This window comes from Streptomyces sp. CAI-85 (genome assembly GCF_013363615.1).
GTDB lineage: Bacteria > Actinomycetota > Actinomycetes > Streptomycetales > Streptomycetaceae > Streptomyces > Streptomyces antibioticus_B.
The window spans coordinates 1-227,626 of record NZ_JAANNX010000005.1; the positions used below are offsets into that span (position 1 = coordinate 1).

A 227,626-nucleotide genomic window follows, 5' to 3' on the forward strand; every position below is an offset into this window, starting at 1 on the left:
AGCTGGCCCACATGTGGTTCGGCGACCTGGTCACCATGGAGTGGTGGAACGACCTGTGGCTGAACGAGTCGTTCGCCACCTACACCTCCATCGCCTGCCAGGCGTACCACCCGCAGTCGCGCTGGCCGCACTCGTGGACCACGTTCGCCAACTCCATGAAGACATGGGCGTACCGGCAGGACCAGCTCCCGTCCACCCACCCGATCATGGCGGAGATCCGTGACCTGGACGACGTCCTGGTCAACTTCGACGGCATCACCTACGCCAAGGGCGCGTCCGTCCTCAAGCAGCTCGTCGCCTATGTCGGCATGGACGAGTTCTTCAAGGGCGTGCAGGCGTACTTCAAGGCGCACGCCTTCGGCAACACGCGCCTGTCCGATCTGCTCGGCGCGCTGGAGGAGACCTCGGGCCGCGATCTGAAGTCCTGGTCGAAGGCGTGGCTGGAGACGGCCGGCATCAACATCCTGCGCCCGGAGATCGCGACGGACGGCGAGGACGGGTCCGGGGTCATCACCTCGTTCGCGATCCGCCAGGAGGCCCCGGCCCTGCCGGCCGGCGCCAAGGGCGCGCCGACACTGCGTCCGCACCGGATCGCCGTCGGCCTGTACGACCTCGACGGGGAGAGCGGCAAGCTGGTGCGCCGCGAGCGCCTCGAACTGGACGTCGACGGCGAGCTGACGGACGTTCCGCAGCTCGTCGGCACGCGCCGCCCCGACGTCGTCCTGCTCAACGACGACGACCTGTCGTACGCCAAGGTCCGCCTGGACGAGCGGTCCCTGGCGTTCGTCACCGAGCACCTCGGCGACTTCGAGTCCTCGCTGCCGCGCGCGCTGTGCTGGGCGTCGGCCTGGGACATGACCCGGGACGCCGAACTGCCGGCCCGCGACTATCTGTCGCTGGTGCTGTCGGGCATCGGCAAGGAGTCCGACATCGGCGTGGTCCAGTCGCTGCACCGCCAGGTCAAGCTGGCCATCGACCTGTACGCCGACCCGACCGCCCGTGAGGCCCTGCTGACCCGCTGGACCGACGCCACGCTGGCGCATCTGCGGTCCGCCGAGGCGGGCAGCGACCACCAGCTCGCCTGGGCCCGCGCGTTCGCGGCCACCGCCCGCACGCCGGAGCAGCTCGACCTGCTGGACGCCCTGCTCGACGGCTCGCAGACCATCGAGGGGCTGGCCGTCGACACCGAGCTGCGCTGGGCGTTCGTGCAGCGCCTCGCGGCGGTCGGCCGGTTCGACGAGGCGGAGATCACCGCCGAGTACGAGCGCGACAAGACGGCGGCCGGTGAGCGGCACGCGGCCACCGCCCGCGCGGCGCGTCCGACGCCGGAGGCCAAGGCGGAGGCGTGGGCGTCGGTCGTCGAGGACGACAAGCTGCCCAACGCCCTCCAGGAGGCCGTGATCGGCGGTTTCGTGCAGACCGACCAGCGTGAGCTGCTGGCGGCGTACACGGACCGGTACTTCGAGGTCGTCAAGGGCGTCTGGGACAGCCGCTCGCACGAGATCGCCCAGCAGATCGCGATCGGCCTCTACCCGGCGGTCCAGGTCTCCCGCGAGACCCTGGACAAGACGGACGCCTGGCTGGCCTCCGCCGAGCCGAACGCGGCCCTGCGCCGCCTGGTCTCCGAGGCCCGCGCGGGCGTGGAGCGGGCGCTGCGGGCGCAGGAGGCGGACGCGCGGTAGGTGCTTGCGGTAGGCAGTGGGGCGGGGGCGCTCGGGTTGATGCCGGGCGCCCCCGCTTTTGTGTCTGCGCGCGGGGCTGGGCGGTTGTGCTTGCGCACGGGGCCGGGTCTTTGTGCCTGGGCGCGGGACCGGGCGTTTGCGCCTGCGCGCGAGACCGGGCGTTTGCGCCTGCGCGCGAGACCGGGCGTTTGCGCCTGCGCGCGGGGCCGGGCTCAGGCGACGGCGTCGCGGTGCGGGCGTTCGCTCGTGCCCCTGTGGGGTGACGGTCGTACGGGCGCCTCGGCGGCGGCGCCGCCCGCTCGGAGCTGGCCCGCGACCGTCGCCCCAAAGGCCAGCGCCATGCCCGTGAGCTGGAGCGGGGTCAGCGCCTCGCCGAGGGCGGCCCAGCCGACGACGGCGGCGGTGAGCGGGGAGAGCGGGCCGAGGAAGGTGACCTGGGTGGCGGTGAGCCGGCCTATGCCGCGGAACCAGAGCCAGTACGCCACCGCCGTGTTGGCCAGCGCCAGGTAGAGGTACCCGGCGGCGGCCCGGCCGTCCAGGGCGGGCGGAGCGCCCTCGGCGAGGAACGCGACCGGCGCGATCAGCAGTCCGCCCGCGGTGAGCTGCCAGCCGGCCAGCGCCAACGGACCGACGCCCTCGGGCCGGCCCCACTTCTTGGTCAGGACGACACCGGCCGACATGGAGGCCGTGGAGCCGAGCGCGGCCAGCACGCCGAGCCCGTCCAGCGCGCCGGCCGCCTTCAGGACGACCAGGCTGACCCCGAACGCGGCGACCACCCCGGCCAGCAGGGTCCGCGCCGTCGGCCGCTGTCCGAGGAGCAGGGCCGAGAGACCGACGACGAACAGGGGTCCGACCGAGCCGACGACCGCCGCCATACCGCCGGGCAGCCGGTACGCGGAGAGGAACAGCAGGGGGAAGAAGGCGCCGATGTTCAGCGCCCCGAGCAGCGCCGCCTTGCCCCACCAGAGGCCGCGCGGCAGCACCCGGCCGAGGGCGAGCAGCAGCAGTCCGGCGGGCAGGGCGCGCATCAGACCGGTGAACAGGGGGCGGTCGGGCGGCAGGAACTCGGTGGTGACGGCGTAGGTGGTGCCCCAGGAGACGGGGGCGAGGGCGGTGAGCAGGACGGTCGTGATCCTCGGCATACATTTAGCTTACCTCTAAGCAACTTACCTACAAGCCACTTTCTTGCGGACGACCGGATACGGCCGGATACTCACCCCATGAGCACCACGCAGCCTTCGCAGCCGCCGCAGCCTTCGCAGCCGCCGCGCAGGGACCCGGTCGACGCGATCATCGAGCAGTGGGCGGAGGTCAGGCCCGATCTCGACACCGCCGCCATGGAGGTCTTCGGCCGGATCCACCGGATCTCGCGGGCGGTGGGCGACCGTTCGGAACGGGCGTACAGCCATCTCGGCCTGGCCCGGGGCGAGTTCGACGTCCTGGCCACCCTGCGCCGGTCCGGCGAGCCCTACACCCTCTCGCCCCGTCAGCTCTCGGCCACGCTGATGCTCACCACCGGCGGGATGACCGGCCGGCTCGACAAACTGGAGCGGGCGGGGCTGCTGCGCCGTTCCCCCGATCCGCACGACCGGCGGGGGCTGCGGGTGACGCTGACCGACGAGGGGCTGACCCTGGTCGACCGTGCGGTCGGCGCCGGGCTGGCCGCCCAGACCCAGGCCCTGTCGGCGGCCCTCACCCCGGAGCGCGCCGCCCAACTGGCCGACCTGCTGCGGGAGGTGCTGTTCGCGACGGAGACGGCTGAGGGGTAGGCGGCGTCGTCTTTGCGTGTCAGCCGACGTGCGCCGAGAGGGCCGCGTCGACGGCGCTCGCGTCGGCGGTGTCCGCCGCCCAGGCCACGTATCCGTCGGGCCGCACGAGGAGGGCCGTACGGCGGTCGCCCGCCCAGCGTTCCACGGCGAGGCGGCCCTCGCGGTCGGCGCCCGCCCCTTCGTACGCCCCCGGGGTGATCAGCACGAACCTGCCGCCGCGCAGGGCCTCGTGGAGGCGGCCGCCGCCGGCCAGGGCGACGTCCGGGACGCGGGTGCCGGTGAGGCGGTGCGCGCCGCGCGGGGCGGGGTAGCGGACGCCGATGCCGCTGATCTGGCCGACGGCACGGCGGCGGGCGGGGGCGGCGACGCCGAGGAGCGTGGTGAGCGCGGCGCGCAGGGCCAGGGTCGCGGGCCGCTTGGCCATGGCGAGGCGGACGATGCCGCCGCTGCTGCGGAGCACCGACCTGCCGACGGGGTGCCGTTCGTCCTGGTAGGTGTCGAGCAGGTCGGGGCGCGCGTGGCCGTGCAGGACCTGGGCGAGCTTCCAGCTCAGGTTGGCCGCGTCCTGGAGGCCGGTGTTCATGCCCTGGCCGCCGGCCGGGGTGTGCACGTGCGCGGCGTCGCCGGCCAGGAAGACCCGGCCCACCCGGTAGGCGGGGGCCTGGCGTTCGTCACTGTGGAAGCGGGACATCCAGCGGGCGTCGTGCATCCCGTAGTCCCGGCCGAGGGCGAGGCGGGTGACCTCCTTGACCTCGTCGAGGGCGAGGGGCTCGCTGTCGGGGACGTCGCGGGCGCGGTTCCAGGCGATCACCCGGTGGTAGCCGTCGCCGAAGGGCGCGAGGAAGGCGAAGGCGTCGCCCGCGGTGTTGACGGTGAGCAGCGACTCGGGCTGCTCCGCGAGCCGCACGTCCGCGAGGACGACGGAACGGATCACCGAACGGCCGGGGAAGGGCAGCCCGATCGCGTTCCGTACGGCGCTGCGCATGCCGTCGGTGCCGACGACGTACGCGGCGCGCAGCTCCTCGTCGGCGGCTCCGTCGGCGGCTCCGTCGGCGGTGCGGACGGTGACCGTCACGCCGTCCGCGTCCTGGGTCAGACCGGTGACCTCGGACTCGTACCGGAAGCGCACCCCGGCCTGCTCGGCCCGCCGGTGGAGGGCCTTCTCCACCTCGTACTGCGGGATGACGAGGAGGTGGTTGAAGCGGGAGGGGAGGGTGTCGAGGGCGATGGTGAGCCGCCCGAAGAGGCGCAGCCGGTCGAGGGTGCGGCCTGCCGTTTCGAGCTCGTCCGCGAGGCCGCGGGCGTCGAGCTGCTCCAGGGTGCGGGCGTGCAGGACGAAGGCGCGGGAGAGGTTGCTGACGCGGTAGGGGCGCTTCTCGACGAGGGTGACGGGAACACCGGCGACGGCGAGATCACCGGCGAGCAGCAGCCCGGTGGGCCCGGAGCCGACGACGATCACGGGGTGGGGGGTGGTGCGGGCGGTGGTGTGGGCGGTGGTGCCGTTCATGGTGGCCTCCTTACGCCAACGCTCGTAGGCCAACGGGCGTTGGCCAACGCATGTTGACAACGATAGGGGCGCCCCCGGCCGGGGGTCAACACTTGTTGGCAAACACACGTTGGCCTACGCTTGTGGACATGACTGGCACAGGCACCCGCCGCTCCGAGGCCACCCGCGACGCGATCCGCACCGCCGCCCGCGAACGCTTCGCCGCCGACGGCTACGAACGGACCACCATCCGCGCCGTCGCCAAGGACGCGGGCATCGACCCCTCCATGGTCATGCGCTACTACGGCAACAAGGAGGGCCTGTTCGCGGCGGCGGTAGCCGTCGACCTGAAGCTGCCCGACCTCACCACGCTCCCCCGGGACGAGGTCGGCCGCGCCCTGGTCACCCACTTCCTGGACATGTGGGAGGAGAACGAGGTCCTCACCGCCCTCCTCCGCGTCGGCGTGACCAACGAGGCCGGCGCCGCCCGCATGCAGACGATCTTCCGCGACCAGCTCCTGCCCACGGCCCGAGCGGTCTGCCCCGACCCCGAACAGTCCGGCACCCGAGCGGCCCTGTGCGCCACCCAACTCCTCGGCCTGGCCCTCACCCGCTACATCCTCCGCCTCCCCCCGGTGGTCACCCTCCCCCGCGAGGAACTGACCGCCTGGCTCACCCCCACGATCCACCGCTACCTGACAGCCCCTCATCCGGCGGCCTGACCGTCGATCAGGGGGGATCCACCGGTCAGCGCGTCATGGTGGTCGCGCAGCACCATGACGGACCGAGCCAGCCACTGCACTCGCTCCACCTCACCCCGCAGCCCAGGCCGCTCGGCCACGGCCAGCCGCCTACGAGCCTCCTCGACCCCGGCCAGCGCGAGCGTCGCCCGCACGCCATCCGCGGGCGCCTCGGCGACCAACCGCTCGATCTGCGGCATCAGAAAGGCCAGGTGCGCCCTGAAGTCCCCGTCGAGGAGCTTCACCGTCTGATGACGGGGCAGTGCCTGCTGAGCCAGAAACCAGGAGGCGGCGGCACGCACCATGCCGATTCCTCTCCGGAGTGATCGACAGTGGCCGCAGTCCTCCCTCCAAGCCTCAGGCCGGCGTCGGGAAGGGCCCTCAGCTCCCTAACCACCACTGGCCTCTGGCACCCGGCCCTGAATCACCCAGACCGCTTCGCCCAGACGGTGTGCGATCACACCGAAGTCGTCGGCGAGAGCCACCACGAGACGAAGCCCTCTACCAGAGCACATGTCGGCACCGGCCCAAGAGACCCCGACCCGTAGCAGTGGGCCGTCCGCGTCGGCCTCCAACGAGGACTCGCGCCCCGGCGGGACACCGTGCAGCACGGCGTTGGCGGCGAGTTCGGAGACACACAGCCGGATGTCCTCCACCCGGTCGGCGTGCCTCCAGGATGCGGCGCCCCAGAGCCGCTGCTTCATGGGGAACCGGCGCTCCAGCCTTGTCGCCTAACGTGTAAAGCGGCAAGGTCGGCCATCGCGTGGAGGAGACACCATGAGCGACGAGACGTGGGTCAGCACCTCGATGCCGTATCTGGTCCCACGGGAGCGGGGACAGCAGGACGCCTGGGGTGCCGAGGCCGCCGCCCGGGGTGGCAAGGGCGGTCAGCGCATCGTCCACGCCGGTGAGGTGGCCGCGCCGGACGAGGTGGCCGGCCTGCTCGGTCTGTCCGCGGGCGGCCCTGTCGTCGTACGCCGCCGGATCATCGAGTTCGACGGCGAGCCCTGCGAGTTGACGGACACCTACTATCCGGTCGACATCGCGCGCGGCACCCGGCTCGCCGAGCGGGGCAGGATCCCTGGCGGGGCGGTGTCCGCCCTCGCAGCGCTGGGGCACGTCGGCGTGCGGGTGCGGGAGGACGTGACGGCACGCATGCCCGACGCCGAGGAGCGCGAGGTGCTGCGTCTGGGCGCGGACGAGCCGGTGCTCCGGCTCAGCAGGGTCACGTTGGACAGCGCGGACAGGCCCTTCCAGGCCGACCTGATGGTGATGCCCGCCCGGCGGCAGAGACTGCGCTACGAGATCCGGATCGGATGACCGTGCACACCACCGACACCCCCTCCCCCGACGGCGACGCTCCGGACCGGCGTTCGCTTCACGAGCGGATCGCCGCGGACCTGCGGGACGAGATCATGAGCGGCGACCTGGCTCCCGGTGCGCCTCTGCCCTCGACCGCCCAGCTCAAGGCGAGGTTCGAGGCCGCCAACGCCACCATCCAGAAGGCGCTCCAGGTCCTCAAGGACGAGCGGCTGGTCGTAGGCCGCGCCGGGGCGTCGGTCACCGTGCGGGACCACCGGCAGCGGACCGTTCGCCCCGCCGCGTACCTGGCGCCGTCCGCCCCGGGCGAGCCGTACCGCTGGCTGGCCGAGGCCGCGAAGCTCGGAGCGCGGGCACAGAGCACGCTGCTCGACGTGCGGGAGGTCCGGCCTTCCGCCGACGTCGCGGCCGCGCTGCGCCTCGCCGACGACGAGACGGCGGTCCTGCGCCATCAGATCCTCTCCGTGGACGGTGAACCCGTCGAGCTGGTGAAGTCGTACTATCCGACGGCCGTCGCCCGGGGAACCGCCGTCGCGGAGAAGCGGAAGATCCGGGGCGGCACGCCCGCGCTGCTCGCCGAACTCGGCTTCCCGCCGCGGCTCAGCACGGACCGGGTCTCCGCCAGGGTGCCCACGCAGGAGCAGTACCAGGCGCTGAGGCTGCCCACCGACCTACCGGTGCTGCGCACGCTGCGCGTCGTGTACAGCGACGACGACCGTCCCATCGAGGCGACCGTCATGGTCAAGGCGGGTCACCTGTACGAACTGCAATACGACTTCGTCCCTGAATGACCCGGGCCCGGGCGAAGGCCCCCGGCCCGGTCACACGACAAAGACGCCACCCCGGCCGCCGTGCTGCGGTCGGGGTGGCGTTCTGTGTGGCTGGGAGGCGTCAGGCCTTCGGCTTGGGCTTGATGACGCGGAGGGCCGGGTTGGACTTGTCGAGGACCATCACCAGGCCGGTGATGACCGCGAAGAGCACGATCGGGGCAAAGACGTAGAGGCCCAGCGTCTCGGCCACGTTCAGGCCCGGGCCGGGGTCGTCGCCGTCGTCGCGGGTCAGCGCGAGCGCGGGGGACGACATGAGCAGCATCATCAGCGTCGTACCGGCGGCCAGGGCGCCGGCGCGCAGGGCGTTCTTCTTGTCCACAGGGCAAACGTAGCGAACGCCCGGGAGAGCCGCGCGCCCGGGGTGCCCCGTAAGGGGCTATCCCGGGGGTGCCTGCCGTAGGACCTCTACCAGGGCTCGGAGTCGTGGGGAGGACGTGAGGTCCTCCAGGGGTACCGGGCGGCCGTTCGCGTCGGCGATCGGCAGGCGCCAGTTCGGGTACTGGTCCCAGGTGCCGGGGAGGTTCTGCGGGCGGCGGTCGCCGACGCCGTCCGGGAGCCAGACGCCGATCATGCGGGCCGGGGTGCGGCCCAGGAAGCGGTGGACGGCCTGGACCTCGGCCTCCTCTGAGGCGGGATCACCCGCGCCCGCGCCCCCGCCCTCGCCCAGCAGCCCGAGGCGTGTCAGCAGCGCCAGCCACTCCGCCGTGTCCGCCGCCGCCTCGGCCCGTTCCGTCGCCGCCGGCCGGGTCAACAGGCCCAGCCGGTCGCGGAGTTCGACGTGCTCGCCGGTGAGCCGGGCGGCCGTGGACGGCAGGTCGTGGGTGGTGGCGGTGGCCAGGCAGTCGGCGCGCCAGCTCTCCGGGGGCAGCGGGGCGCCGTCGCCGGCCCAGTCCCGTTCGAACCACAGCACGGACGTGCCCAGCACCCCGCGCTCGCGCAGCGCCTCCCGCACCCCGGGCTCGACGGTGCCGAGGTCCTCGCCGATCACCACCGCGCCCGCCCGCGACGCCTCCAGCACCAGGACGGCGAGCATCGCCTCGGCGTCGTAGCGGACGTACGCGCCCTCCGTAGGGGGTTCCCCCTGGGGGATCCACCAGAGCCGGAACAGGCCCATGACATGGTCGATGCGCAGCGCCCCGGCGTACCGGAACAGGCCCTGGAGCAGCCGCCGGTACGGGGCGTAGCCGGAGGCGGCGAGCCGGTCCGGGCGCCAGGGCGGCAGCCCCCAGTCCTGGCCTCGCGCGTTGAACGCGTCCGGCGGCGCCCCGACCGACGTCCCCGCGGCGAAGTACTCCTGCTGCGCCCAGGCGTCCGCACCCCCCGGATGCACACCGACCGCCAGATCGTGCACGATCCCGACCGGCATGCCCGCCTCGCGCGCGGCGCGCTGCGCGGCGGCGAGCTGGGCGTCGGTGAGCCAGGCGAGACGGGAGTGGAAGTCGACGCGGTCCCGCAGCTCCTCGCGGGCCCGCGCGGTCTCCGCCGACCGCGGGTCGCGCAGCCCTTCCGGCCAGCGGCCCCACTCACCGCCGTGCACTTCGGCGAGCGCGCACCAGGTCGCGTGGTCCTCCAGGGCCCGCCCCTGCTCGGCGAGGAAGTCGTCGTAGGCGGCGCGCCGGCCGGGGCCGAGCGGTACCCGGGCGAGCAGTTCCAGCGCCTCCCGCTTCAGCGCCCACACCGCGTCCCGGTCGATCAGCTCGCCCTTGTCCAGTACGGCCTCGCGCAGCCGCGCGGCCCGTTCCAGCAGGGCACGCGTGTCGGCGTCGGTGTACGCGAACTCGGGCACGTCCTCCACCCGCAGGTGGACCGGGTCGGGGAAACGGCGGGACGACGGCCGGTACGGCGACGGATCCGTCGGCGCGCCCGGCACGGCCGCGTGCAACGGGTTGACCTGCACGAACCCGGCCCCCAGCGTCCGCCCGGCCCAGCCGGCCAGCTCCCCCAGGTCGCCCAGATCGCCCATGCCCCAGGAACGCCGCGACAGCAGGGAGTAGAGCTGCACGAGCAGCCCGTACGAGCGTCCCGGCGGCGTGGGCAGCCGGGGCGGGGCCACCACGAGGTGGGCGTGCGCGGTGCGGCCGTCGGGGGCGGGGGCGGTGGCGGTCAGCCGGTGGACGCCGTGCCGGAGGCCCTCCACCCCGGCCTGCGCGGCCCGGCCGGCGTGGACCTCCCGGATCTCGCCCTGCTCGGTCTCGATCCGCAGGGCCGTCCCCTCGGGGAGGGCGGCGAGCGGCTCGCAGGGGCTGCCGCTCCAGCACACCACCGTCGGCGGCAGCAGCCGCTCCCGCAGTTCCGCCTCCCGTGCGGCGAGCGCGGCCCGCACCGCCTCCGGGCCGCCCGCGTCGACACCGAGCGCGGCCAGGACCCGGGTGACGGCGGCCGCCGAGGCGGTGACCGTACGGTCCGGGGAGGGCTGGTAGGAGACGGCCACGCCGTGCAGCGCGGCCAGCCGGGCGAGTTCCTCGCCGAGGGGGACGGTCATCTACGGCCTCGTGAAGTCGGAGTCCGCCGCGGCGAGCGGCGGTTCGCTGGTGAGCGGCTCGGCGTCGGGCAGCGGCGGCTCACTGGTGAGCGGCGCCTCGACCACGGTGCCCTCGGCGCCGTACGCGGACAAGTGGGTTTCGGGGAAGGGGACTTCGAGGGCGGCGGACGGCTCCGCCGGGCGTTTGCAGTGGGCCGGTGCGATCACGGTGGCTCCTCGTCGCGTGGGGGACGGCTTCCCCGCAGCCCTACCCAGCGGACGCGACGACAGACGTCCGGGGCGCGGACACCGCCCATCTCGCCACATTCCCCACCTCGACATTCCTCCCGTACGGAACAGACCGCACCCTATCGGCCGACCGTGCCCCCGGCCCGTGAACCGTCGGCGCGCGGCCGTCCGACAGAGAGGGTGTGAGACGGTTCCGCCCCATGAGGGGCCACGGGGAGCACGGGGAGAGCGACACGGACGCGGCGCTGCTGCGGGCCGTGGCGGACGGGGACGCGAGCGCCCTGGCCACGCTGTACGAACGGCACGCGGGGTGGCTGCACGCGCGGCTGACCCGGCGCTGCGCCGACGCCGAGGTGGTCCGCGAGGTGGTGCAGGACACCTTCGTGACCGTGTGGCGGTCGGCGGGCGGGCACGGCGGCGGGGAGGCGGGCGGCTGGCTGTGGACCATCGCCGCCCGACGGCTGGTCGACGCGCGGCGCGCCCAGGAACGGGTCACGCGGGTCGAGACACGGATCGCACGGGCCGACACGGCACCGGATCCGCAGCCGGCGCCCGTCGAGTCCGCCGAGGAACGGGTGTTGGCCGGGCTGGAGTTCGGCGACGTCGGCACCGCCCTCGGCCGGATCTCGCCCGAGTTGCGGGAGGTGCTGCGGGCCACCGTCGTCGACGGGCTCACCACCCGGGAGGCGGCCCGGCTGCTCGGCATCCCCGAGGGCACCGTCAAGACCCGCGCGATGCGGGCCCGCGCCGAACTGCGCGCGGCCCTCGCCCAGTTGAACCCCGGCCCGGTGAACACCGGCCCGCTGCACGCCCGTCCGGCAGGAGGCCCGGCATGAGCGAGTCCCCCTGGCACGCCACCGACAGCCTGGCCGCCCGCTATGCCGACGGCACCCTGCCGGAGTCCGCGGCCTGGTCCCTGGAGAAGCACCTGGAGCACTGCGGCACCTGCGCGGCCCTCGTCTCCCGCGCCGTCACGACGACCGCCCCGGCGACGGCGACGGTCCTGGCGGAGGTGTGGGCGAGGGTGGAGGCCAGGGTGGAGGCCGACATGACGGCCGGGGTGGAGACCGGGGTGGAGTCCGGTGCACAGGAGCGGGCGACGGCGCGCGACGCCGTACCCGGCACGCCCCCTGCCCCCGCCCCGATCCCCGCCCACCGCCCCCACGGCGCCCGCATCTGGTCCTCCCGCACAAGCACCGGCACCGGCACCGGCACCGACCACCCCCGCCTCTCCCCCCTGCTCCGCGTCCTCTGGGCCGCCGGGCCCGCCGTGCGCGGCGGCTGGCTCGTCGCCGTCGTCGCGGTGGCGATCGGGGCCGTCGCGCTGGCGTACGGCGCGGGCGTCGACGGGACGCGGCCGCTGCTGCTGGCGATCGCGCCGGTCGTACCGGTCGCCGGGGTCGCCCTGTCCTACGGCCGGCACGCCGACCCGCTGTACGAACTCGTCGCCTCGACCCCGTCCGGCGGACTTCGGCTGCTGCTGACGCGGACGGCCGCCGTGCTCGCCGTCAGCCTGCCGCTGCTGACCCTCACCGGCCTGCTGCTGCCCGCCCCCGGCACCCCGAACGCGGCCGCCTGGCTGCTCCCGGGCCTCGCCCTGACCCTGACCGCGCTGGCCCTGGCCGGGTACGTCGGTCTCCGGGCCGCGACCGCGGTGACCGGCGGAGGCTGGCTCACGGCGGTGCTCGTCCCGGCGCTCACCGGTCCCGGCGGAACACCACCGGCCGGTCTCACCACCCCGGCGGAGACCCTCGCGGGGACTCTCGCGGAGCCCCTTACCGCCCGCCTCGCCGAACAGCTCTCCCGCTGCCTCGACGGCCCGCTCGCGCAGAGCGCGTGGGCGGCCGCCGCCGTGCTCAGCGCCGCCCTGCTCACCGTCCGCCGCTCCGCCTACGACCGGGCCTACGACCGGCTGGAGCAGCGATGATGACCCCTTCCCCAGGAGTTCCCTTGAGCACGATACGAGTGACCGGTCTGCGCGTCCGGCACCGCCGGACCGTCGCCCTCGACGGGGTGGACCTCACCCTCGGCCGGGGTGTGCACGGGCTGCTCGGTCCGAACGGCGCCGGGAAGACGTCCCTGATCAGGGTGCTCGCCACGGTCGCGCGACCGGACGCCGGCCGGGTGGAGATGCTCGGCGAGGACGTCGGCGACCCGCGCCGGCGCGGGTCGGTGCGGGCCCGGCTCGGCTATCTGCCGCAGGAGTTCGGCCACTACCCCGGCTTCACGGTCAGCGAGTTCGTCGCGTACATGGCCTGGCTGAAGGAGGTGCCCGCGGCGGACACCCCGGCGGCCGTGGCCCGCGCGGTGGACCGCGTCGGCCTGACGGACCGCGCCGACGCGAAGGTGCGGACGCTGTCCGGCGGCATGGTCCGCAGGGTCGGCATCGCGCAGGCCGTCGTCAACGACCCCGAGATCCTGCTCCTCGACGAGCCGACCGCCGGGCTGGATCCGGAGCAGCGGGTGGAGTTCCGGGCGCTGCTGAGGGAGCTGGGCGCGCGGGCGACGGTCGTCGTCTCCACCCACCTGGTGGAGGACGTGGCCGCCGCCTGCACCGAGGTCACCCTGCTGGACGGGGGCCGGGTCGCCTACCGCGGTACGCCGGACGCGCTGAGCGCCCTCGGCGAGGAGGCCGGGGCGGACGGCGTCGGCGACAACCCGATCGAGCGCGGCTACACGGCGGCCCTGCGCGCCCACCGCGCCGAGCGGGCCGGGACGGTGGCCGCGCGATGAGCCTCCTGAACCCGGTACGCCCGGCACCGACAAGACATCCCCTACACACGGAGACCCTCCGCGGCTTCCCACCCCTCGCAGGCGCCGCCGTCCTGCTGACCATGACCGTGCTCCTCGCCGGTTCGGCCGACCGCTGGCAGGGCGGCTGGGCGGAGACCCGGGGCGTCCTGCACGACGCGCTGCTGATCCTTCTCCCCCTCGCGGCGGCGGCCGGCTGCCGCCAGGGCGGACGGGACCGCCGGCGTCGTACGGAGGAGCTGTGGGCCACAGCCGTACGGTCGCCGCTGGCCGGGTTCCTGGTGTCGGCGCTGCCGCTCGCGCTGTGGGTGGCCGCGGGCTACCTGGTCGCGGCGGCCGGCGCGCTGCTGGCGACCTGGCCGTACGCCCGGGGTGACGGGCCGCGTCTCGCGCTGCTGCCCGCGGACGTGGTGGCGCTGGCCGCCGCGGCGGTCGCCGGGCAGGTGGTGGGGCGGCTGACGGCCTGGCGGCTGGCCCCGCCGCTGCTGGCGACGGCCGGGTACGCCGTGCTGGGCGTGTCGGCGTCGGTGCGCGAGGGCGCGGGCCGGTTCCTGAACCCGGCCCTGCCGGTCTCCGTCCACGAGGTGCCGGTGGGGTGGCAGCCGGTGGCGACGGCCGGGTGGACGGCGGGCCTCGCGGCGGCGGCCGTCCTGGCGTACGCGGCCCGGCGGCGGTACGTGGCGCTGCTGCCGCTGACGGCGGCGGTCGTGGCGGGCGGGCTGCTGATCGGCGCGGGCGACGGGCTGTGGCGGCCGGACCCGGTCGCCCACCGCCAGGTCTGCGACACCTCGACCACCCCGCAGGTGTGTGTGAACGCCCGCTACGGCGAGCTGTTGCCGCAGGTCACGGAGGTTCTCTCGGGGGTCACCGGGCGGCTGCGCGGGGTGCGGAACCTGCCGGTGCGGTTCGAGGACCGGGCCGGGGAGCCACGCGCGGACGAGGCGGAACTGCCGATGCTGACCCCGTTCGGCCGGTCGGTCGTACGGGGGCGGCTCACCGATCCGGAGCAGTACGCGTGGGAGGCGGTGGCAGCGCTCCAGCGCCGGGCCGACTGCGACACGCTCGACCCTCGGGTGGGCCTCGCGGACGACGCCGTGCAGAACCTCCTCGCCCCGAGTCCGGCGCAGGCGCACTTCGACGCGCTGGACGCGCGGGGCGACGCGGAGCACCGGGCCGCCCTGCGCGCCCGGACCGCCGCCCGCGCGCGGCTCGCGGCGATGGGCGAGGACGAGCGCCGGACCTGGCTGTCGGCGTACTTCGCGACGGCGGGCTCCTGCGACGCGACGGGGGTGCCGACGCTGTGAACGAACCACCAGCGAAGGCGCTGCGCGGAATCCTGCTGTACGCCCGTTCCCGCGCCGTCCCCGCCACGGTGGCCGCGCTCGCCGCCACCGCGGCCTTCGCGGTGTGGGCGGCGGACCGGATGGACACCTACCTCGACCCGGAGCGCAGGCTGCCGATCGTGGCGCTGGCCCCGCTGCTGGCGGCCGCCGTGATCGGGACCGGTCTGCACAGCGCGTCCGGGGAACTGGACCGCACCGCCGTACGGCCGTGGTGGCCGCGGCGGCTGGCCCATCTGCTCGCGCTGACCGTGCTGGCGGCGGCGGTGCTGCCGCTCGCCGTGCGCGGCGGGCCGCCCGACTTCGGCCCGGCGGCCGTGGTCCGCAACCTGCTGGGCTGCACGGGGGTGACGGCGGCCGCGGTGGCGCTGCTGGGCGCCCGGCTGAGCTGGCTGCCGGCGTTCGGCTACGTCGGCGCGGTGTACCTGGCGTCGCACGGGGTGCGCGGGCACGCGGTCACGGTGTGGGCGTGGCCGGTGCAGCCGGCGGCCGCGGCGGGGGCGTGGGCGGCGGCCGGGGGCGCGTTCGCGCTGGGGGCGGTCCTGTACGTCGTACGGGGGACGCGGCCGGAGACCGGCCGAGGCTGACGCGGCACCGACGGCACGGCGGCACCGACGCCGAACCGACGGCACCGGCCGACGCGTCCCGAAGGGCCCCGCGGCAGCCGGTGCCGTCGGCCCGTCCGGGTGGGCCGGTGCGGGTGGGCCGGTGGTGCCACGGGGCATGAAGAAGCCCGGATCGTCAGGCGGAGATGCCGTCGATCCGGGCCAGGGCGTCGTCCGCGCCGTACGGCTGCAAGTACGGCAGCCAGCGCGGGTCCCGGTGGCCGGTGCCGATGATGCGCCAGGCCAGGCCGGTGGGAGGTGCGGGTTTGTGCCGCAGCCGCCAGCCGATCTCGACGAGATGGCGGTCGGCCTTGACGTGGTTGCAGCGACGGCAGGACGCCACGACGTTGTCCCACACGTGCTGGCCCCCGCGACTGCGTGGAACGACGTGGTCGACGCTGGTTGCGACGCCACCGCAGTACATGCACCGGCCGCCGTCGCGCGCGAACAGGGCGCGGCGGGTGAGAGGAACGGGGCCCCGGTAGGGAACCCGGACGAATCGCTTGAGCCGGACCACGCTGGGTGCGGGGACTGTGACGGTCGCGCTGTGCATGAAGGCGCCCGATTCCTCCAGGGAGACAGCCTTGTTCTCCAGGACGAGGACGAGTGCGCGGCGGAGCGGTACGACGCCGAGCGGCTCGTACGACGCGTTCAGGACCAGGACATGCGGCACGGATGCCTCCTTGGGCGTCGGCGGCGCGTGGCTCGCGCCGGGACGATCTGAGGTCAGTCTCCCCTCTTGCCTGGTGGACGCGCCACCATGTCCCGGTAACGGGCTGGGAGTGTTTTCGACCACACCCTGATGTGTCCCCCGGACCGTGGCCTGTTCAAGCGCGGGTGAGGACCGTCTCTCCTTCCCGCATCCTGCAAGAGCACACACAATGCCCCGTTAGTGTGGTGGTGCTGCCCGTCCGGTGACCTTTTCGTGACCTTGAAGAACTTGCAGACGTTGACCGCCGCACCGGACGTGGGCCGCTGCACCTGGAGGTACCTGCCGTGTCCTTGTCCGCCGTGCTGCTCGCCGCAGATCCGTCGCCGACGCCCTCGGAGTCGCCGACCGTCACGGTCCCGAGTCTCCAGGACGCCCAGGAGCGTGCGGGGAACGCGGCCAGTTGGGTCGAGCAGAACTGGTCGACCTGGCTGGCGATCGGTCTGCGGGTGCTGCTGATCCTGCTGATCGCCGTGGTGCTGAGGAAGTTCGTGCTGCGGGCGATCACCAAGCTCATAGACCGGATGAACCGCACCACCGAGTCGGTCGAGGGCACCACGCTGGGCGGGCTGCTGGTCAACGCCGAGCGGCGCCGGCAGCGGTCGCAGGCGATCGGCTCGGTGCTGCGGTCGGTGGCGAGCTTCGTGATCCTGGGCACGGCGGCGCTGATGGCGCTGTCGGCCTTCGAGATCAACCTCGCGCCGCTGCTGGCGTCCGCGGGTGTCGCGGGTGTGGCGATCGGTTTCGGCGCGCGCAACCTGGTGACGGACTTCCTGTCCGGCGTGTTCATGATCCTGGAGGACCAGTACGGCGTCGGCGACCAGATCGACGCGGGCGTGGCCACCGGTGAGGTCATCGAGGTGGGGCTGCGCGTGACGAAGCTGCGCGGCGCGAACGGCGAGATCTGGTACGTCCGCAACGGCGAGGTCAAGCGGATCGGCAACCTCTCGCAGGGCTGGGCGACGGCGGGGGTCGACGTCACCGTCAAGACGTCCGAGGACCTCGACCGGGTGAAGGCCACGCTGACCGAGGTCGCCGAGAAGATGAGCAAGGAAGAGCCCTGGAACGAACTGCTGTGGAGCCCGATCGAGGTGCTCGGCCTGGACAGCGTGCTGCTGGACTCGATGGTGGTCCGGGTCGCGGCGAAGACCATGCCCGGCAAGTCCCTCTCCGTCGAACGCGAACTGCGCTGGCGCATCAAGCGCGCCTTCGACGCGGCGAACATCGACATCGTCGGCGGCGCGACGGCCCCGGCGGAGGAGGAGATCATCGACCCGTCGGAGTCGATCGCGGCCCCGTCGGTCTACGCCAACACGACATCCCCCCAGGCCCAGGCGGCGACGCCGCTCACCCCCACGCCGCCGGCCCCGCGGGCCCGGTGACCCAGGGACGAGCCGACAGGCGAACGGTTTCAGCACACTCGTTCGAGTGAACGGCCGGGGCATCCGACGCCGCACGGGCGCCGGATGCCCCTTCGTTCTGCCCGGGGCACCCGGCGCGGGCTCAGGGCCTTTCTTTCGGATCTTGCCGGGGGTCGCGGGGCCTGGCACGCGCTCCCCCAGAGGGGGGACCCCCAGCGGCGTTGTCGTCGGTTGCCGACGCTCCGCGTCGACGCCCTCCTCCGCCTTGCAGCTACACGCACCAGACCCCGCTCGGGCCCACCGAGACGCACCGTCGCTCGAAGCCGGCCAGATCCGAAAGAAAGGCCCTAGCCTGGCACCAGCGTGACGAGGAGACCAGCGATGAGCGCCGAGCCGATCTTGGAGACGGTCATGACGCACGTGGACCCCATCGACCTGTTGAGCGCGATCGAAGAGGCGTCGCCGATGCCGATCCGACCGGAGTACGTCGAGGGGACGGTCATCGTGCCGCCGCAGCCGGACGACCAGCACAACCACGGCACACTCGAGCTGGCCTTTCAGTTCCGGGCGTCGGGATTCCACCTCGTGGGCATGGGCAACGGCTACCGTGCCGCGCACCCGGACGGCTCGACCATGAGTCTGCTCGTCCCGGACTTCTACGTCCGCCGCCGCAGGCCGACCGAACTGGACGAGTCGTACCGCAAGGCCCACAAGGGCTGGTACCCCGTCGACATGATCGCCCTCGTGGGCGAGGTCACGTCCGGCAACCACGAGACCGACACCGGGGCCAAGCTCCGCACCTACGCCGCCGCCGGCATCCCCCTCTATGTCCTCATCGACCGCCACGCAGGGACAGCCCACTGCTACACCGACCCCGTCCTCCCAGGCGACGACCCCACCGACGCCTACTACGCCACCGACACCAAGGCCGATCTCGGCGACCCGCTGCCCCTCCCGGCGCCGTACCCGACCCTGGAGACCGCCGCGTTCCTCGACGCCGACGTCTGAGGACCGTCCGACGGCCGACGATCTTCACAGCCACCCCGCCATTCCCCCACGTCACAGCCACCCCCTATCGTCACGCGTGTACCGGGCCCTTGTTCTGGAGCGGAATGCCCAGGGGTTTCGGGGTGAATGTGGGGATACATGAGGAAGCTCGCCATCGGTGCCGTCGTGTCCGGCGCCCTGGCTCTGGGGGGTCTGGCCGCGCCCGCCGCGCAGGCCGCCGCGCCGGCGCTGACGTTCACCAAGGTGACCGTCAACAAGGGCAAGCCGATCGTCGTCGGCACCACCGCCAAGGTGAAGGTGCCGGTCACCTACACGCTGACCCGGCCCGCCGATCTGACGATCGACTACAAGTCGAACTTCGCGGGCGTGATGCTCTACCGCGGTTCGCTGAAGGAGCCGGAGAACTCGATCGAGCCGGCCGCCGCGCCGGTCTGCACGACGACGGCCACCACCGCCGCCACGGTGACCCAGTCCTGCAAGGAGACCCTGGTCGTGGACCCGTGGGAGAGCCTCTACGACTCCGCGGACGCCGGCACCTGGAAGGCCGGCGGGTTCTACGGCCACCTCGACCAGGAGCTGGACGAGTCCGACGACCACATCAGCGTCGAGTACGGCTTCGCGCTGTGGGGCGGGCTCGGCACCGCGAAGGTCCAGCGCGCCGCCAAGCTGACCGTCAACGCCTCCCCGGAGCCCGCGCGCGCCGGAAAGACGCTCACGGTCAAGGGCAAGCTGACCCGCGCCAACTGGGGTTCCGGCACCTACACCGGCTACGCCGGCCAGAAGGCGACCCTCCAGTTCAAGGCCAAGGGCACCAGCACCTACAGGACGGTGAAGACGGTCACCACCGGCACCGGCGGCGCCCTGTCCACCACGACCAAGGCGACCAAGAGCGGCGCGTACCGCTTCGTCTTCGCCGGCACCTCCACCACGGCCGCCAAGTCGGCCGTCGGCGACTTTGTCATGGTGAAGTAGCCCGCGGAACGGCCGAACCGAACAGCCGAACGGCCGACCGGCCCGCTGTCCCGCCCCCGTGCCTCCCGGCGCGGGGGCGGGTTCTTCGTTTTCCGGCCCTCTCCGTCCGGCCGGCCCTTGACGGCCCCTTCGCGTCGGGCTTACCTTCCCTGACAGCCGATAGGAAACTTTCCTAACAGTGGCCGAGGGTGAACCCGAAGTGGACTCGCCTCCCGCGTCACTGACAGGCTGTGCCGTTCAGAGAGGCAGGTGTCGACCCATGGCAGGAACCGCCGGTACGCCGGGCACCCCGCGCGTCCTGCGCGCCATGAACGACCGCACCGCCCTCGACCTCCTCCTCGCGCACGGCCCCCTGTCCCGCACCCGCATCGGCAAGCTCACCGGCCTGTCCAAGCCCACCGCCTCGCAGCTCCTCGCCCGGCTGGAGGCGGCGGGCCTGGTCCTGGCCACCGGCACCACCGAGGGCCGCCCCGGACCCAACGCCCAGCTCTACGGCGTCAACCCGGCCGCCGGATACGCCGCCGGACTCGACGTCACCCCCGAGCGCGTCCTCGCCGCCGTCGCCGACCTCACCGGCCGGACCGTCGGCACCTACGAGGTGGCCACGCCCGCCAGAAAGGCCGCGGGGGCCGTCGTACGGCAGGTCACCGACGCGCTCGACGGCGCGGTCAAGGCCGCCGGCCTCACCCGCGACGACGTGCGCCGGCTCGTCGTCGCCACCCCGGGCGCCTTCGACCCCACCACCGGCCGGCTGCGCTACGCCTCCCACCTCCCCGGCTGGCACGCGCCCACGCTGCTCGACGACCTCGCGGCGGCACTGCCGATGCCGGTGGAGTACGAGAACGACGTCAACCTCGTCGCCGTCGCCGAACAACGGCTCGGCGCGGCCCGCGGCCACGAGGACTTCGTCCTGCTGTGGAACGAGGGCGGTCTCGGCGCCGCCCTCGTGCTCGGCGGCCGGCTGCACCGCGGCTGGACCGGCGGCGCGGGAGAGGTAGGTTTCCTTCCGGTTCCCGGCGCCCCGCTGGTCCGGCAGGTGAGGAAAGCCAACAGTGGCGGCTTCCAGGAGCTGGCCGGCTCCCAGGCACTGCCCCGGCTGGCCCGCGAGATCGGGATGAACGACGTCCCCTCCGGGCCCTACACCGAGGCCGCCGCCACCCTCCTCGAACGGGCCGCCGCCGAGGACACCGTCCTGCACCGGCTGCTCCTGGAGACGTACGCGACCCGGCTGGCCACCGGTCTCGCCTCGCTGGTCTCCGTGCTCGACCCCGAACTCGTCGTCCTCAGCGGCACCGCCCTGACGGCCGGCGGCGAGACGCTCCGCGCGCTCGTCGAGGCCGAACTCGCGGACCTCGCCGCGTCCCGGCCGAAGCTGGTCCTGGGCGACGTCACCGAACACCCCGTCCTGCGCGGCGCGCTGGAGAGCGCGCTGGCGGCCACCCGCGACGAGGTCTTCGACACCTCGCGCTGACGCACCCGCACGCACCCGCACGACCCCCTCTCGTCAACAACACCCGCCCCTGGGAGGCTCCGTCATGCCCACACGCATACCCTCAGCGGTCCGAAAAGCGGCTTTCGCCCTGGCCGCGTCCACCGCCCTCCTCCTGAGCACCACCGCCTGTACCGGCCAGTCCGCCGGCGGCGCGGAGGACGACGCGTCCAAGGAGACGACCCTCACCTTCTGGCACGCGTGGAGCGCGCCCGGCGAGGTCAAGGCCGTGCAGGCGCTGGTCGCCGGCTTCGAGAAGGCGCACCCCAACATCCATGTGACCGTCGTCGGCAACATGACCGACGACAAGATCAACCAGGCGCTGCGGGCGGGCGGCGCCAAGGCGCCGGACGTGATCTCCTCCTTCACCACCAACAACGTGGGGAAGTTCTGCTCCTCGGGCGCCCTGGTCGACCTCAACCCGTTCTTCGAGAAGGCGGGCGTCGACCCGGACACCACCTTCCCCAAGGCGATGAACGAGTACACCCAGTTCGAGGGCGACCGCTGCGCCGTCCCGCTGCTGGGCGACGCCTACGGCCTCTACTACAACAAGACGGCGTTCGAGAAGGCCGGCATCAGCAGCCCGCCGAAGACGTGGTCCGAGTTCGAGGCCGACGCCAAGAAGCTGACGATCCCCCAGGGCGACAGCTACAAGCAGCTCGGCTTCATGCCGAACTACCACGGCTGGGAGACCACCACCGAGCACTACCTGGGCCAGTTCTCGCCGACGTACTTCGACCGGGCCGGCAAGTCCACGATCGCCACCGACCCGGCGGTCCCGGCGGCCTTCACCCTCCAGAAGAAGCTGGTGGACGGACTCGGCGGCTTCAAGAAGCTGGAGAAGTACCGCTCCGGCCTCGGCGACGAGTGGGGCCCCAAGCACCCCTTCCACACCGGCCAGGTGGCCATGCAGCTCGACGGCGAGTGGCGCCTCGGCATGGCCCTGGACGCCAAACCCGACTTCGAGATCGGGGTCGCCCCGCTGCCCGTCCCGGACGACCAGGCCGACCAGTACGGCAAGGGGTACATCACCGGCACCATCGCCGGGATCGCCGCCACCAGCCAGAAGCAGAACGCGGCCTGGGAACTGGTGAAGTACATGACCACCGACACGGACGCGGTCGTCGCCTTCTCCAACGCCATCCACAACGTGCCCTCGACGCTGGCCGCCCTCAAGTCCCCCGACCTGACGTACGACCCGCGGTTCAAGACCTTCCTCGACATCGCCGCGAACCCGGACTCCACCACCTCCCCCGCCTCGGTCAACGGCGGCGTCTACCTGACCACGATCCAGCAGCTCGGCTACGACTACGAGAGCGGCAAGGTCACCGACCTGACGGCGGGTCTGAAGAAGGCGGCCGCGCAGATCGACACGGACATCGCGCAGGCGAAGTAGCGATGAGCACGACGGCCTCCCCCGCCCTGAGGGCGAAGCGCCGCAGGGCGGCGCTTCGCACCACGGCCTTCCTGTCGCCCTGGCTGATCGGCTTCACGGTCTTCTTCGCCTACCCGATGCTGTCCACGGTCTACTTCTCGTTCATGCGCTACGACGGCTTCCGGCCGCCGGAGTGGAGCGGGACGAAGAACTGGGCGTACGTCTTCGAGTCCTACCCCCTGTTCTGGCCGGCCCTGCGCAACACCCTGTGGCTCGTGGTGATCATGGTGGGTCTGCGGGTCCTGTTCGGACTCGGGATCGGTCTGCTCATCACGAAGATCAAGACGGCGACGGGGGTCTTCCGCACCCTCTTCTACCTGCCCTATCTGGCCCCGCCCGTGGCGGCGACCATGGCCTTCGCGTTCCTCCTCAACCCCGGTACGGGCCCGGTCAACTCGATCCTGGAGCGGGCCGGTCTGCCGGCGCCGGGCTGGTTCAACGACCCCACCTGGTCCAAGCCGGCCCTGACCCTGCTGGCGCTGTGGGGCGTCGGCGACCTGATGGTGATCTTCATGGCCTCGCTGCTCGACGTGCCGCGGGAGCAGTACGAGGCGGCGGAGCTGGACGGGGCGTCGGCCTGGCAGCGGTTCCGGTTCGTCACCCTTCCCAACATTTCGCCGATCATCATGTTCGCCGTCGTCACCGGTGTCATCCAGGCGATGCAGTACTACACACAGCCCCTGGTGGCCGGGAAGGTCGCCTCGGGGGTGATCCAGGGCGCGGGCACCATGTTCGAGCCCGGCTACCCCGACCGGTCCACGCTGACCCTCCCCCAGCTCGTCTACAACCTCGGCTTCCAGCGCTTCGACTACGGCTCCGCCTGTGTCGTCGCCCTGGTCCTGTTCGCCCTGTCGATGGCGTTCACCGCGCTGCTGATGCGGCGCCGGGGCGGTCTCATCCAGGCAGGTGACTGACATGGCGCAGCACGCAGGTATCGCGGCGGCCCGCCGCAGGACGCTCCTGGAGTGGATCGCGGTCCACTCCCTGGGCGTGGCGGCCGCCCTCCTCTTCACCCTCCCCTTCGTGTTCGTGTTCCTGACGTCCCTGATGAGCGACTCCCAGGCGCTCAGCCGGGACCTGATCCCGCACACCTGGGAGTGGGCCAACTACCGGAAGGTCTTCGACACCCCGGGCTTCGTCACCTGGTGGAAGAACACGCTGCTCTACGCGGGACTGGGAACAGTCCTTACGGTCGTCTCGTCGATCCCGGTGGCGTACGCGCTCGCCAAGTTCCGCTTCCGGGGCCGGAATCTGACGCTCATGCTGGTGATCTCGATGATGATGCTGCCTCCGCAGGTGGTGGTCATCCCGATGTACCTGTTCTGGGCGAAGCAGTTGGACCTGTCGGGCACGCTGTGGCCGCTGATCGTCCCGATGGCGTTCGGCGACGCGTTCTCGATCTTCCTGCTGCGGCAGTTCCTGACGACCATCCCGAACGAGTACCTGGACGCGGCGAAGGTGGACGGCTGCGGCGAGCTGCGGACCCTGCTGAAGGTGGTGCTGCCGATGGCGAAGCCCGGCGTCGCCGCCGTCGCGCTCTTCCAGTTCTTCTACGCCTGGAACGACTACTTCGGCCCGCAGATCTACGCCTCGGAGAACCCGGCCGCGTGGACCCTGTCCTACGGCCTGGAGTCCTTCAAGGGCGCCCACCACACCGACTGGAACCTCACCATGGCCGCCACCGTGCTGGTCATGGCCCCGGTGATCCTCGTGTTCTTCTTCGCGCAGAAGGCGTTCGTCGAGGGCGTCACCCTGACCGGAGTGAAGGGTTGAACCTCCTGTGAAACTCACCGTGGTCGGCGGCGGATCGACCTACACACCCGAACTGATCGACGGCTTCGCGCGGTTGCGGGACACCCTGCCCGTCACGGAGCTGGTGCTGATGGACCCGTCGGCCGAACGCCTCGGTCTGGTCGGCGGTCTCGCCCGGCGCATCTTCGCCCGGCAGGGCCACCCCGGCCGGATCGTGACGACGTCCGACCTGGACGCGGCGGTGGACGGCGCCGACGCCGTGCTGCTCCAGTTGCGCGTCGGCGGCCAGGCCGCGCGCGAGCAGGACGAGACCTGGCCCCTGGAGTGCGGCTGCGTCGGCCAGGAGACCACCGGCGCCGGCGGTCTCGCCAAGGCGTTGCGCACCGTCCCGGTGGTCCTGGACATCGCCGAACGCGTCCGCAGGGCCAACCCGCGGGCCTGGATCATCGACTTCACCAACCCGGTCGGCATCGTCACCCGCGCCCTCCTCCAGGAGGGCCACCGGGCGGTCGGCCTGTGCAATGTGGCGATCGGCTTCCAGCGGAAGTTCGCCGCCCTGCTCGGCGTCGCCCCGTCGGCCGTCCACCTGGACCACGTGGGCCTCAACCACCTGACCTGGGAGACCGCCGTACGGCTCGACGGACCCGAGGGCGAGGACGTCCTGCCGCGTCTGCTGGCCGGCCACGGCGACGCCGTCGCCGCCGACCTGCGGCTGCCGCGCGCCGTCCTGGACCGGCTCGGCGTGGTCCCGTCGTACTACCTGCGCTACTTCTACGCCCACGACGAGGTCGTCGGGGAACTGCGCACCAAGCCGTCACGGGCCGCCGAGGTGGCCGCGATGGAACGGCGACTGCTGGAGATGTACGGCGATCCCGGCCTGGCCGAGAAGCCCGAGCTGCTGGCGCAGCGCGGCGGGGCCTTCTACTCGGAGGCGGCCGTGGACCTGGCGGCGGCGCTGCTCACCGGTGCGGGCAGCCCGTACCAGGTGGTGAACACGCGCAACGCGGGCACGCTGCCCTTCCTGCCCGACGACGCGGTCATCGAGGTGCAGGCGGCGGTGGGCCCCAAGGGTCCCGCCCCGCTGCCGACGGCGGCCCCCGTGGACCCGCTGTACGCGGGTCTGATCGCCCAGGTGACGGCGTACGAGGACCTGGCGCTCCGGGCGGCGCTGCACGGGGGACGCGACCGGGTCTTCCGCGCCCTGCTGTCCCACCCGCTGGTCGGTCAGTACGCGCTCGCCGACCGGCTCACCGACCTGCTGATCGCACACAACAGGGAGCATCTCGCGTGGGCCTGACGGCGAGTGTCCTCGCGATCGACGCGGGCAACAGCAAGACCGACGTGGCCGTCGTGGCGGCGGACGGGGAGGTGCTCGCCACGGCCCGCGGCGGCGGCTTCCGGCCCCCGGCGGACGGGGTCGAGGCGGCGGTGGACGCCCTCGCGGACGCCGTCACGCGCGCGTACACGGCCGCCGGGGTCGGCTCGGTGGAGCATGTGTCGGCGTGTCTGGCCAACGCCGACCTGCCGGTGGAGGAGGAGCGGCTCGCGGCGGCGCTGCACGCGCGCGCGTGGGGCGCCTCCGTGGAGGTCCGCAACGACACCTTCGCGATCCTGCGGGCCGGGGTCGCCGATCCCCGGGGCGTGGCCGTGGTGTGCGGCGCCGGCATCAACTGCGTGGGGATGCGCCCCGACGGCCGTACCGCCCGTTTCCCGGCCCTGGGGCGGCTGTCCGGGGACTGGGGCGGCGGCTGGGGGCTGGCCGAGGAGGCGCTGTGGCACGCCGCGCGCGCGGAGGACGGCCGGGGGGAGGCGACCGCGCTGGCCGGGGCGCTGCCGGGCCACTTCGGGCTGCCCACCATGTACGCGCTGATCGAGGCGCTGCATCTGGGCCGGATCCCGGACGCGCGTCGGCACGAGCTGACGCCGGTGCTCTTCGCGACGGCCGCGGCGGGCGACGGTGTGGCGGTGGCGCTCGTGGACCGGCTGGCGCGGGAGGTGGCCACGATGTCCCTGGTCGCCCTGACCCGGCTCGATCTGCTGGCGGAGGAGACCCCGGTGCTGCTGGGCGGCGGTGTCCTGACGGCCGGTCACGCTCTGCTGGACGACGGGATACGGGCCCTGCTGGCGGAGCGGGCGCCCAAGGCGGTGGTGCGGGTGGTGCGGGCCCGCCCGGTGCTCGGCGCGGCGCTGCTGGGCCTGGACCGGCTGGGGGCGGGAGCGGAGGCACAGCGCAGGACGCGCGCACGGTTCGACGCGGAGTGACCGAGGCCGCCCTCCCCGGGCCGACCAGGGACGACGATGCCGGCGCCCCGGGCGGTCGACCGCCCCCGGAAGGAACCGAACACCCGCCCTTCGCGTTTTCATGGGCGGGGGGTCGCCGCGATCCGATCAAGATCCTGGCGACCGGGGTTCGCATTGTCACTCCCACCAGCGATACTTGCGGCGGGACATGACCATGGGGGAGGTCAACAGCGTGGCACAGCCGGCATCGAGCACCGCACCACCGCCCACCCGCCGTACGGCCTTCGCCGAGGGCGTGGACCGGGCGCGTGCCGCGGCGACCACCGAACCGGGCCGTCTGCGGATCATCGGCGCCCTGCTCGCCCTGCTGGTGGTCGCGTTCGGCGCGGTCTCCGCCTGGCAGACCGCCGACCGTGAGGCGGCCGCCGACGACGTGCTGCACAAGAGCCAGCCGCTGAGCACCGCCGCCGCCGACATCTACCGCTCCCTCGCGGACGCCAACACCGCGGCCTCCAGCGGCTTCCTGGCGGGGGGCCAGGAGACCGCGGAGTCCCGGCGGCGCTACGAGGAGGACATCGACGAGGCCGCCGCGAAGCTGATCACCGCGGCCAACAACGCCGACCCGGGCTCCCCCTCCGCCGCCGCGATCACGAAACTGAACACCCTGCTGCCCGAGTACAAGGGCCTGGTGGAGCGCGCGCGGACGTACAACCGGCAGGGCTTCCCGGTCGGCGGCGCCTATCTGCGCTACGCCAACGAGAAGATGCAGGACGAGATGCTCCCGGCCGCGGAGGACCTCTACAAGAAGGAGAACCAGCGCCTGGAGGACGACTACGCGGACGCCACGCCCTACCCGTGGGCGGCGATCGCGCTGGGCGTCCTGGCGCTGGCCGCGCTCGCCTGGGCCCAGCACCGCACCTACCGGCGCACCAACCGCCTGCTGAACCACGGTCTGGTCGCGGCCACGGCCGCCACCACCGTCGTCCTGCTCTGGCTGGTGATCGGCCACAGCGTGGCCCGCGCGGGGCTGAACGACTCCTACGACCACGGCGTCCGCTCGCTGAACGTCCTGCACGACGCCCGGATCGCCTCCCTCAAGGCCCGCGGCAACGAGAACCTCACCCTGGTGGCGCGCGGCGCCGAGACGACGAAGGTGACGGCCGACGGCAAGGAGGTGACGGTCGACCGGTACGACCACGACTTCTCCTCCGACATCGCCACCCTCGGCAAGGGCCTCGCGCAGGCGGCGAGGCTGGCCGACGACCGGGCGGGCGAGCAGCCGGTCACCTCGGCCGAGAGCAACATGGCGGAGTGGAAGAAGCGCCACACCGCCGCCCGCGCGCAGGACGACAACGGCAACTACGAGCAGGCGCTGGCCCTGGTGATCGGCGGCAAGGGCGCGACCGGCGAGTGCTTCGACAGTGTCGAGTCGAATCTGGAGAAGGCGCTCGCCCATGAGCAGACCGAGTTCCGGCAGGCGGCCGGGGACGGTCTGGACGCGATGACCGGTCTGACGGCCGGCGCGGCCGTCCTCGCCGTGCTGGGCGCGGCGGGCGCGGTCCTCGGCATCGGCCGCAGGCTGTCGGAGTACCGGTGAGAGGGGGCGTGAGGATGCGTGCGCGACGGGTGCGGGCCGGTCTGAAGGGCTGGGGCGGCGTCGGGGCGATGGCGGCGATCTGCGCCCTCGCGCTGGCCTTCGTCCTGCTGCTGCCGCTCACCCAGTCGCACGGGGAGGGCGCGGCGGACGGCCTGGGCGGGCCGGGCGCCGCCGCGGGCGCGCAGGCGGCCGACGACACGTGCGAGGCCCCGGAGAAGCAGACCCTGTCCCCGTCCGCCGCGGACGGTCCGGCGATCGCCGCGATCAAGGCCCGGCAGGGCGAGAAGCGCAAGCTGATCGTCGGCGTCGACCAGAACAGCTACCGCTGGGGCTACCGCGACCCCAACAACACCCGGGCGGAGCTGGAGGGTTTCGACATCGACCTGGCCCACCGGATCGCCCAGGACATCCTCGGCGACCCCGACGCGGTCCAGTTCAAGGCCATCCCGACCAACCAGCGGATCCCCGCCCTCCAGGAGGGCCGGGTCGACATGGTCGTCCGCACCATGACGATCACCTGCGGCCGGCTGGCCGACGTGGCGTTCTCCGCGCCCTACTTCACGACCGGACAGCAGCTCCTCGCCCCCAAGTCCTCGCCCGTGGCGGGCTACGACGACACGCTCGGCGGCAAGAAGGTGTGTACGGCCGCCAGTTCGACCGCCAACACCCAGCTCACCGAGGACCGCGACGCGGGCCGGATACCGAAGAGCGTCGACCTGGACACCGTCGTGCCCAATCAACTGGACTGCCTGGTAAGGCTCCAGCTCGGCGAGGTCGACGCGGTCGTCACCGACGGCGCGCTCGCGGCGAGCCAGGCCGCCCAGGACCCCACGGTGGAACTCAAGGGCGACCCGTTCACGACCGAGTACTACGGGGTGGCGATGAACAAGGACGCCGACGATCTGGTGCGCCGGGTCAACCGCGTCCTGGTCGAGTACCGGGCCAACGGCTGGCAGGCGTCGTACGACAAGTGGCTGTCGGCCACACTGGGAAGCGACGCGGCGACGTCGAAACCGCCCACACCCGCGCAGTATCTGCGCACGAGCTGACGGAAACACCGACAGGAAGCGACCGGCAGGAAGCGACCGGCAGACAGACACACGGCAGACGGACCCGGCAGACCGACACGGCGGACGGCCGGACACAGCGACGAGAGGTGATCGATGGGCGTCACGGGACCCCCCGGGCCGGTGATGGACCGGGACGAGGTCGACCGTGCGCTGGCGCGGCTCGGCGCGGAGCACGAGGCGATCGAGACCTCGCTCCTCGCCCTCCAGGACCACGCGGGCCGCCGGCTCCTCGAAGGCGCGGACCTGACCGGCGTCACCAAGGAGCGCTGGGCGGGCGCGGAGGCGTCGATCACCCTGCTGTGGGCGTACTTCGACGCGTACACGGACGCGCTGCGCTCGGCGCGCGAGATCCGTTCGCGGCGCCGCTGGTCCAGCCGTGAGGACCTGGCCGAGCTGACGGAACTGCTGCGCGGCGAGTCGGTGACGGTCGCCGGGTCGGCGCTGGCCGGCGTGCCCGCCCCGCAGGGCTCCGGCCGGCTCAGCCAGAGCTTCTCGCTCACCGCGCTCGTCGACCGGATGAACGAGCTGTACGCGTCGTCGCTGGACATGGTCGTCGCCGCCGACGCGGTGTGGTCGGCGCTGCCCGCGCGGATCGATTTACTGGCCGCGGAACTCCAGCGCACCCGGCGCCTGGCGCACTCGGTGGGCGTCCGCCCGGGCGAGCACCCGGCGGGCGACGACCTGGAGCGCATCACCCACACCCTGACGCGGCTGCGCGAGGAGGTGGTGTCGGACCCGCTGGCGTACTGGGTGCCCACACAGGGCAGTTCGGCGCCCGGCGGCGGCCGTCCGGACACCACGGTGTACGACCGTGAGGCACGCGCGCTGGAGGACGTCCGGCGGGAGATCGACGCAGTCCTGACGGTCCGTCAGGACGCCGAACAGCGGCTGGTGAAGCTGCGGGACATCCTCAGCCGCGCCGACCGTACGCTCGCCGAGGCGCGCACCGCGCGCGGCGAGGTGCTGGCGAAGATCGCCGCCACCGAGGTACCGGTGGTCAGCGGCCCGCCGACCGTGCTCCAGGAGCAGTTGGCGACGGCCGCCGAGTACCGCAGGCACGCCCAGTGGCACCGGCTGTCCCCGCTCCTGGAGTCCCTGGAGGAGAAGGCGGAGGACGAACTGCTGCGCGCCCGCGAGTCGTTGACGGCGGTCACCGCGCCGCTCGCGGTCCGCGCGGAGCTGCGCGGCCGGCTCGACGCGTACAAGGCGAAGGTCGCCCGGCTCGGCCTCGCCGAGGACCCGTTCCTCATCGAGCGCTACGACGCGGCGCGGCGGATGCTGTGGAGCGCGCCCTGCGATCTGCGCGTCGCGGAACAGGCCGTGCAGCGCTACCAGCGGGCGGCCGCCGAACTCCTGTCCGCGCCGCGCGCGGACCAGGGCGCGGCGGACCAGGGCGGACCTCAGGACCACAGGGGGGAGCGGTAGCCATGAGCCAGGCGGAGCAGTCGTGCCAGCGACCGGGCTGCGAGGGAGCGTACGAGGACGTCGGCGGCGGCGAACTCTACTGCGACACCTGCGGCCTGGCACCGGTCGTCGCCGCGCCCGGACCCGCAGGACCGGCCGGCGCCGAGGGTACCGGCGGCACCGGCAAGGACGCCCCGGGAAGCGGCAGTTCCCGCTCGGCCCGCAGCTCCCGTACGTCGTCGCAGTCCTCGAAGTCGCGCCGCTCGGTGTCCGGCCGCCTCTCGCGCTCCCTGTCGGGGAAGACGTCCGGCCGGTCGGTGTCGGTGCGCAGCTCAGGTTCCACGGCCGGCTCCTCCGGGCGGGCCCGGCTCGGCGTCGGCCTGGTCGCCGTGCCGCAGGTGCCGCGGCCCGACCCGCGCGCGATGGTCCTGGACAACCCGGAGGTGCCCGAGCGCAAGCGGTTCTGCTCGCGCTCCGACTGCGGCGCCCCGGTGGGCCGCGCGCGGGGCGAACGGGAAGGGCGCACCGAGGGCTTCTGCACCAAGTGCGGCCACCCCTACTCCTTCGTCCCCAAGCTGAAGGCCGGGGACGTCGTGCACGGCCAGTACGAGGTCGCCGGCTGTCTGGCGCACGGCGGCCTGGGCTGGATCTATCTGGCGGTGGACCGGGCGGTCGCCGACCGCTGGGTGGTCCTCAAGGGCCTGCTCGACACCGGCGACCAGGACGCGATGGCCGCCGCGATCTCCGAGCGGCGCTTCCTCGCCGAGATCGAGCACGCCAACATCGTGCGGATCTACAACTTCGTCGAGCACCTCGACCAGCGGACCGGCTCGCTCGACGGCTACATCGTCATGGAGTACGTCGGCGGCAAGTCCCTCAAGGAGATCGCCAACGCCCGCCGCACCCCGGAGGGCAAGCGGGACCCGCTGCCCGTGGAGCAGGCGTGCGCGTACGGCATCGAGGCGCTGGAGGCGCTCGGCCATCTGCACAGCCGCAACCTGCTGTACTGCGACTTCAAGGTCGACAACGCCATCCAGACCGAGGACCAGCTCAAGCTGATCGACATGGGCGCGGTGCGCCGGACGGACGACGAGGAGTCGGCCATCTACGGCACGGTCGGCTACCAGGCCCCCGAGGTCGCCGAGGTCGGCCCGTCGGTGGCCAGCGACCTGTACACCGTCGGCCGCACGCTCGCCGTCCTGACCTTCGACTTCCAGGGCTACACGACCGCCTACGCGGACTCGCTGCCCGACCCGGACACCATCGAGGTCTTCCGCCGCTACGAGTCGTTCTACCGGCTGCTGGTGCGCGCCACCGACCCCGACCCGGCCCGCAGGTTCGCCTCCGCGCAGGAGATGGCGGAGCAGCTCACGGGCGTGCTGCGGGAGGTCGTCTCGCTCCAGACCGGACAGGCCAGGCCCGCGCTGTCCACGCTGTTCGGACCCGAGGTGAAGGTCACCGACACGGAGCTGTTCCCGCGGCTGGACGGCGAGGTGTCCCGGCTCGGGGCCCGCATCCCGGCACCCCGCCGCGCGAACGGGCCCACGCCTGGGGCGACTTCGGTCGCGCCGCCGTCAACCGTCCTCGCGGGCCTGGTGCGGGCCGTTCCCGCGCCGGCCGCCGGGCTCGCGCTGCCCGTCCCGCACGTCGATCCGTCCGATCCCAACGCCGGTTTCCTGGCGGGCCTGATGGCCTCCGCGCCGGCCGAGCTGATCACGGCGCTCGCGGCCGCGCCCGCGCCGTCCGTGGAGACCCGGCTGCGGCAGGTCCGCGCCTGGCTGGAGAACGGCGACCACCGGGCCGCGCAGACCCTGCTGGCCACCCTGGAGGACGATCGCCCCGACGACTGGCGGGTCGTCTGGTACCGGGGCGTGGCCTCGCTGGCCACCGGCGACCAGGAGGGAGCCGCGCTCGCCTTCGACGCGATCTACGACGCCTTCCCGGGCGAGCCCGCGCCCAAGCTGGCGCTCGGCCTGTGCGCCGAGGTGCTGGGCCAGTTGGACAACGCCGCCGAGTACTACGGCCTCGTCTGGGCGACCGACCCGAGCTATGTGAGCGCCGCGTTCGGGCTGGCGCGGGTGCAACTGGCCGCCGGGGACCGGCGGGGCGCGGTGCGGACCCTGGAGTCGGTGCCGGAGTCCTCCATCCACTACACCGCCGCCCGGGTCGCGGCCGTCCGCGCGCGGCTGCGGCAGCGGACGGCGGCCGCCTCCGACACACCGTTCCTGGAGGACCTCACCGCGGGCGCGGCCCAGGTCGAGGCGCTGGAGGCGTACGGACTCGATCCGACGCGCCGGGAGCAGTTGTCCGCGGAGGTCCTCGGATGCGCCCTCGACTGGATACTCTCCGGTGGCCAGGGCGCGGGCCCACAGGGCCGCCGGACGCTGCTCGGCAGCGAACTGGACGAGCGGGGGCTCCGCTTCGGCCTGGAGCGCTCGTACCGCACGCTCGCCCGGCTGGCGAGCGGCGGTGAGGAGAGGATCGACCTGGTGGAACGTGCCAATCGTTACCGCCCCCGGACGTGGGTGTAGTTGATGTCGCAGATGCCACGGCAGGCAGCACTGCCGACGTGTCCGAGCTGCGCGGAGCCGCTCGATGCGGGTGACCGTTTCTGCGGAGCGTGCGGATACGACCTGTCGGTCGTGCCGCCCCACCCGGAGGACCACCCGACCCTCACCATGAACGGCGCGATGCCGAACGGCGCGACGCCACCGGTCCCGCCGGAGACGGCGGGCTGGTCCACGGCCGCCCAGGCACCCGCCCAGGCACCGCCCGCACCGGCCCAGGCACCGCCGGCACCCGTGCAAGCACCCCCCGCCGCGCCTGCCGCCCCCGCCGTACCCGCGCCCGCGCCCGCGCCCGCCCCCGGTGTGCGTTTCGACCGGCCCGCGGAGCCCGAGGAGTATGCGTTGCAGGCGCCCGACCCCCGGGTGGCCGCCGATTCCGCCCCGGCCCCCGAGCCCGCCAAGGTGTGCGTGGCCTGCCGCGCGGGCCGGGTGGACGACGACGGGTACTGCGAGAACTGCGGGCACGCCCAGCCCCGCGAACGCGACCACATGGAGGCCGAGCCGGGCCCGCTGGCCGCCGTCAGCGACCGCGGCCTGCGCCACCACCGCAACGAGGACGCGTTCGGCCTCGGCACCGCCGTCCTGCCCGACGGCTCGCCCGCGCTCGTCGCGATCGTCTGCGACGGCGTCTCCTCGGCGACCCGCCCCGACGACGCCTCCCTGGCCGCGTCCAGGGCGGCGAGCGAGTCGCTGCTCGCGGCCCTGCCGCAGGGCACGCATCCGCAGGCGGCCATGCACGAGGCGATCGTCGCCGCCTCGCACGCCGTCAACGCGCTCGCCGGCGAGCCCGCCACCGCCCGCGAGCACGCCCCGCACCAGAACGCCCCGGCCTGCACCCTGGTCGGCGCGGTCGTCACCGCCGGGCTCCTGGTCGTCGGCTGGGTCGGCGACAGCCGCGCCTACTGGGTCCCGGCGGACCGGAGTTCACCCGCCGCGCGGCTCACCGAGGACGACTCCTGGGCCGCCCAGATGGTCGCCGCGGGCCTGATGAACGAGGCCGAGGCGTACGCGGACGAGCGCGCGCACGCGATCACCGGCTGGCTCGGCGCGGACGCCTACGAACTGGAGCCGCACACCGCCTCCTTCAAGCCGGACCGGCCCGGAGTGGTCGTGGTGTGCACCGACGGTCTGTGGAACTACGCGGAGGCGGCCGAGGAGATGGCCGAGGTCGTCCCCCTCGACGCCGCCGTACGGCCGCTGCACTGCGCCCGGGTGCTCGTCGGGCACGCCCTGGACGGCGGGGGCCACGACAACGTAACAGTGGCCGTCGTGCCGTTCCCCGCACCGCCGCAGGGGGCAGGATCCGCCTGAGGCGGCACAAAAGCCGTACCGCACCACAGCGCACGAGGACGCCTCGGCGGACCGGAGGGGACCGGTCCGTCCACAGTCTTCGCCTCGCCCGGGAGCGAGGCGCACAAGGGGGAATCGAGTCCGTATGGCCATTTTCTCGAAGTCGAACGTGCCGCAGTTCTCGGTGGACGTGTACCAGAACGAGTACCTGCCGGAGGGCGGCCGCGAGGTCAACGCGATCGTGACGGTCACCGCCACCGGCGGCGGCACCGTGGGCGGGGCGGTCGGCGCGCCCCATCTGTACGCGCCGGGCGAGAGCCCGTCCGCCGCCGTGGCGATCATGGTGGACTGTTCCGGCTCGATGGACTACCCGCCGACGAAGATGCGCAACGCGCGCGACGCCACGGCCGCCGCGATCGACACCCTGCGCGACGGCGTGCGTTTCGCGGTGATCGGCGGCACCCATGTGGCCAAGGAGGTCTACCCGGGCGGCGGCCGGCTCGCGGTCGCCGACGCCACCACCCGCGAACAGGCCAAGCAGGCCCTGCGACGGCTGAACGCGGGCGGCGGCACCGCCATCGGCACCTGGCTGCGGCTGGCCGAACGGCTGCTGTCGTCGGCCGACGTCGCCATCCGGCACGGCATCCTGCTCACCGACGGCCGCAACGAACACGAGTCGCCGCAGGACCTCAAGGCCGCGCTCGACGCCGGGGCGGGCCGGTTCACCTGTGATGCCCGCGGTGTGGGCACCGACTGGGAAGTGAAAGAAGTCACAGGCATCGCCTCGGCGTTGCTCGGGACCGCCGACATAGTCGCCGATCCGTCCGGTCTCGCCGCCGACTTCACGCGCATGATGGAGACGGCGATGGGCAAGGAGGTCGCGGACGTCGCGCTGCGGCTGTGGACCCCGGTCGGCACCACCGTGAAGTTCGTCAAGCAGGTCGCCCCGACGGTCGAGGAGCTGACCGGGCGCCGTACGGAGGCGGGCCCGCGCGCGGGCGACTACCCCACCGGTTCCTGGGGCGACGAGTCCCGCGACTACCACGTGTGCGTCGAGGTCCCGGCCGCCGGCCTGGGCCGGGAGATGCTCGCCGCCCGGGTCTCCCTGGTCGTGCCGCACCCCGGTGACGGCACCGCGCAGGCGCTGGGCGCACCCGGCCTGGTCAAGGCCGTGTGGACCGACGACATGGCCGCCTCGACCTCGATCAATCCGCAGGTCGCGCACTACACGGGACAGGCCGAACTGGCACAGGTCATCCAACAGGGACTGGACCTCCGCAAAGCGGGCGATCTCGATGGAGCAACGGCCAAACTGGGCCGGGCCGTTCAGCTCGCCAGCGTCTCGGGGAACGCGGATACTGCGAAACTGCTTGCGAAGGTGGTGGACGTGGTCGATGCCCCGACAGGTACTGTGCGACTGAAGGCCAAGGTCGCGGACGCCGACGAGATGACGCTCGAGACCCGGTCCACAAAGACTGTTCGTGTAAAGAAGTGACCTGAGCGCCCGCGCGGGCCATCGAGGGAAACGAAGGAGAGGGGGACGCGCCGACATGCCGACCTGCCCGAACGGACACCAGTCGGGTTCCGACGACTGGTGCGAGGTGTGCGGTCACCGCATGGCCGGTGCCGTACCTCCGCCCCCGCCCCCGCCGCCTCCCACCGCCGGGTACGGCTTCCCGCCCCCGCCCCCGCAGAGCACCCAGCCCGGCGGCGGACGGCATCTGTCCTCCGTGCCGGAGCGCGAGCCCGAGCTGTGCCCGCAGTGCCGTACGCCCCGCGAGGGCGGCGCGCCCTTCTGCGAGGAGTGCCGGTGGAACTTCCTCACCAACACGGCGACCTCGTACACCCCGGCCGCCCCGCGCCCGCCGGCCTCCGGGCCCGGCGCGGGCCAGGGACAGGGCCAGGGACACGGGCAGGGTCCGGGGCCGGGCCCCGATCCGCGGTTCCAGCCGCCGCCCCCGTCCTTCGGCGGCGGTGACTCCTTCGACTACCAGAGTTCGCGCCCGTCCCAGGTGAACCGGCCCGCGGAGCCGATCCCGCCGGGCCCGCAGGGACCGTCGTACGGCCGTGAGCCCTCGGGTCACCCCGGTCCCGGCGGGCGGCCGCCCGGCCCCAACGCGTTCGGGCACGACCCGTCCGCCCCGGGCGGCGGCTTCGGCCAGCAGCAGCCGGGCCCGCCGTCCGACCCCTACCGCCGGGAGCCCACGGGTCCGGGCGGTCCGGGTGGCCCGGGCGCCCCCGGTGCGTTCGGTGGGGACCCCTCGCGGCAGGGCCCGCCGCCGGGCGGCCGTCCCGGCGGCCCTGGCGGTCCCGGTGGTCCGCAGGGCTATCAGCCCGCCGGTCCCACCGCCCCGCCCGGCTACCCGCACGAGACCGGCGGCGGCCGTCCCGCGCAGCCCGGCGGTCCGACCGGCGGTCCGGCGTTCGGCGGTGGTGACGACGACTGGGTGATCTCCCCGCCGTCCCACCACCAGGGCCAAGGACAGGGCGGCCAGGGACACGGGCAGCAGGGCCAGGGACCGGGCGCGGGCGGCGGCTACGGCTATCCGCAGCAGCAGCCGACGACCTGGACGGCGACGATCGGCCCCGACCGCGCGTACTTCATGGCGATGATGCACCGCTCGGGCCCGGAGGCCGCGGGGCTCAACCTGCCCGCCTACTCCCCCGAGCAGCAGCGCACGCTCACCGGCAACCAGGTCACCATCGGCCGCCGCCGCCACTCCACCGGCGAGACCCCCGACATCGACCTGTCGGTGCCGCCGGAGGACCCGGGCGTCTCGCACCAGCACGCCGTGCTGGTCCAGCAGCCCGACGGCACCTGGGCGGTCGTCGACCAGAACTCGACGAACGGCACGACGGTCAACGGCGGCGAGGAGCCGATCCAGCCGTTCGTCCCGGTACCGCTCCAGGACGGCGACCGGGTGCACGTGGGCGCCTGGACGACGATCACCGTCCGCCGCGGGTAGGGGAAACCCGGATCAGGGGGCCGGCAGGGGCCAGGCGTACGGCCCCTCCGGCTCGTCCAGCCACGCCCACGCGGCACCGTCGTCGACCGTGATGCCGTAGCGCTCGCGGCCCGGCATGCCCTCGCGCTCCCACAGGGCGTACGCCTCCTGCGGGTCGAGGGTGCCCCGGGTGAGGGCCAGCAGGAAGCGGAACAGGTCGCTGTCCCGAGCCCGGCGCGGCACCCCGCCGCAGACGGCCGGCTCGGCGTCGGGCCGGCCCTCCCCGCGCAGCGGCACGAAGAAGGCGGGCGTGTGCAGGAAGCGGCCCTCGGCGTGCCCGGCGTCCCGGACGGTCAGCACGACCAGTCCGGTGGCCATCGGCGCCAGGATCAGCGCCCCGGGACGGCACTGCCCGATCCACGCGCGCGGGATCGACGCGAGGGTGCAGGTCGCGATGATCCGGTCGAACGGCGCCCGCTCCGGCACCCCGCGCGCCCCGTCGCCGGTGACGACCGTCGGGTGGTAGCCGGCGGCGGCCAGATGCGCGCGCGCCGACTCCGTGATCTCCGGATCGAGGTCGACGGTGGTGACGTACGCGTCGCCGAGCCGGTACGACAGCAGCGCCGCGTTGTAGCCGGTGCCGGCGCCGATCTCCAGGACCCGGTCGCCGTCCTCGACGCGCAGCGCGGCCAGCATCAGCGCCATCAGCGAGGGCTGGCTGCTGGAGGAGAGCAGTTCGCCGTCGCGCAGCCGGGTGGCCAGCGGGGTGTCCTCGTAGGCGCCGCGCAGCCAGCGCTCCCGGGTGCGCGGATCGCGGCTCTCGCCCCAGCGCCGCTCGTAGCCGCCGACCCCGCTGACGTAGTAGTACGGCACGAAGAGATGGCGCGGTACGGCCGTGAACGCGTCCCGCCAGCGCGGGTCGGGCGTGAAGGCGCCGCTCGCCTCGATCACACGCACCAGCGCGGCCCGCTCCGCTGCGGCGAGCGGTGCGAGGTCTGCGGGGCCGGTGAGGCCCTTGTCGTCGTCCCGGCCGGGATCGTGGGCACCCATGCCTCCACTGTGCGGCGCCGGCGCCCGGGAAGCGAGCACCCCGCGCCGCCCTGGCCTGCCTCGGGCCCTCGCGCGTCTGAGACCATGGGAGGGTGAAAGAGATTCGGCGCGGCACGCTTCAGGAGCAGACCTTCTACGAGCAGGTCGGCGGGGAGGAGACCTTCCGCCGGCTGGTGCACCGTTTCTACCAGGGGGTCGCCGAGGACCCGATCCTCAAGCCGATGTACCCGGAGGAGGACCTGGGCCCGGCGGAGGAGCGGCTCGCGCTGTTCCTCATGCAGTACTGGGGTGGTCCCACGACGTACAGCGAGAACCGCGGCCATCCCCGGCTGCGGATGCGCCACGCCCCGTTCGTGGTCGACCGGGCCGCGCACGACGCCTGGTTGAAGCACATGCGGGACGCGGTCGACGAGCTGGGCCTGTCCGAGGAGCACGAGACGACGCTGTGGAACTACCTGACGTACGCGGCGGCGTCGATGGTGAACACCCCGGAGTGAGGCAGCCGGGCCGCCGCCGGGTCAGCGGACGCTGAGGGGCGGGATCCCGAGGCCCGCGCCCGCGCGCCGTACGGCGATCGACCCGTACGGCGTGCGCAGCCGCAGCCAGGCGCCCGAGGAGAGCAGGGCCAGGTCGTCGGCGCTCTCGGTGTTCCCGGGGTTCTCGGGGTCTGTCGCCGCCCGCAGGAAGCCCAGGGACTGGGCCGCGTGCACGGCCCGTACGGGCAGCGCGGTGTCGCCGACGGTCCGGGACCAGATCTCCCGCCCGGTGCGGTCGAGTGCGGCGCGGGTACGGCTCTGGGGCGCCAACTCCTCGGTGCGGCGCCGGAATTCACCGACCGCCGCGCCGACGGTGGCCCGTAGCGCGTCCGGTGCGGGCAGTCCCCGCTCGGGCCGCCAGCCGCCGCGGGGCGGCAGCACCCCGGCCCACGGCGGTCCGGTGACGGCGGCCGGGACGGCGGCGGTGGCCGCCGACTCGTCGACCGCCTCCAGCAGTTCGCCCGCGGACACGGTCACGTCGAGGGTGACGGTGAGGCCGTCCTCGTAGGGCTTGGCGAGCCGCACCGCGCGGATCGCCAGCACCTCGAAGGACGGCGGCCGGCCGAAGACGGCCAGTGCGGTGCCGGCCGCCTGTAGCCGGACCGCGGCTCCACGGTCGTAGTGGAGCAGCCGGGAGAGGAAGGCCGCGAGATCCGCCGCCTCCCCCTCGTCGGCGAGGTGGAGCACCGTCATGCGGCGACGGCCTCCTCCGCGTCGTCCTGGTACTCCTCCAGGAACTCGCGTTCCTCGGCGGTGATCCGGCGCGGCCGCTGCGTCGCGAAGTCGAACGGCACGATGACGGTGGAGGCCCGGACGTAGACGGTGTCCCCGTCCTTCACCTCGTAGCAGATGGTGAAGGACGCGGCCCTTATCTGCGTGACCCACAGCTCGATGTCCACCGGGTGGTGCCGGTGGACGAGCTGGCGCTTGTAGTCGATCTCGTGGCGCGCCACCACGGACCCCTGCTTGAAGTCCTTCTCCGGGCGGAACAGGAAGTCGATACGGGCTTCCTCCAGGTAGCGGAGGAACACCACGTTGTTGACGTGGCCGTACGCGTCCATGTCCGCCCAGCGCAGCGGGCAGCGGTAGATGTGCCGCAAGATCGATCAGCCCCGGGTCAGCTTCTTGTAGGTGGCGCGGTGCGGACGCGCGGCGTCCGGGCCCAGGCGCTCGATCTTGTTCTTCTCGTAGGACTCGAAGTTGCCCTCGAACCAGAACCACTTGGAGTCGCCCTCGTAGGCGAGGATGTGCGTCGCCACCCGGTCGAGGAACCAGCGGTCGTGGGAGACGACCACGGCGCAGCCCGGGAACTCCAGGAGCGCGTTCTCCAGGCTGCTGAGGGTCTCGACGTCGAGGTCGTTGGTCGGCTCGTCGAGGAGGAGCAGGTTGCCGCCCTGCTTGAGGGTGAGCGCGAGGTTGAGGCGGTTGCGCTCACCGCCGGAGAGCACACCGGCCGGCTTCTGCTGGTCGGGACCCTTGAAGCCGAAGGCGGAGACGTACGCCCGGGAGGGCATCTCGACCTGGCCGACGTTGATGTAGTCCAGTTCGTCGGAGACGACGGCCCACAGCGTCTTCTTCGGGTCGATGTTCTCGCGGCTCTGGTCGACGTACGAGATCTTGACGGTCTCGCCGACCTTGATCGCGCCGGAGTCCGGGGTCTCCAGACCCTGGATCATCTTGAAGAGGGTGGTCTTGCCGGCGCCGTTGGGGCCGATCACGCCCACGATGCCGTTCCGGGGCAGGGTGAAGCTGAGGTCGTCGATGAGGACCTTGTCGCCGAACGCCTTGGAGAGGTTGCTGACCTCGACGACGATGGAGCCCAGGCGCGGGCCCGGCGGGATCTGGATCTCCTCGAAGTCCAGCTTCCGCATCTTGTCGGCCTCGGCGGCCATCTCCTCGTAGCGGGCGAGGCGGGCCTTGGACTTGGCCTGGCGGCCCTTGGCGTTGGACCGCACCCACTCCAGCTCTTCCTTGAGCCGCTTGGCGCGCTTGGCGTCCTTCTGGCCCTCGACCTTGAGGCGGGTGGCCTTGGTGTCGAGGTAGGTGGAGTAGTTGCCCTCGTAGGGGTGGGCGCGGCCGCGGTCCAGCTCCAGGATCCACTCGGCCACGTTGTCCAGGAAGTACCGGTCGTGGGTGACGGCGACGACGGTGCCGGGGTACTTGGCGAGGTGCTGCTCCAGCCACTGCACGGACTCGGCGTCCAGGTGGTTGGTGGGCTCGTCGAGGAGCAGCAGGTCGGGGGCCTCCAGCAGCAGCTTGCAGAGCGCGACGCGGCGGCGCTCACCACCGGAGAGGTTGGTGACGGGCCAGTCGCCGGGCGGGCAGCCCAGGGCGTCCATGGCCTGCTCGAGCTGGGTGTCCAGGTCCCAGGCGTTGGCGTGGTCCAGGTCCTCCTGGAGCTTGCCCATCTCGTCGAGCAGCGCGTCGGAGTAGTCGGTCGCCATCAGCTCGGCGACCTCGTTGAAGCGCTTGAGCTTGCCCATGACCTCGGCGGCGCCGTCCTGCACGTTCTCCAGGACGGTCTTGGACTCGTCGAGCGGCGGCTCCTGGAGCAGCATGCCGACGCTGTACCCGGGCGACAGGAACGCGTCGCCGTTCGAGGGCTGCTCCAGCCCCGCCATGATCTTCAGAACGGTGGACTTACCGGCACCGTTCGGCCCGACCACACCGATCTTCGCGCCGGGCAGGAAGCTCAGGGTGACGTCGTCAAGGATGACCTTGTCGCCGTGTGCCTTGCGCGTCTTGCGCATGGTGTAGATGTACTCAGCCAAGAGAAACCGTCCGGCAGCTTGAAATCAGGCAGTGGGCAGATACACCCCATCTTGCCTGAGGTCCACCCCTGGGTGTTAACCCGTTTGACCGGACCTCTGTGAGCTGGGGCTTTGAGTGGGACGGCTGGTGTCGGGGTGGCGTTGGAACAGGTATATGCCGAGGAGGTCCCCCCGGGCGGGGCGTGGTACGTCGGGGTGGTCGTGCTTGGTGCGGAGTACGGCGTGGACGTCGAGGCGGCCCACCGCGTGCTGCGGGATCTCCGCCTCGAACCAGCCGTCGCCGCGTTCGAACGCCTGCCGGGCCGCCTGCACGTGCTGCTGGTGGATCTTCTCGACCTGGTCGTTGTGGCGGCGGACCCGGTCCGCCTCGCGGGTGTCGGTGTCCGCCGCGATCTCCTGCTGTCGGCGCTGCCAGCGCTCCTCGAAGCCCATGTGCCCCTCCCCGCGTCCCTGGCTGACCGGCGCCACTTTCTCATGGACCCCGCGGGGCGGGTGAGGCCGGCCGTCGCCGCCTCACCCGTGGTGCGGTCGCCGCTCTCAGGCGCGGTAGCCCAGGAGCGTCATCATCCCGGACTCGGAGTGGTACTGGTTGTGGCAGTGCAGCATCCACAGCCCGGGGTTGTCGGCGTCGAAGTCGAAGACCAGCTTGCGGTGCGGGAGGACGATCGCGGTGTCCTTGCGGGCCCCGGCCGCGCCGATCCCGGCGAGGGCGAAGGTGTGGCCGTGCAGATGCATGGGGTGCCACATGTCGGTGCCGTTGACGAGGGTGACGCGGACCCGTTCGCCCTGCCGGATCGGGTGGCAGCGCTCCAGGGAGTACGGCTGGCGGTCGAAGCTCCAGTTGAACCGCTTCATGTCCCCGGTCAGCCGGAAGCGCAGCTCACGGTCCGGGGCGCGGCCGCAGAACGCGACGGAGTCGTCCGGCACGAGCCGGGATGCCGGGACGACCCGGCCGTCCAGCTCCGCCGGGTGCGCCCCGGGTCCGGGCCGCTGTCCGCCGCCGGTGCGCAGGACCGCCAGGGCCTTGGCGTTCTTGCCCTCGGCGAGCGCGACCAGCGGGAACACGCCGTCCTTGGCGGTGACCAGTACGTCGTAGCGTTCGGCCATGCCCAGCAGCAGGGCGTCCGTGCGAGTGTGCCGCACGGGGTAGCCGTCGGTGTGGGTCACCGTCATCTGGTGGTCGCCGAGCGCCACCCGGAACGCGGTCTCGGCGGCGGCGTTGATGATCCGCAGCCGGATCCGGTCCCCGGGGCGGGCCCGCAGGACCGAGGGGGCCTCCGGGACCCGGCCGTTGACGAGGTAGTACGGGTAGGCGACATGGCCGCCGGGGCTGCGGAGGAGACTGCTGCGGGCCCCGTGCCGCATCCGCGAGGGACCCCCGCCCGCTGTCCCGCCGGCCGCGCCGTGTCCCGAGCCGTGGGTCCCCTCCCCCATGTCCGCCATGCCGCGGCCGTGGCTCAGCTCCGCGAACACGGCGTCGGGGGTGGAGCCGTCCACGCCGTCGACCCAGTCGTCCAGGACGACGACCCACTCCTTGTCGTAGGTGAGCGGCTCCTTCGGGTCCTCGACGATCAGCGGGGCGTACAGGCCGCGGTCGAGTTGCATGCCGGAGTGGGAGTGCACCCAGTAGGTGCCCGGGTGCGAGACCGCGAAGCGGTAGGTGAAGTCCGCGCCGGGCCGGATGGAGGACTGGGTGAGGCCGGGCACGCCGTCCATGTCGCAGCGCAGCCGGATGCCGTGCGAGTGCAGGGTCGTCGCCTGCGGCAGATGGTTGGCGAGCGTGAGCTGGAAGGTGTCTCCCTTCGTGACGCGCATCTCGTGGCCCGGCAGCATGCCGTCGTACGCCCAGGTCCTGACCGTCGGCCCGCCCAGGTCGAGCAGGGCCTCGGTGGCGGTCAGGCTGAACTTGCGCACCGGGCCGTTACCGCGTTCCCGCTCGGCGGCCTCGACCTCGGGCCCGGACGGGGTCACGTACCCGGTGAGCCCCTTGGGTGCGCGTCCGCCGGAGAAGCCGTCACCGGAGCCGGTGCCCCGGCCCGTGTCATGGCCGGTTCCGTGGCCGCTGCCGCCGTCGGCCGGACCGGCCGCGGCCGGGGGGCCGGGCCGGGGCTGCGAGCCGGTGACCGTCCGCGTGGCGGTCCCGGCGGGCGAACCCGACGCCGAGGGGGTGCCGGACCCTGAGGGCGAGCCGGTGCAGGCGGCCAGGGCTCCCGCGCCGGCGGCCGCGATCGAGGCACCGAGCACGGTGCGCCGCGTATGTGTGTGCATGCCTTAAATGAGACATGTCATATCGTCATATTCTGGGCATCCAGGGCGGCGCGTCACGCAATCGCCCGCGCCGGGGCGCCGAGCGGGCTCAGTCCCGGCCGGCCCGGCCCGCCTGTTCCTTGCGGCCCACCAGCAGCAGCGTCGCCCCGCCGATCGTCACCAGCCCGATGGCCGTGCCCGCGATGATCGGGGTCACGCTGGAACCGCCGGTCTCCGCGAGGTTGGTGTCGCTGGACGACGTCCCGCCCACGGTGGCCGGACTCGGCTCGCTGAGGGTCTGGGTCGTCAGGTCCCGCGCCTCGGCGGCCTGGGTACGGCAGTCCAGCACCCCGGTGAAGCGGTACGCGGCACCCTGCGGGCCGGTGATCGTGAAGTCGTAGGCCTGGTCCTCCTGGAGCGGGATCGTGACCGTCCGCGAGTCGCCCGCCGGGATCGTGTACTCGGTGCCCATCAGCTCGAAGACGAAGTCCTCGTCGCCCGGGTTGGACGCGCTGATGCCGAGGCCGTTCGCGGCGCAGTCCTTCTCCGCCGACAGGGCCGGTACGGCACCCTGGGGCGCCCAGGTGACGCCCGCAGTCGCCGACACCGTCGACTCGCTGGAGCCGGCCAGGATCTGCGTCTGGCTGCGGCTGTCCGCGGTGAACGCCCGCCCGACGGGCACGGTGGTCGAACCCCGCACGGTCAGCTCGGCGGTCCCTGCCTCGGCGTCGGCGGGCACGTCGAAGTAGAGCCGGCTGCCGTTCCTCGCGGTGGTGACCGGTGTGCCGTTCTCGTCGACGATCCGCACGCCGCTGGTGGCGGCGTCCATCGGCGGGGTGACCGTCACCGCGCTCGCACCGGTGCGCACGGTCACGGGGCCCAGCGGCTCACCGGGCCGCCCGGAGACCGCGGCCGGGTCGAGGGTGAGGGACGCGGCGGGCTCCGGTGTGCTCTTCGCGGCCTTCTGGAGGTAGTCCGCGAGCTGCTCGGCCTGCGGGTCCACGGCGTTGACGTCGGCGGCGTCCGAGTAGCGCCAGATGGCCACCTGGGTGCCGGCCGCCGCGTCCTGCTCGGTGAACGGCCCGGTGATACCGGCCTTCCGCGCGAGCGAGGCGAGGTCGTTGACCTGCGGGTAGGAGTTCTGGAGGATCCAACCGACGCGGCCCGCGTCCTTGTTGGCGCCCAGCGAGGTGCCGCTCCAGGGCGTCTCCTCGTACCGGGCGTCCTTCTGCGTGGGGTTGTAGAGGTCGACGCAGTACGTCTGGAGGGTGCCGCCGCCCTCGACGGACATCTCGAACAGGCCCGCCGAGATCTCCTGGTCGCCCTCGCCCTCCGTGTGGACCACGGCGGCGCCGTACGTCTTGAGGCCGCCTATCGTCGCGGTGGCTCCGCCCTGACCCCGCGCCCCACCGTCGGCGGCGACGGCCGTGCCCGCGCCGGCCACCACGCCGACGGCGGCCAGTCCGGACACCAGCGCCGCCGCGGCGACCCGGGCCGCGAGACGAACCCCGAGCCGGTCCGTACCTCTACGACCTGCACCCCCACGACCTGCACGCCCACGACCCGCACCCCCGCGGCCCGCGTCCCGTCGGCGCGCGAACGGCGCGGAGAACGAAGAAATCAACGCAATTCCCCTTCGAGCAGGAGCCGTTGACGTGGGTGGCACGTTCCACCAGCAGAATCGGAAGCCCCATGAGCTATGTCCGGCATCCTAGAGACGCGGGCGCACCACCCTTCCCGGTGATCTCCTATGAAGGACGATCCGACTCGGAATCGTTATCCCCAAGATCGTCCACGGACAGGGCTCATCGACGGATCCACCAGGTCATCCGGGGTGAACTCGACGGCGGCGCCCACAGATCGGTCGATAAGCCGCAGTCGGCTCAGAGCCGAGCACATCCTGACATCACGTCACCGCGACCGGTTCACGCGGCGCCGTCTCCCAGTTGGGCTCCGGCTGCGCGGGCGTACTCGCGGGCGCCTCGGGCCTCGCCGCCCGCCGGAAGGCGGAGGTGCCGCGCGCCAGGTCGTGGCCGATGGCGACGGCGTCGATGTCGGCCGACGTCCAGCTCTGCTGCTGCCCCTCGCGCACCTCGGTGCGCACCTTCAGCCGCCCCTGCACGATCACCGGGTCGCCGACATTCAGCGAAGCCTGGGCGTGCGTCGCGAGCTGGCGATTGGCCCAGACCGTGAAGAAGTTGGTGTGCCCGTCGGTCCACTCGCTCTTCTCGCGGTCCCAGTAGCGCGAGGTCACCGCCAGCCGGAACCGCGCCGACGGACCCGCCGCCAACTCCCGATAGACCGGCTGCGTGGCCACATTTCCCACGGCACAGATCATCGTCTCGTTCATCACGAACCCCTCCCGACGCCCGGACACTCCCCCGGGCGGATGGCGCGCACGAGCCTCTCCCGCACGGCTGCGTCCGGCAGCCGGCCGCGACGGCATCCGCCGTCACGCACCGCCCCCGCACCGGCGACCTCGTCCGTCGCGATCGCCGTACGGCCAGACTGCCTCCGCCGGGCCGAACCCGCCGGGCCCTGTGGACCACCGCGCGCCTGTGGACAACCCCGCCACCCGCACGAGTGACGGCCGTCCCCTCAACAGCCCGGGTACCAAGGCCCCGCGCCCCACCTCACCGCATCCCGGCCCCCACCCCCGTGACCCTCCCGTACTGCTCACGCACCTCCCGGTACCGCAGCAGCTCCGCCGCGACCGGGTCCAGCACCCGGGCCCGGCCGCAGCCGGCGGCCGCCTCCCGCAGGCGTCTCTCCGCGTCCTGCCCGTAGCGCCGCGCCGGTCCGCGGGCCGCCATCCGGCAGCTCCACTCGACCACCGGCCCGCCGAGGATGCCCGCCACCATCAGCAGCACCGGAACCCCCAGGTTCGGCTCCATCCAGTGGGCGATCTGCCCGACCAGCCACAGCCCGCCGACGATCTGAAGCAGTGTCATCGCGGCCTGCGCCAGCACGGCCACCGGCCACCACCCGGGGCGCGGCGGCCGGCCCGGCGGCAGCCCGGCCCGTCCGGCCAGTTCGTCCAGCGCCTCGGGCAGCCCCTGGGAGCCCCGTACGGCCGCCTCCCGCACCGCCATCGCCCAGGCCGCCGGGAGCCCCGCGGAGGCCCGGTCGGAGACCGTGCGCACCGCCTGCTCCACGCGCTGGCGGGCCGTGGCCTCCTCGTCGGCCGGGGTACGGACCTGGATCCGCCCGGTGGCCTGCTCGTGCCGGTCCTGGCACCACCGCCACAACCGCAGCCAGGGCGTTCCGCACGCCCGGTTGGCGTTGCGCAGCCAGGCGCGTTCGGCGGCGTCGCCCGCCGCGGTGGCGCCCACCGCGTCCGCGAGCCGTGCCGCGAACTCGTCCCGGGCGTCCTCGCTGAGCCCGGTGCGCTGTCCGGTGACGTAGACCGGCCGCAGCCGGGCCGCGGCGGCGTCCACGTCGGCCGACACCCGGCGCCCGGCGGCGCCCCGCTCACCGACGAACTGACCGAGCAGCTCCCGCAGTTCGGGCACCCCGTCGCCGGTGAGCCCGGACAGGGCGAGCACGGTGGCGCCGGGTTCGCCGTACTCGCCGAGCGCGATGCCGTCCTCGTCGAGGAGCCGGCGCAGATCGTCGAGGACCAGGTCGGCGGCCTCGCCGGGCAGCCGGTCGACCTGGTTGAGGACGACGAACATGACCTCGGCGTGGCCCGCCATGGGCCGCAGATAGCGTTCGTGGAGGACGGCGTCGGCGTACTTCTCGGGGTCGACGACCCAGATGACGGCGTCGACCAGGGCCAGGATGCGGTCGACCTGCTCGCGATGCTGCACGGCCGCCGAGTCGTGGTCGGGCAGGTCGATCAGGACGAGCCCGCGAAGCTGTGCCTCCGCCTCGGCGCTCTGCACGGGGCGCCGCCGCAGCCGGCCCGGGATGCCGAGCCGGTCGATGAGGGGGGCGGCGCCGTCGCTCCAACTGCACGCGATGGGCGCGGCGGTGGTGGGGCGCCGTACGCCGGTCTCCGAGATGGTGACCCCGGCGAGGGTGTTGAAGAGCTGGGACTTGCCGCTGCCGGTGGCGCCCGCGATGGCGACGACCGTGTGCTGCCCGGAGAGCTTGCGCCGGGCCGCCGCCTCGTCCAGCACCCGGCCGGCCTCGGCGAGCGTCCTGTTGTCGAGCCGCGCGCGGGACAGGCCGACGAGTTCGCGCAGCGCGTCCAGCCGGGAGCGGAGGGGGCCGTCGTAGGCGAGCGGGGCGGCGGGGGACGCGGCGGTGCCGGGGCGGGTCTCGGCCACGACGGCGGCGGTGGCCTGTTCACCCGCCGTGCCTTCGTTGACGCGGCGCGCGATGAGACCGTCGTCCCAGGCGCCGGCGGCGTCCTCGGGATCGGCGGAGGGGGTGGCAGACGGGTTGACGGACGGGGCCGCCCCGCGCGCGGGAGCGGGGGTCGGTGACGGGCCCTTGGCGGGCTCCTTGCGCGCCCCCGGCTCCACTTCCCGTCCGACGTCCCGTCCAGCGCCCTGGCCCTGTGCCGAGGCGCCCGTCGCGCGCGTCGAGTCCACCGCGTCCGTCGTATCCGCCGCGTCCGCCGTGTCAGTCATGGAGCGATCGCCCTCCTCGGGCCCCTGGCCGTCCGCCGAGCCGACGCCGGTGCCGACGCCGTCATTCGCGCCGTCACCGCCCACGTGCGCGTGCGCGGAGTGCTCAAGAGGCTCGGATCCTTCAGCACGGTCGGCACGGTCGGTGCGATCGGAGTGATCCGTGTGGTCCTGGTCAGTGACGGCGGTCACCGGTCACCTCTCCTTCTGAAGTACGGACAGCGCGGCGATCAGCTCCGCCTGGGGCTCGGGATGGACGTCGAGCGCTTCGAGCGGGGCGAGCCGGCGCTCGCGTTCGTTGTGCATCACGCGGTCCAGGTGCTCGGCGAGCAGCCGTCCGCCCCGGTCGCGCAGCCGCAGCGCGCCGTGCGCCCCGATCCGCTCGGCGAGCCCCTCGCCCGCGGAACGCGCCCTGCGGCCGCCCAGCAGGACCGTGGCGACGAGCGCGGCGACCGCCTCGGGATCGGCGGCGCCGCGCTCCAGGGAGCGCACCTCCTCCTCGGCGAACTCCTCCAGCTCGCGCCGCCACCGCCGTACGGCCAGGCCGATGCGGTGTTCGGCGCTGTCGGGTGTGGAGTCCTGGTCCGTCAGGGCGGGTGTGGCGGAGGCCGGTTCGCGGCGCCAGGAGTCGTCGACGCGTTCGTCGGCGGCGGTGACGGCACACAGCAGGAGCGCGGCCAGGCTCTCCACGAGGGCGTCCAGGAGTTCACCGGCGGTGCAGTCCAGCGGGAAGGCCCGCCAGCGCTTGAGGGCGTCCCCGGCGAGCACGGCGCCGCTCTGCAACCGGCCCCGCACACGCGTGTACTCGCTGTCGTACGCCCCGTCGACCGCCGAAGTGAGGCGGAGTGCCGCCGCGTACTGGGCGGCGGTGGCGCTGGCCAGTTCGGGCATCCGGGACTTGAGGGAGTCGAGGACGCCGTGGGCGGTGCGGGCGAGGACCTGGCGGCGGGCGGCGGCGTCCTGGGCCTGATGGTCGAGCCAGGTCCGCAGGGCGGCGACGGCGGTCGCGGGCAGCAGCCCTCCGCCCCAGGCGGACTCGGGCAGTTCGGGCACCGTGAAGCGCGGTACGTCGCCGAGGCCGGCCTTGGTGAGGAGTGCGCCGTACTGCCGGGAGACCTCGCCGACGACCTGGTGGGGCACCCGGTCGAGGACGGTCACGAGGGTGGCGTCGTACTCCTTGGCGGTGCGCAGGAGATGCCACGGGACGGCGTCGGCGTAGCGGGCGGCCGTGGTGACCATCACCCAGATGTCGGCGGCGCAGAGCAGTTCGGCGGCGAGGTCGCGGTTGTCGGCGAGGAGGGAGTCGATGTCGGGTGCGTCGAGGAGGGCGAGGCCGGGCGGGAGCGACTCGGCGGTCTCGATCCGCAGCACGCGCCGGCCGTCCGCGGCGGGCAGCAACAGGTCGTCGGACGGCTCCTGATGGGGCATCCACACGCGGGTGAGGTCCGGCAGCACGCGCATGCCGCTGAACCAGTGATGGTCCTCCGGATGGCAGACCAGCACCGGCGTCCGGGTCGTCGGCCGCAGCACGCCCGCCTCGCTGACGCGCCGCCCCACGAGGGAGTTGACGAGCGTCGACTTGCCGGCGCCGGTGGAACCGCCGACGACGGCCAGCAGGGGTGCTTCGGGCTGTCTGAGACGGGGCACCAGATAGTCGTCTAGCTGGGCGAGCAGTTCGTCGCGGTTGGCACGCGCGCGTGGCGCCCCCGCCAGGGGCAGCGGGAAGCGTGCGGCGGCGACACGGTCGCGCAGGGCGGAGAGTGCGTCGAGCAGTTGAGGCCGTACGTCCAAGGTCACCACATGCGAAGAATGCCCAATTTCAGGGGATTTATGAAGCATATAGGCATGTCTGCGCGCCGATAGGACACAAGGGACGGAAGGTGCGACCGGGACACAGGCACAGCCCAGGCATAACGAGTGCACAACACCCGGGGTCCGAGGCGTCAAAAGCGGTGCACGATTCGCACCTGCCTGCGATTATCAGGACCGCTTCACTGAACCTCCACATTGAGCCACGGAGGCGAAGCAACCGGGACAAGGAACCGGGAGCCCTATCCTTGTCCCCGGCAACGTCACGGATCGGCCCACACCCGGGCAGCACGTACGAGGCCACCACACCGGCCCCCGTAGCTCAGTGGATAGAGCAGGCGCCTTCTAAGCGCTTGGCCGCAGGTTCGAGTCCTGCCGGGGGCGCAAACACCCTCTGACCGGCGAGAACGGGTCAGGGGCTTTTTTGTGCCCGGAGGGCACGGTGCGCCGACAGCAAGCGCCTTTCCTCGAAGTGCCGTGTCCGTACGGCGAGACGCGCGCCCGGGTGACCGATCACCGCCACCGCCGCCGGGTGCGGGCCCGTCGCCGGGGTTTCGGCCATCAGGTCCGTGATCGTCGTCGCCGGGGGTGGGGACGGCAGGCCCTCGGGCCAGGACAGGACCGTCGGCCGGGTGTCGGGGGGCGAGAGGCGCAGGTCGCGCAGGGGGAGCGTGAGGCCCGCGCCGAGGGCCTTCAGTACGGCTTCCTTGCGGGTCCAGGTGCGGAGGAAGGCCGCCTTGCGGTCGGCGGGCGGGAGGGCGTCCAGGGCGGCCAGTTCGGGGGCGGCGAGGGCCGTGCGGGCGGCCAGGGCGACGTCCACGGGGCTGTCCGCCTCCTCGACGTCCAGGCCCACCTCCGCGCCCCGGCACACGGCGACGCCGATGATCTCGCCGCTGTGCGTGACCGAGAAGTCGTACGGCTCGGCGGAACCCGGCATGTCCAGGCGGGGTTTGCCGTGCGGGCCGCCGCAGCGGGGGCACACGCGGCGCAGGGGGACCCGCGCGGGCGGGAGCCCGAGGAGTTCGCCCAGGACCAGGCGGCTGAGGGCGCAGCCGACGAGGAAGCGGGACCGGTCGGCGGGACTGACGGTCGCCTCGTGGCGGCCGCGCTCGACGGGGTCCAGGAGGGGCAGCAGGCCCTCGTGGGCGGCATTGGGGCCGGCCCACCACACGTCCACCGGAATGGGGCCGCCGGCCGCAGCGGTCGAAATGGTCAGTGCACCGCGCGCAGCATGCGCGTCACATTGATCTTCGTCGGGGAAAGGCCCAGCTCCACGCTCTGCATCATCCGCTCGCCGTTCAGCCGGCCGTAGGCGAGCAGGTCGACGTTGGCCAGGCTGTATTCCGGCCAGGTGTGAATGCTGAGATGCGACGCGGAAAGCAGAAGGATCGCCGTGACCGCGCCATTCGGGAAAACGTGCGACGACTCACCGAGCACCGTGGCGTTTCCCTTTTCGGCGGCCGTGCGCAGCACCTGGAGGAGACGCTCCTCGTCCGTGAGGATGCTGTGGTCGCTCACCCATACGTCGACGGCATAGGAGCACAGATCGTCGACGTTTATGCCCTCGGTGGCGAGGTTGGCAGAATCGGTCATGGGGAACCGGAGGTGACGAACCGTCGCCCCCGTCTCCTTTCGCACTAGAACCGCGTGGATCCGCACTGGTCCGCGCGGCCGAAGGGGAAGGGTCACGAGGCCGACGAGCGGCGCTCGATGGAGCCCAGCGTAGCATCCGGAGCGCTCTCGGGCTCGCCCGCCCGTGTTGTCAAGGGGGAGGGGATGCGGCCGGTGGATTCGCCCCCGAATAACCTCCCAGGGATTTCGAGAAAGCGTCCATGGAAATCCCCTGAATGCCTCCGGGGAAATGCGCTTCACACATTCCTCGGCGTCTGCCCGTTCGACCCCTCCACCCCCTCCCTTTCTTCGGGATATCGGCGAGTTCGATCACCCTCTCACCAGCCCGTATACTCGATACTCCCTAATCCATCGGCTGGCCTGGAGCAGCATTGTGACCAACGCGCGTCGGCACCCTCGGAGCAGCACCGCCGATCAAGTGCTCACGGAAGTCGCGGACGCCGTCAGGCTCCAGGAGGGTCCGCCCGGGGTGCGGTCGGTCCTGCGTGCCCTGCGCCGGCTCGCGCCCGCCTCCACGAAGGACCTCAGCCGTGCCACCGGCCTGCCCGTCCCGATCGTGGCCGCCCTGGGCAACGAGCTGCGCCGCCGCGGCCTCGTCACCACCGAGCGCCCGTCCCGGCTGACCGAGGCCGGACAGGACGTCGTCGCCCAGCTCGGCATGGACCTCTCCCTCGACGCCACCTGCCGCACCTGTGACGGCCGCGAGCTGGTGATCCCCGAGGTGCTGGACGAGGCGGTACGGCGGCTGCGCGCCCTGATGGAGTCGGGTCCCGCCGCCGACATGGCGATCGACCAGTCGCACTGCACGGCCGAGACCAAGGTCCGCCGGGTGCTCGCCCTGCTGACCGCGGGCGCGCTGCCGGGCGGCTCGCTGCTGCTGATCGGCGACGACGACCTCGTGTCGCTGGCCGTCGCCGTCGTGGGTGACGTGCTCGGCGGGCCGATCGTCGAGAAGGTCACCGTCGTGGACATCTCCCCCGAGATCCTCGACTACATCCAGAAGGTGTCGGCGGGGCTCGGCACCCGCGTCGAGACGGTCCGGCACGATCTGCGGCAGCCGCTGCCCGCCGCGCTCCACGACCAGCACGACGTGGCCATGACCGACCCGCCGTACACCCCCGAGGGCGCCCGGCTCTTCCTGTCCCGCGCGGTGGAGGGGCTGCGGCCCGGGCCCGCGCACAGCATCTTCTTCTCGTTCGGCGGCAAGAGCCCGGACGAGATGCTGGAGGTCCAGCGGGAGATCATGGCCCTCGGCCTGGTCACCAACGGCTACATCCGCAACTTCAACGAGTACGAGGGCAGCGGCATCCTCGGCGGTGTCGGCTTCTTCCAGCACCTCCTCACCACCAGCTCCACCGCATCCGCGCCCGCGCAGGGCGAGTACGGCGGTCCCCTCTACACCGGCGACAAGCGGACCCGGCAGCGCGCGTACGCGTGCGTGGCCTGCGGCGAGATCGTCCCCGTCGGGACCGGCGCCCGCTGGACCTCGGTCGCCGCCCTGCGCGAGGACGGCTGCCCCCGGTGCGGCAAGGGTCCCTTCCGGCCCGGCCGCCTGCTCCCCGCGGAACAGCCCACGGCGGCCACAGAGACACCGGTACTGGCACCGGCACCGGCACCGGCACCGGCACCAACGCCAGCAAAGGCACCCGCACCCGCAACCCCCACCCCCCGCACCACCGGCTGGCACCCCCCGACCCCCGAAGCCCGCGCCGCGCTCGCCCAACGCGCGTACCCCTACCTCACCCGGCAGGCCGACGAGCGCGACCTCCCGGCGATCGGGGCGTTCGAGGCGGAGATCGCCCGGGTCTCCTTCGGCGAGGACGCCATCGACGACCCCGCGCGCTGGTCCGCGCGGCTCGGGCGGGCGATGGAGAAGTCCAAGGAGGGCATGATCGTCGCGCACGGTCCGGACGGCGAACCCGTCGGCTGGTGCTGGGTGTCCGTCAACCAGAACGCGATGACCGGCGACCGCTACGCCAACTTCCGCTCCCTCGCGGTCTCCCCGCTGGACAACCGCGGTGACGTCGCCGAACTCCTGCTCACCGCGGGCCTGGAGTTCTGTCTGACGAAGGGCATCACGGAGGTCGTCGGCCGGGTGCACGTCGGCAACGTCCCGATGCGCACCGTCTACCGCAAGTTCGGCTTCGACCCGACCAGCCTGTCGATGAAGCTGTTCCTGCCGGGGACGGAGAGCGGGGGCACCCGGTGACCGGCTACGACCCCGACCGCGTCAAGTGCGTCGTATGGGACCTCGACGGCACCCTCTGGGACGACGTCGCAGTGGAGACCCCCACCGACGAACTCCCCGTCCCCCGGCCCGAGATGCTCGCCGCGATCGACGCGCTGGCGGCACGCGGCGTGCTGAGCAGCATCGCGAGCCGCAGCGCGCCGACGGTGCTCGACCGGCTCGCCGCGGGGCGCCCGGAGGTGCGGGAGCGTTTCCTGGCCCCGCAGGTGTCCTGGCAGGACAAGAGCGAGTCGCTGCGCCGGATCGCCAAGGACCTCGGGATCGCCGTGGAGGCCCTGGTCCTGGTGGACGACTCCCCGTACGAGCGGGCGGAGGTCGAGGCCCTGCTGCCCGGCGTCCGCACCCTCGCGCCCGAGGACGTGCCCGCGCTGCTCGCCGCCTTCGAGGGCCGGGAGGTCACCCCCGAGTCGCGCGAGCGGGTGCGCCGCTACCGCACCGAGGAGACCCGCCGGGCCGAGGGTGAGCGCTTCTCGGGCAGCCGGGAGGAGTTCCTGCGCTGGTGCGACATGCGGCTCACGATCGGCGCGGCCGCGCCCGACGAGATCCCGCGCGCGCTGGAGCTGGCCGCGCGCACCCACCGTCTCAACTCCTCGGGCCTCACCCCGGACCGGCTGCGCGAGCTGGCCGTATCCGAGGGCCACGCGCTGTACACCGCCCGGATGGCGGACCGTTTCGGCTCCTACGGCGTCATCGGCGCCGCGCTCGTCGACCGCACCGACCCGGCGGCCTGGTCGGTGCCGCTGCTCGCGCTGTCCTGCCGGGTGGCCGGCCGGGGCGCGGCGGCGGCCTTCCTGTTCCGGCTGATGCGGCGGGCCCGGGAGGCCGGGGCCGGCACCTTCCGGGTGACCCTGCGCCCGACGGACGCCAACCTGGAGATGCGGATCCTGCTCCGCCAGGCGGGCCTGCGCCGCGCGGACGACACCCCCGGCGCCTCCCCCGAGACCACCCCGGACGCCGCCCTCCTCGTACGGTCCCTGCACGGCGACCTGCCCGAGCCGCCCCCCTATCTGCACGTGACCGAACAGGACCACCGAGAGGACGCCGAGGCGTGACCGACACCCTGGACCGCGCCGCCGTGGAGCGCGAGCTGCGCGCGATGATCGCCGAGGCGGCCCGGCTGGACGCCGCCGCGGTGGCCGCGCTGCCCGCCGACACCGACCTCTTCGGCCCCGAGATCGCCCTCACCTCACTCGCCGGGGTGACCCTGCTCGGCGCGGTGGACGCCCGCTTCGGGGTGGACGTCGCCGGCCTGGACCTCAGCCTGGACAGCCTCCAGTCCATCGCCACCCTCACCGACTTCGTCACCGCGCACCTCCCCACGCGCTAGCCCCCTGGCCGGACCGGGCCACCCGTCCGTACGTCACGCCTGTTCAAAACCTGTTCAAAAAGGGTGATCCGTACGGACGTGCCGTGACCCGCTCCGGGTGGGGGCGTTGAACGGGGAGTGCGGCGGCACCCCTTGCCGCCGCGCGAACCGAGTGACTTAAGGAGAACGTGATGTCTCGCATCGCGAAGGTGGCCGCTGTCGCCCTCGGCACCGGCGCCGTGGTGGTCAGTGGTGCCGGCCTGGCCATGGCGGACGCGGGTGCGCAGGGCGCGGCCGTGGGCTCGCCGGGTGTGCTGTCGGGCAACGTCGTCCAGGTTCCGGTCCACGTGCCGGTCAACATCTGCGGCAACACCGTCAACGTGGTCGGTCTGCTGAACCCGGCGTTCGGCAACACCTGCGCCAACGTCAGCGACCACGGCCACAAGAGCCACGACAAGGGCGACAAGCACAACGGCGGCTACGGCTACGGCGGCTGACGCACCGTCCGTCCGCACGCAGACACCCCCAGGAGAGCCCCGGCACCTCGAGCGCCGGGGCTCTCCCGCGTCCACGGGTCCGTGTCACGCGTACCGGTAGACGCCGCTCATGTCCTCCAACTGGTCCGGGGTGAGGTTCCACGGCGGCAGCTTCTCCTTGCGGGCCACCACCCGGCGGTGCTGCCTGCTGCCCGGCCCCGGCGGTTCGGCGGGCAGGTAGCGGTGTTCGCGGTGGCGCTGCTGCCAGCGGGTCCACACCAGGTCGATGTACGCGTGGTGCAGCCAGAACACCGGGTCGTTGACGGAGGCGCCGCCGAGCATCTCCCCGCCGACCCACCGGTGCACCCGGTTGTGGGTGCGCCAGGCGGTGCTGCCCCGTCCGGTCCCCCAGCCCTCCAGCTTGTTGCGGAAGCCCTTGGTGGACGTCGAGTCCCAGGGCGAGACGTCGTAGACCGGGTCGCTGAGCGCGAAGTCCACGTCGCTCTTGAGCGGCAGTTCGATCGGGGCGGCGGCGCGGCCGAGGTCCCGGGTGAGGAAGCGGCCGTCGGTGATGTTCTCCTTCAGGGTCCAGTTGCCGGTGGAGTAGGCGAAGGGGCCGGTCGTCACCTGGCGGTCGGAGGCGCGTCCGTTGCCGCCGAGGAGGTCCTTCGTCCAGGGCGCGGCGGTCTTCGAGCGGGCGCGGGTCCAGTCCCAGTACGGCACGGTCACCGAGGAGTCGACGCGGCGCAGCGCGTTCTCCAGGTCCAGCAGGAACCGGCGGTGCCAGGGCAGGAAGGAGGGCGCCATGTGGGCCGTCCGCAGGCCGCCCTCGCCGTCGGACACGTAGTAGTTGATGTGCATGCGCACGAACTCGTCGTAGACGCCCCGGCGTTTGATCTCCAGGAGCGCGTTGACGAAGCGGCGCCGCTCGGTGGCGGTGAGGGTGGTGACGTCCTTACGCGTGTAGACCACGGTGTCCTCCCTGGTGCGTGCCGCCGTGGCCGTGCGCGGTGTCGCGCAGTTGCTCGCCGGGGCCCAGTTCGTCGACGGCGGCGCGGGCCGCCTCCAGGGGGGTGGGGTACGAGCGGTAGTGGTCGACCATGCTCAGCCAGGTGCCGTCGGCGCGGCGCATCAGGTGCAGCGGGCGGCCGTCGACCGTGACCTGCCAGCGGGGGTCGGCGGCGGCCGCGCGGTCGCCGGGGCCGGTGAGGACGCCCTGGATGCGCCGGCCGCGGTACATCTCGTCGAACCGGGTGCCGGGGCCGCCGGGCCCGCCGCCCGCGCCCTCGGGGCCGTCGGCGGCGGGCCCGGGGTCGGTGGGCCAGGCGGCGGCGACCACCGGGGTGAGTGCGAGGGCGGCGGCGGGGGCGAGCATCCCGCGCAGCAGGTCCCGCCTGCTCCTGGGTCTCGACGGTCCCGCCGTCACCGCGGGTACGGGTACGCCGTCGGCGCTTGCGGCCATGGGTGTGCTCCTCTTCCGGTGCGGATGTCCGTACCGGTAACCGCCGAGCACCCCGCCGGGTCACCACGAGGCCCCCGAACGGCCCGCCGGGGCCCACCCGCGCGCGGCGGTGACAGGCGTTAGCGCCCCTGTCCGGTGCCGAGGTTCGCGCCGGGGACCGCCTGGAGGACGGGGGTGATCACACCGGCCTGGGGCAGCTTCGGGGCCGGGAGGCCGAAGTTGCCGGGGTCGGGGGCGGTGAGCGGGGCGTCCAGGGCCAGGCCGGGGCCGAGGGTGCGCAGGTCGGAGGTGGGGGCGTCGAGACCCACGTGGTCGGCGTCGCCGCCGAGGAGCTCGGGCAGGGGCGCGCTCAGGCCGAGGCCGGGCAGTCCGGCGCCGAGCGGCAACTGCGGAACGGTCCGGTCCGGGAGCAGCCGGCCCTCGACGTACCGGGGGCCTTCGACGGCACCGGGGGTCGGCAGCGGGAGTTCGCCGCCGGCCCGGGGCAGTTCCACGCCGAGGGCGTTCTCGACGCCGTCCAGCGGGAGGGGGACGGGGACCGTGCCGACCGCGGCGGCGGGGGTCGCGGCGGCGGCGCCGGCCGCGGTCGCCAGGCAGGTCAGCACGGCGGCGAGGGTTCCTCGGGTGGTCGGCTTCATCTGGGGTACGGGCCCTTTCGGCAGGGTTCCTCCGGCGGGGTTCCGGAGGGGGAGGGCGGTGTGTCGTACCGGGTAACGAGCCGGAAAACGGCTTCAGTTCAAGAATCCCCCGAACGCGGCAATCGCCCTGTGACCCGATGGTCAGCTCGTCCAGAAATCCCACCAGCGCGTCAGGATCAGCATCCCGACGACCCCGAGGTGCAGCACCGGCGGCACCCAGGCGAACTCGGCGAGGAACGTCCTGACCGGGGCCGGTGCCGGGAGGAAGCCGTGCCGTACGTCGAGGGCGAGGGTGTACCAGAACAGCAGGATCGTGGCGATCCAGGCCAGACAGCACCACAGGCAGAGCGCGTTGATCCGGTACAGCGACTCGAACTGGAGCCAGGAGACGAAGCCGACGCCGAAGAGACAGCCCGCGGTGAACGTCAGCCAGTACCAGCGCGGGAAGACGGCACCCGCCAGCAGGCTGACGCCGACGCAGACGACGATGCCGTAGGCCACCAGGCCCAGCATCGGGTTGGGGAACCCGAACGCCGAGGCCTGGTCGCTCGTCATGACGCTGCCGCAGGAGACGACGGGGTTCAGGCTGCATCCGGGGGTGAAGCCGGGGTCCTCCAGCAGCTTGAACTTGTCGAGGGTGATGACCCAGGAGGCCAGCAGCCCGGCCGCGCCGGTGAGGACGAGCAGCAGGGCGTAGCCGCGGCCGGCGCCCGCCGCGTTCGTCTTCACGCCGCCGTCCTCGTCGTCACGCGACCGTCCTCGTCGTCACGCCGTCGTCCTCGCCCTGACGGGTCAGGCGCGCAGGCTGCGGGCGGGCAGGACGACGTGGGCCGCCGCCATGAGGGTCTCCTCGGCGCCCGCGAACGCGGCCAGCGCCTCGGCCTCGACGGGCCGTCCGGGGACCGCCTCGGGCCACGCGCGCGTGGTGAAGACGAGGTAGGCGTAGCCGCGTTCGGCGACGGCGTCGAGCCACTCGGGCGGCGGCACGCACTGGGCGTTCAGGTTCGGCATGTTCAGGACGGCCTGGCCGCCCTGGACGAGCAGGGTCACCGGCAGGCTCGGCCGCTCGGTGCCGTCCACGAGGTCGCCGCCGACGGGCAGGCCGTTGTCGGTGAGGAGGCGCTCGACGGCCGCGGCCGTCGTCTCCGCGCCGCCGTCGGCCGCGTCGCCGAGGGAGTAGGCGAGGAGGTAGGGCATGTCGGCGCCGTCGGGGGTCTCGCCGCTCCACGGCATCACGACGAGGGTGCCCAGGTCGGTCACGCGGAAGGGGCGGGTTGCGCTGGGGGTTGAGGTCACCGCGCGACCCTATCGGCGCCCCGGCGGCCCGATCCGCGCCTTCTCACCCGTGCGGAGGACGGCACACGAGTGCTCCACACGAACGAGGGACGGGCGTCGAACAGGGCCCCGGGGACGCCGAAGGGCCGGTTCCACGCGGTGCGGAACCGGCCCTTCGGTGCGGCGGCGTGCCACTCAGCCCTGGAGGGGCAGCCCGCCGAGGAGCTGGGGGGCGCTCTGGTTGAGCGCCTTGGTCGCGCCGTTGACGGTGTTGAGCGCGGAACCCTTGCTCTCGGTGTCGAGCGCGTTGGACTGCTGCTGGAGCGGCATCACGTCGGCGGGCTGGAGCTGGGCCGAGGTGAGCGTGTTCACGGCGCCGTTGAGGCTGGTGGGCGTCAGCGCGGCGGTGTCGTGGGCGGCGAACGCGGGCGCGGCGGTGCCGGCGAGGACGACGGACCCGGCAACGGCAGCGGCGGCCTTCAGGGACTTCATCGGGTTCCTTTCTTCGGCGACTCGGCAACTCAAGTCACCACGGGGGCGTCTGACGCCGTGCCTAACGAGCCCCGCCGCCCGCGGAAACCCCCGTTCGGCTCCCCGATGCGGGCACAGCGAAACGGCCGCCCCCGGGTCGGGGAGCGGCCGTCGCGCCGAAGACGTCGTGACGTCAGTCGTTGACGCAGGTGTTGCCGAAGGCGGGGTTCAGCAGGGCGATCACGTTGACCGTGTTGCCGCAGAGGTTGACCGGGACGTGGACCGGGACCTGGATCGCGTTGCCCGACAGCACGCCCGGGGAGTGCTCGGCGACGCCGTTCGCGCCACTGTCGGCGGCGGCGATGCCGGAGGCGCCGGCTACGGCCGCGGCGGCAACGGAGGTCAGGACCAGGCCCTTCGCGATACGGGACATGGAGAGGTGCTCCTTGGGGGGTGTGGCGGGGAGGTGACACGAACATCCGGGCGGTGAAGCCCGGCACTGTGTCAACGCGTGGCGCCGCCGGGAGTTGTGCCGCCATTTGAGTGATGCGCGGCCGGACGGGAGGCGGCGCGGCCGGGCCGGAGGGGACGTGCGCGCCGGGTGTCCGCCCCGGCCGTTCGGGTGGTTCGCGCACCCGCTCGACCGGCCCGCGCGCGGACGCAGATGTCCGGGGCCGGTCCATCCATCTGACGATCCGCTGAACCCACCGGTCAACGGGCCAGGGGCGGCCGGGCGGCGCGTGAACCGGCGTACGCCGACACCCCCGGCCGGCACCGCCGCGTGTTCGATCACGGAGCGGGTTTGCGGCACGGCGGTGACCAGCGGGCCTTTTGGCTCGTTCGCACCGGGACGCGTGGGCCGGGCGCTCTTCGTCGCCGTCGACACACGGACGAAGGACGCGGAGGCGCACACCCGTCCGCGCCGAGCGTCACCGTGAGCGAGGGAACCGCGCCATGCACCAGCCAGAGCCCTTCGTACCGAGGGTGCTGCACCTCACCCAGCCCGTGGACGGCGGGGTAGCCCGTGTCGTGACGGACCTGGCGCGGGCCCAGCTCGCCGCCGGACTGCGCGTCACGGTGGCCTGTCCCGACAGCGACCTCGGCGGCTCGCTACGCGCCCTGGGCGCGGACGTACGGCGCTGGGAGGCGACCCGGTCCCCCGGTCCCGCCCTGCCCGGCGAGGTGCGGCGGCTCGCCCGGCTGGTCCGCGAGGTCCGGCCGGCGCTGGTGCACGCACACAGCGCGAAGGCCGGGCTTGCCGGGCGGCTCGCGGTGCGCGGGCGGATCCCGACGGTGTTCCAGCCGCACGCCTGGTCCTTCGAGGCGGTCGGCGGGACCGTCGCCGCGCTCGCCCGGAACTGGGAGCGGTACGGCGCCCGCTGGGCCACCCGGCTGGTGTGCGTGAGCGAGGCGGAGCGGGCCACCGGCGAGCGTGCCGGGATCGCCGGCCGGTGGAGCGTCGTCCCGAACGGCGTCGACACCGAGCGGTTCCGGCCGGGCCCCGCCGGGCCGGAGCGGGCCGCGCTGCTGCCCGGCCACGACCCGGCGGCGCCGCTCGTGGTGTGCGTGGGGCGGCTGTGCCGGCAGAAGGGGCAGGACGTCCTGCTGCGGGCCTGGCCGGACGTCGTACGGCGGGTGCCCGGGGCGCGTCTGGTGCTGGTCGGCGACGGTCCCGACCGGGCCGCGCTGCGCGCCGCGGCGCCGGAGTCGGTGGTGTTCGCCGGCGGGGTCGGGGACGCGGCGCCCTGGTACCGGGCCGCCGATCTGGTGGTGCTGCCCTCGCGCTGGGAGGGCATGGCGCTGGCCCCGCTGGAGGCGCTGGCCTGCGGCCGGGCCGTGGTGGTGAGCGAGGTGGACGGCGCCCGGGAGAGCCTGCCCGCGGACCTCGCGCCGCACTGCCTGGTGCCCGCGGACGATCCGGCGACGCTGGCCGGGGCGGTCGGCGCGCTGCTGGCGGACCCGCCGCTGCGGGCGTCGCTGGGCGGCCCGGGGCGTCGTCACGTCCTCGCCGCGCACGACGTACGGCACACGGCCGAGACGGTCCTGGACCTCTACCGCGACCTGCTCGGCCGGGTGCCGGCCGCGCGGCTCGTGCCCTCCGAGCGCAGGGAGTCCCTCCACCCGTGACTGCGGAAAGCATGGTGCCCTCCCCCGGCACGCAGGCCGCTCCCTCGCCCGTCTCCGTCATCCCGCGGCGCGCGGCGAGCGCCGGGTTCCGGTATCCCGCCCGGCGTCCCCCGGCGCGCACCGTCTCGCCCGTGCCGCTGCTGCTGGCCGACGGCGCGGCGGGGCTCGCGGGCGCGGCCGCGCTGCTGGCGGCCGGGCAGCACCCGACGCTGGTGCTGCCGCTCATGGCGATGTCGTTACTGCTGCGCCCGGGCCGTCCGGGCGCGGTGACCGGTGTCCTGGACGAACTGCCCGCTCTGTGCGCCCGGATCGCCGTGGTCTGGCTGGCGCTCGGCGCGCTCGCCGCCGCCTGGCAGCCGGCGCACGCGCTCGCGGCCCGCACCCTGCTGTGCGGCTTCGCGGCGCAGACGGCGGCCGCCTGTACGGGGCGGGCGCTGGTGCATCTGCGCCGGCGGCGGGCGCTGCTGCGGCATCCGCGCGCGGCGCTCGTCATCGGTCCGGCGGCGACCGCGCAGCGGGTGGCGGCGGCGGTGCTGCGCCATCCGCGGTGCGGGGTGATGCCGGTGGGCGTGGTGGCCGAGCGCCCGGACGGTCCCGGCGGGCTGCCGGTGCTGACCAGCGGTCAGGAGGTGCAGCGGGCCCTGATCCAGAACGGCGTCCTGGACGTGCTGTGCGTCCACCCGGCCGTCCGTACGGTGCAGGGGCCGCTGCTGCGGGCGCTGGCCGCGTCGGGCTGCACGGTGTGGGAGGTCGACGCGGACAGTCCGTCGTACGCGAGCCGGGAGCAGATCGCCGGGTTCGCCTGCCGGCGGCTCGACCCGGTGGCCGGGCGGCGCGGCAGCTTCGGCAAACGGCTGCTGGACGTCACGGTCGCGGGGGCGCTGCTGCTGCTGACCGGGCCGCTCCTCGCGTTGTGCGCGGCGGTGCTGCGGCTGACCGAGGGGCCGGGCGTGGTCTTCCGGCAGGAGCGGATCGGCAAGGACGGGCGGCCCTTCACGCTGCTGAAGTTCCGCACCCACCGTCCGGCCGACGCGCACGAGTCGGCGACCCGCTGGAGCGTGGCGGGCGAGGTGCGGATGAGCCCCTTCTGCCGGTTTCTGCGCACCACCTCGCTGGACGAGCTGCTCCAGCTCTGGAACGTGCTGCGGGGCGACATGAGCCTGGTCGGGCCGCGTCCCGAACGGGCGTTCTTCGTCGGCCAGTTCAGCCAGACGTATCCCGGATACGCGGCCCGGCACCGGATGCGGACCGGGATCACCGGCCTGGCGCAGGTGCAGGGGCTGCGCGGTGACACCTCCATCGAGGACCGGGCCCGTTTCGACAACGCGTACATCGACAACTGGTCGCTGTGGCAGGACGTCTGCATCCTGCTGCGGACCGCGGCCTCCCTCGTACGGCCGACCGGGAGCTGATCCGACCGATGACCCTCGCCCTGCCCGTGCCGTCCGCCCGGGGGCTGTCGCCGGTGCTGCCGGTGGCCGCCGTGGTCGCGGCGCTCGCCCTGCCCGTCGCCCCCGGCGGGGAGGGCGGCGCGGGACCGGCCGACGCGCTGTCCGCGCTCGTGGTGCTGTTCTGCGCGGTACGGCTGCTGCGGGAGCGGCGGCGGCCCTTGTCCCGTACGGCCGCCGTGGTGCTGGGGCTGCCGGTCGCCGGGCTCGCGCTGGCGGCGCTCGGGGCGTCCTCGCCGGGGGCGGGCCTGAGCGGTCTGGGCCGCTATCTCCAGGTGTTCGTGCTGGTCCCGGCGGCCGTGCTGCTGCTGATCCGGGGGCGCTCGGATCTACGGCTGCTGGCGTGGACGTTCGTGGGGCTCGCCGGGTGGCAGGGGGCGGTCGGGGTGCACCAGTTCGTCACCGGGACCGGTGCCTCCTACCAGGGGGAGACGATCCGCGCGGTCGGCACGTTCGGGCCGCAGGACGTGATGGGCATGGCGACCGTGGTGTCGTTCGGGCTGGTCTGCGCGGTGGGGCTGGCCCTCGGGCGGACCTCCGCGCGGCGGCGGGCGGTGGCGGCCGCGGCGGCGCTCGCGCTCCTGGTGCCGCTCGCGCTGTCCTTCAGCCGGGGCGCCTGGATCGCGACGGCGGTCGCCTGCTCGCTCCAACTGGTGCTGGCGGGGCCGCTGCGGGCGCTCAAGGTGGGCGCGGCGGCGGTGGCGGCCGGGGTGGTCCTGGTCGGCGGGTTCGGGGTCGGCTCGGCGATGCTCCAGGAGCGGGTCGGCAGCATCACCCAGGTCGCCGACGCGCCCGACCAGTCGGTCACCGACCGGTACACGATGTGGGCGGCCGCGGTCGGGATGTGGCGGGAGCAGCCGCTGACCGGGGTCGGTCTGAAGGGCTTCCCCGAGCACCGGGACGCGCACGCCGCGCTGGCGCTGTCCTCCGGCAGCGACACCGACGGCGCGGGCTCCGGTTTCGTACGGCAGCCGCTGCTCTCCCCGCACAACATGTACCTGCTGATCCTCGGCGAACAGGGCCTGATCGGCCTGCTCGCCCTGGCGGGCGGCTGGCTGGCCCTCCTGGTCTGCGCCCTGCGCGGCTGGTGGACGGTGCGCCGCGAGGGCCCCGGCCTGGACTGCGCCCTCATCGCCTGCGGCCTCCTGACCTGGCAACTCACCGACTTCGCCTACGCCGACATCGGCGGCCCCTCGACCGTCCTGACGGCCGTCCTGCTCGGCGTGGGGGCGTGGTGGGGCCTGGCAGCCACCCCCGGGAAGGCCGACACCCGATGACGGCGCCTCCACCCCACGACGCGAACACGAGCCCCTGCCGGGGGGTACCGCCCTCCCGCTCGCCCGGTGCGACCGCACGGGGGGCGGTGCCCACACCGGGGGCGGCGCCCTGCCCGACGGAGGGCAGCGCGCTCGGGGCGACTTCGGGAGGCATGTCGGGGGCGACGGCCGACTCGACGGGGTGGGCCACGTGGGCGGACGCAGCAGGGAGCGGGTCGGCGGGGCCGGCCGGCGCGTCCGGCGGGAGCGCCGATCTGTTCGTCACCCCGGGGGTCGCCCCCGTCCAGGGCCCGGTCGCTCCGACCGGCTCGGTCGAAGGGACTGCCGTCGGGCTCGGCCTCGGGGCTGCGCCGACCACCCGGGCCGAAGGGGCCTTCACGGTGCCCCCGGCGTCCGCGCCGGCCACCCCGCCCCACAGGCCCGCCCCGGTCCCGGCGGCCGAGGAAGCCGTGGGCGTCGGCTCCGAGTCCCCCGAACTTCCCTCCGCCTCGCGGAACTTCCTCGCCAAGGCCGCTCTCGTCACCGCCGGGCTGTCCGTCGCCGGGGCGTTGTTGGGGCTGGTGCGGGATCAGGCACTGGCGCGGCTGTTCGGGGCCGGGAGTGATACGGACGCGTTCCTGGTGGCGTGGACCGTGCCGGAGTTCGCGGCCACGCTGCTGATCGAGGACGGGCTGGCGTTCGCGCTGATCCCGGCGTTCAGCATGGCGCTGGCCCGCAGGGCGCAGGGCGTCCCCGGCGACCCCGTGCGCGCGCTGGTCGCCGGGACGCTGCCGCGGCTGGCGCTGGCGTTCGTCGCGGTCGGCGCGCTGCTCGCCGGGATCGCGCCCCAGGTCGTGGAGGTGCTCGCGCCCGGTCTGCCGGATCCCGCGCTCGCCGTCGACTGCACCCGGATCACCGCGACCTGCGTGGTCAGTTTCGGGCTCGCCGGGTATTGCAGCGCGGCCCTGCGCGCGCACCGCCGGTACCTCGCCCCCGCGGCGATCTACGTGGCCTACAACGTCGGCATCATCACCGGGATGCTCGTGCTCGGCGGGCAGTGGGGGGTGCGGGCGGCGGCGGCCGGTGTCGCCGTCGGCGGCTGCCTGATGGTCGTCGTGCAAGTGCCCGCACTGCTCCGGCAGTTGAGGAAAAAGACCGCCGGTGGAGCACGGAACGAGGACGAGGCCCGCCCCCTCGACACCGCCCTGCTCGCGACCGTGCTGCTGTTCGCGCTGTGCCGGCAGTCGCAGGTGCTCGTCGAGCGGTTCCTCGCGTCCTCGCTGCCGTCCGGGGCGATCTCGCACCTCAACTACGCCCAGAAGGTCGCCCAGATGCCGATGATCCTGTCGGTGATGGTGTGCACGGTCACCTTCCCGGTGGTCGCGCGGGCGCTGGCCGACGGGGACGTCGAGCGGGCCAAGGGCCGGGTGGAGCGGGACCTCGCGCTGGCCGCGTCCATCGTGCTGCTGGGCACCGCCGCGGTCGTGGCGTGCGCCCCGCAGATCATCGGACTCCTCTTCCAGCGCGGCGCGTTCACCGCCTCGGACACGGCGGCGACGGCCGGTGTCATGCGGGTGTACGCGCTCGGCCTGCTGGGCCAGACGCTCACCGGGGTGCTGGCCCGCTCGTACTTCTCGGCGGGCCGCGGCGCCTGGTACCCGGTGGGCGCGATGGCCACCGGGATCGCGGTGACGTCGGCCGCCGGCGCCCTGGCCGTCGGCCCGTGGGGCGTGTACGGGATCGCCGCCGCCAACGCGGCCGGGATCACCGTCACCGCCCTGGTGCTGCTCGCCGGGATGGGCCCGCGCAGCGTGCCGGTCCATCTCCCGACGGTGATCGGGCAGTTGGCCGCACCGGTGGTCGCGGCCGTCGCGGCGACCGCCGCCGGTGCCCTGGTCGCCGCCCGGCTCGACGGCGCTCCCCTGGCCGGTCTGGCCGTCGGCGGACTCACCGTGACCGGCGTGTTCCTGGCGGCCGGCCGGGCCCTGGGCGCCCAAGGTGTCGTTCACGCACTCCGTTTCGCAGGTTCCGTGACCCGAAGGCTGCCGTATGTCCGTTCCCGTTGACGCCAGGGTCCCCTGGGTGGCGATGTACCACTCCGTGGGGGACTGCTCCGACGACCCGTACCGCATCACCGTCACCCCCGAACGCCTGGACCGCCAGCTCACCTGGCTGGCCCGCCGCGGCCTGCGGGGCGTGTCGGTGGCCGAACTGCTGGCCGCGCCCGACCGGCGACGGCTGGTCGGTCTCACCTTCGACGACGGGTACGCCGACTTCGTCACCGGCGCCCTGCCCGTGCTGCGCGAACACCGCTGCACCGCCACCCTGTTCGTGCTGCCGGGACGGCTCGGCGGCGACAACGCCTGGGACCCGCTGGGCCCGCGCAAACCGCTGCTCACCGCCGACGGCGTCCGGCGGGCCGCCGCCGAGGGCATCGAGATCGGTTCGCACGGCCTCACCCACACCGACCTCACCCGCGCCGACGACCTCACCCTCAAGGCGGAGACCGCCGAGAGCCGGACCGTCCTCGCCGGCCTCCTCGGCACCGACGTCGCCGGGTTCTGCTACCCGTACGGGACGGTCGACGCGCGCGCCGTGGCCGCCGTACGGGACGCCGGATACGACTACGCCTGCGCGATCGACCCGGGCCCGCTGAACGGCCCGCACGCGCTCCCCCGCGTCCATGTCGGACAGAACGACCGCGCGGTCCGGCTCTTCCTCAAGTACCGGCTGCACGGGCTGCGCCGGCGACCGGTGGAGGGTCTGTAGTGCGGGCGCTGCACATCATCACCGGGCTCGGGACCGGCGGCGCCGAGCAGCAACTTCGGCTGTTGCTACGGCACTTGCCCGCCGAATGCGACGTGGTGACGCTGACGAACCCGGGGCCGGTGGCCGACGGGCTGACCGCGGACGGCGTCCGGGTGATCCACCTCGGCATGCGCGGCAACCGGGACCTCGCCGCGCTGCCCCGGCTGACCGGCATCGTCCGCTCCGGCGGCTACGACCTCGTCCACACCCATCTCTACCGGGCCTGTCTGTACGGGCGGCTGGCCGCGCGGCTCGCGGGTGTGCGGGCCGTGGTGGCGACCGAACACTCCCTGGGCAACACTCAGTTGGAGGGCAGGCGGCTGACCGCCGGGGTCCGCGCGCTGTATCTGGCGGGCGAGCGGCTGGGCCGCGCCACGGTCGCCGTCTCCCCCGCGGTCGCCGCCCGGCTGCGCGCCTGGGGGGTGCCGGACGCGCGTATCGGGGTCGTCCCCAACGGCATCGACCTGGACCGCTTCCGCTTCGAACCGGCCGCCCGCCATCGCACCCGGCGGGCCCTCGGGCTGCCCGAGGACGCGTACGTCGTCGGGGGCGTCGGCCGCCTCGTCCCCGGCAAGCGGTTCGCGGTCGTGATCCGCGCCCTCGCGCAACTCCCCTCCGACTGCCACCTGTTGCTGGTCGGCGGCGGCCCCGAGGAGGACGCGCTGCGGCGCACCGCCCGCGAGGCCGGGGTCGCGGACCGGGTGATCCTGACCGGCGAGCGCCCCTACGTCCCCGACGGCACCCCGGGCCCCGATCTGCCGTCCCTCCTCGCCGCGATGGACGTGCTCGCCTCGCCGTCCCCCGACGAGACCTTCGGTCTGGCCGTGGTGGAGGCGCTGGCGTCCGGACTGCCCGTGCGCCACGCCTCCTGCCCCGCGCTCGACCACCACCCCACGCCGCTCGCGCGCCAAGTGAGCGGCGGCGCCGGGGCGTTCGCCCGCGCGCTGGCCGAGGCACGCGCCGCACCCCCGGCCGCGCGCACCGCGCCCGAGGCCGCGCACCACTACGCCGTCGGCCGCAGCGCCGCCCGGCTCATGGACGTCTACGCGGCCGCCCTCACCGGACAGCCCCTGCCGACCGCCGCTTCCCCGACACCCAAGGGAGTCAGTTCCCCATGACCGAACACTCTCGGCGTGCCACCGCCACACACCGCGCCAGACGACTGCCGCCCTGGTCCCTGCTGGCCGCCGGGGCCGTCACCGGGGGCGTCCTCGGCGGCGCGTACGGCGCGCTCCAGCCGCCGGTCTACACGGCCACCGCCTATGTCGTCGCCGTCCCCACCGAACGGTCCGATCCGGCGTCCGCGCTGGGCTTCGCGCAGGCGTACGGGCGGGTCGCGACGCAGCTCGCGGTGCTCGGGGACGCGCAGGACGCGGCCGGGGTGCCCGCGGGGACCCTCCAGCGCAGTGTGCGCACGTCGACCTCCCCGGACGCCCCGATGGTCGCCGTCACGGCCACCTCCGAACGGGCCGACCTGGCCGCCGGCATGGCCAACGCGGTCTCGGCCGCGCTCACCCGGCACGCGGCGACCAGCGAGAAGTCCACCAACGTCGAACTCCAGGAGTTCGCCCCCGCGGTACGGCCCACCGACCCCTCTTCCGCCTCCCCGCTGATCACCGCGCTGGTGGGGACGAGCGCGGGCGGGCTCCTCGGCGGGCTCGCGCTGCTGGTGCGGCCGAGGCGGGAGCGCGAGGCACCGGGCCGCCCCGCCGCGAACGTGCCGGGTCCCGCCCTGGCCGCGGACGTCCGCGGAGCGCTGTGAAGCCGGCGGCGGCCCCGGACGCCGGGGCCACCGGACACCGCACCCGGCCCGGCGGCGGCATCGGCCCCGGCTCCGGGAGCGGCGCAGGACGGGGCGGCGGCGGTCTCGTCACCGAACTCGTCACCACCGAAAGGGACTTCGCCGCCCTCGCCCCCGCCTGGGGCCGCCTGTACGGGCGCTGCGCGACGGCCACCCCGTTCCAGCACCACGCCTGGCTGCACTCCTGGTGGCAGTCCTACGGCAGGCCCGGCCGGCTGCGGCTGCTGCTGGTGCGCGAGGGCGGCGAACTCCTCGCCGCCGCTCCCCTGACCGCCGTACACCGTCCGGTGCCCGCGCTGGTGCCGCTCGGCGGGGCGATCTCCGACTACGCGGACGTGCTCGTCGACGACGGGCACGCCGAGCGGGCCGTCGCCGCGCTCACCGAGGGCCTCACGGCCGCCGCCCGCACCGCGGTGATCGACTTCCGCGAGGTACGGCCGGGCGGCGCGGTGGAACGGGTCTACGACCGCTGGACCGGACCGCGCCGACGGGTGGACGACTCGCTGTGCCTGGAGCTGCCCGCCCTGCCGATGGCGGAGCTGGTGGGCCGGCTGCCGTCCGCGAAGGCCCAGCGGGTGCGCGCAAAGCAGCGCAAGCTGGCCGCGCTCGGGGTGGAGCGCCGCACGGTGCCGCCCGGCGAGGTGGACGGGGCGCTGCGCCGGCTGCTCGCACTGCACCGGCTCCAGTGGCAGGGCCGCGGGGTGACCGGCGAGCATCTGCGCCCCCGCTTCCACGAGCACCTGGTGCGCTCGGTCGGGCCGATGACACGCTCCGGGGACGCGGTGGTCACCGAGTTCCGGCTCGACGGCGAGGTGGTGGCCGTCGACCTCACCCTGCTGTCCCGGCGGCTCGCGGGCGGCTATCTGTACGGCGCCCATCCGCGGCTGCGGGAGCGCAAGGCGGACGTGGCGGTGATGCTGCTCGACGCCTGCGCCGAGCACACCCGGGACGGCGGCCGGACCGCGCTGAGCCTGCTGCGCGGCGACGAACCGTACAAGCACCACTGGCGGCCGGAGCCGGTCGTCAACCAGCGGCTGCTGCTGGCCCGGCGCCGCACCGCGCCGCTGCTGTCGGCGGCGCTCTGCGACGTGGCCGCGCGGCGCGGCGGCAAGGAACTGCGGCTGCGCTGGGAGCGCCGGACGGAGCGTGACGGTGGCGGCGGGTCCTGACGCGGGCCCGCCGCCACCGCGGTGTGCCGTACCGCCCGGCTCACCCGGTGCGCGACCGCCGTTCGACGGGCACGCACGGCCGTCCGCCGAGCCAGTGCTCCACCCAGAGACCGAGATCCAGCGGCGAACAGGTGGAGGAGGGGCGAGGGGCTGGTGGAGCGACGGGCGGCGTGGACTCCATGGAGGACGGGGGTTCGGCCGGGGTCGCGGGCTCGGCGGGGGCCGTGGGACCGGCGGGCTCCACGGGGGTCGTCGGCCCGTCGGTGCGGCCGGACAGAACCGTGCGGTAGACGTCGGACGCCCGCGGGTTCTCCCCGCACTGCCAGACGCCGTGCGGGCAGTAGTCGGTCAGCGTGTTGTAGAGCGGCCGCTGCTCGTCCATCCACGCGAGCATGCGCCGCATGTACTCGGGGTTGTCGCCGTTGCGGAAGAGCCCCCATTCGGGATACGACACGGGCTTGCCGTGGGCCCGGGCGAAGTCCACGTGCGCCTGGAGCCCGTACGGTTCCGTCACCTGCTCGTCGAAGGAGAGGCCGGCCGGCTGGTCGTAGGAGTCCATGCCGATGACGTCGACCGTGTCGTCACCGGGATAGCACTCGGTCCACGGCACGGCGTCCAGACCGCGCGACGGGGTGAAGTCGAACCTGAACTTCTGGCCCGGCACGGACCGCATCGTCGTGACGATCCGGTTCCAGTACGTCTTCCACGCCTCGGGGTCGGGGCCGCAGCGGTGGGTGTAGGTGACGCCGTTCATCTCCCAGCCGAGCACGATCACCGTGTCCGGCGCCTCCAGCGAGACCAGCCGCTCGGCGAGCGCCTTGAAGTGGTGGTCGAACCGGCCCTCGGCGCCCTGCCGGAGCAGTTCGCGCACCTCGTCGTCGGGGACGCCCTCCTCGTTGCGTTCCAGCATCGGCACGTTGAGGACGAGCATCCGGTCCTCCCGCTCGGCACGCCAGTCCGCCCAGACGTCGAGGAAGCCGGGCGGGCCCTCGATGTTGTGCCAGCGGTCGCCGGGCAGATAGGTGTGGCCGACCCGCAGGTCGGCGCCGCCCAGCCAGGCGCTGAGCCGGGCGATCCGGGCCACGCCCCGGGGACCGTAGTCGAGGTAGGCGCCGAAGGCGGGGCGCGCGGCCGGGGACTCGATGGGTTCGGTGGAAGCGGCGGCCGGGGTGGGGGCGGGCGGGTCGGTGTCCCGTGCCGATCCCGTGGCCGCGGCGAATCCGGGGCCGGCCGCGAGGGCGGCGGTCGTCGCGACCGCGGCCGCGACGACGGCCGAACGCCGGAACCGGCCGCGTCGCTGTGGTGGGGCCATACCAGCTCCTTTGTCCGTCACTCAAGTCATATGAAAGTCACAGAAAAAGGGCGCACGCCACCGCCACTACGGCTTTCGAGTGCCCTGATCGCCCAACCCGGTGACACCTCATCACCTGACGAACCGACGATCTGACGAACCGAAGAGAGACCTGCCCGTGTCGCCGCTCGACGTCCGCGTCCCCGCCGTACTGCTGCGGATCGACCGCAACCCCTTCCACCACGGAACCCTGGGCGCCGTGCGCTCGCTCGGCCGGGCCGGAGTGCCCGTGCACCTGGTCGCCGACACCGCCGACAGCCCGGTCCGCGCGTCCCGGTTCGTCCGCCAGGTGCACCATCCGCCGCCGCCCGGCGCCGGACCCGAGGAGGTCGCCGCCGTGCTGCTGCGGGTGGCCGCGCGGATCGAACGGCCGGCCGTGCTGATCCCGATGGACGACGCGGGCGCGCTCGCGGTGAGCGGACTGCGCGCCGAGCTGGCCCCCGCCTACCTGCTGCCCCGGCAACCCGCCCCGGTCTCCGAACAGGTCGCGGACAAGGCCGAGTTGGCCGCGCTGTGCGCCGCGGCGGAGGTGCCGCACCCGGTGACGCTGGCCCCGGACAGCGCCCAGGAGGCCGTCTCGGCCGTGAACCGGCTCGGGCTGCCGGTGGTGGCGAAGTGGAGCCGGCCGTGGCTGCTGCCGGCGGCGGGCGGACTGCGCAGCACCGCCGTCGTGCGCTCACCCCGGGAGGCGCGCGAGCTGTATCTGCGCTCCGGGGACGCCGGCAGCCGGCTGCTGCTCCAGGAGTTCCTGCCGCCGGGGCGCGACCGCGACTGGTTCTTCCACGCGTACGCCGACCGCCACGGCACCCTGCGGGCCGGCGGTCCGGGCCGCAAGCTCTCCGCCTGGCCGCGCGGCGCCGGGCTGACCGCGGTGGGCGAGTGGGCCGAGAACGCCCGAGTGCGCTCGCTCGCCGAACGGCTCACCGAGCGGCTCGGCTACCGCGGCATCCTCGATCTGGACTTCCGCCGCTGCGGCACGACCGGCGACTACCACCTGCTCGACTTCAACCCGCGGCCCGGCGCGCAGTTCCGGCTCTTCACGGACACGGCCGGACTGGACGTCGTACGGGCGCAGCACCTGGATCTGACCCACCGTCCGCTGTCCGCCGGGGTGGCACGGCCCGGGCGGGTGTTCGTGGTGGAGAACTACGCGCCGCTGGCCACGCTGCGCCGGGGTGCGCACGGCCGTGAGCTGGCCTGGGGCGCGGCCGACGATCCGGGGCCGGGGCGGGCGATGCGGCGTCTGTGGTGCGCGCATGTGGGCCGCCGGCTGCGGGAGGGGCTGCCGGCGGCGGGCGCGGGTGCCGGGCGCGCGCGAGGCGGCCCGGCACCCGGCTCGGTCAGCGACGGGTCGCGGACCGGCCTCGCCGGTAGAGGATGACGCCGCCCGCGATCAGGACGGCGCTGACACCGGAGGCCGCCAGCAGGGCCTGGCGCTCACCACCGGTGTTCGGGAGCTGCGGCCGGTCGTGACCCCAGCCGTTGCCCCCGCCCTGGTGGTCCCCGCCGGAGTGGTCGCCGTTGTGGTGCGGGGGCGGGGCGGAGTGATCGTCGTCGTCCCCGCCGTAGGGCGGCGGCGTGGTGTGGTCGTCGTCCCCGCCGTACGGGGGCGGCGTGGTGTGGTCGTCGTCGCCACCGTAGGGCGGCGGCGTGGTGTGGTCGTCGTCCCCGCCGTACGGGGGCGGGGTCGTGTGGTCGTCATCGTCGCCGCCGTAGGGAGGCGGCGTCGTGTGACCCCCGCCGTACGGAGGCGGCGTGGAGTGGTCGTCGTCCCCGCCGTAGGGGGGCGGGGACGAGTGGCCGCCGCCGTAGGGGGGCGGGGTCGTGGCGTCGTCGTCGCCGTACGGGGGCGGGGTCGAGTGACCGCCTCCGTAGGGCGGCGGGGTGGTGTGGTCGTCGTCCCCGCCGTACGGGGGCGGAGTGGTGTGGTCGTCGCCGTAGCCGCGGCCCTCGTCGGAGTCGCCCTCGTCGGAGTCGTCCTTGCCGTATCCCGCGTCGTCGTCCTTCTGCTGCTTGGCCGGCACCGGGACCTTGTGGGTGGGCGTGGCGGCGGGGGCGGCCGAGGTGTCGGCGCAGAGGTTGCCGAAGGCGGCGTCGAGCGCGGCGGCGACATCGGTCGAGTTGCCGCAGACGTTCGCCGGCAGGTGCACCGGAACGTGGATGTCGTTGCCCGCCACCACTCCGGGCGAGCCCCTGGTGGCCCCGTCCGCGTGCGAGTCCGCGAAAGCGGTACCGCCGGCGCACAGGGACAGAATGCCGGCCGCGGCGGCGGCCACGACCATTCCCTTACTCAGCGTCTGTCGCAATCTCGTTGTCTTCCTGCTTGTTCCTGCTCGAAGAAGTGGGAAGGGCCGGCCTCAGAACGCGCGGAAGCTCTCCAAGGCCGGCCCGGATCCGGCCCTGCGGCCGGTGTGACGTGCCGTCAGCCGTTGACGCAGACGTTGCCGAAGGCCGGGTTCAGCAGGCCGATCACGTTGATCGAGTTGCCGCACACGTTGGCCTGGAGCTCCACGGGGATCTGAACCACGTTGCCGGACAGGACGCCCGGGCTGCCGACCGCGGCACCGTGGGCGTCCGAGTCGGCGAAGGCCGGAGTGGCTCCACCGAGGGCCAGCACGAGACCCGCGACAACAGCAGCGCTCTTCTTCATGATTTTCCCTTCTCTGCGGACATGCCTGAACCAGAGATAGCCGTCCGGGAGAAGCACCCACCACGCTTCGCCAGGGAATTCACTCGAATATATTCACACTATTAACTCGCATGGCGGAAAAGCCGAACGGCCCGCACGGAATGCGGGCCGTTCGGGGAGCGCGGGGGGTGTCAGCCGTTCTGGAGGCCGTTGCCCGAGAGCGCGGAGATATCGCTCAGGATGTGCGACAGCGGCTCGTCGCCCTTGGCCTGGGTGCTGTTCTCGGCGCACTGCTGGTTCTGCGGGGAGGCCAGCACGTTGACGTCCTGGACCGCGACCGGAACCAGGAGGCCGACCAGACTGCCCGCGTTGGCCTTGACCGGAGCGCCCAGGCAGAGCTTGTTGACGGAGCCCTGCACCAGCGTGGCCTGCGGGCTCAGGTCGCCCTTGGTCACGGAGTTGCCGAACGCCGACTGCGCGCCGTTGCCGCTCGCGGAGGTGGTGCCGGCGTCGTCCCCGATGGCAAGCGCCTGGGGGGCTGCCGCCGCCGACGCACCGACGACAGAAGCGGCGACCGCCGCCGCGGCCATTGCCTTCTTCAGCATTTCGCTTTTCCTTTCCCTGCCCCGGCTCCGACGCCGGGGCCATGTGCCTGCCCCCGACTCAACCGGGCGCACGGGGAATGGTTGCGGCGCTTCACCCGATCGAAGTTCTGGGCGTGCGGACAGTGCCGCGGAATGGGCCATCGGAGTGAAGAAGAACAACCAAACACGGTGCGGAGAGTTGACCAGGGCGCTCCGGTGGACGGGGTTTCTCCAGAAAGGGACTTGAACGTGATCAAGAAGGTTTGGGCCGGCGCCGCGGTCGCCGTATCCGTCGTCGGTGCCATGGCTGCGGCCGCCGCCCCGTCGCTGGCCATCGGCAACGACACCGGCACCACCTCCGCGAGCGGCAACGGCGCCAGCCAGGCGTTCGGCAACTCCGCCACCTACGGCAACATGAGCCCGCAGCTGGCGCTGATCCAGGGCTCCCTCAACAAGCCCTGCATCGGTCTGCCGGCCAAGCTCAACCTCGGCAGCGCCGTGGGTCTCATCCCGATCGCGGTCCAGGACGTCAACGTCCTGTCCTCCCCGCAGAACCAGCAGTGTGTGGAGAACTCCACGCAGGCCAAGGGCGACGAGCCGCTGTCGCACATCCTGGACGACATCTCCGTGCTCGCCGGCAACGGCGCCGCCAACCACTGAGTCCGTCCCGTGCAGCGGGCCGCCGGTTCTCCGGCGGCCCGCTGCCGCGTGTACGGGCAGGTGAGGGGCGCGCGGCGCCCGTGGCGGGTGCGCTGCTCCGAACGGGGCACAGCCCGCAACTTTCGTCCCTCACCAGGTATTAACCAGCACGCAGCTCCTCCCCCGGAGCCCGCTTCTCGAAGGGAAAGAACATGAAGAAGCTGTGGGCAACCGCGGCTGTCGCCGCCTCCCTGGCCGGCGTCGCGATCGCGTCCGCTCCGCAGGCCCTGGCCATCGGTGACGACAGCGGCACCACGTCCGCGAGCGGCAACGGCGCCAGCCAGTCGTTCGGCAACTCGGCCACGTTCGGCGACATGAGCCCGCAGCTCGCGCTGGTGCAGGGTTCGCTGAACAAGCCGTGTGTGGGCCTGCCGCTGAAGGCGAACGTCGGCTCGCTGATCGGTGCCATCCCGGTCGCGGTCCAGGACATCAACGTCCTGTCCTCCCCGCAGAACCAGCAGTGTGTCGAGAACTCCACCCAGGCCAAGGGCGACGAGCCGCTGTCGCACATCCTGGACGACATCTCGGCCCTCTCGGGCAACGGCGCGGGCAACGGCTGAGCCGTCCTTCCCCGCCAAGGCGGGTCACCGGTCCTCCGGTGACCCGCCTTTCGCGTGCTTGTCGGCGGAGTGCACGGCCTCGGCGAGGTCGCGCACGTCGTCGTCCTCGGTCCGCGCGGCCAGGGTGTCGGCGCGTTCGCCGAGGGCGCCGAGGGACGGGGCGTCCGGCAGCGGACGGTCCGGGGCGCGCAGGGCGTCGGCGAGGTAGGCGGCGACGGCGGCGACCTGGAAGCGGGCGGGCGCGTCGTCGAGCCGCTCGTGCAGGGCGCCGGCCTCGATCCGGCCGGTGGCCTCGTGCGGGGTGCGGGTGCGGGGGTCGAGCCAGCGGACGGTGGCGGTGGCGAGGTGGCCGCGGGCGCCGGGCTTCGTGCGCACCGCGTAGAGGGCGGTGACGGTGTGGCCGGGGCCGACCTCGCCGCCGTCGACCCGGTCGTCGCGGAAGTCGTCGTCGGCGACGCGGCGGTTGTCGTAGCCGATGAGGCGGAACTCGGCGACGGTCCCGGGGTCGAAGGCGACCTGGGCCTTGGCGTCGCGGGCGGTCAGCTCGACGTTGCGCGGGAGTTGCTCGCCGAAGACGGTGCGGGCCTCCTCCTCGGTGGAGACGTAGCTGGTGTGGCCGTCGCCCTTGTCGGCGAGGCGTTCCATCAGGGCGTCGCCGTAGTCGCTGCCGACGCCGACGCCGAAGAGGGTGATGCCGTGCTCGCGGCGGGCGGTGGAGATGCGCTCCAGGATCGTGTCGGCGTCGGTGTCACCGGTGTTGGCGAGCGCGTCGGAGACCAGCACGACCCGGTTGGTGGCGCCCCGGCGCAGGCCCTCGACGGCGGTCTCGTAGCCGGTCTCGACGCCGGCGCCGAGGTTGGTGGCGGACAGCGGCTCCAGGCTGTCGATGGCGTCGTGGACCCGGCCGCGGTGTGCGCCGAGGCGGGTCATCGGCAGCACGGTCTCGGCCCGGTCGCTGAAGGTGACGATCGCCACGGAGTCGTCGTCGCGGAGCCCGTCGGTCATGGTGCCGAGGGCGTACCGGGCGAGGTCGAGGCGGCCGGGGTCGCCCATGGAGCCGGAGACGTCGACGACGAACGTGAGGGCGGCGGGCGGCCGTTCGGCGCGGCTCTCGGCGGCGCGGGTGGCGAGGCCGACCCGGACCAGGGACCAGTCGTCGCCGGTGCGGGCGCCGTCGACGGTGACCGAGAAGCCGTCGCCGTCGGGACGCTCGTAGTCCTGGCGGAAGCTGTTGACGAACTCCTCGGGGCGGACCGTCGAGGGGTCGGGCAGCGCGCCGTCGGCGAGGGTGCGGCGGGCGTAGCCGTAGGACGCGGTGTCGACGTCCAGGGCGAAGGTGGAGAGGCGGTCGGGGGCGGCCTCGCGGGAGGTGTCGTCCTCGTCGGTGCCGCCCCGGGGCACGGTCGGTGCCCGGTGGTCGCCGGCGCGCTGGTCGCCGGCGCGGTCGGCGCCGCTGTGGTCGCTGCTCGATCCGCCCCAGCCGCAGCCCGTGAGCAGCAGCCCGGTGGCCGCGGCCAGGGCGAGGAGACGCCGTGTCCGATGGATCCTCATGTTCCGTACCCCCTGTGTCCTTCGGATTCCCTCGTCGTGTGTGACTGTGACGGGGCAGGGGGCCGGAACGTGCGGTACGGGGTGTTGCGGATGTGTCTCGAAGCGGGCACGGAACGGGCCCGCCGAGACCGGTGGGTGATCCTCCGTTGGCCTAGGACACGATGTCCTTGCGGGAGAAACCGCGGAAGGCCAGGGCGAACAGGACGACGGCGTACGTCACCGAGACGGCGGTGCCCTGGATCATGCCGGACCATTCGGGGGTGGGCTGGACGGCGTCGGCCCAGGCGAACTGCCAGTGCGCGGGCAGGAAGTCCCGCCAGTCGCCGAGGGCGGTGACGGCGTCGAGGACGTTGCCGACGATGGTGAGGCCGACCGCGCCGCCGACCGCGCCGAGCGGGGCGTCGGTCCGGGTGGACAGCCAGAACGCGAGCCCGGCGGTGACCAGTTGGGACACGAAGATGTACGCCACCACGACCACGAGGCGCTGGGCGGCGGTGCCGGGGTCGAGCGCGCCGCCGGTGGGCAGCCGCAGCGGGCCCCAGCCGTAGGCGGCGGTGCCGACGGCGAGGGCGACGACCGGCAGCAGGATCATCGCGGACAGGCTGAGGCCGAGGCCGACGACGAGCTTGGACCACAGCAGCCGGGCCCGGGGCACGGGGGCGGCGAGCAGATAGCGCAGCGAGGACCAGCCGGCCTCGGAGGCCACGGTGTCGCCGCAGAACAGGGCGACCGGGATGACGAGCAGGAAGCCGGCGGACACGAACAGGCTGACGGCGGCGAAGTTGGCGCCGGAGGCGGTGGCGGTGTCCATCAGGGTGACCCGGTCGCCCCGGCCGTCGGGTTCGCCGCCGATGGCGAAGGCGATGAGCAGCACGAACGGCAGGGCGGCGAGGATGCCGCCCATGACGAGGGTGCGGCGGCGCTTGAGCTGGCGGACCAGTTCGACGCGGAGCGGGAGGGTGTGGCCCGCCCGGTATCCGGAGGCGACCTCGGTGAGCGTGCTCATGCGGAACCTCCGATCAGGGTGAGGAAGGCGTCCTCCAGGCGGCGGTGCGGGCCGACCGACGCCACGGGCACGTCGAGGCGGACCAGTTCGGCGATCAGGCGCGGGGCGGAGCCGTCGGCGGCGAGGCGGACGAGGAGTCCGTCGTCGGTGACGGTCGCCGAGGTGACCCCGGGCAGCGCCGCGACCTTCTCGGCGACGGGCTCCTCCACGGGGACGGCGGTGCCGACCAGGAGGGTGTCGCCGGAGCCGACGATCTCGGCGACCGGGCCGGCCTGGACGAGCCGGCCGCGGTCCATGACCACGAGGTGGGTGCAGGTCTGCTCGACCTCGGAGAGCAGATGGCTGGAGACGATCACCGTGCGTCCGGCGGCCGCGTACCGGATCATCACCTCGCGCATCTCGCGGATCTGCGGCGGGTCGAGGCCGTTGGTCGGCTCGTCCAGGATGAGCAGGTCGGGCAGGCCGAGCATGGCCTGGGCGATGGCGAGGCGCTGCCGCATGCCCTGGGAGTAGGTGCGGACCGCGCGGGCGAGGGCGTCGCCGAGGCCGGCGATCTCCAGGGCCTCGTCCAGGTGGGCGTCCTCGGCGGGGCGGCCGGTGGCCCGCCAGTACAGCTCCAGGTTCTCCCGCCCCGACAGATGCGGGAGGAAACCGGCGCCCTCGACGAACGCGCCGACCCGGGAGAGGACGGCCGCGCCGGGCCGGATCGCGTGCCCGAAGACGCGGATCTCGCCGCCGTCGGGGGTGATCAGGCCCATCAGCATGCGCAGGGTGGTGGTCTTGCCGGCGCCGTTGGGGCCGAGCAGGCCGAGGACCTGGCCCTGTTCGACGCGGAAGGAGAGGTCGCGGACGCTGTAGCGCTCGCCGCCCGCGTACTTCTTGGCGAGGTCGGTGATCTGGAGGGGGACCTCGGCCAGCTCCGGGTCGGGGGCGGGTCCCGCGGTGCGGCGGCCGGTGGCCAGCAGGACGAGGGCGAGCGCGGCGCCCGCCAGGGGCAGCCACCAGACCCAGGACGGCAGCGGGGCGGCGGCGGTCGTCACACCGGGGGCGGTGGGGACGTTCAGGTCGCCCTTGAGGGACACGGTGTAGGTCGCCGGGGTGACCGGGGAGGCGTAGCCGAGGTCGGTGGAGGCGAGGACCAGGCGCAGCCGGTGGCCCTTGTCGAGGTCGTGGTCGATCGCCGGGAGGGTGATCGTGACGTCCTGGCCGGCCTCGGCGTTCTCGACCCGGACGGGGGTGACGAGTTGGGCGGGGAGCACCCTGCTGCCGTTGGGGCCGACGTCGTAGACCTTGGCGAAGAGGACGGCGTCCTTCGAGGTGGAGGTGACGTGGACGGTGGCCGTCGGGGAACCGGTGATGCGCAGGTCGTCGGTGACGGGCGCGGACTCGAAGGCGGCGAACTGGCCGGGGAAGTCGAGGGAGACGCCGACGCCCAGGGAGGAGAGCTGGGAGAGTCCGCCGCCGCCGAGGCCGGGCAGGGCGGAGACGGCGGGCGGGGCGGCGCCGGCCGGGTTGGCGAAGGACTGCTCGCGTCCGGTGAGCGCGATCGGACGGGGGTCGCCGGTCAGACCGGGGTAGCGGTCGGCGCTCGCGCCCCTGAGCAGGGCGGCGCCGTCGGTGGAGTCGACGCCTCCGGTGCGCGAGACACGGAAGGCGGGGCCGGTGTCGGCGGACTTCTCGCCCTTGAGATAGCGGTCGAACCAGGAGGTCACCCGGGCCTGGACCCGGTCGCCCTCCAGATCGCCGCCGTCATGGCCGCCCGCGATCCAGTCGACGTCGACCGGTGCGCCGTTGGCGCGGATCGCCCGCGCGGCGGCGTCGGCCTGGGCGAGGGTGAAGAGGGAGTCGGTCTGGCCCTGCACGAGGAGGGTGGGGACCTTGATGCGGTCGGCGACGGCGGACGGCGAGCGTTCCTCCAGCAGGGCGCGGGCGGCGGGGTCGGGGGTGCCGGACTCGGCGACCCGCTCGTACATCGCGCACAGCGTGGGCTCGAACTCGGCGCAGCCGCCGGCGGTGTTGACGAAGATGCCGGCCCACAGCTTCTTGAACACGCCGTCGGGGAACAGGGCGTCGGCCAGGTTCCAGTAGGTGATCGCGGGGGCGATGGCGTCGACCCGGTCGTCGTACCCGGCGGCGAGGAGGGAGACCGCGCCGCCGTAGGAGGCGCCGGCGACGCCGACGCGCGGGTCGCCCGCGCCGTCCAGCCGCACCTCGGGCCGTCCGGCCAGCCAGTCGATCAGCCTGGAGACGTCGGCGACCTCGGCCTTCGGGTCGTTCAGCCCGATCTTCCCGGTGGACTCGCCGAAGCCGCGCGCGGACCAGGTCAGGACCGCGTAGCCGTCGCGGGCGAGGTCCTCGGCCTGCCGGCGGACGTCGTCCTTGCTGCCGCCGAAGCCGTGGCCGAGCAGGACGGCGGGGCGGCGGCCGGAGGGGCCCGCGGTGAAGTAGGAGGTGTCCAGGCGGACCCCGTCCACCGTCGTCACCCGGTCGGCGCGGCGCACCGGGGTGGGGCCGTCGTCGGAGGCGACGGCCGTCCACGTACCGGCGCCGGCGAGGACGGCGACGGCGGCCACGGCGGCGAGGAGCCGCCGCGGCCGCCGTGGTCCCCGGAGGCCGGGCAGTCGAAGATCCATGGTTCAACGGTACGGGGTCGACCTGTCGGGAAGGTGTCGACCGCAGGCCGAACTCCGTGCCCTCCCGGGGGTGTACACGGACCGGCGGCATACCGCGTCCGCGGTACGTCAGACCCGGGTGTCCTCCGGGACGGTCACCAGCCAGCGGGTGGCGCGGCGCGGGCGGAGGTAGCAGACCCAGTAGAGGGTGGCGACGGCGGTGATGCCGCCGGTCCACAGCAGGTAGCCGGTCTCCTGCTGGGTGAGGATGTAGCCGAGGACGACGATCAGCAGGACCGGGACGGCCGGCCAGAGCGGCATCCGCCAGGCGGGCACGTGCCGGTGGGAGCCGCGCCGGGCGAGCAGGGCGGCGACGGCGACCAGGAGGTACATGCCGGTGACCGAGACGCCGGTGACGCCGTACAGGGTGTCGAGGTTGACGAAGCACAGGGCCGCGCCGGGGATGCCGACGGCGAGGGTGGCGACCCAGGGGGAGCCGAAGCGGCCGAGCCTGGCGAAGACGTTGTTGACCGGCTCCGGCCACGCCTTGTCGCGGGCGGAGGCGAACAGGACACGGGAGTTCTGGATGACCATGACGATGCCCGCGTTGATGATCGCGAGGGCCACGCAGAGGCTGACGAAGGTGCCGACGGCGGAGCTGGACCAGGCGGTGACCATGGCGCCGATGTCGCCGCCGGTGAGTTCGGCGACGTCGGAGGCGCCGAAGGTGATGGCGACGACCGGCACCAGGATGATCACCGAGGAGATGGCGAGGGTGGCGAGGACCGTGCGGGCGACGTTGCGGCGCGGGTGCTCCAGCTCCTCGGAGAGGTAGACGGCGGTCGAGAAGCCCTGGGTGATGAAGAGGGCGATGGCGAGTCCGGAGACGACCAGCGCGGCGGTGACGGTGTCGGCGTGACCGTCGCCGCCGGCCACCTGCATCGACAGCAGGCTGCCGGGGCCGCGCTGTCCGTGGGCGAAGCCGAGGAGGGCCACGACGGCCGCGGCGATGACCTCCAGGACCAGGAAGACGCCGGTGATCCAGGCGTTGGCGCGCAGGTCGAGCAGGCCCGCGAGGGTGGCGAGCAGCATCACTCCGGCGCCCGCCACGGACGGGTCGAGGTGGACGATCGGGGCCAGGTAGCCGGCCGTGCCCATCGCGATCACCGGCGGGACGATCATGACGACCAGCAGGGAGAGGACGAACACCAGCCAGCCCGCCAGCCGTCCGGCCATCGTCGAGACCATGGCGTACTCGCCGCCCGCGCTGGGGACGAGGGTGCCCAGCTCCGAGTAGCAGAACGCGACGGCGACACAGAGCAGGGAGCCGATCGCGATGGTGAGGGCGGTCGCGGTGCCCAGCGAGCCGAACAGGTCGGGCACGACGACGAAGAGGGTGGAGGCGGGGGTCACGCAGGACAGGGTGAGGAGGGTGCCGCCGACGACTCCGATGGAGCGCTTGAGCTGCCGGGGGCCGGCGGTCGCGCTGTCGGTCGCACTGTCGGTCGCGCCGGTCGCCCGGGGGAGGGCGGTCTCGGCCGGGCGGAGCGTGTCGGTCATGCGGCGGGTTCCGATCGACTCGGGCGGGTGCCTCCGGCGGTTGGGGCGATGCCGCATGGAACCCCGACGAAAACCAGTGCGTCAATAGGTGATTGACTACGGAATCCGCAGCCGCGAGGCGCCTGGACCGCTGAAAACGCGGCTTCGGTGCCCGCCGGTACCGGCCCCCGCCGACCTACGGGAACCGCAGTGCGCACCGCATAAAAAACGGGGCCGTCCGCAATGCGGACGGCCCCTCCATGGCCCGGGAACTGCCTCAGTGGTTGCGCGGGAAGCCCAGGTCCACGCCCGCGGGGGCGTCGGCCGGGTCCGGCCAGCGGGTGGTGACGACCTTGCCGCGGGTGTAGAAGTGCGTGCCGTCGTTGCCGTAGATGTGGTGGTCGCCGAAGAGCGAGTCCTTCCAGCCGCCGAAGCTGTGGTAGCCGACGGGGACCGGGATCGGGACGTTCACGCCGACCATGCCGGCCTCGATCTCCAACTGGAAGCGGCGGGCCGCGCCGCCGTCCCGGGTGAAGATCGCGGTGCCGTTGCCGAACGGCGAGCTGTTGATCAGCGCCACGCCCTCGTCGTAGGTGTCCACGCGCAGCACGCACAGCACCGGGCCGAAGATCTCGTCCTGGTACGCCTTCGCGGTGGTCGGGACCTTGTCGAGGAGCGAGATGCCGATCCAGTGGCCGTCCTCGAAGCCCTCGACCGTGTGGCCGGTGCCGTCGAGCACGACCTCCGCGCCCTCGGCGGCCGCGCCGGTGACGTAGGACGCCACCTTGTCGCGGTGGACGGCGGTGATGAGCGGGCCCATCTCCGACGTCGGGTCGTTGCCGGGACCGATCTTGATCTTCTCGGCGCGCTCGCGGATCTTCTCCACCAGCTCGTCGCCGATGGCGCCGACCGCGACGACGGCGGAGATCGCCATGCAGCGCTCGCCGGCCGAGCCGTAGGCGGCGGACACGGCGGCGTCGGCGGCCGCGTCGAGGTCCGCGTCCGGCAGCACCAGCATGTGGTTCTTGGCGCCGCCCAGGGCCTGGACGCGCTTGCCGTTCGCCGAGGCGGTGGTGTGGATGTAGCGGGCGATCGGCGTCGAGCCCACGAACGAGACGGCCTTGACGTCCGGGTGCTCCAGAAGCCGGTCCACCGCCACCTTGTCGCCGTGCACGACGTTGAGGACGCCGTCCGGCAGCCCGGCCTCCGCGAGCAGCTCGGCGAGCTTCAGCGAGGCCGACGGGTCCTTCTCGGACGGCTTCAGCACGAAGGTGTTGCCGCACGCGATGGCGAGCGGGAACATCCACATCGGGACCATCGCCGGGAAGTTGAACGGCGTGATGCCGGCGACGACCCCGAGCGGCTGGCGGATGGAGGCGACGTCCACCCGGCTGGCCACCTCGGTCGACAGCTCGCCCTTGAGCTGCACGGTGATCCCGCAGGCCAGGTCCACGATCTCCAGACCGCGCGCGACCTCGCCGAGCGCGTCGCTGTGCACCTTGCCGTGCTCGGCGGTGATCAGCTCGGCGATCTCGTCGCGGTGCGCGTCCAGCAGGGCGCGGAACTTGAACAGGATGGTGGACCGCTTGGCGAGCGAGGAGGTGCCCCAGGTGGCGTAGGCGTCCTTGGCGGCGGCCACCGCCGCGTCGACCTCGTCGACGGTGGCGAACGCGACCTTCGTGGTGACGGCGCCGGTCGCCGGGTCGGTGACCGGCCCGTACGTACCCGACGCGCCTTCGACGGTCTTGCCGCCGATCCAGTGGTTGACGATCTTCGTCATGACCGAGTGCTCCTTCACAGATGGCGGCGTCGGGTGGAGACGTGCCGTTCGTACAGCTCACGGGCCTTCACCGCGGACGGTCGCGTCGCGGTCTCGGCCACGGGTACATCCCACCAGGCCTGCGCCGGCGGCGGGCCCGACACAGTGTCGGCCGTTTCGGTCTCGACGTAGACACAAGTGGGAGTGTCGGCGGCGCGCGCTTCGGCGAGGGCCTCGCGCAGCTCGCGGACGGTCTTCGCGCGCAGGACGCGCATGCCCAGGCTCGCCACGTTGGCGGCCAGGTCGACGGGGAGCGGCGCGCCCGTGAAGGTGCCGTCCCCCGCGGTGTAGCGGTAGGCGGTGCCGAACCGCTCGCCGCCCACCGACTCGGAGAGTCCGCCGATCGAGGCGTAGCCGTGGTTCTGCACGAGCAGGATCTTGATCGCGATCCCCTCCTGCACGGCCGTGACGATCTCGGTCGGCATCATCAGATACGTGCCGTCGCCCACCAGCGCCCAGACGTTGCGCTCGGGCGCGGCGAGTTTCACCCCGATGGCGGCCGGGATCTCGTACCCCATGCAGGAGTAGCCGTACTCCAGGTGGTACTGGTCCCGGGACCGGGCCCGCCACAGCTTGTGCAGATCGCCGGGGAGCGAACCGGCCGCGTTGATCACGATGTCCGACTCGTCGGCCAGTGCGTCCAGCGCGCCGAGCACCTGGGTCTGCGTGGGGCGTACGTCGGTCTCCTCGGCCTCGAAGCAGGCGTCGACGCGCTGCTCCCAGCGCTCCTTGTCCTCGCCGTACTCGGCGGCATAGGCGTCGGCGACCCGGTGGCCGTCGCGCGCCAGCTCCCCGGTCAGCGCCTCCAGGCCGCTGCGGGCGTCGGCGACCAGGGGGAGGCCGGCGAGCTTGTGGCCGTCGTAGGAGGCGATGTTGAGGTTGAGGAAGCGGACCCCGTCGCCCTGGAAGAGGGTGTTGGAGGCGGTGGTGAAGTCGGTGTAGCGGGTGCCGACGCCGATGACCAGGTCGGCGGTGCGGGCCAGCTCGTCGGCGGTCGCGGTGCCGGTGTGGCCGATGCCGCCCACGTCCTGGGGGTGGTCGTGGCGCAGCGAGCCCTTGCCGGCCTGGGTGGAGGCGACCGGGATGCCGGTGGCGGCGGCGAACGCGGCGAGGGCGTCCTCGGCGCGGCTGTGGTGGACCCCGCCGCCCGCGACGAGCAGGGGGCGCCGGGCCGACCTGATCGCCCGTACGGCGGCGGCGAGTTCGGCCGGGTCGGCACCGGGACGCCGTACGGTCCAGGTGCGTTCGGCGAAGAACTCCTCGGGCCAGTCCCATGCCTCGGCCTGCACGTCCTGGGGCAGTGCGAGGGTGACCGCGCCCGTCTCCACCGGGTCGGTGAGGACCCGTACGGCCTGGAGCGCGGCCGGGATCAGCGCCTCCGGGCGGGTGACCCGGTCGAAATAGCGGGAGACCGGGCGCAGGCTGTCGTTGACCGACACATCGCCCGCGTACGGGACTTCGAGCTGCTGGAGGACCGGGTCGGCGACCCGGGTGGCGAAGGTGTCGCCGGGCAGCAGCAGCACCGGGAGGTGGTTGACGGTGGCGAGGGCGGCGCCGGTGACCAGATTGGTCGCGCCGGGGCCGATGGACGTCGTCACCGCGTGGGTGGACAGCCGGTTGGACTGGCGGGCGTAGCCGACGGCCGCGTGCACCATCGACTGCTCGTTGCGGCCCTGGTGGAACGGCATCGCCTCGCCGTACTCGACCAGCGCCTGCCCGAGGCCCGCCACGTTGCCGTGGCCGAAGATGCCCCAGGTCGCGCCGATCAGCCGCTGCCGGACGCCGTCGCGTTCGGTGTACTGGGCGGCCAGGAAGCGCACCAGCGCCTGGGCCACGGTGAGCCGGGTCGACCGGTCCGGCCGGTTCGAGGTCATCGGTAACCCCCTGTGGTGTCTACGTGGTCCGGGTGGAAGCAGATCCGCCACTCCCGGGTCTCGCCGGGTCCGGCCATGACGTTCAGGTAGTACATGGCGTGGCCGGGCTGGGCGATCGACGGGCCGTGCCAGCCGTCGGGGACGAGGACGGCGTCCCCCGAACGGACCTCGGCGAGGACGTCGGCGCCCCCCTCGCGCGAGGGGGACACCCGCTGGTAGCCGAGGCCGTGCGGGCCGTCGATCTCGAAGTAGTAGATCTCCTCCAGCTCGGCCTCCTCGCCCGGCCGGTGCTCGTCGTGCTTGTGCGGCGGGTACGAGGACCAGTTGCCGCCGGGGGTGATCACCTCGACGGCGATCAGCCGGTCGCAGTCGAAGGCGTCGGCGGAGGCGAAGTTGCGCACCAGGCGGGCGCAGTTGCCACTGCCGCGTTCCTCGACGGGTACCTCCGGCGCGGGGCCGTAGCGGGCGGGGAGTCGTCGCTCGCACTTCGCTCCTGCCAGGGCGAAGCGGCCTCCCGCGCCGGAGGCGATCTGGACCCGGGCGTCCCGGGGAACGTAGGCGAAGTCCGTCACGGACGCGAAGACGCTCTCCCTGCCCAGGAGTTGGAACTCGGCACCCTCGGTCCGCACCGTACATCCGCCGTCCAGCGGAAGCACGATCCATTCGCTGTCGCCGGTGGTGAGGGTGTGGGTCTCCCCCGGCTCCAGCGCGACGATCCGCAGACTGCTGTAGGTCCAGCCGGCCCGCTTCGGGTCGATGTCGAGCACATGCCCGGCACCGGCGGTGCTGCCGTGCGGGAGATGCAGGTTTTGACGGTCGGGGGTGTGCGGCTCGGTGTTCGTCATGCGGCGGCCCTCACAGCAGTCCTACGGCGGTGTCCACGGCGGCGGTGACGTCCCCGTCCGCCGGATACAGCAGCGAGCGGCCGACCACCAGGCCCCGGACGGTGGGCAGTTGCAGCGCGCCGCGCCACTTCTCGTACGCCCCGTCCTGGTCGTCGCCGACCTCGCCGCCGAGCAGCACGGCGGGCAGGGTGGAGGCGCCCATGACCTCGGCCATGTCGTCGGGGTTCTCGGTGACGGGGAGCTTCAGCCAGGTGTAGGCCGAGGTGCCGCCGAGGCCCGAGGCGATGGCGATGGACCGGGTGACGGCCTCGGCGGAGAGGTCGTTGGCCAGCCGGCCCTCGGGGGTGCGGCGGCTGATGAACGGCTCGACGAAGACCGGCAGCCGGCGGGCCGCCATGGCGTCGATCGCGCGGGCCGTGGACTCCAGGGTGGTGAGGGAGCCCGGGTCGTCGTAGTCGACGCGCAGGAGCAGTTTGCCCGCGTCGAAGTTGAGCCGCTCGATGTCCTCGGCGCGGTGGCCGGTGAAACGGTCGTCCAGCTCGAAGACGGCGCCCTGGAGGCCGCCGCGGTTCATGGAGCCCATGACGACCTTGCCGTCGAGGGCGCCCAGGAGCAGCAGGTCGTCCAGGATGTCGGCGGTGGCGAGGACGCCGTCGACGCCGGGGCGGGAGAGCGCGAGGCAGAGGCGTTCGAGCAGGTCGGCGCGGTTGGCCATGGCCAGCCGGTCACCGCCGACACCGAGCGCGCCGCGGGCCGGGTGGTCGGCCGCGACGATCATCAGCCGGCCGGAGTCGTTCAGCAGCGGTCTGCGCGGCCGGCGGGCGGCGGCCTCGGCGATCGCCTCGGGGTGACGGGTGCGCAGCCGGACGAGTTCACGGACGTCGACGCTCACAGCACGGCTCCCGCCTCGATCGCGGCTTCCACCTCGGCGGCCGTGGGCATCGCGGAGGAGCATTCGAGGCGGGAGGCCACGATGGCGCCGGCCGCGTTGGCGTGCCGCATGATCTTCTCCAGGTCCCAGCCCGCGAGCAGGCCGTGGCAGAGGGAGCCGCCGAAGGCGTCACCGGCGCCGAGGCCGTTGAGGACGTCCACCGGCAGCGGCGGCACCTCGGCGGACTCGCCCGCCTGGTTGACGGCGAGGACACCCTTGGGGCCCTGCTTGACGACGGCCAGTTCGACGCCGGCGTCCAGCAGCGCCCGGGCGGCGGCCGCGGGCTCGCGCACCCCGGTGGCGACCTCCACCTCGTCGAGATTGCCGACGGCGACGGTGGTGTGCTTGAGGGCCTCGGCGTAGAAGGGGCGGGCCGTGTCCGGGTCGGCCCAGAACATCGGGCGCCAGTCGAGGTCGAAGACGGTGGTGCCCGCCTTGGCGCGGTGGGCGAGCGCCGCGAGGGTCGCCGTCCGGCTGGGCTCCTCGCTCAGGCCGGTGCCGGTCACCCAGAAGATCCGGGTGTCGCGGACCGCGTCGAGGTCCAGCTCATGGGCGTCGATCTCCAGGTCGGGCGCCTTCGGACGACGGTAGAAGTACAGCGGGAAGTCGTCCGGCGGGAAGATCTCGCAGAAGGTGACCGGGGTGGGCAGTCCGGGGACCGGGGTGACCCAGCGGTCGTCGACGCCGAAGCCGCGCAGCTCCTCGTGCAGATAGGTGCCGAAGGGGTCGTCGCCGGTGCGGGTGATCACGGCGGTGGACCGGCCGAGCCGGGCCGCGGCGACCGCGACATTGGCCGCCGACCCGCCCAGGAACTTCCCGAAGGACGTGACCCGGGGCAGTGGCACCCCCGTTTGCAGCGGATAGAGGTCTACTCCGATCCGCCCCATGGTGATCAGGTCGTACGCCATCGAGTTCCCTTCGTGCCTTCATGCCCTGATGCCTGCGTGGCGGCCCGGCTCCGTCGGGCTCTCACGGATTTCTAGCCCCGCACCGGCAGCCCTGTCAATAGTTTGTCCAGACATTCGGACCAGCCCTTGACAGCCTCTCGGGGAGACCGCACGCTGACGGCCATGACGCCGTTGTCACCTCATTCCTCACTTTCCCGCATCCGGGTCGGATCGGCCCCGGACAGTTGGGGCGTCTGGTTCCCCGACGACCCCGCCCAGGTGCCCTGGCGGCGCTTCCTCGACGAGGTCGCGCAGTCCGGCTACGAGTGGATCGAGCTGGGCCCCTACGGGTACCTGCCGACCGACCCCGCACTCCTCAGCGAGGAGACCGCCCGGCGCGGCCTGAAGGTGTCGGCCGGCACCGTCTTCACCGGGCTCCACCACGGCGAGGCGGTCTGGGACAAAACCTGGGCGCATGTCGCCGACAACGCGGCGCTCGCCCAGGCGATGGGCGCGCGGCACCTGGTCGTCATCCCGTCCTTCTGGCGGGACGACAAGACCGGCGAGGTGCTGGAACCCGACACCCTCACGCCCGAGCAGTGGCGCAACCTCACCACGCTGACCGAGCGGCTGGGCAAGGAGGTGCGGGAGCGGTACGGGCTGAAGATCGTCGTCCACCCGCACGCCGACACCCACATCGACAGCGAGGAGAACGTCGTCCGCTTCCTCGACGGCACCGACTCCGACCTCGTGTCGCTGTGCCTGGACACCGGGCACTACGCCTACTGCGGCGGCGACAGCGTGAAGCTGATCGAGACGTACGGGGAGCGCATCGGATACCTGCACCTCAAGCAGGTGGACCCGGAGATCCTGGCGGACGTGCGGGCCAAGGGCACGCCGTTCGGACCGGCGGTGGCACAGGGCGTGATGTGCGAGCCGCCCCGCGGGGTGCCGGAGCTGGGGCCGGTGCTGGATGCTGCGCAGCGGCTGGGGGTGGAGTTGTTCGCGATCGTGGAGCAGGACATGTATCCGTGTGAACCGGATGCGCCGTTGCCTATTGCTCGGCGGACTCGGGCGTTCTTGCGGTCCTGCGGGGCGTAGCCCTCCGGGGGTCGGCAGGGGCGGCTACGGGGGTGCGGGTGCCTGTCGGGTGCCGGGTGCGGGTCGGTCGTGGCTGGTCGCGCAGTTCCCCGCGCCCCTTGGGTGGGTTGCAGTCACCGGCGTGTCAAGAGGGCTCGCTTGGGGGCGTTTGTGTCACTTGCGTCACTAAAGCTTGCTTTCTGTCACGGATGTCTCGGCTACGCGGGTCCTCCGCCACGTGCCGTCAACAGGCACTTCCGGAGGGTCACCACCCGTCGTTCACCGGGCACAGCCCAGGTGATCCACAGCGCAGCGCCGGGCTCCCCCGGGCGGCCTCCCGGCCGCCGCCCCCGCGCGCGCAGGGAGGTGCGCCTCATGACCGACCGAAGGCTCTGGTCCTACAAGGAGATCGCGGCCCACATCAGGGTGCAGCCGGACACCGTACGGTCCTACCGCAAGCACGGGCTGCTGCCGCCGCCCGACCATGTCGAGGGCGGCAAGCCCTACTGGTACGCCGACACCGTCCGCGCCTGGGTCGCCTCCCGACCGGGCAACCGGGGTCGCCGGCTGGAGTGACCGGGCGGCGACCCGGGAGTGATCCGGGGGCCCGCGTCGAACTCGGCGCGGGCCCTCCCCTTTCGCTTTCCCCGCTCAGCTCCAGGGCTCGATGACGGTCACCCCGGCCCCCGGTGCCGTCCCCATCGCCGCCAGTGCCTCCGGTACGGCGTCCAGGGTGATCGTCGAGGTCACCAGCAGGTCGGGGCGGAGCACCCCGGAGCGGACCGCCTCCAGCATCGCCGGGTAGGTGTGCGCGGCCATGCCGTGGCTGCCCAGGATCTCCAGTTCCAGGGCGACGACGCGGGCCATCGGGACGGCGGTCGTGCCGTCGGCCGAGGGCAGCAGGCCCACCTGGACGTGCCGGCCCCGGCGGCGCAGGCCGTTCACCGAGGCGGCGCAGGTGGCCGGGGAGCCGAGGGCGTCGAGCGAGAGATGCGCGCCGCCGCCGGTCAGCTCACGCACCGCCGCCGCCGTGTCCGGCACGCTCCCGGCGTCCACGCACTCCGCCGCGCCGAGCCTCCGGGCCAGGTCGAGGGCGCGCGGAGAGACGTCCACGGCGATCACCCGCGCGCCGCTCGCCGCCGCGATCATCACCGCGGACAGGCCCACCCCGCCGCAGCCGTGCACCGCGACCCACTCCCCCGCCGCGACCCGGCCCTGCCGGACGACCGCCCGGAACGCGGTGGCGAACCGGCAGCCCAGGGAGGCGGCGGTGGCCGCGGAGAGGTCCTCGGGGACGGCGACCAGATTGACGTCGGCGTGGTCCAGGGCGACGAACTGGGCGAAGGAGCCCCAGTGGGTGAACCCGGGCTGGGTCTGGCGCTCGCACACCTGGTGGTCGCCGGCCGCACAGGACGGACAGCTTCCGCAGCCGCAGACGAAGGGGACGGTGACCCGGTCGCCCGCCCGCCAGCGGGTGACGGCCGGGCTCGCCTCCTCCACGACCCCGGCCAGTTCATGCCCGGGGACGTGCGGCAGGACGATGTCCGGGTCGTGGCCCATCCAGCCGTGCCAGTCGCTGCGGCACAGGCCGGTCGCCTCGACCCGGACGACCACCCCGTGGGCAGCGGGCCGGGGGTCGGGAACCTCCCGCACCTCGGCCGGCTCGCCGTACCGCTCGAAGACCACTGCCCGCATCCACGGCTCCTTCTCGGCCCGCCCGGGACGGCCCCTGCCCTGCCGTCCCGAGATCACCGAGCACGCTAACCGCGTGTGGTCGCCTTGTCCCGTGTCCCCTCTGCCTGCTCGGTGTCCTCGGTGTCCTCGGTGTCCTCCGGTACGCCGGCGGTCTCGGTCCCCGCGCCGGGTATCTCCTCGGCCGGGGCCGTCGGGCCGCCCTCGCTCACGCCGAAGCGGTCGTGGAAGCGGCGTAGCGGTGCCGGGGCCCACCAGGTGGCGCGGCCGGTGAGGCGCATGATCGCCGGGACCAGGAGGCTGCGGACCACCATCGCGTCCATCACGACCGCCAGGGCGATGCCCAGGCCGAGCATCTTGGTGTTGGTGACCCGGGAGGTGCCGATCGCGACCATCACCACGGCCAGGATGACCGCCGCCGCCGTGATCAGTCCGCCGGTGCGGGTCAGGCCGAGGCGGACCGCGCGGTCGTGGTCGCCGGTGCGGTCGTACTCCTCCTTGATGCGGGAGAGCAGGAACACGCCGTAGTCCATGGAGAGGCCGAAGGCGACGCAGAACATCAGCACCGGCAGGGTGGTCTCGATGGAACCGGGGCTGGTGAAGCCGAGCAGGCCCGAGAGATGGCCGTCCTGGAAGACCCAGACCACCGCGCCGAACATCGCCGTCAGGCTGAGGGCGTTGAGCAGCACCGCCTGGAGCGGGACGACCACGCTGCCGGTGAGGAGGAAGACCAGGAGCAGGGTGACGATCGCGATGAAGGCCAGCGCCCAGGGCAGTTGGGCGCCGATGGCGTGCTTGGAGTCGACCAGGACGGCCGCGGTGCCGGTCACCTTGGTGTCGAACGGAGCCTCCGTGGCGCGCAGGTCACCGACCAGACCCTGCGCCGCCTCGTCCACGGCCTCGCCCTCGGGCTGAACCGTGAAGTACGCCTTGTCGCCGTTGACCAGCGGGCCGTCGACCCGGACCACCTCGGGGAGCGCCGCGATCCGCTGCTTGTAGTCCGCGTACTGGGCCGGGGTGGCCCTGCCCTCGGCCAGGATCTCCAGGCCGCCGCCCGGGCTGCCCGGGAAGCCGTCCCTGATGTGCTGCTGGACGACATGGGACTCGGCGGAGGAGGGAAGCTGGCGGTCGTCCGCGGTGCCGAACTTCACGCCCAGGAAGGGCAGTCCGAGCAGGACGAGGACGGCCGTGGTGCCCAGGGCGAAGAAGGGGGCCCGGCGCATGACCAGGTCGGCGGTGCGGCCCCAGCCCTTGCCGCCCTCCTCGGTGACGGAGGCGGTGGTGGCGTCCGGTGCCCCGGCGCGCCTTCTGCGGAAGGCCCGGCGCAGGTCCAGTGCGTTGACCCGGTCGCCGAGCAGGACGAGGGCCGCCGGGAGCAGGATCAGGGCGGCCGCGGCGGCCAGCAGGACCACCGCCATGCCGGCGTAGGCGAAGGAGCGCAGGAAGTACTGGGGGAAGACGAGCATCGCGGCGAGCGACACCGCGACCGTGAGCGCGGAGAACAGGACCGTGCGGCCGGCCGTGCGCAGGGTGGTGCCGATGGCGGTCCGCGAGTCGGCGCCGGCGGCGAGTTCCTCGCGGAAGCGGCGGACGATGAACAGCGCGTAGTCGACGGCGAGGCCGAGGCCCAGGGCCGTGGTGAGGTTCATCGCGAAGACGGACACGTCGGTGAAGGCCGTCAGACCGCTGAGGATCGCGTTCGTGCCGAGGATGGCGACGATGCCGATGCCCAGCGGCAGCAGGGCGGCGACCGCGCTGCCGAAGACCATCACCAGCAGGATCAGCGTGATCGGCAGGGCGATCAGCTCGGCGCGGACCAGGTCCTCCTGGATGGTGGTCTGCATCTCGTGCCGCACGGCGACGATGCCGCCGATCTTCACCTCCACCGGGCCGTGCGCGCCGCGGTAGGAGGGGGCGATGCGGTCGAGGGTCTCGCCCATCGCCTTCTCGTCGCCGGTGATCCGGGCCGCTATCAGCGCCTCGTGGCCGTCGGTGGCGCGCAGGGCGGGGGCCGCGGCGGGGTCGGCCCGCCAGTAGGAGCCGACGCCGACGACACCGGGCTCGGCGGCGAGCCGCTCGGTCAGCCGGTTCGCCTCGGCCGCCACCGCCGGGTCGTCCACCGAGGCGTTGCCCGCGCCGACCAGCAGCACGAGGTTGGGCTGGGAGTCGGGGAACGCCCGCTCCAGGGCCCGGGTCGCATAGGTCGACTCGGCGGCCGGGTCCTCCCAGCCGCCGCTGCCGAGCCGGTCGGCGACACCGCTGCCGGCCAGCACCGCGAGGGCGGTGAGCACCAGGGCGGCGAGCAGCGACAGCCTCGGCCGGGCGGTCACGAAGCGGGTCCAGCCCCCGACACGGGGTGTGCGGTTGACTTCGGTCATCGTGCGGTGTCCCCTTCACCTGGCACCATTAACTGAAAACACGAGGGATCGCTCGCATTTCCGTCCGGGACCAGAATGCGAGCGACCACTCGCGTTTGTCAATGACGTTCGGAGAGCTGGGGATAACTCGTGCCCGACAACCCGCAGAAGGAACAGCCACGCCGCCGCCAGGCGCGGGGAGAGCGCCGTATCGCACAACTGCTCGAAGCCGCGGCCAGTGTCTTCTGCTCGACCGGATACACCGCCGCCAGCACCAACGCCATCGCCCGCGAGGCCGGCGTCTCACCGGGCACGCTCTACCAGTTCTTCCCGAACAAGGAAGCCATCGCGATCGAGCTGGGCGACCGGCTGATGCACGAGATGCGCGAGACCTACGGCGAGGCGCTCGCCCCCGTCGACCCCGCGACACCCCTGGAGAGCGCGGTCGGCGCGGCGATCGACCGGTTCATCGCCTTCAACTGCGACCATCCGGTGTTCTTCGCCCTGATGCACGGCCCCGACATCCCCGGCCGCATGGCCGAGGAGCACGACGCGCTGCACGCCACGCTGCTCGCCCGGATCCAGGACCTGCTGTCCTCGTTCCTGCCCGACGCGTCCGCCGCCGAGCTGACCCGGACCGCGCAGATGTGCCTCGGCGTCTACAAGGCGGGCCTCGAACTGATCCTGGGACACGAGGGCGCCGAACGCGACGCGTATGTGCGGGAGCTGAAGGCCGTGCTCATCCGCTACCTGGAGCCGCTGGTGGGCGACCGCCTCGGGATCGCCCCGGGCGCCACCGCCGGGAATACCCCCTAGGGGTATAGTGTTGTGGAGAGCGGGAGCCCCTCGCGGGCCCCGACGGCCCCACCTGCCTCCACGAGGAGAACGACATGACCGCTCGAACCGACACCCCGGGAACCGTCACCGCCGTCTACAAGGTGACCGGCATGAGCTGTGGCCACTGCGAGGGCGCGGTCTCCGGTGAGATCTCCGAGCTGCCCGGCGTCAGCTCGGTCAAGGCCGTGGCCTCCACCGGTGAGGTCACCGTCGTCTCCGCCGCCGAACTGGACGAGGCCGCCGTGCGCGCCGCCGTCGACGAGGCCGGCTTCGAGCTGGCCGGCCGGGCCTGAGGCGGCAGCGGCCCCGCCCGGCGCGCCCCCGAGGCGACCGCCGGCACACCCCGAGGCATCCACCGGGCCGTACCGACCAGCTCATACTGGATCCGTGCGGCCCGGTCCGTTTCCTGGAGTACGCATGACCAGCACCGTCGGCACCACCACCGCCGCCGAGACCCCGATAGCCGACCCCGCCGCCGAGGTGGAGCTGCTGATCGGCGGGATGACCTGCGCCTCCTGCGCGGCCCGCGTCGAGAAGAAGCTCAACCGCATGGAGGGCGTCACCGCCACGGTCAACTACGCCACGGAGAAGGCCCGGGTCAGCTACCCGGCCGGCGTCGAGGTCGCCGACCTGATCGCGACCGTGGTCAAGACCGGCTACACGGCCGAGGAACCCACGCCCGAGCCCACCCCGGCGGAGACCAACGCCGGCTCCGGCGTCGAGGCCCCGCAGGATCCCGAACTGGCCGCCCTGCGCCACCGGCTCCTGGTCTCCGCCCTGCTCGCCGTGCCCGTCGTGCTGCTCGCGATGGTGCCCTCCCTCCAGTTCGACAACTGGCAGTGGCTCTCGCTGACGCTCGCCGCGCCCGTCGTCGTCTGGGGCGGCGCCCCGCTGCACCGGGCCGCTTGGACGAACCTGCGGCACGGCGCCGCCACCATGGACACCCTGGTCTCGGTGGGCACGCTGGCCGCGCTCGGCTGGTCGCTGTGGGCGCTGTTCTTCGGCGACGCCGGGATGCCCGGTATGCGGCACCCCTTCGAACTCACGGTCTCCCGCACCGACGGCTCCTCCGCGATCTATCTGGAGGTCGCCGCGGGCGTCACCGTCTTCATCCTGCTCGGCCGCTATCTGGAGGCCCGCTCCAAGCGGCGCGCCGGGGCCGCCCTGCGGGCCCTGATGGAGATGGGCGCCAAGGACGTCGCCGTCCTGCGGGACGGGCGCGAGACACGGATTCCGGTCGACCGGCTGGCGGTCGGCGACCGGTTCGTCGTACGGCCCGGGGAGAAGGTGGCCACCGACGGGACGGTGGTCGAGGGCGTGTCGGCGGTGGACGCGTCGATGCTCACCGGCGAGTCCGTGCCGGTGGACGTCGGGCCCGGCGACACCGTCACCGGCGCGACCGTCAACGCCGGCGGGCGGCTGGTCGTCGAGGCCACCCGGATCGGCGCCGACACCCGGCTCGCCCGGATGGCCCGGCTGGTGGAGGACGCGCAGAACGGCAAGGCGCAGGTGCAGCGGCTGGCCGACAGGATCTCCGGGATCTTCGTCCCGGTGGTGCTGCTGATCGCGACCGCCACCTTCGGCGGCTGGCTCGGCGCGACCGGGGACACGGCCGCCGCGTTCACCGCCGCCGTCGCCGTGCTGATCATCGCCTGCCCGTGCGCCCTGGGGCTCGCCACGCCCACCGCGCTGATGGTCGGCACCGGCCGCGGCGCCCAGCTCGGCATCCTGATCAAGGGCCCCGAGGTCCTGGAGTCCACCCGGCGTGTCGACACGGTCGTCCTGGACAAGACCGGCACCGTCACCACCGGCCGGATGACCCTCCAGTCGGTGTACGCCGCCGAGGGCACCGACGAGCGGGAGCTGCTGCGGCTCGCGGGCGCCCTGGAGCACGCCTCCGAGCACCCGGTGGCGCAGGCGGTGGCCGCTGCCGCCGCGGAGAACGGTCCGCTGCCGGCGGCCGAGCACTTCGAGAATGTGCCCGGACGCGGCGTGCGTGGACGCGTCGAGGGACATGAGGTCGCCGTGGGCCGCCTCTTCGACGGCCTCCCGGCCGAGCTGGCCCGCGCCCGCGACGAGGCCGAGCGGGACGGTCGTACGGCCGTCGTCGTCGGGTGGGACGGCGAGGCGCGCGGGGTGCTCGCGGTCGCCGACGCGGTCAAGGAGACCAGCCCCGAGGCGGTGCGGGCCCTGCGTGCGCTGGGGCTCACGCCGGTGCTGCTGACCGGGGACAACCGGGCCGTCGCGGAGTCGGTGGCCCGGGCCGTCGGCATCGACGAGGTGATCGCCGAGGTGCTGCCCGAGGACAAGGTCGCCGAGGTCCGGCGGCTCCAGGGCGAGGGCCGGGTGGTCGCGATGGTCGGCGACGGCGTGAACGACGCGGCCGCGCTGGCCGCCGCCGATCTGGGGCTCGCGATGGGCACCGGGACGGACGCGGCGATCGAGGCGAGCGATCTGACGCTGGTGCGCGGGGATCTGCGGGTGGCCGCGGACGCCATCCGGCTGTCGCGGCGGACGCTGGCGACGATCAAGGGCAATCTGGTCTGGGCGTTCGGATACAACGTGGCCGCGCTGCCGCTGGCCGCGGCCGGACTGCTCAACCCGATGATCGCGGGCGCGACGATGGCGTTCTCGTCGGTGTTCGTGGTGACCAACAGTCTGCGGCTGCGGTCCTTCCGGTAACAGTCCGGTAAGAGGGGACGTTTACGTCAGACCCCCTGGAGTCCAGCGCGAGCCTCACATAAGCTCTTCACAAGGCTCGCGCATGTTCCTTACGCTTGGGCCTCGATCGCTGTATTTGGGCCCTTGCGCATCTATCGGACATATGCAAGAGACACAGATCACAGTGATGGGAACGTAACCACCGAAGGGGTTCGACGGTCTAAGTTGACGATGTCGGAAAGCGTCTTGGGGGGCGCAGACCGGCATCTGGGGATGTCTTGGGGGACTTCCTCAGAGATGCGTTGCCGGGGCACGCACACCGGGAAGCTTTGAGCGGCCCTCCCAGCGTGCGCTGTCCCGGCAGATCGCACCTTCGGTGGACAACCGCATATGGACACAGCGAATTCAGGCGCTGGTCTCATGAACGCCCGGCCGGATCCCGTGGGGGGAATCCGCACCGGGACATGGGAAGGCGCCCTGGTCGTCGGCCCGTGGGGGGACTGACGTCAGGGCGCCTTCCGTATGTCCGGACCTGGCTGAGACAGCCCTGTCCGGGCGGGTCGATCCGCTCGGACAGGGCTGCGTTCATGGGCCGACGGGGCCGACGGGCGGGGGCACCGGCGCGCTGCGGGCGCCCCTCGCGGTCAGCGGTGTCGGCGGTATCGGCGGGTCAGCGCGCCTCGACCGGCACGAAGTCGCGCTCGACGACGCCGGTGTAGATCTGGCGCGGACGGCCGATGCGGGAGCCGGGCTCCTTGATCATCTCGTGCCACTGGGCGATCCAGCCCGGCAGCCGGCCGAGGGCGAAGAGGACCGTGAACATCTCGGTCGGGAAGCCCATGGCCCGGTAGATCAGACCGGTGTAGAAGTCGACGTTCGGGTAGAGGTTGCGCGAGACGAAGTACTCGTCGGAGAGCGCGTGCTCCTCCAGCTTCAGCGCGATGTCCAGCAGCTCGTCGGACTTGCCGAGGGCGGACAGCACGTCGTGCGCGGCGGCCTTGATGATCTTGGCGCGCGGGTCGAAGGACTTGTACACCCGGTGGCCGAAGCCCATCAGACGGACGCCGTCCTCCTTGTTCTTCACCTTGCGGATGAAGGAGTCCACGTCGCCGCCGCTCGCCTGGATGCCTTCCAGCATCTCCAGGACGGACTGGTTGGCGCCGCCGTGCAGCGGGCCCCACAGGGCGTTGATGCCGGCCGAGATCGACGCGAACATGTTGGCCTGCGAGGAGCCGACCAGACGGACCGTGGAGGTCGAACAGTTCTGCTCGTGGTCCGCGTGCAGGATGAGCAGCTTGTCCAGCGCCGAGACGACGACCGGGTCCAGCTCGTACTCCTGGGCGGGGACCGAGAAGGTCATGCGCAGGAAGTTCTCGACGTACCCGAGGTCGTTGCGCGGGTAGACGAACGGGTGGCCGATCGACTTCTTGTACGCGTACGCGGCGATCGTCGGGAGCTTGGCGAGCAGCCGGATCGTCGAGAGGTTGCGCTGCTTCTCGTCGAACGGGTTGTGGCTGTCCTGGTAGAAGGTGGACAGCGCCGAGACCACCGAGGAGAGCATGGCCATCGGGTGGGCGTCGCGCGGGAAGCCCCGGTAGAAGTTCTTGACGTCCTCGTGCAGCAGGGTGTGCTGCGTGATGTCGTTCTTGAAGACGCTCAGCTCGTCGACCGTCGGCAGCTCGCCGTTGATCAGCAGGTAGGCGACCTCGAGGAAGGTCGACCGCTCCGCGAGCTGCTCGATCGGGTAGCCGCGGTACCGGAGGATGCCCTGCTCGCCGTCAAGGTAGGTGATGGCGGATTTATAGGCGGCGGTGTTGCCGTAGCCGCTGTCCAGGGTCACCAGACCGGTCTGCGCGCGGAGCTTCCCGATGTCGAAGCCCTTGTCGCCGACGGTGCTGTCGATCACCGGGTAGGTGTACTCGCCGTCGCCGTACCGCAGTACTACAGCATTGTTGGTGTGCTCGCTCACGTCATCCCTCACCGACGTTGTGCCTCTTCTTCGAGGTTGCCCTGACTGTCTCTACCATCCCCCATTTGGCGCAGGAGAGTGCACTCGGGGTCGACCATTGGGCGTATCGGCGGCACTGAGTGCCGCCAACTTTCTCATCCTGCCGCCTTCGCCCCCCTTGCGGAAGTGCTCTGTGACCCACGTGACTCATTTGATCGATCATTTCCTGTCCAGCGGTCACGGATGACCGGTCAGCGGTCACCGAAGGGGTCCTCCGCCGGGTCGTCCACCGGGCCGTCCGCCGGGTCCTCCGCGCGCTCTCCGGGGCGGGCACCGCCGGATCCCGCCGCCAGCCGGAAGGCCAGGGAGGTGCAGCGGCGGCCCGCCGAGACCGTGCGCACCGCCTGACCGATCGCCTTGCGCGAGCCGACGAGCACGACGAGCTTCTTGGCGCGGGTGACGGCCGTGTACAGAAGGTTCCGCTGAAGCATCATCCATGCTCCCGTGGTGACGGGGATCACCACGGCGGGATATTCACTCCCCTGTGAACGGTGGATCGTCACCGCGTACGCATGGGCCAGTTCGTCCAGTTCGTCGAAGTCGTACGGGACTTCCTCGTCCTCGTCGGTCAGTACGGTGAGGCGCTGGTCGACCGGGTCGAGCGCGGTGACGACGCCCACGGTGCCGTTGAAGACGCCGTTCTTCCCCTTCTCGTAGTTGTTGCGGATCTGGGTGACCTTGTCGCCGACGCGGAAGACCCGGCCGCCGAACCGCTTCTCGGGCAGGTCGGGGCGGCCCGGGGTGATGGCCTGCTGGAGCAGCCCGTTGAGGGTGCCGGCGCCGGCCGGGCCGCGGTGCATGGGGGCGAGCACCTGGACGTCCCGGCGCGGGTCGAGCCCGAACCGGGCGGGGACACGGCGGGCCGCGACGTCCACGGTGAGCCGTCCGGCGTCCTCCGTCTCGTCCTCGACGAAGAGGAAGAAGTCCTTCATGCCGTCGGTGACCGGGTGCTGTCCGGCGTTGATCCGGTGCGCGTTCGTCACCACGCCGGACTGCTGGGCCTGGCGGAACACGCGCGTGAGGCGGACCGCGGGGACCGGGCCGCCGTCGGCCAGCAGATCGCGCAGCACCTCGCCTGCGCCGACGCTGGGGAGCTGGTCGACGTCCCCCACGAAGAGCAGGTGCGCGCCGGGCGGTACGGCCTTGACCAGCTTGTTGGCGAGCAGCAGGTCCAGCATCGACGCCTCGTCGACCACCACCAGGTCGGCGTCGAGCGGGCGGTCCCGGTCGTAGGCGGCGTCCCCGCCGGGCTTCAGCTCCAGGAGGCGGTGGACGGTGGACGCCTCGGCGCCGGTCAGCTCGGCCAGGCGCTTGGCGGCGCGGCCGGTGGGGGCGGCGAGGACGACCTTGGCCCGCTTGGCGCGGGCCAGCTCCACGATCGAGCGCACGGTGAAGGACTTGCCGCAGCCGGGGCCGCCGGTGAGCACCGCGACCTTCTCGGTCAGCGCGAGCCGGACGGCGGCCTCCTGCTCGGGGGCGAGATCGGCGCCGGTGCGCTGCCGCAGCCAGCCGAGCGCCTTGTCCCAGGCCACGTCACGGAAGCCCGGCATACGGTCCTCGGCGGTGCGCAGCAGGCGCAGGAGCTGGCCGGAGAGGGAGAGTTCGGCGCGGTGGAAGGGGACGAGGTAGATCGCGGTGACCGGCTCGCCGTCCTCCCCGGGGAGCTGTTCGCGTACGACGCCGGGTTCGCCGGAGTCCTCGTCGGGCAGGGCGAGTTCGGCGAGGCACTCGATGACGAGGCCGGTGTCGACCTGGAGGAGCTTGACCGCGTCGGCGATCAGCCGCTCCTCGGGGAGATAGCAGTGCCCCTGGTCGGCGGACTGGGACAGCGCGTACTGGAGGCCGGCCTTGACGCGCTCCGGACTGTCGTGCGGGATGCCGACGGACCGGGCGATGCGGTCGGCGGTCAGGAAGCCGATGCCCCAGACGTCGGAGGCGAGCCGGTAGGGCTGGTTCTTCACGACGGAGATGGAGGCGTCGCCGTACTTCTTGTAGATGCGGACGGCGATGGAGGTGGACACCTCGACGGTCTGGAGGAAGAGCATGACCTCCTTGATCGCCTTCTGCTCCTCCCAGGCGACGGCGATCTTCTTGGTGCGCTTGGGGCCGAGGCCGGGGACCTCGATGAGGCGCTTGGGCTCCTCCTCGATGATCGTGAGGGTGTCGACGCCGAAGTGCTGGGTGATGCGGTCGGCGAAGACCGGCCCGATGCCCTTGACCAGCCCGGACCCCAGGTACCGCCGGATTCCCTGGACGGTGGCCGGCAGTACGGTCGTGTAGTTCTCCACGGTGAACTGCTTGCCGTACTGCGGGTGGGAGCCCCAGCGGCCCTCCATCCGCAGCGACTCCCCGACCTGCGCGCCGAGCAGCGCGCCCACGACGGTGAGGAGGTCGCCGGCGCCCCGGCCGGTGTCGACACGGGCGACCGTGTAGCCGCTGTCCTCGTTCGCGTACGTGATGCGCTCCAGCACGCCTTCCAGCGTGGCGAGCCGCCGCTCCCCCGGCCGGGAGGCCCCCGCCTGATCGGTCATGATCCGACGGTACCGCCCGGCACCGACAACGCGGTCCGGGCGGCGGTGCCGTCCTGGGTCTGCCGGCTCAGGACTGCTTGATCGTCACGCAGGTGCCGACCACGTATCCGGTGATACCGCTGCGGGTGACCTTCACCCAGCGCTTGCTGACGATGTCGCACTTCTCGTACTCGGCGGAGCCGTAGTACATCGTGCAGGAGGCGGATGCGCTCTGCCCCTTGTTGAGCTGGGCCAGCGCGGTCCCGCCGGTGCTCGTGGTGGAACGGATGATCACGGTCTCCAGAGCCGTGGCCGTACAACTCGCCGCGGCAGCCGGCGTGGCGACGACGACCATGGCCCCCACGAGCCCAGCAGCCCCCACGACGGCACCGAGTATCCGACCTGCGCGCATATCGCTCTCTCCCCTGTTCACTTGGCACGGGCATGCCACCCGCGACGGACTGGGGCAGCGTAGTACTCCAACCGGCCTGGGCTACGGACTAGTTGCCGTCGCTCGCAGAACAGATGCCACCCGGGGCAATGCCACGCAGACGTGGAAGCGGGGGCGGCACCGCACGGGCCCTGGGACGACCAGATCGCGTTTGTGTTTGATGGTGGCGTCGTTGACGGGGTGGATCGGCTGACGCCGCACGACGGCGAGTTGTCCGAGGCTCGGTTCGTCGGGGTCGCCGAGGCCGGAGGGCTGGTCCGGGGGCGGATGCGGCGGCGGTTGGCGGAGGCGGTGCGGGCTGTTCGGGAGGAGCGGGCGGTTTATTTGCACGACGGGTCGGTGTGCCCGTAGCGGGATGCTTCGAGGGGCCCGGTCGCGTGCCGGGCCCCTCGGCGTGCCCCCTCCGTCAGAACCCCCGCGATCCCCCCAGATCCGCCTCCAGAAGTCCTGACGCCATGTACGACACACGGAGGGTGGGGAGGGTTGCACGGGGAGTACATGATTCTTTCGGGGGCGTGGCGGGCGGTTCAGGGTGTGGTGTGGTGGGTGAAGCGGGTTGCCGTTTCCGCGAGGACCTCTCTGCCGTTCCGGGTCCACAGGGTGTCGTTGAAGAGTTCCACCTCTATCGCGCCTGTGTAGCCCGCCTTCTCTACGTGGTTCTGCCAGGCTCGCAAGTCGATGACTCCGTCGCCCAGTTGGGCACGGCCGTTGAGGACGCCCTCGGGGAGAGGGGTTGTCCAGTCGGCGAGTTGGAAGGTGTGGATGCGGCCGGTCGCGCCCGCGCGGGCGATCTCGGCGGGGGCCCGGTCGTCCCACCAGATGTGGTACGTGTCCACGGCCACGCCGACCTGGTGGGCCGGGAAGCGTTCCGCGAGGTCGAGGGCCTGGGTGAGGGTGGAGACCACGCAGCGGTCGGACGCGTACATGGGGTGGAGGGGTTCGATGGCCAGGCGTACGCCGTGCTGTTCGGCGTGGGGAGCGAGGACGTGCAGGGCCTCGGCTATGCGTTCCCGGGCTCCGTGCAGGTCCTTCGAGCCCGGGGGGAGTCCGCCCGAGACGAGGACCAGGGTGTCCGTGCCGAGGGTCGCGGCCTCCTCCACGGCGCGGCGGTTGTCGTCCAGCGCCGCCGCGCGGGCGGTCGGGTCGGTCGCCGTGAGGAAGCCGCCGCGGCAGAGGGTCGTGACCGTCAGGCCCGCCTCGCGGATCAGTTTCGCCGTCGCCTCCACGCCGTACGACTGGACCGGCTCGCGCCACAGGCCGACGTTCGTCACTCCCAACTCGGCGCATGCTTCCGCCAGTTCGGGTAGGGAGAGTTGTTTCACCGTCATCTGGTTGATGGAGAAGCGGTTCAGGGGGGTCACTGGGGCACTCCGTGCAGGGCCAGGAGGGTGCGCATGCGGGCCTCGGCGAGGGCGGGATCCGGGAACAGGCCCAAGGTGTCGGCCAGTTCGTAGGCGCGGGCCAGGTGCGGGAGGGAGCGGGCCGACTGGAGGCCGCCGACCATCGTGAAGTGCGACTGGTGGCCGGCCAGCCAGGCCAGGAACACGACGCCCGTCTTGTAGTAGCGGGTGGGTGCCTGGAAGAGGTGCCGGGAGAGGGGGACCGTCGGGTCCAGGAGGCGTCGGAAGGCTGACGTGTCACCTGTGTCCAGGACGCGGACCGCCTCCGCCGCCAGAGGGCCCAGCGGGTCGAAGATGCCGAGCAGCGCGTGGCTGAAGCCCTTCGCGTCGCCCGCGATCAGTTCGGGGTAGTGGAAGTCATCGCCGGTGTAGCAGCGGACGCCCTGCGGGAGGCGTCGCCGCAGTTCGATCTCGCGTCCGGCGTCCAGGAGGGAGACCTTGATGCCGTCGACCTTGTCGGGGTGGGCCGCGATCACCTCCAGGAAGACGTCCGTGGCGGCGTCCAGGTCGGACGAACCCCAGTAGCCGTCCAGCGCCGGGTCGAACATCGGGCCCAGCCAGTGCAGGATCACCGGTTCGGCGGACTGGCGCAGCAGATGGCCGTAGACCTCCAGGTAGTCCTCCGGGCCGGTGGCCGCGGCGGCCAGCGCGCGGGAGGCCATCAGGACGGCCTGGGCGCCCGACTCCTCCACGAGCGTGAGCTGTTCCTCGTAGGCGGCGCGGACGTCCGCCGTGGTGACGGCCGTGTCCTTCGCGGTGAGCTGGTCCGTGCCCACGCCGCAGGCGATCCGGCCGCCGACCGCCCGTGCCTCGGCGGCGCTGCGGCGGATCAGCTCGGCCGCGCCCGCCCAGTCCAGGCCCATGCCGCGCTGGGCGGTGTCCATCGCCTCGGCGACGCCGAGCCCGTGGGACCACAGGTGGCGACGGAAGGCGAGGGTGGCGTCCCAGTCGACGGCGGCGGGCGAGTCGGGCGTGACGTCGGCGAACGGATCGGCCACGACATGCGCCGCCGAGAAGACCGTACGGGAGGCGAGGGGGGCGGAGCCCGCGGTGCGGGTGGTGGGGGCGAAGGGTTCGGCGCGGGGTTCGTGGGTGCGCAGGGTGCCGTCGGGGGCGGGGAGCCGCAGCGTCACAGGGTCACCTCCGGGACCTCCAGGCGGCGGCCCTCCGCCGATGACTTCAGGCCCAGTTCGGCGAGTTGGACTCCTCGGGCGCCTGCCAGGAGGTCCCAGTGGTAGGGGGCGTCGGCGTAGACGTGGCGCAGGAACAGTTCCCACTGGGCCTTGAAGCCGTTGTCGTGGACAGCGTTGTCGGGGACCTCCTGCCACTGGTCGCGGAAGGTCTCGGTGGCGGGGACGTCCGGGTTCCAGACCGGCTTGGGGGTGGCGCTGCGGTGCTGGACGCGGCAGTCGCGCAGGCCGGCGACCGCCGAACCCTCGGTGCCGTCGACCTGGAACTCCACGAGTTCGTCGCGGTGGACGCGGACCGCCCAGGAGGAGTTGATCTGGGCGATCGCGCCGCCCTCCAGCTCGAAGACGCCGTACGCGGCGTCGTCGGCGGTGGCGTCGTAGGGCTTGCCGTTCTCGTCCCAGCGCTGCGGGATGTGGGTGGCGGTGAGGGCCTGGACGGAGGTGACCCGGCCGAAGAGTTCGTGCAGCACGTACTCCCAGTGCGGGAACATGTCGACGACGATGCCGCCGCCGTCCTGCGCACGGTAGTTCCAGGACGGACGCTGGGCGCTCTGCCAGTCGCCCTCGAAGACCCAGTAGCCGAACTCGCCGCGCACGGACAGGATCCGGCCGAAGAAGCCGCCGTCGATCAGCCGCTTCAGCTTGAGCAGGCCCGGCAGGAACAGCTTGTCCTGGACGACGCCGTGCCGGACGCCGGCGGCGTCGGCGAGCCGGGCCAGTTCCAGGGCGCCGTCGAGGCCGGTGGCCGTCGGCTTCTCCGTGTAGATGTGCTTGCCCGCGGCGATCGCCTTGCGGATCGCCTCCTCGCGCGCGGAGGTGACCTGGGCGTCGAAGTAGATGTCCACGGTCGGGTCCGCGAGGACTTCGTCCACGTCGGTGGCCCAGTGCTCCAGTCCGTGCCGTTCGGCCAGCGCGCGCAGGGCGGGTTCGCGGCGGCCGACGAGGACCGGTTCGGGCCACAGCACGGTGCCGTCGCCGAGGTCGAGGCCGCCCTGTTCGCGCAGGGCGAGGACGGAACGGACGAGGTGCTGGCGGTAACCCATGCGCCCGGTCACGCCGTTCATGGCGATACGCACCGTCTTGCGGGTCACGTCGGATCCCTTCGTAGGCGTGGTACGCGGGTCCGCCCGCCGCGTACGCCGTCCTGATCAGCGTCACAGCAAGCGCTTTCTATCCAGGGAGAAGCTAGCCCCTGACCGGCGCCCGGGACAAGACCGTGTCCCGACCGAGTTGTTCGAGGGGGCGAACAACGGGGGCCTGTGGCCGTAAGGTCTGCTCGACACGCACGGAACCGAGACCACGACCTGCCTGTCTACGTGGACGTACGTGAAGTACGCGGACGTACGTGAGGTACGGGGACGTACGACGAGATGCGCGACCGGAGGACGACGAGATGACGGTGACCCTGGCGGACGTGGCGGCCCGCGCGCAGGTCTCCCCCGCGACGGTGTCGCGCGTGCTGAACGGGAACTACCCGGTCGCGGCGACCACCCGGGAACGGGTGCTGCGGGCCGTGGACGAGCTGGACTACGTGCTCAACGGCCCGGCGAGCGCGCTCGCGGCCGCCACGTCCGACCTGGTGGGCATCCTGGTGAACGACATCGCCGACCCCTTCTTCGGGATCATGGCGAGCGCCATCCAGTCGGAGATCGGCGGCCCCGGCGGCCGCGCGGGCGGGGAACGGCTGGCCGTGGTCTGCAACACCGGCGGCGACCCCGAGCGTGAACTGACCTATCTCACCCTGCTCCAGCGGCAGCGGGCCGCGGCCGTGGTGCTGACCGGCGGGGCCGTGGAGGACGAGCCGCACGCGGCGGCGGCCGCGGCGAAGCTGCGCAAGCTGGGCGAGGCGGGGACCCGGGTGGTGCTGTGCGGGCGGCCGCCGGCGCCGGACACCCGGGCGATCGCGCTGACCTTCGACAACCGGGGCGGCGGGCGGGAGTTGACCGAGCATCTCATCGGGCTCGGCCACCGGCGGCTCGGCTACATCGCGGGTCCCGAGGAGCGGACCACGACCCGGCACCGGCTCGAAGGCCACCGTGCGGCGCTGGCCGCGGCGGGTATCGAGGAGGATCCGCGCTGGACCGTGCACGGGCCCTACGACCGGCGGGCCGGCTACGAGGCCACGCTCGAACTCCTGCGCCGCGACGCCACGTTGACCGCCGTGGTCGCCGCGAACGACTCCGTCGCGCTGGGCGCCTGCGCGGCTCTGCGCGACTCCGGGCTGCGCATCCCGGAGGACGTCTCCGTGGCCGGCTTCGACGACCTGCCGTTCAGCATCGACGCGGTGCCCTCGCTGACGACGGTACGGCTCCCCCTCGCGGAGGCGGGCGCCCGCGCGGGCCGGATCGCCATGGGCCGCGAGGAGCCGCCGCCGGGCGGGATCGCGGTGGTGCGGGGGGAGTTGATGGTGCGGGGGTCCTCCGGGGTGCCGCGAGGGTGAGGCGCCCGTGAGCGTCGGCGTGCGGGCCGGGGACCTGGTCGAGGGGGTCGTCGCGAGCGTCGACGGGTCGGTGTGGGTGACGTTGGACGGGTTTCCCGCGCGACCGGTCGGGAAGATCGGGCCGGTGGACACGCCGTGGGGTCGGGGCCGGGCGACCGACCTCGCGGTCGGACAGCGGATCAGGGCGGTGGTCATGGCCGTCGGTCCGGACGGGGAGCGGGCGAGCCTGTCCCCGGCCGCCGCCGCGCACCCGGAGCTGTGGGCGTTCCTGAGCGGGCTCCGGCCGGACTGCCGTCTCACCGGGACGGTCGCGTCGATCGAGCCCTACGGCGTCTTCGTCGCGCTGGACGAGGGCCCGGCCCACCCCGTCTTCCCCGGCGTCGGCTTCATCACCTACCCCGAACTGTCCTGGCCCCGCTTCGAGTCGGCCTCGGACGTGGTGCGGGTGGGGCAGCGGGTCACGTGCGTCTTCCTCCAGATCGACACATGGAACGGGGAGGCGCGGCTGTCCCTGCGGGCGACCCTTCCCGACCCGTTCCTCGCCTTCGCGGACGCGGTCGACGCGGCCGACGCGGCGGGCGGGGAGGGCCGCGCGCTCACGCTCCGCGGGCAGGTCACGAAGCTGACGCCCATCGGGGTGTTCGTGCGGGTCGCCGACGGGGTGGAGGGGCTGGTGCCGGTCGAGGGGGCGGAGGTGTCGGAGGCGGGTCACGTCGTCGTGAGGGATCGGGTCGATGTCGTGGTCGACGTGGTCGTCGGGGACGAGGTCGATGTCGTCGTCGCCCGGGTCTCGCGGGAAGGGCGGCGCGTGCTGCTCGCGTGGGCGGTAGCGGCGGCGGGTTCGGGCCGGTAGGACTGGCGGGCGGGGCCGGGACGAGTAGGGTCCGAGACATGAAGCTCGCCTTCTCCACCCTCGGTGTTCCCGGGTTGCCCGTACCGGAGGTACTGGCGCTCGCGTCCGCGCACGGCTATCACGGCGTCGAGCTGCGCGCCCATCCGGAGGAGCCGGTGAACCCCGGGCTCGGGCCGGACGAACGGGCCGCCACGGCCGCCGCGTTCGAGGCCGCCGGAGTGGAGGTGCTCGGCGTCGCCGGGTATGTGCAGGTGGCCGCGGACGGGGACGACGCGGCCGTCATCGAGGAGATCAGAACGCTGATCGACCTCGCGAAGGACCTCGGCGCGCCCTACGTCCGTGTCTTCCCCGGCGCGGCGGACGGACAGGAGGACGCCGACGCGGTCGCCGCGCGCAGGCTCGGCACCGCCGCCGAGTACGCCGCCGACCACGGCGTACGGATCCTGCTGGAGACCCATGACTCGCACCGCACCGGTGCGGACGCCATCCGGGTCCTCGGCCCGGTCGGGCACCGTAACGCCGGCGCGCTGTGGGACGTCATGCACACCTGGCTCGGCGGCGAGCAGCCGCAGGAGACCTACGCCGCGCTCTCGCCGTATCTCGGATATGTGCAGGTCAAGGACATCGCCTCGGCCCAGGACACGACCCCGCTCGCGCTGGGCGCGGGGGTGCTGCCGCTCGCCGAGTGCGTGGAGGTGCTGTCCCGGCACGGCTGGGACGGGTGGCTGTGCTGGGAGTACGAGAAGCGCTGGTACCCGGACGCCGAGCCGCTCGCGGGGCTGCTGGGGCGGGGGCGGGAGCATCTGTCCCGGCTGCTCAACGACTCCGCGTGACGGACGCGCGGCGGCGGGATATTGGCTGGCGGGCGCCTGGGGGCGCGGGTTAGCCTCCGCGCCGTGATGCAGCAGTCCCCGGCGCCCTCCGCCGTCCCCGTCCCGTCATGAGCCCGGTCTCCCGGGCCCTTCTCGACGTCCGTCCGCTGCGGACCTCCCCCGTCTACCGGCGGCTGCTGATCGGGCGCACGGTGTCCACGCTCGGTGGCTTCATGACCATGGTCACCGTCATGTACCAGGTGTGGGACATGACCCACAGCTCGCTGTGGAGCGGGGCGGTCGGTCTGGCGCAGGCGCTGCCGATGATCGGCGTCGGCCTGTTCGCGGGGGCCTGGGTGGACCGGGCGGACCGGCGCCGCGCCTATCTTCTGTCGACGGTCGGCTCCGCGGTCTGCTCCGTGCTGCTGGCCGTGCAGGGGTTCACCGGGCACGTTCCGGTGCCGGGGGTGCTGGCGCTGGTCGCGGCGCAGTCGGCGTTCGGCGCGCTCGGCGCCCCCGCGGCGGGGGTGTTCGTACCGCGGCTGCTGCCCAAGGACCAGGTGGCGGCCGGGCTCGCCCTGAACCAGGTCACCGGGCAGGCGATGATGCTGCTGGGCCCGGCCCTCGCGGGCCTGGTGCTCGGCTGGTGGGGCATCGGCGTCTGCTATCTGCTGGACGCCCTCAGCTTCGGCCTCGCCTTCTACGGCGCCTACGGGCTGCCCGCGCTGCCGCCCGAGGGCGGGTCGTCGCGTCCCGGAGTGCACGGGGTGCTGGACGGGCTGCGGTTTCTGACCGGGCACCGGGTGGTGCGCGGGGCACTGCTGACAGATCTCGCGGCGACCGTGCTGGCCATGCCGGTGAGTCTGTTCCCGCTGGTCAACGCCGAGCGTTTCGGGGGCGATCCGCACACCCTCGGGCTGTTCCTGTCGGCGCTCGCGGTGGGCGGGGTGGCGGCGACCGCCTTCTCCGGGCCGGTCACCCGGCTGGCCCGTCCCGGCCCGGTGATGCTGTGCGCGTCGGCGACCTGGGGCCTCGCCCTCGCCCTGTTCGGGCTGACGGCGAGTGCCTGGGCGGGGCTGGCGACGCTGGTGGTGGCCGGGGCGGCGGACTCGGTGGCCGTGCTCTCCCGCACGACGATCGTGCAGACCCGTACGCCGGACGCCCTGCTGGGGCGGGTGACGGCGGCGGAGACCATCGTCGGCCAGGCCGGCCCCCACCTCGGCAACCTGCGCGGCGGCGCGCTGGCCGGCTGGTCCTCGGGGGCGACCGCGCTGGTGGCGGGCGGCCTGATGTGCGTGGCGGCGGTGACAGCGGTGGGGGTGACCACGCCGGAGCTTCGGGGTGGGAGGGCGGTCCCTGATCCACGGCCTTCCCCTACGCCGTCCCCTGCCCCTACGCCGGCCCCTGCCCCCGAACCGTGATCCGCGCCCCCGCGTCCACGCACCACTCCAGCACCGACGGCCAGGAGCCGTAGCCCGCGTCCAGGTCGAGGTGGGCCGCGCCCGGTAGCAGGACGGGGTTCAGGCCCAGGGGGTCGCCGTAGGCCGTGCGGATGCCCTCGGGGAGGTAGGGGTCGTCGTCGCCCGCGAGCAGTGTGGTGGTGCCCGGGAGGGTGATCCCGTCGAGCGGCGGTGGGGCGAACTCCGCGACCTGTGGGTAGCGCGCCAGCACGGTCGCGGACGGCGGGGCCACCAGGAGCACTCGGTCGACGGCCTCCGTCCCCGGTAGTTTCCCGGCGGCCGCGTGGAGCCACAGGACGGCGGAGAGGCTGTGGGCTACGACGACCCGCTCGGCGCGGCCGGTGCCGAACCCGTCGAGGTGGTCGGCCAGTTCGGCCAGCCATCGGCCGAGGGAGGGGTCGTCGGGGTCGGGGAGCTGTGGGTATGTCACGTCGTGCCCCAGCCGGGCGAGCCCGTCGGCGAGCTGATGCTGCCAGTGGGCCGGGGGACGGTGGTTCTGCCAGCCGTGCAGGATGAGGAAGGCGCTCGGGGTCGTCGTCATGTTCCGATGATCGCCAGACCCGACCACGCAGGTCCAGTTAATCTTTTCTGGTGGATCCCTTAAGCCCGGCCTTCACCATCGATCTGCGCCGCCTCACCGTGCTGCGTGAACTCCAGCGGCGGGGCAGCGTCGCCCGGACCGCCGAGGCGCTGCATCTCACGCCGTCGGCGGTCTCCCAGCAACTCACCGCCCTCGCCCGTGACCTGGGCGTACCGCTCACGGAACGGGACGGCCGTGGCGTACGGCTCACCGGTCAGGCCCGGGTCCTGCTCGCGCACGCCGACGCCATCGCCGCCCAGTTGGAGCGGGCCCGCGCCGACCTCGCGGCGTACGGGGACGGCGGGCGGGGCACGGTGACCGTCGGCTGCTTCTCCAGCGCCATCCTGGGGCTGCTGCCGGCCGCGCTGCGGGCGTTGCGCGAACGGCTGCCGCAGGTGCGGGTGGACGTCGTGGAGGCCGAACCGCCGGACCTGTTCACCGCGTTGGACGCCGGGCAGGTGGACGTGGCGGTCGCGGTGGACTTCGCGGCCGCTCCCCCGCACACCGACCGCCGCTACACCCGCGAGGACCTGCTCACCGACGTCCTCGACGTCGCCCTGCCGCCCGGCCACCGGCTGGCGGAGCGGGACGCGGTGCCGTTGCGCGAGCTGGCCCTGGACACGTGGATCGTGGGGGCCGCGTCGAGCTGCTGCGGTGCGGTGACGCGTTCGGTGTGCGCGGCGGCGGGGTTCACGCCCGAGATCCGGCACGACGTCAACGACTGGGCGGCGCTGGCCGGGCTGGTCGAGGCGGGTCAGGGCGTCGCCCTGGTCCCCCGCCTGGTCCGCTCGCTCTACGCCCCCCGCGCCCTGGCCCTGCGCCCGGCCGAGGGCCCGCCCCCGTCCCGCAACGTCTTCGCCGCCGTCCGGACCGGGGCGGAGAACGACCCGGTGGTGACGGCGGTACGGGAGGAACTGCGGCGGGCGGCGGAGGGGGTGAGGGGTGACGGGGGGATGGGCTAACGGCTGACCGTCCGGGCCGGTGACCAGCCCTGGCGGAGGGCGGCCGACGGGTACGGTCCGGTGCCGTGGCTGCCGTCCGGCTCGGTGGCGGCGAGTGGCGGCGGTTCGGGGACTGCGGCTGGCCGCGGTGCGGATCGGTGAAGGCCGGTCGGGGTGAAAGCCCGAGGGCGAGAGGTCACCGCCAAGGCAGTCGCGGTCAGTGGCTGGCCGGAGCGGCCTCACCGGGCCAGTTCGGGTCGAGCCGACCGGACCGGACCCGCCACGTCGGGTCGGGTCGGACCAACCGGGTCAGGGTCGGACCCACCAGGCCGGGTTGGGGCGGGCCGGGCCGGGCCGGACCCACCCGGTCGAGGCGGACCCGCCAGGCCGGAGCGGACCCGCCAGGACAGGTCGGGTCGAGCCGGCCGGACCGGACCCGCCGCGTCGGGGCGGACCCACCGGGCCGGGGTCGGACCCGCCAGGCCGGGTTGGGGTGGGCCGGGTTGGGGTCGGACCCACCCGGTCGAGGCGGACCGCCAGGCCGGAGCGGACCCGCCAGGACAGGTCGGGTCGAGCCGGGGTCGGACCCGCCGGGTCGGGGTCGGACCCTCCGGGTGGGGCGGGCCCACCGGGCCGGGACGGGTCGGACCCGCCAGGCCGGGCCGGGGCGGACCCGCCAGGCCGGGCCGGGGCGGACCCACCGGGCCGAGTCGCACCCATCGCCGCCCGGATCAAGCGCCCACCACGCATCGAACCCTCACGCGCCGCCCTCACCCCGCCCCGCTCCACCTCACCCCCTAGACAACCGCCCCCGAATACCCCGCCACCCTCCGCTCCAGCCCCGCCCGGGCCCGCGGCCACTCCTCCGTCGTCAGGGAGAAGATCGCGGAGTCGCGCAGGTGGCCGGCCTCGCCCGGGGCCCAGGAGCGGGACCAGTTGCGGAGGATGCCCTCGAAGCGGGCGCCGACGCTTTCGATGGCCGCGCGGGAGCGGAGGTTGCGGGCGTCCGTCTTGAGGTCGACGCGGGAGACGCCCCACTCCTCGAAGGCGTGCCGGAACAGCAGCAGCTTGGCCTCGGCGTTCACCCCGGTGCCCTGGGCGGAGGGCGCGAGCCAGGTGAAGCCGACCTCGACGGCGTCCAGTCGGTCCTCGGAGAGCCAGCAGCGCGGCTCCCAGTACGAGGTGGCGCCGACCGCCCGTCCGGTGGCCGTACTGACCTGGGCGTACGGCGCGAGCCGCCCCGTGGACGCGCGGGCGAGCTGGGCGTCGATGTAGGCGTCCACCTCGTCGACCCTGGGCACCCAGGTGAACGCGTACGTGCCCCGGTCCTCCTCCGCCGCCACCGCCAGATCGGCCGCGTGCCGGTGCTCCAGCGGCTCCAGGCGGACGAGGCCGCCCTCCAGTACCGGGCCCCGCAGTGTGAAACTCACCCGACGATGTCCTTCCTCAGCAGCGCGAACGCCTCGTGGAAACCGGGGAAAGTCTTGCGGACGCATCCCGGGTCGTCGAACGAGATTCCCGGCACGCGCAGGCCCGTCACCGCGAAGGACATGACGATGCGATGGTCGCCGTAGGTCTTGATGTCCGTGCCCCTGGGGGTGCCGGGGCGGATCTCGATCCAGTCCGGGCCCGTCGCCACGTCGATGCCCAGGCGGCGGAGGTTCTCCGCGCAGGCGTCCAGGCGGTCGCACTCCTTCACGCGCGTGTTGGCCACGTCCTCGATGCGGACCGGTCCGGAGGCGAAGGGGGCGAGGGCGGCGAGGGTCGGCATGGTGTCGGAGATGTCGCGCATGGTGACGGTGAGGCCGCGGAGTTCGCCGGTGCCGGCGACCGTGGTGCCGTCCGCGCCGGTCTCCACCCGGGCGCCCATCCGCCGCAGCACCTCCACGAACCCCAGGTCGCCCTGGAGCGCGCCCCGGCCGAGCCCCGGCACGGTCACCTCACCGCCGGTCAGCGCGGCCGCCGCGAAGAAGTAGCTCGCCGTGGAGGCGTCGGGCTCGATCCCGTACGTGGTGGCCCGGTAGCCGCCCGGCGGGACGACGTAGGTGGTGCCCTCGCGGACCACCTCGACGCCGAACGCCCGCATCATCGCGACGGTGATCTCGACGTACGGCACCGAGACCAGGTCGGTGACGGTGATCCGCAGGCCGGTGCGGGTCAGCGGGCCGAGCAGCAGGAGCGCGGTGAGGTACTGGGACGACTGCCCGGCGTCCAGCACCACGTCCCCGCCCTCGACGCCCGCCGCGGCGACGGTCAGCGGATGGTGGCCCTCCGCCTCCTCGTGCCGCAGGTCCACGCCGAGGTCGCGCAGGGCGCGGGTGAGCGGGAGGAGGGGGCGGCGCCGCATCTGCGGGGAGGCGTCGAAGCGGAACGTGCCGTGGCCCGCGGCGGCCAGGGTGGGCAGGAAGCGGGCCGTGGTCGCGCCGTCCCGGCAGTACACGTCGGCCTCGGCGACCCCGGGGCCCTCCGGCCGTCCGTCGATCCGCCAGGCGTCCGGACCACGGCCGATCCGGTAGCCGAGCCGTTCCAGTCCCTCGGCGAAGCCCTCGGTGTCGTCGGAGCGCAGGGGGCGCCGGAGGGTCGTCACCCCGTCGGCGGCGGCCGCCAGGAACAGGGCACGGGCGGTGATGGACTTGGAACCGGGGATGTCGACGAGGGCCATGCCCCGCATGATCCCGCCCGGGCCGGACGGGACGCGGAGCTGTCCGGAAAGTGGACCCGAGGCCCCCTGTCCTCCGCCGCCTCGGCTAGGGGCTGGTGGCGGATGAATCCACGAGTCCCTGGATGCCGTCCAGTACGCAGGTGAGGCCGAAGGCGAGCGGGTCCTCGTCGGTGGGGGCGAAGGCTCCCTCCGCGACGGCGCGGGTGAGGGCGGGGAACCGGTCGGCGTGCCGGGCCAGTTGGCCGGCGGTGAGGCGGTCCCACTCGGCGTTTCCCTCCTCGGTGGTGTCGAGCGCCTCCTGGGTGAGGCTGCGGACCAGGCTCAGGACGAGGATGGCGGCGTCGTGACGCCGGCGCGCACTGAGCCCGGTCGGTTCGAGGGCGGCCAGGGCCGCGTCGAGCCAGGCCACCTGGTGCGGCCCCATGGCCTGTCGCCGCAGGCCCGTCGCGGTCAGGATCCAGGGGTGGGCGCGGTAGACGTCCCGGCAGGCGCGGGCCCACGCCTCCAGGCGGGGACGCCAGCCGTCGGGGGCCCGGTCGAGGTCGGGCGGATCGCTGAGCACCGTGTCGACCATCAGGTCGATGAGGTCGGGTTTGCCGGGGACGTAGCGGTAGAGGGCCATCGTGGTGAGGCCGAGCGACTCGGCGACCCGCTGCATGGAGAGGGCTTCCAGACCCTCGGCGTCGGCGATCTCGATACCGCGGCGGGCCACGTCGGCGGGCGTGAACTTCGGCTTCGGGCCCCGCCGCGGGCGGTCGTTCCCGACGCCCCAGAGCAGCGCGAGGGCCGCGCCCGGGTCCCGTTCGTTCTCCTTGTTCGCCGGCACGGACCGGCCTCCCTTCCCGTCTTGCCACCCCTCCAGCAACTGTGTATAACTTACACAGTAATTAACCGTGTAGCACGTACACAGTTTCTCTCGCCGCCTCTGGAGGGCCCCATGTTCGCTGCCGTCATCACCGCCGCCCGGGGCGTCGACGAGCAGGACTTCGTACGGATCGGCGGGCTGGAGCAGTGGATCTCCGTGCGCGGCGAGGACCGCGCCAACCCGGTCATGGTGGAACTGCACGGCGGTCCGGGCTCGTCCAACGCGATCCTGGCCGGCGTCTCCCGCTCCTGGGAGCGGCACGTCACCCTGGTGCGCTGGGACATGCGCGGCACCGGGAAGACCCTGCGCCGCTCCGGCGCCGACGGGCAGGGGGAGCTGTCGTTCGACCGGCTGGTGCGGGACGCCGTGGAGGTGGTGGAGCACATACGGGAACGTCTCGGCGTACGGCGGGTCGTGCTGCTGGGCTGCTCCTTCGGCAGTGCCATAGCCATGCGGGTCGCGCGCAGCCGTCCGGACCTGGTCGGCGCGTACATCGGAACCGACCAGAAGATCTTCGACGGCGGCCGGGACACCTCCGACCACTTCGCCGCGCTGGACCGTCTGGAGCGGGCGGGGAAGAAGAAGGAAGCCGCCGCCGTCCGGGAGATGGGGCCGGACCAACGGGCCTGGAGCGCCGAGCAGTTCAGCCACTTCAGCCGCTTCGCCTCGGCCACCGATCCGCACACCTTCGCCGCGATGAAGTCCGTGGTGATGAAGTCGCTGTGGTACTCGCCGCTGCACTCGCTGCGCGAGATCGTCACGTTCTTCAGGAGCTTCATGGTCTCCGCCGCCGTGCTGCCGGGCACCGCGCGCCTGGACGACTGGGCGGACGGCACCCGGTTCGACGTCCCGTTCTTCGTCGTGCAGGGCGCGTGCGATCTGGTGAACACCCCTGCCAGGGCCCGCGCGTTCTTCGACGACGTCCGGGCGCCGGTCAAGGAGTTCACCCTGATCGAGGACACGGGCCACTTCGCCGTCTACCGGCGGCCCGATCTCTTCCTCGACCTGCTGCTGACCCGCGTGCTGCCCACGCTGCCGGACGCGCCTCGGCGGTGACTCAGCCGGAGGAGGACGGCGTCCCCGCCTCCGAGAGTTCGCCGGTCCGGGCCGGTGACGGACTCCCGGACGCCGTCCGCCTGCGGCCCGGCAGCGTCACGGACGTGAGCGCCACCCCCGCCACCAGCAGCACCGCCGCGCACCAGCGCAGGCCCGTCACCGGTTCGCCGAGGAGGACGGCGGCCGAGGTCATGCCGAAGACCGGGACCAGGAGGGAGAAGGGGGCGACCGTGGAGGCGGGGTGGCGGCGCAGCAGCCAGCCCCAGGCGCCGAAGCCGAACACCGTGGTGACCCAGGCGACGTAGACGACCATGCCCGCGCCCTGCCAGTCCAGCGCCCGCAGCGCGGCCAGGTCGCGTTCGGGGCCCTCCGTCAGCAGGGAGAGCGCGAGGAGCGGCAGCACCGGGACCGTGCTCACCCAGACCATGAAGTTCAGGGCGTCCGGGGGCGCCGCCTTGCGGGTGAGGACGTTGGAGACGCCCCAGCAGGCCGCCGCCGCGACGACCAGCGCGAACGCGCCGAGCGGGCCCGAGGAGCCCTCGTCCACGGCCGCCACCGCGATCCCGGCGAGGGCGACGCCCATGCCCAACAGCCTGACCCGGGTGGGGCGTTCGCCCAGCACCGCGAAGGCGACGGCCGCCGTGAACACCGACTGGATCTGGAGGACCAGGGAGGACAGCCCGGCCGGCATCCCGGCGTCCATCCCGACGAACAGCAGCCCGAACTTCGCCACGCCCAGCACCAGCCCCACGGCCACGATCCACTTCCACGCCACCTTCGGGCGGCCCACGAGGAACACCGCGGGCAGGGCGGCCACCAGGAAGCGCAGGGCGGAGAAGAGCAGCGGCGGGAAGTGGTCGAGGCCGATCTCGATGACGGTGAAGTTGACGCCCCAGACGGCGGCGACACAGACGGCGAGGGCGAGGTGGGCGGGTCTCATGCGTCGAGGATCACGCGCCGGGACCGTGAAGCACCAGCGATGATTACTGCACGGTCGGGTGTAGCGATGCTGAACGAAGGTGGGTCCCGTGCTCGATCTCCAGCGGCTGCGCGCCCTGCACGCCGTCTCCGTCCACGGCACGGTCGGGGCGGCCGCCGCCGCGCTCGGCTACACGCCGTCCGCCGTCTCCCAGCAGATCGCCAAGCTGGAGCGGGAGACCAGGACGGTCCTGCTCGAACGCGAGGGACGCGGGGTGCGGCTCACCGCGGAGGCGCTCCAACTGGTCGACACGGCGGAGCAGTTGCTGTCGCTCGTGGAGCGGGCGGAGACCGCCCTCGAGGAGCGGCGCGGGGTGCCGGCGGGCCGGCTGACGGTGGCCGCGTTCGCGTCGGCGGCGCGGGGTCTGATGCCGGCCGTCCTCGCCGACCTCGCCCGGCGGCATCCGGGCCTCGACGCCCGTCTGACGGAGGTCGACCCGCATCTGTCGGTCGGACTGGTCGCCCGGGGCGCGCTGGACCTGGCCGTGGCGCACGACTGGGACATCGCGCCGCTGCCGGTGCCGCCGGGCGTCGAGCAGGCGGTCATCGGGGACGACCCGTGCACCCTGCTGGTCCCCGAGGCGCACGCCTTCGCCGGGCGGACGTCCGTACGGCGGGAGGAGCTGGGCGGCGAGCGGTGGGTGTGCCAGCCCCCGGGGCGGGTCTGCCACGACTGGCTGGTACGGACCCTGCGTACGGCCGGGCACGAGCCGGACATCGTCCACCAGGCCGACGAGAACCCCACCCTGGTCGCCCTGGTCGCCGCCGGCCTGGGCATCGGCCTCATCCCCCGCCTGGGCCGCGGCCCCCTCCCCGCGGGGGTCGTGGAGGTCCCCCTCGACCCGGCCCCGGTCCGCCGCCTGTACGCCTTGTGGCGCACGGGCGCGGCGGGCCGTCCGTCGATCACGGAGACAGTACGGGTGCTGCGGGAACAGTGGCCGAGAGTGACGGCCGCCGCTCCCTGACACCTCGCCGGTCCCCGAGCGGATCCTCCTGGCCGGTCCCCGAGCCGATTCCCCGAGCCGGTCCCCCGAGAAGGGCACCCCACCCGCCTCACCGGTCACCCCCGTCACCACCTTCCGGGAATCCGCCCGGACCGGGAACCCGGTCCCCGTCCCGCTCGTCCAACCCGCGAGCTGTCGGAACGAGTCACCGCGGTGCGGTGTCGGCCCTCGCTGCTGGCTGCGATCGCTGACCCACCCTCTCCGCCGCACCGCGCCCGGCGGCCCCCGCCGCCATCGGCGCGCCCCCCTCCCTGCGCCGGTGGCGGCCCCGCCCATGCCCCCTACGGCGTCGAGGGCGGGTCCCACCCGTACCCCGACCGCAGCCCCGCCAATACCCCGATGCCGCCCCCGCACCGGGTACCGTGCGCCACCGGACCCCCTCCGGAAGGAGCCCGCACGTGCCCCCACACCGCGCCGCCCTCCCCCGACGCGCCGTCCTCGCCGCCACCGCCGGGGTCACCGCGGCCCTCGCCGTCGGCGGAGCGGCCCGCGCGGACGACCGCCGCGCACGCGCCCTCCTCACCGCCATGACCCTGGAGGAGAAGGTCGGGCAGGTCTTCGTCGCCCGGGTCTACGGGCACTCCGCGACCGCCCCCGACCAGACCGACGTCGACGCCAACCTCGCGGAGATGGGCGTGCGGACGGCCGCCGAGCTGGTCGCCCGGTACCGGGTCGGCGGGATCATCTACTTCACCTGGGCGCACAACACCCGTGACCCGCGCCAGATCGCCGAGCTGTCCGACGGCATCCAGCGGGCCTCCCTGGCGCTGCCGCGCGGGCTGCCGGTGCTGATCTCCACCGACCAGGAGCACGGCATCGTCTGCCGGGTGGGCGCGCCCGCGACGCTCTTCCCCGGTGCCATGGCCCTCGGCGCCGGCGGTTCGCGGGCGGACGCGCGGCAGCTCGGCCGGATCGCCGGGCGGGAGCTGCGCGCCATGGGCGTCCGGCAGAACTACTCCCCCGTGGCCGACGTCAACGTGAACCCGGCCAACCCGGTGATCGGCGTGCGCTCGTTCGGCGCCGACCCGGCGGCCGCCGCGCGCCTGGCCGCCGCCGAGGTGCGCGGCTACCAGGCGTCCGGGGTGGCGGCGACCGCCAAGCACTTCCCCGGGCACGGCGACACCGCCGTGGACAGCCACACCGGCTTCCCGGTCATCACCCACAGCCGGGCGGAGTGGGAGCGGCTGGACGCCGTCCCGTTCCGGGAGGCGATCGCGGCCGGGGTCGACTCCGTCATGACCGGGCATCTGCTGTTCCCGTCCCTCGACCCCTCCGGCGACCCGGCCACCCTCTCCCGCCCGATCGTCACCGGCGTGCTGCGCGAACAGCTCGGCTACGACGGGGTGGTGGTCACCGACGCCCTCGGCATGGCGGGCGTGCGCACCAAGTACGGCGACGAGCGGGTGCCGGTGCTCGCGCTGAAGGCGGGCGTGGACCAGCTCCTCGACCCGCCGGACCTCGCCGTCGCCTGGAACGCCGTCCTGGACGCCGTACGGGACGGGGAACTCGCCGAGGAGCGGCTCGACTCGGCGGTGCTGCGGATCCTGCGGCTCAAGGAGCGGCTCGGGCTGCTCGACGAGCCGTACACCGATCCCGCCGCCGTTGCCCGAGTGGTGGGCCGGCGTACGCATCGGGCGGCGGCCGACCGGATCGCCGAGGCGACCACGACTGTGCTGGTCAATAAGGGTCCGACGCTGCCGCTCGCGCCGCGCACCCACCGCCGTCTGCTGGTCGTCGGCGCCGATCCGGCCTCCCCCTCCGGCACCACGGGCCCGCCCACCACCGTGCTCGCGGACGCCTTCACCGGGCTGGGGTTCACGGCGACCGCCCTGTCCACCGGCACCGCCCCGACGGCCGAGGCGGTCGAGCGGGCGGTGAGAGCCGCGTCCGGCGCCGACGCGGTGGTCGTGGCGACGTACAACGTCACCGCGGACAGCCCGCAGCGCACGCTGGTGGAGCAACTCGTCGCGACGGGGCGGCCGGTGGTCGCGGTCGCGGTGCGCAATCCGTACGACGTGGCCCAACTGCCCGGCGTGCACGCCTTCCTGGCGGCGTACTCCTGGACCGACGTCGAACTCCGCGCCGCCGCACGGGTGATCGCGGGGACGGCGGCGCCGCGCGGACGGCTGCCGGTGCCGGTGCGGCGGGCCGACGACCCGGAGCAGGTGCTGTACCCGGTCGGGCACGGGCTGACGTATCCGGGATACGCCGCCCGCTGACCGCGATCCCCGCACCGCGCGCAAAGCGGCCCGCCCGGCTGGCGTGCCCCGCTCCCCGGGGTCACGCTGGTCGGGGGCTCGGTGCGGTGGGGGAACGGAATGCGCTGCGGACGATCGTCGTCGGGGGTCACGGGGACGGCGCTGTGCGCGCTGCTGCTGCTCCTGGCCGGGTGCCAGGCTCCCGCCGGCTCCGCCCCGGACACCGCCACGACCCCCGCGGGTTCCGGTTTCGGGGCGGTGTTCCTCGGGGCCGGTGAGTGCAGTTCGTTCGGGACGACCCGGTACACCGAGGTGCCCTGCGACGGGGAGCGGGCGGCGGCCCGGGTCGTGGCCCGGCACGACGGGGCGTCCGGGACGGGGCCGCCGTGCCCGCCGACCACCGACTTCGTGCTCCACATCGGCGAACAGACCGCCCCGGCGAGGGCGGTGCGCGAGGGCTACGCCTGTATGCGCAACCTCCAGCCCCCGCACCCCGGCGACCCGGGCGAGGGCGGCGGACCGCGCACCACGGTCGGCGACTGTGTCTACGACGTGGGCGGCGGGCAGGTGCGCGAGACCGCGTGCGACGGGTCCGGGGCGCACCGGCCGCAGTACGAAGTGGTGCGGGCCGTGGCCGCGCGGGCGAAGTGCCCGGCGTCCACGGCCCTCTACGTCCAGCTCGGCGGCGCGGCTCCGGTGGGATGCGCGCGGCCGGTCTGACCGTCCCTCAGCACGGTGTCACGGGCGCAGCGCGGGCTCGCGCTCCACGTCCCGGACGTCCAGCTTCGCGTCGAACCGCGCCAGCGGCTTCGCCTGCGCGACGGCGGTGGCGGAGACGCCGGCCCACTCCAGGATGCGGGCGGTGGCCAGCTCCTTCTGGTCGGCGACCAGTCCGGCGACGTTCGCGCCGTGGTTCATGCCGGGTGCCGTGAAGACGTAGGAGTCCTTGGCGCCCTTGCCGAGCCGGAAGGGTTCGGCGCCCCACGGGTCGTTCTGGCCGTAGACGAAGAGCATGTGCCGGGCGTTGTGCTTCACCCAGGTGTCGACGTCGCGCATCGCGCCGCGCTGGAACTTCATGGAGATGTCGCGGGGGACGAAGTTGCGCGGCGGCTGGTAGCCGTAGCGGACGTACTTCTTCTCGATGTGCGGGAAGTGGATGGTGGGGGCGCCCAGTTGGGTGCCGGCCTGGTAGTAGTACGGCGTGTACGGGGCCAGGCCCTGGTCGGTGTAGAAGGAGAACCCGGAGATCGTGTCGATGGAGGTCCAGATCTCGTCGTCGGTCGCGTTCTTGGCGTCCGCCGGGATCGTGCCGCAGTCGGAGAGCAGGCTGTACTGCCAGAAGCCCCAGACGTAGTCGAGGACGACGGCCTCGTAGGCGCGGTCCAGGCTGCCGATGGTGTCGAAGGTGTAGCCCTCCGCGGCCGCGTAGTCGGCGTACTTCTTCTCCAGCGGCTCCCGGCGCACCAGCGCCTCGCGCTGTACGGCGTTCAGCCGGTCGCGGCACTCCTTGGTGCCGACGCTGCGGAAGAAGCGGTCGTAGGCCGAATCCTCGTCGTTCACCACGTCGTTGGGGGCGACGTACGCGACGACGCCGTCCATGTCCTTGGGGTAGAAACGCTCGTAGTAGGTGGCCGTCATGCCGCCCTTGGAGCCGCCGGTGGAGATCCAGTTCTTGTCGTAGATCTTCTTCAGGGCCGTGAAGATGCGGTGCTGGTCGCTGGCGGCCTGCCAGATGTCGAGCTTGGACCAGTCGGCCGGTTCGGGCCGCGACGGGGTGAAGTAGCGGTACTCCATGGAGACCTGGTTGCCGTCCACGATCTGGGTGGGTTCACGGCGGCCGGGGTTGGTGGAGACGCTGTAGCCGCCGGTGTAGAACACCGTGGGGCGGCTGACGTCCTTGTGCAGCACGGTGATCCGCTGCTGGAACGTGCCCTTGGACGGGTGCCGGTGGTCGACCGGCTGGGTGAAGTTCAGGACGAAGAAGCGGTAACCGGTGTACGGCTTCTCCTGGATCAGGCTCACGCCCGGTATCGCGAGCAGCCGGTCCTTGATGTCGGCCTCCGGCATGGGGGAGGCGGTCGCCGCCCCCGCCGTGCTCAGTGTGCCTATGAGCACCGTGAGCGCGAGCAGCCATCTGAGCGCCTTGCGCATGCGCGTGCACCCTTCCCCTGTGGAAATATGTGGAACATATGTGCGCCGGAAGCTATCGGAGCAACACCCGTCACACCAGAGGGGGTTGAGTCAACGGCGTGGCGCGGGGCCCGCCGGGCGGGTGGTCAGCAGAGGATCCATCCCGAACTGCCCGAATCGCGCCCGACCCAGCCCTTCACCCACACACAGCGGCGGCCGGCGTAGATCTGCACGGACGGTGAACTCGCCGTGTGCCTGCGCCCCTTCTTGACCGCAACATGCCCGCGCGCCTGCACACTCACGGTGATCCTGCGCTGTCCGCCGGGGTGCTTGGCGACGGTGCGGGCGCAGACCCGGCCGCCGGTCTTGTAGACCTGCACGGAACCGTTGCGGAAGGAGACCGTCCGGACCTTGCGCATGCCGTCGCAGGACCCGGGCGCGGCCTGGGCGGTGCCCGGCGCCAGGAGACCGAGCAGGACGGCGACGACCAGCGCGACGGGCAGCGCCGCCGCCCACCGCCGTAGCGCACCTGTCACCACGGGCCCCGCCCCTCCCCGTACCCCCGACGCGCACCGTCGGTTCACAGTCATTCGCCGTACTGATGTACGGACGCACGACGTATGTCCGATGGTTGCGCGGTCGTCACCGATCGGGTGATTGCGCGCCCGTCGGCGGCCGGGGGCGGCGGCTCGTCAGCGGGCCGCCCCGACGGGCTCCTCCGGCTCGCCCGCGCCGATGAAGGTGCGCCACAGACGGGCGTAGCGGCCGTCGAGGGCGAGGAGTTCGTCGTGGGTGCCGTCCTCGGCGACCCGGCCGTGGTCCATGACGACCACCCGGTCCGCGCGGGCCGCCGTGGTCAGCCGGTGCGCGACCACCAGGGTCGTACGGCGCCCCGCGAGCCGGTCGGTGGCCTGGTTGACCTGTGCCTCGGTGGCCAGGTCCAGGGCCGCCGTCGCCTCGTCGAGGAGCAGCACGTCGGGGTCGACCAGTTCGGCGCGGGCCAGCGCGATGAGCTGGCGCTGCCCGGCCGAGAGGTTGCGGCCGCGCTCGGCGACCTCGTGCAGATAGCCGCCGTCCAGCGTGGCGATCATCTCGTGGGCGCCGACCGCCCGTGCCGCCGCCTCCACCTCGGCGTCGGTGGCCTCCGGGCGGCCGTAGGCGATCGCGTCGCGCACGGTGCCCGGGAAGAGGTACGCCTCCTGCGGGACCACGCCCAGCCGGTGCCGGTACGAGGTGAGGTCCAGGGCGCGCAGATCGGTGCCGTCGACGGTGACCCGGCCCTCGGTGGGGTCGTAGAACCGGGCGACCAGCTTGACCAGGGTCGACTTGCCGGCGCCGGTCTCGCCGACGAACGCGACCGTCTGGCCGGCGGGGACGCGCAGGGTGACACCGCCGAGGGCCTCCTCGGGAGCGTGGGCCTTTTCGGCACCGGGGGCGTCCTCGGCGCCGTAGGCGAACCGGACGTCCTCGAAGGCGATCTCGCCGCGCAGCGAGAGCACTTCCAGCGGCCGGTCGGCGCTCCGGGTGGAGGTCGGCTCCCGCAGCAGTTCCTGGATGCGGCCCAGCGAGACGGTCGCCTGCTGGTAGCCGTCGAAGACCTGGGAGAGCTGCTGCACGGGCGCGAAGAACAGGTCGATGTAGAGCAGGTACGCCACCAGCGCGCCGGTGGTCAGCGTGGCCGCGTCCACCCGGCCCGCGCCCGCGATCAGCACGGCGGCCGCCGCCACCGACGACAGGAACTGGACGAACGGGAAGTAGACCGAGATCAGCCACTGGCCGCGGATCCGCGCCCGGCGGTAACTGTCGCTGCGCTCCGCGAACCGCGCCCCGCCGTCCCGCTCCCGGCGGAACGCCTGCACGATCCGCAGCCCGGCCACCGACTCCTGGAGGTCGGCGTTGACCACCGACACCCGCTCGCGGGCCAGCTCGTACGCCTTCACGCTGGCCCGGCGGAAGAAGTAGGTGGCGACGATCAGCGGCGGCAGCGTCGCGAAGACGACGAGGGCCAGCTCGACGTCGATCACCAGCAGGGCGACCATGATCCCGAAGAAGGTGACGACCGAGACGAACGCGGTGACCAGGCCGGTCTGGAGGAACGTCGACAGCGCGTCCACGTCCGTCGTCATCCGCGTCATGATCCGGCCGGTCAGCTCGCGCTCGTAGTAGTCGAGGCCGAGCCGCTGGAGCTGGGCGAAGATCTTCAGCCGCAGCGCGTAGAGGATCCGTTCGCCGGTGCGGCCGGTCATCCGGGTCTCACCGGTCTGCGCCGCCCACTGCACCACCACCGTGAGCAGGCCGAGCAGCGAGGCCGCCCAGACGGCGCCCAGGGCGGCCTGGGTGACGCCCTGGTCGATGCCGTGCCGGATCAGCACCGGCAGGAAGAGTCCCGACCCGGCGTCCACGGCGACCAGGCCCAGGCTGATCAGCAGCGGCGGGCCGAAGCCCCGCAGCAGCCGGCGCAGACCGTAGGAGTCCTCGGGGGTGACGGCGCGGGCCTCGTCGACTTCCGGGACGTCGGTCGCGGGCGGCAGCGCCTCGACCTCGGCGAGCAGCTCCGGGGTGGCCGGCATGCCGTCCTTCGCGGCGTCCCGGGGCGTCCGCTCCCCCGCCCACAGCCGGGGCGTGATGCCGCGCTCGGCGTCGAACTCGGCGTCCAGCTCCTCCCGTACGGTCGTGTCGTCGGCGGCCGTCGCGGGGCGGGTGTGGCCGGGTGAGACGCCGCCCAGCTCGTCGGGGTCGGTGAGCAGCCTGCGGTACAGCGCCGAGCGCTCCTGGAGCTCCTCGTGGGTGCCGAGGTCGGCGAGCCGGCCCGCGTCGAGGACGGCGATCCGGTCGGCGAGGTTGAGGGTGGAGCGGCGGTGGGCGATGAGGAGGGTGGTGCGGCCGCGCATGACCTGGCGGAGCGCCTCGTGGATCTCGTGCTCGACGGCGGCGTCCACGGCGGAGGTCGCGTCGTCCAGGACCAGCAGCCGGGGGTCGGTGAGGATCGCGCGGGCCAGGGCGACGCGCTGGCGCTGGCCGCCGGACAGGGTCAGGCCGTGCTCGCCGACCTTGGTGTCGTACCCGGCGGGCAGCTCGGCGATGAACCGGTCGGCCTGGGCGGCGCGGGCGGCGGCCTCGATCTGGGCGTCGGTGGCGTCGGGACGGCCGTAGGCGATGTTGGCGCGGACCGTGTCGGAGAAGAGGAAGGAGTCCTCGGGGACCAGGCCGATCGCGGCGCGCAGCGAGTCGAGGGTGAGGTCGCGGACGTCGTGGCCGCCGACCAGGACGGCGCCGCGGCCGACGTCGTAGAAGCGGGGCAGCAGCAGGGAGACGGTGGACTTGCCGGAGCCGGAGGAGCCGACGACCGCGAGGGTCTCGCCGGGGCGGATCTCGAAGCTGAGGCCGTCGAGGACGGGGCGGTCGCTGTCGTAGCCGAAGGAGACGTCGTCGAACTCGACGGAGGCGGGCGCGTCGGCCGGCAGCTCGCGGGTGCCGTCGGTCATCGACGGTTCGGTGTCGATCAGCTCCAGGACGCGTTCGGTGCCGGCGCGGGCCTGCTGGCCGACGGTGAGGACCACGGCCAGCATCCGGACCGGGCCGACGAGCTGGGCGAGGTAGGTGGAGAACGCGACGAACGTGCCGAGGGTGATGTGCCCGCGGACGGCCAGCCAGCCGCCCAGCGCCAGCATCGCGACCTGGCCGAGGGCGGGGACGGCCTGGAGGGCGGGGGTGTAGCGGGCGTTCAGCCGGATCGTGCGCAGCCGCCCGGCGAAGAGCCGGCGGCCGACGTCCCGGAGCTTGCCGGCCTCCTGCTCCTCCTGCCCGAAGCCCTTCACCACGCGCACGCCGGTCACGGACCCGTCGACCACGCCCGCGACGGCGGCCGCCTGCGCCTGCGCGTACCAGGTGGCGGGGTGCAGTCTGCGGCGGCTGCGGCGGGCGATCCACCACAGGGCGGGGGCGACGGCGAGCGCGACCAGGGTGAGCGGCACGGACAGCCAGGCCATCACGACCAGGGAGATCACGAACAGGGCGAGGTTCCCGATGGTCATCGGGAGCATGAAGAGCAGCCCCTGGATGAGCTGGAGGTCACTGGTCGCCCGCCCGACGACCTGCCCGGTGGACAGCTCGTCCTGCCGCCGCCCGTCGAGCCGGGTGATCGTCCCGTACATCTCGGTCCGCAGATCGTGCTGCACCCCGAGCGCGAGCCGCCCGCCGTAGTACCGGCGCACATAGGTGAACCCGTACACGAACACGGCCGCCCCGATCAGGGCCCCGGCCCAGGGCGCCATGTCCCTGGTGTGCTCCCCGACCACATCATCGATGATCACCTTGGTGACCAGCGGCACCAGCGCCATGACGGCCATCCCGGCGAGCGAGGACCCCAGCGCGAGCACGACGTCCTTGGGATACCGCCACGCATACCCCGCAAGCCGCCGAGCCCACCCCTGACCCCGTCCACCACTCACGCCCACGCCTCCACGTCATCCTGATCTACCGCAAGGCACCAACGCGGCGGGGAGGGGATTTCATCCCGCGTTCACAAATGACGGGGGCGGCGGGGCCACGATCCACGTCGGCGGCGTTCCTCGTCAGGACGCCGCCAGGTCCTTGTGGATGGTCTTCGAGACCGTCTGGATCGTCGTGATGCCGTAGTCCATCGTGCTGTTGCCGTGGGTGAGGACCGTGATCGTGTAGTCGTGGGCGGTGCTCTTGAAGGTGCCGACGCTGTGGACGCGCCAGCCGTGGGTGGCGCGGGAGAGCCAGCCGTTCTTGACGTGCCAGGAGACGCCGGCGGGGCGGCCGTAGGGGGTGCCCCAGCGCTGGGTGGAGACGACCTTGGCCATCAGGGTGCGGATGTAGGTGCGTGAGGCGTCGGTGAGGACCGTGTTCTTCGCGGTGATCAGCTTGAGCAGCTTCTGCTCGTCGGTCACGGTGATCTGGGTCAGGCCCCAGTAGTTGTTCGCGCCCGGCTTGGTCTGGGTCATCTTCGCGGCCGTGAGGAAGCCCTTGATCTTCGTCATGCCGAGCTGCTTCCACAGGGTGGAGGTGGAGGCGTTGTCCGACTTGGTGATCATGGCGGTGGCGAGCGTCTTCTCGCGGCTGGTCAGCGCGCGGTTCGTCTTCTGCGCGTCCCACAGCAGTGCGCCGAGGACGGTGACCTTGACCACGCTCGCCGAGTCGTAGGCGGTGGAGGCGCGCAGGGTGCAGGTGGTGTTCGTCGTGCGGTCGTAGAGGCCGACCGCGACCGTGCCCTTGCGGTTGGCCAGGGCGGCGGTGATGTCCTTCTTCAGCTTGGTGGCCAGGGCCGCCTTGCTCGACGTACAGGTGACCGTGGGTGTGGCCGCCGAGGCGGGCGCGGCGGTGGCCACGCCGGTGATGAGGACGCCGGTGCCGAGAGCGGTGGCGACCAGTCCTCTTCTGCGTCGTGAAGTCCGGTGAGTCATGCCAAGGTGACGCACCAGTTCGTGGGAATGGTTGTACGAAAATTCCGTGCGCGTCGTCACGCGCCGACGCCCGCGGCCGGCTCCGCGACCGACTCGCGTGGACAACGCACGGATTGCCGTTTCCCGTCATCCAATAGTCATGTTCGAGCCATGGACGCGTCCGCATGTTCATGCCACTCTCGCGTTGCCGCCTCCCTTCAACCCGCGTAGATGGGACCCCCACATGTCGGCGACAACACGCATGCGACGATGCCGGCCGGTGGCGCTCGCCACCGCCGCCCTCCTCATCGGCCTCGCCGCCCCCGCGCTCACCGCGACCCCCGCCGCGGCGACCACCACCGCCTACGACTCGACGTACTACAAGAACGCGGTCGGAAAGACCGGCACCAGCCTCAAGTCGTCCCTCCACACGATCATCAGCACCCAGACGAAGATCTCGTACTCCGCCGTCTGGAACGCCCTCAAGGCCACCGACCAGGACCCGAACAACAGCGGCAACGTGATCCTGCTGTACAGCGGTGTCTCCCGCAGCAAGTCCCTCAACGGCGGTGACGTCGGCGACTGGAACCGCGAGCACACCTGGGCCAAGTCGCACGGCGACTTCGGCGAGGCGACCGGCCCCGGCACCGATCTGCACCACCTCCGCCCCGCCGACGTCCAGGTCAACAGCATCCGCGGCAACCTGGACTTCGACAACGGCGGCAGCTCCGTCACCAACGGCGGCGGCAGCAAGGTCGACTCGGACTCGTTCGAGCCCCGCGACGCCGACAAGGGCGACGTGGCGCGCATGATCCTCTACATGGCCGTCCGCTACGACGGCGGCGACGGGTTCGCCGACCTGGAGCCCAACGAGAAGGTCAACAACGGCAGCAATCCGTACATCGGCAAGCTCTCGGTCCTCAAGGCATGGAACGAGCAGGACCCGCCGAGCGCCTTCGAGGAACGCCGCAACCAGGTCATCTACGACACCTACCAGCACAACCGCAACCCGTTCATCGACCACCCGGAGTGGGTCGAGGCGATCTGGTGACCCGCCCCCTACGAAAGATGCGTCGGCGCGAACATCCGTAGCACCGCCGGGAGTACGACCACCGAAGGGCCCGGGGTCGACAGGGCCTTCGTCAGGTCCGCCTCCAGGTTCTCCGGGGTGGTCCGCACCGCCGGGACGCCGAAGGACTCCGACAGGGTCGTGAAGTCGGGGCGGGTGAGGTCGGTCGCCGTGGCCTCGCCGTAGGCGTCCGTCATGTACTCGCGGAGGATGCCGTAGCCGCCGTCGTCGACGATGAGCCAGGTGACGTCCAGGCCGTGCTGCCTGGCCGTCGCCAGCTCCGCGACCGAGTACAGGGCGCCGCCGTCGCCCGACACCGCGAGCACCGGGCGGGTCGGGTCGGCGACCGCCGCGCCGAGCGCCGCCGGGAAGGCGTAGCCGAGGCCGCCCGCGCCCTGCGCCGAGTGCATGTGGTTGGGGCCCTTCGCGTCGAACGCCGACCAGGCCCAGTACGCGAGGATCGTCATGTCCCAGAAGGACGGGGAGTCGGCCGGAAGTGCTGTGCGTACGGACGCCAACACCTCTTGTTCCAGGGTGAGTTCCTGGGCCGCGATGCGCTCGGCGACCAGGGCGAGCAGGTCGCGCACGCGGTCCGGCGCCGACTCGTCCTCCCGCTCCTCCACCGTCTCCAGGAGCGCCTGGAGGGCGAGGCGGGCGTCGGCGTGGATGCCGAGGGCGGGGTGGTTCGACTCCAGTTTGCCGAGGTCCGCCTCGATCTGGACGATCCGGCCCCGGGGCCTGAACGTGTGGTAGTTGGAGGAGAGTTCACCGAGCCCGGAGCCGACGACGAGCAGGACGTCCGCGTCCTCCAGGAACTCCGTGGTGTGCCGGTCCTCCATCCAGGACTGGAGCGAGAGCGGATGCGTCCAGGGGAACGCCCCCTTGCCGCCGGGGGTGGTGACCACCGGCGCCTTCAACACCTCGGCCAGGCGCCGCAGTTTGCCCGAGGCGTCCGACCGTACGACCCCGCCGCCCGCGATGATCGCCGGGCGGGCCGCGTGGGAGAGCAAGTGGGCCGCCACGGCGGTCAGTTCGGGGCGCGGCGGGAGTTCGTCGGGGAAGGCGTCGCCGCCGGTCACGACCGGGATCGACGTCGGCGCCGCCAGCACGTCCTGCGGGATCTCCACCCACACCGGGCCGTGCGGCACGGTCAGCGCGGACTTCCAGGCCGCCTCGATCGCGGACGGGATCTGCGACTGGGCGCGGACCGTGTGGACGGACTTGACCACGCCCCGGAACGAGGCCGCCTGGTCCGGGAGTTCGTGCAGATAGCCGCGCCGGCCGCCGCCCAGCCCGGCCGTCGGGACCTGGCTGCCGATCGCGAGCACCGGGGCGCTCGCGGCGGCCGCCTCCTGGAGCGCGGCCAGCGAGGTCAGCGCGCCCGGTCCCGTCGACAGCAGCAGCGGGGCCGCCTCGCCGGTGATCCGGCCGTACCCGTCCGCCGCGAACGCCGCGTTGTTCTCCACCCGGAGGCCGATGTACCGCAGGGTGGAGCGGCGCAGCGCGTCGAACACACCGAGCGCGTGCTGCCCGGGCAGGCCGAAGACGGTGGTGGCGCCGAGGCCGGCCAGGGTCTCCACGACCAGGTCTCCGCCCGTACGGCCGGGGGGCGGGCTGAGCGCGGCCTCCGTCTGGGCGGCCGTCGGGCGCAGTACCAGATCGTGGTCGTGGGTCACTTCGCGCGGGCCTCGGCAATCTGGCGGGACATGATGGTGGTCAGCTCGTACGCCGTGTGGGACGCGGCCACCGAGGTGATCTCGGCGTGATCGTACGCCGGGGCCACCTCGACGACATCGGCCGAGACCAGGTTGCAGGAGGCCAGACCGCGCAGGATCTCCAGGAGTTCGCGGGAGGTCATGCCGCCCGCCTCCGGGGTGCCGGTGCCGGGCGCGTGCGCCGGGTCCAGGCAGTCGATGTCGATGGAGATGTACAGCGGCCGGTCCCCGATGCGCCGGCGGAGCTGGTCGGCGACCTCGTCGGCGCCGCGGCGGTAGATGTCCGCCGAGGTGACGATGCCGAAGCCCATCTTCTCGTCGTCGGTGAGGTCCTGCTTGCCGTAGAGCGGGCCGCGGGTGCCGACGTGGGAGAGCGCCTCGGTGTCGAGGATGCCCTCCTCCACGGCCCGGCGGAACGGCGTGCCGTGGGTGTACTCGGCGCCGAAGTAGGTGTCCCAGGTGTCGAGATGGGCGTCGAAGTGGAGCAGGGCCACCGGGCCGTGCTTCTTCGCCACCGACCGCAGCAGCGGCAGCGCGATGGTGTGGTCGCCGCCGAGGGTCATCAGCCGGGCGCCGGTGCCGAGCAGCTCGTCGGCGGCGGCCTCGATCGTCTCCACGGCCTCGTGGATGTTGAACGGGTTCACGGCGATGTCGCCGCCGTCCGCGACCTGGGCGAGGGCGAACGGGGAGGCGTCCTGCGCCGGGTTGTACGGCCGCAGCAGCCGGGACGCCTCACGGATCGCGTTGCCGCCGAAGCGGGCGCCCGGCCGGTAGGAGACACCCGAGTCGAACGGCACACCCACCACGGCGACATCGGCGCGCCCGACCTCGTCCAGCCGGGGCAGCCGGGCGAACGTCGCCGGTCCGGCGTAGCGCGGGACGCGGGAGGAGTCGACGGGGCCGCGGGGAGTCTCGTTGCCGCTCATGGTCGAATGCCTTCTTTCTTACGCTTGACAGCGTATGTACTGCTTCTCGTACGACTCTACTGGGGAGCCGTGACCCGGCCGGGGAACGGCCTCGACCCTAGGTGGCCCCCGAGCGGCTGCGAAGTGTACGTTTCATCCACCCGAGGCACTCCGAGTGGAGGGTACGCACACAGGGATGCACACAGGAATGCAGACAGGAACGCACACCGTGCCGGAGCCGTCCCTTCCGCCCACTCCCCCGGTGCCGCTCACCGCCCTGCTGGCCCGGGAGGACCTGGCGCTGCGGCAGATCGCCGGGCCCGCGGCCGCCGGTACGGTGCTGCACGGGGCGCACACCTCGGAGATGGCCGACCCGTACCCGTATCTGCTGGGCGGCGAACTGCTGCTGACGGCCGGGGTGCACATCCCGGAGGCGGCCGGGTCGGGCACCTACTTCGACGACTACGTCTCCCGGATCGTCGCGGCGGGCGGCGCGGCCCTCGGGTTCGGGGTGGCGCCGGTGCACGACACCGTGCCGCAGGCGCTGGTCGCCTCCTGCGAGACGTTCGGGCTGCCGCTGCTCGAAGTGCCGCCGCGGACCACCTTCGCGGCGGTCGGCCGGGCGGTCTGGCAGCTCATGGAGCACGCCCGCACCGCCGAGCTGCGGCGGGTCACCGAGGCCCAGCAGAGTCTGGCCGCCGCCGCGTCCCGCCCCGACCCGGTCCCCGCGGTCCTGCACCGCCTCGCCCGGCATCTGGGCGGCCGGGCGGTGCTGTACGGGCCGGAGGGCGCGGAGATCGCGGCGGCGGGGCGGACACCGGCCGGCGGTCACCCCGGAGCCGGACCGGCCCCCGACGGCTCCCCCGACGACTCCCCCGATACGCTCACCGCGCTCACCGCCCTCGCCCGTCTCCTCGTCGCCCGCGGCTCCGCCAGCGCCAGTGACACCACCCCCGCCGGCGTCCATCTCACCGCCTACGCGCTCGGCGCCGGGCAGGGCTTCGTGCTCGGGGTGGCGGCCGGGCGGCGGGACCCCGGCGACCACACCATCGCCTCCGTCGCCGCCGTCCTGCTCTCCCTCCTCACCGGCGAGCAGCACAGCGGGTCGGGCGCCGCCCGCTCCTCCGCGCTGGTGCGGCTGCTGCTGGGCGACACCGCGGAGGACGTGGTGCCGCTGCTCGGCAGCGACCGCTGGCTGGTGGTGCACGCGCGTCCCGAGGAGCGGACCCCGGACGCGCTCGCCGCCTCCGCGCTCGGCGCGGCCCTGGGGTCGCCGCTGGTCGACCTCGCCGGGGACGTCGTACGGGTGCTGGTGCCGGCCGGGCGGGAGCCCGGGCCGCAGCCGGGCTGGACGCTCGGGGTCAGCGCCGCCGTCGTCCCCGGGCGGTGGCAGGACGCCGACGCCCAGGCGGCGCGGGCGCTGGGCCGGGCCCGCGCCACCCGGACCGCGCTCGTGCGCTACGGCACCCGGGCGGCCCTCGCCGAACTGGTCCCGCCGGACGAGGCCGAGGCGCACGCGCGCGCCCTCCTCGCGCCCCTGGCGGACAACCCGGCGCTCACCGAGACCCTGCGCACCTGGCTGTCGCTGCACGGGAGCTGGGACCGTACGGCGGTGGCGCTGTCCGTGCACCGCAACACCGTGCGGCAGCGGATCGCCCGGTGCGCGGCCCTGCTCGGGACGGACCCGGACGATCCGGACGTCCGGATGGAGCTGTGGTTCGCGCTGCGCCGCGCCGAACGGTGACGCCGCGGCCACGGTCCGCAGTGACGCGCGTCCCAGCGCGCAGAACGGTGACGACGGTCACCGTGCGCTGGCCCACAATGGGTGCCATGCCGATACCCGGGACTCCCAGCCGCGCCGAGCTCGTCGACCACCTCGTGAAGACCCGTATCGCCGGGGACGTCGCGACCCCGCGCGAGAACAACCTCTCCCACTACCGCCAGCTCGCGAACGGCAACCGTCACTACTGGTTCGGCCTGGAGCTGGGGGACCGCTGGAGCGACGAGCAGGACGTGCTCGCGGTGATGGCGGAGCGGGTCGGGGTGAACGACGACCCGGAGTACCGCTACGGCCAGGACACCATCGACCCCGAGCTGACGGTCGACGGCCTGGAGCGCATGGCGGGCCGGCTGCGCAAGGCGGCCGAGGACCGGCAGCGGGTGCTGCTGGCCACCGGGCACCCGGGCGGGCTGCTGGACGTGCACCGGGCCACGGCCGCGGCGCTGCGGAAGGCCGGCTGCGAGATCGTCGTCATCCCGGAGGGGCTCCAGACGGACGAGGGGTACGTCTGGCAGCTCGCGGACGTGGCGGTCCTGGAGCACGGCGCGTCCCTGTGGCACACCCACTCGGGCGAACCGATGAAGGCGATCCTGACCGGGCTCGAACGCGCCGGGCGCCCGCTGCCCGACCTGGTCGTGGCCGACCACGGCTGGGCGGGGTACGCCGGTCAGCACGGCGTGGACTCCGTGGGGTACGCCGACTCCAACGACCCGGCGCTGTTCGTCGCCGAGTCCGAGGGCACCGTCCAGGTGACGGTCCCGCTCGACGACCATGTGAAGAGCCCGCGCCACTACGACCCGATGACGGCGTACCTGCTGGCCCAGGCCGGACTGGACTAGGGCCTTTCTTTCGGATCTGGCCGGCCCCGAGCGGCGGTGCGTCTCGGCGGGCCCGAGCGGGGTCTGGTGCGTGCAGATGCAAGGCGGAGGAGGGCGGCAACGCGGAGCGTTGACAACCGACGACAACGCCGCTGGGGGTCCCCCCTCTGGGGGAGCGCGTGCCAGACCCCGCGACCCCCGGCAAGATCCGAAAGAGAGGCCCTAGCCCCGCAGGCCCCGGAGAAGGCGCGCGTCCCTCAGTCCGTGCGAGGGGCGCGGACCACGCCTTCCTGGATCACCGAGATCGCGAGCCGCCCGTCCTGGGTGTAGATGCGCGCCTGGCCGAGACCGCGGCCGCCGTACGCGGACGGCGACTCCTGGTCGTAGAGCAGCCATTCGTCGGCGCGGAACGGCCGGTGGAACCACATCGCGTGGTCCAGGGAGGCCCCCACGACGTCCCCCACGGCCCAGCCGCCGCGCCCGTGCGCGAGCAGCACCGAGTCCAGGAGGGTCATGTCGGAGACGTAGGTGGCGAGGACGACGTGCAGCAGCGGGTCGTCCGCGAGCTTGCCGTTGGTGCGGAACCACACCTGTGAGTGCGGCTCGCGCGGTGCGCCGAACTTCCCGTACGGCGGCTCGTCGACGTAGCGCAGGTCGATCGCCTCGCGGGCCTCCAGGAACCGTTCGACCACGTCCGGGTCGAGATGGGCGTAGCAGGCCAGCCGGTCCTGCGAGGTGGGCAGGGTGGCCGGGTCGGGCGAGGCCGGCATCGGCGCCTGGTGGTCGAGGCCCTCCTCGTACGTCTGGAAGGACGCGGAGAGGTGGAAGATCGGTTTGCCGTGCTGGACGGCGACCACGCGGCGGGTGGTGAAGGAGCGGCCGTCGCGGATGCGGTCGACGTTGTAGACGATCGGCGCGCCGGGGTCGCCCATGCGCAGGAAGTACGCGTGCAGGGAGTGGGCGGGCCGGTCCGCGGGGACCGTCCGCCCGGCGGCGACCAGCGCCTGCGCCGCGACCTGCCCGCCGAAGACGCGCGGGACGACGGCGGAGCGGGACTGCCCGCGGAAGATGTCCTCCTCGATCTGCTCCAGGTCGAGCAGATCGAGGAGGTCCTGAAGTGCCTTGCTCATGACGTCAGTTGTACCGGCCAACGATTGCCGGAACCTTACAGACCCATGTCCTTGGCGATGATCGACTTCATGATCTCGCTGGTGCCGCCGTAGATCCGGTTGACGCGGTTGTCCGCGTACAGGCGGGCGATCGGGTACTCGTTCATGAAGCCGTAGCCGCCGTGGAGCTGGAGGCAGCGGTCGATGACGCGGTGGGCGACCTCGGTGGCGAACAGCTTGGCGCTGGCGGCCTCGGCGGGGGTCAGCTCACCGGCGTCGAGGGCCTCCGTGGCGCGGTCGACGACGGCCTCGGCCGCGTCCACCTCGGCCTGGCAGGCGGCCAGCTCGAACTTGGTGTTCTGGAAGGACGCGACGGTCTGGCCGAAGACGGTGCGCTGCTGGACGTACTCCTTGGCGAACCGGACGGCGGCCTTGGCCTGCGCGTAGGCGCCGAAGGCGATGCCCCAGCGCTCGGAGGCGAGGTTGTGGCCGAGGTAGTAGAAGCCCTTGTTCTCCTCGCCGAGGAGGTCCTCGACGGGCACCTTGACGTCGACGAACGCCAGCTCGGCGGTGTCGGAGGTCTTCAGGCCGAGCTTGTCGAGCTTGCGGCCGACCGAGTAGCCCTCGGCCTTGGTGTCCACGACGAAGAGGGAGATGCCGTGGCGGCGGTCCTCGGCGGTGGGCGCGGCGGTGCGGGCGCAGACGATCATGCGGTCGGCGTGCACACCGCCGGTGATGAAGGTCTTGGCGCCGTTGAGGACGTAGTGCGTGCCGTCCTCGGAGAGCTTGGCGGTGGTCTTCATGCCCGCGAGGTCGGAGCCGGTGCCCGGCTCGGTCATCGCGATGGCCCACATCTCCTCGCCGGAGACGAACTTCGGCAGGTACCGCTTCTTCTGCTCGTCGGTGGCGAGCAGCTTGAGGTACGGCAGGCCGAGCAGCACGTGCACGCCGGAGCCGCCGAAGGTGACGCCCGCGCGGGCGGTCTCCTCGTACAGGACGGCCTCGAACTTGTAGGAGTCGATGCCGGCGCCGCCGTACTCCTCGTCGACGCGGATGCCGAAGACGCCCAGCTCGGCGAGCTTGTAGTAGAACTCGCGCGGCGCCTGGCCGGCGGCGAACCACTCGTCGTAGACCGGGACGACCTCGGCCTCGATGAAGGCCCGGAGAGTCTCCCGGAACGCCTCGTGGTCCTCGTTGAACACCGTACGGCGCACTCTCCGCCACCTCCAGTACCGCGTCGTGCACGCTGTGCACATCTGCCATGTCTAAGCGCTTGCTCAGAGACAACCGTACCGGCGGGTAGGAGCAGCCGTCCAGGGTGCGGCGGGGGTAACGCTCGTCACGCCCCCGGATGCCGTCAGGAGGCGGCGGCCGCCTCGAAGGCGCCGCGGGCCATCCGGTGCAGCAGCTCCGCCGTGGTCGCGCGGCCGGGCAGGGCACCCGGGCGGCCGAGGTGGGGGGTGGAGTTCAGCAGGCCGAACACCGAGTGCACGGCGGAGCGGGCGGCCGGTTCGGCGAGGTCCGGGTAGACCGCGCGCAGCACCTCCACCCACAGCTCGACGTACTGCCGCTGGAGCTGGCGGACCAGCTTGCGGTCGCTGTCGCGCAGGCGGTCCAGCTCACGGTCGTGCAGGGTGATCAGGGGACGGTCGTCGATCGCGAAGTCGATGTGCCCCTCGATGAGCGAGTCGAGGACCGCCTCCGCCGGGTCCCCGTCGGCCTCCGCCCGGCGGCGCCGGGCACCGGTGAGCAGTTGGCCGCTGATGCCCACCAGCAGCTCGGCGAGCATCGCGTCCTTGCCGGGGAAGTGCCGGTAGAGCCCGGGGCCGCTGATGCCGACGGCGGCCCCTATCTCGTCGACCCCGACGCCGTGGAAACCGCGTTCGGCGAAGAGGCGGGCGGCCTCCTTGAGGATCTGCTCGCGGCGGGTGGGGGCGTCGGTTCTGGTGGCCATGCGGCCAATTCTAGACAGGGAGGTTAGCGGTCGTTAACCTGAAGGAAATGGTTAACGCTCATTAACAGGCGATCACTGGGTGAGGGGAACCGCAGGATGGAGCAGGCACCGGAGCTGACGAGCGCGGCAGATCCCGCGTCGGAAGCCTGGCGGGCCAATGAAGAGGCCCACCGCGCACTCGTCGAGGAGCTGCACGGCAAGCTGGCCGCGGCCCGGCTCGGCGGCGGCGAGAAGGCGCGCGCCCGGCACACCGCGCGCGGCAAGCTGCTGCCCAGGGACCGGGTGGACACCCTGCTGGACCCGGGGTCGCCGTTCCTGGAGCTGGCCCCGCTCGCCGCCGACGGCATGTACGAGGGCCAGGCACCGGCCGCCGGGGTCATCGCCGGTATCGGCCGGGTGAGCGGCCGCGAGTGCGTGATCGTGGCGAACGACGCGACGGTCAAGGGCGGCACCTACTACCCCATGACGGTGAAGAAGCATCTGCGCGCCCAGGAGGTCGCGCTGGAGAACCGGCTGCCCTGTCTGTACCTGGTGGACTCCGGCGGCGCCTTCCTGCCCATGCAGGACGAGGTCTTCCCCGACCGCGAGCACTTCGGGCGCATCTTCTACAACCAGGCCCGGATGTCCGGCGCCGGGATCCCGCAGATCGCGGCCGTCCTCGGCTCCTGCACGGCCGGCGGCGCGTACGTCCCGGCGATGAGCGACGAGGCGGTGATCGTCCGCAACCAGGGCACGATCTTCCTCGGCGGCCCCCCGCTGGTGAAGGCCGCCACCGGCGAGGTCGTCACCGCGGAGGAGCTGGGCGGCGGCGAGGTGCACTCCCGGGTCTCCGGCGTCACCGACCACCTCGCCGAGGACGACGCGCACGCGCTGCGGATCGTGCGGAACATCGTCGCCACCCTGCCCGCGCGCGGGCCGCTGCCCTGGAAGGTCACCCCGTCCGCCGAGCCCAAGGTCGACCCCTACGGGCTGTACGGCGCGGTCCCGGTCGACTCCCGGACCCCCTACGACGTCCGCGAGATCATCGCGCGCGTGGTCGACGGCTCCCGGTTCGCCGAGTTCAAGGCCGAGTTCGGGCAGACCCTGGTCACCGGCTTCGCCCGGATCCACGGCCACCCCGTCGGGATCGTCGCGAACAACGGCATCCTGTTCTCCGAGTCCGCCCAGAAGGGCGCCCACTTCATCGAGCTGTGCGACCAGCGCGGGATCCCGCTGGTGTTCCTCCAGAACATCTCCGGCTTCATGGTCGGCCGGGACTACGAGGCGGGCGGCATCGCCAAGCACGGCGCGAAGATGGTGACGGCGGTCGCCTGCACGCGCGTGCCGAAGCTGACCGTCGTGGTCGGCGGTTCCTACGGCGCGGGGAACTACTCGATGTGCGGCCGCGCCTACTCGCCCCGCTTCCTGTGGATGTGGCCCGGCGCCAAGATCTCGGTGATGGGCGGCGAGCAGGCCGCCTCCGTCCTCGCCACCGTCAAGCGCGACCAGCTCCAGGCCCGCGGCGAGGAGTGGCCCGCCGAGGCGGAGGAATCCTTCAAGGACCCGATCCGGGCCCAGTACGAGCGCCAGGGCAACGCCTACTACGCGACCGCCCGGCTCTGGGACGACGGGGTCATCGAACCGCTGGAGACCCGGCAGGTGCTGGGCCTCGCGCTGACCGCCTGTGCCAACGCGCCCCTGGGAGACCCCCAGTTCGGCGTCTTCCGGATGTGAGGGACTTGCAGACGATGTTCGACACCGTGCTCGTCGCCAACCGGGGCGAGATCGCCGTCCGGGTGATCCGGACCCTGCGCGCGATGGGCGTGCGCTCGGTCGCCGTGTTCTCCGACGCCGACGCCGACGCGCGGCACGTCCGCGAGGCCGACACCGCCGTACGGATCGGCCCGGCACCGGCCGCCGAGAGCTATCTGTCGGTGGAACGGCTCCTGGAGGCGGCCGCCCGCACCGGCGCGCAGGCCGTCCACCCGGGGTACGGCTTCCTCGCCGAGAACGCGGGCTTCGCGCGCGCCTGCGCCGACGCCGGGCTGGTCTTCATCGGGCCGCCCGCCGAGGCGATCGCCCTGATGGGCGACAAGATCCGCGCCAAGGAGACGGTGATGGCCGCCGGGGTCCCGGTGGTGCCCGGCTCCACCGGCAGCGGGCTCAGCGACGAGCAACTCGTCGCCGCCGCACGGGAGATCGGCGTCCCCGTGCTGCTCAAGCCGTCCGCGGGCGGCGGCGGCAAGGGCATGCGCCTGGTGCGGGAGACGGCCGCACTCGCCGAGGAGATCGCCGCCGCCCGCCGAGAGGCCCGCGCCTCCTTCGGCGACGACACGCTCCTCGTGGAGCGGTGGATCGACCGCCCCCGGCACATCGAGATCCAGGTCCTCGCCGACGGCCACGGCAACGTCGTGCACCTGGGCGAGCGCGAGTGCTCGCTCCAGCGCCGGCACCAGAAGGTGATCGAGGAGGCGCCCAGCGTCCTGCTGGACGAGGAGACCCGCGCCGCGATGGGCGAGGCGGCCGTGCAGGCGGCCCGCTCCTGCGGCTACCGGGGCGCGGGCACGGTGGAGTTCATCGTCCCGGGCGGCGACCCGTCCTCGTACTACTTCATGGAGATGAACACCCGCCTCCAGGTGGAGCACCCGGTGACCGAGCTGGTGACCGGCCTCGACCTGGTGGAGTGGCAGCTCCGGGTGGCGGCCGGTGAACCCCTGTCCTTCGGACAGGAAGACGTACGCCTCACCGGGCACGCGATCGAGGCCCGGATCTGCGCCGAGGACCCCTCCCGGGGCTTCCTGCCGTCCGGCGGCACGGTCCTCGCGCTGCGCGAGCCCCAGGGTGACGGCGTGCGCACCGACTCCGGGCTCAGCGAGGGCACCGAGGTGGGCAGCCTCTACGACCCGATGCTGTCCAAGGTGATCGCCTACGGCCCCGACCGCCCGACCGCGCTCAGGAAACTGCGCGCCGCCCTCGCGGAGACGGTCACGCTGGGCGTGCCGACCAACGCCGGGTTCCTGCGCCGGCTGCTCGCGCTTCCGGCGGTCGTGGCCGGGGAGCTGGACACCGGTCTGGTCGAGCGGGTCGCCGACACACTGGTGCCGGGCGAGGTGCCGGAGGAGGTCTACGAGGCGGCCGCCGCGGTCCGTCTGGAGGCGCTGCGGCCCACGGGCGAGGGGTGGACCGACCCGTTCTCGGTGCCGAGCGGGTGGCGGCTGGGCGGGACACCGCGTCCGGTGACCTTCACGCTCAGGGTCCAGGACCCGGTGGAGCAAACCGCGCGCGGCACCCACACCGTCACCCCCCACCAGGTGTCCGTCACCCTCGACGGCGTCCGGCACACCTTCGACCGCGCCGGCGACTGGCTCGGCCGGGACGGCGACGCCTGGCACGTGCGCGACCACGACCCGGTGGCCGCGTCCCTGACCGGCTCCGCGTTCGCCGGCGCCGACTCGCTCACCGCGCCCATGCCCGGCACGGTCACGGTGGTCAAGGTCGCCGTCGGCGACGAGGTGGCCGCGGGCCAGAGCCTGCTGGTGGTGGAGGCGATGAAGATGGAGCACGTCATCTCCGCCCCGCACGCCGGCACGGTCGCCGAGCTGGACGTCACCCCGGGATCGACGGTCGCCATGGACCAGGTGCTGGCCGTCGTCACCCCGCACGAGGAGGCAGCGGAATGACCTCTCAGGGAATCCAGGGGCAGGGAATCCAGGGGCAGGGAGTTCAGGGTCAGGGAGTTCAGGGAACTCGGGGAGTCCAGGGACTGCCCATGCCCGTGCCGGCGGCGGGGCTGCCCGCGCGGGTGCGGATCTACGAGGTCGGCGCCCGCGACGGCCTCCAGAACGAGAAGGCGACCGTCCCCACCGAGGTCAAGGCCGAGTTCGTGCACCGGCTGGCCGAGGCCGGGCTGACCACCATCGAGGCGACGAGCTTCGTGCACCCCAAGTGGGTGCCCCAACTGGCCGACGCGGAGGAGCTGTTCCCGCGGGTCGCCGGACTCCCGGTGGCGCTGCCGGTGCTGGTGCCCAACGAACGCGGTCTGGACCGGGCGCTCGCGCTCGGCGCCCGCCGGGTCGCGGTCTTCGCCAGCGCCACCGAGTCCTTCGCCAAGGCCAACCTCAACCGCACGCTCGACGAGTCGCTCGCGATGTTCGCCCCGGTGGTGCGGCGCGCGAAGGACGAGGGCGTGCTGGTGCGCGGCTATGTCTCGATGTGCTTCGGCGACCCCTGGGAGGGGCCCGTCCCGGCCGCCCAGGTGGTGCGGGTCTGCCGGGCGCTGCGCGACATGGGCTGCGACGAACTGAGCCTGGGCGACACCATCGGCGTCGCCACCCCCGGCCAGGTGCGGGCGCTGCTCTCGCTGCTCGCCGCGGAGGGCGTCCCCACCGAGGCGGTGGGCGTGCACTTCCACGACACCTACGGGCAGGCGCTCGCCAACACCTACGCCGCCCTCGAACAGGGCGTCACCACCGTCGACGCCTCGGCGGGCGGTCTCGGCGGCTGCCCGTACGCCAAGTCCGCCACCGGCAACCTCGCCACCGAGGACCTGGTGTGGATGCTTCAGGGTCTCGGCATCGACACCGGTGTCGACCTCGGCCGTCTCGTCGCCACAAGCGTCTGGATGGCCGGCCGGCTGGGCCGGCCCAGCCCGTCCCGCACCGTCCGCGCGCTCGGTAACCCGACACAGCCCCACAAGGACCAGTGATCGACATGGACCATCGTCTCTCCCCCGAACTCGACGAACTGCGCCGCACGGTCGAGGAGTTCGCCCATGACGTCGTCGCCCCCAAGATCGGCGACTTCTACGAGCGGCACGAGTTCCCGTACGAGATCGTCCGTGAGATGGGCCGGATGGGCCTGTTCGGGCTGCCGTTCCCCGAGGAGTACGGCGGTATGGGCGGCGACTATCTGGCGCTGGGCATCGCGCTGGAGGAGCTGGCGCGGGTCGACTCGTCGGTGGCGATCACCCTGGAGGCCGGTGTCTCGCTGGGCGCGATGCCGGTCCATCTGTTCGGCACCGAGGAGCAGAAGCGGACCTGGCTGCCGCGGCTGTGCTCCGGCGAGATGCTGGGCGCGTTCGGTCTGACCGAGCCCGACGGCGGCAGTGACGCGGGCGCCACCCGGACGACGGCGCGGATCGACCCGGACACCGACGAGTGGGTGATCAACGGCACCAAGTGCTTCATCACCAACTCGGGCACGGACATCACCGGGCTGGTGACGGTCACGGCGGTCACCGGCCGCAAGCCGGACGGGCGTCCGCTGATCTCCGCGATCATCGTGCCGTCCGGCACCCCGGGGTTCACCGTGGCCCAGCCCTACTCCAAGGTCGGCTGGAACGCCTCGGACACCCGTGAACTGTCCTTCGTGGACGTCCGGGTGCCGCGGGCCAACCTGCTGGGCGAGGAGGGCCGCGGGTACGCGCAGTTCCTGCGGATCCTGGACGAGGGCCGGATCGCGATCGCGGCGCTGGCGACCGGGCTGGCGCAGGGCTGTGTGGACGAGTCGGTGCAGTACGCCCGCGAACGGCACGCGTTCGGGCGGCCGATCGGCGCCAACCAGGCCATCCAGTTCAAGATCGCCGACATGGAGATGAAGGCGCACACCGCCCGGCTGGCCTGGCGGGACGCGGCCTCCCGGCTGGTGGCCGGCGAGCCCTTCAAGAAGGAGGCGGCGCTGGCGAAGCTCTACTCGTCGACGATCGCCGTGGACAACGCGCGCGACGCCACCCAGGTGCACGGCGGGTACGGCTTCATGAACGAGTACCCGGTGGCGCGGATGTGGCGCGACTCCAAGATCCTGGAGATCGGCGAGGGCACGAGCGAGGTCCAGCGCATGCTGATCGCGCGGGAGTTGGGGCTCGTCGGCTGACGTCCCCGCGTCGGCGGCGGTGACGTGCGGGAACACGGGATGTGGATCACAGCACCCCGGGCACGGAAATGATCTGAGGTTAGGCTAACCTTCCCTCGATCCGTCCGGCGGTGTTCCCGCACGTCCGAAAGCAGTCACGCTCATGTCCCACGCCAGCGCCAACCACCTCACCCGCCGCGGCATCCTCGCCGCCGGTGGCGCCCTCGGCCTCGGTGCCGTCCTCGCCGCCTGCGGCGACGACGACGCGAAGAGCGGTGGCTCGGACTCGTCCGCGGGCACCTCCGCCACGTCCGGCCCCTGGTCCTTCAAGGACGACCGCGGCACCACCGTGAAGCTCGACAAGGTCCCCGCGAACATCGTCGCCTTCACCGGTGTCGGCGCGGCCCTGTACGACTACGGCATCAAGGTCAAGGGTGTCTTCGGCCCGACGAAGACCGCCGACGGCAAGGCCGACGTCCAGGCCGGCGACATGGACGTCAGCAAGGTCGAGATCCTGGGCAACGTCTGGGACGAGTTCAACGTCGAGAAGTACGCCGCCCTCGCGCCGGACGTCCTCATCTCCACCATGTTCGACTCCGCCGGCACCCTCTGGTACGTCCCCGAGGCGTCCAAGGACAAGATCGCCAAGCTCGCCCCGAGCGTCGGCGTCTCCGTCTACGACCGTCAGCTCACCGCGCCGCTGGAGCGCGTGTGGGAGCTGGCCGAGTCCCTCGGCGCGGACATGAAGGCCGCCGCGGTCACCGACGCCAAGAAGCGCTTCGAGGCGGCGGCCACCCGGCTGCGCGCCGCGGCCAAGGCCAAGCCCGAGATCAAGGTGATGGCCGGTTCCGCGAGCGCCGAGCTGTTCTACGTCTCCGGCACCAACCTCTCCGTCGACCTGGAGTACTTCAAGTCCCTCGGCGTGAACTTCGTCGAGCCGCCGGAGAGCGCCAAGAAGCTGGGCGGCGGCTGGTTCGAGTCGCTGAGCTGGGAGAACGTCGACAAGTACGCGGCCGACATCATCATGATGGACGACCGCTCCCAGACCATCCAGCCCGCCGACATCACCGAGGCGACCTGGAAGAAGCTGCCCGCGGTGAAGGCCGGTCAGGTCATCCCCCGCTCCGCCGAGCCGATCCTGTCGTACGCCAAGTGCGCGCCGCTCCTGGAGAACCTCGCCGAGGCGCTGGAGAAGGCGAAGAAGGTCGCCTGAGCCAGGCCGGCCAGACGATCCGCTGAGGGCACGGGGGACCTCCCCCGTGCCCTCAGGCACGCCGGAACCCCTCTCGCGTACGTGATCACTGTCACGGGTGAGCCATGCCGTGCGCGATCAAACTTAGGTTAGGCTTACCTAAGTTGAAGCCGACCGGCCCCACCGGAGGACCCCCACCATGCGCTCGCACCTGCTCAATGACACGACCGCGGAGCACTACCGCCGCTCCGTGACCGAAGGAGTCGAGCGGGTGGCGGCCAGACTCGCCGCCACCGACCGTCCGTTCACCGGCGTCACGGTCGACGCCCTCGCCCCCCTCATCGAGCGGATCGACCTGGACGAGCCGCTGCACGACACCTCCGCGGTCCTCGACGAGCTGGAGGACGTCTACCTCCGCGACGCGGTCTACTTCCACCACCCCCGCTACCTCGCCCACCTCAACTGCCCGGTCGTCATACCGGCGGTGCTCGGCGAGGCGGTGCTCTCCGCCGTCAACTCCTCCCTGGACACCTGGGACCAGTCGGCCGGCGGCACCCTCATCGAACGCCGGCTGGTCGACTGGACGACCGGACGGATCCGCCTCGGACCCGCCGCCGACGGCGTGTTCACCTCCGGCGGCAGCCAGTCCAACCTCCAGGCGCTGCTGCTGGCGCGCGAGGAGGCCAAGACCGACTCGCTCGCGAAACTGCGCATCTTCGCCTCCGAGGTCAGCCACTTCAGCGTGAAGAAGTCGGCGAAACTCCTCGGCCTCGGCCAGGACGCGGTCGTGTCGATCCCGGTCGACCACGACAAGCGGATGCGGACCGTGGCGCTCGCCCGTGAGCTGGAGCGCTGCCGGGCGGCAGGACTGGTGCCCATGGCGGTCGTCGCCACCGCCGGCACCACCGACTTCGGCTCCATCGACCCGCTGCCCGAGATCGCTGAGCTCTGCGCCCAGTTCTCCACCTGGATGCACGTGGACGCCGCCTACGGCTGCGGACTGCTCGCCTCCGTGAAGTACCGGGACCGCATCGACGGCATCGAGCGCGCCGACTCGGTCACCGTCGACTACCACAAGTCCTTCTTCCAGCCGGTGAGTTCCTCCGCCCTGCTGGTCCGGGACGCGGCCACCCTGCGGCACGCCACCTACCACGCCGAGTACCTCAACCCGCGGCGGATGGTGGCGGAGCGCATCCCCAACCAGGTGGACAAGTCCCTCCAGACGACCCGCCGTTTCGACGCCCTCAAGCTCTGGATGACCCTGCGCACCATGGGCGCCGACGGCATCGGCGAACTCTTCGACGAGGTCTGCGACCTGGCCGTCGAGGGCTGGCGGCTGCTGGCCGCCGACCCGCGCTTCGACGTCGTCGTCCAGCCGTCGCTGTCCACCCTGGTCTTCCGCTACATCCCGCGGAGCGTCACCGACCCGGCCGAGATCGACCGCGCCAACCTGTACGCCCGCAAGGCCCTGTTCGCCTCCGGTGACGCGGTGGTCGCCGGCACCAAGGTGAACGACCGCCACTACCTGAAGTTCACCCTGCTCAACCCCGAGACGACCCCGGCCGACATGGCCGCCGTCCTCGATCTGATCGCCGGCCACGCCGAGCAGTACCTGGGAGAGTCCCTTGACCGCGCTTCCTGAGCCCCGCAGCAAGACCTACGACTTCGTGGGCATCGGGCTCGGCCCCTTCAACCTCGGCCTCGCCTGTCTCACCGAGCCCATCGACATGCTCGACGGCGTCTTCCTGGAGTCCAAGCCGGACTTCGAGTGGCACGCCGGGATGTTCCTCGAAGGCGCCCACCTCCAGACGCCGTTCATGTCGGACCTGGTCACCCTCGCCGACCCGACCTCGCCGTACTCCTTCCTCAACTACCTGAAGGACAAAGGCCGGCTGTACTCGTTCTACATCCGCGAGAACTTCTACCCGCTGCGTGTCGAGTACGACGACTACTGCCGCTGGGCCGCGAACAAGCTGACCAGTGTGCGCTTCTCGACGACCGTCGCCGAGGTGACCTACGACGAGGGCGACGCGCTGTACGCCGTACGCACCACCGACGGGGACGTCTACCGGGCCCGGCACCTGGTCCTCGGCACCGGCACCAGCCCGTACGTCCCGGAGGCATGCCGGGACCTCGGCGGGGACTTCCTGCACAACTCCCGCTACATGGCGCACAAGGCGGAGCTCCAGAAGAAGGAGTCGATCACCCTGGTCGGCTCGGGGCAGTCCGCCGCCGAGATCTACTACGACCTGCTCAGCGAGATCGACGTCCACGGCTACCGGCTGAACTGGGTCACCCGCTCCCCGCGCTTCTTCCCGCTGGAGTACACCAAGCTCACGCTGGAGATGACCTCGCCGGAGTACATCGACTACTTCCGCGCGCTGCCCGAGGCGACCCGGTACCGGCTCACCACCGAGCAGAAGGGCCTGTTCAAGGGCATCGACGGCGATCTGATCAACGAGATCTTCGATCTGCTGTACCAGAAGAACCTCGGCGGTCCGGTGCCCACCCGGCTGCTCACCAACGCGGCGCTGCACGGGGCGTCGTACGCCGACGGAAGCTACACCCTCTCCTTCCGCCAGGAGGAGCAGGGCAAGGACTTCACCCTGGAGTCCGAGGGCCTGGTGCTGGCCACCGGCTACCACTACGCCGAGCCCGCGTTCCTCGCCCCGGTCCAGAACCGGCTGGTGCGCGACGCGCACGGCAACTTCGACGTCGCCCGCAACTACGCGATCGACACCACGGGCCGGGGCGTGTTCCTCCAGAACGCCGGGGTGCACACGCACAGCATCACCTCCCCCGACCTCGGCATGGGCGCCTACCGCAACAGCGCCATCATCCGTGAGCTGCTCGGCAGCGAGTACTACCCGGTCGAGAAGACCATCGCGTTCCAGGAGTTCGCCGTATGACCTTCACCTTCCGCCCGCTCGACCCCGTCGAGGACGGCGAGCTGCTGCACGCCTGGGTCACCCACCCCAAAGCGGCGTACTGGATGATGCAGGGCGCCAAGCCGGAGGAGGTCGAGCGCGCCTACATGGAGATCGCGGCCGACGAGCACCACCACGCGCTGCTCGGCCTGAAAGACGGCGAACCCGCCTTCCTGATGGAGTACTACGACCCCCGGTACCGCGAACTCGTGGGTCTGTACGAGCCGTTGCCCGGTGACGTCGGCATGCACTTCCTGGTGCCGGCCACCGACCGGCCGGTGCACGGCTTCACCCGGTCCGTCATCACCGCGGTGATGGCCCGGCTCTTCGACGACCCGGCCACCTCCCGGGTCGTCGTCGAGCCGGACGTCTCCAACACGGCGGTGCACGCCCTGAACGAGGCCGTCGGGTTCGTCGCCGAACGCGAGATCGTCAAGCCCGAGAAGCCGGCGCTGCTGAGCTTCTGCACCCGTGAGCAGTTCACCGCCGCCGTGGGGGTGCCCGCATGAGCCTCACCGGCTCCGTCGCCCATCTGACCCCCGAGCGCTGGGAGCGGGCCAACCGTCTGCTGATCCGCAAGGCGCTCGCGGAGTTCGCCCACGAGCGGCTGATCAGCCCGCAGCGGGACGGCGAGGAGTACGTCGTCCGCAGCGACGACGGGCTCACCGCCTACCGCTACACCGCCGTCCGGCGCGCCCTGGACCACTGGCAGGTGGACGCCGACTCCATCACCCGTGTCCGGGCCGGGGCCGAACTCCCCCTCGCCGCGCTGGACTTCTTCATCGAGCTGAAGGAGTCCCTGCACCTCAGCGACGAGATCCTGCCGGTCTATCTGGAGGAGATCTCCTCCACCCTCTCCGGCACCTGCTACAAGCTGGCCAAACCGGAGGTCACCTCGGCCGAACTGGCGCGCGCCGGCTTCCAGGCCGTCGAGACCGGCATGACCGAGGGCCACCCCTGCTTCGTCGCCAACAACGGGCGGCTCGGCTTCGGGGTCCACGAGTACCTGGCCTACGCCCCGGAGACGGCGCACCCGGTCCGGCTGGTGTGGCTGGCCGCGCACCGCTCCCGGGCCGCGTTCACGGCGGGCGTCGGCATCGACTACGAGTCCTTCGTGCGGGAGGAGCTGGGCGAGGCGACCGTCGAGCGGTTCGGCACGGTCCTGCGCGAGCAGGGCCTCGACCCGGCCGACTACCTCCTCATCCCGGTCCACCCCTGGCAGTGGTGGAACAAGCTGTCGGTCACCTTCGCCGCCGAGGTCGCCCGCCGCCATCTGGTGTGCCTGGGCGAGGGCGACGACGAGTATCTGGCCCAGCAGTCCATCCGCACCTTCTTCAACGCCTCGCACCCCGGCAAGCACTATGTGAAGACGGCCCTGTCCGTGCTCAACATGGGCTTCATGCGCGGTCTTTCGGCGGCGTACATGGAGGCGACCCCGGCGATCAACGACTGGCTGGCCCAGCTCATCGAGAACGACCCGGTGCTCAAGGCGTCCGGTCTGTCGATCATCCGGGAGCGGGCGGCCGTGGGCTACCGGCACCTGGAGTACGAGGCCGCCACCGACCGCTACTCGCCGTACCGCAAGATGCTGGCCGCGCTGTGGCGGGAGAGCCCGGTCCCCTCCCTGCGGGACGGCGAGTCGCTCGCCACCATGGCCGCGCTGGTCCATGTCGACCACGAGGGCAGGTCGGTGGCCGGCGCCCTGATCGAGCGCTCGGGCCTGGCCCCCACCGAGTGGCTGCGCACCTATCTGGAGGCGTACTACACCCCGCTGCTGCACAGCTTCTACGCCTACGACCTGGTGTTCATGCCGCACGGCGAGAACACGATCCTGGTCCTGGAGGACGGGGTGGTGCGCCGGGCGATCTACAAGGACATCGCCGAGGAGATCGCCGTCATGGACCCGGACGCGGTACTGCCGCCCGAGGTCCGGCGGATCCGCGTCGACGTCCCCGAGGACACCAAACTGCTGTCGATCTTCACGGACGTCTTCGACTGCTTCTTCCGGTTCCTCGCGGCCGCCCTCGCCGACGAAGGGGTCCTGACCGAGGACGACTTCTGGCGCACGGTCGCCGAGGTCAGCCGCGCCTACCAGGAGGCGCACCCCGAACTGGCCGACAAGTTCCGCCAGTACGACCTGTTCGCCCCCGAGTTCGCCCTGTCCTGTCTGAACCGGCTCCAACTGCGCGACAACCGCCAGATGGTCGACCTGTCGGACCCGGCCGGGGCCCTCCAACTGATCGGCACCCTGAAAAATCCCGTCGCAGGGTTCTGATCACGGGCGGGCGCCCCGGGTACGGTCCCCGGGGCGCCCGTCGCCCGTCCGGGGCCGGTTTGGAACAATCGGCCCATGGCGGAGATTATCCAGAAGGACGGCACCTGGGTCTTCGACGGGGACGCCCTGCGGCTGACGCCGGGGCGGGACAAGAACGTCGGGCTGCTGCGCCGCGAACTCGGCGAACTCGTCGTCCCCCTCGGGGCGTTGGCGGGCATCTCGTTCGAGCAGGGGAAGCGGTCCGGACGGCTCAGACTGCGGCTGCGGGACGGCGCCGACCCGCTGCTGCACGCCACCGGCGGACGGCTGTCCGAGCCGCACGACCCCTACCAGCTCCTCGTGGAGTCCGACCGGTACGGGGTCGCCGAGTATCTGGTGGACGAGGTGCGCCGGGCCCTGACCCTGGACGAGGTGCCGGGCGGCCCGGTCGACACGTATCTGCTGCCCGGCCCGTCCGTGCCGCTGTCCTGCTCCGCCGGGGACGGCACCGCGAGCTTCGACGGCGAGCGGGTGCGCCTGGAGTGGAACTGGAAGACGGAGGACGCGAAGGCGTCCTCCGGGGCCCGCACGATCCCCGTCGAGGACATCACGGCGGTCGAGTGGCATCCGGCGGCGGGCCTGGAGAACGGCCATCTGCGGTTCACCGTCCGGCACTCCCCCACCAAGGCCCCGCCGAAGTACGACCCCAACGCCGTCGAGCTGTGGGGCTTCAAGAAGGACCCCCTGATGGCGCTGGTCGCGGCGGCCGTCCAGGCCCGCCTCCCGCACCCGGCCGCACCGGCCGGGGACCTGGACGCGGACCGGGACAGGGCCGCCGTACGGTCGCTGCCGGGCCCCGCGGCGGACGGGCCGGGCGGGGACCACGACGCGCTGCTGCGGCGGCTGCGGGAGCTGGGCGAGCTGCACCGGGACGGGGTGCTGACGGACGACGAGTTCAGCCTGGCCAAGCAGGCGGTCCTCAAGCGCATGTGAGCGGCCGGCGCGCATAACACATTCAACGGTTCCCCACGGTCGGTTAACAGGCGCCTGCCCGATATCGGGCAGGATTCTTGCGAAACCCGCTCCGGTACCTCAGGATCTACCGGGTGCACGACGAACTCGTTGATCATCTGATGCGTTCCACGCCCCTCCAGCGGGGCGAGGCGCTGCGGGTGATCCAGGACGTGCTCGCCTACTTCGACGAGACGACCGAGGACTACGTCCGTCGCCGCCACCGCGAGCTCCAGGCCCAGGGCCTGGTGAACGCGGAGATCTTCGAACGGATCGGGGCGGACCTGAAATACCGTGCGGTGGCCCCGCCGGAGCTGACGCTGAGGCAGCTCCGGCGCATCGTCTACGGGTGAACCATCGCCTTCGGGGGACCGCGGGTGACCAGAAAGCTTGGGGATACGTTTATATGTGCGGAATCGTCGGTTATATCGGGAAGCGTGATGTCGCGCCCCTGCTGCTCGAAGGGCTCCAGCGGCTGGAGTACCGCGGCTACGACTCCGCGGGCATCGTCGTCACCACCCCGAAGACCGCCGGCCTGAAGATGGTCAAGGCCAAGGGCCGGGTCCGTGACCTGGAGGCCAAGGTCCCGGCGCGCTTCAAGGGCACCACCGGTATCGCCCACACCCGCTGGGCCACCCACGGCGCCCCCTCCGACGTGAACGCCCACCCGCACATGTCGGCCGACCTCAAGGTCGCCGTCGTCCACAACGGCATCATCGACAACGCCTCCGACCTGCGCCGCAAGCTGGAGGCGGACGGCGTCGAGTTCCTCTCCGAGACCGACACCGAGGTCCTCGTCCACCTCATCGCCCGCTCGCAGGCCGAGAAGCTGGAGGACAAGGTCCGCGAGGCGCTGCGCGTCGTCGAGGGCACCTACGGCATCGCCGTGATGCACGCCGACTTCTCCGACCGGATCGTCGTCGCCCGCAACGGCTCCCCCGTCGTCCTCGGCATCGGCGAGAAGGAGATGTTCGTCGCCTCGGACATCGCCGCGCTGGTCGCCCACACCCGCCAGATCGTCACCCTCGACGACGGCGAGATGGCCACCCTCAAGGCCGACGACTTCCGCACCTACACCACCGAGGGCACCCGCACCACCGCCGAGCCCACCACCGTGGAGTGGGAGGCCGCCTCCTACGACATGGGCGGCCACGACACCTACATGCACAAGGAGATCCACGAGCAGGCCGACGCCGTGGACCGCGTGCTGCGCGGCCGCATCGACGACCGCTTCTCCACCGTGCACCTCGGCGGCCTCAACCTGGACGCCCGCGAGGCGCGCCAGATCCGCCGGGTGAAGATCCTCGGCTGCGGCACCTCGTACCACGCGGGCATGATCGGCGCCCAGATGATCGAGGAGCTGGCCCGGATCCCCGCCGACGCCGAGCCGGCCTCCGAGTTCCGCTACCGCAACGCGGTCGTCGACCCCGACACCCTCTACATCGCCGTCTCCCAGTCCGGTGAGACGTACGACGTGCTGGCCGCCGTCCAGGAGCTGAAGCGCAAGGGCGCCCGGGTCCTCGGTGTGGTCAACGTGGTCGGCTCCGCGATCGCCCGCGAGGCGGACGGCGGCGTCTACGTGCACGCCGGCCCCGAGGTGTGCGTCGTCTCCACCAAGTGCTTCACCAACACCACGGTCGCCTTCGCGCTGCTCGCCCTGCACCTGGGCCGCACCCGTGACCTCTCGGTCCGCGACGGCAAGCGGATCATCGAGGGCCTGCGCAAGCTGCCCGGCCAGATCGCCGAGATCCTCTCCCACGAGGAGGAGATCAAGAAGCTGGCCGACGAGTTCGCCGAGGCCCGCTCGATGCTCTTCATCGGCCGCGTCCGGGGCTACCCGGTGGCCCGTGAAGCCTCGCTGAAGCTCAAGGAGGTCAGCTACATCCACGCCGAGGCGTACCCGGCCTCCGAGCTGAAGCACGGCCCGCTGGCCCTGATCGAGCCCGCCCTGCCGACGGTCGCGATCGTCCCGAACGACGATCTGCTGGAGAAGAACCGCGCGGCCCTGGAGGAGATCAAGGCCCGCAGCGGCCGGATCCTCGCGGTGGCCCACGAGCACCAGGAGAAGGCCGACCAGACGATCGTCGTCCCGAAGAACGAGGACGAGCTGGACCCGATCCTGATGGGCATCCCGCTCCAGCTCCTCGCCTACTACACGGCGAAGGCCCTGGACCGGGACATCGACAAGCCCCGCAACCTGGCGAAGTCGGTCACCGTCGAGTAGCCGGGACCGGCCCGCCGGCCGGGTGAACGACGGAACGGACCCCCGTGTGACGCCACCTGTCACCGGGGGTCCGCCCATGTTCACCGGGGAAGCCCAACTCCCCGGCCTCCGCTGCCGATCAGCCGGTGGCCGTCACACCACGGCCGGCAGCGCGCCTGGGGAGCGCCGTGGGCCAGTGGGCCAGCGCGGCCGTCGCCGCGTACCAGGCCACCGCCCCGGCCGCGGCGGCGAACCAGCCGCCGGCCTGGGTGAGCACATCGCTGTCGGCGAACCGGGCGACGGCCATCAGCACCAGCCCGACCAGGAACAACCCGTAGGTGCCACGGGTGAGTTGGTCCCCGCCGGCCGCGGTGAGGGAGAGCGTCACCAGGGCGAACAGCAGCAGGAACAGCCCCGCCGCGTTGTCGGAGACCTGGGCACCCGCCGAGACGGCCCAGGTGAACCAGAGGGCGCCGAGGACGGTGAACGCGGTGCCGTCGCCCGTGTCGTGGTCGCGGAGGGCGAACAGGCCGGCGATGAACAGCGCGACGCCGCCGACGTAGTGGGCGATGGACACGGAGTCCGCCGCCGTCACGCCGTCGATCAGATCGGTGTACCCGAGGCCGAACGCCAACAGGGTGATTCCCAGGGCGAGTCGGCCGGCGATGGAGGTGGTGCTCCCGGTGCTTCCCGCAGAGACGTCGTTGTCCACGGCGGGCTCCCTTCATGCAGTTGTGCGATGCGCGGTGACCGATATATGCCCTTCACAAGAGCACAAACACCTCCGCGCGCAAAGAGATTCGCACGCGTTTCGCACACGAGGCAAAGGGAGTTGAGCGGGCCCCGGGGCAACTCCCCGGGGATGCCTCTGAGATGCCTTCGAGATGCCTCAGGGGATCACGATGACGGGGCGCTTGGCGCGCTTGGCGAGCCGCCCGGCGACCGAGCCGAACAGCCGCCCCACCAGGCCGTGCGTCGACCCGACGACGATCGCGTCGGCCTCGTACTCCCGCCCCACCTCTTCGAGTTCATGGCAGATGTCACCGCCGCGCTCGACCAGGATCCAGGGCACCTCGGCGAGATACTCCGCACAGGCCAGCTCCAGGCCGAGGACCTCGGTGCGGTGGTCGGGGACGTCCACGAAGACCGGCGGCTCGCACCCCGCCCACACGGTCGTGGGCAGCCGGTTGGCGACGTGCACGATGATCAGGCCCGCCCGGGAGCGGTGGGCCATGCCGATGGCGTACGCGAGCGCGCGCTCACTGGAGGTGGAGCCGTCGAAGCCGACGACCACTCCGTGCTTGAAGGCGGGATCGCAGGTGGGGCGCGTCTCTTCCGCCGCCAGGGGCTCGGCCGCCGTGGGGTCGGCGACGGGCCGCTTGCGGTCCGCGGGTTCGAAGAATTCGTGACCGGCCATGACTGTCTCGGCGAATCGATCCTTGTATGGGTGGGACGGCGGTGAGCGGCGGAGCTGTGTGTCCGGGAATGGTCTTCCCGACCCCATACCCCCAAGGGTACGGCGCCACGCCTTCGACGCCCAGATCGCGAGCACCCTCGGTGGGGGTTCCAGGGAGCATGCACGAGCCGACGCCCGCGACGCAACGGTTGCTGCCCCGTACAGCCGGTTTGCACAGGCTTCAACCAAGCCGCCCCAGTGACCGACCGGCCGCGCCCGCGTTGAACCCCGTGCCGTGTCACCGCCCCGGGGAGGAGCCCGCCGTATGTCCGCGCACCGCCCCGACCCCGGCGCCGACCGCTCCACCGCCCGTCCCGCCGACCGTCCCGCCGACCGCTCCACCGACCTGATCCGCTGGGCGGCCTTCAGCACGGTCCTCGTACCGGTCGTCCTCCTCTGGTACGGCTCCTCGCTCGCCGGAGCCGCCGGGACCGCCCTCGGCCTGGCCGCCGTCACCGCCGTCTGCCGGCTGCTGCTGCGCCGGTCCGAGCGGGTCGCGGCCCGTACGCCCGCCGTGGAACCGTCGGCCGCCGCGCCCTCCCGGGGCCGCCGTCAGCGCGCCGGAACGGGGTCGCACCGTGGCGGTCGTCACTCCGGGGGAAACACACCGGTCGACTGACCGGTTTTCACGCACGCGCACGTATGTTTTCAGCCAACTTCCGGTCGGTGCGCATCTCTTGCCCCCACCACCCCCCACCCCCGGTCCCACCTGCGAAGAAAGGGCTCCGGGGACCCTGTGCACCCTACGGGGATTGGCCACCACGACGAGGCGCACTTCCCTGCACGCCCCACGAGTGCAACGCTTCGTGATCGAATGCTTCACGCCAAGTTGCCAAGTCGACAATCGGCCGGGTGCTGAACTGGCCACGTCGGCATCACGCGACACAGTAGATTCGATCTTGAGACTGTCTACGGCGGGGGACTCGTGCAGGACCGAGGGGAAACGTGCAGGAGCGACACAACCGAGGAGCCGCGACCACCGAGGGGGGCTTAGCAGGATGAGCCACGACTCCACTGCCGCGCCGGAAGCCGCGGCCCGGAAACTTTCCGGGCGACGCCGCAAGGAGATCGTCGCGGTGCTGCTGTTCAGCGGCGGGCCCATCTTCGAGAGTTCCATACCGCTGTCGGTGTTCGGGATTGACCGCCAGGACGCCGGCGTGCCGCGCTACCGACTACTGGTGTGCGGCGGCGAGGACGGCCCGCTGCGGACCACAGGGGGCCTGGAACTCTCCGCACCGCATGGCCTGGAAGCGATCTCGCGGGCGGGCACGGTCGTCGTGCCGGCCTGGCGTTCGATCACTTCTCCGCCACCGGAGGAGGCGCTCGACGCACTGCGGCGCGCGCATGAAGAAGGAGCCCGCATCGTGGGCCTGTGCACCGGCGCGTTCGTGCTGGCCGCCGCGGGTCTGCTGGACGGGCGCCCGGCCACCACCCACTGGATGTACGCACCGACGCTGGCCAAGCGCTATCCGTCGGTCCACGTGGATCCGCGGGAGCTGTTCGTCGACGACGGCGACGTGCTGACGTCGGCCGGGACGGCGGCCGGAATCGATCTCTGTCTCCACATCGTGCGGACGGACCACGGCAACGAGGCGGCGGGCGCGCTGGCCCGGCGTCTGGTGGTCCCGCCGCGCCGGTCGGGCGGTCAGGAGCGCTACCTCGACCGGTCTTTACCCGAGGAGATCGGCGCCGACCCGCTGGCCGAGGTCGTCGCCTGGGCGCTGGAACACCTCCACGAGCAGTTCGACGTGGAGACACTGGCGGCACGCGCCTATATGAGCCGCCGTACGTTCGACCGCCGGTTCCGCTCGCTGACCGGCAGCGCACCCTTGCAGTGGCTGATCACTCAGCGGGTGCTCCAGGCGCAGCGACTGCTGGAGACGTCCGACTTCTCGGTGGACGAGGTCGCGGGGCGCTGCGGCTTCCGTTCGCCGGTGGCGCTGCGCGGGCACTTCCGGCGGCAGCTCGGCTCGTCGCCCGCGGCGTACCGGGCGGCCTACCGGGCACGGCGGCCGCAGGGTGAGCGGGTGACGGACTCCGAGCCGTCATCACCGCCCGCGCCGGCCGGCCTGCATCCGGAGGGGCCGGGTCCGGTGCCGCCGCAGCTCCGGCGGACCGCCGCGACCACCAGCGCGCTCGGCTCCGCGCCGGCCCTGGCCGACCACGCCCGGGAGGCGTACGCGGCCCGGGCGAGCGTGCCGGGACAGCGCAGCGGGCTGTAGCACCGAAGCTCTGAGGGCGGCGGGGGCATCTGTGACGCCCCCGCCGCCCTTAGGGTGGTCGCATGAACGATCGCATGGTGTGGATCGACTGCGAGATGACCGGCCTCTCGCTGTCCGACGACGCTCTCATCGAGGTGGCCGCCCTCGTCACCGACTCCGAGCTGAACATCCTCGGCGACGGGGTCGACATCGTCATCCGGCCGCCGGCCAAGGCCCTGGAGACGATGCCGGAGGTGGTGCGCCAGATGCACACGACCTCCGGGCTCCTGGAGGAGCTGGCCGGCGGCACCACGCTCGCCGAGGCCGAGGAACAGGTGCTGGCCTACATCCGCCGGCATGTGAAGGAGCCCGGCAAGGCGCCGCTCTGCGGCAACTCCGTCGGCACCGACCGCGGCTTCCTCGCCCGGGACATGCCGTCCCTGGAGAGCTACCTGCACTACCGGATCGTGGACGTGTCCTCGGTCAAGGAGCTGGCCCGCCGCTGGTACCCGCGCGCGTACTTCAACAGCCCCGAGAAGAACGGCAACCACCGCGCCCTCGCCGACATCCGCGAATCCATCGCGGAACTGCGCTACTACCGCGAGGCCGTCTTCGTCCCGCAGCCCGGACCCGACTCCGAGACCGCCCGCACGATCGCCGCGAAGCACGTCCTGCCCGCCCGGTAAAAGGCGTGCGCGAGCACCCCTGCGGACCCTGTACACTTTTTCTCGGCCGGTCGGAAACCCGCAAAGTTCGATCGCCGGTCGTGGTGGGTGTAGCTCAGCTGGTAGAGCACCTGGTTGTGGTCCAGGATGCCGCGGGTTCGAGTCCCGTCACTCACCCTGTGTCATCAGGCGGTGACTTCCCGAAAGGGAAGTCACCGCCTGATCGCGTTACCACGGCCTTTTGAAACACCTCGCACACATGTCACGTCACGCCCTCCGCAGCCGGGCCCAGCCCGTGAAGACGGCGAGTGCGACGGCGGCGCCCGCCTCGGTGGCCAGGGCGTCGGCGGTCAGCCGGTCCAGGTGCGGGCGGAGGGCGTCGACGAGGAGGAACACCACCACCGCTCCCCCGAGTCCCGCCGCGACACCCGGGCCCCAGTACCGGTGACGGGTCCAGAACCACTGGACCAGGAGCACCACGACCGGCGCGGCGACCGGCAGTTGGTACTCCCCCAGCAGCGCGAGCACCGCCCAGACGGCACCGCACACCACCGAACACCACACCAGCATCCGGCCCGCCTCAGCCCACGTCACCGCCCGCGCATCATCCACCGCGTGCCCCTCCCGGTCGTCCCGTCCCCCTGCCGACGGCGCCATTGAGCCACGGTCGGCCACCCGGCCGTCATTCCGGTTCCCGGCATGATCGGCGCCTGCCGGACTGCCGTACACGGGCAAGAACGCGAGACCCTCAGGACGACGCCCGCGGTACCAGTTCCGTCGCCAGGACCACCTGGTGGCGTTCCAGGCCGCGGGAGGCCGCCGGGCGGCGGTCCGCGATCTCGGTGAGGAGCAGGGACAGCATGCGGCGGCCCATCTCCTCGATGGGCTGGCGGACGCTGGTCAGCGGCGGGTCCATGTGGCGGGCTATCGCCGAGTCGTCGTAGCCGACCAGCGCCACGTCCTCCGGGATCCGGCGGCCCGCCTCGCGCAGCGCCTGGCGGGCGCCGGCCGCCATCACGTCGGAGCCGGCGAACACCGCGTCGAGCGACGGATCGCGGGCCAGCAGCGCGGCCATCGCGCGGCGGCCGCCCTCCTCGGTGAAGTCGCCGGGCTCGACCAGGCCGCCCGCCTCGTACCCCGCGTCGCGCAGGGCGTCGCGGTAGCCGTCGACGCGGCGCTGGGCGCCGTACACGTCGAGGCGGCCGGTGATGTGGGCGATCCGGGTGCGGCCCTGGGCGAGGAGGTGCTCGACGGCCGAGCGGCCGCCGCCGTAGTTGTCGGAGTCGACCGAGGGCAGCGTCTCCGCGGCGGAGCGGGGGCCGCTGATCACGGCCGGGATCTCCAGTTGGGAGAGCAGGTCCGGGAGCGGGTCGTCCGCGTGCACGGAGACCAGCAGGACGCCGTCCACCCGGTGGGCCGCGAGGTACTGGGCCAGCCGCTGCCGCTCACGGTCGCTGCCCGCGAAGATCAGCAGCAACTGCATCTCGGTGTCGGCGAGTTCGGCGCCCACACCGCGCAGCATGTCGGAGAAGTACGGCTCGGCGAAGAACCGGGTCTCCGGCTCGGGGACGACGAGGGCGATGGCGTCGGTGCGGTTGGCGGCGAGCGCGCGGGCGGCGGTGTTGGGGACGTAGCCGAGTTCGGCGACCGCCGCCTCCACGGCGGCACGGGTCGCGTCGCTGACCCGGGGGGAGCCGTTGATCACGCGGGAGACCGTGCCGCGGCCCACGCCGGCCCGGGCGGCCACCTCCTCGAGAGTCGGCCGACCCCCGCTGCGGCCCCGCGTTCCGTGGGTTGCCATGGGCTCCGCCTTCCCGACGTCGTCTTACTCTGGCCTGGAATCTAACAGTCCCCGCTGTTCGGGTGGCCGCCGCCGACCTCGCTCGTGCGCACGGCCGCCGGTGCGAGCGTTACCTACCGAAATGGGCCATATGTCGACCATGCACCCGGCTTATCTAACAGCCGGATAACTGAAGGCGTCTCGTCGTGTCCTCACCCTTGACACCCCCGCCCGAACCGACGACTCTTCAACACATCACTTGTGGGAGCGCTCCCACGGTACCTGACACATACACATCCCGCACGTTCCCCGCCCGAGCCGCAGCGAGAAACTAACGGGCCCAACAATGCAGTTGGCCGGGGGGTCGGCACGTCAGGGCAACAGGAGGACGTAATGCGAGCACGTACCCGAACCGCCCGCCGGGTGGTTGTCCTCGCGGCCGTCGCGTCGCTGGGCGCCGGGCTGCTGGCCGGCTGTGCCGACGACGGCGGCGACGACTCATCGAACGGGTCGTCCGGCGACGGCAAGGGCAAGACCACGATCACGCTGGGGCTTTTCGGTACGTTCGGCTTCAAGGAGGCCGGGCTCTACGCCGAGTACGAGAAGCTCAACCCGAACATCAAGATCGCCGAGAACGTCACCGAGCGCAACGAGAACTACTACCCCGCGCTCGTCAACCACCTCACCACCAACAGCGGTCTCCAGGACATCCAGGCCGTCGAGGTCGGCAACATCGCCGAGGTCGTCGCCACCCAGGCGAACAAGTTCCAGGACCTGTCCAAGGTTTCGGGCGTGAAGAAGAGCGACTGGCTGGACTGGAAGTGGGCGCAGGCCACCACCCAGGACGGCAAGACGATCGGTTTCGGCACGGACGTCGGCCCGATGGCCATCTGCTACCGCAAGGACCTCTTCGAGGCCGCCGGACTGCCCACCGACCGCACCGAGGTCGGCAAGCTCTGGGCGGGCGACTGGGCCAAGTTCGTCGACGTCGGCGAGCAGTACAAGGCGAAGGCGCCCAAGGGCACCACCTTCGCCGACTCCCCCGGCGGTCTGCTGAGCGCGATCCTCGGCAGCGAGTCGGAGCGCTTCTACGACTCCTCCGGCAAGGTCATCTACAAGACCAACCCGGCGGTGAAGGCCGCCTTCGACCTCACCGCGAAGGCCGCCCAGGAGGGCCTGGTGGGCAACCAGACCCAGTTCCAGCCGGCCTGGGACACCACCATCGCCAACAGCAAGTTCGCCGCGATGGCGTGCCCGCCGTGGATGCTCGGCTACATCAAGGGCAAGTCGAAGCCCGAGTCGGCCGGCAAGTGGGACGTCGCCGTGGCGCCCAAGTCCGCGAACTGGGGCGGCTCCTTCCTCTCCGTGCCGTCCAGCGGCAAGAACGTGAAGGAGGCGGAGAAGCTCGCCGCCTGGCTCACCGCGCCCGCGCAGCAGGCCAAGCTGTTCAAGGTGCAGGGCTCCTTCCCGAGCGCGCCGGGCACGTACACGCTGCCCGAGGTCACCGGCGCCAAGAACGAGATGACCGGTGACGCCCCGATCGGCACGATCTTCGCCGAGGCCGCCAAGGCCGCCCCGGTCCAGGTCATCGGCCCGAAGGACCAGATCATCGGGCAGGGTCTCGCCGACAACGGCGTCATCCTCGTCACCAAGGGCAAGTCGCCCGAGGACGCCTGGGAGACGGCCACGAAGACCATCGACAACAACCTGGACAAGTGACCCGTATGTCCACCCACGACACCGCCGCGCCCCCCGCCAAGGAGGGGGGCGCGGCCCCGGGCCGCCCGCCCGCGGCACCCGTGGACGCGGAGGCCCGGCGCCGGTCCCGGCTCTCGCGCCGCTGGCAGCGGGACATCCGCTGGAGCCCGTACGCGTTCGTCTCGCCGTTCTTCCTGCTGTTCCTCGCCTTCGGCCTGTTCCCGCTGATCTACACGGGCTGGGCGTCGCTGCACCAGGTGGAGATGACGGCCCCCACCGACATGAACTGGGTGGGGCTGCGCAACTACACACGGATCTTCGACGACGACTTCTTCTGGAACGCGGCGCGCAACACGCTGACGATCGGTGTCATCTCGACCGTCCCGCAGTTGCTGATGGCGATGGGCCTCGCGCACATCCTCAACTACCGGCTGCGCGCGTCGACGTTCTACCGGGTCGCGATGCTTGCGCCGTACGCGACCTCGATCGCCGCCGCCTCGCTCGTCTTCGTCCTGCTCTTCGGCCGTGACTACGGCATGATCAACTGGGCGCTGGACGCGGTCGGGGTGAGCCCGGTCGACTGGCAGAACGACAAGTGGCCGTCCCAGATAGCGGTGTCCACGATCATCATCTGGCGCTGGACCGGCTACAACGCGCTGATCTACCTGGCGGCGATGCAGGCCATCCCGCAGGATCTGTACGAGTCGGCGGCGCTGGACGGCGCCAGCCGCTGGCAGCAGTTCTTCCATGTCACGCTGCCGTCGCTGCGTCCGACGATCCTCTTCACGGTCGTCGTCTCGACGATCGGCGCCAGCCAGGTCTTCGGCGAGCCGCTCCTGTTCGACGCGAACAAGGGCGCGTCGGGCGGCGCGGAGCACCAGTTCCAGACGCTGGGCCTCTATCTGTACGAGCAGGGCTGGGTGAACCAGCACCTGGGCCGCGCCTCGGCGATCGCCTGGACGATGTTCCTGATCCTGATCGTGATCGGCATCGTCAACTACGTCATCTCGCGCCGGCTGCGCGCCAGTAGTTAGGAGGACCGGCCGTGACGACGACTTTGACGAAGCCCGAGCCCCACGACGCCGCGCCCACCGCCGCCCGAGTGCGGCGCCCCCGGTCCGCGCGGGCCGGCGGGCAGATGCACGGCGGTCCGATCGCGTACGTGATCCTCGCCGTGTTCACGTTCGGCTCGCTGTTCCCGCTGGTGTGGACCGCGATCGCCGCCTCCCGTGACAACCAGCGGCTGGCGCAGACCCCGCCGCCCTTCTGGTTCGGCTCCAACCTCTTCAAGAACCTGGACATCGCCTGGAACGACGCCAACCTCGGCAAGGCGTTCGTCAACACGACGATCGTGGCCGGGACGTCGGCGGCGACGATCGTCTTCCTGTCGACGATCGCCGGCTTCGCCTTCGCCAAGCTCCGCTTCCGGGGCCGCGGCGCGATGATGCTGATCGTCATCGGCACGATGATGGTGCCGCCGCAGCTCAGCATCATCCCGCTGTACATGATGGTGGCGAAGCTGGAGTGGACCGACCAGCTCCAGGCGGTGATCCTGCCCTCGCTGGTCAGCGCGTTCGGTGTGTTCTTCATGCGGCAGTACCTGATCCAGGCGCTGCCGGACGAGATCATCGAGGCGGCCCGGGTGGACGGCGCGAGCAGTTGGCGTGTGGTGTGGCACGTGGTGTTCCCCGCGGCGCGCCCGGCGATGGCCGTGCTCGGCATGCTGATGTTCGTCCAGACGTGGAACGACTTCCTGTGGCCGTTCCTGGTGCTCAGCCAGACCGGCAACCCGACCGTGCAGGTCGCGGTCGCGGGCCTCGGCCGCGGCTACACCCCCGACCAGTCCCTGATCATGGCGGGCGCGCTGCTGGGCACGCTGCCGCTGCTGCTGGTCTTCGCGATCTTCGGCAAGCAGATCGTGGGCGGCATCATGCAGGGCGCGGTGAAGGGCTGACGCCGCCCGCCGCACGACCCGAGGGGGTCGGGCCACCGTCGCCCCGGCCCCCGTCCCGCACGTCGCACTTCTTCCCCCCAACTCGTCGGTCCGTCTCGGCGGACCTCGACGACCTTCCATGGGAGCGCTTCCATGACTGAGTCCGCACAGCCGGCCACCCCGGTGACCACGGCCGCCCCGGTGACCACGACCGCCCCGGTGACCACGACCGCCCCGGTGACCACGGTGGCCCCGGCGACCCCGGTGACCCCGGTGGCTTTTCCTCCCGCCTTCCTCTGGGGCGCGGCGACCTCCGCGTACCAGATTGAGGGGGCGGTGCGGGAGGACGGCCGTACGCCCTCCATCTGGGACACCTTCAGCCATACGCCGGGAAAGACGGCCGGCGGCGAGACCGGTGACATCGCTGTCGACCACTACCACCGCTACCGCGACGACGTGGCGCTGATGGCGGACCTGGGCCTGTCGGCGTACCGCTTCTCGATCTCCTGGTCGCGGGTCCAGCCGACCGGCCGCGGCCCCGCCGTGCAGGTGGGCCTGGACTTCTACCGCCGTCTGGTGGACGAGCTGCTCGCCAAGGGCATCAAGCCGGCCGTCACCCTCTACCACTGGGACCTTCCGCAGGAGCTGGAGGACGCGGGCGGCTGGCCGGAGCGGGACACCGCGTACCGGTTCGCCGAGTACGCGCAGATCGTCGGCGAGGCGCTCGGCGACCGCGTGGAGAACTGGATCACGCTCAACGAGCCCTGGTGCAGCGCCTTCCTCGGCTACGCGTCCGGCGTGCACGCGCCGGGCCGCACCGACCCGGTGGCCTCCCTGCGCGCCGCCCACCACCTCAACCTCGCCCACGGCCTGGGCACTTCGGCGCTGCGTTCGGTGATGCCGGCCCGCAACACGGTGGCGATCAGCCTCAACTCGTCGGTGGTACGCCCCCTTTCACCGACGCCGGCCGACCTGGCGGCGGTCCGCAAGATCGACGACCTGGCCAACGGGATCTTCCACGGCCCGATCCTGCGCGGCGCCTACCCCGAGACGCTGCTCGCCGCGACCCGGTCCCTGACGGACTGGTCGTACGTCCAGGACGGCGACCTGACGGCGATCCACCAGCCGCTGGACGCGCTGGGCCTGAACTACTACACGCCGACGCTGGTCTCCGCGGCCGAGGAGACTCTCCGGGGTCCGCGCACCGACGGTCACGGCGCGAGCGACCACTCGCCCTGGCCGGGCGCGGACGACGTCGCCTTCCACCAGACGCCGGGCGAGCGTACGGAGATGGGCTGGACGATCGACCCGACCGGCCTGCACGACCTGATCATGCGCTACACGAAGGACGCGCCGGGCCTGCCGCTCTACATCACCGAGAACGGCGCGGCCTACGACGACAAGCCCGACCCGGACGGCCGCGTCCACGACCCGGAGCGCGTCGCCTATCTGCACGGCCACCTCTCGGCTGTGCGGCGCGCGATCGCCGACGGGGCGGACGTACGGGGCTACTTCCTGTGGTCCCTGCTGGACAACTTCGAGTGGGCGTACGGCTACGAGAAGCGGTTCGGCGCGGTGTACGTCGACTACGCGACCCAGGCCCGCACCCCGAAGTCCAGCGCCCTCTGGTACGCCCGAGCGGCCCGCACCGGCACCCTCCCCGACCCCACCGAGACCACCTGACCCGACTCCGGGGCAGGGGAATGGGAGGGGGGCGCGACAGACTGTGGGGGTCTGCCGCGCCCCTTGGGCGAGGGCTTCTCCCGTGTCCTGCGATCAGTGTTCTCCCAGTTCGAACCACGTCGCCTTGCCGCCGGACGGGCCGTGGGTGCAGATGCCCCAGGCGGTGGAGCCGGTGGAGATCAGGTGCATGCCGCGGCCGTGCTCCTCGTCGGGGGTCGCGGTGCGGAGGGCGGGCAGGCCCGGGGCCCGGTCGTGGACGAGGACGCGGAGACGGTGGTGGGGGTCGGTCCATCCGGCGTGGAGGGTGACGGGGGTGGTGCAGCCCTTGTCGGCACAGGCGTTGATCGCGTTGGTCACGGCCTCCGAGGTGAGGAGAACGGCCGTGTCGGCGAGTTCGGGCCGCCGGGAGCCGACGAGCAGCGTCCGAACGGCCTCCCGGGCGGCGCGGACCCATACGGGGTGGGGCGGGAAGGTGAGGGAGACGTGGGGTGGGTCTTCCATGGGGGCTCCTGTGTCGAGGGGGGCGACCTGTCGCCGAAAGTAGGGCCACGCGTGGGAGAGTTACAACCGTGTACGGCCGCTTCCCCTCTCACGGGTGACACCGTCGCAAGCCGGTGGACGGCCGCGCCGAGGTCCCGGCACACTGCGCACCGGCCCCAGGGAAGGACCACATGCCACCGAGGACGAGCCCCAGCGAGCGCCAGCGGCGTCTGGGCGCGGAACTGCGCAAACTGCGCGTCCGGGCCGGGATGTCGGGTGACACCGCCGCCGGCCTGATCGGCGCCGAGCGCACCCGGATCAGTCACATCGAGCGCGGACGCGTCGACGTCCCGCGCAACGGCCTCTACAAGCTGCTCCGCGCCTACCGGTGCCCCGAGGGCGCGTACTTCGACAGCCTGATGGACATGGCCCACGAGAGCGGACGCGGCTGGTGGAACGGCTTCAGCGACACCATCGGCCCGGCGGGCCGGGACCTGGCCGAACTGGAATCCCGCTCGACCGCGCTGCGCACCCACGAGCCTCTCCTCATCCCCGGCTTGCTCCAGACCGGGGAGTACGCCCGGGCTGTGCTGGACGCGACCGAGGCAGACCCTCAACGAGCAGACCGATACGCCCAGTTCCGCCAGGCACGACAGCGCGTCCTGACCGGCGAATCCGCGGTGGCCTACCACGCGGTGGTCTACGAAGCGGCGCTGCACACTCGTGTGGGCGGAGCGGCAGTCATGCGCAGACAGCTCCTGCGACTGATCGAGGTCTCCCGGCTGCCCAACGTGACCGTACAGGTGTACCCCTTCGAGGCGGGGAACTACGCTGCGCACACGCAGGCATTCGTCATCTACGACACCACGGCACCCGAACTGGGCACGGTCTACCTGGAACATCCGACGCAATCCCACTTCCTGCGGGATGGAGACCAACTCGGCGAGTACGCCAAGATGTTCGGACGGCTCTCTGAACTGGCGTTGGCCCCGATCGACCCGGAAGCGGCGCCGGAGTCACACGAGTCACGGGACTCACTGAGCCTCGTCCAGCACGTGATGTACACCCTGTGAGAGGACCTTCATGCCCCAACTGGCCTGGCAGAAGTCGTCGTTCAGCTCGGGCGGCGAGGGCAACTGCGTAGAGCTGGCCGCATCGCCCTCCTCCCGCATCCACCTCCGTGAGAGCGACCACCCCCACGACACGGCCGCCGCCACACCCCACGCCCTCGCGCATCTGCTCCACGCGGTCAAGCGTGGGGACCTCCCGGTCTGAGGGGCGTCAGCGTTCCGTCGGGGACTGCTCGCCGGTGATCAGGACCGTGCCGGACGGGGTCGTTGGCGTTCTCGGGGTCAGGGTGAGGGTGATCCGCTGGGTTTCCGCGTGGCCGTATCTGCCGGAGGCGCCCGCGTCGATCACCCACAGGCGTACCTTCGCGTCGGCGCCCGCCTCGCGGGTCACCGCGACGGACGCCTCGATCTCGACCGGGCCGAGTTCGAAGCGGAGCGCCTCGCCCTCGCCGTCCGCCAGGGCCGTGTTCAGTTGGGTTCTCAACTCGCGGATCATGTCGGCGAGTTCGATCATCGCTCCCCCTTGTGGCTCGTCACCGCAGGACCGTCAGGGCCACCACGGTGACCAATGCAACTACAGTCAGCGCGGCCCAGACCAGAGCGGTCACCCGTTCCTTGCTCGGGCGGCGGTGGACCACGATCCCGCCGGGGCCGGGGTAGGCGTAGTACACCCGGTCGGGATCGGCCCGCAGGGCCACCCGGGCGAGCGGCAGATGGCGGAGCGTGACGCGGCGCAGGATCTCGCCGTCCTTCACCGCGAGCAGCGGCGCGGCCAGCTTGCGGTGCTCGTCGTCGAGGAAGTCGGGGAGTTCCTCGCCGACGTCGCGCAGGGTGCGGTGGTTCCACTGGTCGGTGCGGACCCGGAGGAAGGCCGGCGCGGACACCTTCGTCTCCTCCCGGTCGGGCGTGTGGGTGATGACGCCCTGGGTCCACACGGTGAAGCGGCCGGTGCCGCCGCACGCCTCGTCCCGCACCCGCCGCGCGCCCTTGCAGTCCGCGCAGGGGGCCAGACCGGTCCCCGAGCAGACCGCGCAGGTGGTCTGCCGCCGGCCGCGACAGCTCGGGCAGGCCACGTCCGGGCGCCGGCACCGTGAGCAGGTGGCCCGCTCCACCTCCGCCGCGTCCGGGCGGGGCGCGGCGGCGGCACGGGCCCGGCGGCTGCGCGGATGCCCGGTGCCGTCGCACTCCCAGCAGGTGTCGGGGCCGCCGTGGCAGACCGCGCACTCGACATCCCGGGGGCAGTCCCGGCCGCCGCGCCCCTCGCAGGTGGCGCAGTCCTTCCGGCCGTCCTCGCAGTCCGGGCATTCCAGCTCGTCCAGCGAACCCTCGCGGACGAGTTCGTACCGCTTCGCAAGCCCCGGGTGCGCGGGCGGCGGGACGGTGTACGCGTCGAGATCGGTGTACGTCGGCTGCCGCGCCGGGCCTGCGCGCCGCCCCTTCTCCTTGCGGGACGTCTCCTCCCGGCGCTCGATCGACCGCAGGACCTGGCAGTCGAACAGCGACTGCCAGGAGAAGTCCGCCGTACCGGCCGCGGTGACGTGGACGCCCCCGCCGCGCCGGGCGATGTGCCGTTCGACGGCCTTGAGGATCTCTTCCCTGGACGGTGCCGTGGCCAACGCCGTTCCCCCTCGCCGCCGGAAGACGCGTGCAGGAGGAGCAGGCTAGGAGCACGGCACGGCCACGACAAGAGCGCCTCGTCACGGCAAGAGGCGCCCTGGTCACGTCACTTGTACGCGGCGAACGCCTTCGCGAAGGCGGAGTCGCTCTGGAGGATCGAGCTGCACGTGGCGTCGGCCTGGTTCTTGGTGCCGCCCGGGCACTGCTTGTCCCGGGTGACCGACCACATCGACAGCCAGCCGAGCCCCTTGGCCTTGGCGAACGCGACGAGCTGGGTGGCGTCCTCGACCTTGAATATCTCGGTGACGACGTCGTTCACGCCGATCATCGGCGTCACCGCGACGGTCTTCCACGCCGCGCTCTCGCTGAGCCCGAGCACGCTCTTGACCTGTGCCTGCGTCGCGGTGGCGGCCTGCTCGGCGTACGTGCCCATGTCCCCGCTGTACGCCGGGCCGTAGTCCATCGCCATGATGTTGACGGTGGCGATCCCCACGCCGTTGGCCTTCGCGTCGGCGAGCAGGCTCACGCCGTCCTGGGTCAGCCCCTCGGGCATCACGGGGAGGGTGTAGGAGACGTCGAGGCCGGGGTGGCTGCGCTGGAGCCGGGCGATGGCCTGGGCGCGGCGGGTGTTCGCGGCGGCGTTCGGCAGGGCGCCGCCCTCGACGTCGAAGTCGACCTTGGTCAGCCCGTAGGCGTCCACGACCTTGGTGTACGCCGCCGCCAGCGCGTCCACCGAGGTGCAGGTGGTGGCCAGTTCGGAGCCGGCCGCGCCGCCGAAGGAGACCCGGACGTCACCGCCCTTGGCGCGCAGCGCGCCGATCTGCGAGGCGACGCCGTCGCTCGCGAGGTCGGTGACCCCGCCCCACTTCGGTGTGCAGCCGCCGCCGTCGGTGACGAAGGCGAGGTTGTACTCCTTCACGCCGGTCGCCGCCGTGTGCGCGAGCAGGTCGAAGGCCGGGTAGAGGGAGGTGTCGACGAACGGGGCGAAGCCGGCGGAGGCGGTCGTGCCGGTGCCGCCGGTGGGGGTCCCGCCGGAGCTGGGGCTCGCACTGGCGCTCGGGCTCGCGCTCGCACTCGGGCTGGCGCTCGCACTGGGGCTCGCGCTCGGGGAGGGTGCCGTCGTCGGCCTGCCGCTGGGCTCGGGCGTGGCACCGCCGTCCGCCGAACACGACGTGCCGTCGATCCGGCAACCGACCGGATCCGCCGTGCCGTTGACGACGAACCCGACGGTGACCGACTCCCCGGCGGCGAGCCCGTCGGTGTCCCAGGACGGCGGGCTCACGGTGATGTGCTGCCCGCTCGCCTTCGACTCGGCGTTCCACAGAGAGCCGAGCTTCGTCCCGGACGGCAGGTCGAACTCCAGCTTCCAATCGCCCTTGGTCGCACCGCTGTTGTTGGTGACGACGTACTGCGCGGTGTACCCGGTCGACCAGTCGCTGGTCCTGGTGTAGGCCGCCCCGATCCCGGCCGCCTGCGCGGTCCCTGTCACCAGGACGACCGCGCCGCCGACCACCGCCGCGGCGACCGCCCCGCCGATCACCTTGTTCCGACCACTGACCCTGCGCCGGTGCGTACTCATGGGCTGCCTGCCTTCACTGTTCACGGGGTGGGACGCGGCAGCACGCTAGCGATCCCGAACCCGGCAAATCGCCCGACAGGGACGGCCGTCGACGGCCTTAGGGCGCGCTTAAGGAGCACATCGGGGGCGGTTAAAAGATCGTGACTGACCGAGTTCGGACGACAGCGATCGTGATTGATCAAAAGCCGTCCGGCGCCAGGCCCCGGGTCACCCGGCCGCCGCCGCCCGTCTCCGTCTGCGCATCGCCCCCCGGTGCCCCCTGCGGACCGGCTCGCGGCCGTCGAGCTGGAGCCACAGACGTATCTCCGTGCCGCCGAGGACCGACGAGCCGATCCGGACGTCACCGCCGGTGGACTCGGCGAGCCGGCGCACGATGTCCAGGCCCAGCCCCGTCGAGCCGGCCGCGCCCGAACCCCGGCCGCGCGCCATCGCCGTCTCGGGGTCGGGGATGCCGGGACCCGCGTCGGACACCAGGACGATCACCGCGTCGTCGCCGTTGTGCACGTCGACCGCGAAGGCGGTGCCCTCCGGGGTGTGCCGGAAGACATTGCCGAGCAGGGCGTCCAGCGCGGCGGCCAGATCGGCGCGGGCCACGGGTATCCGCACCGGACGGTCCACCCCGGCCGTGCGCACCTTGCGGCCCTCGTCCTCGGCGAGCGCCGACCAGAACGCCATCCGCTCCCGGACCACCTCGGCCGCGTCGCACCCGGCGCCCGGCCCGGCCGCCGCCGTCTGCGGCTTGGCCTCCCGGGCCGTACGGATGATGGTGTCGACCTCGCGCTCCAACTGGGCGACCGCGGTCCTGGTCTGCTCGGCGGCCGGAGAGTCGCCGAGCGAGGCCGCGTTCAGCCGGAGCACGGTCAGCGGGGTGCGCAGCCGGTGGGACAGGTCCGCCGCCAACTCCCGTTCGTTCGCCAGGAGCTGGACCACCTGGTCGGCCATCGAGTTGAACGCCACGGCCGCCAGCCGCAGTTCGGTCGGCCCCTCCTCGGGCACCCGCGCCCCGAGCTTGCCCTCCCCCAGTTCGTGCGCGCCCTCGACCAGGCGCTGGGCCGGCTGCACCATGCGCACGCCCAGCCGGTCGGCGACCGCGACCGAGCCGACCACCAGGCCCGCCCCGACGGCCGCGAGCACCGCCCAGGCCGTGGCCACGCCGTTGCTCACCGCGGACTCGGGGACGAACACCTCGATCACGACCGTGCCCAGGCTGAGCGCGACCGGCTGGAGCAGCGCGGACCCGCCGGGCACCTCGGCGGTGGAGGCCCGGCCCAGCTTCCGTACGGCGGCGATGTCGGCGTCGGCGGCGCGCTGCCGGCCGAGGTCGACGGCGCCCCGGCCGTCACCCGCCGGGATGTGCACCGCCATCCCGTCGTCCGAGCCGGCCGAGGCCACGACCCGCTCCAACTGCTCGCGGTCGATGGTGATGGACAGCGCCGGGACCACGACCGCCGCCTCCCGCTCGGCGTTGGAGAACGCGCGGTCGCGGGCCATCTCCTTGATGACCAGACCGAGCGGCACCGCGAAGGCGACCACGACCATCGCGGTGACCGCCAGACAGACCTTGACCAGGGCCCATCTCATCCCGCCCACCCCGCTTCCGCCGGCGGCTCCAGCTTCACGCCGACACCGCGCAGGGTGTGCAGATAGCGCGGCCGGGCCGCCGTCTCGCCCAGTTTCCGGCGCAGCCAGGACAGATGGACGTCGATGGTCTGGTCGTCGCCGTAGGACTGCTGCCACACCTCGGCCAGCAGTTCCCGGCGCGGTACGACCACCCCGGGCCGCCCGGCGAGGAACGCCAGGAGGTCGAACTCGCGCCGGGTCAGGTCGAGTCGGGCGCCGTCCAGCTCGGCCTGGCGGCGCAGCGGATCGACCGTCAGGCCGCCGACCCGGATGACCGAGGAGGGCGGGGCCTCGCCGGCGGCGGAGCGGGAGCGGCGCAGCACGGCCGCCATCCGCGCCGACAGGTGCTCCACGGAGAACGGCTTGGTCAGGTAGTCGTCCGCGCCCGCGTTGAGCAGGCGGACGATCTCCGTCTCGTCGTCGCGCGCGGTCGCGATGATGACCGGGACGTCGGTGATGCTACGCAGCATCTTCAACGCCTCGGAGCCGTCCAGGTCGGGCAGTCCGAGGTCCAGGACGACCACGTCGAAACGGAAATGGGCGACCTCGCGCAGCGCCTCCAGGGCTGTCCCGACGCTGCGCACGGTGTGCGAGGCGTCGGTCAGATGCCGGATGAGCGCCGAGCGTACGAACTGGTCGTCCTCGACCACGAGCACACTTGCCATGCGCCGCACCGTACGCCATGCCGACGAGCCCGGTCGGGGCCTGTGGACAACTCCCGCCTTGTGGACAACCGGTGACCCGGCAGGCGACACCCGTGGGGCGGGTGGGGCAAGATGGCCCGCGATGCGCAGAGGACTCGTACACGTACTGGCCTGGCTGCTCGCCACGGGCGCGGCGGTCACGCTGTCGTGGTGGGGTGTCCACACCGTGATGGCGGGCACGGCCTACGATCCTCCGCGCGCCCTTCCGCTGACGGCGGCGGAGGCGACCGCGACCTCGCAGGACTCCCGGCCGCTGCCCTCCGGGAACAGCGTGGCCTCTCCCTCCCCCGGCCCGTCGCGCGGCCCGGCCACGAAGACCCCGGCGCCGAGCCGCACCCCCGACGCCTCCGCGTCGCCGTCGCCGAGTGCCGCGTCCTCCTCCCCCGCCGCCTCCGCCGGGACGGTCAAGAGCTACGACACCGACGGCGGGCGGGTCGTCTTCGACCTGCGGAAGACCTACGCGACGCTCGTCTCGGCGACGCCGGGCGCGGGCTGGTCGATGCAGGTGTGGAAGACGGAGGCGTGGATCCGGGTGGAGTTCGCCTCGGGCGCGGACCGGGTGTCGGTCTTCTGCACCTGGCACGACGGCCCGCCCCGGGTCGAGGTGGGCACGTACTGACAGGGGCGGTGGGGTCTCAGCGGAACACCGAGGGCGGTGGCGCCGGGGAGGCGACCGCCGACGCGTCCGTGACCGGTACCGCCCCGCCGGTGAAGTCGGTGAGCGCCCGGCCGTGTTCGACCCGGCCGGGGTGCGGGTCGGAGGCGGCCCTGCGGGTCAGTTCCGCGACCGGCAGCGGCAGGTCGGAGGCGACGAGGACCGCATTGCCGAAGCGTTTCCCCCGCAGCACCGTCGGGTCGGCGACGAGCGCCAGTTCGGCGAACCGGGCGGCGGCGGTGGCGATCTGGCCGCGCAGATGGGCGAGCGGCGGACCGTCCGCGAGGTTGGCGGCGTAACTTCCGCCCGGCTTCAGGGTTCTGCGGACCTCGTCGAGGAACTCGACGGAGGTGAGGTGGGCGGGGGTGCGGGCGCCGCTGAACACATCGGATATGACGAGGTCGGCCCAGCCGTCCGGGATCTTGCCGAGGCCCTCCCGCGCGTCGAGGGAGCGCACCCGGATCCGCGCGCCCGGGTCCAGCGGCAGCCGTTCGCGCACGAGCCGCACGAGCGCGGCGTCCCGCTCGACGACCTGCTGGGTGGAACGGGGCCGGGTGGCGGCGACATAGCGGGCCAGGGTGAGGGCGCCGCCGCCGAGGTGCACGACGTGCAGGGGGCGGCCGGGCGGTGCGGTGAGGTCGATGACATGGCCGATGCGGCGCTGGTACTCGAAGGAGAGATGGGCCGGGTCGTCCAGGTCGACGTGCGACTGCGGCGCGTCGTCAAGAAGCAGTGTCCAGGCCCGCGCCCGGTCCGGATCGGGCACGAATCGCGCCGACCCGCCGTCGACGGCCTCGGGGGCGGCGGCCCCGGCGTCCCGCTCCCGGTCCCGCTCACGCCGGCTGCTGCTCCTGGACTTTCCCATACGTCCATGGTCGCAGGCCGGGGAGGGCTCACGGGCGGCGCCGGTCCATGGGGGACCGCGTCGGCTCAGCGCAGAGCGGGCGTCACCGGCAACTGTCCGCCGCCTCGATCAGCCGGGCCGCCTCCCCGAGGGCGCGGCGCAGGACCGCGGGGTCCGTCGCGAGGTCCGCCTCGCCGGGCGGCACCAGCCAGTCCGAGCCCGCCACCGGCTCGGGGGCGAGTCTCAGTCCCCGGCCGTCGGTCCCGGTGCAGACGCTGCCGGGGACGTCCCAGGCGGCCGCGGTGCCGGGCGGCACGAGGAAGGCGAGCGTGTCGTCGCCGTCGTCGTGCAGGACGGGCCCCACCACCTCCCCGTCCCCCCGCCGCAGGATGTCGACCGCCTCCAGACCCTGCCGGGTCGGCACCGTCACGAGGTCGCACGCCGTCACCGACGACGTACAGAAATCGTTGCTCTGGCTGGTCTCCATCCCGGCCTCCACCGCGCAGCCCGCCTGTCGTCCACAGCATTCAACGCGTCACGTCGTCAACGGCTACGGCGGAAGTCCGCCGCAAAGGATGGCAGTTCATGGCAGATCCCGGATGAGATATCCGGTTTGTAGCCAAACACCGCATGGCGGCCCGATCGCAGCAGGTACGTTCTTGCCCGCCGGACATCAGGGTGATCACGTCGGAAATCGGTCGACCCGCCCCGATCCCGGCATGGTTCGACGGTTCGCACGAGAGGACCCGGCCATGGCGTCGTCGACGGTGACCCCACCCCGGCCCAACCGGCCATCCCGACCCAACCTCGCCTTCCGGCACCTGCGCGGACAGCGCTCGCCGGCCGAGTTCGCCGCGCTCGTGCGGCGGGCCGCGCGTGAGATCGGCGAGCGGGTGAGCTGTGACGCGCGCTACATCGGGCGGGTCGAGGCGGGCGAGATCCGCTGTCCCAACTACGCGTACGAGCGGGTGTTCCTGCACATGTTCCCCGGCCGCACGCTCACCGATCTGGGCTTCGCGCCCCGCTCCTCCGTCCGCGGACGCGGGGCGCGCGCCCCGGAGGTCACGCCCGGTCCGCACACCATGAGCCCCGCGCACCTCACGGGTGAGGCGCGTGCGGCGGGTGAGACGCGCGGGGCGTACGAGCCGTATGACACGCAGAACCCGTACGACACGCACCACAACGACGAGGAGAGCGACGTGCTGCGTCGCGCATTCATGACGGGCGGAGGCGCCGCCGTGGCCGCCGTCTCGCTGGGCCCGCTGGGGCCACTGGGGTTCACCGCCGACGCCGTCGCGGCGGAGCGCCGGGTCCGCCCGGTGGGGGCCCGGGAGGCGAGCGCCCTGGAGGAGGCGGTCCGCAGGATCCGGCTGCTGGACGACCGGCACGGCGCCGACGGCCTCTACCGGCGGGCGGCCGCACCCCTGCGGGCCGCGTACGCGCTGCTGGACGCCGGGGCGACCCGGCAGGCCACCGCCGAACGGCTGCACTCCGGCGCCGGGGAGCTGGCGATCTCCGTGGGCTGGCTGGCCCATGACTCGGGCCGTTTCGAGGACGCGCGCTCGCACTACGCCGAGGCCCTCGCCACCGCCCGGATGACCGGCGACCAGGCACTGGAGGCGCACGCCTTCTGCAACACGGCGTTCCTCGCGCGCGACGCCGGGCGCCCCCGTGAGGCGGTGCGCGCCGCGCAGGCCGCGCAGCGCGTCGCGCGCCCCCTCGGCTCACCCCGGCTGATGTCCCTGCTGGCGCTGCGCGAGGCGGGCGGCTGGGCCGGGCTCGCCGACCGGGCCGGCTGCGAACAGGCTCTGATCCGCGCCCAGGCCCTCTTCGGACAGGGCTCGCGCGACGACGACCCCGAGTGGATGAGCTTCTACGGCGAGGCCGAGCTGGAGGGCCTGGAGGCGCAGTGCTGGTCGACGCTGGGCGACTGGGGGCGGGCGGCCCGGCACGCGAGCCGGGCGGCGGAACTCCAGGACCCGCACTTCACCCGGAACATCGCGCTCTACACGGCCGAGCTGGCGGACGACCTCGCGCGCGGGGGGCGCCCCGACGAGGCGGCGACGGCGGGACTGCGGGTGCTGGACCTGCTGGACCAGGTCCAGTCGTCGCGGGTGCAGGGGATGCTGGACGGCACCGCGCGCGTGCTGGCGCCGCACCGGCGGGCGAGCGGGGTGTCGGCCTTCCTGGAACGGCACACCTCGGCCGCCTCGGCACCCGGGGAACGGCAGCGGGTACCGGCGCCGCGCAGCGCGTAGCCCCCTCGTGGCGCGGAGGAACCGGCCCGGAGGAGCCAGCCCGGCGGTCAGCCCGCCAGGTGTCCCAGGTCGTTCCAGCTCTCCACGGCCGGCTCTCCGTAGGCCCATCCCAGGACGGACAGCGAGGTCGGGTTCAGCCGGATCCGGGCCGCGAAGTCCAGCGGCAGCCCCAGCCACCGCGCCCCGATCGACCGGAGGATGTGGCCGTGGGCGAAGACCAGCACGTCCCGGTCGCCGGACCGCGCCCAGGCCACGACCTCGTCCGCGCGGGCGGTGACCTCGGCGAGGGACTCGCCCCCGGGGACGCCGTCGCGCCAGATCAGCCAGCCCGGCCGGACCGCCTGGATCTGGGCGGGGGTCATGCCCTCGTAGGCGCCGTAGTCCCACTCCATGAGCGTGTCCCAGGTGCCGGCGCGCTCGCCGAAGCCCGCCAGCTCGCACGTCTCCCGCGCGCGTGCCAGCGGGCTGGTGCGTATCTCGACGTCGTCCAGGCCGTCGAACGGCGCCCGGTGCAGCCGTTCGCCCAGCAGCTTCGCTCCCCGGCGGCCCTCCTCCAGGAGGGGCACGTCGGTCCTGCCGGTGTGCTTGCCGGACAGCGACCACTCCGTCTGTCCGTGCCGGGCCAGCAGGATGCGCGGTGCCATGGGGGACCTTTCCGGGACGACCCCGAGGGGAATCGGGGAGAAATCGGGGGCGGGACCCCTCCATCATCGCGCACCCTGGGAGGGGGCAACCCGGGGGGCGATCTCAGCGTCTTTGAGTGCCGGGGGGGCGCTCGGACCGGGCGCGTTCGTACGACGTAAAGTGGCTCGTTCCGCGCGCCGCACGACATGAAGGGGGAGGCGATCGGATTGCCGCAGACCGAGACACCGGGCACCGAGGCGGCCCCACGCACCCGGCTGCGCTGGTGGACCGAGCTGCCGTTGATCCTGCTGGTGTACGCCTGCTACTCGGCGGGCCGGCTGCTGGCGCGGGGCGACGTGACGACCGCCGTCGACCACGGCCTGGCGATCCTGCGCTTCGAGAAGGCCCTGTACCTCAACGCCGAGCACCCGCTGAACCGCCTGTTCACGCGCGAGGCGTGGCTCGGCGTCCCGGCCGACTTCTGGTACGCCTCGCTGCACTACGTGGTCACCCCGGCGGTCCTGGTCTGGCTGTTCCGCTCGCGCGCGGAGATCTACCGGGCGGCCCGCACCTGGCTGATGACGTCGACCTTCATAGGTCTGATCGGCTTCACCCTGCTGCCGACCTGCCCGCCCCGGCTGCTGGCCGAGAGCCACGGCTTCGTGGACACGATGGCCCAGTACAGCTCGTACGGCTGGTGGGGCGGCGAGGCGAGCGCCCCGCGCGGGATGGGCGGCATGACCAACCAGTACGCGGCGATGCCGAGCCTGCACGTGGGCTGGGCGCTGTGGTGCGGTGTGATCCTGTGGCGGCACGGCGGCACCCGGCTGGCGAAGACCGCCGCGATCGTGTACCCGCTGGTGACGACGATCGTGGTGATGGGCACCGCCAACCACTACTTCCTCGACGCGGCCGCGGGCGCGGCCGTGATGGGTGCCGGCCTGCTGCTGGCCCCGCTCGTGATGCGTGCGGCCGACCGGGTCAAGGCGGCCTTCGCGGCCCGCTCCACGGCCCTCGGTGCCGTCGCCGTCCCGTCCGTCCCGGCGGACTCCCCGGCCGCATCCGCCTCGATTGTCAGTGCCGGATGCCAGACTTCCACGGGTGAGCGAATTCCACGGCAGCGCGACTCAGGGTTCGGGTCCGGAACCGAACCCGGTGCCTCCCCCTCGGACCAGGGGGACGGCGCTCCGGCAGCGGCTCGCTGAGCTGCGCGGCCCCGACGTCCCGGCGAAGGCGCTGGACGCCCGGGCCCTCGCGGCGCTCGCCGCGAACCCGGGCTGCAAGCGCCGCGCCCTGCTCGACGGCGCCGGGGTGAACAAGGCGGCACTGGCCGGCGCGCTCGGCTCGCCGTCGGCCTTCGGGCAGTCCCAGTTCGCCCTCACCCGCGGCAACGCCTTCGAGGCGAAGGTGAAGGCGGACGGCGGCGCCGAGCTGCTCCGCCTGGTGCACGAACGGCTGGATCCGGGGGCCGAGCCCCCGGCCTCCGCGAGCGTCCCCGACCTCACCGCGTCCGGCCCCGAGGGCCGTACCGCGCGGACGGCCCTGGCGCTGCGCGAGGCGACCGGTCCCGCGCGCGGCACCTGGACCCTGCTCGACCACCCGATGCTCGCGCTGGAGGTGGCCGGCTCCCCCGCCTTCCTGGAGCCGGACGCCGTGGTGGTGCACCCGGACGGCACCTGGACCGTCGTGGAGATCAAGTCCTTCCCGATGCTGGACGGCTCCGCGGACCCCGCGAAGGTCGGCGCGGCCGCCCGGCAGGCCGCCGTCTACGTGCTGGCCCTGGAGGAGGTCGCCGCCCGGCTCGACCCCGCGCCGAAGGTCCGCCACCGGGTGCTGCTGGTCTGCCCCAAGGACTTCTCCAACCTGCCGACGGCGTCCGCCGTGGACGTGCGCAAGCAGCGCGCGGTCACCAGCCGCCAGCTCGCCCGGCTCACCCGCATCCAGGACATCGCCGACGCGCTCCCCGAGGGCGTCTGCTTCTCCCCCGAGCTGCCCGCCGAGCAGCTCACGGCGGCCGTCGCGGCCGTCCCTGCGACCTACGCGCCCGAGTGCCTGGCCGCGTGCGAGCTGGCGTTCCACTGCCGGGACCGGGCCCGCGCGGCCGGCGCGGTGACCAGCCTGGGCCGGTCCGTCCGCGCCGACCTGGGCGGGCTGAGCCGGGTCGACGACGTCCTGGCGGCCGCGCGCGGCGAGGCCGGGGACCCCGAGGACCCGGCCGTCGCCGCCCTGCGCCGGGCCGCCCGGCTGCGCGCCGAGGCACTGGGGGCGATGTGTCCCTGATCGCCTCCCTCGCCCGTCTCGAGGCCCTGACCACCGGCCGCGCCCAGCCCGCCGCCACCGTCCGGCACCGGCATCTCTCCGACCGGCCGCTGGTCTTCGTACCGCTGACCACCGCCGGTGAGGCGGGCGCCCCGCTCGGCGCACTCGTCGGCACCGACCGGGACGCGCCGCGGCTGCTCGCCGTGCCGCAGCCGCGCGACCGCGACCTCAGGTTCGCGTTCCTGGCCGAACTGGCCGACGTGGTGCTGCCGTACATCGACTCCTACGCCGACGGCGTGGAGGCCGCCGAGCGCACCGACACCGACCCCGAGACCGGCAAGCGCGTCAAGGTCGAGGTCGAGCTGTGCTCCGACGCGCCACAGCTCGTCGTGCCGAGCCGCGCGGGCGTCGAGTACGTCCGCCTCCTCGGCCGCTCGATGCGCTTCCGGCGGACGGCGGAGCAGGACCCGGAGACCCCGTATCCCGCGCCCCCGCGCGTGCCGCTGCTCGGCCGGTGGCTGACCCACTTCGGGGAGCGGGCGCGGGTGCCCGGCTCGTCGCTGCTCCTCGCGCTCACCGACGTGCTCGGCCGGCACTGGGCGACCGGACAGTCCGGCCTGGAGGACCAGCACCTGGGCGCGCTGCTCTCCTGGATCGCCCCGCCGGACGGCGCGACGGGCGCCGAGGCGGCGCTGCGCGCGGAGCTGGCGCGGGACGCGGGCGGGCAGTTGCTGTGCCCGCCGGCCGGTCCGGCCACCGACCCGGCGTTCGACAACAAGCTGCTCGCCCCGGCCATCGAGCGCTACGACCGCGCGCGGACCGCCCTCGCGGCCGCGGAGGACGGCCTGGAGGCCGACGACCGGCTGGGCGCGCTGACCGGCGCCGAGCGGGAGATCCGCGAGCTGGTGCGCAGCCGCACGCTGCCCACCTGGGAGCGGGTGTGGGAGGGCCTCGACCTGCTGCGGGCGCTGCCCGAGGGGGCGCATGTCGAGGAGCGGTGGACCCGCGACCGCTGGTCGTTCACCGGCCACCGGGACCGGGTCGTGGCCGGCGAGCCCCCGCAGCCGCGCCGGGACGACGCGGTGACCGCCGCGAACAAACTGGCCACGCGCGAACGGGAGCAGGCCCGGCTGGAGGCGCAGGAGGCGCTGGACGACCCGCTGGTGATGGCGGGGCGGCGGCTCGCCGGGGAGGCGTTCGCGGGCGAGGTCGTGGACGTCGTGATGGCGTACAGCGAGGGGAAGCGGCCCAGTCCGCGCCCGCTGGTGACCGTCCGCACGGACGACCGGCCGCATCTCGCCGAGCGGGCGAAGGTGTTCCGGTCGCTGGGCGGGAAGCCGCAGGCGGCGGAGTTCGTGGAGCGGCCCGCCGAGGATCTGCTGGTGCTGCGGATCGTGGACAAGATGGGCCGCGGCAAGGAGCCCGAGCCGGGGTCGGTGCCCGAGAAGGGCGACCGGCTCTGTCTCACGCTGTTCGAGCACGAGCAGCGCGGCGGCGCGAAGCTGCCGGACCCGGAGGAGACGCCGTGGACGCACGGCGGTCCGCCCGGGGAGCGGGCCCCCGAGGCCCCCGACTCCGTCACCCGGGAGGACGTCCTGTGACCACCGAGGAAGCCGTCGAGAGAGGCGCGGCGGGGGCCGTGGCGGGGGCCACCGAGTCCGTCCTCGACCCCGGTACCGCCGCCGGACGCGCGACGGACGCGATCCTGCGGGACACCCTGCACGGCACCGCGCGCGGGGTGGTCGTCGACTCCCCGCCCGGGGCCGGCAAGTCCACGCTCGTGGTCCGCGCGGCGCTGGAACTCGCCGACGCGGGGCGCCCCCTGATGGTGGTCGCGCAGACCAACGCGCAGGTGGACGACCTGGTGCTGCGGCTCGCCGAGAAGAGCCCCGGGCTGCCGGTGGGCCGGCTGCACAGCAGTGACGCCGACCCCTACGACAAGGCGCTCGACGCGCTGGACAACGTCCGCAAGTCGGCGAAGGCCGCCGATCTCGCCGGGCTGCCGGTCGTCATCTCCACGGCGGCCAAGTGGGCGCATGTGAAGGTCGACGAGCCGTGGCGGCACGCGATCGTGGACGAGGCGTACCAGATGCGCTCGGACGGGCTGCTGGCGGTGGCCGGGCTGTTCGAGCGGGCGCTGTTCGTGGGCGACCCGGGGCAGCTCGACCCGTTCGCGATCGTGGGCAGCGAGCAGTGGGCGGGCCTGTCGTACGACCCGTCGGCCTCGGCGGTGACGACCCTGCTGGCCCACAACCCCGAACTGCCGCAGCACCGGCTGCCGGTGTCCTGGCGGCTCCCGGCGTCGGCGGCGCCGCTGGTCTCGGACGCCTTCTACCCGTACACCCCGTTCCGCAGCGGCACCGGGCACGGCGACCGCCGGCTCTCCTTCGCCGTGCCCTCGGACGGCTCCGGTCCCGACCGGGTGATCGACGAGGCGGCGGAGTCCGGCTGGGGCCTGCTGGAGCTGCCCGCGCGGCACACGCCCCGCACCGACCCGGAGGCGGTCCGGGCGGTGGCCGTCGTCGTACGGCGGCTCCTCGACCGGGGCGGCGCGGCGACGTCGGAGCGCTCACCGGACCCGAGCCCGCTGACGGCGGACCGGGTGGCCGTCGGCACCGCCCACCGCGACCAGGCGGCGGCGGTGCGGGCCGCGCTGGCCGAGCTGGGGGTGACGGACGTGACCGTGGACACCGCGAACCGGCTCCAGGGCATGGAGTTCGACGTCACGGTCGTCCTCCACCCGCTGTCAGGCCGCCCCGACGCCACCGCCTTCCACCTGGAGACCGGCCGCCTGTGCGTCCTGACCTCCCGCCACCGGCACGCGTGCGTGGTGGTCTGCCGCGCGGGCGTCGGCGACCTCCTCGACGACTACCCGTCCACGGAACCGGTCCAACTGGGAACGCTGGTGAAGTTCCCGGACGGCTGGGAGGCGAACCACGCGGTCCTGGCGCACCTCGGGGAACATCGGGTGCGGTGGAGACCCTGACCTCCCCGGCGACCGCCGCACCGACGCCCGCCGCACACGCCACCCGACCCTGGCCGCTCCATCTCCGGCGATGCAACCCGCGGCCCCTCCACCGCCCTCCCGCCGGACGGCGTCCGGCACGCCGCCGGAGGCGGCCGATGAATACAGCCCCGACGGCTGGGAGGCGAACCACGCGGTGCTGGCGCACCTCGCGGAGTATCGCGTGCGGTGAAGTCCCTGATTCAGGCCGCCCGGCGGGTGCCGTCGGGTACGGCGGGGTACTGCCGGTCGGCGATCTTCTCGTGGGTGCGGCAGACGGCTATGACGGCGTCGTAGCCGACGGTGAGGGCGGTCAGTCCGAGGGTCATGAGGGTGTCGTCCTGGTGCAGGGTGTGGGTGAAGTGCAGGGTGGCGGTGGTGGCGATGGCCGGCAGGGCCAGGCTGCCCGCGGGGCGGCGGACGGCTTTCGCCGTGCGGAACCACGTGGTCCACACGTCCTTGGGCGGGACGACGCTGAAACGCCATCCGGTGGTCGGGGCCGGCTCGTCGGTGACGAGGTTGAGGTGGTCGGTCACTGCACTGTCCTTGGGGGGAAGGGGGCGGTGGTCAGATGTCCTCGTCGCCGAAGTCGCCGAGGTCTCCGAAGGCGTCGAAGTCGAAGTCGAAGCCGAAGAGGTCGTCCTCGTAGGCCATGTCGAAGGGCGCATCGAGCGGGTGCGTCCGCTCGGCCAGGTGTCGCTCGCGGGCGAGGACGCGTGTGGCGCGCTTGATGGCCCACAGGTCGCGGGCGATGACGTGTTCTTCACCGAAGGGGATCTCGCCGGTGAGGGCTTTGTAGAGGTGACGGCTGGCGTCCCAGGGCTTCTCGATGAGCCTGCCGCCGTCGACGCGGACGGCCATGCCATGACCGACGGCGACGGGAAGTATCGCGGAGTTGAGGACGTGCTCGGTGAAGTGGACGGCGACGGGCACGGCGCCGCCGAGGACGGCCCGGGCGATGGCAGAACTGGTGTCACGGGGAAAGATGGGTTCCGCGTAGTGCCTGCTCAGCCCGGGTGCGAGATGCTCCAGGGCTTGGGGCAGGACGATGTGGTCGGGGTCGGGATCGGCGACCAGGGGTTCGCCGGTCATCGCCTGCCAGCCGTCGGCGAGGGTCAGACGCCAGGAGCCGGAGCAGTCCGACAGCAGCGCGGCGCCGGCGGTGACGACGGCGGCGTGGAGCGGCCGGCCCGGAACGAACGTGATGATCGACAGGGACGCGGCGGTGCCGTCGGTGGTGGACAGCCAACGGCGCAGGCATCCGCTGTCGGAGACGGACACGACGGGCTCACCCCGGGCGACACGCGCCCGGAAGGCCAGCATGCGTTCGTCCAGGCAGCCGTCGGCGCCGAGCACGGTCACCGGCCGGCCAGCGACGTTGGACACCGCGCGCAGGTTCTTCTCCACAGCATCGGTGAGACGGCGCCTGGCCCGGACGGCCTTGCCGACCCAGTATTCGGTCTGGCCGGGGACGCCCGAAGGCGGCAGGTCCTGGGCGGGTTCCTGCCCTCGGGCCGTCTCCCGCCTCAAGGCGTCCAGTTCTAGGAGCGCGGCGTGCGCGGCGCGGGCCGTCACTCCGTCCGCGCCGAGGGGAGCCGACCGTCCGTCACCGTCAAAGGGGAAGTGCAAGCGAACTCCTTGTCCAGGTACGCGCGTACCGTCGCCGCGCGTACGCGCCGAACCGCCTCATACCGATGCCAGGTCGCACCAGCGCCCGGCGAGATCGGCGGTGGGCTGCCGTACGGGCCCCAGCCCGGCGTCCTCCGCCGCCAGCCGACCCACCGCGTCCCGCACCGCCGCCTCCGGCACGGCCCGCCCGGGCGGCAGGACGTAGCGGACGGCGGTGCCCAACAGCGGGTCGGCGTCCACCCGTTCGGCCCGGTGGTCGACCGGCATGTAGCCGTCCCAGCCCAGGTCGCGGAGATCGCCTATCTGATGCGCCCAGTGCCTGGCGTCCCGCAGCTCGCTGCGGCTGAGGTGCATCAGATACAGGCACAGCGCGCCGGTGACACTGCCCGCCCCGGCCGCGTACTCCCACCAGAACTGGGCGCCGCCGTCCGGCTCGGCGACATAGAGCAGGCAGGCGAAGGCCAGCGCGCCGTCGGGTTCGCGGTGGTCGTCGAACGCCGTGACCCGGCCGACGGCCCCCGGGTCGCGGATGACGGCGCGGGCCAGCAGACGCAGGTCGGTCGTCGCCCGTTCGTGCCGGACCGCCGGCCGGGTGGACGGCACCGCCGTGTCGTCCAGGGCTCGCTCCCAGCGCAGCTCGTTGACCCTACGGGCCACCGTCTCCCGCGCGGCTTCCAGGTCCGCGCGGGTGTACGAGCCCTGGAGGACACGGGCCCGGTCGAGGATGTCGTTGATGGTGCGCAGGGAGCGAGTCATGGGGCTCTCCTTCTGGTCGTCTTCGCGTGGTCTTCTAGTCGTCGGGGTCGGGGTCGAGCTGACAGCCCATGGCGGCCGCCAGCCGCTCCTTGGCGTTGCGGCGGGTCGAGCGGACCGTCGCCGGACTGACGCCCATGATCAGAGCCGTGTCCCTGGTGCTGAAACCCAGCGCCTTCTGGAGCACGAGGACGTCGAAGTGGCGTTCGCTGAGCCGTGCCATGTGCTCGAACAGCTCGATGTCGTCCGCGAGTTCGCCGTCCCGGCATCCGTAGGCCGCGCGGAACCGTTCACGGAACGAGGCCAGGAACGGAGCCGCGGCGGCCTGGACGGCGCGGCTGAAGGCGAGCGTCTCCGTCGCGGCCGGTGTGCGGCCCTGCTCCTCCAGTTCGGCGGCCACCCGGTCCTTCAGCAGCGACCAGGCGTAGTGGTCCGGATCGGGGGCCACATGGCGCCAGTCCATGGCGAGGTAGACGAAGGTCATGTCGACCAGATAGCGGCTGACGGCCTCGTCGCCGAGGTGGATCAGCGTGTACGCGTAGTACGCCGGGGCGTAGCGTGCGTGGAACTGCCAGAACTCCGGTGGCATGGAGTCGATGAGTTCGGCCATCGCCCTCTCCGCGTCGCCCTCCCGGCCTCCGGCCGGGGACGCGGTGGACGGGGGGCCGTGGTGAACCAGGGTGCCCGGGCGCCCTCCGGGCACGAGGGGCCGTGCCACGGTGCCGGGGGCGGGCGCGGGCGTGGAGCTGCCTACGTCGTCGTTCACAGAACCGGTGGTCCTTCCTCCTTCTTCAGCGGCGCCGTTGACCACGTCCGCCCCCCGTTCGGCGTGGGTCGCGCGCCTGAGCGTGATTGCTCTGAGAAACAGATAAGCGGACCGGAACGCCTGATCGTGCAGCCCTCCGGCCACGAGTTTTCAAGGACCCTCGCCCGACGGCACCCGGCGCACTTCTCGGCAGATTTGCAGTCGCGTAACGCCACGGATCGCCACCCCGGAAGCCGATGCGCCACCCCGTGCAAGCTGGCGCTCCACCGATTCATAGACAGTTCAACGAAAATTTGCGGGAAGGCGTAATTTCACGTGCAGTTGCAAGAGGTGACACAGGTCACTCAAATAGCGGCGGCGGGACGCCCACACCCCTTCAATACCTGCACAAAAACTGCGCGGCGAGCCGCCTTGACCCGCCCTCGCGAGGGGCCTTTGCGCGGGCGCGCACCACCTCTCCGCGCCCCCCCGGGCACACCTCGACGCGCCCGGGAAACAGCCGACGCGGAACGGCCCCACGCCGTGTCGACGGGCGCGTCCCGGGAAACAGGGAACATCGCGTGGCCTGAAAGCCTTGAGTGGCGGGGGCCCTGGGAAGCCTTCGACAAGCGGGCCCCGGAAGCCCCACGGACAGAACACGGAGCCGAGGGCCTCTTGCGGGGCCGGGGGACAATGGAAGGTGGTCCGCATTCGCAGCGTACGAGGAGGAGAAGACATGGCGGAGCCCACGCCGCGTCGGCACGAACCGCGGCTACGCCCCGCGCCCCTGCTCTTCGAGCCGGCGGAGGCGGCCGGCGATCCGGAGCACTTCTTCGATCTGGAGTCGATAGACGACCCCGGCGCGCTGCTGACGCGCGCGACGGAGCTGACGGTGGCGTTCCGGGCGGCGGCCGACCGGGCGGTGGAGTTCCAGGCGATGGCGGCGGCCCAGCTCGCCGACCCGCGCCGCTTCGACCGGCTGACGCACGCGGACATCGCCGAGCGGGCCGAGTGGACCGAGGACTACGCGAAGAAGATGGTCGAGTTCGGCCGGGACCTGCTGCGCGGCGACGCCGAGGGCCGGGGGCATCTCGACCCGCTGTAGGGCGCCAGCCCGTGGGGCACGATCCGGTGGGGCCACGATCCGTGGGCCACGTCCCGTGGGCCCGCGATCCGTGGGGTCACGACCCATGAGTTCACGACCCGTGGGGGCCGCGACCCGTGGGAACCACGACCGAGAGGTCACGACCCGAGAGGCACCATCCGTCGGGCACGATCCGTCGGGCACGATCCAGGGGGCCACGACCCGTGGGCCACGCCCCGTGGGGCCACGCCCCGAGAGGCATCATCCGGCAGGCACGATCCAGGGGGCCACGTCCCGTCGGGGCCGCGATCTGTGGGGCCCGCGACCCGTGGGGCCCGCGACCCGTGGGGCCCGCGACCCGTGGGGCCCGCGACCCGTGGGGCCGCGACCCGAGAGCCGCCACCCGTCGCGCACGCGTGCCGCGCAGCCCCGTCTGGCATATGCCGGGCGGGCAAGATACCCGCTCCCCCTCCGCCCTGTCCCGGCTTTGCGCAACTCTCGGAAGCCGGATGCTCACCCCCGGTACACCTGTGGGTCATGAGCAGCGCTTGTGTGACCGCGGACGGGGCCGCCTGGCTGGCCTCCGCCGGAACCTACCCGCGCAGCACCCTCGCCCTGTGGGACGAGCGGCCGGAGGCCCCGGTGGTGCTGCCGTGCGGTTCCGTCTTCGACGTCGTCAGCGTGCCGGCGGTGTTCGGGCGGCTGATGCTGGACCGGCTGTGGGGCGACGGGCCGGGTTCCGGGCCGGTGGCGGTGTTCCGCGGCCGGACCCTGCTGTTCGCCGCGCCGGGCACGGCCCAGCGGCTGCCGTCGCTGCTGCGCTGGGAGGAGTACGACCGCAAGGGCGCGATCCCGCCATTGCTGTGCCACGGCACCGGCGACGCGGTGACCGTGCCCTCGGTGCGCGACGCCGCCCCACCCGTCTCCCCCACCTGCCCCGCCGCCCCCGCCCTGTCGGGCACCCGCTGGCTGGTCGCCCCGGACACCCGCCAGCCCTGGCTGCCGGGCCCCGAGATCCTGCTCTGGGCGGCCGTCCGGGCGGCCCGCGCGGCGGTGCGTATTTCGATTTTTCCTCCCCAGGATCAGGATGCTAAGGTCTACGACGTCAGCAGGCGCCGCTAGCTCAGTTGGTTAGAGCAGCTGACTCTTAATCAGCGGGTCCGGGGTTCGAGTCCCTGGCGGCGCACAGACGGTGAAAGGCCCCTCGCGAGAGCGAGGGGCCTTTCACATGCCCGCGCACCTGTCTCACACACGCGCCGGCGTGATCCGCACCGTCCACGCCCCCGCCGCCGTGCGGCTCTGCACCTCGACCCGGACGCCGCCCGCGCCGGGGATCGTGAAGGTCTCCCCCACCCCCACCGGGGCGTCCGCGAGGGGCGGATAGACGGACGACTCCCAGCACGCCTCCGTGCGGGGGTGGGCGTCGACGACCTCCACCGGACCCCGGCCGGACTGGGCGTCGCTGCTGACCCGGTAGACGAGGATCCCGGCCCGGCAGACCTGCCGGTCGTTGCCCACTGGCTCACGCGCCTCGAAGGCCAGCACACTGCGCGGCCCCGTGCGGACCACCGCCAGCTTGGTGCCGTGGCCGAGGCCGAAGGAGGGCGAGCCGGTGGCCCGGGTGACCGGCACGCCCGGTCCCGCACCCAGCGGCTCCAGGGTCAGCCGGGCCGGGCCGGGACCGTTCACGCACACCACCTGGCGGGGTTCCAGCCAGCCCAGTTTCCACTTGTGCCAGCCGAACAGGTCCGGCGCCAGGCCGAACTGACTGCCCATCAGATCCCAGTCGCCGACATGGGTGTCCCAGTCGCCCTTGCCGTCGGCGGGCCGCCGGTACAGGTCGGGCAGGTCGAAGACGTGCCCGGTCTCGTGGGCGAGGACCAGCCGGTCCGGCGGATGCTTCTCGAAGACGGTGACGACCCGCCGGATGTCCGTGCCGTCGGCGCGCAGCGGGACGTCCAGGTTGACGACCTTCGTGGCGTCCGAGTCGACGCCCGGCGCGTCCGGGTCGGCGACGAAGTAGACGATGTCGTAGCGGGAGAAGTCCACCCGGGGATCGGCGGCGGCGAGCGCGTCGCGCAGATAGGCGGCCCGGTGTCCGGGGCTCCAGTCGCGCTGTATGGCGTAGGCGGTGGACGGCTTCGGCATCCGGATCCAGCGCTTCAGGGGGTGGACGCGCAGGCTGAACCGGCCGTAGGACGCCTGCCGGAAGAAGCGGCTGGTGGCGGGGAAGTGGTCGGCGGCCAGCGCGGCCGGGGTGACGCTCGGGACCCGGTCAGGGAAGGACAGGAAGACCATCACGGCGTCGAGGGAGCGGGCGGGGCGCGGGTAGGCGGTGTTCCAGGTGTCGAGGCCCTCGGAGTGGTGGGCGGCGGTGCGCTTCAGGGCGCAGGGGGCGGTCGCGAAGGGTTCGGCGACCGAGGGGCCGCTGAACAGGGAGGTCGCGACGAGCGCCGACAGGGTGGTGGCCATGGCCGCGGTGCTGCGCAGTCGGGGGCGCGGGAAGAGTCGCGGCACGTCGGACCTCCGGGAGCGGTTCGCGGGACACCGCCACCCAGCCTGTGTGAATTTGTCGTACTACGCCCTGTTTGTCTGCCCCAGAAGAGTGAGGCGGGCGAAAGCGGGCATCACTTCCGACACCCCCGGTCTTCTCACGGAACGTCACATGCGGTCAGGGGTCCGCAGAACCGGTCCGGCTACGGGCAGAAACGATCTGTCAGAACGGTGGGTCGTTACGGGACACTGGGCAGTGGCTGCGCGGGTCCGGGGGCAGCCTCTATGATCGGCACACTTTCCTGCGCGGACAGAGATCGAGTGCACTGCGGGAGCGAGCGGTGAGCGGAACGTCCGAAGGGCCGACGCCCGCGGCAGACCTCGACCGGTCAGCCGTCACAGAGAGTGACAACCAGACTGCCACTGGTACGGGAGGCACGCGGGGAGCACCGGAGGCGGGAAAGACGAAGAGGGCGAACGGCGCGGCCTACCGGTCCGTCTTCGCGACCGCCCCGCTCGCCATGGCGCTCGTGGACCGCGAGGGCGCGGTGGTCGACGCCAACGACGCGCTCGGCGAGCTGCTCGGCGTCGCGACGGCCGCTCTGGCCGGGCGGGTCGCCGCCGATCTGCTGGACCTCGCCTCCGACGCCCGCACCTGGCACGCCTACCGTGAGGTGCTGGGCGGCCGGCAGGCCCGGCTGCGCTGCACCCGGCGGCTCAAGCACCCCGACGGGCGCACCCTGTGGGCCCGGATCACCGTCTCCCCGCTGGACGACCGCACGCCCGGCGTGCTGCTGTCGGTGGCCGACATCAGCGCCCGCCGTGATCTCCAGGCGCGGCTGCGGCACCTCCAGATGCACGATCCGGTGACCCGGCTGCCCAACCGCACGCTGTTCTTCGAGCGGGTGACGGCGGCGCTGGAGGCGGAGTCGTACGAACAGGGCGGGACCGGCCGGATCGGCCTGTGCTATCTGGACCTGGACGGCTTCAAGGCGGTCAACGACACCCTCGGCCACCGGGTCGGCGACCGGCTGCTGGCCGCCGTCGCCGAGCGGCTGACGGAGTGTGCCAAGGAGGCCGGCCGCAACCGGCCGAGCGTGCCGCTGGTGGCCCGGCTCGGCGGGGACGAGTTCGCGCTGCTGGTGGAGGACTCCACCGGCACCGAGCAGCTCGCCGACCTCGCCGAGTCCGTGCTGAAGGCGCTCCAGGCGCCGTTCGACCTGACGGGGCAGCGGATCAACGTCTCCGCGTCGATCGGCGTCGTCGAACGGCACGCGGCCGGCACCACCGCGACCGGGCTGATGCAGGCCGCCGACACCACGCTGTACTGGGCGAAGGTGGACGGCAAGGACCGCTGGACGCTGTTCGACCCGGAGCGCAACGCCCATCTGATGACCCGCCAGGCGCTCGCCTCGACGCTGCGGCCCGCCATCGAGCGCGGGGAGTTCCGGCTCGACTACCAGCCGCTAGTGGGCATGGCGGACGGCCGGCTGCGCGGGGTGGAGGCGCTGGTGCGCTGGGACCACCCCCGGTTCGGGCTGCTGCCGCCGAATCGGTTCGTCGCCCTCGCCGAGGAGGACGGCTCGATCGTGCCGCTCGGCCGCTGGGTTCTGGCCACCGCCTGCCGGCAGGCCCGCCGCTGGCAGCTCGACAACCCGGACGAACCGCCGCTGTTCGTCAGCGTCAACGTGGCGGTCCGTCAGGTCTGGGACTCCGATCTGGTCGCGGACGTGGCGGAGATCCTCGCCGAGACCGGGCTGGCCCCGCATCTGCTCCAGCTCGAACTGACCGAGTCGGCCGTGATGGGCTCGGCGGGCCGCCCGCTCCAGGCCCTCCAGGCGCTCAGCGACATGGGCGTGCACATCGCCATCGACGACTTCGGGACCGGCTACTCCAACCTCGCCTACCTCAGCCGGCTGCCGGTGTCGGTGCTCAAGCTCGACGGGTCGTTCGTGCGCGGTTTCCAGTACGAGGGGACGGGCGCCGCGCCCAACCCGGCCGACGAGGTGGTCGTCGCGGCGATGATCGACCTCGCCCACCGGCTCGGACTGACCGTCACCGCCGAGTGCGTGGAGACCTCCGCGCAGGCCACCCGGCTGCGCAGCATCGGCTGCGACACCGGACAGGGCTGGCTGTACTCCCGTCCGGTGCCGCCGGACCGCATCTCCGAACTGCTGCTGGGCGCCACGCCCTACGCGGTCGGCAACCCGTAGGCGTCGGCGACGAGTTCGTAGGAGCGCAGCCTCAACGCGCCCCGGTGGGCGTGGCTGGTGAGCATCAGCTCGTCGGCGCCGGTGCGCTTGTGGAGGTCGTCGAGTCCGGAGCGGACCTCGTCGGCGGTGCCGTGGACGATGTTCGCCGCCCAGGAGTCGACGAACTCCCGCTCCAGTTCGGTGAACACATGGGCCTCGGTCTCCTCCGGGGAGGGGAAGAGCCCCGGGCGGCCGGTGCGCAGCCGGACCATGTTGAGGCCGGTCGCGAGCACCTGGCGGCGGGCCTCGCGCGCATCGTCGGCGGCGAGCACCGAGACGCCGATCAGCGCGTACGGCTCGGCGAGCACCGCGGACGGGCGGAAGGACTCCCGGTACAGGTCGAGCGCCGGGATCGTGTTCTGCGCGGAGAAGTGGTGCGCGAAGGCGAACGGCAGCCCGAGCAGTCCGGCGAGGCGGGCGCTGAAGCCGGAGGAGCCGAGCAGCCAGACCGGCGGGCGGTGCCGGGACTGCACCCCGCCCGGGGCGGTCGCCTGCACCGGTCCCGGCACGGCGTGGATCCGGGCGTAGGGGTGGCCGGGAGGGAAGTCGTCGTCCAGGAACCGGGTCAGCTCGGCGAGTTGCTCGGGGAAGTCGTCGGCGCCCTCGGGCGGTCCGTCGGCGCGGCGCAGGGCGGCGGCGGTCGCCCCGTCGGTGCCGGGGGCGCGGCCGAGGCCGAGGTCGACGCGGTGCGGGGCGAGCGCCTCCAGGGTGCCGAACTGCTCCGCGATGACCAGGGGCGCGTGGTTGGGCAGCATGACGCCGCCCGAGCCGAGCCGGATGCGCTCGGTGTGGGCGGCGAGATGGGCGAGGATCACCGCGGGCGAGGAGGAGGCGACACCGGGCATCGAGTGGTGCTCGGCGACCCAGTAGCGGTGGAAGCCGCGGGACTCGGCGAACCGGGCCAGGTCGACGCTGGTGCGCAGGGCGTCGGTGGCGGTGTGTCCGGAGCCGACGGTGACCAGGTCGAGGACGGACAGGGGCGCGGGCGCGGTGCCGTGCGCGGCACCGCGGATCCCGTCCGTCGCGTCCGCCGCGGGACCATGAGCCGCTGCGGGACCGTCCGTCGCGGGGCCGTCCGTCGCGGTCGCGTCCGCCGCCGTCTCGTCTGCCGCCACGGGGTCCTCCTGCTCTCGGGGCCTACGGTGTCCGACGCGTCGTAACAGGAGGGTGTCCCCGTTTATTCCCGCGGGCCCCGAGCCGTCCCCGCCGGTGTCACACCTGCACGATCGGCTCCCGGGTGAACAGCGCCCCCAGTTCCGGCGCGTGCACCCGCCGGTCGGTCAGCCGCAGCGCCTCCCAGACGGCGACCTGGCTGGCGGTGAGCACCGGCTTGCCCAGCGCGGCCTCCAGGGCGGGCAGATGCGCGGCCGTGGACAGATCGGGGTCGGGAAGCAGCACCGCCCGGGCGCGGGGATCGTCGGCGGCACGGGCGAGGGCGAGCAGGGCGGCTTCCTCGTCCCCGCCTGCCTCCTCGCCCCCGTCGGCCGTCTCGTCCCCGCCGGTCACCTCCGCCGGGCCGGCCCCCGTGTCCCCCACGACCTCAAGTCCCCCCGCCCGCAGGAACTCCGCGAAGCGCGCCGTCTCCTCCGGTGTGCCGGACGCGCTCACCGCGACCGGCATCGCGTCGATCTCCCGGGCCGCGCGCACGAACGCGAAGGGCGTGGAGGAGGCCGGGACGCCCGCGGTCGTGGCCAGGTCGCGCAGCCGGTTCCGGGCGGTGTCCGGGTCCGGGGCGACGCCCTCGTCCGCGCAGACCCACACGACAGCCTCCACCCCCGCGAGGCGCAGTTGCTCCACGCCCTCGGCCGGCCGGTCCGTACGGACCAGGTCGAGCCGGATGTCACTGCCCAGAAGCTGCTCGATACGGGGGTAGTCGTCCGCGGCCGAGGGGCCCGGGGAGAGGAATCCGAGTGCGGTCATGTCCAGCCTTCCTGCTGCTGCTCTTGTTCCGGCAGTACCCGGGTACCCAGCCGAGGCGCCGCACCGCGCCCCGTACGTCACCTGTCCGGCGGTCCGCACGGCGTGTTGACGGCACCGGGCGGGGCTGCGAGCGTGGTCGGCCCTGGTCACGAAAGGCACCGGATGGCCGTCGTCCCCACGCTCCTCGTCCTCGACGCCGATCCCCTCCCCCGGCTGGGCCGGCTCACCGGCCGGGTGCGGGTGGTGCACGCCGACGCCGGCACCCTCGCCGCCCGGCTGCCGGAGGCCGACGTGCTGCTGGTGTGGGACGCCGCCTCCGACGCCGTACCGGCCGTCTGGCCGGGTGAGGGGCCGCGGCCGGGGTGGGTGCACACGGCGAGCGCGGGCGCGGAGCGGGTGCTGTGCCCGGAACTGGCCGCGTCCGACACGGTGGTGACGACCGCGCGCGGTCTCTTCGAGGAGCCGGTCGCCGAGTACGTGGCCGCGCTGGTCCTGGCGATGGCGAAGGACCTGCCCGGCACCTGGGAGGCGCAGCGGCGCGGCGAGTGGCGGCCCCGGGAGACCCCTCGGGTGGCCGGCGGCCGGGCCGTGGTCGTCGGGTCGGGACCGGTCGGGCGGGCGGTCGCCCGGTCCCTCAAGGCGCTCGGTCTGACCACCGCGCTCGTCGGACGGGTCGCGCGCACCGGCATCCACGGCCCCGACGACCTCGACCGGCTGCTCGCCCGCGCCGACTGGGTGATCGCGGCCGCGCCGCTCACCGAGCGGACGGCCGGCATGTTCGACGTGCGGCGGTTCGGGGTGATGCAGCCCTCGGCGCGGTTCGTGAACGTCGGCCGGGGCGGGCTGGTCGTCGAGGACGCCCTGGTGCGGGCGGTGCGCAGTCGCTGGATCGCGGGCGCCGCCGTGGACGTCGCGGACACCGAGCCGCTGCCGCCGGACAGCCCGCTGTGGCGGGTGCCGGGCCTGCTGGTGTCCCCGCACCTGGCGGGCGCGACGGTCGGCCGGCACGACGAACTCGGCGCGCAGTTCGTGGACCTGTTCGAGCGCTGGGCGGCGGGACGGCCGCTGAAGAACGTCGTCGACAAGGCGCTGGGGTACGTGCCCGGCCGGTGACGGACGTCCGCGCCCCGTCCACACTCCCCTCACAGGACGCCCCCGCATAACCGGCGGGCGCCCGGGTAGCCGCGCCGCCATGGCTCGACCCACCGGACACCTCAGAAACGACAGAAACCCCATATCCCTCACGAACCGCCCGTCCCCCACCCGCCGATCGCTGCTCGCGGGGGTGGCGGCGCTCGGCGCGGTCGGGGCGGTGGGCTGCTCCCGGGTGGCCACCGCCTCCTCCTCCGACGGCGGTGATCTGCTGGAGCGGCTGAGGGCGGCCGGGGTCGTCCGGCTCGGCATCGCCGGCGAGATCCCGTTCGGCTACATCGACCGGGACGGCCGGCTGACCGGCGAGGCGCCCGAGCTGGGCCGGGTGATCTTCAAGCGGCTCGGGGTCGACCGGGTGCAGCCCGTGCCCACCGAGTTCGGCTCGCTCGTACCGGGCCTGAACTCCCAGCAGTTCGACGTCGTGGCGGCCGGGATGTACGTCAACCCGGACCGCTGCGCGCAGGTGATCTTCGCCGACCCGGACTACCAGATGCTGGACGCGTTCATCGTCCGCAAGGGCAACCCGATGGGGCTGCGCGACTACCGGGACGTGGTGGCGAGGAAGGCCCGGTTCGCGACCGGCACCGGGTACGCCGAGATCCAGTACGCCGTGGAGGCGGGGTATCCGGAGAAGGACATCCTGATCGTGCCGGACCAGGTCGCCGGGCTGAACGCGGTGGAGGCCGGCCGGGCCGACGTGTTCGCCGGGACGGCCCTGACCGCCCGGGAGGTCGTGAAGAAGTCGGCGAAGGCCGAGGCGACGAAGCCGTTCACCCCGCTCGTCGACGGCCGACCGCACGTCGACGGCGGCGCGTTCGCGTTCCGGCCGACCGAGACCCGGCTGCGGGACGCCTTCAACACCGAGCTGCACAAGCTGAAGAAGAGCGGCGAACTGTTCCGGATCCTGCGGCCCTTCGGGTTCACCGAGGCCGAGATGACGGACCTGACCGCGAAGGAGCTGTGCGGCGGATGACGACAGGACTCTGGGAGCTGGTGCTCACGGGTGTCTGGACGACCGTCCAGCTCCTGGTGCTCAGCGCGCTGCTCGGCGCCGCCGTGGCCTTCACGGCCGGGATCGGGCGCGTCCACCGGTGGTGGGCGGTCCGCTTCCTCGCGGGCTTCTACACCGAGGTGTTCCGCGGGACCTCGGCCCTGGTGATGATCTTCTGGGTGTTCTTCGTGCTGCCGCCCGCCTTCGGCTGGCAGCTCGTCCCGCTGTGGGCGGGCACCCTGGCCCTCGGCCTGACCTACGGGGCGTACGGCGCGGAGATCGTGCGCGGCGCGCTGCTCGCCGTCGACCCGGCGCAGAACGAGGGCGGGATCGCGCTCGGCTTCACCCCCGGGCAGCGGCTGCGCCGGATCCTGCTGCCGCAGGCGGTGCCGGAGATGATCCCGCCGTTCTCGAACCTGCTGGTCGAGCTGCTCAAGGGCACCGCGCTGGTGTCGGTGATGGGCATGGGCGACCTGGCGTTCAGCGGCAACCTGGTGCGCCTCGCGCTCCAGGAGAGCGCCGAGATCTACACGTACGTACTGCTCATCTACTTCGTGATCGCGTTCCTGCTCACCCGGCTGATGCGCGGTCTGGAGACTCGGCTGAAGGCGGGGCTGCGATGAACTGGGACTGGGACGCCGTACGCGACTTCATGCCGCTGTTCCGGGAAGGGCTCGTCGTCACGCTCCAGGCGCTGGCCGTCGGGTCGCTGATCGCGTTCACGCTGGGGCTGGTGTGGGCGCTGCTGATGCGGGCGCCGACCCGGTGGGTGCGCTGGCCGGTGGGGACCGTCACCGAGTTCGTCCGGGACACCCCGCTGCTGGTGCAGTTGTTCTTCCTCTTCTACGTGCTGCCGGAGTGGGGGCTGACCCTGTCCGCGATGACCACCGGTGTGGTGGCGATCGGGCTGCACTACTCGACGTACACCATGCAGGTCTACCGGGCCGGTATCGAGGGCGTGCCGCCGGGGCAGTGGGAGGCGGCGATCGCGCTGAACCTGTCGAGGGCGCGGACCTGGCGTGCGGTGATCCTGCCGCAGGCGGTCCGCAGGGTGGTGCCGGCGCTCGGCAACTACGTCATCGCCATGCTCAAGGACACGCCGATGCTGATGGCGATCACCGTGCTGGAGATGCTCGGCCGGGCGCGGCTGTTCTCGCAGGCGAGCTTCCGGTTCACCGAGCCCCTCACCGTCATCGGCGTGGCCTTCATCGTCATCTCCTCCCTCGCCTCCCTTCTTCTGCGCACCCTGGAGCGTCGCCTTGTCCGTTGAATTCACCCGTGTCACCAAGCGGTTCGGGGACCAGACGGTCCTCGACGGTCTGGACTTCTCCGTGAAGCCCGGCAAGCACGTCACCCTCATCGGCCCGTCCGGGTCCGGGAAGACGACCATCCTGCGGATGCTGATGACCCTCACGAAGCCCGACGAGGGGACGATCACCGTCGACGGGGAGCGGCTGTTCCCGGCACCGGAGCGGCAGGTCCGGGCGGTGCGGCGGAAGATCGGGATGGTGTTCCAGCAGTTCAACCTGTTCCCGAACATGAGCGTGCTGAGAAACCTCACCGAGGCGCCGACCACGGTCCTCGGGCTGTCGAAGGACGAGGCGGAGGAGCGGGCCCGCGAACTGCTGGAGCTGGTCGGGCTGTCCGACAAGTGCGACGCGCGGCCGTCCCGGCTGTCGGGCGGCCAGCAGCAGCGGGTGGCGATCGCGCGGGCGCTTGCGATGCGGCCGCAGGTGCTGCTGCTCGACGAGGTGACCTCGGCCCTCGACCCCGAACTGGTCGCGGGGGTGCTGGATCTGCTCAGGGACATCGCGCGCAGCACCGACATCACGATGCTCTGTGTGACCCACGAGATGAATTTCGCCCGAGACATATCGGATCAGGTACTGATGTTCGACGCGGGGCGGATCGTGGAGTCGGGCCCGCCGGAGAAGATCTTCAACGATCCGGAGGAGGAGCGGACCCGGGAGTTCCTGGGCGCGGTGCTCTGAGAGTCCCAGCTCCCGGCGACGGGACATGCCCGGGGCATGTGCCAGCGGGCCGGTTTCCCAGTTGAGCGGCCCCGGACCGGAACGGATTCTCGTCAACAACCCCTCCGCACGGGCCCCTTGGCCGTTATCGTGGAAATGATTCGCCAGCAAGGATCACCGTAAGGATCACGCCGGAACAGGATCAGGCCGGAAAGCGACCAGGGGGGACCCGCCGTGGCGCTCAAGCACGAGCCGACCGCGCCCTACCACTCCGCTCAGGAAGCCCTGCGCGTGCTGGAGACCGTGGCACGGCAGACCACCGGCGTCACCGCCACGGAGCTGGCCCGCAGGACCGGCCTCGGCGCGGACCGGCTGACCCCCCTGCTGCGCATGCTCCGCCGCGAGGGCTACGTCGAGCAGATCGCCGACGGCGCCTACGTCACCGGCGCCGCGCTCGCCCGCCTGGGCGCCGCCGAGGGACACCGGCAGGCGCTGCGCGAGACCGTCCAGCACACCCTGGACCGGCTGCGGGACTCGATCGGCGCCGCCGTCTACGTCAGCCGGTACGTGGACGGCGAGATCACCGTCGACCAGTACGCCGCGGGCCCCGCCACCCCGGCCGTCAACGAGTGGTTCGACTTCCGCTCCTCCGCGCACGCCACCGCGCTCGGCAAGAGCCTGCTCGGCCAGCTCGACCACAACGGCCGGCGCGACCATCTCTCCCGGTACAAGATGGCGCGCCTGACCTCGCGCACCATCACCAGCGACAAGCTGCTGCTGTCCCGGCTGGAGGCACAGCCGCCCACGGTCCCGACGCTCGACCTCCAGGAGTACGCGGTGGGCACGGTCTGCGCGGCCGTCCCGATCACCGCCGGCGCCTCGGTGGGCTGCCTGGCCCTCTCCCTGCCGGTCGCCCACGCCCACCGTCTGCGCCAGGCGGCGGACGCCCTGAACAGGAACGCGACCCCGGTGCTGCTCTCCCTCGCCATCTGAGGCGGCGCCCGGCGTGGTCGGCGGTGGTCGGAAGCACCCGCGCGGACCAGGTAGTATTTTCTCTGTCGTCGGCCGCGGCACGCGGACGGCGGGAGTCATGCGCCGCTAGCTCAGTTGGTTAGAGCAGCTGACTCTTAATCAGCGGGTCCGGGGTTCGAGTCCCTGGCGGCGCACAGAAGAAGGGCCCCTCGTGGATCACGAGGGGCCCTTCGGCATCCCGGCGGCGTGTCACGGCATGAGCTGGTCGACCTCGCCGATGACCAGGTGCGCGGTGACCAGGAAGGCGACGCAGAACGCGATGAAGCCGCCGAGGAAGAGCAGCACGCACCCCGACTCGGCGAACAGCCTCCCGGGCGCGGGCCGCCTGGCCGTCGCGTGCTCGGGGTCCTCCGCCGTGTAGTGGACGGTGACGACGTCGCCTTCGAGGATCGTGCCCGGCCCGCCCGTCTCCTCGAAGCGCACGGCACGGCCGTCCCGGGCGGCGAACTCGTAGACGTGGTGCAGGGTCGTGCGCACCATCCGGTCGCCGCCGCCACTGGTCGTCGTGTATGTGCGCAGACAGCGCGCCTCGGCGGTCAGACCGCTGTTCCAGGCCCGGCTGACCCGCCGGGACCGGTTGACGACCGCGAACACGCCGACGAGCGCGAAGGCGATCATGAGCAACGGCACGACGACGAACACTGCTTCCACGGATTCCCCCCGGGGCATCACCGCGCGGCCCGGACGGCCGGCGTGCAGGGACCGTACCCAGCCCGGCCGGGGGTTCGTCTCAAGGGAAGCTCAGAAGTCCGGCGCGCACGCCGGAGGATCCGTGGGCGCCGTGCGCGGGTGGGGTCCGGCACGGTGCCCACGGAGACTGCCCTCTCAGGGGCGGAACGCGGCGGTCAGAAGGTGACGTCCGAGCAGGCGTAGAACGCGTTGGTCGTGTCGGCGATCGTCCACACCGCGAGGATCACGTGCCGGCCGCTGAGCCCGGACGGCAGGGTGCCGCTGTGCGAGAGGGTGGAAGGCGGCCGCTGACCGTTGTAGGGCACGGTCAGGAACGGTGTGAGGTTGAGGTCGGAGCGGGCCAGGTTGTGGTTCTGGTTCCAGCCCGCCTTGGTCACGTAGTACTTGAAGTCGGTCGTCGCGTGCATGGCGGTGAACTGCCAGCGGAAGGTGTAGCTCTGCCCGCCGTTCACCTTGGTGGCCGGCCACGCCCCGCCGTTCGGGGCCTTCGGGCGGTCGAGCTGGGCGAACCGGGTGTTGTTCCCGGAACACAGTTGTCCGTCGGCCGCGCCGGACGCCGGGAAGCCCTTCGGGCCCTCGACGCTCTGCGGCTCCCACTGGATGTCGCCGCAGTTGGCGACCGATCCGTTCTGACAGAGTTTCTGCCTGCTGATGGGCAGGTCGGTGTAGCCGTGGCTGCTGGCGCCGCCGGACGAGAGCACGAAGGCTCCCGTGGTGGCGAGGCCGAGCACGGCGGCATAGAGCTTGGTCCGTGTGCGCATGCTGCCGCTCCTGGAGAACGTGGGGAGTTCTGGGAGTTCTGTGAGCTGATGCAGGTCTAGACCAAGTCTGAGGTTATGACCGTTCCTTGAACATGTCCATACCAATCGCACGATCGAATCGCGCCATTGACGTGACGCGCCGCCGGTCTCCCGTCAGGGCGCCTGTTCCCCGCGCGCCGAGCAGAAGGCGACGGTCAGGTCCTTCACCAGCGCCTTGCGCTCGTAGTCGTCCAACTCCACCAGCCCCCGCATGGTCAGCCGGGTCACCGTGTCCTCCACCGAGTCGACGACCGAGGTCAGCACGGTCGCCCGGTGCTGGGCGTCCAGCGCGGCGATCCGGCGCCGGTGCATCGCGGCGGCCACCTCCGGGGCGTACTCCACCCGCAGCGGCTGCACCGAGTACACCTCCAGGCCGATCGCCCCCGCCTCCCGCGCCACCCGCCGGGTCAGCGCCTCGCCCGCCGCGTCGACCGAACCCCGCCCCGAACCCGGCGCCTCCACCGGGATCCGGGCCAGCGCCGCCTCCACGCACTCCCGCAGATACGTCTCGTGGTCCTCCACCCCGAGCGTCGCCCGCGCGGTGTCCCGCACCCGCCACACCACCAGGACGACGACCCGCAGCGCGACCCCGCTGCCGTCGGCCGCCGCCATCGGCTCACTGCGCCAGTGCCGCAGCCGGACGTCCACCCGGCGGCGCAGCAGCAGCGGGTTCACCCAGAGCAGACCGGTGCGGCGCACGGTCCCCCGGTAGCGGCCGAACAGACCGAGCACCCAGGCCCGCCCGGTCCGGCCGCGCGCCAGACCGCCGAAGCCGAACATCCCGAGGGCGCCGGCACCCGCGTACGCCGCCCACTGCGCCGGCCCCAGCCCGGTGCCGGCCAGCACCGGCAGCCGCAGCGCGTCGGACATCAGCGGGGGCAGCACCCCGGCCCACCACGAGGTGGCCAGGCACCCCGCCGCCCCGCAGGCCCCGGCCAGCACCCCGACCGCGCCGGGCAGCACCCGCGCCCTGCGCTCCACCAGCGCCGGGTCCACCTCGGCCGCCGGACGCGGGCGCATCGGACCCGGGCGGCGCAGCCTCGGCTGCTCCCCGGTCCCGGCGCGGCTCCCCACCACGGCGGGCGCCGTCGCCGCGGTCCGCGGCTCGGCCTCGTCGCGGAACAGCAGATGGACGGGGATCTCGGTGGTCGCCTCGTTCTGGATGAGCCGGGGGGTGGGGCGGGGTGCCGCGAACTCGGCGGCACCGAGCGGCGGGGCCGTGGGGGTCGGCTCCTCGGCCGGGGGGTTCGCCGTGCCCTCCGGCTCGGGGGTGTGTGAAGTGGTGGTCGTGCTCATTGCGTGCCTCCAGCCTCCGCGCCAGATACGCCATGACGGTGAAGTGAGTGAGGACCGGCCGGACCGGAACCGGTCGCGTGGGGCCGGCGCCCCGGTGCGGCTACGAGAACAGGCGCCTCCAGGTCTCCGGCCCCGGGTAGCCGTCCGCCGCGCCGCCCCGCCAGCCCTGGGTGCGCTGGAACGCCTCGACGGCACGCCGGTCCGCCTCGGTCCAGCGCGGTCCCGGACCCGTCGTGTAGAACCTGCCGAATCCTTTCTTCACAAGCTGTTTCCCCAACTGCGTGACCTGGGCGTTGTTCGCGCCGGGCCGGAACAGCGCCCGGCCGGGGAAGGCGGGGACCTGCGGCGCCGGGGTGGAGACGGGCGGACCTCCCGCACCGGGGGCCGTCGGGGTCGTGACCTGCGCCGCCGGGATGTTCTTGCCCTTCCCGGTGACCAGCAGGGACCAGGTCACCGGGCCCGGCAGCCCGTCGGCGTCGGCACCGGTCCACCCCTGCGCCTGCTGGAACGCCCGGGTGGCCCGCAGATCGGCGTCGGTCCAGCGCGGGCCGGGCCCCGAGGCGTAGAAACGGGCACCGCCACGCGCGACGAGGAGCTGCCCGAGCCGGGTGACGTGCGCATTGTTGGCCCCCGGCCCGAAGGACGCCCGCCCGGGGTAGGCCGTATCGCCGTCGGCCGGCTCCGGGCCCGCCGCCGAGCCGTCCTTGGAGCTGTCGGCGGCCGTGACCCCCTTGTAGCGGTAGGGGACGTAACTGCTGGAGTGGCTCCAGTAGGCGTAGGGCGTGGACTGGCGGCGGGTGGTCGGGCGGGTCTGCTCGTAGACGGTGTAGTAGGTGTGCGTGTAGTCCGTCCAGCCGCCGAAGATGACGACGTGCGAGCCCTTCTGCGGGTCGGACGGATTGTGGAACAGCAGGATGTCGCCGGGCTGGAGTTCCTCCTTGGTGATACGCGTCCCGAACTGCGCGAGACTGCCCGTCCACTCGTTCCCGGGCAGGTTCCACGCCTTCGAGACGTAGCCGGAGCAGTCCTGCCGGTATCCGTCGGACCAGTAGGCGGTCATGCTGTACGGCACTTTCGCCGTGACCCATTCCTTGGCCCGCCGGATGATGTCGGCCCGGGTCGTCGGAGGCGTCTTGACCGGCCCCGACGACTGCCCCGACTTCCCCGGCGGGACGCTCGTCCCGTGCAGCGGGGCGGCCGTCCCCTGCGGGGTGTCGGGCTCCTCACGTGCGGGAACGCCGGGCAGCGCCGGGGCGTGCGGGGCTGCGACGGCGGGTGCGGCGTGACCGGCGCCGAGGGCCGCGGCGACGACGAGCGTGCGGTGGGCGGCCGGATGACCGACGATCCCGCCTCTCCCGCCCGACCCGGCGCGGGGCGCCACCCGTCGCCAGTGAACGCATCCGGGGCATTCGCAGTCACTCTCGGGATCGAATTCCTCGAACGCCGGAGTATCCATGCGCTTCCCCTCACCCTCCAGATGGAAATGTCCGCGACTGTGCACATTCGTCAGTTTCCCAACTGTCTTCGCGGCGCGCATGCTGACGGTCCGAATGATGTACGCCGCCGGGTGCGCGGCCCGGCCCCCGATCCACCGGCCGGCTCCGTGGTCGGGGGTGCTCCGGAGGTCATGTAGAGTTCTGCCTGTCAGCAGGCGCCGCTAGCTCAGTTGGTTAGAGCAGCTGACTCTTAATCAGCGGGTCCGGGGTTCGAGTCCCTGGCGGCGCACAGACGGTGAAAGGCCCCTCGCGGAAGCGGGGGGCCTTTTGCGGTGACCGGACGGCTGCGGCGGTCACCCGCCGGTGCCCGTCAGATACGCCGACACGACCACGTTCGCCGTATAGCTGCGGGTGGCCCGGTCGAAGGTGCCGCCGCAGGTGATCAGCCGCAGCTCGGCACGGCCCGGGCGGCGCGGCCCGTACGCCTGCCGGGCGTCGAAGCGGTCGCGCGGGACGACCTCGACGCCGTCCACCGTGAACTCGGCGATCTTCCCGTCGTCACGGGCCACCCGGATGGTCTTGCCGGCCCGCAGGGTGCTGAGCTTGTAGAAGACGGCGGGCCGGGTCTCGGTGTCGACGTGCCCGACCATCAGGGCGGTGCCCGGCGCACCGGGCTTCGCGCCCGCCGCGAACCAGCCGACGACACCCGCCTGGTCGAAGGGCGGCGGGTCGATCCCGCCCCGGGTGTCCAGACCGCGGGCCACCACCGGCGCCTGCACCCCCAGCTCGGGTATGTCGATGCGCTGCGGCAGCGCCTGCGCCAGCGGGGCGGCCGCGGGCGGCAGCCCGGCGCCGTCCGGGCGGCCCACCGCGGCCACGTCACCCGTGGTCGCCGCGGACCCGCCCGGCCCCTCGGTCACCTCACGCCCCCACATCCACAGGCCGAGCAGCAGCAGGGCCCAGGCGGCGCAGGTGATGAGACGGCCGGAGGAGCGTTCGCGCTCGTCGGGCACGGGTCAGCCCGCCCTGCGGCTCCGGCGGACACCCCGGAACGCGACGACGGCCGCGGCGACCCCGGCCAGCACCAGACCGGTGACCGCCTGCGCGGTCCCGGGGCCGTCCGTGGTCCGCCCCGCCTCCGCGGCGGCGAGCGGCGCGCTGCCGCCGCCGCCCGCGCGCACGGGCGCGATCGGGGTGACGGGTGCGGTCGCGGTCGCGGTGACGGTGGCGGTCGCGGTGGCGGGGGACGTCGGCACGCGCGGCGCCGACGGATCGGCCGGCAGGGCCCCGGCGACGACCTTGATCCGGCCCTTCACCTGGAAGTCGACGCAGGTGATCTTCACGTCGTAGGTGCCGGCGCCGATCGAGGAGCGGACCTTGGTCTCACCGGCGAGCATGCCGCCGGCGCCGACCAGCCGGGCGTCCGAGACGAACGCCTCGGACACGGCGACGGCCGTACTGCCCACGCAGCCGCTGACCCGCAGGGCGACCTCGCCGCCCGCGACCGGGTTCGAGGGCGTCAGCGTGACGCTTCCGCCGCCGTCCGCCGCCGTCGCGTACGACGCCGGGACGAGCACCGCGGTCAGGGCCGCGGCACCCGCACACAAAGTGACTTTCAGTGAACTCATCGTGAACCTCCAGCTATCTGGAGGCTCCCCCGGAAGGACCCGCGGCGCATCCTCACGCGGGGTTTCACTACTCCGAACGGGTAGCGTCACTCTGCCGCCGGGTTTCGATCCTGCCAGGTCAGATGCGGTCCACGAGGTCCGCGATGGAGTCCACGACCTTCGACGGCCGGTACGGGAAGTCCTCCACCTGCTCGGGGCGGGTGAGGCCGGTGAGCACCAGGAAGGTCTGCATCCCGGCTTCCATGCCCGCGAGGACGTCGGTGTCCATGCGGTCGCCGATCATCGCGCTGGTCTCGGAGTGGGCGCCGATGGCGTTCAGTCCGGTGCGCATCATCAGCGGGTTGGGCTTGCCCGCGAAGTACGGCTGCTTGCCGGTCGCCTTGGTGATCAGCGCGGCGACCGCCCCGGTGGCCGGGAGACGGCCCTCGGTGGAGGGGCCGGTCTCGTCCGGGTTGGTGCAGATGAACCGGGCCCCGCCGTCGATCAGCCGGACCGCCTTCGTCATCGCCTCGAAGGAGTACGTGCGGGTCTCGCCGAGGACGACGTAGTCCGGCTCGTGGTCGGTGAGGATGTAGCCGATGTCGTGCAGCGCGGTGGTCAGACCGGCCTCGCCGATGACGTACGCCGTGCCGCCGGGCCGCTGGTCGTCCAGGAACTGGGCCGTGGCCAGCGCGGAGGTCCAGATGTTGGCGATCGGCACGTCCAGGCCCATGCGCTGGAGGCGGGCGTGCAGGTCGCGCGGGGTGTAGATCGAGTTGTTGGTGAGCACCAGGAACGGCTTGCCCGAGTCCCGCAGCTTCTTCAGGAAGGTGTCGGCGCCGGGGATCGGGACGCCCTCGTGGATGAGCACGCCGTCCATGTCGGTGAGCCACGACTCGATGGGCCTGCGGTCTGCCATGTGCGAGATCTCCTGCCGTACGCGTGTACGCGGTGGCGCGTCGCTCCAGCGTAGTCACAGGCCCGATCTTGAGGGAACGGCCGGTTCGGAAGCGTCCACCTGCTGGGACTCAGCGGCGCCGACGGGCCCGTACGAGGAGCGCGCCGAGGGTGAGGAGCAGGGCCGCGGCCGCGGTGAGGGCGGCGGTGGGGAGGGGGCCGGTGCTGGCCAGTTCCTCGTCGTCGGCCCGGTCGCCGGACGGGGAGGCGGTCGCCGTCGTACCGGTGGGCCCGTCGGACGTGCCCGGCCGGACGGTCTCGGCGGACGGCTTGCCGGGTTTGACGGGGGGCGCGGGGGTGCGGCCGGGGGGTGGGGAGGCGGTGGCCGCGGGGGACGTGGGGTCGGGGGCGGCTTCGGATTCGGCGTCGGGGTGGGCGTCGGGGTCCGGGTCGGCTTCGGGGCTGACCGAGAAGCGGTAGTCGTTCGACTGGCCGACCCATTCGCCGTCGTCGCCCTGCCGCTGGACGACGGCCGCGTTGACGGTGACGTCGTTGGGCGCGGTGCCGGCGGCGAGCGCCAGGCGCAGCCGGACGCTGAGGGTGCGGCCGGGGCCGACGGTGAAGCCGGGGAACTCCCCGGCGGTCCCCTCGGATCCCTCGGGGCCCTCGGTGAACGCTCCGACGAGTTCGTCCTCGTCGGTGGTCTCGAAGCGGACGGGGTGGGGGCGGCCGTCGGCGTAGAACTCCAGGCGGGGCTGGGCGGGTTCGAGCGTGCGGCGGGCGTCGACCAGGACGACGACGGGGTGGATGCCGGTGCAGGTGCCGTCGGTGGTGTTGGTCAGGTCGAGGTACCAGGTGCCGTGGCCGGCGCCGGGCCGGTAGGCGCGCGGGCCGCCGCGCAGGCGCGTGGTGAGGGGGAAGGCGCCGGTGTCCGCGCCCGCGCAACGGGGGCCGGGCTCCTCGGCCGCGCGGGCCCGCGCGGGCACGGCGAGCAGGGCGGCGGCGGTGGCCAGGCAGAGGGTGGCGTGCGTGCACGGTCGCATGGACACATGAGCCTGCGGCAGCGGGGGCGGGGAACGGCGACGCCATTCCGTATGACCATACGATTCCGCCCGATCGGCTCACGGGCGCCATGGTCGCGCCGCACCCGTCCCCTCACCCGTCCCCTCTCCCGAACACCGGCCCCAGCAGCAGATGGGCCGCCCCCTCCGCCACCCCCCGCGCCCCACCCGCGGCGAGGCGTACCGGTACCGCGCCCTCCCGGGCGCCCTCGCGGCGGGCGCGGTCGGCGAGGACGGCGGCGACTCCCCGGACGAACGGCTCCGGGCCGGCCGCGATCGTACGGCCGCCGAGCAGGACGAGGTCGATGTCGAGCAGCCCGGCCAGGTTCGCCGCGCTCTCGCCGAGCACCCGGGCCGCCTCGTCGACGTCCCCGCGCTCCATCGCCGCCAGGCACAGCGCCTCGACACAGCCCCGGTTCCCGCACGGGCAGGGCGGCCCGTCGAGCTGGATGACCTGGTGCCCGAACTCCCCGGCACCGGTCCTGGCCCCCCGGTGCACGGTCCCCCCGAGGACGAGTCCGGCACCGAGGCCCGTACCGAGGTGGAGGTAGGCGAAGGAGCCGCGCTCTCCCGCGACGGCCAGTCCGAGGGCGGCGGCGTTGGTGTCCTTGTCGACGACGACCGGCACACCGAGCCGCCCGGCGAGGGCGTCCCGCAGCGGGAAGCCGTCCCACTCGGGGAACCCGGTGACCCGGTGCAGCACGCCGTGGGTGTGGTCGAGGGGGCCGGGCAGCGCCACGCCGACCCCGAGGAGCGAGGCGCCCGCGGCCCGGCCCAGCGCCTCGGCCTCCCGGACCACCGCGCCGAGCACCGCCTCCGCGCCGGCGCCCAGGTCCAGCGGGACCCGCCGCTCCCCCACCACGGTCCCGTCCAAGTCGGCCAGCACGGCCCGGAGTTCGTCGCGGTCCAGATGGACGCCGACCGCGTGCCCGGCCTCCGGGACCAGCCGCAGGACCGTGCGCGGCTTGCCGCCGGTGGACGCGCGGTGGCCCGCCTCGGCCGCGAGCCCCTCCTCCCGCAGCCGTGCGGTGATCTTGCTGACGGCCTGCGGGGTGAGCCGGGTGCGCTCGGCGAGTTCGAGACGGCTGATGCCGTCCGGCCCGGCCGAGCGCAGCAGGTCCAGCACCAGGGCGGTGTTGTGGCTGCGCAGCGCCAGCAGGTTCACGCCGGTGGGGTGCGTGCCGGGTGGCCGCACGCCGGTCGCGCGGGGGGCGCCGTTGGTCCTGTTCACGCCCTCATTCTCTCCTCTGCTTGCACTTTGGCAACAGCGTTGCGAAAGTGGAGGGCATGACTGGTACTCCCCTCCGCGTGGGCCTGGTCGGCTACGGCCTCGCCGGCTCCGTGTTCCACGCCCCGCTGATCGCCGCCACCGAGGGTCTCGCCCTCGACACGGTGGTCACCTCCCACCCCGAGCGGCAGGAGCAGGCCCGCGCCGAGTTCCCGGACGTACGCGTCACCGCCGGCGCCGACGGCCTGCTCGCCCGCGCCGACGAGCTGGACCTGGTCGTCATCGCCTCCCCGAACAAGACGCACGTACCGCTGGCCACCGCCGCCCTGACGGCGGGCCTGCCGGTCGTGGTCGACAAGCCGCTCGCCGGCACCGCCGCCGAGGCACGCGAGCTGGCGGCCCTCGCCGGGGAGCGCGGCCTGCTCCTCTCCGTCTTCCAGAACCGCCGCTGGGACAACGACTTCCTGACCCTGCGCCGCCTCGTGGCCGACGGCGAGCTGGGCGACGTATGGCGCTTCGAGTCCCGCTTCGAGCGGTGGCGGCCGCAGCCGAAGGGCGGCTGGCGGGAGTCCGGCGACCCGGCGGAGATCGGGGGTCTGCTGTACGACCTCGGCAGCCACCTCGTGGACCAGGCGCTGGTGCTGTTCGGCCCCGCCGCGTCGGTGTACGCCGAGGCGGACGTCCGCCGGCCCGGCGCGCAGACCGACGACGACACCTTCATCGCCGTCACCCACACCAGCGGCGTCCGCTCCCACCTCTACGCCTCCGCGACGACGGCCCAGCTCGGCCCGCGCTTCCGGGTGCTCGGCTCGAAGGCCGGGTTCGTGAAGTACGGCCTCGACCCGCAGGAGGCGGCCCTGCGCGAGGGCGGCCGCCCGGGGCCCGGCTGGGGCACCGAACCGGAGGAGCTGTGGGGCCGGCTCGGCTCCGGCGAGTCCCCGACGACCGGCGGCGGAACACCCGTACAGACCCTCCCCGGCGACTATCCGGCCTACTACGCTGCGGTGGCCGAGGCACTGATCGACGGCGGCCCGAACCCGGTCCCGGCCGTCGAGGCGGCCGCCGCCCTCGACGTGCTGGAGGCGGCCCGCCGTTCGGCACGAGACGGAGTGGTGGTGACGCTGTGATGGGCGCCCATGAGCTGACCCCGAAGTTCACCCCGGAGATCACCCCGACGCTGGAGGAGCTCCAGGCGCAGGAACGCCGGCTGGTCTTCCGCCGGTTCGACCACGACGACGCGTGGGCCCTCGGCTCGCTCCTCGTCGAGCTGGCCCGGGAACGGCAGGCGCCGGTCGCCGTCGACATCCACCGCGGCGGACAGCAGCTCTTCCACGCGGCGCTGCCGGGTTCCGCCCCCGACAACGACGCGTGGATCGCCCGTAAGCGCCGGGTGGTGGAGCGGTTCGGCGCCTCCTCCTACCTGGTGGGATCCCGCGCCCGCGCCAAGGGCACGACCTTCGAGGAGTCCTCCCGCCTCGACCCCGACACGTACGCGGCGCACGGGGGTTCGTTCCCGATCACCGTGGAGGGCGTGGGGGTCGTGGGCGCGGTGACGGTGTCCGGGCTGCCGCAACTGGAGGACCATCGGTTCGTGGTGGCGGCGCTGGAGCAGTACCTGGAGAAGTTCCGGTAGGGGTCACTGCAAGGGCTTGTCCGAAGGGGGACTCAAGGGCGCTCAGGCGTCCTTGAGTTCCTGCCGCTGCCGCCCCAGCCCCGTGATCTCCAGCTCCACCACGTCACCGGCCCGCAGGAACGGCTTCGGCTCGGGCGCGCCCAGGGCGACCCCGGCCGGGGTCCCGGTGTTCACGATGTCCCCGGGGTACAGGGTCATGAAGTGGCTCAGGTACCGGACGACCTCGCCGACCGGGAAGATCTGGTCCGCCGTCGTCCCGTCCTGCTTCGGTTCACCGTTGACCCACAGCCGCAGGGCCAGGTCCTGCGGGTCGGCGACCTCGTCCGCCGTGACGAGCCACGGCCCCAGCGGGTTGAACGTCTCGCAGTTCTTCCCCTTGTCCCAGGTCCCGCCCCGCTCGATCTGGAACTCCCGCTCGGACACGTCGTGCGCGACGGCGTACCCGACGACATGCCCGAGCGCCTCCTCGGCCGACCCCAGGCAGCGGGCCGTACGGCCGATGACGACCGCCAGCTCCACCTCCCAGTCGGTCTTGACGGACCCGCGCGGGATCAGCACGGTGTCGTGCGGTCCGACGACCGTGTCCGGCGCCTTGAGGAAGACGACGGGCTCGGCGGGCGGCTCGGCCCCGATCTCGCGGGCGTGGTCGTGGTAGTTCAGCCCGATGCACACGACCTTGCCGATCCGGCCCAGCGGCGGTCCGATCCGCAGCCCGGCCGGGTCGAGCACGGGCAGCCCGCCGGACTCCCCGGCCGCGCGGACCCGGCCGAGCGCCGAGCCGTCCGCGAGCAGCGCGCCGTCGATGTCGTCCACGAGCCCGGACAGGTCCCGCAGGGTTCCGTCGGCGTCGAGCAGCGCGGGCCGCTCCGCCCCCGCCGTACCGACTCGCAGCAGCTTCATGGTCACCGTCTCCCTGGGTCGCGGGGTGCCCGCCGAGGGGTGCGGCCGCCGGAGGACTGTCCGATCCTCCAAGCCGGGCGGACACTCCGCAAGACCCGGTTCATGTACTGGACCCGCGGGGGGGGCGCGTGGAGGCGGGTCACTTGTAGAGGACGGCCCGTTCGACGGCGCTCCAGGTCGAGCTGGTGACGACGTACAGCGCGGCGGCCAGCGGGACGACGGCCACGGTGACCAGGGTGAAGAAGGACATGAACGGCATGACCTTGGTGAGCGCGCCCATCCCGGGCACCTCCTGGCCGCCGGTCGCGGGCAGCGGCATCCGCTTGGCGCGCACGTAGTTGAAGCCGGCGACGACCGCGACCAGGGCGAACAGCCCGAGGTAGACGAGACCGGCCCCGCCGACGAGACCGTCCCCGGCGAGCGCGTCGCTCCAGCGGCCGCCGAGGGGCGCGGCGAGCAACTGGTGGTCGAGCAGTTCGTTGCGCGCGCCGCCGATCGAGGAGTTGGAGAAGAGGTGGTAGAGCACGAAGAACGCCGGGAGCTGGAACAGGCTGGGCAGGCAGCCGGAGAGCGGGGACACCTTTTCCTCGGCGTGCAGTTCCAGCACGGCCTTCTGGAGCCGCTCGGGGTGCTTGGCGTGCTTGCGGTGCAGCTCGGCGATCTTCGGCTGCAACGCCGTACGGGCCTTCTGGCCGCGGGCGGACGCCCGGGACAGGGGGTGGACGAGGAGTCGTACGAGTGCGGTGAACAGGACGATCGCGGCGGCCGCGGCGGACGCGCCGAACAGCGGGTTCAGCAGATCGGCGAGATGGCCGACCAGGTCAGCGAAGACGGACATGGGTGAGGAGCCCTCCGGGGGTCTCGTCGTGCCGGGGTGAAGGCCGGGACGGTGGTCGTCCGGGCATGGCGGCGTGACGACCCGCGCGGGGTCAGGAGGTGAGGAGCGCTGCCCTACGTGCTGCCCTACGCGGTGGTCGTCGCGAGGGCGTGGCCCGGCGCCCTGGGGCGGGGCCGGCCGGAGGCGTCCGGATCGCGTTGCGTCAGGAAGGCCGTACGGCGGGCGCGGTCCCTGATGGCCGTACGCACCCGGGTGGGCGGTACGGCGGGGGCGCTGCGCGCGGCGACCAGGGAGCTGACCGCGAGGGCGGAGGAGGCCGCGGCGGTGGCGGCGAGGGCGACGGCGGCGGAGAGGCTGCCGGAGTCCATGAGCAGGACGTCGACGAGGAGGAAGAGCACGAGGAGGACGGGCGTGGCGGCACGGCGTGCGCGCATGGGCCCCCCTCATGGACGGTTCGTCGGATTCCGGTGTTCTTCGCCGGTTATGGATTCCGGTGTTCTTCGCCGGTTATACCTGACCGGCCTCGGTCGGTGCCAGCACGCGCCGCCCGGTGCGGGATCCGTCACGCGGGCACGGGGAGCGCAACCGAACGCGCCTCCCGGTGGCTCTACACGCACATGTACATGAACCCGGACCCGCTCGGGATCACCGGCCGCGCCGGACCGTTCCTCCGTCTGCTCGCCGTACAGCTCGTCCGCTTCGGGTGGGTGCAGGCGCGGTGCTGCGCGTTCGCGGTCGCGCTGTTCGGCGGCATGGCCGTCTCGAAACTGCTCCCGCCCCTGCCGGTGCCCCGCTACGACCTGCTGCTGGTCTACGGCGTCCTGCTCACCGCCGCCGGATACCTGCTGGGCTGGGAGACCCGGCGGGAGGTCGCGGTCGTGGCCGCCTGCCATGTGCTGGGGCTCGCCTTCGAGATCGTGAAGGTGCGCGTCGGCTCGTGGAGCTACCCCGAGCCCGGCTTCGCCATGATCGCGGGCGTGCCGCTGTACGGCGGGTTCATGTACGCGGCCGTCGGCAGTTACGTCTGCCGTTCCTGGCGGCTGCTCGGCCTGTCCCTGACCGGCTACCGCCCCCGCGCCACCGCCGTACTGGCCGTCGCCCTCTACGTGAACTTCCTCAGCCACCACTGGCTGCCCGACCTGCGGCTGCCGCTCGGCGCGCTGCTGCTGCTCGCGACGGCACGGACGTGGGTGTACTTCACGGTCGGCGAACTGCGGCACCGGATGCCGCTGGCGCTCGCGTTCGCGCTGATCGGCTTCTTCCTCTGGCTGGCCGAGAACATCGCCACGTATCTCGGGGCGTGGACGTATCCGTCCCAGCTCGACGGCTGGGAACCGGTCTCGCTGTCCAAGTGGCTCTCCTGGGCCCTGCTGATCAGCGTCACGTTCGTCATCTGCGGGGCCCGCCGGAGGTGAGCGTCCCCCACACCACCAGGCGGTAGCGGGAGGTGTACTCCGGCGTGCAGGTGGTGAGCGTGAGATAGCGGCCGGGGGCGTCATAGCCGTACGACGGTCTGGTCAGGGAGCGGGGCACCGGCGCGATGACGCCGGTGTCGCGGGGCGAGGTCCGCGGGAGGACCGTGCCGACGGTGTACGTGTAGCGGGCGGTCCTGGTCTCGACGGTGATCAGGTCGCCCTTTCTGAGCCGGTCGAGGTGGCGGAAGGGTTCGCCGTGGGTGTTGCGGTGCCCGGCGAGCGCGAAGTTGCCTTCCTGGCCGGGCTGTTGGGTGTGGCGGTAGTGACCGGCGTATCCCTTGTCGAGGACGTTGCGCTTGCCGGTGCCTTCGGCGATGGGGACGCGGAGGGTGAGGCGGGGGATGGTGAGGATGGCGTAGGGGGTGTCGGGGGTGGGGGTGTCGGGGTTCTTGGGGTTCTCGGCGGCGGGGCTGGTGTCGGGCGGGTCGGCGCCGTCGGAGATGCCGGTGCCGCCGCTGCTGTCAGGCGGGGCAGGCAGGCCAGGCGTGTCAGGTTCCCGCCACTCCCGCTCCAACGCCTCCACCCTCCTCTCGGCGCCCTCCTTCGCCTCACGGTTGGTCCACCAGAGCTGGTGGGCGACGAGGAGCAGGAGCACCACCCCGACGGTGACGAGGAGTTCGGCGCCGCCGAGGACCGCCCGCCGGATCCGGGCGCGCCGCCGCAGGGTGCCGTGCTCTACGAGGGGAGTCCGCACGCGGGCACGATAGGCGCGCCGGGCCGAGGCATGAAGACCCGTACACCACCAACTACCGTATAAGGACCGGATGTTCGCCCCCTCGAACGCTCCCCTCCCCCTTTCTCCACAGGTTTGAGAAAGGGCTGTCGGAACCCTCGACAACCCACGCGCCACACCCGATGCTTCGTGTCGGCCGAACGGGACCCGGCATCGGCCACGACTCGGAGCGGAGTAGTCATGATCCGACGCAGGACACTGCTGGCCGCCACCGGCGGAGCGCTCTTCGGAACCGCCCTCGCGACGGGCACCGCCCGTGCCGACGCGACGATCGCCGTCAACCCATCGACCACGTACGGGACTTGGGAGGGCTGGGGCACCTCGCTCGCCTGGTGGGCCAACGTCTTCGGCACCCGTAACGACTTCGCCGACATCTTCTTCACGACGAACTCGGTGACGTACAACGGCACCACGCTCCCCGGCCTCGGTCTGAACATCGCCCGCTACAACCTCGGCGCGTGCGGCTGGAACGCGGTGAACGGCGAGAGCATGGTCGCCTCGCCCAACATCCCGGCGTTCAAGCAGATCGAGGGCTACTGGCAGGACTGGAACAACGAGGACCCGGCGTCGTCGGCGTGGAAGTGGACGGCGGACGCGGCCCAGCGGGCGATGCTCCAGAAGGCGGTGGCGCGCGGCGCGACGACGGAGCTGTTCGCCAACTCCCCGATGTGGTGGATGTGTCTGAACCACAACCCGTCCGGCGCCGCCGGCGGCGGCAACAACCTCCAGTCCTGGAACTACCGCCAGCACGCCTCCCATCTGGCCGCCGTAGCCCTGTACGCCAGGAACAACTGGGGCGTGGACTTCGCGACGGTCGACCCCTTCAACGAGCCCTCGTCGTCCTGGTGGACGGCGACCGGCACGCAGGAGGGCTGCCACATGGACGCGTCGGTCCAGTCGGCCGTACTGCCGTACCTGCGCAGCGAGTTGGACAAACGTGGGCTGACCTCGACACGCATCTCCGCCTCGGACGAGACGAGTTACGACCTCGCGCGGACGACGTGGAACTCCTTCTCGGCCACGACGAAGGGATATGTGGACCAGGTCAACGTGCACGGCTACCAGGGTTCGGGCGGCCGCCGCGACCTGCTGTACACGGACGTGGTGACGGGGTCCGGGAAGAGGCTGTGGAACTCGGAGACGGGCGACAACGACGGCACCGGCCTGACCATGGCCGGCAATCTGCTCTACGACTTCCGCTGGCTGCACCCCACGGCCTGGGTGTACTGGCAGGTGATGGACCCGACGGCGGCCTGGGCGATGATCGCGTACGACGCGGCCACGCTCCAGGCGGGCGCGGTGCAGCCGAAGTACTACGTGATGGCGCAGTTCAGCCGCCATATCCGCCCCGGGATGACGATTCTCGACACGGGCGTGAGCTACGCGGTCGCGGCGCTCGACCGGACGGCGCGGCGGCTGGTGATCGTGGCCGCGAACACGGCCGCCTCCGCCCAGACCCTCACCTTCGACCTGTCCCGCTTCACGACGGTGACGGGCGGTGCGAACGGCGCGGTCCCGCGCTGGAACACGGTCACGACGACGGGCGGGGACCGGTACCGGGCGTACACGGACACGTCCTTGAACGGAAAGACGGTGAGCGTGCCGTTCGCGGCGCAGTCGGTGCAGACGATCCAGGTGGACGGGGTGACGGTGTAGGAGGGCGGGGCGAGGTCACGGTGCGGGAGGGCGGGACCTTTGTCGGCGGTGGGCAGTACGGTGTCGTGCATGCGCCCCGACACGCCTGCCGAAAACGTCGACCACACCGCCGAGGCGGCTCGCCTGGAGCGGACCGCCGGCCTGTACCCGGAGGACGCGGAGGCCCTGCTGCTACAGGCCGCGGCCCACCGTGAACTGTCCGGCGACCGCGCCGGCGCGACCGCGCTCTACGACCGTCTCCTGTCGTCCGCGGAGAGCCTGGACACCCCGCACCTGGTCCGCGCCCTGAAAGCCTCGAACCTGTGGGAGTACGGCCATGAGGCCGAGGCCCGCGCGATCATCGACGGCATCCGCGCGTCCGCCCCGCGCGACCCGGCGCCGTGGGTGATCGTCGCGGAGGCGCTGGAGACCCACGACGAGCTGGAGCAGGCGGAGAAGACGTTCACGGAAGGCGTGCGGCTGCTCCTGACGGACGTGGCCGAGCCGCCGTACGCCACGCATCCGCTCCTCTTCGGCCGTCACCGGGTGCGCCGGATGCTGGGCGCGGCCCACGACGACTGGGACGTGACGGCGGACGCCCTGCACTCCTCCCCCGTCTCCCTGGACGAACTCCACGACCCCAAGCGGGTGTGGTCCCTCGGCTCGGACAACCCGGCGGAACTGGCGGCGGAGATCTCCCGCCTCCGCGCCGAACTCGGCACCTACCGCGAGGCCCTCTCCCGCCCCTTCCCGGTGGCGGTCCTCCACTGGCCGGCCACGGAACTCTCGGAACTCCTGGCCGCGTACCCCGCCCTCTCCTCCGAATACCCCTCCCACGAGGAACACCTCACGGTGATAGAGGCGTCCCTCCGAGAACTCGCCACCTCCGGCACCCCGAACCTCGGCATCGTCACCGGCACGGTCCCCTCCTACGAAGCCTTCGCCGCCTCAGAATCCACGTCCCCGTCCGACCCGAACCTCCTCCCCCAGTACGCGACGACACTGGCGGCAAGGGGGAGAGCGGTGGCTTGGCCTCCGCAGCGGGGGGCGGCTTGTTGGTGTGGGTCTGGGGTGGCTTATGGGGAGTGTCACGGCTGACGGCGGAATACAGCACAGCGTCGCGAAACGATCTCCACGCTGCTCGACGGGTAGTTGCACGCGCATGCCCTGATAGGTGCGAGACTCATGGTGCCGAGTTGCCGTGAGAAGATCGCCAGCTCTCGCATGAACCACCATCCAGAAGGAGAGTCATGTCCTCCAGCGGCCATGAACGCCCGGACTTCGCCCAGCCACTGACCTCGATCGAGATCTGTGCCGGGGCAGGCGGCCAAGCCGTTGGGCTGCACAACGCGGGCTTCGACCACAGCGCCCTGGTCGAGTGGGATCCGCATGCGGTCAACACATTGCGCGCCAACGTGGGAAATTGGCCTGGATGGACTCCAGAAAAAGCTCAGCAAATCAATCCCATGGATGTCCGCGAATTCTTGGGTTCCGATGTCGAAAAAAGCCTCAACCTGAATCCAGGGGATCTTGATCTTTTGGCTGGTGGCGTTCCTTGCCCTCCTTTCTCATTGGCCGGAAAGAGACTGGGAGAGGAGGACGAGCGCGACCTTTTTCCAGCCGCTCTAGAGATCATCGAGAAGCTGCTTCCGAAAGCTGTGATGATCGAGAATGTTCGCGGAATCCTTGAGCCGCCGGAGTTTTTCATTGACTATAGAATCAGGATTCTAGACAGGCTGCGCGACGCGGGCTACATGGTTCCGGAAATCAACGCCCATCAGTCACCCAAGGCTCAGGACATCGTCATGCGTAAAGTATGGCGGCGGCTTGACGCGAAGGATTTCGGCGTTCCCCAGCTGCGTCCGCGAGCCATCCTCGTGGCCATCCACAAGGACGCCATGGAGCAAAGCTCGCACGATTTCAAATGGCCAGTGCATCTTAGGGCTGACGAGGCAACAGTTTTCAGCCGCCTTCGGGAGACTATGCGTGAGCGCTGCGGCGACTTCTGGGAGCTGAACCAAAATGGCAAGCGCGCCAGGCGAGGTGAGCGCACTGGCCAGAACGTGTACGACGACTGGTACGAAGCGGCCGAGAAGGCAGCCGCCGCAGGCCGAGGAATCGCCCCGACTTTGGTAGGCGGCTCCAAGAAGCACGGTGGAGCCGACCTCGGCCCCACCCGCGCTAAGCGGGCCTGGGCGACCATGAACGTGGACGCCATGGGAGTTGCGAATGACCGCGATGAATGCATCCCCGAGCGCGATCTGTTCAGGCCTGCAGGCCCCATGTTGACGGTTGAACAGGCGGCAATCATTCAGGGGTTCCCGCGGAAATGGAATTTCCGCGGCGGGAAGACCGCCCGCTATCGCCAGGTCGGCAACGCCTTTCCACCGCCGGTAGCCGAAGCAGTGGGACGCGCCATCGCGGCAGTTTTGCGCCCAGACCACCGGTCCGAACTGCTGGCCAATTACGCCATGGAACTGAGCGACAGCCTTGACTCTGAGCCTATCGGCTCCGGGACAGAGCAGATGGAATTGTCGGTGTCAGCCAGCCCGGCGGCTCAGAACCGCGTCGGCGATCTGGCTGGCACACGCGTCTGATGGCTCATGCTCCCAGAAACGGAGCACGAGCCATCCCGCCTCAGCCAGCCGTTGGTCCGTGTCACGGTCCCTCGTGACATTCCGGAGCACTTTCTCCGACCAGTAACCCGAGTTTGTCTTCGGCGGAACATAGTGCTCGGGACAGCCATGCCAATAGCATCCGTCGATGAATACCGCGACCTTCACCGGCCGGAAGACCAAGTCAGCCGTCCGGCGAAGGCCTGGTAGCGGGCGGGCCGCAACGCGGTAGCGAAGCCCCTTGGCGTGCACCAGCCGACGGATCAACTGTTCGGGCTTCGTGTCACGGCTCCGGATCGCCTGCATGTTCCGACGTCGCGCCGCGGACGAAGCCCACGACCCCTCTGGAGCCACCCACTCGGTTTCGTTGGTCACATTTTCAGAGAGTAGTCGGCATCCCCATCCCGCCGACAGGAAAGTCCGTCGTACGTCAGCGGCTGCCCACGTGGCTCAGCAGGGCTTCCACGTCACTGGGCGCAAGCCCAGCTCCCACCGACGGTTCCTCCTCAAGATCGGCTAGCTGCTGAACCGTCGGGTCATCAAGGATTCGCCCCATGAAGTCCAGCTTCTTCTCCAGCCTGATGGCTACCACCTCATCAACCGTCTTGCGGGCCGCCAGGACGGTGACCCTGGTCTCGGTATCCGGCGCCAGCCCGAGCCGGTGAATGCGGTCGAGGCTCTGCAGGAAGCGGCCGGCCATAAAGTCACGGTCGACATAAATCGCGTCATGGCAGACGTGGTGCAGGCTGATGCCCTCACCCAGCGTGGCTGGATTGGAGATCAGCACCATGCAGCTCGGGTCTTCACGGAAGCGCCTGAGCTGTTCATCACGGTCTAGGGTGCCGCCGTAGACCACAGCAGGGTTGTACTTCTCCAGCATGCGTTCCAGGGTCGTCAGGCTCCGGACAAAGGTCGTCCAGAGCAGCGTCTTCCGGCCGCGCGCCGCGTTCTCCGCGATGATCGCGACTGCTTCCTTGTACTTGGGCGACAGTTCGTGGTCAGGCAGGGACTGCATGAGCGAATACAACGAGCTGTTCTCCGGAATCTCGAGTGGCGGAAGCTGGTAGGCCAGAGGTTCGTACCTGCTCCCCCCTTCCAAGAGGAGTGCGGGGCTGACCGCGGCCATTAGCAGGCGAAGCGCCGTCCTGCCGAGAGCGCTGAGATCATCTCGGGCTCGATCCGCTTTTGCGCCTTGGGCCAGCGATTCATAGATCTCGTCGTGAAGGGGGGGCATGTCCACGTAGCGCAAGCTCAGCTGTACGGGAGGCAGGCCAAGCTCGTGCTTGGTTGTCCGGGTGAACAATGGCCGCAAGACCGAACTCGCATAGGCCAGGTCACCGCCTGCCACCGCCTGAACCACCGTGCGCTGGCCATGCCCCGGCCAGACGAAGCCCAGCAGGTTCTCCAGATCCTTGGCCCCGTTGGGCGCGGGCGTTCCCGTGAGGATGAGACGCCGCGCGGCTAGCGGCCCCAACGCCATGCAGGCGGCTCCGTACGTGCCTCGCGCGCCCAGCTTCATCCGATGCGCCTCATCCAAAATAATCATGGCTGGTCCCGCTTTGAGCCATCCAGCCAACAAGGCGAGCTGGCGGTCAAGGCGCTCGTAATTGACGATCAGAACCTCGGTCCACTGGTCCATTGAGCCATCGAGCACATGGGTCCGCAAGGCGTACTTGAAGCATACGGCTGTCTCATAACGCCAGGAGTCATAAGCCGATTTGGGGCAGACGACCAGCAACCGTCCCACTCGCCCCTCTGCCTTCTGAGCTGCGTACACGGCGAGAGCAACACGGGTCTTACCTGCGCCGGGGACGCTGAAATTAGCTCCGTGCTGGAGAGAAAGAAGCTTGGCGATATCGCGGAGCTGGAACTCGCTGAGCTCGCCCTGCCAAGTCTCTCCAAGGAGGCCGCGCACCTCGCCGGCCGTCGTTTCCGTGGGCCCCTGCGCCTCGTCGAGGCGTTCCTTGACCGTGTTCGCATCCTGCACGACGCCGGCCACCAGCGTGCGCAACTCCGCTTCCCACTCAACGCCTTGCGGATGCGGCCAGGAGCCGAGCGCACCTAGGTCCCCGAGGAGTTCGTCCAGCGCGATCGACGCACTAAGGGGGCCCAGCTGGCCGCCCGTACGGAAACGGGCGGCCAGCTGGACGAGATCCTGCCGGTACTCATCGGTGGTACGCAGTACGACACGGGTACGGGTCTCATCGAATCCGAGTCGCAGAGAGGTGCCTTCAGCGCCGAGCGTCATGCCGTGGGCTCCACCGTCGCGGCCTCAAGCAACCAGGCGACGCCGTCACCAGGGTCGGGCAGACCTCGGCCGGCCTGCTGCGCCAGCTTGCGGAGGCTGTTGCGGAGGTTGAGGACAGCGTCGTCGAACGCTTCCTCGTCCAGGCTGCGGGACGACCTCGCCTGAACCAGGTCCGCCACACACTGATCGATGCTGGCACATGCCTCCGCAAGCCGGGCAGGAGCAAGCTGCTTGCGCTTACGCAAGCGGGCGCTCCGGCCCGCCTCATCGATCGCCTTGTCGAAAGCGTCCTTCGCCTCGCTGATGACCTCCTGCTTTTCGGCCCTCTCTCCTTCCGCGAGGTCATGGACACCGGCGCCCACCATGGCCTTGGCCCGAAGGACACGGTCGTTCAGGGCCCGGGCCTCCGACACCGCGGAAGAGGAGGCGGGAACGGTAAGGCCGAGCCCCGGAATGAGCACCCCGGCATTCTCAGGCGTCGAGGCGCTGGCAGCCTCCGGGGCGGGGAGCATGCGGCCAAGGCCGCCCTTGAGGAAGTGCTCGTCAATGTGCCGCACATCCGTCTTGGAGAATCCCAGGAGGATGGCGGCCAGCCGCCACTCCTTGAGCACCTCCGCCTGGTCCCTGTCCACCGACTCCAGCTTCATGTAGAGCCTGTGCAGTTCCTTCAGACGTTCCTGGGCCCCCTCCCAGTCGACCAGGCGCAGCTTGGAGCCGCCCCCGCTCGCACTGCGCTCGATCAGCTCCCGGACAGTGCTGAGGATCCAGCGCTCCTGGTGGTACGTCTTCACCTGGATCCTGAAAGCCTTGGCGATCTGTTCCGGAGTCCGTCCCAGAGCAGCCTGCTCCTCCATCGCGATGAGGCGGTTGATGTAGGAGTAGTCCCTGCGGTGATCCTTGCGGAGCTGCAAGGACAGCTCAACGGCGTTGATGTCAGCCCAGGTGAACGACTCAGGCAGGACTCCGACGCGCATCGACTGCACGCCGAGTTCCCGCAGCGCGCAAGCCCTGGTGTTTCCGTTGACCAGGATGCCGTGGTGGGTGACGAGGCCCGGATCGTTCTGCCCGAACTGCTTGAGGCTGTCCTTCAGACCGTCGAAGTCCGTGTCGCGGAGGTTGGGGTCGGTCGGCGAAGCCTGAAGGAGGAACCTCAGGTAGTCCTGGCTCTCCGCGCTCCACGGATCTTTGTCCAGGCCCTCGTCACGGACGGGGTCATGGCTGCGCTGGGCCCGAATCCGGTGAGTGCCAGGGTTGAAGTACAGGCTGCTGATCGGGAGGTCAATGACCTCAACGTGAGCCTGCTGCTCGTTCCAGTCGACGGTCACGGTCTCGCGGGTACCGCCGGTGTCACGGACTTCCCGGACCTTCGTCCTGATCAGTTCACTAAACTCATCCGCCCTCGGCGGCGCGGCGAACTCCCGCATCATTGTTGTCTCCGCTCCGTCAGTCGTTGTCGCCGGCCAGCGCGGCGGCCACGGCCTTGCGCGCGTTCTCAGGAAGGCTGCGGTAGACACCCCACGCCTTCTCCAACGGCCCAAGCGTGCGCTGATCAGCCTCGATCCAGGCAGTCAGCACCTGGCGCTCCATCGGGGCGAGGGCATTCACCTGAGCCAGCACCTGAGCCAGCTCCACCGTCCGCTCGCTGCCCCCCGCGCCGCACCGCTTGCACTCCGTCACGGTCTGGTAATCCGTCGAACCATCCGGCAGCAGCACCTTGCGCCGGGCAATGTTCAGTACGGCCGGAGTAATGCTGTCCTCGTAGAGCTCGCCGGCGGCAACGCCACAGGCGCGGCACATGTAGCTGTCAGCCGCGAGGATCTTGGCCCGCTGCGCCGCCGTGATGCTCGCCTTGTGCTTCGGCGCCTTAGCCTTGCCCGGGAGCCACACTTCCGCTCCGGCGGCGACGAAACGCTGCTCCTGCTGCGTCAACGTCGGATCATCACGGCTCGTGTCAATCTTCCAGCCGTGATCCCGGAGGTCCCGCAGCCGCCGGTCAATCTGCGCGACGTCCGGAAACGCCTCGCGCAGCTCGACCTTCGTGAACGTCCCGTCCACCCCCACAACCTGAAGAAGCCACAAGGCCGTACGCGCCATGCTTCCCAGGTTCTCGCTCTGCCAAGACGGCAGGGTCATTTCTTGATCCTCCAGATCCGCTAAACGACAGCAACGACATAGCAGGCGACAAACCTAGCCATAGGCCGCCACCAAAATAAATCGCCCCAAGGTGCACATAAAGTGCGCCAGGGACCCGCCCCAGCCAACCGCCGCGTGACGTTTTACGGCGCCGCAAGCGATTGCCTGAGGAAATTCTCGCATGACCGATCAGCGCGAGGTCAAGTCCATAACTCTTGCGACAAAAACAGCAAGTACACTCCGCCGCCTACGGCACAATCGACAGTGCGGCAGTTCTGACCCCAGACCGGCCGTGCATCAAACGGCACACGGAACGCTAGGGGTGATCAGTACATGACACGCTCGAGACCTGGCCAGGGCTGGGTAGCCAAGACGATCAGCAGTGACGTTCCGCCCGGGAAGCGGGAGCTGGCGCTGCGGATCCAGCAGCTATGCCGCCACTTGACAGGTGAAAGCGGAGCAAAAAAGGGCATTCTAAAGCCAACCCAGGCCCAAGCGGCGAAACGTCTCGGGATTTCCGAGACGTCACTTTCGCGATTCCTGAGCGGATACTCCGTTCCCGCAATGGAGCTGCTAGCGCTGATACACGCATCCGCCCGCGAGGACGCGGCCAGCGACTTCCCTGCCGACATCACACTCGCCGACCTGCGGAATCTGCGAGACCGGGCAAACGCGGACCACTGCGACAGCTGCGTGACACTGCGCGCGGAGCTTGAGCAGCTAGGTGAGCGCTCCAGGAAGGGCAGTCCGCAGACCCCAGCTGCAGTCGTCGGGCCAGCGGACATCTCCACCGAGGGCACGCATCCGCGATCCATCGTGATGCGCCTCACCCAGCAGCTCGGCACCCTGGAGGCCCAGCGAGATCAGCTACAGCAACGTTGTGATCACTCAGAGGCCGAAGCTGACCGCCTCAGGGCGGAAATCGCACAGCTCGGCTCACGCCTTGCCTCTGCGGCGGCAAGGGGGGCCGGCCTCAAATCCCGTCCGGCAGCAGCCGCAGCAAGCCAGTCAGATCCGCTGCCGGTCCCCCCATCAGCAAGGGACCGGCAGCGGACTGCCTCGGCCGGGCGAGCCGCCGGGAACATTGCCGCCAAGGCTGGCGCCCTCCAGAGAGGCGGCCGGCAAGGCAGCATGTTGTCACTCCTGCATCACACGGTGCGCACGTTGAGTCATGCGGAGATCGCGGCGCTCATGTGCTTGTTGCGCCACCAGCAGGAGCGGGAGCTTGCCGACAACCTGATCCACATCTACGGACGGGACCAGAGTCATCAGGATGTCGTCCAGGTGGCGTTGGAACTCCATGAACGCGGGGCTCCTGACGACGCAGGCACCTTGCTACGTATCCGCGCCACTCTGTGACCGGCACACGACGGGGGTTCCGCCGCTGCCTCTCGATGCCGCATCGGCGTCCCGTGTGGCGGGACGCACCTCTCCACTTGCCACGCCACCATGGTGCTCCCGGAGACGAGCTGCGAGCACAACAACGTCTCGCCGGATCGTCTCGCGGCCGGCCGACACCTCGGCCGCGCGCCGATACCCACGGCGCTGCGTCACGACCCGGACCGAGGTGATCCGACGACGGTGTGCGGTCGGGCCTCGTAGTCGGACTGCGCACGATCGAGGACCTGATCCACGTCGCAGCCGTGCGCACCGAGCCAGAGGAGGAAGTCGGTGATGATCGTGATCACCGACTCCTCCGCCGGAAATCGACGACGAGAGCTCGGCCGGTTCCGGCCGGGAGGACGCATCGACACCGAGCCGGCGCAGTGGAACTCCAGCAACGCCTCGGCCCGCTCCACCCTGGGGCAGTCGACATGCCCGTTCGGCGAGGTGAGGCCGGTCGGGAGTTCGCACCAGGTGATCTTCCGGTCGCCGTCCGGCAGCACACCCCACCGCACGGCGAGCGCGTCGACCAGGGCCATCCCCCGCCCACCCTCCGATTCCCCACCGGCGTCCAGGAGAGTGGGAAGGGCGCGAGGGTCGGGGTCGTGGACCTCGATGCGCAGCCGTACTCCGTTCATCGAGACGGCGAGGGTGGCGCGGGTTCCGGGGCCGACATGCGTGATGACGTTGGACACCAGCTCGCTGACGCAGAGTTCGGCGTCGTCGGTGAGGTCGTGCAGCCCCCAGAGGCCCAGGTGCAGCCGCATGACGCGACGCAGGCCGGCCACCTCGGCCGGATCGGCCGTGAAGGCGAGGTCCCAGGGTTTGCGCGTCATGCAGGTCTCGTGGTCCACCAGAACCCCTCCGGTCGCAGGCGATCCCCTCGAAGCACGCACTGTCACGAGAGGTCACGTTCTGTTTCTTCGCCATCAGAGTGGAGCGTGCGCATCCCTTCGTGCAATGTGCACGGCGAGATTCCCACGTCCGAGTGATTGGCAGCCCGCGCCCTTGGCGCGAGACTGAACACCCGCTATTCCGAACGGGGTTGATATGGCCGGATCGCCCACGGCTCGCCGTCGTCGTCTGTCGATCGAGCTGAAGAAGCTCCGGGAGCAGAACGACTTCACCTGCGCGCAGGTCGGCGCGGCCCTGGACTGGAGCGGTTCCAAGGTCAACCGGATGGAGACGGGCAGCGGGCGGGTCCAGCCCTCCGACATCGACGCCCTGTGCCGCTTCTACGGCACGGGGGACGAACTGCGCGAGTTCCTCAAGTCGTTGGCCCGGCAGGCGAAGGTACGGGGCTGGTGGCAGGAGCACGGTTCCGGGATCCCGGAGTGGTTCAACATCTACATCGGTCTGGAGCAGGACGCGTCCACCTTCCGCCAGTACCAGTGCGAACTGATCCCCGGACTCATGCAGACCCCCGAGTACGCCTCGGAACTCCACACGGTCGGGGCGCACATGCCCACCGCGGACATCGAACGGGCCGTGCGTGTGCGCATGGAACGGCAGGCCATGCTGAGTGGTCCCGACGCCCCCGAAGCCTGGTTCATCGTGAACGAGGGCGCTCTTCGCAAGGTCGTCGGGGATCGGGGCCTGATGAGGGAGCAGCTCGAACGGGTCCTGGACTCGGCCCGCTTGCCGGCCGTGACCCTTCAGGTGCTTCCGTTCGACTCGGGGACCTGTCCGGTCACGGGGTCCTTCACCATGCTGGGCTTTCCCGCCCCGGAGGACCCCGACCTCGTCTACCGGGACGGCATCACCGATGCGGTCTACCTGGAGGGCGAGCATCATGTCCGCGAGTACACCCGGGCGTTCGACGGACTGCGGGCGGCAGCCCTGAGTCCTCGACGTTCGACCCAACTGATCGAAACGGTCCTGAAGGAATACGCCAAGTGAGTCTTGCAAAGTCCGACGCGGACGGCGTTCGGGTGTGGTTCACGTCCTCGTACAGCAACGGCGCGGGAGGGGAGTGCGTCGAGTGCGCACCGACCGATGACGGCACCCTGGTGCGGGACTCGAAGACATCGGGAGTGCCCGTGGTGACGTTCGGAAGGGAGCCCTGGCTCTCTTTCATAGCCACGCTGAAGAACCGCACCCTCGCAGAGTGACGGCACATGACGTGCACGGGGGAGGCACGCCAAATGTGCGGCCATGGCGACCATTACGAGTGCCGAGAGCGCTGTGCAGTACGCCCGTGAGTACGGGTGGAGCACGGACCGGTGCAAGGGCTCTACAGCACGGGAAGCGGCTCGGATCGTGTCATCGACGGCATGACCTCCAAGGACCCCAAGGTCGCGGCTCTGGAGAACGTTCTCGCCGAGTTGGTGTGAGTTCAGTCCAGGGCTTCGATGGCCCGGAGGATCAGGGCTCGTGCTTCGGCGCCGTAGACGGCCATGCCGCGTAGTTGCTCGAAGGTCTTGAGGTACAGGGAGATCTCCGACGGCTGGGTGACGTTGACCTCGGCGGAGACCAGTTCGATGGAGACGAGCGTGTCGTCGTGGATGTCGAACGTCTCCTGCGGCCACAGTGTCCGCTCGCGCGTTGCCATCGGAATGATGCCGAAGGACACGGCCGGAAGCGCTCCGGCGGTGAGGAGATGGCCGAGTTGCGCGGCCATGGCGTCCGCGGCGCCGAGTCGGTAGTGGAGAACCGCCTCTTCGACGACCATCACGAAACGGTGGCCCTGCTCGTGGATGATCCGGGAGCGCCGGAGACGCGCCGCCGCAGCTTCCTCCGCGTCGTCGGGTACGCCGAGCAGTCGGGCGTTGGCGCTCAGCAGGGCACGGGCGTAGCCCTCCGTCTGCAACAACCCGGGGACGACGACCGGGGAGTACACGCGCAGCACGTCCGTCGACCGGTACAGCTCCACATAGCTGTCCTGCAGTCTCCGTAGACCTGACCGCACCCGCTGTCGCCACTCGCGGTACAACGACTCCGCGTCCTGGGAGGCGGCGATCAGGTCCTGGACCTCGTCGTCGGCTCCCGTCGCACGGCACCACGCGCGGATGTCCGCGGGCGAGGGCGGTGTCCTGGCGTTCTCGATGCGGGATGTCTTGGCGTGGTGCCAGTGGCAGAGCGAGGCCAGCTCGGTGACCGTGAGATCGGCGTTTCTCCTCAAGTCGCGCAGTCGTCGCGCCACGCCTTCGCGTGCCGCCTGTGCCGAGGAGGACGGGGATATGGACATGGGCCGGCCTGCGCTGCTTCCTGTCAGTGTCAGTGGATCTCGTAGTCGTCGTGCGGGACAGCACGCTCCCACACTGCCTCGAAGGCGTCCGAACATTGCTTCACGACGGTCGGTTCGGTCCGCAGTTCCATGGCCGGGTCGCCCCAGTCGCCCGAACCCGAGAAGTGATTGAAGAGGACCTGCGTCCCGTCGAAGATCCACAGGTCGGCGCCCGGAAGCAGCAGGTCGGCCGCCGATCGACGAGGGAGCCAGCGGACCTGTTCGCCTGCCTGCACGTTGACGACGGTTCCGGCGTGCTCGTACCGGATGTAGTCGGTGACGGGCTCGGACACGATGCGAGCACGTCGTACGACGACGCCGCGGCCGACAGCGCGGGAGATCATGTCGACCCAGGGTGCCCAGTACTCCGAGGTGGGGTCCGTGTCCCGTCGGCCGGTGCGGATCCAGGCGTCGTAGTCCTCGGCCTCGTCGCCGACCGCGTACTGATCGCGCATTTCGAGGTGGACGGCCGACGTTCGCGCGGCCTCCATCAACTCGTCAAAGCTGGGCACGTTCTGCGGCATCGCACGCCTCCCTCAGGACGGGCACGAGGCGGGCGGGGACACGCACCACCGTTTCGTGGTCGGGGATGCCCTCCGCATGCCCGGGGGCGGGATTCGCCACGCACTGGGCCCTCGTCTCCGCGTCCGCGATGTAGCTCTGGATCACGATGTCCGCGGTCTCCGGATCCACCCAGGCCGTGGGTGAGCCGTTCTTTCCCGTGTCCGGGTCGATGCCGATGAAGCGTAAGCGCATGCCTGCCTCCTGGGGCCGCTGCGGTGCGTTGATGTGCGTCCAATCTCCTGGGGTGCGAGCTGTCGGTCAAGGGCGTGAAGTGCCATTAGCTGCGCTTCTTATGCATACGCACATCCATGCACATCGCTGGCCGTGTTGCGGTGGCCGCTCCTAACTTCGTGGCCGTCTGCCGCTTCGAGCGGCGCCACCACGAAAGAGGTCGGCTCATGACCGCCACCACCTTCAACACCACTCCCCGCACCGGCCGTTCCCTGGTCTCCACCGGTCGACGTCGTGAGGTGGTTGCGGGCAGCCGGGTTCGAGGTACGGCGGACGTGACGGTATGGCTCTGACCGAGTTGCGCGGGGTCGGGCGGGTGACCGTCTTTCCGCTTGAAGACCTCACCGTCGCCTACACCACCCGGTCCGGCGACGGGCGCGGGCTCGGGGAGGCCGCCCGTTGGATTCTCATCCAGGCGAGTCGGGCCCGGGTGGTCGCCGCGTTCACCGACTTGCGGGACGTGAAGTGGACGGCGTACGTCCGCAGGCGTTTCGTGCTCGATGCGCTGTTCGCCAATCATGAGGTTCTTCTGACCGGGCGGATGGAGTTGCCGGGTCGCTCCCGTTGAGCCTCAAGTTGCAGGGCCCGTGCCGCCGTCGTGCGGATTCTTCGGGTTCGGCCGTGTTCTGACAGGTGGGTGAGGAGGGGGGTGGGGGTGCCCGGGGTTTCGGCCAGGCGGCGTTGGAGCCAGGTCGAGGCCGTGGCCAGGGGGGTCGGGTCCTCGGGGAGGGTGTGCAGGAACGCCCAGTCCGCGAGGCGGTCGGTGAGGTACGGGTCGTCGGCCGTGGTGAGGGCCTTCGTCATCGTCGCTCGCCATGCGGTCCGGGCCGGTTCCGGGGCCTCGCGCAACTCCTCTCCCCTGCGGTCCAGGTGGCGCAGTACCGCCGAGCGGGCCATCGTGCGGTCCGGGTCGTCGGTGAGGATGCGGTGGATCAGGGCCGCCTCTTCGGCCGGGTGCACCGTCGCGAGGGCGTGCAGATGTTCCGTGAAGCGGGCGTGTTCGGCGGGTTCGGGGGCTGTCGGGGACGGGGGTGGTTCCTCGTGCATCGTCTTCCTCTCGCTGTGCGCCATCAGGCCGGGGCGGGCGGCGCGTTAGCCTCGTGGCGTTCCCGATGTTTCAGGAGGAGGCAGGTATGGCCAGGGGTTCCGTGCCCGGTTCGTTGATTGCCGCGGGTGGGCTCGTCGGGGGGTACGGCGTGGCTCGGTGGACGAAGAAGCGGCAACTGGGTGGGGTCGTGCTGGCCGTCGCCGGGGCCGCTGCCGGGCGGGAGTGGCAGCGGCGGGCCGGTGGGAAGGCCGCGGGGGCGCTCGGTGTCGCGTACGTCGCCGCGTTCGCCGGGTCGCATCCGCTGGCCAAGAAGGTGGGCGCCTGGCCGGCCGTCTTCGGCGTCGCCGGGGCCGTCGCGCTCGCCTCGTGGGCGGTGGCCGACCGGGAGAAGTGAC

211 protein-coding genes and 5 tRNA genes are annotated in these 227,626 nt (G+C 72.4%); 112 read left to right on the forward strand and 104 right to left on the reverse strand.

Translation table 11 applies throughout. The annotated features are described in order from the left end of the window. On the forward strand, positions 1-1,682 hold a 1,682-nt coding region (pepN, locus tag G6W55_RS08875; protein WP_175520257.1), incomplete at its 5' end, for an aminopeptidase N. 212 nt (positions 1,683-1,894) lie between these two features. On the opposite strand, the gene G6W55_RS08880 is transcribed toward pepN, so the two are convergent. Further along, complete coding sequence (locus tag G6W55_RS08880; RefSeq protein ID WP_254876166.1) at positions 1,895-2,824, reverse strand: EamA family transporter; 930 nt, start codon at positions 2,822-2,824, stop codon at positions 1,895-1,897. A 78-nt stretch (positions 2,825-2,902) separates the two neighbouring features. Between G6W55_RS08880 and G6W55_RS08885 the strand changes: the two genes are divergently transcribed. Then, the gene (locus tag G6W55_RS08885) at positions 2,903-3,451 is read left to right on the forward strand and encodes a MarR family winged helix-turn-helix transcriptional regulator (RefSeq protein ID WP_175520258.1); all 549 of its coding nucleotides are present in this window, start codon (positions 2,903-2,905) and stop codon (positions 3,449-3,451) included. A gap of 19 nt (positions 3,452-3,470) precedes the next feature. Here G6W55_RS08885 and G6W55_RS08890 read toward each other — a convergent pair whose 3' ends face one another. Next, the gene (locus G6W55_RS08890) at positions 3,471-4,958 is read right to left on the reverse strand and encodes an FAD-dependent monooxygenase (RefSeq protein WP_175520259.1); all 1,488 of its coding nucleotides are present in this window, start codon (positions 4,956-4,958) and stop codon (positions 3,471-3,473) included. A 128-nt stretch (positions 4,959-5,086) separates the two neighbouring features. Between G6W55_RS08890 and G6W55_RS08895 the strand changes: the two genes are divergently transcribed. Continuing rightward, positions 5,087-5,659, forward strand: coding sequence for a TetR family transcriptional regulator (locus tag G6W55_RS08895; protein WP_175520260.1), 573 nt, complete (start codon positions 5,087-5,089; stop codon positions 5,657-5,659). Here the strand turns inward: G6W55_RS08895 and G6W55_RS08900 are convergent. Together G6W55_RS08900 and G6W55_RS08905 are read right to left on the reverse strand one after the other, a co-directional pair. After that, complete coding sequence (locus G6W55_RS08900) at positions 5,644-5,982, reverse strand: DUF6415 family natural product biosynthesis protein (RefSeq protein WP_175520261.1); 339 nt, start codon at positions 5,980-5,982, stop codon at positions 5,644-5,646. The genes G6W55_RS08895 and G6W55_RS08900 overlap by 16 nt on opposite strands. A gap of 84 nt (positions 5,983-6,066) precedes the next feature. Then, on the reverse strand, positions 6,067-6,381 hold the full coding sequence (locus G6W55_RS08905; RefSeq protein ID WP_175520262.1) for an ATP-binding protein: 315 nt from the start codon (positions 6,379-6,381) through the stop codon (positions 6,067-6,069). Positions 6,382-6,454: 73 nt separating this feature from the next. On the opposite strand from G6W55_RS08905, the gene G6W55_RS08910 reads away from it, so the two are divergent. Further along, a complete protein-coding gene (locus G6W55_RS08910; protein ID WP_175520263.1) occupies positions 6,455-6,997 on the forward strand; it encodes a GntR family transcriptional regulator in 543 nt (180 codons plus the stop codon). Continuing rightward, positions 6,994-7,788 carry a GntR family transcriptional regulator gene (locus G6W55_RS08915; protein WP_175520264.1) on the forward strand — a complete coding sequence of 265 codons (795 nt, stop codon included), beginning with the start codon at positions 6,994-6,996 and terminating at the stop codon, positions 7,786-7,788. The genes G6W55_RS08910 and G6W55_RS08915 overlap by 4 nt, the downstream gene beginning before the upstream one ends. 100 nt (positions 7,789-7,888) lie before the next feature. On the opposite strand, the gene G6W55_RS08920 is transcribed toward G6W55_RS08915, so the two are convergent. The 3 genes from G6W55_RS08920 to G6W55_RS08930 are packed head-to-tail and all read right to left on the reverse strand — an operon-like array spanning position 7,889 to position 10,516. Further along, the gene (locus G6W55_RS08920; protein WP_030779586.1) at positions 7,889-8,146 is read right to left on the reverse strand and encodes a hypothetical protein; all 258 of its coding nucleotides are present in this window, start codon (positions 8,144-8,146) and stop codon (positions 7,889-7,891) included. A gap of 57 nt (positions 8,147-8,203) precedes the next feature. After that, positions 8,204-10,309 carry a 4-alpha-glucanotransferase gene (gene malQ, locus G6W55_RS08925; RefSeq protein WP_175520265.1) on the reverse strand — a complete coding sequence of 702 codons (2,106 nt, stop codon included), beginning with the start codon at positions 10,307-10,309 and terminating at the stop codon, positions 8,204-8,206. Beyond that, positions 10,310-10,516: a hypothetical protein gene (locus tag G6W55_RS08930; RefSeq protein WP_266543053.1), complete on the reverse strand. Its 207-nt coding sequence runs from the start codon at positions 10,514-10,516 to the stop codon at positions 10,310-10,312. 221 nt (positions 10,517-10,737) lie between these two features. On the opposite strand from G6W55_RS08930, the gene G6W55_RS08935 reads away from it, so the two are divergent. From G6W55_RS08935 to G6W55_RS08955, 5 genes are all read left to right on the forward strand, one after another. Further along, entirely contained in the window at positions 10,738-11,373 is a 636-nt protein-coding gene (locus G6W55_RS08935) for an RNA polymerase sigma factor (RefSeq protein ID WP_175520266.1), read from the forward strand. Next, positions 11,370-12,464 (forward strand): zf-HC2 domain-containing protein, encoded by a 1,095-nt coding sequence (locus G6W55_RS08940; protein ID WP_175520267.1) that lies wholly within the window; start codon positions 11,370-11,372, stop codon positions 12,462-12,464. Before G6W55_RS08935 ends, G6W55_RS08940 begins: the two co-directional genes overlap by 4 nt. Then, positions 12,461-13,270, forward strand: a complete 810-nt coding sequence (locus G6W55_RS08945) for an ABC transporter ATP-binding protein (protein ID WP_375372440.1) — start codon at positions 12,461-12,463, stop codon at positions 13,268-13,270. Before G6W55_RS08940 ends, G6W55_RS08945 begins: the two co-directional genes overlap by 4 nt. A 101-nt stretch (positions 13,271-13,371) precedes the next feature. Beyond that, positions 13,372-14,592 carry a hypothetical protein gene (locus tag G6W55_RS08950; RefSeq protein ID WP_175520269.1) on the forward strand — a complete coding sequence of 407 codons (1,221 nt, stop codon included), beginning with the start codon at positions 13,372-13,374 and terminating at the stop codon, positions 14,590-14,592. Beyond that, the gene (locus G6W55_RS08955) at positions 14,589-15,215 is read left to right on the forward strand and encodes a hypothetical protein (protein ID WP_309243661.1); all 627 of its coding nucleotides are present in this window, start codon (positions 14,589-14,591) and stop codon (positions 15,213-15,215) included. Before G6W55_RS08950 ends, G6W55_RS08955 begins: the two co-directional genes overlap by 4 nt. A gap of 154 nt (positions 15,216-15,369) precedes the next feature. Here the strand turns inward: G6W55_RS08955 and G6W55_RS08960 are convergent, their stop codons facing one another. Next, positions 15,370-15,906 (reverse strand): HNH endonuclease, encoded by a 537-nt coding sequence (locus tag G6W55_RS08960; RefSeq protein ID WP_030779604.1) that lies wholly within the window; start codon positions 15,904-15,906, stop codon positions 15,370-15,372. Between the two features lie 323 nt (positions 15,907-16,229). On the opposite strand from G6W55_RS08960, the gene G6W55_RS08965 reads away from it, so the two are divergent. From G6W55_RS08965 to G6W55_RS09040, 16 genes are all read left to right on the forward strand, one after another. Beyond that, a complete protein-coding gene (locus G6W55_RS08965; RefSeq protein ID WP_175520270.1) occupies positions 16,230-17,324 on the forward strand; it encodes a mechanosensitive ion channel family protein in 1,095 nt (364 codons plus the stop codon). A gap of 360 nt (positions 17,325-17,684) precedes the next feature. Continuing rightward, entirely contained in the window at positions 17,685-18,311 is a 627-nt protein-coding gene (locus tag G6W55_RS08970) for a Uma2 family endonuclease (RefSeq protein WP_175520271.1), read from the forward strand. A 138-nt stretch (positions 18,312-18,449) separates the two neighbouring features. Continuing rightward, the gene (locus tag G6W55_RS08975; protein ID WP_175520272.1) at positions 18,450-19,283 is read left to right on the forward strand and encodes a hypothetical protein; all 834 of its coding nucleotides are present in this window, start codon (positions 18,450-18,452) and stop codon (positions 19,281-19,283) included. 259 nt (positions 19,284-19,542) lie between these two features. Next, positions 19,543-20,754 (forward strand): ROK family transcriptional regulator, encoded by a 1,212-nt coding sequence (locus G6W55_RS08980; protein ID WP_175520273.1) that lies wholly within the window; start codon positions 19,543-19,545, stop codon positions 20,752-20,754. 64 nt (positions 20,755-20,818) lie between these two features. Continuing rightward, positions 20,819-22,168, forward strand: a complete 1,350-nt coding sequence (locus tag G6W55_RS08985) for an ABC transporter substrate-binding protein (protein WP_175520274.1) — start codon at positions 20,819-20,821, stop codon at positions 22,166-22,168. A 2-nt stretch (positions 22,169-22,170) separates the two neighbouring features. Then, complete coding sequence (locus G6W55_RS08990) at positions 22,171-23,121, forward strand: carbohydrate ABC transporter permease (RefSeq protein WP_030779620.1); 951 nt, start codon at positions 22,171-22,173, stop codon at positions 23,119-23,121. A 1-nt stretch (position 23,122) separates the two neighbouring features. Further along, on the forward strand, positions 23,123-23,980 hold the full coding sequence (locus tag G6W55_RS08995; RefSeq protein WP_175520275.1) for a carbohydrate ABC transporter permease: 858 nt from the start codon (positions 23,123-23,125) through the stop codon (positions 23,978-23,980). 7 nt (positions 23,981-23,987) lie between these two features. Continuing rightward, on the forward strand, positions 23,988-25,256 hold the full coding sequence (locus G6W55_RS09000) for a 6-phospho-beta-glucosidase (protein WP_175520276.1): 1,269 nt from the start codon (positions 23,988-23,990) through the stop codon (positions 25,254-25,256). Beyond that, the gene (locus tag G6W55_RS09005) at positions 25,247-26,221 is read left to right on the forward strand and encodes a BadF/BadG/BcrA/BcrD ATPase family protein (protein WP_175520277.1); all 975 of its coding nucleotides are present in this window, start codon (positions 25,247-25,249) and stop codon (positions 26,219-26,221) included. Before G6W55_RS09000 ends, G6W55_RS09005 begins: the two co-directional genes overlap by 10 nt. Positions 26,222-26,414: 193 nt before the next feature. Further along, complete coding sequence (locus G6W55_RS09010; RefSeq protein ID WP_175520278.1) at positions 26,415-27,797, forward strand: hypothetical protein; 1,383 nt, start codon at positions 26,415-26,417, stop codon at positions 27,795-27,797. A gap of 14 nt (positions 27,798-27,811) precedes the next feature. Beyond that, on the forward strand, positions 27,812-28,846 hold the full coding sequence (locus G6W55_RS09015) for a glutamate ABC transporter substrate-binding protein (RefSeq protein ID WP_175520279.1): 1,035 nt from the start codon (positions 27,812-27,814) through the stop codon (positions 28,844-28,846). A 114-nt stretch (positions 28,847-28,960) separates the two neighbouring features. Continuing rightward, positions 28,961-30,292, forward strand: coding sequence for a hypothetical protein (locus tag G6W55_RS09020; protein ID WP_175520280.1), 1,332 nt, complete (start codon positions 28,961-28,963; stop codon positions 30,290-30,292). 2 nt (positions 30,293-30,294) lie between these two features. After that, positions 30,295-32,802: a serine/threonine-protein kinase gene (locus G6W55_RS09025; RefSeq protein ID WP_175520281.1), complete on the forward strand. Its 2,508-nt coding sequence runs from the start codon at positions 30,295-30,297 to the stop codon at positions 32,800-32,802. Beyond that, positions 32,803-34,149, forward strand: a complete 1,347-nt coding sequence (locus G6W55_RS09030; RefSeq protein ID WP_175520282.1) for a PP2C family serine/threonine-protein phosphatase — start codon at positions 32,803-32,805, stop codon at positions 34,147-34,149. A 124-nt stretch (positions 34,150-34,273) separates the two neighbouring features. Further along, positions 34,274-35,623: a VWA domain-containing protein gene (locus G6W55_RS09035; RefSeq protein ID WP_175520283.1), complete on the forward strand. Its 1,350-nt coding sequence runs from the start codon at positions 34,274-34,276 to the stop codon at positions 35,621-35,623. A 55-nt stretch (positions 35,624-35,678) separates the two neighbouring features. Next, positions 35,679-37,094, forward strand: a complete 1,416-nt coding sequence (locus tag G6W55_RS09040; RefSeq protein WP_175520284.1) for an FHA domain-containing protein — start codon at positions 35,679-35,681, stop codon at positions 37,092-37,094. A 12-nt stretch (positions 37,095-37,106) separates the two neighbouring features. On the opposite strand, the gene G6W55_RS09045 is transcribed toward G6W55_RS09040, so the two are convergent. Then, complete coding sequence (locus G6W55_RS09045) at positions 37,107-38,123, reverse strand: methyltransferase domain-containing protein (RefSeq protein WP_175520285.1); 1,017 nt, start codon at positions 38,121-38,123, stop codon at positions 37,107-37,109. A gap of 92 nt (positions 38,124-38,215) precedes the next feature. On the opposite strand from G6W55_RS09045, the gene G6W55_RS09050 reads away from it, so the two are divergent. Continuing rightward, a complete protein-coding gene (locus tag G6W55_RS09050; protein WP_030779656.1) occupies positions 38,216-38,620 on the forward strand; it encodes a globin in 405 nt (134 codons plus the stop codon). Between the two features lie 21 nt (positions 38,621-38,641). Here the strand turns inward: G6W55_RS09050 and G6W55_RS09055 are convergent, their stop codons facing one another. The 9 genes from G6W55_RS09055 to G6W55_RS09095 all read right to left on the reverse strand — a co-directional run bounded on the left by G6W55_RS09055 (position 38,642) and on the right by G6W55_RS09095 (position 50,051). Further along, positions 38,642-39,352, reverse strand: a complete 711-nt coding sequence (locus G6W55_RS09055) for a hypothetical protein (protein ID WP_175520286.1) — start codon at positions 39,350-39,352, stop codon at positions 38,642-38,644. Next, positions 39,349-39,759: a thioesterase family protein gene (locus tag G6W55_RS09060; protein WP_175520287.1), complete on the reverse strand. Its 411-nt coding sequence runs from the start codon at positions 39,757-39,759 to the stop codon at positions 39,349-39,351. The genes G6W55_RS09055 and G6W55_RS09060 overlap by 4 nt, the downstream gene beginning before the upstream one ends. A gap of 6 nt (positions 39,760-39,765) precedes the next feature. Continuing rightward, on the reverse strand, positions 39,766-41,430 hold the full coding sequence (ettA, locus tag G6W55_RS09065) for an energy-dependent translational throttle protein EttA (RefSeq protein WP_030779666.1): 1,665 nt from the start codon (positions 41,428-41,430) through the stop codon (positions 39,766-39,768). A 75-nt stretch (positions 41,431-41,505) separates the two neighbouring features. Further along, positions 41,506-41,862, reverse strand: coding sequence for a hypothetical protein (locus G6W55_RS09070; protein WP_175520288.1), 357 nt, complete (start codon positions 41,860-41,862; stop codon positions 41,506-41,508). A 105-nt stretch (positions 41,863-41,967) separates the two neighbouring features. Further along, entirely contained in the window at positions 41,968-43,698 is a 1,731-nt protein-coding gene (locus tag G6W55_RS09075; RefSeq protein WP_175520289.1) for a multicopper oxidase family protein, read from the reverse strand. 88 nt (positions 43,699-43,786) lie between these two features. Beyond that, on the reverse strand, positions 43,787-45,151 hold the full coding sequence (locus G6W55_RS09080) for a Cys-Gln thioester bond-forming surface protein (RefSeq protein ID WP_175520501.1): 1,365 nt from the start codon (positions 45,149-45,151) through the stop codon (positions 43,787-43,789). A gap of 432 nt (positions 45,152-45,583) precedes the next feature. Then, positions 45,584-46,027, reverse strand: a complete 444-nt coding sequence (locus G6W55_RS09085; protein WP_175520290.1) for a single-stranded DNA-binding protein — start codon at positions 46,025-46,027, stop codon at positions 45,584-45,586. Between the two features lie 283 nt (positions 46,028-46,310). Beyond that, entirely contained in the window at positions 46,311-48,254 is a 1,944-nt protein-coding gene (locus G6W55_RS09090; RefSeq protein ID WP_217686708.1) for a YfjP family GTPase, read from the reverse strand. A gap of 192 nt (positions 48,255-48,446) precedes the next feature. Then, complete coding sequence (locus G6W55_RS09095; RefSeq protein WP_175520292.1) at positions 48,447-50,051, reverse strand: dynamin family protein; 1,605 nt, start codon at positions 50,049-50,051, stop codon at positions 48,447-48,449. A gap of 320 nt (positions 50,052-50,371) precedes the next feature. On the opposite strand from G6W55_RS09095, the gene G6W55_RS09100 reads away from it, so the two are divergent. Further along, positions 50,372-50,444: transfer RNA gene (locus G6W55_RS09100), tRNA-Arg, on the forward strand. A 28-nt stretch (positions 50,445-50,472) separates the two neighbouring features. Here G6W55_RS09100 and G6W55_RS09105 read toward each other — a convergent pair. Both G6W55_RS09105 and speD read right to left on the reverse strand, forming a co-directional pair. Next, positions 50,473-51,237 (reverse strand): 4'-phosphopantetheinyl transferase superfamily protein, encoded by a 765-nt coding sequence (locus tag G6W55_RS09105; protein WP_309243662.1) that lies wholly within the window; start codon positions 51,235-51,237, stop codon positions 50,473-50,475. 35 nt (positions 51,238-51,272) lie between these two features. Beyond that, positions 51,273-51,653 (reverse strand): adenosylmethionine decarboxylase, encoded by a 381-nt coding sequence (gene speD, locus G6W55_RS09110; RefSeq protein ID WP_030779703.1) that lies wholly within the window; start codon positions 51,651-51,653, stop codon positions 51,273-51,275. 457 nt (positions 51,654-52,110) lie between these two features. Between speD and G6W55_RS09115 the strand changes: the two genes are divergently transcribed. The 4 genes from G6W55_RS09115 to G6W55_RS09130 all read left to right on the forward strand — a co-directional run bounded on the left by G6W55_RS09115 (position 52,111) and on the right by G6W55_RS09130 (position 55,743). Continuing rightward, the gene (locus tag G6W55_RS09115) at positions 52,111-53,901 is read left to right on the forward strand and encodes a GNAT family N-acetyltransferase (RefSeq protein ID WP_175520293.1); all 1,791 of its coding nucleotides are present in this window, start codon (positions 52,111-52,113) and stop codon (positions 53,899-53,901) included. Continuing rightward, on the forward strand, positions 53,898-54,992 hold the full coding sequence (locus G6W55_RS09120; RefSeq protein ID WP_175520294.1) for an HAD-IIIC family phosphatase: 1,095 nt from the start codon (positions 53,898-53,900) through the stop codon (positions 54,990-54,992). Before G6W55_RS09115 ends, G6W55_RS09120 begins: the two co-directional genes overlap by 4 nt. Next, the gene (locus G6W55_RS09125) at positions 54,989-55,267 is read left to right on the forward strand and encodes a phosphopantetheine-binding protein (RefSeq protein ID WP_175520295.1); all 279 of its coding nucleotides are present in this window, start codon (positions 54,989-54,991) and stop codon (positions 55,265-55,267) included. Before G6W55_RS09120 ends, G6W55_RS09125 begins: the two co-directional genes overlap by 4 nt. 170 nt (positions 55,268-55,437) lie before the next feature. Next, on the forward strand, positions 55,438-55,743 hold the full coding sequence (locus G6W55_RS09130) for a chaplin (RefSeq protein ID WP_030779711.1): 306 nt from the start codon (positions 55,438-55,440) through the stop codon (positions 55,741-55,743). A gap of 84 nt (positions 55,744-55,827) precedes the next feature. On the opposite strand, the gene G6W55_RS09135 is transcribed toward G6W55_RS09130, so the two are convergent. The 7 genes from G6W55_RS09135 to G6W55_RS09165 all read right to left on the reverse strand — a co-directional run bounded on the left by G6W55_RS09135 (position 55,828) and on the right by G6W55_RS09165 (position 60,001). After that, positions 55,828-56,694, reverse strand: coding sequence for a tyrosinase family protein (locus G6W55_RS09135; RefSeq protein ID WP_175520296.1), 867 nt, complete (start codon positions 56,692-56,694; stop codon positions 55,828-55,830). Further along, positions 56,678-57,184 carry a tyrosinase family oxidase copper chaperone gene (locus tag G6W55_RS09140; RefSeq protein WP_175520297.1) on the reverse strand — a complete coding sequence of 169 codons (507 nt, stop codon included), beginning with the start codon at positions 57,182-57,184 and terminating at the stop codon, positions 56,678-56,680. The genes G6W55_RS09135 and G6W55_RS09140 overlap by 17 nt, the downstream gene beginning before the upstream one ends. A 119-nt stretch (positions 57,185-57,303) precedes the next feature. Continuing rightward, on the reverse strand, positions 57,304-57,822 hold the full coding sequence (locus G6W55_RS09145; RefSeq protein WP_175520298.1) for a hypothetical protein: 519 nt from the start codon (positions 57,820-57,822) through the stop codon (positions 57,304-57,306). Between the two features lie 141 nt (positions 57,823-57,963). Then, positions 57,964-58,551 (reverse strand): vitamin K epoxide reductase family protein, encoded by a 588-nt coding sequence (locus G6W55_RS09150; RefSeq protein ID WP_175520299.1) that lies wholly within the window; start codon positions 58,549-58,551, stop codon positions 57,964-57,966. Between the two features lie 63 nt (positions 58,552-58,614). Further along, positions 58,615-59,118 carry a DUF5949 family protein gene (locus G6W55_RS09155; protein WP_175520300.1) on the reverse strand — a complete coding sequence of 168 codons (504 nt, stop codon included), beginning with the start codon at positions 59,116-59,118 and terminating at the stop codon, positions 58,615-58,617. Positions 59,119-59,292: 174 nt separating this feature from the next. Next, a complete protein-coding gene (locus G6W55_RS09160; protein ID WP_030779737.1) occupies positions 59,293-59,589 on the reverse strand; it encodes a hypothetical protein in 297 nt (98 codons plus the stop codon). 172 nt (positions 59,590-59,761) lie between these two features. Next, positions 59,762-60,001, reverse strand: coding sequence for a chaplin (locus G6W55_RS09165; RefSeq protein ID WP_030779740.1), 240 nt, complete (start codon positions 59,999-60,001; stop codon positions 59,762-59,764). Between the two features lie 521 nt (positions 60,002-60,522). Here G6W55_RS09165 and G6W55_RS09170 point away from each other — a divergent pair. From G6W55_RS09170 to G6W55_RS09205, 8 genes are all read left to right on the forward strand, one after another. Further along, on the forward strand, positions 60,523-61,695 hold the full coding sequence (locus tag G6W55_RS09170; RefSeq protein ID WP_175520301.1) for a glycosyltransferase: 1,173 nt from the start codon (positions 60,523-60,525) through the stop codon (positions 61,693-61,695). Beyond that, positions 61,692-63,107: an exopolysaccharide biosynthesis polyprenyl glycosylphosphotransferase gene (locus G6W55_RS09175; protein ID WP_175520302.1), complete on the forward strand. Its 1,416-nt coding sequence runs from the start codon at positions 61,692-61,694 to the stop codon at positions 63,105-63,107. Before G6W55_RS09170 ends, G6W55_RS09175 begins: the two co-directional genes overlap by 4 nt. Positions 63,108-63,115: 8 nt before the next feature. Beyond that, positions 63,116-64,420 carry an O-antigen ligase gene (locus G6W55_RS09180; protein WP_175520303.1) on the forward strand — a complete coding sequence of 435 codons (1,305 nt, stop codon included), beginning with the start codon at positions 63,116-63,118 and terminating at the stop codon, positions 64,418-64,420. A 152-nt stretch (positions 64,421-64,572) separates the two neighbouring features. Next, entirely contained in the window at positions 64,573-66,465 is a 1,893-nt protein-coding gene (murJ, locus tag G6W55_RS09185) for a murein biosynthesis integral membrane protein MurJ (RefSeq protein WP_175520304.1), read from the forward strand. Then, positions 66,449-67,168, forward strand: a complete 720-nt coding sequence (locus G6W55_RS09190; RefSeq protein WP_078633538.1) for a polysaccharide deacetylase family protein — start codon at positions 66,449-66,451, stop codon at positions 67,166-67,168. The genes murJ and G6W55_RS09190 overlap by 17 nt, the downstream gene beginning before the upstream one ends. Further along, the gene (locus tag G6W55_RS09195) at positions 67,168-68,325 is read left to right on the forward strand and encodes a glycosyltransferase (RefSeq protein ID WP_175520305.1); all 1,158 of its coding nucleotides are present in this window, start codon (positions 67,168-67,170) and stop codon (positions 68,323-68,325) included. The genes G6W55_RS09190 and G6W55_RS09195 overlap by 1 nt, the downstream gene beginning before the upstream one ends. Next, positions 68,322-68,969 (forward strand): LPS biosynthesis protein, encoded by a 648-nt coding sequence (locus G6W55_RS09200; protein ID WP_030779756.1) that lies wholly within the window; start codon positions 68,322-68,324, stop codon positions 68,967-68,969. Before G6W55_RS09195 ends, G6W55_RS09200 begins: the two co-directional genes overlap by 4 nt. Positions 68,970-69,028: 59 nt before the next feature. Further along, positions 69,029-70,177: a GNAT family N-acetyltransferase gene (locus tag G6W55_RS09205; protein ID WP_175520503.1), complete on the forward strand. Its 1,149-nt coding sequence runs from the start codon at positions 69,029-69,031 to the stop codon at positions 70,175-70,177. A 40-nt stretch (positions 70,178-70,217) separates the two neighbouring features. On the opposite strand, the gene G6W55_RS09210 is transcribed toward G6W55_RS09205, so the two are convergent. After that, complete coding sequence (locus G6W55_RS09210) at positions 70,218-71,489, reverse strand: glycoside hydrolase family 26 protein (protein WP_175520306.1); 1,272 nt, start codon at positions 71,487-71,489, stop codon at positions 70,218-70,220. Between the two features lie 157 nt (positions 71,490-71,646). Here G6W55_RS09210 and G6W55_RS09215 point away from each other — a divergent pair, with 157 nt between their 5' ends. Then, on the forward strand, positions 71,647-72,909 hold the full coding sequence (locus G6W55_RS09215) for an ATP-grasp domain-containing protein (protein WP_309243663.1): 1,263 nt from the start codon (positions 71,647-71,649) through the stop codon (positions 72,907-72,909). Here G6W55_RS09215 and G6W55_RS09220 read toward each other — a convergent pair. The 3 genes from G6W55_RS09220 to G6W55_RS09230 all read right to left on the reverse strand — a co-directional run bounded on the left by G6W55_RS09220 (position 72,869) and on the right by G6W55_RS09230 (position 74,762). After that, a complete protein-coding gene (locus G6W55_RS09220) occupies positions 72,869-73,810 on the reverse strand; it encodes a chaplin family protein (protein ID WP_175520504.1) in 942 nt (313 codons plus the stop codon). The genes G6W55_RS09215 and G6W55_RS09220 overlap by 41 nt on opposite strands. A 140-nt stretch (positions 73,811-73,950) precedes the next feature. Continuing rightward, on the reverse strand, positions 73,951-74,178 hold the full coding sequence (locus tag G6W55_RS09225) for a chaplin (RefSeq protein ID WP_175520307.1): 228 nt from the start codon (positions 74,176-74,178) through the stop codon (positions 73,951-73,953). A gap of 170 nt (positions 74,179-74,348) precedes the next feature. Then, the gene (locus tag G6W55_RS09230; protein WP_175520308.1) at positions 74,349-74,762 is read right to left on the reverse strand and encodes a rodlin; all 414 of its coding nucleotides are present in this window, start codon (positions 74,760-74,762) and stop codon (positions 74,349-74,351) included. 228 nt (positions 74,763-74,990) lie between these two features. Between G6W55_RS09230 and G6W55_RS09235 the strand changes: the two genes are divergently transcribed. Further along, complete coding sequence (locus G6W55_RS09235; RefSeq protein WP_175520309.1) at positions 74,991-75,401, forward strand: rodlin; 411 nt, start codon at positions 74,991-74,993, stop codon at positions 75,399-75,401. Between the two features lie 191 nt (positions 75,402-75,592). Beyond that, a complete protein-coding gene (locus G6W55_RS09240; RefSeq protein WP_175520310.1) occupies positions 75,593-76,000 on the forward strand; it encodes a rodlin in 408 nt (135 codons plus the stop codon). A gap of 24 nt (positions 76,001-76,024) precedes the next feature. Here G6W55_RS09240 and G6W55_RS09245 read toward each other — a convergent pair whose 3' ends face one another. From G6W55_RS09245 to iolC, 9 genes are all read right to left on the reverse strand, one after another. Continuing rightward, positions 76,025-77,551, reverse strand: a complete 1,527-nt coding sequence (locus G6W55_RS09245; RefSeq protein WP_175520311.1) for a VWA domain-containing protein — start codon at positions 77,549-77,551, stop codon at positions 76,025-76,027. A 151-nt stretch (positions 77,552-77,702) separates the two neighbouring features. Next, complete coding sequence (locus G6W55_RS09250; RefSeq protein WP_175520312.1) at positions 77,703-78,557, reverse strand: ABC transporter permease; 855 nt, start codon at positions 78,555-78,557, stop codon at positions 77,703-77,705. After that, positions 78,554-81,190 (reverse strand): alpha/beta fold hydrolase, encoded by a 2,637-nt coding sequence (locus G6W55_RS09255; RefSeq protein ID WP_175520313.1) that lies wholly within the window; start codon positions 81,188-81,190, stop codon positions 78,554-78,556. The genes G6W55_RS09250 and G6W55_RS09255 overlap by 4 nt, the downstream gene beginning before the upstream one ends. Before the next feature lie 108 nt (positions 81,191-81,298). Continuing rightward, on the reverse strand, positions 81,299-82,729 hold the full coding sequence (locus G6W55_RS09260; RefSeq protein ID WP_175520314.1) for an APC family permease: 1,431 nt from the start codon (positions 82,727-82,729) through the stop codon (positions 81,299-81,301). A gap of 256 nt (positions 82,730-82,985) precedes the next feature. Further along, positions 82,986-84,488 (reverse strand): CoA-acylating methylmalonate-semialdehyde dehydrogenase, encoded by a 1,503-nt coding sequence (mmsA, locus tag G6W55_RS09265; protein ID WP_078633547.1) that lies wholly within the window; start codon positions 84,486-84,488, stop codon positions 82,986-82,988. 14 nt (positions 84,489-84,502) lie between these two features. Further along, positions 84,503-86,401, reverse strand: a complete 1,899-nt coding sequence (gene iolD / locus G6W55_RS09270) for a 3D-(3,5/4)-trihydroxycyclohexane-1,2-dione acylhydrolase (decyclizing) (protein WP_175520315.1) — start codon at positions 86,399-86,401, stop codon at positions 84,503-84,505. Further along, positions 86,398-87,246, reverse strand: coding sequence for a 5-deoxy-glucuronate isomerase (iolB, locus tag G6W55_RS09275; protein ID WP_175520316.1), 849 nt, complete (start codon positions 87,244-87,246; stop codon positions 86,398-86,400). The genes iolD and iolB overlap by 4 nt, the downstream gene beginning before the upstream one ends. Before the next feature lie 10 nt (positions 87,247-87,256). After that, positions 87,257-88,138 (reverse strand): deoxyribose-phosphate aldolase, encoded by an 882-nt coding sequence (locus tag G6W55_RS09280; protein WP_175520317.1) that lies wholly within the window; start codon positions 88,136-88,138, stop codon positions 87,257-87,259. Beyond that, on the reverse strand, positions 88,135-89,085 hold the full coding sequence (gene iolC / locus G6W55_RS09285; RefSeq protein ID WP_175520318.1) for a 5-dehydro-2-deoxygluconokinase: 951 nt from the start codon (positions 89,083-89,085) through the stop codon (positions 88,135-88,137). The genes G6W55_RS09280 and iolC overlap by 4 nt, the downstream gene beginning before the upstream one ends. Before the next feature lie 162 nt (positions 89,086-89,247). Here iolC and G6W55_RS09290 point away from each other — a divergent pair, with 162 nt between their 5' ends. Next, on the forward strand, positions 89,248-90,165 hold the full coding sequence (locus tag G6W55_RS09290) for a sugar phosphate isomerase/epimerase (protein ID WP_175520319.1): 918 nt from the start codon (positions 89,248-89,250) through the stop codon (positions 90,163-90,165). Between the two features lie 354 nt (positions 90,166-90,519). Beyond that, the gene (locus G6W55_RS09295; RefSeq protein WP_030779816.1) at positions 90,520-90,720 is read left to right on the forward strand and encodes an AlpA family transcriptional regulator; all 201 of its coding nucleotides are present in this window, start codon (positions 90,520-90,522) and stop codon (positions 90,718-90,720) included. Positions 90,721-90,795: 75 nt separating this feature from the next. On the opposite strand, the gene G6W55_RS09300 is transcribed toward G6W55_RS09295, so the two are convergent. After that, complete coding sequence (locus tag G6W55_RS09300) at positions 90,796-91,839, reverse strand: zinc-dependent alcohol dehydrogenase family protein (RefSeq protein WP_175520320.1); 1,044 nt, start codon at positions 91,837-91,839, stop codon at positions 90,796-90,798. Positions 91,840-91,904: 65 nt separating this feature from the next. Continuing rightward, positions 91,905-94,214, reverse strand: coding sequence for an MMPL family transporter (locus G6W55_RS09305; RefSeq protein ID WP_175520321.1), 2,310 nt, complete (start codon positions 94,212-94,214; stop codon positions 91,905-91,907). Between the two features lie 129 nt (positions 94,215-94,343). Between G6W55_RS09305 and G6W55_RS09310 the strand changes: the two genes are divergently transcribed. The 3 genes from G6W55_RS09310 (at position 94,344) to G6W55_RS09320 (ending at position 97,712) form a co-directional block, all read left to right on the forward strand. After that, on the forward strand, positions 94,344-95,009 hold the full coding sequence (locus G6W55_RS09310) for a TetR family transcriptional regulator (RefSeq protein WP_175520322.1): 666 nt from the start codon (positions 94,344-94,346) through the stop codon (positions 95,007-95,009). A gap of 74 nt (positions 95,010-95,083) precedes the next feature. Continuing rightward, positions 95,084-95,323 (forward strand): heavy-metal-associated domain-containing protein, encoded by a 240-nt coding sequence (locus G6W55_RS09315; RefSeq protein ID WP_175520323.1) that lies wholly within the window; start codon positions 95,084-95,086, stop codon positions 95,321-95,323. 124 nt (positions 95,324-95,447) lie between these two features. Then, complete coding sequence (locus G6W55_RS09320) at positions 95,448-97,712, forward strand: cation-translocating P-type ATPase (protein ID WP_175520324.1); 2,265 nt, start codon at positions 95,448-95,450, stop codon at positions 97,710-97,712. A 649-nt stretch (positions 97,713-98,361) separates the two neighbouring features. On the opposite strand, the gene G6W55_RS09325 is transcribed toward G6W55_RS09320, so the two are convergent. The 6 genes from G6W55_RS09325 to G6W55_RS09350 form a co-directional block, all read right to left on the reverse strand. Beyond that, the gene (locus G6W55_RS09325; protein ID WP_030779833.1) at positions 98,362-99,660 is read right to left on the reverse strand and encodes a citrate synthase; all 1,299 of its coding nucleotides are present in this window, start codon (positions 99,658-99,660) and stop codon (positions 98,362-98,364) included. A 230-nt stretch (positions 99,661-99,890) separates the two neighbouring features. Beyond that, complete coding sequence (locus G6W55_RS09330) at positions 99,891-102,230, reverse strand: ATP-dependent RecD-like DNA helicase (protein ID WP_254876167.1); 2,340 nt, start codon at positions 102,228-102,230, stop codon at positions 99,891-99,893. A 67-nt stretch (positions 102,231-102,297) separates the two neighbouring features. Beyond that, complete coding sequence (locus G6W55_RS09335) at positions 102,298-102,621, reverse strand: hypothetical protein (protein ID WP_175520325.1); 324 nt, start codon at positions 102,619-102,621, stop codon at positions 102,298-102,300. A 566-nt stretch (positions 102,622-103,187) separates the two neighbouring features. Further along, positions 103,188-104,021 carry a sugar phosphate isomerase/epimerase gene (locus tag G6W55_RS09340; RefSeq protein WP_175520326.1) on the reverse strand — a complete coding sequence of 278 codons (834 nt, stop codon included), beginning with the start codon at positions 104,019-104,021 and terminating at the stop codon, positions 103,188-103,190. Beyond that, positions 104,018-105,193: a dihydrodipicolinate synthase family protein gene (locus G6W55_RS09345; protein WP_175520327.1), complete on the reverse strand. Its 1,176-nt coding sequence runs from the start codon at positions 105,191-105,193 to the stop codon at positions 104,018-104,020. Before G6W55_RS09345 ends, G6W55_RS09340 begins: the two co-directional genes overlap by 4 nt. Then, positions 105,190-106,341 carry a Gfo/Idh/MocA family protein gene (locus G6W55_RS09350; protein WP_175520328.1) on the reverse strand — a complete coding sequence of 384 codons (1,152 nt, stop codon included), beginning with the start codon at positions 106,339-106,341 and terminating at the stop codon, positions 105,190-105,192. The genes G6W55_RS09345 and G6W55_RS09350 overlap by 4 nt, the downstream gene beginning before the upstream one ends. 302 nt (positions 106,342-106,643) lie before the next feature. Between G6W55_RS09350 and G6W55_RS09355 the strand changes: the two genes are divergently transcribed. From G6W55_RS09355 to G6W55_RS09370, 4 genes are all read left to right on the forward strand, one after another. After that, positions 106,644-107,690, forward strand: a complete 1,047-nt coding sequence (locus G6W55_RS09355; protein ID WP_175520329.1) for a LacI family DNA-binding transcriptional regulator — start codon at positions 106,644-106,646, stop codon at positions 107,688-107,690. Between the two features lie 7 nt (positions 107,691-107,697). Continuing rightward, entirely contained in the window at positions 107,698-108,543 is an 846-nt protein-coding gene (locus G6W55_RS09360) for a S1 RNA-binding domain-containing protein (protein WP_309243664.1), read from the forward strand. 38 nt (positions 108,544-108,581) lie between these two features. After that, the gene (locus G6W55_RS09365) at positions 108,582-109,376 is read left to right on the forward strand and encodes a sugar phosphate isomerase/epimerase (RefSeq protein WP_175520330.1); all 795 of its coding nucleotides are present in this window, start codon (positions 108,582-108,584) and stop codon (positions 109,374-109,376) included. A gap of 107 nt (positions 109,377-109,483) precedes the next feature. Further along, positions 109,484-110,776 carry an MFS transporter gene (locus G6W55_RS09370; protein ID WP_175520331.1) on the forward strand — a complete coding sequence of 431 codons (1,293 nt, stop codon included), beginning with the start codon at positions 109,484-109,486 and terminating at the stop codon, positions 110,774-110,776. On the opposite strand, the gene G6W55_RS09375 is transcribed toward G6W55_RS09370, so the two are convergent. Then, positions 110,748-111,356, reverse strand: coding sequence for an alpha/beta hydrolase (locus G6W55_RS09375; RefSeq protein ID WP_175520332.1), 609 nt, complete (start codon positions 111,354-111,356; stop codon positions 110,748-110,750). The genes G6W55_RS09370 and G6W55_RS09375 overlap by 29 nt on opposite strands. A 50-nt stretch (positions 111,357-111,406) precedes the next feature. On the opposite strand from G6W55_RS09375, the gene G6W55_RS09380 reads away from it, so the two are divergent. Beyond that, on the forward strand, positions 111,407-112,357 hold the full coding sequence (locus G6W55_RS09380) for a LysR family transcriptional regulator (protein ID WP_175520333.1): 951 nt from the start codon (positions 111,407-111,409) through the stop codon (positions 112,355-112,357). A 776-nt stretch (positions 112,358-113,133) separates the two neighbouring features. On the opposite strand, the gene G6W55_RS09385 is transcribed toward G6W55_RS09380, so the two are convergent. The 3 genes from G6W55_RS09385 to G6W55_RS09395 form a co-directional block, all read right to left on the reverse strand. Further along, the gene (locus tag G6W55_RS09385) at positions 113,134-113,766 is read right to left on the reverse strand and encodes a GNAT family N-acetyltransferase (protein ID WP_175520334.1); all 633 of its coding nucleotides are present in this window, start codon (positions 113,764-113,766) and stop codon (positions 113,134-113,136) included. Next, entirely contained in the window at positions 113,763-114,998 is a 1,236-nt protein-coding gene (gene aroA / locus G6W55_RS09390; RefSeq protein ID WP_175520335.1) for a 3-phosphoshikimate 1-carboxyvinyltransferase, read from the reverse strand. Before aroA ends, G6W55_RS09385 begins: the two co-directional genes overlap by 4 nt. 85 nt (positions 114,999-115,083) lie before the next feature. Beyond that, entirely contained in the window at positions 115,084-115,824 is a 741-nt protein-coding gene (locus tag G6W55_RS09395; protein ID WP_175520336.1) for a TetR/AcrR family transcriptional regulator, read from the reverse strand. 111 nt (positions 115,825-115,935) lie between these two features. Between G6W55_RS09395 and G6W55_RS09400 the strand changes: the two genes are divergently transcribed. Next, positions 115,936-116,919, forward strand: coding sequence for an alpha/beta fold hydrolase (locus tag G6W55_RS09400; protein ID WP_175520337.1), 984 nt, complete (start codon positions 115,936-115,938; stop codon positions 116,917-116,919). Between the two features lies 1 nt (position 116,920). Here the strand turns inward: G6W55_RS09400 and G6W55_RS09405 are convergent, their stop codons facing one another. After that, positions 116,921-117,859, reverse strand: coding sequence for an EamA family transporter (locus G6W55_RS09405; RefSeq protein ID WP_175520338.1), 939 nt, complete (start codon positions 117,857-117,859; stop codon positions 116,921-116,923). 88 nt (positions 117,860-117,947) lie between these two features. Between G6W55_RS09405 and G6W55_RS09410 the strand changes: the two genes are divergently transcribed. The 3 genes from G6W55_RS09410 to G6W55_RS09420 all read left to right on the forward strand — a co-directional run bounded on the left by G6W55_RS09410 (position 117,948) and on the right by G6W55_RS09420 (position 121,819). Beyond that, a complete protein-coding gene (locus G6W55_RS09410) occupies positions 117,948-118,862 on the forward strand; it encodes a LysR family transcriptional regulator (RefSeq protein ID WP_175520339.1) in 915 nt (304 codons plus the stop codon). Between the two features lie 437 nt (positions 118,863-119,299). Continuing rightward, positions 119,300-121,120, forward strand: a complete 1,821-nt coding sequence (locus G6W55_RS09415; protein WP_175520340.1) for a glycoside hydrolase family 3 protein — start codon at positions 119,300-119,302, stop codon at positions 121,118-121,120. A 99-nt stretch (positions 121,121-121,219) separates the two neighbouring features. Beyond that, positions 121,220-121,819, forward strand: coding sequence for a hypothetical protein (locus G6W55_RS09420; RefSeq protein ID WP_175520341.1), 600 nt, complete (start codon positions 121,220-121,222; stop codon positions 121,817-121,819). A gap of 18 nt (positions 121,820-121,837) precedes the next feature. Here the strand turns inward: G6W55_RS09420 and G6W55_RS09425 are convergent, their stop codons facing one another. The 4 genes from G6W55_RS09425 to G6W55_RS09440 all read right to left on the reverse strand — a co-directional run bounded on the left by G6W55_RS09425 (position 121,838) and on the right by G6W55_RS09440 (position 128,658). Next, on the reverse strand, positions 121,838-123,250 hold the full coding sequence (locus G6W55_RS09425) for a S28 family serine protease (RefSeq protein ID WP_175520342.1): 1,413 nt from the start codon (positions 123,248-123,250) through the stop codon (positions 121,838-121,840). A 125-nt stretch (positions 123,251-123,375) separates the two neighbouring features. Further along, the gene (locus G6W55_RS09430) at positions 123,376-123,768 is read right to left on the reverse strand and encodes a hypothetical protein (RefSeq protein ID WP_175520343.1); all 393 of its coding nucleotides are present in this window, start codon (positions 123,766-123,768) and stop codon (positions 123,376-123,378) included. Between the two features lie 153 nt (positions 123,769-123,921). After that, on the reverse strand, positions 123,922-127,680 hold the full coding sequence (locus G6W55_RS09435) for an ABC transporter ATP-binding protein (RefSeq protein WP_175520344.1): 3,759 nt from the start codon (positions 127,678-127,680) through the stop codon (positions 123,922-123,924). 123 nt (positions 127,681-127,803) lie between these two features. Beyond that, the gene (locus G6W55_RS09440; RefSeq protein ID WP_078633571.1) at positions 127,804-128,658 is read right to left on the reverse strand and encodes a serine hydrolase; all 855 of its coding nucleotides are present in this window, start codon (positions 128,656-128,658) and stop codon (positions 127,804-127,806) included. 223 nt (positions 128,659-128,881) lie between these two features. Here G6W55_RS09440 and G6W55_RS09445 point away from each other — a divergent pair, with 223 nt between their 5' ends. Further along, entirely contained in the window at positions 128,882-129,688 is an 807-nt protein-coding gene (locus tag G6W55_RS09445; protein WP_175520345.1) for an endonuclease I family protein, read from the forward strand. A gap of 8 nt (positions 129,689-129,696) precedes the next feature. On the opposite strand, the gene G6W55_RS09450 is transcribed toward G6W55_RS09445, so the two are convergent. Beyond that, positions 129,697-131,382: a thiamine pyrophosphate-binding protein gene (locus G6W55_RS09450; RefSeq protein ID WP_175520346.1), complete on the reverse strand. Its 1,686-nt coding sequence runs from the start codon at positions 131,380-131,382 to the stop codon at positions 129,697-129,699. Next, the gene (gene speB / locus G6W55_RS09455; protein ID WP_175520347.1) at positions 131,379-132,347 is read right to left on the reverse strand and encodes an agmatinase; all 969 of its coding nucleotides are present in this window, start codon (positions 132,345-132,347) and stop codon (positions 131,379-131,381) included. The genes G6W55_RS09450 and speB overlap by 4 nt, the downstream gene beginning before the upstream one ends. 187 nt (positions 132,348-132,534) lie before the next feature. Here speB and G6W55_RS09460 point away from each other — a divergent pair, with 187 nt between their 5' ends. Beyond that, on the forward strand, positions 132,535-134,070 hold the full coding sequence (locus G6W55_RS09460; protein ID WP_217686711.1) for a PucR family transcriptional regulator: 1,536 nt from the start codon (positions 132,535-132,537) through the stop codon (positions 134,068-134,070). Positions 134,071-134,156: 86 nt separating this feature from the next. Continuing rightward, positions 134,157-134,945 (forward strand): phosphatase, encoded by a 789-nt coding sequence (locus G6W55_RS09465; RefSeq protein WP_175520348.1) that lies wholly within the window; start codon positions 134,157-134,159, stop codon positions 134,943-134,945. A gap of 236 nt (positions 134,946-135,181) precedes the next feature. On the opposite strand, the gene G6W55_RS09470 is transcribed toward G6W55_RS09465, so the two are convergent. The 3 genes from G6W55_RS09470 to G6W55_RS09480 form a co-directional block, all read right to left on the reverse strand. After that, positions 135,182-136,054 carry an acyl-CoA thioesterase II gene (locus G6W55_RS09470; protein WP_175520349.1) on the reverse strand — a complete coding sequence of 291 codons (873 nt, stop codon included), beginning with the start codon at positions 136,052-136,054 and terminating at the stop codon, positions 135,182-135,184. 35 nt (positions 136,055-136,089) lie between these two features. Further along, entirely contained in the window at positions 136,090-137,247 is a 1,158-nt protein-coding gene (locus tag G6W55_RS09475; RefSeq protein ID WP_175520350.1) for an acyl-CoA dehydrogenase family protein, read from the reverse strand. Positions 137,248-137,390: 143 nt separating this feature from the next. Next, positions 137,391-137,987: a TetR/AcrR family transcriptional regulator gene (locus tag G6W55_RS09480; protein WP_030779922.1), complete on the reverse strand. Its 597-nt coding sequence runs from the start codon at positions 137,985-137,987 to the stop codon at positions 137,391-137,393. Between the two features lie 96 nt (positions 137,988-138,083). On the opposite strand from G6W55_RS09480, the gene G6W55_RS09485 reads away from it, so the two are divergent. From G6W55_RS09485 to glmS, 12 genes are all read left to right on the forward strand, one after another. After that, entirely contained in the window at positions 138,084-139,700 is a 1,617-nt protein-coding gene (locus tag G6W55_RS09485) for a carboxyl transferase domain-containing protein (protein WP_175520351.1), read from the forward strand. A 14-nt stretch (positions 139,701-139,714) separates the two neighbouring features. Then, positions 139,715-141,646 carry an acetyl/propionyl/methylcrotonyl-CoA carboxylase subunit alpha gene (locus G6W55_RS09490; protein WP_175520352.1) on the forward strand — a complete coding sequence of 644 codons (1,932 nt, stop codon included), beginning with the start codon at positions 139,715-139,717 and terminating at the stop codon, positions 141,644-141,646. Positions 141,647-141,735: 89 nt separating this feature from the next. Then, positions 141,736-142,671, forward strand: a complete 936-nt coding sequence (locus G6W55_RS09495; RefSeq protein ID WP_175520353.1) for a hydroxymethylglutaryl-CoA lyase — start codon at positions 141,736-141,738, stop codon at positions 142,669-142,671. A 5-nt stretch (positions 142,672-142,676) separates the two neighbouring features. Then, positions 142,677-143,837 carry an acyl-CoA dehydrogenase family protein gene (locus tag G6W55_RS09500; protein ID WP_175520354.1) on the forward strand — a complete coding sequence of 387 codons (1,161 nt, stop codon included), beginning with the start codon at positions 142,677-142,679 and terminating at the stop codon, positions 143,835-143,837. A gap of 142 nt (positions 143,838-143,979) precedes the next feature. Beyond that, positions 143,980-145,029, forward strand: a complete 1,050-nt coding sequence (locus G6W55_RS09505; protein WP_175520355.1) for an ABC transporter substrate-binding protein — start codon at positions 143,980-143,982, stop codon at positions 145,027-145,029. Between the two features lie 178 nt (positions 145,030-145,207). Then, entirely contained in the window at positions 145,208-146,650 is a 1,443-nt protein-coding gene (gene desA / locus G6W55_RS09510; RefSeq protein WP_175520356.1) for a lysine decarboxylase DesA, read from the forward strand. Further along, positions 146,634-147,917, forward strand: a complete 1,284-nt coding sequence (locus G6W55_RS09515; protein WP_175520357.1) for a lysine N(6)-hydroxylase/L-ornithine N(5)-oxygenase family protein — start codon at positions 146,634-146,636, stop codon at positions 147,915-147,917. The genes desA and G6W55_RS09515 overlap by 17 nt, the downstream gene beginning before the upstream one ends. Continuing rightward, positions 147,914-148,444: a GNAT family N-acetyltransferase gene (locus tag G6W55_RS09520; RefSeq protein ID WP_175520358.1), complete on the forward strand. Its 531-nt coding sequence runs from the start codon at positions 147,914-147,916 to the stop codon at positions 148,442-148,444. Before G6W55_RS09515 ends, G6W55_RS09520 begins: the two co-directional genes overlap by 4 nt. After that, entirely contained in the window at positions 148,441-150,210 is a 1,770-nt protein-coding gene (locus tag G6W55_RS09525) for an IucA/IucC family siderophore biosynthesis protein (RefSeq protein WP_175520359.1), read from the forward strand. Before G6W55_RS09520 ends, G6W55_RS09525 begins: the two co-directional genes overlap by 4 nt. Positions 150,211-150,285: 75 nt before the next feature. Then, on the forward strand, positions 150,286-151,182 hold the full coding sequence (locus tag G6W55_RS09530; RefSeq protein WP_175520360.1) for a DUF4429 domain-containing protein: 897 nt from the start codon (positions 150,286-150,288) through the stop codon (positions 151,180-151,182). Positions 151,183-151,295: 113 nt separating this feature from the next. Next, the gene (locus G6W55_RS09535) at positions 151,296-151,553 is read left to right on the forward strand and encodes a hypothetical protein (RefSeq protein ID WP_030779958.1); all 258 of its coding nucleotides are present in this window, start codon (positions 151,296-151,298) and stop codon (positions 151,551-151,553) included. A gap of 53 nt (positions 151,554-151,606) precedes the next feature. Beyond that, the gene (gene glmS, locus G6W55_RS09540) at positions 151,607-153,424 is read left to right on the forward strand and encodes a glutamine--fructose-6-phosphate transaminase (isomerizing) (protein ID WP_175520361.1); all 1,818 of its coding nucleotides are present in this window, start codon (positions 151,607-151,609) and stop codon (positions 153,422-153,424) included. 118 nt (positions 153,425-153,542) lie between these two features. Here the strand turns inward: glmS and G6W55_RS09545 are convergent, their stop codons facing one another. Together G6W55_RS09545 and G6W55_RS09550 are read right to left on the reverse strand one after the other, a co-directional pair. Further along, complete coding sequence (locus tag G6W55_RS09545; protein ID WP_175520362.1) at positions 153,543-154,115, reverse strand: GPR1/FUN34/YaaH family transporter; 573 nt, start codon at positions 154,113-154,115, stop codon at positions 153,543-153,545. A 177-nt stretch (positions 154,116-154,292) separates the two neighbouring features. Then, positions 154,293-154,820: a universal stress protein gene (locus tag G6W55_RS09550; RefSeq protein ID WP_175520363.1), complete on the reverse strand. Its 528-nt coding sequence runs from the start codon at positions 154,818-154,820 to the stop codon at positions 154,293-154,295. 304 nt (positions 154,821-155,124) lie between these two features. Between G6W55_RS09550 and G6W55_RS09555 the strand changes: the two genes are divergently transcribed. The 4 genes from G6W55_RS09555 (at position 155,125) to G6W55_RS09570 (ending at position 157,902) form a co-directional block, all read left to right on the forward strand. After that, positions 155,125-155,478, forward strand: a complete 354-nt coding sequence (locus G6W55_RS09555) for a hypothetical protein (protein ID WP_175520364.1) — start codon at positions 155,125-155,127, stop codon at positions 155,476-155,478. 379 nt (positions 155,479-155,857) lie between these two features. Beyond that, entirely contained in the window at positions 155,858-157,081 is a 1,224-nt protein-coding gene (locus tag G6W55_RS09560) for a helix-turn-helix domain-containing protein (protein WP_030779971.1), read from the forward strand. Between the two features lie 62 nt (positions 157,082-157,143). Next, positions 157,144-157,746 (forward strand): oligoribonuclease, encoded by a 603-nt coding sequence (gene orn / locus G6W55_RS09565; protein WP_175520365.1) that lies wholly within the window; start codon positions 157,144-157,146, stop codon positions 157,744-157,746. An 83-nt stretch (positions 157,747-157,829) separates the two neighbouring features. Then, positions 157,830-157,902, forward strand: a tRNA-His gene (locus G6W55_RS09570). 90 nt (positions 157,903-157,992) lie between these two features. Here the strand turns inward: G6W55_RS09570 and G6W55_RS09575 are convergent. Both G6W55_RS09575 and G6W55_RS09580 read right to left on the reverse strand, forming a co-directional pair. Next, complete coding sequence (locus G6W55_RS09575; protein ID WP_175520366.1) at positions 157,993-158,319, reverse strand: hypothetical protein; 327 nt, start codon at positions 158,317-158,319, stop codon at positions 157,993-157,995. A 154-nt stretch (positions 158,320-158,473) separates the two neighbouring features. After that, on the reverse strand, positions 158,474-159,526 hold the full coding sequence (locus G6W55_RS09580; protein WP_175520367.1) for a LacI family DNA-binding transcriptional regulator: 1,053 nt from the start codon (positions 159,524-159,526) through the stop codon (positions 158,474-158,476). Between the two features lie 372 nt (positions 159,527-159,898). On the opposite strand from G6W55_RS09580, the gene G6W55_RS09585 reads away from it, so the two are divergent. The 4 genes from G6W55_RS09585 (at position 159,899) to G6W55_RS09600 (ending at position 164,819) form a co-directional block, all read left to right on the forward strand. Next, positions 159,899-161,224 (forward strand): ABC transporter substrate-binding protein, encoded by a 1,326-nt coding sequence (locus tag G6W55_RS09585; protein WP_175520368.1) that lies wholly within the window; start codon positions 159,899-159,901, stop codon positions 161,222-161,224. Positions 161,225-161,229: 5 nt separating this feature from the next. Continuing rightward, positions 161,230-162,237, forward strand: a complete 1,008-nt coding sequence (locus tag G6W55_RS09590; RefSeq protein ID WP_175520508.1) for a carbohydrate ABC transporter permease — start codon at positions 161,230-161,232, stop codon at positions 162,235-162,237. 11 nt (positions 162,238-162,248) lie between these two features. After that, complete coding sequence (locus G6W55_RS09595; RefSeq protein WP_175520369.1) at positions 162,249-163,157, forward strand: carbohydrate ABC transporter permease; 909 nt, start codon at positions 162,249-162,251, stop codon at positions 163,155-163,157. Between the two features lie 243 nt (positions 163,158-163,400). After that, positions 163,401-164,819, forward strand: a complete 1,419-nt coding sequence (locus G6W55_RS09600; protein WP_205069980.1) for a GH1 family beta-glucosidase — start codon at positions 163,401-163,403, stop codon at positions 164,817-164,819. 93 nt (positions 164,820-164,912) lie between these two features. Here the strand turns inward: G6W55_RS09600 and G6W55_RS09605 are convergent, their stop codons facing one another. Next, positions 164,913-165,320, reverse strand: a complete 408-nt coding sequence (locus G6W55_RS09605) for an ATP-binding protein (protein WP_175520370.1) — start codon at positions 165,318-165,320, stop codon at positions 164,913-164,915. A 170-nt stretch (positions 165,321-165,490) separates the two neighbouring features. On the opposite strand from G6W55_RS09605, the gene G6W55_RS09610 reads away from it, so the two are divergent. Together G6W55_RS09610 and G6W55_RS09615 are read left to right on the forward strand one after the other, a co-directional pair. After that, on the forward strand, positions 165,491-166,372 hold the full coding sequence (locus G6W55_RS09610; RefSeq protein WP_175520371.1) for a helix-turn-helix transcriptional regulator: 882 nt from the start codon (positions 165,491-165,493) through the stop codon (positions 166,370-166,372). Between the two features lie 10 nt (positions 166,373-166,382). After that, positions 166,383-166,574: a DUF397 domain-containing protein gene (locus tag G6W55_RS09615; protein WP_175520372.1), complete on the forward strand. Its 192-nt coding sequence runs from the start codon at positions 166,383-166,385 to the stop codon at positions 166,572-166,574. A gap of 6 nt (positions 166,575-166,580) precedes the next feature. Here the strand turns inward: G6W55_RS09615 and G6W55_RS09620 are convergent, their stop codons facing one another. The 5 genes from G6W55_RS09620 to G6W55_RS09640 form a co-directional block, all read right to left on the reverse strand. Continuing rightward, positions 166,581-166,883, reverse strand: coding sequence for a trypco2 family protein (locus G6W55_RS09620; RefSeq protein ID WP_175520373.1), 303 nt, complete (start codon positions 166,881-166,883; stop codon positions 166,581-166,583). Positions 166,884-166,902: 19 nt separating this feature from the next. Next, positions 166,903-167,985, reverse strand: coding sequence for a hypothetical protein (locus G6W55_RS09625; RefSeq protein ID WP_175520374.1), 1,083 nt, complete (start codon positions 167,983-167,985; stop codon positions 166,903-166,905). A 107-nt stretch (positions 167,986-168,092) separates the two neighbouring features. Next, complete coding sequence (locus G6W55_RS09630; protein WP_175520375.1) at positions 168,093-169,565, reverse strand: cellulose binding domain-containing protein; 1,473 nt, start codon at positions 169,563-169,565, stop codon at positions 168,093-168,095. 207 nt (positions 169,566-169,772) lie between these two features. Next, positions 169,773-171,146, reverse strand: a complete 1,374-nt coding sequence (locus G6W55_RS09635) for a HAMP domain-containing sensor histidine kinase (RefSeq protein ID WP_175520376.1) — start codon at positions 171,144-171,146, stop codon at positions 169,773-169,775. Then, entirely contained in the window at positions 171,143-171,850 is a 708-nt protein-coding gene (locus tag G6W55_RS09640) for a response regulator transcription factor (RefSeq protein WP_030780012.1), read from the reverse strand. Before G6W55_RS09640 ends, G6W55_RS09635 begins: the two co-directional genes overlap by 4 nt. A gap of 121 nt (positions 171,851-171,971) precedes the next feature. On the opposite strand from G6W55_RS09640, the gene G6W55_RS09645 reads away from it, so the two are divergent. Beyond that, complete coding sequence (locus G6W55_RS09645; RefSeq protein ID WP_175520377.1) at positions 171,972-172,508, forward strand: hypothetical protein; 537 nt, start codon at positions 171,972-171,974, stop codon at positions 172,506-172,508. 16 nt (positions 172,509-172,524) lie between these two features. Here the strand turns inward: G6W55_RS09645 and G6W55_RS09650 are convergent, their stop codons facing one another. After that, entirely contained in the window at positions 172,525-173,409 is an 885-nt protein-coding gene (locus G6W55_RS09650; protein ID WP_175520378.1) for a spermidine synthase, read from the reverse strand. An 82-nt stretch (positions 173,410-173,491) separates the two neighbouring features. After that, complete coding sequence (locus G6W55_RS09655; RefSeq protein ID WP_175520379.1) at positions 173,492-173,875, reverse strand: hypothetical protein; 384 nt, start codon at positions 173,873-173,875, stop codon at positions 173,492-173,494. 265 nt (positions 173,876-174,140) lie between these two features. Here G6W55_RS09655 and G6W55_RS09660 point away from each other — a divergent pair, with 265 nt between their 5' ends. After that, positions 174,141-175,646: a hypothetical protein gene (locus G6W55_RS09660; protein ID WP_175520380.1), complete on the forward strand. Its 1,506-nt coding sequence runs from the start codon at positions 174,141-174,143 to the stop codon at positions 175,644-175,646. A gap of 47 nt (positions 175,647-175,693) precedes the next feature. Here G6W55_RS09660 and G6W55_RS09665 read toward each other — a convergent pair whose 3' ends face one another. Next, on the reverse strand, positions 175,694-176,290 hold the full coding sequence (locus tag G6W55_RS09665; RefSeq protein ID WP_175520381.1) for a histidine phosphatase family protein: 597 nt from the start codon (positions 176,288-176,290) through the stop codon (positions 175,694-175,696). Between the two features lie 207 nt (positions 176,291-176,497). Here G6W55_RS09665 and G6W55_RS09670 point away from each other — a divergent pair, with 207 nt between their 5' ends. The 4 genes from G6W55_RS09670 to G6W55_RS09685 are packed head-to-tail and all read left to right on the forward strand — an operon-like array spanning position 176,498 to position 181,515. Continuing rightward, the gene (locus G6W55_RS09670) at positions 176,498-177,475 is read left to right on the forward strand and encodes a phosphatase PAP2 family protein (protein WP_175520382.1); all 978 of its coding nucleotides are present in this window, start codon (positions 176,498-176,500) and stop codon (positions 177,473-177,475) included. Beyond that, positions 177,426-178,550, forward strand: coding sequence for a hypothetical protein (locus G6W55_RS09675; protein ID WP_175520383.1), 1,125 nt, complete (start codon positions 177,426-177,428; stop codon positions 178,548-178,550). The genes G6W55_RS09670 and G6W55_RS09675 overlap by 50 nt, the downstream gene beginning before the upstream one ends. Further along, on the forward strand, positions 178,541-180,130 hold the full coding sequence (locus tag G6W55_RS09680; protein WP_175520384.1) for a hypothetical protein: 1,590 nt from the start codon (positions 178,541-178,543) through the stop codon (positions 180,128-180,130). Before G6W55_RS09675 ends, G6W55_RS09680 begins: the two co-directional genes overlap by 10 nt. A gap of 38 nt (positions 180,131-180,168) precedes the next feature. Next, positions 180,169-181,515, forward strand: a complete 1,347-nt coding sequence (locus tag G6W55_RS09685; protein ID WP_175520510.1) for an AAA family ATPase — start codon at positions 180,169-180,171, stop codon at positions 181,513-181,515. A gap of 221 nt (positions 181,516-181,736) precedes the next feature. On the opposite strand, the gene G6W55_RS09690 is transcribed toward G6W55_RS09685, so the two are convergent. The 4 genes from G6W55_RS09690 to G6W55_RS39385 are packed head-to-tail and all read right to left on the reverse strand — an operon-like array spanning position 181,737 to position 184,681. Beyond that, complete coding sequence (locus G6W55_RS09690) at positions 181,737-182,069, reverse strand: hypothetical protein (protein ID WP_175520385.1); 333 nt, start codon at positions 182,067-182,069, stop codon at positions 181,737-181,739. A 31-nt stretch (positions 182,070-182,100) separates the two neighbouring features. Next, positions 182,101-183,162, reverse strand: a complete 1,062-nt coding sequence (locus G6W55_RS09695) for a hypothetical protein (RefSeq protein ID WP_175520386.1) — start codon at positions 183,160-183,162, stop codon at positions 182,101-182,103. 57 nt (positions 183,163-183,219) lie between these two features. Further along, the gene (locus G6W55_RS09700) at positions 183,220-183,918 is read right to left on the reverse strand and encodes a hypothetical protein (protein ID WP_175520387.1); all 699 of its coding nucleotides are present in this window, start codon (positions 183,916-183,918) and stop codon (positions 183,220-183,222) included. Positions 183,919-183,952: 34 nt separating this feature from the next. Next, positions 183,953-184,681, reverse strand: a complete 729-nt coding sequence (locus G6W55_RS39385) for a sigma factor-like helix-turn-helix DNA-binding protein (protein WP_175520388.1) — start codon at positions 184,679-184,681, stop codon at positions 183,953-183,955. A 715-nt stretch (positions 184,682-185,396) separates the two neighbouring features. On the opposite strand from G6W55_RS39385, the gene G6W55_RS09710 reads away from it, so the two are divergent. The 3 genes from G6W55_RS09710 to G6W55_RS09720 all read left to right on the forward strand — a co-directional run bounded on the left by G6W55_RS09710 (position 185,397) and on the right by G6W55_RS09720 (position 186,930). Further along, a complete protein-coding gene (locus tag G6W55_RS09710) occupies positions 185,397-185,765 on the forward strand; it encodes a hypothetical protein (RefSeq protein WP_175520389.1) in 369 nt (122 codons plus the stop codon). A 516-nt stretch (positions 185,766-186,281) separates the two neighbouring features. Then, positions 186,282-186,866, forward strand: coding sequence for a bifunctional DNA primase/polymerase (locus G6W55_RS09715; RefSeq protein WP_085207536.1), 585 nt, complete (start codon positions 186,282-186,284; stop codon positions 186,864-186,866). Then, positions 186,857-186,930: transfer RNA gene (locus G6W55_RS09720), tRNA-Lys, on the forward strand. The genes G6W55_RS09715 and G6W55_RS09720 overlap by 10 nt, the downstream gene beginning before the upstream one ends. 59 nt (positions 186,931-186,989) lie before the next feature. Here the strand turns inward: G6W55_RS09720 and G6W55_RS09725 are convergent. After that, positions 186,990-188,261: a M6 family metalloprotease domain-containing protein gene (locus G6W55_RS09725; RefSeq protein ID WP_175520390.1), complete on the reverse strand. Its 1,272-nt coding sequence runs from the start codon at positions 188,259-188,261 to the stop codon at positions 186,990-186,992. A 317-nt stretch (positions 188,262-188,578) separates the two neighbouring features. On the opposite strand from G6W55_RS09725, the gene G6W55_RS09730 reads away from it, so the two are divergent. Next, a complete protein-coding gene (locus tag G6W55_RS09730) occupies positions 188,579-190,450 on the forward strand; it encodes an EAL domain-containing protein (RefSeq protein ID WP_175520391.1) in 1,872 nt (623 codons plus the stop codon). Here G6W55_RS09730 and G6W55_RS09735 read toward each other — a convergent pair. After that, on the reverse strand, positions 190,429-191,604 hold the full coding sequence (locus G6W55_RS09735; protein WP_175520392.1) for an LLM class flavin-dependent oxidoreductase: 1,176 nt from the start codon (positions 191,602-191,604) through the stop codon (positions 190,429-190,431). The genes G6W55_RS09730 and G6W55_RS09735 overlap by 22 nt on opposite strands. 97 nt (positions 191,605-191,701) lie before the next feature. Next, positions 191,702-192,409, reverse strand: a complete 708-nt coding sequence (locus G6W55_RS09740) for a decarboxylase (protein ID WP_175520393.1) — start codon at positions 192,407-192,409, stop codon at positions 191,702-191,704. 162 nt (positions 192,410-192,571) lie between these two features. On the opposite strand from G6W55_RS09740, the gene G6W55_RS09745 reads away from it, so the two are divergent. From G6W55_RS09745 to G6W55_RS09775, 7 genes are all read left to right on the forward strand, one after another. Beyond that, positions 192,572-193,522 (forward strand): D-2-hydroxyacid dehydrogenase, encoded by a 951-nt coding sequence (locus tag G6W55_RS09745; protein WP_175520394.1) that lies wholly within the window; start codon positions 192,572-192,574, stop codon positions 193,520-193,522. 79 nt (positions 193,523-193,601) lie between these two features. Beyond that, positions 193,602-194,534 carry an ectoine/hydroxyectoine ABC transporter substrate-binding protein EhuB gene (ehuB, locus tag G6W55_RS09750; protein WP_175520395.1) on the forward strand — a complete coding sequence of 311 codons (933 nt, stop codon included), beginning with the start codon at positions 193,602-193,604 and terminating at the stop codon, positions 194,532-194,534. Continuing rightward, positions 194,531-195,175, forward strand: coding sequence for an ectoine/hydroxyectoine ABC transporter permease subunit EhuC (gene ehuC, locus G6W55_RS09755; RefSeq protein WP_175520396.1), 645 nt, complete (start codon positions 194,531-194,533; stop codon positions 195,173-195,175). The genes ehuB and ehuC overlap by 4 nt, the downstream gene beginning before the upstream one ends. Then, entirely contained in the window at positions 195,172-195,822 is a 651-nt protein-coding gene (gene ehuD, locus G6W55_RS09760; protein ID WP_175520397.1) for an ectoine/hydroxyectoine ABC transporter permease subunit EhuD, read from the forward strand. The genes ehuC and ehuD overlap by 4 nt, the downstream gene beginning before the upstream one ends. Next, positions 195,812-196,543 carry an ectoine/hydroxyectoine ABC transporter ATP-binding protein EhuA gene (gene ehuA / locus G6W55_RS09765; RefSeq protein ID WP_175520398.1) on the forward strand — a complete coding sequence of 244 codons (732 nt, stop codon included), beginning with the start codon at positions 195,812-195,814 and terminating at the stop codon, positions 196,541-196,543. Before ehuD ends, ehuA begins: the two co-directional genes overlap by 11 nt. A 213-nt stretch (positions 196,544-196,756) precedes the next feature. Beyond that, a complete protein-coding gene (locus G6W55_RS09770; protein WP_175520399.1) occupies positions 196,757-197,515 on the forward strand; it encodes an IclR family transcriptional regulator C-terminal domain-containing protein in 759 nt (252 codons plus the stop codon). A 99-nt stretch (positions 197,516-197,614) separates the two neighbouring features. Continuing rightward, positions 197,615-197,688: transfer RNA gene (locus tag G6W55_RS09775), tRNA-Lys, on the forward strand. Between the two features lie 55 nt (positions 197,689-197,743). On the opposite strand, the gene G6W55_RS09780 is transcribed toward G6W55_RS09775, so the two are convergent. From G6W55_RS09780 to G6W55_RS09795, 4 genes are all read right to left on the reverse strand, one after another. After that, positions 197,744-198,205: a DUF3592 domain-containing protein gene (locus tag G6W55_RS09780; RefSeq protein WP_175520400.1), complete on the reverse strand. Its 462-nt coding sequence runs from the start codon at positions 198,203-198,205 to the stop codon at positions 197,744-197,746. 194 nt (positions 198,206-198,399) lie between these two features. Next, positions 198,400-199,005, reverse strand: coding sequence for a lytic polysaccharide monooxygenase (locus G6W55_RS09785; protein WP_175520401.1), 606 nt, complete (start codon positions 199,003-199,005; stop codon positions 198,400-198,402). Positions 199,006-199,158: 153 nt separating this feature from the next. Continuing rightward, complete coding sequence (locus G6W55_RS09790; RefSeq protein WP_175520402.1) at positions 199,159-200,340, reverse strand: SPFH domain-containing protein; 1,182 nt, start codon at positions 200,338-200,340, stop codon at positions 199,159-199,161. A gap of 100 nt (positions 200,341-200,440) precedes the next feature. Further along, entirely contained in the window at positions 200,441-201,796 is a 1,356-nt protein-coding gene (locus tag G6W55_RS09795; RefSeq protein WP_175520403.1) for a peptidoglycan-binding protein, read from the reverse strand. Between the two features lie 195 nt (positions 201,797-201,991). Between G6W55_RS09795 and G6W55_RS09800 the strand changes: the two genes are divergently transcribed. Next, positions 201,992-202,065, forward strand: a tRNA-Lys gene (locus tag G6W55_RS09800). A 64-nt stretch (positions 202,066-202,129) separates the two neighbouring features. Here the strand turns inward: G6W55_RS09800 and G6W55_RS09805 are convergent. From G6W55_RS09805 to G6W55_RS09825, 5 genes are all read right to left on the reverse strand, one after another. Beyond that, the gene (locus G6W55_RS09805; protein WP_309243665.1) at positions 202,130-202,789 is read right to left on the reverse strand and encodes a class F sortase; all 660 of its coding nucleotides are present in this window, start codon (positions 202,787-202,789) and stop codon (positions 202,130-202,132) included. 3 nt (positions 202,790-202,792) lie between these two features. Beyond that, positions 202,793-203,404, reverse strand: coding sequence for a hypothetical protein (locus tag G6W55_RS09810; protein WP_175520404.1), 612 nt, complete (start codon positions 203,402-203,404; stop codon positions 202,793-202,795). 118 nt (positions 203,405-203,522) lie between these two features. Further along, the gene (locus tag G6W55_RS09815) at positions 203,523-204,302 is read right to left on the reverse strand and encodes an HAD-IIA family hydrolase (protein ID WP_175520405.1); all 780 of its coding nucleotides are present in this window, start codon (positions 204,300-204,302) and stop codon (positions 203,523-203,525) included. A gap of 109 nt (positions 204,303-204,411) precedes the next feature. Then, positions 204,412-205,323, reverse strand: a complete 912-nt coding sequence (locus G6W55_RS09820) for an LPXTG cell wall anchor domain-containing protein (RefSeq protein WP_175520406.1) — start codon at positions 205,321-205,323, stop codon at positions 204,412-204,414. Positions 205,324-205,435: 112 nt separating this feature from the next. Continuing rightward, positions 205,436-206,572: an ROK family transcriptional regulator gene (locus G6W55_RS09825; protein WP_175520407.1), complete on the reverse strand. Its 1,137-nt coding sequence runs from the start codon at positions 206,570-206,572 to the stop codon at positions 205,436-205,438. Positions 206,573-206,628: 56 nt separating this feature from the next. Between G6W55_RS09825 and G6W55_RS09830 the strand changes: the two genes are divergently transcribed. Continuing rightward, positions 206,629-207,696: a Gfo/Idh/MocA family oxidoreductase gene (locus G6W55_RS09830; RefSeq protein ID WP_175520408.1), complete on the forward strand. Its 1,068-nt coding sequence runs from the start codon at positions 206,629-206,631 to the stop codon at positions 207,694-207,696. Continuing rightward, positions 207,696-208,202: a heme-degrading domain-containing protein gene (locus G6W55_RS09835; protein ID WP_175520409.1), complete on the forward strand. Its 507-nt coding sequence runs from the start codon at positions 207,696-207,698 to the stop codon at positions 208,200-208,202. Before G6W55_RS09830 ends, G6W55_RS09835 begins: the two co-directional genes overlap by 1 nt. A 42-nt stretch (positions 208,203-208,244) precedes the next feature. On the opposite strand, the gene G6W55_RS09840 is transcribed toward G6W55_RS09835, so the two are convergent. From G6W55_RS09840 to G6W55_RS09850, 3 genes are all read right to left on the reverse strand, one after another. Continuing rightward, positions 208,245-209,102, reverse strand: coding sequence for a fumarylacetoacetate hydrolase family protein (locus G6W55_RS09840; protein WP_175520410.1), 858 nt, complete (start codon positions 209,100-209,102; stop codon positions 208,245-208,247). Positions 209,103-209,241: 139 nt separating this feature from the next. Continuing rightward, positions 209,242-209,940: a YidC/Oxa1 family membrane protein insertase gene (locus tag G6W55_RS09845; RefSeq protein WP_175520411.1), complete on the reverse strand. Its 699-nt coding sequence runs from the start codon at positions 209,938-209,940 to the stop codon at positions 209,242-209,244. A 125-nt stretch (positions 209,941-210,065) separates the two neighbouring features. After that, complete coding sequence (locus tag G6W55_RS09850) at positions 210,066-210,374, reverse strand: DUF6412 domain-containing protein (RefSeq protein WP_175520412.1); 309 nt, start codon at positions 210,372-210,374, stop codon at positions 210,066-210,068. A gap of 189 nt (positions 210,375-210,563) precedes the next feature. Here G6W55_RS09850 and G6W55_RS09855 point away from each other — a divergent pair, with 189 nt between their 5' ends. After that, on the forward strand, positions 210,564-211,355 hold the full coding sequence (locus G6W55_RS09855; RefSeq protein WP_175520413.1) for a DUF817 domain-containing protein: 792 nt from the start codon (positions 210,564-210,566) through the stop codon (positions 211,353-211,355). On the opposite strand, the gene G6W55_RS09860 is transcribed toward G6W55_RS09855, so the two are convergent. Further along, positions 211,330-212,109, reverse strand: coding sequence for a class E sortase (locus G6W55_RS09860; RefSeq protein ID WP_175520414.1), 780 nt, complete (start codon positions 212,107-212,109; stop codon positions 211,330-211,332). The two genes, G6W55_RS09855 and G6W55_RS09860, sit on opposite strands and share 26 nt — an antisense overlap. A gap of 219 nt (positions 212,110-212,328) precedes the next feature. Between G6W55_RS09860 and G6W55_RS09865 the strand changes: the two genes are divergently transcribed. The 3 genes from G6W55_RS09865 (at position 212,329) to G6W55_RS09875 (ending at position 216,380) form a co-directional block, all read left to right on the forward strand. Continuing rightward, entirely contained in the window at positions 212,329-213,804 is a 1,476-nt protein-coding gene (locus tag G6W55_RS09865; RefSeq protein ID WP_175520415.1) for a beta-1,6-galactanase, read from the forward strand. A 69-nt stretch (positions 213,805-213,873) separates the two neighbouring features. Further along, positions 213,874-214,881 carry an SEC-C domain-containing protein gene (locus G6W55_RS09870; RefSeq protein ID WP_175520416.1) on the forward strand — a complete coding sequence of 336 codons (1,008 nt, stop codon included), beginning with the start codon at positions 213,874-213,876 and terminating at the stop codon, positions 214,879-214,881. A gap of 152 nt (positions 214,882-215,033) precedes the next feature. After that, positions 215,034-216,380 (forward strand): DNA cytosine methyltransferase, encoded by a 1,347-nt coding sequence (locus G6W55_RS09875; protein ID WP_175520417.1) that lies wholly within the window; start codon positions 215,034-215,036, stop codon positions 216,378-216,380. Here the strand turns inward: G6W55_RS09875 and G6W55_RS09880 are convergent. From G6W55_RS09880 to G6W55_RS09895, 4 genes are all read right to left on the reverse strand, one after another. Further along, complete coding sequence (locus G6W55_RS09880; protein ID WP_256861388.1) at positions 216,324-216,752, reverse strand: very short patch repair endonuclease; 429 nt, start codon at positions 216,750-216,752, stop codon at positions 216,324-216,326. The two genes, G6W55_RS09875 and G6W55_RS09880, sit on opposite strands and share 57 nt — an antisense overlap. Positions 216,753-216,828: 76 nt before the next feature. Continuing rightward, the gene (locus G6W55_RS09885) at positions 216,829-218,646 is read right to left on the reverse strand and encodes a DEAD/DEAH box helicase (RefSeq protein WP_175520418.1); all 1,818 of its coding nucleotides are present in this window, start codon (positions 218,644-218,646) and stop codon (positions 216,829-216,831) included. Continuing rightward, positions 218,643-220,070, reverse strand: a complete 1,428-nt coding sequence (locus G6W55_RS09890) for a hypothetical protein (RefSeq protein ID WP_309243666.1) — start codon at positions 220,068-220,070, stop codon at positions 218,643-218,645. Before G6W55_RS09890 ends, G6W55_RS09885 begins: the two co-directional genes overlap by 4 nt. 19 nt (positions 220,071-220,089) lie before the next feature. Further along, entirely contained in the window at positions 220,090-220,779 is a 690-nt protein-coding gene (locus G6W55_RS09895; protein ID WP_030780142.1) for a hypothetical protein, read from the reverse strand. 333 nt (positions 220,780-221,112) lie between these two features. Between G6W55_RS09895 and G6W55_RS09900 the strand changes: the two genes are divergently transcribed. Next, a complete protein-coding gene (locus G6W55_RS09900) occupies positions 221,113-222,138 on the forward strand; it encodes a helix-turn-helix domain-containing protein (protein WP_175520420.1) in 1,026 nt (341 codons plus the stop codon). A 191-nt stretch (positions 222,139-222,329) separates the two neighbouring features. Here G6W55_RS09900 and G6W55_RS09905 read toward each other — a convergent pair whose 3' ends face one another. Beyond that, complete coding sequence (locus tag G6W55_RS09905; RefSeq protein WP_175520421.1) at positions 222,330-222,998, reverse strand: ATP-binding protein; 669 nt, start codon at positions 222,996-222,998, stop codon at positions 222,330-222,332. A gap of 214 nt (positions 222,999-223,212) precedes the next feature. Between G6W55_RS09905 and G6W55_RS09910 the strand changes: the two genes are divergently transcribed. Beyond that, complete coding sequence (locus tag G6W55_RS09910) at positions 223,213-224,061, forward strand: helix-turn-helix transcriptional regulator (RefSeq protein WP_175520422.1); 849 nt, start codon at positions 223,213-223,215, stop codon at positions 224,059-224,061. After that, a complete protein-coding gene (locus G6W55_RS09915) occupies positions 224,058-224,273 on the forward strand; it encodes a DUF397 domain-containing protein (protein WP_175520423.1) in 216 nt (71 codons plus the stop codon). Before G6W55_RS09910 ends, G6W55_RS09915 begins: the two co-directional genes overlap by 4 nt. A 224-nt stretch (positions 224,274-224,497) precedes the next feature. On the opposite strand, the gene G6W55_RS09920 is transcribed toward G6W55_RS09915, so the two are convergent. The 3 genes from G6W55_RS09920 to G6W55_RS09930 are packed head-to-tail and all read right to left on the reverse strand — an operon-like array spanning position 224,498 to position 226,144. Further along, on the reverse strand, positions 224,498-225,349 hold the full coding sequence (locus G6W55_RS09920; RefSeq protein ID WP_175520424.1) for a helix-turn-helix transcriptional regulator: 852 nt from the start codon (positions 225,347-225,349) through the stop codon (positions 224,498-224,500). Between the two features lie 29 nt (positions 225,350-225,378). Beyond that, on the reverse strand, positions 225,379-225,912 hold the full coding sequence (locus tag G6W55_RS09925; protein WP_175520425.1) for a DUF6879 family protein: 534 nt from the start codon (positions 225,910-225,912) through the stop codon (positions 225,379-225,381). Continuing rightward, positions 225,887-226,144, reverse strand: coding sequence for a hypothetical protein (locus tag G6W55_RS09930; protein ID WP_085207570.1), 258 nt, complete (start codon positions 226,142-226,144; stop codon positions 225,887-225,889). The genes G6W55_RS09925 and G6W55_RS09930 overlap by 26 nt, the downstream gene beginning before the upstream one ends. Positions 226,145-226,350: 206 nt before the next feature. Between G6W55_RS09930 and G6W55_RS39210 the strand changes: the two genes are divergently transcribed. Together G6W55_RS39210 and G6W55_RS09935 are read left to right on the forward strand one after the other, a co-directional pair. After that, complete coding sequence (locus tag G6W55_RS39210) at positions 226,351-226,476, forward strand: hypothetical protein (RefSeq protein ID WP_303049899.1); 126 nt, start codon at positions 226,351-226,353, stop codon at positions 226,474-226,476. Beyond that, positions 226,467-226,751 carry a hypothetical protein gene (locus G6W55_RS09935; RefSeq protein ID WP_175520426.1) on the forward strand — a complete coding sequence of 95 codons (285 nt, stop codon included), beginning with the start codon at positions 226,467-226,469 and terminating at the stop codon, positions 226,749-226,751. The genes G6W55_RS39210 and G6W55_RS09935 overlap by 10 nt, the downstream gene beginning before the upstream one ends. On the opposite strand, the gene G6W55_RS09940 is transcribed toward G6W55_RS09935, so the two are convergent. Next, positions 226,700-227,230: a hypothetical protein gene (locus G6W55_RS09940; protein WP_175520427.1), complete on the reverse strand. Its 531-nt coding sequence runs from the start codon at positions 227,228-227,230 to the stop codon at positions 226,700-226,702. The two genes, G6W55_RS09935 and G6W55_RS09940, sit on opposite strands and share 52 nt — an antisense overlap. A gap of 86 nt (positions 227,231-227,316) precedes the next feature. Between G6W55_RS09940 and G6W55_RS09945 the strand changes: the two genes are divergently transcribed. Beyond that, positions 227,317-227,625, forward strand: coding sequence for a hypothetical protein (locus tag G6W55_RS09945; protein ID WP_175520428.1), 309 nt, complete (start codon positions 227,317-227,319; stop codon positions 227,623-227,625). Position 227,626 lies beyond the last annotated feature (1 nt).

Coding starts and splice junctions, on each gene's coding strand:
- G6W55_RS08880 (WP_254876166.1), bottom strand. CDS start 2,824: ATGCCGAGGATCACGACCGTCCTGCTCACCGCCCTCGCCCCCGTCTCC.
- G6W55_RS08885 (WP_175520258.1), top strand. CDS start 2,903: ATGAGCACCACGCAGCCTTCGCAGCCGCCGCAGCCTTCGCAGCCGCCG.
- G6W55_RS08890 (WP_175520259.1), bottom strand. CDS start 4,958: ATGAACGGCACCACCGCCCACACCACCGCCCGCACCACCCCCCACCCC.
- G6W55_RS08895 (WP_175520260.1), top strand. CDS start 5,087: ATGACTGGCACAGGCACCCGCCGCTCCGAGGCCACCCGCGACGCGATC.
- G6W55_RS08900 (WP_175520261.1), bottom strand. CDS start 5,982: ATGGTGCGTGCCGCCGCCTCCTGGTTTCTGGCTCAGCAGGCACTGCCC.
- G6W55_RS08905 (WP_175520262.1), bottom strand. CDS start 6,381: ATGAAGCAGCGGCTCTGGGGCGCCGCATCCTGGAGGCACGCCGACCGG.
- G6W55_RS08910 (WP_175520263.1), top strand. CDS start 6,455: ATGAGCGACGAGACGTGGGTCAGCACCTCGATGCCGTATCTGGTCCCA.
- G6W55_RS08915 (WP_175520264.1), top strand. CDS start 6,994: ATGACCGTGCACACCACCGACACCCCCTCCCCCGACGGCGACGCTCCG.
- malQ (WP_175520265.1), bottom strand. CDS start 10,309: ATGACCGTCCCCCTCGGCGAGGAACTCGCCCGGCTGGCCGCGCTGCAC.
- G6W55_RS08935 (WP_175520266.1), top strand. CDS start 10,738: ATGAGGGGCCACGGGGAGCACGGGGAGAGCGACACGGACGCGGCGCTG.
- G6W55_RS08940 (WP_175520267.1), top strand. CDS start 11,370: ATGAGCGAGTCCCCCTGGCACGCCACCGACAGCCTGGCCGCCCGCTAT.
- G6W55_RS08945 (WP_375372440.1), top strand. CDS start 12,461: ATGATGACCCCTTCCCCAGGAGTTCCCTTGAGCACGATACGAGTGACC.
- G6W55_RS08950 (WP_175520269.1), top strand. CDS start 13,372: ATGACCGTGCTCCTCGCCGGTTCGGCCGACCGCTGGCAGGGCGGCTGG.
- G6W55_RS08970 (WP_175520271.1), top strand. CDS start 17,685: ATGAGCGCCGAGCCGATCTTGGAGACGGTCATGACGCACGTGGACCCC.
- G6W55_RS08975 (WP_175520272.1), top strand. CDS start 18,450: ATGAGGAAGCTCGCCATCGGTGCCGTCGTGTCCGGCGCCCTGGCTCTG.
- G6W55_RS08980 (WP_175520273.1), top strand. CDS start 19,543: ATGGCAGGAACCGCCGGTACGCCGGGCACCCCGCGCGTCCTGCGCGCC.
- G6W55_RS08985 (WP_175520274.1), top strand. CDS start 20,819: ATGCCCACACGCATACCCTCAGCGGTCCGAAAAGCGGCTTTCGCCCTG.
- G6W55_RS08990 (WP_030779620.1), top strand. CDS start 22,171: ATGAGCACGACGGCCTCCCCCGCCCTGAGGGCGAAGCGCCGCAGGGCG.
- G6W55_RS08995 (WP_175520275.1), top strand. CDS start 23,123: ATGGCGCAGCACGCAGGTATCGCGGCGGCCCGCCGCAGGACGCTCCTG.
- G6W55_RS09010 (WP_175520278.1), top strand. CDS start 26,415: ATGGGGGAGGTCAACAGCGTGGCACAGCCGGCATCGAGCACCGCACCA.
- G6W55_RS09015 (WP_175520279.1), top strand. CDS start 27,812: ATGCGTGCGCGACGGGTGCGGGCCGGTCTGAAGGGCTGGGGCGGCGTC.
- G6W55_RS09020 (WP_175520280.1), top strand. CDS start 28,961: ATGGGCGTCACGGGACCCCCCGGGCCGGTGATGGACCGGGACGAGGTC.
- G6W55_RS09025 (WP_175520281.1), top strand. CDS start 30,295: ATGAGCCAGGCGGAGCAGTCGTGCCAGCGACCGGGCTGCGAGGGAGCG.
- G6W55_RS09035 (WP_175520283.1), top strand. CDS start 34,274: ATGGCCATTTTCTCGAAGTCGAACGTGCCGCAGTTCTCGGTGGACGTG.
- G6W55_RS09040 (WP_175520284.1), top strand. CDS start 35,679: ATGCCGACCTGCCCGAACGGACACCAGTCGGGTTCCGACGACTGGTGC.
- G6W55_RS09045 (WP_175520285.1), bottom strand. CDS start 38,123: ATGGGTGCCCACGATCCCGGCCGGGACGACGACAAGGGCCTCACCGGC.
- G6W55_RS09055 (WP_175520286.1), bottom strand. CDS start 39,352: ATGACGGTGCTCCACCTCGCCGACGAGGGGGAGGCGGCGGATCTCGCG.
- G6W55_RS09070 (WP_175520288.1), bottom strand. CDS start 41,862: ATGGGCTTCGAGGAGCGCTGGCAGCGCCGACAGCAGGAGATCGCGGCG.
- G6W55_RS09075 (WP_175520289.1), bottom strand. CDS start 43,698: ATGCACACACATACGCGGCGCACCGTGCTCGGTGCCTCGATCGCGGCC.
- G6W55_RS09085 (WP_175520290.1), bottom strand. CDS start 46,027: ATGAACGAGACGATGATCTGTGCCGTGGGAAATGTGGCCACGCAGCCG.
- G6W55_RS09090 (WP_217686708.1), bottom strand. CDS start 48,254: ATGACTGACACGGCGGACGCGGCGGATACGACGGACGCGGTGGACTCG.
- speD (WP_030779703.1), bottom strand. CDS start 51,653: ATGACCGATTCTGCCAACCTCGCCACCGAGGGCATAAACGTCGACGAT.
- G6W55_RS09130 (WP_030779711.1), top strand. CDS start 55,438: ATGTCTCGCATCGCGAAGGTGGCCGCTGTCGCCCTCGGCACCGGCGCC.
- G6W55_RS09140 (WP_175520297.1), bottom strand. CDS start 57,184: ATGGCCGCAAGCGCCGACGGCGTACCCGTACCCGCGGTGACGGCGGGA.
- G6W55_RS09145 (WP_175520298.1), bottom strand. CDS start 57,822: ATGAAGCCGACCACCCGAGGAACCCTCGCCGCCGTGCTGACCTGCCTG.
- G6W55_RS09160 (WP_030779737.1), bottom strand. CDS start 59,589: ATGAAGTCCCTGAAGGCCGCCGCTGCCGTTGCCGGGTCCGTCGTCCTC.
- G6W55_RS09165 (WP_030779740.1), bottom strand. CDS start 60,001: ATGTCCCGTATCGCGAAGGGCCTGGTCCTGACCTCCGTTGCCGCCGCG.
- G6W55_RS09170 (WP_175520301.1), top strand. CDS start 60,523: ATGCACCAGCCAGAGCCCTTCGTACCGAGGGTGCTGCACCTCACCCAG.
- G6W55_RS09180 (WP_175520303.1), top strand. CDS start 63,116: ATGACCCTCGCCCTGCCCGTGCCGTCCGCCCGGGGGCTGTCGCCGGTG.
- murJ (WP_175520304.1), top strand. CDS start 64,573: ATGTCGGGGGCGACGGCCGACTCGACGGGGTGGGCCACGTGGGCGGAC.
- G6W55_RS09190 (WP_078633538.1), top strand. CDS start 66,449: ATGTCCGTTCCCGTTGACGCCAGGGTCCCCTGGGTGGCGATGTACCAC.
- G6W55_RS09200 (WP_030779756.1), top strand. CDS start 68,322: ATGACCGAACACTCTCGGCGTGCCACCGCCACACACCGCGCCAGACGA.
- G6W55_RS09210 (WP_175520306.1), bottom strand. CDS start 71,489: ATGGCCCCACCACAGCGACGCGGCCGGTTCCGGCGTTCGGCCGTCGTC.
- G6W55_RS09220 (WP_175520504.1), bottom strand. CDS start 73,810: ATGGTCGTGGCCGCCGCCGCGGCCGGCATTCTGTCCCTGTGCGCCGGC.
- G6W55_RS09225 (WP_175520307.1), bottom strand. CDS start 74,178: ATGAAGAAGAGCGCTGCTGTTGTCGCGGGTCTCGTGCTGGCCCTCGGT.
- G6W55_RS09230 (WP_175520308.1), bottom strand. CDS start 74,762: ATGCTGAAGAAGGCAATGGCCGCGGCGGCGGTCGCCGCTTCTGTCGTC.
- G6W55_RS09240 (WP_175520310.1), top strand. CDS start 75,593: ATGAAGAAGCTGTGGGCAACCGCGGCTGTCGCCGCCTCCCTGGCCGGC.
- G6W55_RS09245 (WP_175520311.1), bottom strand. CDS start 77,551: ATGAGGATCCATCGGACACGGCGTCTCCTCGCCCTGGCCGCGGCCACC.
- G6W55_RS09250 (WP_175520312.1), bottom strand. CDS start 78,557: ATGAGCACGCTCACCGAGGTCGCCTCCGGATACCGGGCGGGCCACACC.
- G6W55_RS09255 (WP_175520313.1), bottom strand. CDS start 81,190: ATGGATCTTCGACTGCCCGGCCTCCGGGGACCACGGCGGCCGCGGCGG.
- G6W55_RS09260 (WP_175520314.1), bottom strand. CDS start 82,729: ATGACCGACACGCTCCGCCCGGCCGAGACCGCCCTCCCCCGGGCGACC.
- mmsA (WP_078633547.1), bottom strand. CDS start 84,488: ATGACGAAGATCGTCAACCACTGGATCGGCGGCAAGACCGTCGAAGGC.
- iolD (WP_175520315.1), bottom strand. CDS start 86,401: ATGACCTCGAACCGGCCGGACCGGTCGACCCGGCTCACCGTGGCCCAG.
- iolB (WP_175520316.1), bottom strand. CDS start 87,246: ATGACGAACACCGAGCCGCACACCCCCGACCGTCAAAACCTGCATCTC.
- iolC (WP_175520318.1), bottom strand. CDS start 89,085: ATGGCGTACGACCTGATCACCATGGGGCGGATCGGAGTAGACCTCTAT.
- G6W55_RS09290 (WP_175520319.1), top strand. CDS start 89,248: ATGACGCCGTTGTCACCTCATTCCTCACTTTCCCGCATCCGGGTCGGA.
- G6W55_RS09295 (WP_030779816.1), top strand. CDS start 90,520: ATGACCGACCGAAGGCTCTGGTCCTACAAGGAGATCGCGGCCCACATC.
- G6W55_RS09300 (WP_175520320.1), bottom strand. CDS start 91,839: ATGCGGGCAGTGGTCTTCGAGCGGTACGGCGAGCCGGCCGAGGTGCGG.
- G6W55_RS09305 (WP_175520321.1), bottom strand. CDS start 94,214: ATGACCGAAGTCAACCGCACACCCCGTGTCGGGGGCTGGACCCGCTTC.
- G6W55_RS09315 (WP_175520323.1), top strand. CDS start 95,084: ATGACCGCTCGAACCGACACCCCGGGAACCGTCACCGCCGTCTACAAG.
- G6W55_RS09320 (WP_175520324.1), top strand. CDS start 95,448: ATGACCAGCACCGTCGGCACCACCACCGCCGCCGAGACCCCGATAGCC.
- G6W55_RS09330 (WP_254876167.1), bottom strand. CDS start 102,230: ATGACCGATCAGGCGGGGGCCTCCCGGCCGGGGGAGCGGCGGCTCGCC.
- G6W55_RS09335 (WP_175520325.1), bottom strand. CDS start 102,621: ATGCGCGCAGGTCGGATACTCGGTGCCGTCGTGGGGGCTGCTGGGCTC.
- G6W55_RS09355 (WP_175520329.1), top strand. CDS start 106,644: ATGACGGTGACCCTGGCGGACGTGGCGGCCCGCGCGCAGGTCTCCCCC.
- G6W55_RS09365 (WP_175520330.1), top strand. CDS start 108,582: ATGAAGCTCGCCTTCTCCACCCTCGGTGTTCCCGGGTTGCCCGTACCG.
- G6W55_RS09370 (WP_175520331.1), top strand. CDS start 109,484: ATGAGCCCGGTCTCCCGGGCCCTTCTCGACGTCCGTCCGCTGCGGACC.
- G6W55_RS09375 (WP_175520332.1), bottom strand. CDS start 111,356: ATGACGACGACCCCGAGCGCCTTCCTCATCCTGCACGGCTGGCAGAAC.
- aroA (WP_175520335.1), bottom strand. CDS start 114,998: ATGGCCCTCGTCGACATCCCCGGTTCCAAGTCCATCACCGCCCGTGCC.
- G6W55_RS09400 (WP_175520337.1), top strand. CDS start 115,936: ATGTTCGCTGCCGTCATCACCGCCGCCCGGGGCGTCGACGAGCAGGAC.
- G6W55_RS09405 (WP_175520338.1), bottom strand. CDS start 117,859: ATGAGACCCGCCCACCTCGCCCTCGCCGTCTGTGTCGCCGCCGTCTGG.
- G6W55_RS09420 (WP_175520341.1), top strand. CDS start 121,220: ATGCGCTGCGGACGATCGTCGTCGGGGGTCACGGGGACGGCGCTGTGC.
- G6W55_RS09425 (WP_175520342.1), bottom strand. CDS start 123,250: ATGCGCAAGGCGCTCAGATGGCTGCTCGCGCTCACGGTGCTCATAGGC.
- G6W55_RS09440 (WP_078633571.1), bottom strand. CDS start 128,658: ATGACTCACCGGACTTCACGACGCAGAAGAGGACTGGTCGCCACCGCT.
- G6W55_RS09445 (WP_175520345.1), top strand. CDS start 128,882: ATGTCGGCGACAACACGCATGCGACGATGCCGGCCGGTGGCGCTCGCC.
- speB (WP_175520347.1), bottom strand. CDS start 132,347: ATGAGCGGCAACGAGACTCCCCGCGGCCCCGTCGACTCCTCCCGCGTC.
- G6W55_RS09460 (WP_217686711.1), top strand. CDS start 132,535: ATGCAGACAGGAACGCACACCGTGCCGGAGCCGTCCCTTCCGCCCACT.
- G6W55_RS09465 (WP_175520348.1), top strand. CDS start 134,157: ATGCCGATACCCGGGACTCCCAGCCGCGCCGAGCTCGTCGACCACCTC.
- G6W55_RS09470 (WP_175520349.1), bottom strand. CDS start 136,054: ATGAGCAAGGCACTTCAGGACCTCCTCGATCTGCTCGACCTGGAGCAG.
- G6W55_RS09480 (WP_030779922.1), bottom strand. CDS start 137,987: ATGGCCACCAGAACCGACGCCCCCACCCGCCGCGAGCAGATCCTCAAG.
- G6W55_RS09485 (WP_175520351.1), top strand. CDS start 138,084: ATGGAGCAGGCACCGGAGCTGACGAGCGCGGCAGATCCCGCGTCGGAA.
- G6W55_RS09490 (WP_175520352.1), top strand. CDS start 139,715: ATGTTCGACACCGTGCTCGTCGCCAACCGGGGCGAGATCGCCGTCCGG.
- G6W55_RS09495 (WP_175520353.1), top strand. CDS start 141,736: ATGCCCGTGCCGGCGGCGGGGCTGCCCGCGCGGGTGCGGATCTACGAG.
- G6W55_RS09500 (WP_175520354.1), top strand. CDS start 142,677: ATGGACCATCGTCTCTCCCCCGAACTCGACGAACTGCGCCGCACGGTC.
- G6W55_RS09505 (WP_175520355.1), top strand. CDS start 143,980: ATGTCCCACGCCAGCGCCAACCACCTCACCCGCCGCGGCATCCTCGCC.
- desA (WP_175520356.1), top strand. CDS start 145,208: ATGCGCTCGCACCTGCTCAATGACACGACCGCGGAGCACTACCGCCGC.
- G6W55_RS09520 (WP_175520358.1), top strand. CDS start 147,914: ATGACCTTCACCTTCCGCCCGCTCGACCCCGTCGAGGACGGCGAGCTG.
- G6W55_RS09525 (WP_175520359.1), top strand. CDS start 148,441: ATGAGCCTCACCGGCTCCGTCGCCCATCTGACCCCCGAGCGCTGGGAG.
- G6W55_RS09530 (WP_175520360.1), top strand. CDS start 150,286: ATGGCGGAGATTATCCAGAAGGACGGCACCTGGGTCTTCGACGGGGAC.
- glmS (WP_175520361.1), top strand. CDS start 151,607: ATGTGCGGAATCGTCGGTTATATCGGGAAGCGTGATGTCGCGCCCCTG.
- G6W55_RS09550 (WP_175520363.1), bottom strand. CDS start 154,820: ATGGCCGGTCACGAATTCTTCGAACCCGCGGACCGCAAGCGGCCCGTC.
- G6W55_RS09555 (WP_175520364.1), top strand. CDS start 155,125: ATGTCCGCGCACCGCCCCGACCCCGGCGCCGACCGCTCCACCGCCCGT.
- G6W55_RS09560 (WP_030779971.1), top strand. CDS start 155,858: ATGAGCCACGACTCCACTGCCGCGCCGGAAGCCGCGGCCCGGAAACTT.
- orn (WP_175520365.1), top strand. CDS start 157,144: ATGAACGATCGCATGGTGTGGATCGACTGCGAGATGACCGGCCTCTCG.
- G6W55_RS09580 (WP_175520367.1), bottom strand. CDS start 159,526: ATGGCAACCCACGGAACGCGGGGCCGCAGCGGGGGTCGGCCGACTCTC.
- G6W55_RS09585 (WP_175520368.1), top strand. CDS start 159,899: ATGCGAGCACGTACCCGAACCGCCCGCCGGGTGGTTGTCCTCGCGGCC.
- G6W55_RS09590 (WP_175520508.1), top strand. CDS start 161,230: ATGTCCACCCACGACACCGCCGCGCCCCCCGCCAAGGAGGGGGGCGCG.
- G6W55_RS09605 (WP_175520370.1), bottom strand. CDS start 165,320: ATGGAAGACCCACCCCACGTCTCCCTCACCTTCCCGCCCCACCCCGTA.
- G6W55_RS09610 (WP_175520371.1), top strand. CDS start 165,491: ATGCCACCGAGGACGAGCCCCAGCGAGCGCCAGCGGCGTCTGGGCGCG.
- G6W55_RS09615 (WP_175520372.1), top strand. CDS start 166,383: ATGCCCCAACTGGCCTGGCAGAAGTCGTCGTTCAGCTCGGGCGGCGAG.
- G6W55_RS09620 (WP_175520373.1), bottom strand. CDS start 166,883: ATGATCGAACTCGCCGACATGATCCGCGAGTTGAGAACCCAACTGAAC.
- G6W55_RS09630 (WP_175520375.1), bottom strand. CDS start 169,565: ATGAGTACGCACCGGCGCAGGGTCAGTGGTCGGAACAAGGTGATCGGC.
- G6W55_RS09635 (WP_175520376.1), bottom strand. CDS start 171,146: ATGAGATGGGCCCTGGTCAAGGTCTGTCTGGCGGTCACCGCGATGGTC.
- G6W55_RS09640 (WP_030780012.1), bottom strand. CDS start 171,850: ATGGCAAGTGTGCTCGTGGTCGAGGACGACCAGTTCGTACGCTCGGCG.
- G6W55_RS09645 (WP_175520377.1), top strand. CDS start 171,972: ATGCGCAGAGGACTCGTACACGTACTGGCCTGGCTGCTCGCCACGGGC.
- G6W55_RS09650 (WP_175520378.1), bottom strand. CDS start 173,409: ATGGGAAAGTCCAGGAGCAGCAGCCGGCGTGAGCGGGACCGGGAGCGG.
- G6W55_RS09655 (WP_175520379.1), bottom strand. CDS start 173,875: ATGGAGACCAGCCAGAGCAACGATTTCTGTACGTCGTCGGTGACGGCG.
- G6W55_RS09660 (WP_175520380.1), top strand. CDS start 174,141: ATGGCGTCGTCGACGGTGACCCCACCCCGGCCCAACCGGCCATCCCGA.
- G6W55_RS09665 (WP_175520381.1), bottom strand. CDS start 176,290: ATGGCACCGCGCATCCTGCTGGCCCGGCACGGACAGACGGAGTGGTCG.
- G6W55_RS09700 (WP_175520387.1), bottom strand. CDS start 183,918: ATGACTCGCTCCCTGCGCACCATCAACGACATCCTCGACCGGGCCCGT.
- G6W55_RS09710 (WP_175520389.1), top strand. CDS start 185,397: ATGGCGGAGCCCACGCCGCGTCGGCACGAACCGCGGCTACGCCCCGCG.
- G6W55_RS09715 (WP_085207536.1), top strand. CDS start 186,282: ATGAGCAGCGCTTGTGTGACCGCGGACGGGGCCGCCTGGCTGGCCTCC.
- G6W55_RS09740 (WP_175520393.1), bottom strand. CDS start 192,409: ATGACCGCACTCGGATTCCTCTCCCCGGGCCCCTCGGCCGCGGACGAC.
- G6W55_RS09745 (WP_175520394.1), top strand. CDS start 192,572: ATGGCCGTCGTCCCCACGCTCCTCGTCCTCGACGCCGATCCCCTCCCC.
- ehuB (WP_175520395.1), top strand. CDS start 193,602: ATGGCTCGACCCACCGGACACCTCAGAAACGACAGAAACCCCATATCC.
- ehuC (WP_175520396.1), top strand. CDS start 194,531: ATGACGACAGGACTCTGGGAGCTGGTGCTCACGGGTGTCTGGACGACC.
- ehuD (WP_175520397.1), top strand. CDS start 195,172: ATGAACTGGGACTGGGACGCCGTACGCGACTTCATGCCGCTGTTCCGG.
- G6W55_RS09785 (WP_175520401.1), bottom strand. CDS start 199,005: ATGCGCACACGGACCAAGCTCTATGCCGCCGTGCTCGGCCTCGCCACC.
- G6W55_RS09790 (WP_175520402.1), bottom strand. CDS start 200,340: ATGAGCACGACCACCACTTCACACACCCCCGAGCCGGAGGGCACGGCG.
- G6W55_RS09795 (WP_175520403.1), bottom strand. CDS start 201,796: ATGGATACTCCGGCGTTCGAGGAATTCGATCCCGAGAGTGACTGCGAA.
- G6W55_RS09810 (WP_175520404.1), bottom strand. CDS start 203,404: ATGAGTTCACTGAAAGTCACTTTGTGTGCGGGTGCCGCGGCCCTGACC.
- G6W55_RS09815 (WP_175520405.1), bottom strand. CDS start 204,302: ATGGCAGACCGCAGGCCCATCGAGTCGTGGCTCACCGACATGGACGGC.
- G6W55_RS09820 (WP_175520406.1), bottom strand. CDS start 205,323: ATGCGACCGTGCACGCACGCCACCCTCTGCCTGGCCACCGCCGCCGCC.
- G6W55_RS09830 (WP_175520408.1), top strand. CDS start 206,629: ATGACTGGTACTCCCCTCCGCGTGGGCCTGGTCGGCTACGGCCTCGCC.
- G6W55_RS09835 (WP_175520409.1), top strand. CDS start 207,696: ATGGGCGCCCATGAGCTGACCCCGAAGTTCACCCCGGAGATCACCCCG.
- G6W55_RS09840 (WP_175520410.1), bottom strand. CDS start 209,102: ATGAAGCTGCTGCGAGTCGGTACGGCGGGGGCGGAGCGGCCCGCGCTG.
- G6W55_RS09845 (WP_175520411.1), bottom strand. CDS start 209,940: ATGTCCGTCTTCGCTGACCTGGTCGGCCATCTCGCCGATCTGCTGAAC.
- G6W55_RS09850 (WP_175520412.1), bottom strand. CDS start 210,374: ATGCGCGCACGCCGTGCCGCCACGCCCGTCCTCCTCGTGCTCTTCCTC.
- G6W55_RS09855 (WP_175520413.1), top strand. CDS start 210,564: ATGAACCCGGACCCGCTCGGGATCACCGGCCGCGCCGGACCGTTCCTC.
- G6W55_RS09865 (WP_175520415.1), top strand. CDS start 212,329: ATGATCCGACGCAGGACACTGCTGGCCGCCACCGGCGGAGCGCTCTTC.
- G6W55_RS09870 (WP_175520416.1), top strand. CDS start 213,874: ATGCGCCCCGACACGCCTGCCGAAAACGTCGACCACACCGCCGAGGCG.
- G6W55_RS09875 (WP_175520417.1), top strand. CDS start 215,034: ATGTCCTCCAGCGGCCATGAACGCCCGGACTTCGCCCAGCCACTGACC.
- G6W55_RS09885 (WP_175520418.1), bottom strand. CDS start 218,646: ATGACGCTCGGCGCTGAAGGCACCTCTCTGCGACTCGGATTCGATGAG.
- G6W55_RS09890 (WP_309243666.1), bottom strand. CDS start 220,070: ATGCGGGAGTTCGCCGCGCCGCCGAGGGCGGATGAGTTTAGTGAACTG.
- G6W55_RS09895 (WP_030780142.1), bottom strand. CDS start 220,779: ATGACCCTGCCGTCTTGGCAGAGCGAGAACCTGGGAAGCATGGCGCGT.
- G6W55_RS09900 (WP_175520420.1), top strand. CDS start 221,113: ATGACACGCTCGAGACCTGGCCAGGGCTGGGTAGCCAAGACGATCAGC.
- G6W55_RS09905 (WP_175520421.1), bottom strand. CDS start 222,998: ATGACGCGCAAACCCTGGGACCTCGCCTTCACGGCCGATCCGGCCGAG.
- G6W55_RS09910 (WP_175520422.1), top strand. CDS start 223,213: ATGGCCGGATCGCCCACGGCTCGCCGTCGTCGTCTGTCGATCGAGCTG.
- G6W55_RS09920 (WP_175520424.1), bottom strand. CDS start 225,349: ATGTCCATATCCCCGTCCTCCTCGGCACAGGCGGCACGCGAAGGCGTG.
- G6W55_RS09925 (WP_175520425.1), bottom strand. CDS start 225,912: ATGCCGCAGAACGTGCCCAGCTTTGACGAGTTGATGGAGGCCGCGCGA.
- G6W55_RS09930 (WP_085207570.1), bottom strand. CDS start 226,144: ATGCGCTTACGCTTCATCGGCATCGACCCGGACACGGGAAAGAACGGC.
- G6W55_RS39210 (WP_303049899.1), top strand. CDS start 226,351: ATGACCGCCACCACCTTCAACACCACTCCCCGCACCGGCCGTTCCCTG.
- G6W55_RS09935 (WP_175520426.1), top strand. CDS start 226,467: ATGGCTCTGACCGAGTTGCGCGGGGTCGGGCGGGTGACCGTCTTTCCG.
- G6W55_RS09940 (WP_175520427.1), bottom strand. CDS start 227,230: ATGCACGAGGAACCACCCCCGTCCCCGACAGCCCCCGAACCCGCCGAA.
- G6W55_RS09945 (WP_175520428.1), top strand. CDS start 227,317: ATGGCCAGGGGTTCCGTGCCCGGTTCGTTGATTGCCGCGGGTGGGCTC.